Annotated in this window: 196 protein-coding genes, 6 tRNA genes, 2 pseudogenes and 1 riboswitch (1 of these 205 only partly in view); of the genes and pseudogenes, 98 read left to right on the top strand and 106 right to left on the bottom strand. The window is 70.3% G+C overall.

Annotated features, from left to right (window positions below; translation table 11 throughout):
• Window positions 1-283 carry the 5' portion of a hypothetical protein gene (locus AB0B90_RS06810; protein WP_350944928.1) on the bottom strand. 317 nt of this gene lie to the left of the window's left edge, so the window shows 283 of its 600 coding nt (coding positions 1-283); it begins with the start codon at window positions 281-283; the stop codon falls past the left edge of the window.
• A 66-nt stretch (window positions 284-349) separates the two neighbouring features.
• Here AB0B90_RS06810 and AB0B90_RS06805 point away from each other — a divergent pair, with 66 nt between their 5' ends.
• Both AB0B90_RS06805 and AB0B90_RS06800 read left to right on the top strand, forming a co-directional pair.
• On the top strand, window positions 350-862 hold the full coding sequence (locus AB0B90_RS06805; protein WP_350944926.1) for a DUF6328 family protein: 513 nt from the start codon (window positions 350-352) through the stop codon (window positions 860-862).
• 22 nt (window positions 863-884) lie between these two features.
• Window positions 885-1034, top strand: coding sequence for a GPGG-motif small membrane protein (locus AB0B90_RS06800; protein WP_184719841.1), 150 nt, complete (start codon window positions 885-887; stop codon window positions 1032-1034).
• 470 nt (window positions 1035-1504) lie between these two features.
• On the opposite strand, the gene AB0B90_RS06795 is transcribed toward AB0B90_RS06800, so the two are convergent.
• Together AB0B90_RS06795 and AB0B90_RS06790 are read right to left on the bottom strand one after the other, a co-directional pair.
• A complete protein-coding gene (locus tag AB0B90_RS06795; RefSeq protein ID WP_362921225.1) occupies window positions 1505-2218 on the bottom strand; it encodes a metallophosphoesterase in 714 nt (237 codons plus the stop codon).
• Window positions 2215-2460, bottom strand: coding sequence for a BON domain-containing protein (locus AB0B90_RS06790; protein WP_350944922.1), 246 nt, complete (start codon window positions 2458-2460; stop codon window positions 2215-2217). Before AB0B90_RS06790 ends, AB0B90_RS06795 begins: the two co-directional genes overlap by 4 nt.
• Window positions 2461-2605: 145 nt before the next feature.
• Between AB0B90_RS06790 and AB0B90_RS06785 the strand changes: the two genes are divergently transcribed.
• On the top strand, window positions 2606-3892 hold the full coding sequence (locus AB0B90_RS06785; RefSeq protein ID WP_350944920.1) for a glycosyltransferase: 1287 nt from the start codon (window positions 2606-2608) through the stop codon (window positions 3890-3892).
• 216 nt (window positions 3893-4108) lie between these two features.
• Here the strand turns inward: AB0B90_RS06785 and AB0B90_RS06780 are convergent, their stop codons facing one another.
• The 6 genes from AB0B90_RS06780 to AB0B90_RS06755 all read right to left on the bottom strand — a co-directional run bounded on the left by AB0B90_RS06780 (window position 4109) and on the right by AB0B90_RS06755 (window position 8762).
• Entirely contained in the window at window positions 4109-4360 is a 252-nt protein-coding gene (locus AB0B90_RS06780; RefSeq protein WP_350944918.1) for a DUF4235 domain-containing protein, read from the bottom strand.
• Window positions 4361-4486: 126 nt separating this feature from the next.
• The gene (locus tag AB0B90_RS06775; RefSeq protein ID WP_362921221.1) at window positions 4487-4753 is read right to left on the bottom strand and encodes a DUF6458 family protein; all 267 of its coding nucleotides are present in this window, start codon (window positions 4751-4753) and stop codon (window positions 4487-4489) included.
• A gap of 284 nt (window positions 4754-5037) precedes the next feature.
• A complete protein-coding gene (locus AB0B90_RS06770) occupies window positions 5038-5871 on the bottom strand; it encodes a MetQ/NlpA family ABC transporter substrate-binding protein (protein WP_350944914.1) in 834 nt (277 codons plus the stop codon).
• A gap of 89 nt (window positions 5872-5960) precedes the next feature.
• The gene (locus tag AB0B90_RS06765; RefSeq protein WP_362921218.1) at window positions 5961-6773 is read right to left on the bottom strand and encodes a DUF305 domain-containing protein; all 813 of its coding nucleotides are present in this window, start codon (window positions 6771-6773) and stop codon (window positions 5961-5963) included.
• 90 nt (window positions 6774-6863) lie between these two features.
• Window positions 6864-7730, bottom strand: coding sequence for a lytic polysaccharide monooxygenase (locus AB0B90_RS06760; RefSeq protein WP_350944910.1), 867 nt, complete (start codon window positions 7728-7730; stop codon window positions 6864-6866).
• A 120-nt stretch (window positions 7731-7850) separates the two neighbouring features.
• A complete protein-coding gene (locus AB0B90_RS06755) occupies window positions 7851-8762 on the bottom strand; it encodes an NADP-dependent oxidoreductase (RefSeq protein ID WP_362921216.1) in 912 nt (303 codons plus the stop codon).
• Window positions 8763-9029: 267 nt separating this feature from the next.
• Between AB0B90_RS06755 and AB0B90_RS06750 the strand changes: the two genes are divergently transcribed.
• Together AB0B90_RS06750 and AB0B90_RS06745 are read left to right on the top strand one after the other, a co-directional pair.
• Window positions 9030-10283, top strand: a complete 1254-nt coding sequence (locus tag AB0B90_RS06750) for an MFS transporter (protein WP_362921214.1) — start codon at window positions 9030-9032, stop codon at window positions 10281-10283.
• Between the two features lie 2 nt (window positions 10284-10285).
• The gene (locus tag AB0B90_RS06745; RefSeq protein WP_350944907.1) at window positions 10286-11122 is read left to right on the top strand and encodes a MerR family transcriptional regulator; all 837 of its coding nucleotides are present in this window, start codon (window positions 10286-10288) and stop codon (window positions 11120-11122) included.
• A 345-nt stretch (window positions 11123-11467) separates the two neighbouring features.
• On the opposite strand, the gene AB0B90_RS06740 is transcribed toward AB0B90_RS06745, so the two are convergent.
• The 3 genes from AB0B90_RS06740 to AB0B90_RS06730 all read right to left on the bottom strand — a co-directional run bounded on the left by AB0B90_RS06740 (window position 11468) and on the right by AB0B90_RS06730 (window position 18550).
• On the bottom strand, window positions 11468-13126 hold the full coding sequence (locus AB0B90_RS06740) for an endonuclease/exonuclease/phosphatase family protein (protein WP_350944905.1): 1659 nt from the start codon (window positions 13124-13126) through the stop codon (window positions 11468-11470).
• A gap of 1315 nt (window positions 13127-14441) precedes the next feature.
• Window positions 14442-17579, bottom strand: coding sequence for a M14 family zinc carboxypeptidase (locus AB0B90_RS06735; RefSeq protein WP_362921211.1), 3138 nt, complete (start codon window positions 17577-17579; stop codon window positions 14442-14444).
• 281 nt (window positions 17580-17860) lie between these two features.
• Window positions 17861-18550, bottom strand: coding sequence for a ThuA domain-containing protein (locus AB0B90_RS06730; RefSeq protein WP_350944895.1), 690 nt, complete (start codon window positions 18548-18550; stop codon window positions 17861-17863).
• Window positions 18551-18804: 254 nt separating this feature from the next.
• Between AB0B90_RS06730 and AB0B90_RS06725 the strand changes: the two genes are divergently transcribed.
• The 8 genes from AB0B90_RS06725 to AB0B90_RS06690 all read left to right on the top strand — a co-directional run bounded on the left by AB0B90_RS06725 (window position 18805) and on the right by AB0B90_RS06690 (window position 28511).
• Window positions 18805-20226, top strand: a complete 1422-nt coding sequence (locus tag AB0B90_RS06725; RefSeq protein ID WP_362921208.1) for a hypothetical protein — start codon at window positions 18805-18807, stop codon at window positions 20224-20226.
• A gap of 148 nt (window positions 20227-20374) precedes the next feature.
• A tRNA-Lys gene (locus tag AB0B90_RS06720) sits at window positions 20375-20447 on the top strand.
• 17 nt (window positions 20448-20464) lie between these two features.
• A tRNA-Gln gene (locus tag AB0B90_RS06715) sits at window positions 20465-20541 on the top strand.
• 741 nt (window positions 20542-21282) lie between these two features.
• Complete coding sequence (locus AB0B90_RS06710; protein ID WP_362921342.1) at window positions 21283-21717, top strand: CU044_2847 family protein; 435 nt, start codon at window positions 21283-21285, stop codon at window positions 21715-21717.
• A complete protein-coding gene (locus AB0B90_RS06705) occupies window positions 21714-22649 on the top strand; it encodes an AAA family ATPase (RefSeq protein ID WP_362905031.1) in 936 nt (311 codons plus the stop codon). The genes AB0B90_RS06710 and AB0B90_RS06705 overlap by 4 nt, the downstream gene beginning before the upstream one ends.
• Window positions 22646-24406 (top strand): hypothetical protein, encoded by a 1761-nt coding sequence (locus AB0B90_RS06700; RefSeq protein WP_362921206.1) that lies wholly within the window; start codon window positions 22646-22648, stop codon window positions 24404-24406. The genes AB0B90_RS06705 and AB0B90_RS06700 overlap by 4 nt, the downstream gene beginning before the upstream one ends.
• Window positions 24407-24411: 5 nt before the next feature.
• Complete coding sequence (locus AB0B90_RS06695; RefSeq protein ID WP_362921341.1) at window positions 24412-25710, top strand: CHAT domain-containing protein; 1299 nt, start codon at window positions 24412-24414, stop codon at window positions 25708-25710.
• Window positions 25707-28511: a hypothetical protein gene (locus AB0B90_RS06690; protein ID WP_362921204.1), complete on the top strand. Its 2805-nt coding sequence runs from the start codon at window positions 25707-25709 to the stop codon at window positions 28509-28511. The genes AB0B90_RS06695 and AB0B90_RS06690 overlap by 4 nt, the downstream gene beginning before the upstream one ends.
• Window positions 28512-28656: 145 nt before the next feature.
• Here AB0B90_RS06690 and AB0B90_RS06685 read toward each other — a convergent pair whose 3' ends face one another.
• The 4 genes from AB0B90_RS06685 to AB0B90_RS06670 are packed head-to-tail and all read right to left on the bottom strand — an operon-like array spanning window position 28657 to window position 34770.
• On the bottom strand, window positions 28657-30330 hold the full coding sequence (locus AB0B90_RS06685; RefSeq protein WP_362921202.1) for a hypothetical protein: 1674 nt from the start codon (window positions 30328-30330) through the stop codon (window positions 28657-28659).
• Between the two features lie 14 nt (window positions 30331-30344).
• Window positions 30345-32267: a hypothetical protein gene (locus tag AB0B90_RS06680; protein WP_362921200.1), complete on the bottom strand. Its 1923-nt coding sequence runs from the start codon at window positions 32265-32267 to the stop codon at window positions 30345-30347.
• A 20-nt stretch (window positions 32268-32287) separates the two neighbouring features.
• A complete protein-coding gene (locus AB0B90_RS06675) occupies window positions 32288-33307 on the bottom strand; it encodes a hypothetical protein (RefSeq protein WP_362905021.1) in 1020 nt (339 codons plus the stop codon).
• The gene (locus AB0B90_RS06670) at window positions 33304-34770 is read right to left on the bottom strand and encodes a hypothetical protein (RefSeq protein ID WP_362921197.1); all 1467 of its coding nucleotides are present in this window, start codon (window positions 34768-34770) and stop codon (window positions 33304-33306) included. Before AB0B90_RS06670 ends, AB0B90_RS06675 begins: the two co-directional genes overlap by 4 nt.
• A 304-nt stretch (window positions 34771-35074) precedes the next feature.
• On the opposite strand from AB0B90_RS06670, the gene AB0B90_RS06665 reads away from it, so the two are divergent.
• Window positions 35075-36478 (top strand): DUF4407 domain-containing protein, encoded by a 1404-nt coding sequence (locus AB0B90_RS06665; protein ID WP_362921195.1) that lies wholly within the window; start codon window positions 35075-35077, stop codon window positions 36476-36478.
• A 6-nt stretch (window positions 36479-36484) separates the two neighbouring features.
• A complete protein-coding gene (locus AB0B90_RS06660) occupies window positions 36485-38257 on the top strand; it encodes a protein kinase (protein ID WP_362921193.1) in 1773 nt (590 codons plus the stop codon).
• Between the two features lie 282 nt (window positions 38258-38539).
• Here AB0B90_RS06660 and AB0B90_RS06655 read toward each other — a convergent pair.
• The 3 genes from AB0B90_RS06655 to AB0B90_RS06645 all read right to left on the bottom strand — a co-directional run bounded on the left by AB0B90_RS06655 (window position 38540) and on the right by AB0B90_RS06645 (window position 39865).
• Window positions 38540-38616, bottom strand: a tRNA-Lys gene (locus tag AB0B90_RS06655).
• A gap of 480 nt (window positions 38617-39096) precedes the next feature.
• Window positions 39097-39492 (bottom strand): OsmC family protein, encoded by a 396-nt coding sequence (locus AB0B90_RS06650; protein ID WP_362905013.1) that lies wholly within the window; start codon window positions 39490-39492, stop codon window positions 39097-39099.
• A gap of 88 nt (window positions 39493-39580) precedes the next feature.
• A complete protein-coding gene (locus AB0B90_RS06645; protein WP_350944884.1) occupies window positions 39581-39865 on the bottom strand; it encodes a hypothetical protein in 285 nt (94 codons plus the stop codon).
• Window positions 39866-40761: 896 nt separating this feature from the next.
• Between AB0B90_RS06645 and AB0B90_RS06640 the strand changes: the two genes are divergently transcribed.
• Together AB0B90_RS06640 and AB0B90_RS06635 are read left to right on the top strand one after the other, a co-directional pair.
• Window positions 40762-41142, top strand: a complete 381-nt coding sequence (locus AB0B90_RS06640; RefSeq protein ID WP_350944882.1) for a phage holin family protein — start codon at window positions 40762-40764, stop codon at window positions 41140-41142.
• A gap of 4 nt (window positions 41143-41146) precedes the next feature.
• Window positions 41147-42655: an aromatic amino acid lyase gene (locus AB0B90_RS06635; protein ID WP_362921191.1), complete on the top strand. Its 1509-nt coding sequence runs from the start codon at window positions 41147-41149 to the stop codon at window positions 42653-42655.
• Between the two features lie 43 nt (window positions 42656-42698).
• On the opposite strand, the gene AB0B90_RS06630 is transcribed toward AB0B90_RS06635, so the two are convergent.
• Window positions 42699-43691, bottom strand: coding sequence for a LacI family DNA-binding transcriptional regulator (locus AB0B90_RS06630; RefSeq protein ID WP_350944879.1), 993 nt, complete (start codon window positions 43689-43691; stop codon window positions 42699-42701).
• A 222-nt stretch (window positions 43692-43913) separates the two neighbouring features.
• On the opposite strand from AB0B90_RS06630, the gene AB0B90_RS06625 reads away from it, so the two are divergent.
• Both AB0B90_RS06625 and AB0B90_RS06620 read left to right on the top strand, forming a co-directional pair.
• Entirely contained in the window at window positions 43914-44978 is a 1065-nt protein-coding gene (locus AB0B90_RS06625) for an amidohydrolase (protein ID WP_362921188.1), read from the top strand.
• Window positions 44979-45135: 157 nt separating this feature from the next.
• A complete protein-coding gene (locus AB0B90_RS06620; RefSeq protein WP_350944873.1) occupies window positions 45136-45654 on the top strand; it encodes a cysteine dioxygenase family protein in 519 nt (172 codons plus the stop codon).
• A 155-nt stretch (window positions 45655-45809) separates the two neighbouring features.
• Here AB0B90_RS06620 and AB0B90_RS06615 read toward each other — a convergent pair whose 3' ends face one another.
• From AB0B90_RS06615 to AB0B90_RS06605, 3 genes are all read right to left on the bottom strand, one after another.
• On the bottom strand, window positions 45810-46907 hold the full coding sequence (locus AB0B90_RS06615; RefSeq protein ID WP_362921185.1) for a glycerophosphodiester phosphodiesterase: 1098 nt from the start codon (window positions 46905-46907) through the stop codon (window positions 45810-45812).
• Window positions 46908-47148: 241 nt separating this feature from the next.
• Complete coding sequence (locus AB0B90_RS06610) at window positions 47149-48357, bottom strand: MFS transporter (protein WP_362921183.1); 1209 nt, start codon at window positions 48355-48357, stop codon at window positions 47149-47151.
• A gap of 179 nt (window positions 48358-48536) precedes the next feature.
• The gene (locus tag AB0B90_RS06605) at window positions 48537-49988 is read right to left on the bottom strand and encodes a benzaldehyde dehydrogenase (protein WP_362921339.1); all 1452 of its coding nucleotides are present in this window, start codon (window positions 49986-49988) and stop codon (window positions 48537-48539) included.
• Between the two features lie 263 nt (window positions 49989-50251).
• Here AB0B90_RS06605 and AB0B90_RS06600 point away from each other — a divergent pair, with 263 nt between their 5' ends.
• The 6 genes from AB0B90_RS06600 (at window position 50252) to AB0B90_RS06575 (ending at window position 55768) form a co-directional block, all read left to right on the top strand.
• Window positions 50252-51433, top strand: coding sequence for a thiolase family protein (locus AB0B90_RS06600; protein WP_362921180.1), 1182 nt, complete (start codon window positions 50252-50254; stop codon window positions 51431-51433).
• Between the two features lie 28 nt (window positions 51434-51461).
• Window positions 51462-52922 carry a 3-carboxy-cis,cis-muconate cycloisomerase gene (gene pcaB / locus AB0B90_RS06595; RefSeq protein WP_362921178.1) on the top strand — a complete coding sequence of 487 codons (1461 nt, stop codon included), beginning with the start codon at window positions 51462-51464 and terminating at the stop codon, window positions 52920-52922.
• A gap of 196 nt (window positions 52923-53118) precedes the next feature.
• The gene (pcaC, locus tag AB0B90_RS06590) at window positions 53119-53526 is read left to right on the top strand and encodes a 4-carboxymuconolactone decarboxylase (RefSeq protein WP_362921176.1); all 408 of its coding nucleotides are present in this window, start codon (window positions 53119-53121) and stop codon (window positions 53524-53526) included.
• Window positions 53510-54316, top strand: coding sequence for an IclR family transcriptional regulator (locus AB0B90_RS06585; RefSeq protein ID WP_362921174.1), 807 nt, complete (start codon window positions 53510-53512; stop codon window positions 54314-54316). The genes pcaC and AB0B90_RS06585 overlap by 17 nt, the downstream gene beginning before the upstream one ends.
• Window positions 54317-54577: 261 nt before the next feature.
• Window positions 54578-55030, top strand: a complete 453-nt coding sequence (locus AB0B90_RS06580; protein ID WP_350944864.1) for a hypothetical protein — start codon at window positions 54578-54580, stop codon at window positions 55028-55030.
• Between the two features lie 96 nt (window positions 55031-55126).
• Window positions 55127-55768: an MBL fold metallo-hydrolase gene (locus tag AB0B90_RS06575; RefSeq protein WP_350944862.1), complete on the top strand. Its 642-nt coding sequence runs from the start codon at window positions 55127-55129 to the stop codon at window positions 55766-55768.
• Between the two features lie 56 nt (window positions 55769-55824).
• On the opposite strand, the gene AB0B90_RS06570 is transcribed toward AB0B90_RS06575, so the two are convergent.
• On the bottom strand, window positions 55825-57165 hold the full coding sequence (locus tag AB0B90_RS06570; RefSeq protein ID WP_362921171.1) for an MFS transporter: 1341 nt from the start codon (window positions 57163-57165) through the stop codon (window positions 55825-55827).
• Between the two features lie 66 nt (window positions 57166-57231).
• Here AB0B90_RS06570 and AB0B90_RS06565 point away from each other — a divergent pair, with 66 nt between their 5' ends.
• Window positions 57232-58218, top strand: coding sequence for a winged helix-turn-helix domain-containing protein (locus AB0B90_RS06565; RefSeq protein ID WP_362921168.1), 987 nt, complete (start codon window positions 57232-57234; stop codon window positions 58216-58218).
• A gap of 99 nt (window positions 58219-58317) precedes the next feature.
• Here AB0B90_RS06565 and AB0B90_RS06560 read toward each other — a convergent pair whose 3' ends face one another.
• Together AB0B90_RS06560 and AB0B90_RS06555 are read right to left on the bottom strand one after the other, a co-directional pair.
• Entirely contained in the window at window positions 58318-59100 is a 783-nt protein-coding gene (locus AB0B90_RS06560) for an SDR family NAD(P)-dependent oxidoreductase (RefSeq protein WP_350944859.1), read from the bottom strand.
• A gap of 276 nt (window positions 59101-59376) precedes the next feature.
• On the bottom strand, window positions 59377-60153 hold the full coding sequence (locus AB0B90_RS06555) for an AMP-binding protein (RefSeq protein ID WP_350944858.1): 777 nt from the start codon (window positions 60151-60153) through the stop codon (window positions 59377-59379).
• A gap of 743 nt (window positions 60154-60896) precedes the next feature.
• Between AB0B90_RS06555 and AB0B90_RS06550 the strand changes: the two are divergent.
• Window positions 60897-61762 (top strand): annotated as a pseudogene (locus AB0B90_RS06550) (IS5 family transposase).
• Window positions 61763-61780: 18 nt separating this feature from the next.
• On the opposite strand, the gene AB0B90_RS06545 reads toward AB0B90_RS06550, so the two are convergent.
• Window positions 61781-62602, bottom strand: a complete 822-nt coding sequence (locus AB0B90_RS06545; RefSeq protein ID WP_362904978.1) for an APH(3'') family aminoglycoside O-phosphotransferase — start codon at window positions 62600-62602, stop codon at window positions 61781-61783.
• Window positions 62603-62978: 376 nt separating this feature from the next.
• On the opposite strand from AB0B90_RS06545, the gene AB0B90_RS06540 reads away from it, so the two are divergent.
• Complete coding sequence (locus AB0B90_RS06540; RefSeq protein WP_362921165.1) at window positions 62979-63173, top strand: hypothetical protein; 195 nt, start codon at window positions 62979-62981, stop codon at window positions 63171-63173.
• 175 nt (window positions 63174-63348) lie between these two features.
• A complete protein-coding gene (locus AB0B90_RS06535; protein WP_362921163.1) occupies window positions 63349-64221 on the top strand; it encodes a hypothetical protein in 873 nt (290 codons plus the stop codon).
• Between the two features lie 121 nt (window positions 64222-64342).
• On the opposite strand, the gene AB0B90_RS06530 is transcribed toward AB0B90_RS06535, so the two are convergent.
• Complete coding sequence (locus AB0B90_RS06530) at window positions 64343-66850, bottom strand: tetratricopeptide repeat protein (RefSeq protein WP_350949287.1); 2508 nt, start codon at window positions 66848-66850, stop codon at window positions 64343-64345.
• 216 nt (window positions 66851-67066) lie between these two features.
• Between AB0B90_RS06530 and AB0B90_RS06525 the strand changes: the two genes are divergently transcribed.
• Complete coding sequence (locus AB0B90_RS06525; protein WP_362921161.1) at window positions 67067-68944, top strand: ABC transporter ATP-binding protein; 1878 nt, start codon at window positions 67067-67069, stop codon at window positions 68942-68944.
• On the opposite strand, the gene AB0B90_RS06520 is transcribed toward AB0B90_RS06525, so the two are convergent.
• Together AB0B90_RS06520 and AB0B90_RS06515 are read right to left on the bottom strand one after the other, a co-directional pair.
• A complete protein-coding gene (locus tag AB0B90_RS06520) occupies window positions 68932-70392 on the bottom strand; it encodes a penicillin-binding transpeptidase domain-containing protein (RefSeq protein ID WP_362921159.1) in 1461 nt (486 codons plus the stop codon). The genes AB0B90_RS06525 and AB0B90_RS06520 overlap by 13 nt on opposite strands.
• A gap of 370 nt (window positions 70393-70762) precedes the next feature.
• Window positions 70763-71119, bottom strand: coding sequence for a MerR family transcriptional regulator (locus AB0B90_RS06515; protein ID WP_362904973.1), 357 nt, complete (start codon window positions 71117-71119; stop codon window positions 70763-70765).
• 274 nt (window positions 71120-71393) lie between these two features.
• Here AB0B90_RS06515 and AB0B90_RS06510 point away from each other — a divergent pair, with 274 nt between their 5' ends.
• On the top strand, window positions 71394-72332 hold the full coding sequence (locus tag AB0B90_RS06510) for an aldo/keto reductase (RefSeq protein ID WP_362921157.1): 939 nt from the start codon (window positions 71394-71396) through the stop codon (window positions 72330-72332).
• Between the two features lie 120 nt (window positions 72333-72452).
• Here AB0B90_RS06510 and AB0B90_RS06505 read toward each other — a convergent pair whose 3' ends face one another.
• Entirely contained in the window at window positions 72453-73109 is a 657-nt protein-coding gene (locus tag AB0B90_RS06505; protein ID WP_350949292.1) for a TetR/AcrR family transcriptional regulator, read from the bottom strand.
• Between the two features lie 70 nt (window positions 73110-73179).
• Here AB0B90_RS06505 and AB0B90_RS06500 point away from each other — a divergent pair, with 70 nt between their 5' ends.
• The gene (locus AB0B90_RS06500) at window positions 73180-74496 is read left to right on the top strand and encodes a GH1 family beta-glucosidase (RefSeq protein ID WP_362921155.1); all 1317 of its coding nucleotides are present in this window, start codon (window positions 73180-73182) and stop codon (window positions 74494-74496) included.
• Between the two features lie 362 nt (window positions 74497-74858).
• Complete coding sequence (gene erm / locus AB0B90_RS06495) at window positions 74859-75692, top strand: ErmE/ErmH/ErmO/ErmR family 23S rRNA (adenine(2058)-N(6))-methyltransferase (RefSeq protein ID WP_362921153.1); 834 nt, start codon at window positions 74859-74861, stop codon at window positions 75690-75692.
• A 137-nt stretch (window positions 75693-75829) separates the two neighbouring features.
• Here the strand turns inward: erm and AB0B90_RS06490 are convergent, their stop codons facing one another.
• Window positions 75830-76435 (bottom strand): NAD(P)H-dependent oxidoreductase, encoded by a 606-nt coding sequence (locus tag AB0B90_RS06490; protein WP_362921151.1) that lies wholly within the window; start codon window positions 76433-76435, stop codon window positions 75830-75832.
• Between the two features lie 153 nt (window positions 76436-76588).
• Here AB0B90_RS06490 and AB0B90_RS06485 point away from each other — a divergent pair, with 153 nt between their 5' ends.
• The 11 genes from AB0B90_RS06485 (at window position 76589) to AB0B90_RS06435 (ending at window position 89331) form a co-directional block, all read left to right on the top strand.
• Window positions 76589-77443 carry a helix-turn-helix transcriptional regulator gene (locus tag AB0B90_RS06485; protein ID WP_362921149.1) on the top strand — a complete coding sequence of 285 codons (855 nt, stop codon included), beginning with the start codon at window positions 76589-76591 and terminating at the stop codon, window positions 77441-77443.
• A 304-nt stretch (window positions 77444-77747) separates the two neighbouring features.
• Window positions 77748-78605, top strand: coding sequence for a hypothetical protein (locus AB0B90_RS06480; protein WP_350949297.1), 858 nt, complete (start codon window positions 77748-77750; stop codon window positions 78603-78605).
• Window positions 78606-78823: 218 nt separating this feature from the next.
• Window positions 78824-79681: a maleylpyruvate isomerase family mycothiol-dependent enzyme gene (locus tag AB0B90_RS06475; protein ID WP_350949298.1), complete on the top strand. Its 858-nt coding sequence runs from the start codon at window positions 78824-78826 to the stop codon at window positions 79679-79681.
• A 273-nt stretch (window positions 79682-79954) separates the two neighbouring features.
• Window positions 79955-82192 (top strand): glycoside hydrolase domain-containing protein, encoded by a 2238-nt coding sequence (locus AB0B90_RS06470; protein ID WP_362921337.1) that lies wholly within the window; start codon window positions 79955-79957, stop codon window positions 82190-82192.
• Window positions 82189-83463 carry a glycosyltransferase gene (locus AB0B90_RS06465; RefSeq protein WP_362921146.1) on the top strand — a complete coding sequence of 425 codons (1275 nt, stop codon included), beginning with the start codon at window positions 82189-82191 and terminating at the stop codon, window positions 83461-83463. Before AB0B90_RS06470 ends, AB0B90_RS06465 begins: the two co-directional genes overlap by 4 nt.
• A 227-nt stretch (window positions 83464-83690) precedes the next feature.
• Window positions 83691-84005: a hypothetical protein gene (locus tag AB0B90_RS06460; protein WP_362921144.1), complete on the top strand. Its 315-nt coding sequence runs from the start codon at window positions 83691-83693 to the stop codon at window positions 84003-84005.
• Window positions 84006-84265: 260 nt separating this feature from the next.
• Complete coding sequence (locus tag AB0B90_RS06455; protein WP_350949300.1) at window positions 84266-85084, top strand: trypsin-like peptidase domain-containing protein; 819 nt, start codon at window positions 84266-84268, stop codon at window positions 85082-85084.
• Window positions 85085-85163: 79 nt separating this feature from the next.
• Window positions 85164-86153 carry a MoxR family ATPase gene (locus AB0B90_RS06450; RefSeq protein WP_362921141.1) on the top strand — a complete coding sequence of 330 codons (990 nt, stop codon included), beginning with the start codon at window positions 85164-85166 and terminating at the stop codon, window positions 86151-86153.
• 6 nt (window positions 86154-86159) lie between these two features.
• Window positions 86160-87188: a DUF58 domain-containing protein gene (locus AB0B90_RS06445; RefSeq protein ID WP_350949302.1), complete on the top strand. Its 1029-nt coding sequence runs from the start codon at window positions 86160-86162 to the stop codon at window positions 87186-87188.
• A 127-nt stretch (window positions 87189-87315) separates the two neighbouring features.
• Window positions 87316-88266, top strand: a complete 951-nt coding sequence (locus tag AB0B90_RS06440) for a VWA domain-containing protein (protein WP_350949303.1) — start codon at window positions 87316-87318, stop codon at window positions 88264-88266.
• Window positions 88267-89331, top strand: a complete 1065-nt coding sequence (locus AB0B90_RS06435) for a VWA domain-containing protein (protein WP_362921136.1) — start codon at window positions 88267-88269, stop codon at window positions 89329-89331. It begins immediately after the preceding gene.
• Window positions 89332-89355: 24 nt separating this feature from the next.
• Here AB0B90_RS06435 and AB0B90_RS06430 read toward each other — a convergent pair whose 3' ends face one another.
• Window positions 89356-90507, bottom strand: a complete 1152-nt coding sequence (locus AB0B90_RS06430) for a saccharopine dehydrogenase NADP-binding domain-containing protein (protein WP_362921134.1) — start codon at window positions 90505-90507, stop codon at window positions 89356-89358.
• 101 nt (window positions 90508-90608) lie between these two features.
• Here AB0B90_RS06430 and AB0B90_RS06425 point away from each other — a divergent pair, with 101 nt between their 5' ends.
• The gene (locus tag AB0B90_RS06425; protein WP_362921132.1) at window positions 90609-91556 is read left to right on the top strand and encodes a helix-turn-helix domain-containing protein; all 948 of its coding nucleotides are present in this window, start codon (window positions 90609-90611) and stop codon (window positions 91554-91556) included.
• Between the two features lie 151 nt (window positions 91557-91707).
• Here AB0B90_RS06425 and AB0B90_RS06420 read toward each other — a convergent pair whose 3' ends face one another.
• Window positions 91708-93165 (bottom strand): arabinofuranosidase catalytic domain-containing protein, encoded by a 1458-nt coding sequence (locus AB0B90_RS06420; RefSeq protein WP_362921130.1) that lies wholly within the window; start codon window positions 93163-93165, stop codon window positions 91708-91710.
• Between the two features lie 233 nt (window positions 93166-93398).
• Between AB0B90_RS06420 and AB0B90_RS06415 the strand changes: the two genes are divergently transcribed.
• Window positions 93399-93542 (top strand): hypothetical protein, encoded by a 144-nt coding sequence (locus AB0B90_RS06415; protein ID WP_350949308.1) that lies wholly within the window; start codon window positions 93399-93401, stop codon window positions 93540-93542.
• Window positions 93543-93574: 32 nt separating this feature from the next.
• Here the strand turns inward: AB0B90_RS06415 and AB0B90_RS06410 are convergent, their stop codons facing one another.
• Both AB0B90_RS06410 and AB0B90_RS06405 read right to left on the bottom strand, forming a co-directional pair.
• Window positions 93575-94627 carry a LacI family DNA-binding transcriptional regulator gene (locus AB0B90_RS06410; RefSeq protein WP_362921128.1) on the bottom strand — a complete coding sequence of 351 codons (1053 nt, stop codon included), beginning with the start codon at window positions 94625-94627 and terminating at the stop codon, window positions 93575-93577.
• Window positions 94628-94681: 54 nt separating this feature from the next.
• Window positions 94682-95404, bottom strand: a complete 723-nt coding sequence (locus AB0B90_RS06405; RefSeq protein ID WP_362921126.1) for a family 43 glycosylhydrolase — start codon at window positions 95402-95404, stop codon at window positions 94682-94684.
• A gap of 93 nt (window positions 95405-95497) precedes the next feature.
• On the opposite strand from AB0B90_RS06405, the gene AB0B90_RS06400 reads away from it, so the two are divergent.
• Both AB0B90_RS06400 and AB0B90_RS06395 read left to right on the top strand, forming a co-directional pair.
• Window positions 95498-95641, top strand: coding sequence for a hypothetical protein (locus AB0B90_RS06400; RefSeq protein ID WP_362921124.1), 144 nt, complete (start codon window positions 95498-95500; stop codon window positions 95639-95641).
• 125 nt (window positions 95642-95766) lie between these two features.
• Window positions 95767-97785, top strand: coding sequence for a cellulase family glycosylhydrolase (locus AB0B90_RS06395; protein WP_362921122.1), 2019 nt, complete (start codon window positions 95767-95769; stop codon window positions 97783-97785).
• A gap of 147 nt (window positions 97786-97932) precedes the next feature.
• On the opposite strand, the gene AB0B90_RS06390 is transcribed toward AB0B90_RS06395, so the two are convergent.
• The gene (locus AB0B90_RS06390; protein ID WP_362921120.1) at window positions 97933-98457 is read right to left on the bottom strand and encodes a hypothetical protein; all 525 of its coding nucleotides are present in this window, start codon (window positions 98455-98457) and stop codon (window positions 97933-97935) included.
• A gap of 126 nt (window positions 98458-98583) precedes the next feature.
• Here AB0B90_RS06390 and AB0B90_RS06385 point away from each other — a divergent pair, with 126 nt between their 5' ends.
• Window positions 98584-99606, top strand: coding sequence for a hypothetical protein (locus tag AB0B90_RS06385; RefSeq protein ID WP_362921118.1), 1023 nt, complete (start codon window positions 98584-98586; stop codon window positions 99604-99606).
• Window positions 99607-100087: 481 nt separating this feature from the next.
• Window positions 100088-100846 carry an SDR family oxidoreductase gene (locus AB0B90_RS06380; protein ID WP_350949315.1) on the top strand — a complete coding sequence of 253 codons (759 nt, stop codon included), beginning with the start codon at window positions 100088-100090 and terminating at the stop codon, window positions 100844-100846.
• A 142-nt stretch (window positions 100847-100988) separates the two neighbouring features.
• Here AB0B90_RS06380 and AB0B90_RS06375 read toward each other — a convergent pair whose 3' ends face one another.
• A complete protein-coding gene (locus AB0B90_RS06375) occupies window positions 100989-102473 on the bottom strand; it encodes a DUF1996 domain-containing protein (RefSeq protein WP_362921115.1) in 1485 nt (494 codons plus the stop codon).
• Window positions 102474-102724: 251 nt separating this feature from the next.
• Window positions 102725-103591, bottom strand: a complete 867-nt coding sequence (locus AB0B90_RS06370) for a hypothetical protein (protein WP_350949317.1) — start codon at window positions 103589-103591, stop codon at window positions 102725-102727.
• Window positions 103592-104186: 595 nt separating this feature from the next.
• Here AB0B90_RS06370 and AB0B90_RS06365 point away from each other — a divergent pair.
• Window positions 104187-105620, top strand: coding sequence for an aldehyde dehydrogenase (locus AB0B90_RS06365; protein WP_362921113.1), 1434 nt, complete (start codon window positions 104187-104189; stop codon window positions 105618-105620).
• Window positions 105621-105860: 240 nt separating this feature from the next.
• Here the strand turns inward: AB0B90_RS06365 and AB0B90_RS06360 are convergent, their stop codons facing one another.
• From AB0B90_RS06360 to AB0B90_RS06350, 3 genes are all read right to left on the bottom strand, one after another.
• Window positions 105861-107048 carry an acetate kinase gene (locus AB0B90_RS06360; RefSeq protein WP_350949319.1) on the bottom strand — a complete coding sequence of 396 codons (1188 nt, stop codon included), beginning with the start codon at window positions 107046-107048 and terminating at the stop codon, window positions 105861-105863.
• Entirely contained in the window at window positions 107045-109090 is a 2046-nt protein-coding gene (pta, locus tag AB0B90_RS06355; RefSeq protein ID WP_350949320.1) for a phosphate acetyltransferase, read from the bottom strand. The genes AB0B90_RS06360 and pta overlap by 4 nt, the downstream gene beginning before the upstream one ends.
• A 186-nt stretch (window positions 109091-109276) precedes the next feature.
• Window positions 109277-110053, bottom strand: a complete 777-nt coding sequence (locus tag AB0B90_RS06350; RefSeq protein WP_350949321.1) for an alpha/beta fold hydrolase — start codon at window positions 110051-110053, stop codon at window positions 109277-109279.
• Between the two features lie 224 nt (window positions 110054-110277).
• Here AB0B90_RS06350 and typA point away from each other — a divergent pair, with 224 nt between their 5' ends.
• Window positions 110278-112131: a translational GTPase TypA gene (typA, locus tag AB0B90_RS06345; RefSeq protein WP_350949322.1), complete on the top strand. Its 1854-nt coding sequence runs from the start codon at window positions 110278-110280 to the stop codon at window positions 112129-112131.
• A gap of 263 nt (window positions 112132-112394) precedes the next feature.
• Window positions 112395-113018, top strand: a complete 624-nt coding sequence (locus AB0B90_RS06340) for a superoxide dismutase family protein (protein WP_362921109.1) — start codon at window positions 112395-112397, stop codon at window positions 113016-113018.
• A gap of 403 nt (window positions 113019-113421) precedes the next feature.
• Here AB0B90_RS06340 and AB0B90_RS06335 read toward each other — a convergent pair whose 3' ends face one another.
• Window positions 113422-114570, bottom strand: a complete 1149-nt coding sequence (locus tag AB0B90_RS06335) for a HAMP domain-containing sensor histidine kinase (protein WP_350949324.1) — start codon at window positions 114568-114570, stop codon at window positions 113422-113424.
• A 2-nt stretch (window positions 114571-114572) separates the two neighbouring features.
• Window positions 114573-115229 carry a response regulator transcription factor gene (locus AB0B90_RS06330; protein WP_350949325.1) on the bottom strand — a complete coding sequence of 219 codons (657 nt, stop codon included), beginning with the start codon at window positions 115227-115229 and terminating at the stop codon, window positions 114573-114575.
• Between the two features lie 152 nt (window positions 115230-115381).
• On the opposite strand from AB0B90_RS06330, the gene AB0B90_RS06325 reads away from it, so the two are divergent.
• Entirely contained in the window at window positions 115382-116815 is a 1434-nt protein-coding gene (locus tag AB0B90_RS06325; RefSeq protein WP_350949326.1) for a phospholipid carrier-dependent glycosyltransferase, read from the top strand.
• Here the strand turns inward: AB0B90_RS06325 and AB0B90_RS06320 are convergent.
• The 4 genes from AB0B90_RS06320 to AB0B90_RS06305 all read right to left on the bottom strand — a co-directional run bounded on the left by AB0B90_RS06320 (window position 116757) and on the right by AB0B90_RS06305 (window position 119800).
• Entirely contained in the window at window positions 116757-117209 is a 453-nt protein-coding gene (locus AB0B90_RS06320; RefSeq protein ID WP_350949327.1) for a hypothetical protein, read from the bottom strand. The genes AB0B90_RS06325 and AB0B90_RS06320 overlap by 59 nt on opposite strands.
• Entirely contained in the window at window positions 117206-117724 is a 519-nt protein-coding gene (locus tag AB0B90_RS06315) for a sigma-70 family RNA polymerase sigma factor (protein ID WP_362921105.1), read from the bottom strand. Before AB0B90_RS06315 ends, AB0B90_RS06320 begins: the two co-directional genes overlap by 4 nt.
• 91 nt (window positions 117725-117815) lie before the next feature.
• Window positions 117816-118832, bottom strand: a complete 1017-nt coding sequence (locus tag AB0B90_RS06310) for a polysaccharide deacetylase family protein (RefSeq protein ID WP_362921103.1) — start codon at window positions 118830-118832, stop codon at window positions 117816-117818.
• 389 nt (window positions 118833-119221) lie between these two features.
• Window positions 119222-119800, bottom strand: coding sequence for an XRE family transcriptional regulator (locus tag AB0B90_RS06305; protein ID WP_362921101.1), 579 nt, complete (start codon window positions 119798-119800; stop codon window positions 119222-119224).
• A gap of 85 nt (window positions 119801-119885) precedes the next feature.
• Between AB0B90_RS06305 and AB0B90_RS06300 the strand changes: the two genes are divergently transcribed.
• Complete coding sequence (locus AB0B90_RS06300) at window positions 119886-120722, top strand: EamA family transporter (protein ID WP_350949331.1); 837 nt, start codon at window positions 119886-119888, stop codon at window positions 120720-120722.
• Window positions 120723-120781: 59 nt separating this feature from the next.
• Window positions 120782-121720, top strand: coding sequence for a sensor histidine kinase (locus AB0B90_RS06295; RefSeq protein WP_350949332.1), 939 nt, complete (start codon window positions 120782-120784; stop codon window positions 121718-121720).
• A gap of 173 nt (window positions 121721-121893) precedes the next feature.
• Here AB0B90_RS06295 and AB0B90_RS06290 read toward each other — a convergent pair whose 3' ends face one another.
• Entirely contained in the window at window positions 121894-122490 is a 597-nt protein-coding gene (locus AB0B90_RS06290; RefSeq protein ID WP_350949333.1) for a sigma-70 family RNA polymerase sigma factor, read from the bottom strand.
• 503 nt (window positions 122491-122993) lie between these two features.
• On the bottom strand, window positions 122994-124013 hold the full coding sequence (locus AB0B90_RS06285) for an iron-siderophore ABC transporter substrate-binding protein (RefSeq protein WP_362921097.1): 1020 nt from the start codon (window positions 124011-124013) through the stop codon (window positions 122994-122996).
• Between the two features lie 100 nt (window positions 124014-124113).
• Here AB0B90_RS06285 and AB0B90_RS06280 point away from each other — a divergent pair, with 100 nt between their 5' ends.
• The 3 genes from AB0B90_RS06280 to AB0B90_RS06270 are packed head-to-tail and all read left to right on the top strand — an operon-like array spanning window position 124114 to window position 127045.
• Window positions 124114-125166, top strand: coding sequence for an iron ABC transporter permease (locus AB0B90_RS06280; protein WP_350949335.1), 1053 nt, complete (start codon window positions 124114-124116; stop codon window positions 125164-125166).
• Window positions 125163-126251 (top strand): iron chelate uptake ABC transporter family permease subunit, encoded by a 1089-nt coding sequence (locus AB0B90_RS06275; protein ID WP_350949336.1) that lies wholly within the window; start codon window positions 125163-125165, stop codon window positions 126249-126251. Before AB0B90_RS06280 ends, AB0B90_RS06275 begins: the two co-directional genes overlap by 4 nt.
• The gene (locus AB0B90_RS06270; RefSeq protein ID WP_350949337.1) at window positions 126248-127045 is read left to right on the top strand and encodes an ABC transporter ATP-binding protein; all 798 of its coding nucleotides are present in this window, start codon (window positions 126248-126250) and stop codon (window positions 127043-127045) included. The genes AB0B90_RS06275 and AB0B90_RS06270 overlap by 4 nt, the downstream gene beginning before the upstream one ends.
• Before the next feature lie 7 nt (window positions 127046-127052).
• On the opposite strand, the gene ftsY is transcribed toward AB0B90_RS06270, so the two are convergent.
• From ftsY to AB0B90_RS06245, 5 genes are all read right to left on the bottom strand, one after another.
• The gene (gene ftsY / locus AB0B90_RS06265; protein WP_350949338.1) at window positions 127053-128240 is read right to left on the bottom strand and encodes a signal recognition particle-docking protein FtsY; all 1188 of its coding nucleotides are present in this window, start codon (window positions 128238-128240) and stop codon (window positions 127053-127055) included.
• A gap of 141 nt (window positions 128241-128381) precedes the next feature.
• Window positions 128382-128771, bottom strand: a complete 390-nt coding sequence (locus AB0B90_RS06260) for a VOC family protein (RefSeq protein WP_350949339.1) — start codon at window positions 128769-128771, stop codon at window positions 128382-128384.
• On the bottom strand, window positions 128768-129130 hold the full coding sequence (locus AB0B90_RS06255) for a metalloregulator ArsR/SmtB family transcription factor (RefSeq protein WP_362921092.1): 363 nt from the start codon (window positions 129128-129130) through the stop codon (window positions 128768-128770). The genes AB0B90_RS06260 and AB0B90_RS06255 overlap by 4 nt, the downstream gene beginning before the upstream one ends.
• Window positions 129117-129551, bottom strand: a complete 435-nt coding sequence (locus tag AB0B90_RS06250; RefSeq protein WP_350949341.1) for an SRPBCC domain-containing protein — start codon at window positions 129549-129551, stop codon at window positions 129117-129119. The genes AB0B90_RS06255 and AB0B90_RS06250 overlap by 14 nt, the downstream gene beginning before the upstream one ends.
• 158 nt (window positions 129552-129709) lie before the next feature.
• Complete coding sequence (locus tag AB0B90_RS06245) at window positions 129710-130669, bottom strand: GntR family transcriptional regulator (RefSeq protein WP_362921089.1); 960 nt, start codon at window positions 130667-130669, stop codon at window positions 129710-129712.
• Between the two features lie 216 nt (window positions 130670-130885).
• Between AB0B90_RS06245 and AB0B90_RS06240 the strand changes: the two genes are divergently transcribed.
• Window positions 130886-132253, top strand: coding sequence for a carotenoid oxygenase family protein (locus AB0B90_RS06240; RefSeq protein ID WP_362921087.1), 1368 nt, complete (start codon window positions 130886-130888; stop codon window positions 132251-132253).
• A 201-nt stretch (window positions 132254-132454) separates the two neighbouring features.
• Here the strand turns inward: AB0B90_RS06240 and smc are convergent, their stop codons facing one another.
• The gene (smc, locus tag AB0B90_RS06235) at window positions 132455-136144 is read right to left on the bottom strand and encodes a chromosome segregation protein SMC (protein ID WP_362921084.1); all 3690 of its coding nucleotides are present in this window, start codon (window positions 136142-136144) and stop codon (window positions 132455-132457) included.
• 217 nt (window positions 136145-136361) lie between these two features.
• Here smc and AB0B90_RS06230 point away from each other — a divergent pair, with 217 nt between their 5' ends.
• Window positions 136362-137165 (top strand): alpha/beta hydrolase-fold protein, encoded by an 804-nt coding sequence (locus tag AB0B90_RS06230; protein ID WP_350949345.1) that lies wholly within the window; start codon window positions 136362-136364, stop codon window positions 137163-137165.
• A gap of 81 nt (window positions 137166-137246) precedes the next feature.
• Here AB0B90_RS06230 and AB0B90_RS06225 read toward each other — a convergent pair whose 3' ends face one another.
• The 10 genes from AB0B90_RS06225 to AB0B90_RS06180 form a co-directional block, all read right to left on the bottom strand.
• Window positions 137247-137441, bottom strand: coding sequence for a hypothetical protein (locus AB0B90_RS06225; RefSeq protein WP_089213397.1), 195 nt, complete (start codon window positions 137439-137441; stop codon window positions 137247-137249).
• Between the two features lie 191 nt (window positions 137442-137632).
• Window positions 137633-137908: an acylphosphatase gene (locus AB0B90_RS06220; protein ID WP_350949346.1), complete on the bottom strand. Its 276-nt coding sequence runs from the start codon at window positions 137906-137908 to the stop codon at window positions 137633-137635.
• Window positions 137905-138771, bottom strand: coding sequence for a bifunctional DNA-formamidopyrimidine glycosylase/DNA-(apurinic or apyrimidinic site) lyase (mutM, locus tag AB0B90_RS06215; protein WP_350949347.1), 867 nt, complete (start codon window positions 138769-138771; stop codon window positions 137905-137907). Before mutM ends, AB0B90_RS06220 begins: the two co-directional genes overlap by 4 nt.
• 22 nt (window positions 138772-138793) lie before the next feature.
• Window positions 138794-139510, bottom strand: coding sequence for a ribonuclease III (rnc, locus tag AB0B90_RS06210; protein WP_362921335.1), 717 nt, complete (start codon window positions 139508-139510; stop codon window positions 138794-138796).
• Between the two features lie 244 nt (window positions 139511-139754).
• Complete coding sequence (gene rpmF / locus AB0B90_RS06205) at window positions 139755-139934, bottom strand: 50S ribosomal protein L32 (RefSeq protein WP_012894381.1); 180 nt, start codon at window positions 139932-139934, stop codon at window positions 139755-139757.
• A gap of 1 nt (window position 139935) precedes the next feature.
• The gene (locus AB0B90_RS06200) at window positions 139936-140487 is read right to left on the bottom strand and encodes a YceD family protein (RefSeq protein WP_350949348.1); all 552 of its coding nucleotides are present in this window, start codon (window positions 140485-140487) and stop codon (window positions 139936-139938) included.
• A 66-nt stretch (window positions 140488-140553) separates the two neighbouring features.
• On the bottom strand, window positions 140554-141030 hold the full coding sequence (gene coaD / locus AB0B90_RS06195; RefSeq protein WP_350949349.1) for a pantetheine-phosphate adenylyltransferase: 477 nt from the start codon (window positions 141028-141030) through the stop codon (window positions 140554-140556).
• A gap of 15 nt (window positions 141031-141045) precedes the next feature.
• The gene (locus AB0B90_RS06190; RefSeq protein WP_362921081.1) at window positions 141046-141669 is read right to left on the bottom strand and encodes an RsmD family RNA methyltransferase; all 624 of its coding nucleotides are present in this window, start codon (window positions 141667-141669) and stop codon (window positions 141046-141048) included.
• A 406-nt stretch (window positions 141670-142075) separates the two neighbouring features.
• Window positions 142076-144247 carry an ATP-dependent DNA helicase RecG gene (gene recG / locus AB0B90_RS06185; protein ID WP_362921079.1) on the bottom strand — a complete coding sequence of 724 codons (2172 nt, stop codon included), beginning with the start codon at window positions 144245-144247 and terminating at the stop codon, window positions 142076-142078.
• 69 nt (window positions 144248-144316) lie between these two features.
• Window positions 144317-145897, bottom strand: a complete 1581-nt coding sequence (locus AB0B90_RS06180; protein WP_362921077.1) for a DAK2 domain-containing protein — start codon at window positions 145895-145897, stop codon at window positions 144317-144319.
• A 299-nt stretch (window positions 145898-146196) separates the two neighbouring features.
• Between AB0B90_RS06180 and rpmB the strand changes: the two genes are divergently transcribed.
• Window positions 146197-146382, top strand: coding sequence for a 50S ribosomal protein L28 (gene rpmB / locus AB0B90_RS06175; protein ID WP_012894387.1), 186 nt, complete (start codon window positions 146197-146199; stop codon window positions 146380-146382).
• A gap of 185 nt (window positions 146383-146567) precedes the next feature.
• Here rpmB and thiD read toward each other — a convergent pair whose 3' ends face one another.
• The 3 genes from thiD to AB0B90_RS06160 all read right to left on the bottom strand — a co-directional run bounded on the left by thiD (window position 146568) and on the right by AB0B90_RS06160 (window position 149883).
• Window positions 146568-147380, bottom strand: a complete 813-nt coding sequence (thiD, locus tag AB0B90_RS06170; RefSeq protein WP_350949353.1) for a bifunctional hydroxymethylpyrimidine kinase/phosphomethylpyrimidine kinase — start codon at window positions 147378-147380, stop codon at window positions 146568-146570.
• Window positions 147381-147739: 359 nt separating this feature from the next.
• Window positions 147740-148702 (bottom strand): hypothetical protein, encoded by a 963-nt coding sequence (locus tag AB0B90_RS06165; RefSeq protein ID WP_362921074.1) that lies wholly within the window; start codon window positions 148700-148702, stop codon window positions 147740-147742.
• A 224-nt stretch (window positions 148703-148926) separates the two neighbouring features.
• Window positions 148927-149883 (bottom strand): thiamine-phosphate kinase, encoded by a 957-nt coding sequence (locus AB0B90_RS06160; protein WP_362921072.1) that lies wholly within the window; start codon window positions 149881-149883, stop codon window positions 148927-148929.
• Between the two features lie 51 nt (window positions 149884-149934).
• Here AB0B90_RS06160 and AB0B90_RS06155 point away from each other — a divergent pair, with 51 nt between their 5' ends.
• Both AB0B90_RS06155 and AB0B90_RS06150 read left to right on the top strand, forming a co-directional pair.
• The gene (locus tag AB0B90_RS06155; RefSeq protein WP_350949356.1) at window positions 149935-150168 is read left to right on the top strand and encodes an Lrp/AsnC ligand binding domain-containing protein; all 234 of its coding nucleotides are present in this window, start codon (window positions 149935-149937) and stop codon (window positions 150166-150168) included.
• 73 nt (window positions 150169-150241) lie between these two features.
• Complete coding sequence (locus AB0B90_RS06150; RefSeq protein WP_350949357.1) at window positions 150242-150688, top strand: DUF3515 family protein; 447 nt, start codon at window positions 150242-150244, stop codon at window positions 150686-150688.
• Here the strand turns inward: AB0B90_RS06150 and AB0B90_RS06145 are convergent.
• The 5 genes from AB0B90_RS06145 to AB0B90_RS06125 form a co-directional block, all read right to left on the bottom strand.
• A complete protein-coding gene (locus AB0B90_RS06145; RefSeq protein ID WP_350949358.1) occupies window positions 150671-151789 on the bottom strand; it encodes a D-alanine--D-alanine ligase family protein in 1119 nt (372 codons plus the stop codon). The two genes, AB0B90_RS06150 and AB0B90_RS06145, sit on opposite strands and share 18 nt — an antisense overlap.
• A gap of 50 nt (window positions 151790-151839) precedes the next feature.
• Window positions 151840-153054, bottom strand: a complete 1215-nt coding sequence (locus tag AB0B90_RS06140; protein ID WP_350949359.1) for an aminotransferase class I/II-fold pyridoxal phosphate-dependent enzyme — start codon at window positions 153052-153054, stop codon at window positions 151840-151842.
• Window positions 153055-153082: 28 nt separating this feature from the next.
• Window positions 153083-154093, bottom strand: a complete 1011-nt coding sequence (locus AB0B90_RS06135; protein WP_350949360.1) for an NAD(P)H-dependent glycerol-3-phosphate dehydrogenase — start codon at window positions 154091-154093, stop codon at window positions 153083-153085.
• A complete protein-coding gene (locus tag AB0B90_RS06130) occupies window positions 154090-154269 on the bottom strand; it encodes a hypothetical protein (RefSeq protein ID WP_350949361.1) in 180 nt (59 codons plus the stop codon). The genes AB0B90_RS06135 and AB0B90_RS06130 overlap by 4 nt, the downstream gene beginning before the upstream one ends.
• 106 nt (window positions 154270-154375) lie before the next feature.
• Window positions 154376-155098 carry a lysophospholipid acyltransferase family protein gene (locus AB0B90_RS06125; protein WP_350949362.1) on the bottom strand — a complete coding sequence of 241 codons (723 nt, stop codon included), beginning with the start codon at window positions 155096-155098 and terminating at the stop codon, window positions 154376-154378.
• A 66-nt stretch (window positions 155099-155164) separates the two neighbouring features.
• Here AB0B90_RS06125 and cofC point away from each other — a divergent pair, with 66 nt between their 5' ends.
• Window positions 155165-155836 (top strand): 2-phospho-L-lactate guanylyltransferase, encoded by a 672-nt coding sequence (gene cofC / locus AB0B90_RS06120; protein WP_350949363.1) that lies wholly within the window; start codon window positions 155165-155167, stop codon window positions 155834-155836.
• Window positions 155837-155845: 9 nt separating this feature from the next.
• Window positions 155846-156049 (top strand): hypothetical protein, encoded by a 204-nt coding sequence (locus AB0B90_RS06115; RefSeq protein WP_350949364.1) that lies wholly within the window; start codon window positions 155846-155848, stop codon window positions 156047-156049.
• 169 nt (window positions 156050-156218) lie between these two features.
• Here AB0B90_RS06115 and AB0B90_RS06110 read toward each other — a convergent pair whose 3' ends face one another.
• From AB0B90_RS06110 to leuC, 4 genes are all read right to left on the bottom strand, one after another.
• Window positions 156219-156518, bottom strand: a complete 300-nt coding sequence (locus AB0B90_RS06110) for an HU family DNA-binding protein (protein ID WP_350949365.1) — start codon at window positions 156516-156518, stop codon at window positions 156219-156221.
• A gap of 164 nt (window positions 156519-156682) precedes the next feature.
• Window positions 156683-156937: a hypothetical protein gene (locus tag AB0B90_RS06105; RefSeq protein WP_350949366.1), complete on the bottom strand. Its 255-nt coding sequence runs from the start codon at window positions 156935-156937 to the stop codon at window positions 156683-156685.
• Window positions 156916-157503, bottom strand: coding sequence for a 3-isopropylmalate dehydratase small subunit (leuD, locus tag AB0B90_RS06100; RefSeq protein ID WP_350949367.1), 588 nt, complete (start codon window positions 157501-157503; stop codon window positions 156916-156918). Before leuD ends, AB0B90_RS06105 begins: the two co-directional genes overlap by 22 nt.
• A gap of 12 nt (window positions 157504-157515) precedes the next feature.
• Window positions 157516-158928, bottom strand: a complete 1413-nt coding sequence (gene leuC / locus AB0B90_RS06095; RefSeq protein ID WP_362921066.1) for a 3-isopropylmalate dehydratase large subunit — start codon at window positions 158926-158928, stop codon at window positions 157516-157518.
• Window positions 158929-158998: 70 nt separating this feature from the next.
• Between leuC and AB0B90_RS06090 the strand changes: the two genes are divergently transcribed.
• Together AB0B90_RS06090 and AB0B90_RS06085 are read left to right on the top strand one after the other, a co-directional pair.
• Window positions 158999-159715, top strand: coding sequence for an IclR family transcriptional regulator (locus AB0B90_RS06090; RefSeq protein ID WP_350949369.1), 717 nt, complete (start codon window positions 158999-159001; stop codon window positions 159713-159715).
• Window positions 159716-159914: 199 nt separating this feature from the next.
• On the top strand, window positions 159915-161654 hold the full coding sequence (locus AB0B90_RS06085) for a hypothetical protein (RefSeq protein WP_350949370.1): 1740 nt from the start codon (window positions 159915-159917) through the stop codon (window positions 161652-161654).
• Window positions 161655-161932: 278 nt separating this feature from the next.
• Here AB0B90_RS06085 and AB0B90_RS06080 read toward each other — a convergent pair.
• The 3 genes from AB0B90_RS06080 to AB0B90_RS06070 all read right to left on the bottom strand — a co-directional run bounded on the left by AB0B90_RS06080 (window position 161933) and on the right by AB0B90_RS06070 (window position 162228).
• Window positions 161933-162005, bottom strand: a tRNA-Glu gene (locus tag AB0B90_RS06080).
• A gap of 13 nt (window positions 162006-162018) precedes the next feature.
• Window positions 162019-162094: transfer RNA gene (locus AB0B90_RS06075), tRNA-Glu, on the bottom strand.
• A gap of 62 nt (window positions 162095-162156) precedes the next feature.
• Window positions 162157-162228: transfer RNA gene (locus AB0B90_RS06070), tRNA-Gln, on the bottom strand.
• 175 nt (window positions 162229-162403) lie between these two features.
• On the opposite strand from AB0B90_RS06070, the gene AB0B90_RS06065 reads away from it, so the two are divergent.
• Window positions 162404-164395 carry a M3 family metallopeptidase gene (locus AB0B90_RS06065; RefSeq protein WP_350947647.1) on the top strand — a complete coding sequence of 664 codons (1992 nt, stop codon included), beginning with the start codon at window positions 162404-162406 and terminating at the stop codon, window positions 164393-164395.
• A 219-nt stretch (window positions 164396-164614) separates the two neighbouring features.
• Complete coding sequence (locus tag AB0B90_RS06060) at window positions 164615-166321, top strand: carboxylesterase family protein (RefSeq protein ID WP_362921064.1); 1707 nt, start codon at window positions 164615-164617, stop codon at window positions 166319-166321.
• Window positions 166322-166553: 232 nt separating this feature from the next.
• On the opposite strand, the gene gltX is transcribed toward AB0B90_RS06060, so the two are convergent.
• On the bottom strand, window positions 166554-167885 hold the full coding sequence (gltX, locus tag AB0B90_RS06055; RefSeq protein WP_362921333.1) for a glutamate--tRNA ligase: 1332 nt from the start codon (window positions 167883-167885) through the stop codon (window positions 166554-166556).
• A 28-nt stretch (window positions 167886-167913) separates the two neighbouring features.
• The gene (locus AB0B90_RS06050; RefSeq protein ID WP_350947645.1) at window positions 167914-168690 is read right to left on the bottom strand and encodes a fumarylacetoacetate hydrolase family protein; all 777 of its coding nucleotides are present in this window, start codon (window positions 168688-168690) and stop codon (window positions 167914-167916) included.
• Window positions 168691-169004: 314 nt separating this feature from the next.
• Between AB0B90_RS06050 and AB0B90_RS06045 the strand changes: the two genes are divergently transcribed.
• The 7 genes from AB0B90_RS06045 (at window position 169005) to AB0B90_RS06015 (ending at window position 172918) form a co-directional block, all read left to right on the top strand.
• Entirely contained in the window at window positions 169005-169409 is a 405-nt protein-coding gene (locus tag AB0B90_RS06045; RefSeq protein WP_350947651.1) for an Asp23/Gls24 family envelope stress response protein, read from the top strand.
• A 260-nt stretch (window positions 169410-169669) separates the two neighbouring features.
• Window positions 169670-170116, top strand: coding sequence for a hypothetical protein (locus tag AB0B90_RS06040; RefSeq protein WP_350947644.1), 447 nt, complete (start codon window positions 169670-169672; stop codon window positions 170114-170116).
• The gene (locus AB0B90_RS06035; protein ID WP_362899472.1) at window positions 170113-170301 is read left to right on the top strand and encodes a hypothetical protein; all 189 of its coding nucleotides are present in this window, start codon (window positions 170113-170115) and stop codon (window positions 170299-170301) included. Before AB0B90_RS06040 ends, AB0B90_RS06035 begins: the two co-directional genes overlap by 4 nt.
• Window positions 170298-171023: an Asp23/Gls24 family envelope stress response protein gene (locus AB0B90_RS06030; RefSeq protein ID WP_362921061.1), complete on the top strand. Its 726-nt coding sequence runs from the start codon at window positions 170298-170300 to the stop codon at window positions 171021-171023. The genes AB0B90_RS06035 and AB0B90_RS06030 overlap by 4 nt, the downstream gene beginning before the upstream one ends.
• Window positions 171023-171841, top strand: coding sequence for a DUF6286 domain-containing protein (locus tag AB0B90_RS06025; protein ID WP_362921059.1), 819 nt, complete (start codon window positions 171023-171025; stop codon window positions 171839-171841). The genes AB0B90_RS06030 and AB0B90_RS06025 overlap by 1 nt, the downstream gene beginning before the upstream one ends.
• Before the next feature lie 5 nt (window positions 171842-171846).
• Window positions 171847-172434: a hypothetical protein gene (locus AB0B90_RS06020; protein WP_350947640.1), complete on the top strand. Its 588-nt coding sequence runs from the start codon at window positions 171847-171849 to the stop codon at window positions 172432-172434.
• Between the two features lie 61 nt (window positions 172435-172495).
• Window positions 172496-172918, top strand: coding sequence for an antibiotic biosynthesis monooxygenase (locus AB0B90_RS06015; protein WP_350947639.1), 423 nt, complete (start codon window positions 172496-172498; stop codon window positions 172916-172918).
• Between the two features lie 184 nt (window positions 172919-173102).
• Here the strand turns inward: AB0B90_RS06015 and AB0B90_RS06010 are convergent, their stop codons facing one another.
• On the bottom strand, window positions 173103-173699 hold the full coding sequence (locus tag AB0B90_RS06010) for an HD domain-containing protein (RefSeq protein ID WP_350947638.1): 597 nt from the start codon (window positions 173697-173699) through the stop codon (window positions 173103-173105).
• A 364-nt stretch (window positions 173700-174063) separates the two neighbouring features.
• On the opposite strand from AB0B90_RS06010, the gene AB0B90_RS06005 reads away from it, so the two are divergent.
• Window positions 174064-175743, top strand: coding sequence for a heparinase II/III family protein (locus AB0B90_RS06005; RefSeq protein WP_362921056.1), 1680 nt, complete (start codon window positions 174064-174066; stop codon window positions 175741-175743).
• A gap of 181 nt (window positions 175744-175924) precedes the next feature.
• Here AB0B90_RS06005 and cimA read toward each other — a convergent pair whose 3' ends face one another.
• Entirely contained in the window at window positions 175925-177499 is a 1575-nt protein-coding gene (gene cimA / locus AB0B90_RS06000) for a citramalate synthase (protein ID WP_350947636.1), read from the bottom strand.
• Window positions 177500-177788: 289 nt separating this feature from the next.
• Between cimA and AB0B90_RS05995 the strand changes: the two genes are divergently transcribed.
• Window positions 177789-178442 (top strand): O-methyltransferase, encoded by a 654-nt coding sequence (locus AB0B90_RS05995; protein ID WP_350947635.1) that lies wholly within the window; start codon window positions 177789-177791, stop codon window positions 178440-178442.
• A gap of 102 nt (window positions 178443-178544) precedes the next feature.
• The gene (locus AB0B90_RS05990; protein ID WP_350947634.1) at window positions 178545-179135 is read left to right on the top strand and encodes a Uma2 family endonuclease; all 591 of its coding nucleotides are present in this window, start codon (window positions 178545-178547) and stop codon (window positions 179133-179135) included.
• A gap of 266 nt (window positions 179136-179401) precedes the next feature.
• Here the strand turns inward: AB0B90_RS05990 and AB0B90_RS05985 are convergent, their stop codons facing one another.
• A complete protein-coding gene (locus AB0B90_RS05985) occupies window positions 179402-180496 on the bottom strand; it encodes a branched-chain amino acid aminotransferase (RefSeq protein ID WP_350947633.1) in 1095 nt (364 codons plus the stop codon).
• Window positions 180497-180669: 173 nt separating this feature from the next.
• Window positions 180670-181716, bottom strand: a complete 1047-nt coding sequence (locus AB0B90_RS05980; RefSeq protein WP_350947632.1) for a 3-isopropylmalate dehydrogenase — start codon at window positions 181714-181716, stop codon at window positions 180670-180672.
• Window positions 181717-181871: 155 nt separating this feature from the next.
• A riboswitch (cyclic di-AMP (ydaO/yuaA leader) is annotated at window positions 181872-182090 on the top strand.
• Between AB0B90_RS05980 and AB0B90_RS05975 the strand changes: the two genes are divergently transcribed.
• Window positions 182078-182686: a C40 family peptidase gene (locus AB0B90_RS05975; protein ID WP_362921052.1), complete on the top strand. Its 609-nt coding sequence runs from the start codon at window positions 182078-182080 to the stop codon at window positions 182684-182686. Its footprint overlaps the riboswitch before it by 13 nt.
• Before the next feature lie 606 nt (window positions 182687-183292).
• Here AB0B90_RS05975 and serA read toward each other — a convergent pair.
• Window positions 183293-184882, bottom strand: coding sequence for a phosphoglycerate dehydrogenase (gene serA, locus AB0B90_RS05970; RefSeq protein ID WP_350947630.1), 1590 nt, complete (start codon window positions 184880-184882; stop codon window positions 183293-183295).
• A gap of 284 nt (window positions 184883-185166) precedes the next feature.
• On the opposite strand from serA, the gene AB0B90_RS05965 reads away from it, so the two are divergent.
• Both AB0B90_RS05965 and AB0B90_RS05960 read left to right on the top strand, forming a co-directional pair.
• The gene (locus tag AB0B90_RS05965; RefSeq protein WP_350947629.1) at window positions 185167-186021 is read left to right on the top strand and encodes a hypothetical protein; all 855 of its coding nucleotides are present in this window, start codon (window positions 185167-185169) and stop codon (window positions 186019-186021) included.
• 274 nt (window positions 186022-186295) lie between these two features.
• Complete coding sequence (locus AB0B90_RS05960; protein WP_362921051.1) at window positions 186296-186841, top strand: DUF1707 and FHA domain-containing protein; 546 nt, start codon at window positions 186296-186298, stop codon at window positions 186839-186841.
• A 154-nt stretch (window positions 186842-186995) separates the two neighbouring features.
• Here the strand turns inward: AB0B90_RS05960 and AB0B90_RS05955 are convergent, their stop codons facing one another.
• Window positions 186996-188366, bottom strand: coding sequence for an MFS transporter (locus tag AB0B90_RS05955; RefSeq protein WP_362921049.1), 1371 nt, complete (start codon window positions 188364-188366; stop codon window positions 186996-186998).
• Between the two features lie 368 nt (window positions 188367-188734).
• On the opposite strand from AB0B90_RS05955, the gene AB0B90_RS05950 reads away from it, so the two are divergent.
• Window positions 188735-189628 carry a CAP domain-containing protein gene (locus tag AB0B90_RS05950; RefSeq protein ID WP_362921047.1) on the top strand — a complete coding sequence of 298 codons (894 nt, stop codon included), beginning with the start codon at window positions 188735-188737 and terminating at the stop codon, window positions 189626-189628.
• A gap of 146 nt (window positions 189629-189774) precedes the next feature.
• Here the strand turns inward: AB0B90_RS05950 and ilvC are convergent, their stop codons facing one another.
• The 8 genes and pseudogenes from ilvC to AB0B90_RS05910 all read right to left on the bottom strand — a co-directional run bounded on the left by ilvC (window position 189775) and on the right by AB0B90_RS05910 (window position 201980).
• The gene (gene ilvC, locus AB0B90_RS05945; RefSeq protein WP_350947649.1) at window positions 189775-190755 is read right to left on the bottom strand and encodes a ketol-acid reductoisomerase; all 981 of its coding nucleotides are present in this window, start codon (window positions 190753-190755) and stop codon (window positions 189775-189777) included.
• A gap of 39 nt (window positions 190756-190794) precedes the next feature.
• Window positions 190795-191319: an acetolactate synthase small subunit gene (gene ilvN / locus AB0B90_RS05940; RefSeq protein ID WP_350947623.1), complete on the bottom strand. Its 525-nt coding sequence runs from the start codon at window positions 191317-191319 to the stop codon at window positions 190795-190797.
• A 2-nt stretch (window positions 191320-191321) separates the two neighbouring features.
• A pseudogene (locus tag AB0B90_RS05935) lies at window positions 191322-193061 on the bottom strand (acetolactate synthase large subunit); the annotation flags it as partial.
• A gap of 224 nt (window positions 193062-193285) precedes the next feature.
• Window positions 193286-195946, bottom strand: coding sequence for a bifunctional diguanylate cyclase/phosphodiesterase (locus AB0B90_RS05930; protein ID WP_350947622.1), 2661 nt, complete (start codon window positions 195944-195946; stop codon window positions 193286-193288).
• Between the two features lie 371 nt (window positions 195947-196317).
• Entirely contained in the window at window positions 196318-197226 is a 909-nt protein-coding gene (locus AB0B90_RS05925) for a 2-hydroxyacid dehydrogenase (protein WP_362921045.1), read from the bottom strand.
• 84 nt (window positions 197227-197310) lie between these two features.
• Window positions 197311-199089 (bottom strand): VanW family protein, encoded by a 1779-nt coding sequence (locus tag AB0B90_RS05920; RefSeq protein WP_362921043.1) that lies wholly within the window; start codon window positions 199087-199089, stop codon window positions 197311-197313.
• A 498-nt stretch (window positions 199090-199587) separates the two neighbouring features.
• Window positions 199588-200265: a response regulator gene (locus AB0B90_RS05915; RefSeq protein ID WP_350947648.1), complete on the bottom strand. Its 678-nt coding sequence runs from the start codon at window positions 200263-200265 to the stop codon at window positions 199588-199590.
• A gap of 14 nt (window positions 200266-200279) precedes the next feature.
• Window positions 200280-201980 carry a sensor histidine kinase gene (locus tag AB0B90_RS05910; RefSeq protein ID WP_362921041.1) on the bottom strand — a complete coding sequence of 567 codons (1701 nt, stop codon included), beginning with the start codon at window positions 201978-201980 and terminating at the stop codon, window positions 200280-200282.
• A gap of 171 nt (window positions 201981-202151) precedes the next feature.
• Here AB0B90_RS05910 and AB0B90_RS05905 point away from each other — a divergent pair, with 171 nt between their 5' ends.
• From AB0B90_RS05905 to AB0B90_RS05895, 3 genes are read left to right on the top strand one after another with little or no spacing between them, the layout of a single operon-like run.
• A complete protein-coding gene (locus tag AB0B90_RS05905; protein WP_350947618.1) occupies window positions 202152-203117 on the top strand; it encodes a tripartite tricarboxylate transporter substrate binding protein in 966 nt (321 codons plus the stop codon).
• A complete protein-coding gene (locus tag AB0B90_RS05900; protein WP_362921038.1) occupies window positions 203117-203806 on the top strand; it encodes a tripartite tricarboxylate transporter TctB family protein in 690 nt (229 codons plus the stop codon). Before AB0B90_RS05905 ends, AB0B90_RS05900 begins: the two co-directional genes overlap by 1 nt.
• On the top strand, window positions 203807-205300 hold the full coding sequence (locus AB0B90_RS05895; protein ID WP_362921036.1) for a tripartite tricarboxylate transporter permease: 1494 nt from the start codon (window positions 203807-203809) through the stop codon (window positions 205298-205300).
• A gap of 105 nt (window positions 205301-205405) precedes the next feature.
• Here the strand turns inward: AB0B90_RS05895 and AB0B90_RS05890 are convergent, their stop codons facing one another.
• Window positions 205406-205789, bottom strand: coding sequence for an SH3 domain-containing protein (locus AB0B90_RS05890; protein ID WP_362899423.1), 384 nt, complete (start codon window positions 205787-205789; stop codon window positions 205406-205408).
• 413 nt (window positions 205790-206202) lie between these two features.
• Between AB0B90_RS05890 and AB0B90_RS05885 the strand changes: the two genes are divergently transcribed.
• The 7 genes from AB0B90_RS05885 (at window position 206203) to AB0B90_RS05855 (ending at window position 213320) form a co-directional block, all read left to right on the top strand.
• Window positions 206203-206340: a putative ATP-grasp target RiPP gene (locus AB0B90_RS05885; RefSeq protein ID WP_350947614.1), complete on the top strand. Its 138-nt coding sequence runs from the start codon at window positions 206203-206205 to the stop codon at window positions 206338-206340.
• Window positions 206341-206494: 154 nt separating this feature from the next.
• Complete coding sequence (locus tag AB0B90_RS05880) at window positions 206495-207517, top strand: MvdC/MvdD family ATP grasp protein (protein WP_362921033.1); 1023 nt, start codon at window positions 206495-206497, stop codon at window positions 207515-207517.
• Window positions 207514-208518: a TIGR04500 family putative peptide maturation system protein gene (locus tag AB0B90_RS05875; RefSeq protein ID WP_350947612.1), complete on the top strand. Its 1005-nt coding sequence runs from the start codon at window positions 207514-207516 to the stop codon at window positions 208516-208518. Before AB0B90_RS05880 ends, AB0B90_RS05875 begins: the two co-directional genes overlap by 4 nt.
• On the top strand, window positions 208503-209021 hold the full coding sequence (locus tag AB0B90_RS05870; protein WP_362921031.1) for a hypothetical protein: 519 nt from the start codon (window positions 208503-208505) through the stop codon (window positions 209019-209021). The genes AB0B90_RS05875 and AB0B90_RS05870 overlap by 16 nt, the downstream gene beginning before the upstream one ends.
• Window positions 209018-211156 (top strand): peptidase domain-containing ABC transporter, encoded by a 2139-nt coding sequence (locus AB0B90_RS05865; RefSeq protein WP_350947610.1) that lies wholly within the window; start codon window positions 209018-209020, stop codon window positions 211154-211156. Before AB0B90_RS05870 ends, AB0B90_RS05865 begins: the two co-directional genes overlap by 4 nt.
• Window positions 211157-211255: 99 nt before the next feature.
• A complete protein-coding gene (locus AB0B90_RS05860) occupies window positions 211256-211567 on the top strand; it encodes a DUF4352 domain-containing protein (RefSeq protein ID WP_350947609.1) in 312 nt (103 codons plus the stop codon).
• A gap of 187 nt (window positions 211568-211754) precedes the next feature.
• Window positions 211755-213320 (top strand): hypothetical protein, encoded by a 1566-nt coding sequence (locus AB0B90_RS05855; protein WP_362921028.1) that lies wholly within the window; start codon window positions 211755-211757, stop codon window positions 213318-213320.
• 245 nt (window positions 213321-213565) lie between these two features.
• Here the strand turns inward: AB0B90_RS05855 and gatB are convergent, their stop codons facing one another.
• The 5 genes from gatB to gatC form a co-directional block, all read right to left on the bottom strand.
• Complete coding sequence (gene gatB / locus AB0B90_RS05850; RefSeq protein ID WP_350947607.1) at window positions 213566-215071, bottom strand: Asp-tRNA(Asn)/Glu-tRNA(Gln) amidotransferase subunit GatB; 1506 nt, start codon at window positions 215069-215071, stop codon at window positions 213566-213568.
• Window positions 215072-215186: 115 nt separating this feature from the next.
• Window positions 215187-215756, bottom strand: coding sequence for a hypothetical protein (locus AB0B90_RS05845; protein WP_350947606.1), 570 nt, complete (start codon window positions 215754-215756; stop codon window positions 215187-215189).
• Window positions 215753-216841 (bottom strand): AAA family ATPase, encoded by a 1089-nt coding sequence (locus AB0B90_RS05840; RefSeq protein ID WP_362899412.1) that lies wholly within the window; start codon window positions 216839-216841, stop codon window positions 215753-215755. The genes AB0B90_RS05845 and AB0B90_RS05840 overlap by 4 nt, the downstream gene beginning before the upstream one ends.
• A gap of 70 nt (window positions 216842-216911) precedes the next feature.
• Complete coding sequence (gene gatA, locus AB0B90_RS05835) at window positions 216912-218402, bottom strand: Asp-tRNA(Asn)/Glu-tRNA(Gln) amidotransferase subunit GatA (RefSeq protein WP_350947604.1); 1491 nt, start codon at window positions 218400-218402, stop codon at window positions 216912-216914.
• Window positions 218399-218698, bottom strand: a complete 300-nt coding sequence (gene gatC / locus AB0B90_RS05830; protein ID WP_350947603.1) for an Asp-tRNA(Asn)/Glu-tRNA(Gln) amidotransferase subunit GatC — start codon at window positions 218696-218698, stop codon at window positions 218399-218401. Before gatC ends, gatA begins: the two co-directional genes overlap by 4 nt.
• A gap of 470 nt (window positions 218699-219168) precedes the next feature.
• On the opposite strand from gatC, the gene AB0B90_RS05825 reads away from it, so the two are divergent.
• The gene (locus tag AB0B90_RS05825) at window positions 219169-220584 is read left to right on the top strand and encodes a DUF234 domain-containing protein (protein WP_362921025.1); all 1416 of its coding nucleotides are present in this window, start codon (window positions 219169-219171) and stop codon (window positions 220582-220584) included.
• A gap of 165 nt (window positions 220585-220749) precedes the next feature.
• Here the strand turns inward: AB0B90_RS05825 and AB0B90_RS05820 are convergent, their stop codons facing one another.
• From AB0B90_RS05820 to AB0B90_RS05810, 3 genes are all read right to left on the bottom strand, one after another.
• Entirely contained in the window at window positions 220750-222831 is a 2082-nt protein-coding gene (locus tag AB0B90_RS05820) for an EAL domain-containing protein (protein WP_350947601.1), read from the bottom strand.
• Between the two features lie 126 nt (window positions 222832-222957).
• Window positions 222958-225138, bottom strand: a complete 2181-nt coding sequence (ligA, locus tag AB0B90_RS05815; protein ID WP_350947600.1) for an NAD-dependent DNA ligase LigA — start codon at window positions 225136-225138, stop codon at window positions 222958-222960.
• A 138-nt stretch (window positions 225139-225276) separates the two neighbouring features.
• Complete coding sequence (locus AB0B90_RS05810; RefSeq protein ID WP_362899402.1) at window positions 225277-226281, bottom strand: methionine synthase; 1005 nt, start codon at window positions 226279-226281, stop codon at window positions 225277-225279.
• A 261-nt stretch (window positions 226282-226542) separates the two neighbouring features.
• On the opposite strand from AB0B90_RS05810, the gene AB0B90_RS05805 reads away from it, so the two are divergent.
• The 3 genes from AB0B90_RS05805 (at window position 226543) to AB0B90_RS05795 (ending at window position 230568) form a co-directional block, all read left to right on the top strand.
• Window positions 226543-227880, top strand: coding sequence for a S8 family serine peptidase (locus tag AB0B90_RS05805; RefSeq protein WP_362921021.1), 1338 nt, complete (start codon window positions 226543-226545; stop codon window positions 227878-227880).
• 100 nt (window positions 227881-227980) lie between these two features.
• On the top strand, window positions 227981-230200 hold the full coding sequence (locus AB0B90_RS05800; protein WP_362921019.1) for a serine/threonine protein kinase: 2220 nt from the start codon (window positions 227981-227983) through the stop codon (window positions 230198-230200).
• 29 nt (window positions 230201-230229) lie between these two features.
• A complete protein-coding gene (locus AB0B90_RS05795; RefSeq protein ID WP_350947596.1) occupies window positions 230230-230568 on the top strand; it encodes a YbaB/EbfC family nucleoid-associated protein in 339 nt (112 codons plus the stop codon).
• The last annotated feature ends 118 nt before the right edge of the window (window positions 230569-230686 follow it).

Genomic DNA, 230686 nt, shown 5'->3' with positions numbered 1-230686 from the left:
TCAGATCCACCAGCCTGCCCTCGTCGAAGGCCTTGACCAGCCAGTCCTCCGGCGGCTGCCTGGAGGTCTCGAATCCCAGCTTGCCCAGCGCCTCGAGCGCGAGCGGCACGTCCTCCTGGGGAAGGACGAAATCGACGTCATGGAGCGAGGGGGCGGCTCCGCGGGCGTAGGCCGCGCAACCTCCGGCGAGCGCGAACCTGACGTCCGCGTCCTTCAAACCGCTGCTCGCCCGCTTCAGCGTTTCCAGGATCGCGTCGGTGACCTCGTGACTGTGGCTTCCCATAACCCACGCGTACCCCGTAACCCCCCAGGTAGGCATGCCAAACCTTTCCTTGGGTAAACGATGCGCATGATTCACCCCGAACCCTCGCAAAAAGAACAATCAGCGCCCGGAGAGACACACAAGGAGCGGGTCGACCGCGAACTCGGCGAGTTGTTACAGGGCCTGCGCGTCGCCGTCACCGGCGTGCAGGTGCTTTTCGCCTTTCTCTTCAGCCTGCCATTCGCGGCGGGCTTCGAAAAATTGGACGACCTGGGGCACATACTGTTCTTCATCGCCCTGTTGAGCGCGGGCGTCGCGTCCGTCTGCTTCATCACCCCGGCCGCCCAGCACCGCCTCCTGTTCAGGAGCAGCCTGAAGGAGAAGATGCTGCACCGCGCCAACACCCTTGGCATCGCGGGGGCCGCCGGACTCGCGGTCGCGATGACGAGCACGGTCGCACTGGTCGCCGAGACGGTGCTCAACGCCTGGCCCGCGGCGTTGTTCGCCGGGGTCGTGGCGCTGCTGAGCGCCTGGCTGTGGTTCGTCCAGCCGCTGGTTGATCTGTACAGAACCAAGGATGAGGAAGATGTTAAGCAGTGAATTGTGAGGGCAGAGGCCGGTTATGGCTACTTTGCTTTGGATCATCGCAGTCGTCCTCGTCATCTCCGGGATCTACGTCATCCTGGCCCGTCGCGACCTGCTCTGGGGGATCGTCCTGATCGTCCTCGGCTTCCTCGTCGGCCCCGGGGGTGTGAGCATCTTCAATGTGTGACGCGAGCCTCGCGCTCGCGACAGCACAGATCGGTGCGAGCCGGCGGCTCGCACACCGCCCAGGTGCGGGCCACCCGACCCGCACGCCGATCCCGTACGGTCCGATGTCCGTACGCCGTCCGGTGCGGCCCTGAGGCCGGCACCATTTTCTCCAAGCGGGTTTCACACCCGCGAGAACACTTCGCAAGAATGTAAGCGCCCCGAACTCCCATAAGAAGCCTCGCGGGCCGGGTATACCCCGGCCCGCTTCTTCTTGCCCGGTTGTCCGGGATACCGATCGTCGCCGGTTGTCTGGAATACCGGTCTTCTCCGGCTGTCCGGGATACCGGCCCGCCTCTTCCTGGACCGGGATATGTCCACCTCTTCCCGGACCGGGACAGGCCCGCTTCTTCCCGGACCGGAAAATCCGAGATACCCGCCGAGACATCAGCGGGTATTCGCGTCATTCGGCACCCGAACGCGAGGCCCCCGTCAGAGGAGATACACGCCGTACGCCCGGCCCAGCACCGGCAGCGCCACATTGCGCACCCTGATGCCTCCCGGTGTCACGCCCTTCTCGGTACCCGAGTGGGCGTGACCGTGGATGATCAGGTCGGCGCCCTCGGCGTCGACCGCCTCGGCCAGCAGGTAGCTGCCGAGGAACGGATAGATCTCCAGCGGCTCCCCGGCGAGGGTGTCCTTGACCGGCGAGTAGTGGGACAGCACGACCGTGCGGTCGGCCTGCAGCTCCTTCAGCGCGACCCGCCAGCGGTCGGCGATCCGCTTGGTGTGCCCGACGAACGCCTTGATCTCCGGCTCGCCGAAGTCGCTGGCGCACTTGCCCGCGTACCCCCCGCCGAAGCCCTTGCCGCCGACCACGCCGAGCCGCACGCCGTCGATGTCGAGCACCGTCGCGTCGTCGTGCAGCACCTCGATCCCGGTGTCGCGCAGCAGGGCTGCGATCTCGGCGGGCTGGTCGGAGTGGTGGTCGTGGTTGCCGAGCACCGCCACCACCGGGATCGGCAGGTCGCGGAACTCGTCCGCCACCACCCGCGCCTCGTCCATGGTGCCGTGCCGGGTCAGGTCCCCGGCGAGCAGCAGGACGTCGGCCTTCTCCCCGATGTCGTGAAGCCGCTCGCGGTAGCTTCCCCTACGGCTCTCGTCCAGGTGTACGTCCCCGACCGCCGCGATCCGCACGTCTGTCACAGCCTCTCCTCCCCCATCGGCTCCCGTACGTCCACGACGTCGATCTCGTTGTGGACCTCCAGCTCGGGAGCCGCCTCACCCGCCACCTCCGCGATCAGCTCGCGCCGCTCGGAGCCGACGACCTGACCTCGCAGGTAGAGCCGATCACCTCGAATGTCCACCCGGATGCCGAGTTCCGTGGTCCTCTCGTCCTCGGCGAGCGCGCGCTGCACACGCGCCGCGACGTACTGGGGAGCCTCCATCGCCGAACTCCTTTCCGTCGGAAACTCATCGCCTTCCCGCGAATCCCAAGGTCAAACACGTTTAAAACCCCCGGTCAGGGCAGGGTAGAACCTCATGCCCAGGACGCAGGCACGCCTGCCCCGTACACCCGGTGGAGACGTGTCCATGAAGATCGCGATGGTGTCAGAGCATGCGAGCCCCCTCGCCACCGTCGGCGGAGCCGACGCCGGGGGCCAGAACGTCCACGTAGCCGCCCTCTCCCTCGCGCTCGCCGCCCGGGGGCACGAGGTGACCGTCTACACCCGCAGGGAGTGCCCCTCCCAACCCGATGAGACCTCCCTGGCCCCCGGGGTCACCGTGGTCCACGTACCGGCCGGACCCGCGATGACCCTGGCCAAGGACGATCTGCTCCCCTGGATGCCGGACTTCGGCCGGTGGCTCGCCAGGCGGTGGAGCGCCGCGCCCCCCGACATGGTCCACAGCCACTTCTGGATGAGCGGCCTCGCCGCCCTCGCCGCGGCGAGGGACGCCGCCGTCCCCATCGTGCACACGTTCCACGCCCTCGGCACGGTCAAGCGCCGCCACCAGGGACCGGCCGACTCCAGCCCGCGCGAGCGTCTCAGGGTCGAGGCCATGGTCGCCTCCCAGGTGGACGCGGTGATCGCGACCTGCGCCGACGAGGTGGCGGAACTGCGCCGGATGCGCATCCCCCGGCGCCGGACGAGGATCGTGCCCTGCGGCGTCGACGTGCGGTCCTTCACCCCTTCCGGTCCGAAGAGGGACCTCGGGCCGGGGCCCGTCCTGCTCGCCATCGGCCGTCCCGTACGCCGCAAGGGCGTGGACACGACGATTCACGCCCTCGCCCGCATCCCCGGCGCCACCCTGGTCGTCGCCGGAGGCGATGTCGACGACCCGGAGGCGAGGCGGCTCTCCCACGTTGCCGCCAGGTGCGGCGTCGCCGACCGCGTGAGGTTCCTCGGCAAGGTGAGCAGGCAGGACGTCCCCACCCTGATGCGTTCGGCGGACGTCGTGGTCACCATGCCGTGGTACGAGCCGTTCGGCATCGTGCCGCTGGAGGCGATGGCCTGCGGTGTCCCGGTGGTCGCGTCCGCGGTGGGCGGGCACCTGGACACCGTCGTGCCCGAGGTCACCGGTCTGCTGGTCCCACCGCGCGAGCCGTACGCGCTGGGCGGCGCGCTGCGCCGGCTGCTCGCCGCGCCGTCCGTGCTGGCGGCCTACGGCGCCGCGGCCGTCGCGCGGGCACGGTCCCACTACGACTGGAACCGGATCGCCGCCCAGACGTCCGCCGTGTACGCGGAGGTGCTCTCCTCCCGCGTCCCGGCCTCCCCCGTCCCGACACCCCACCACCTCCCGGCCTCCCGTGGCCTCCCCGCCCCCGTACGGCGGGTGGAACGCGCACACGGCGCCCAACCGTGTCCCGGAGCCGCCTGACGGATCCTGCGGTCCGTCTTCGGACGTGACTTCGCGAACGGCTTCGAACACGTCCCGGGCAAGGCTCCGGACATGGCTCGGAGTGCGGCTCGGGACACAGGCGGGACACCGCTCCGGACACGCTTCGGACGTGCGGAGGCCCCCGGTCCCTCGGACGGGATCGGGGGCCTCCGCACGAGGTCGGCCGCCAGGGGTGAGGGCGGCCACCTCACAAAGTCACTTGCCGGTGGCTCTGTGGATGCTCCGGGCGGCGGAACGGTCGATCGCGGCCCTCACCACGCCGAAGATGGCGCCCTGGATGGCGGACGCCACGAGGATCTCGCCCCAGCCGTACTCGTCCGACGTCGCCTGGGGGGCGTCGTCCTTGCCCGACGCGAGCTTCCAGACCTGCTTGAAGATGACTCCGGCGATCGCGCCACCGAGCATTCCGCTCACGGCGCTCGCGCCGCGGGATACGACTCTGCTCACGTCCTCTGCCCTCCGTTCGCGTTCACTGAAGCGGCCTGCCCACCCATGCGAACCAGTCCATAACGGATCCGGAACGACGGGCGACACCCGCTGACGGGCGGCTCCCCTATGAGAGAGATCCGCGGTTCACACCACCGGGGGGTCGTTGTAGTGACGCTCCTGGTAGGTGCGGCGGTGGGTGACGGGGTCCTCGATCACCGTGGTGGCCGTGGTGTCCGCCACCGCCCGGCGGGCGAGGCTGAGCCGGTACACGGCGAACAGGAGCCACGCGAAACCGCCGATCATCAGGATGACACCGACGACGTTGATGTCGAAGCCCGCGATGTCGAATTCGACCGCCCACGTGAGAATGGCGCCGAGCATTATGAGAACGATGCCGCCTGCGATGGTCATGGGATCTCCTCCTTCGAGCCAACTCACCTCCTCTATCCTCCGTGCGAATCTCAAACGTCACCCGGCGGTGGTAAATGCGGACGTCGGCCTCCCATGCGTCGTCACAGGCAGTCGTCACAGGCATAGGAGGCCCGGGAAAAGACTCGGCCGCGCCCCCCGCGACGGTGGGGGCGCGGCCGAGGGCATCGCGCGGAAGGTGACGGCACTCCCCGGTGGGGATCCCGGACGGTCCGCCCCGCGGGCGGGCGCGAACGGTGATCCCCTGAGGCCGGGCACCGGACGGCCTACTCCGCGGGCAGGACCGCGCCCTTGTACCTGTCCTCGATGAACTTCTTGACCTCGGGGCCGGTGAGGAGTTCGGCGAGCTTCTTCACCCGGGGGTCCTCCACCTTGGCCGGGACGGTGACCAGGCCGTTGGCGTACGGGTTGCCCTCGCCCTTCTCCAGGATCAGGGAGTCGGTCGCGGGCTGCAGCCCGGCCTCCAGGGCGTAGTTGCCGTTCACGATCGCGGCGTCCACGTCCTCCAGGGAACGGGGCAGCTGGGCCGCCTCAAGGGGCTTGAGCTCCAGTGCCTTGGGATTGTCGGCGACGTCACGTTCGGTCGCCTTCACCCCCACGCCCTCCTTGAGGGTGATCACGCCGTTGTCGGCCAGGAGCTTGAGCGAGCGGCCGAGGTTGCTCGCGTCGTTGGGCAGCGCCACCTGGGCGCCCTGAGCGAGCTCGGAGACGTTCTTGATCTTCTTGGAGTACAGGCCGAGCGGCTCGATGTGCACCGGGGCGACCCAGCTGAGCTCGATGCCCTTGCCCTTGGAGAACTCCTCCAGGTACGGGATGTGCTGGAAGTAGTTCGCGTCCAGGTTGCCCTCGTCGAGCTGGGTGTTGGGCTGGACGTAGTCGGTGAACTCGACGATCTCCAGATTCAGCCCGGCGTTGGCGGCGAGGTTGTCCTTGACGTACTTGAGCACCTCACCATGAGGCACGGGGTTTACCCCGACCTTGAGCGGTGCGTCGGCGTTCGGTGTGCCGGCGGGCTGGGCCGTGTCGGTGGACGTCCCCCCGCACGCGGCCAGGGTCCCGGCCAGGATCAGTCCGGCCACAACCCCAAAGATCTTGCGCATGACTCCCCTTAAATTCCTACACATCAAGTAGGAAATATATCTCACAAAAGGGAGTGCAAGGACAAATCCCTACTGGTCCGCTCAGATCTTTACTCTCCGCGCAGGGCGAGCATCCGCGCGATCTGCGCCGTACGCGAGACGTCGACGAGCCTGGCCAGCTTCGTGACCTCGGGGTGCAGCCCGGTCGCGACCGCCACCTTCGCCATCTGGGCGGCGTCGTCCTGCTGGGCGATCAACATGTCGAGGAACCGCCGCTCGAACTCGGCCGACGGGGCGGCGGTCAGCGCCGCCACCTCCTCCTCGCTCACCCCGGGCATCCCGCCGTGGGCGGCGTGCTCGTCGTCGTCGGCGGTCGCGGGCTGCCCCCAGGCGTCCAGCAGGCCGGACATCGAGACCGACTCCCTCTCCTGGGTCACGCCGATCGCCTCTGCGAGCTCCCTGACCTCCGGACGGACCTGCCGTTCGCGCACCAACCGCACCAGCCGTACCCCCTGGGCGTTGTGGGGCACCATCATCTGCAGGAACATCACGTCGGGAGGGTTGAAGGCGACTCCGGCGGCGGTCCCGACGGGCGGTGCGGGCGAGGGAGTGGGCACTCCCGCACCGGCGCCCCGCGCCGAGTGATCAGCCCCCTGGGCCGAGTCCTCTCCGGAACCCTGGGACCCGCCTTCCGAGCCGTGTTCCGGGTCGCCGTGCGTCCCCTGGGCGGATGTCGGCCGGGCGGGAGCGCCGACGGCGCCGTGTGCCCCGTGACCGGCGGGGCCTCCCCGGAGCTCCTGGATGCTGTCGGCGCCGCAACCGGAGAGCAGGAGGACCCCCAGGACCACCGCCGAGACCGCCGGAACTGCCAAGGCCGCCGGGATCGCCGGGATCGCCGGGATCACTGTGACCGCACGCTTCAAGACGAACTCCTCGGTTCTCGGGAGGGTTCCCGGAAGGAACGACGGGTCCGGGCGGGGCGGTGATCACCGCCCCGGCCGGATCTCACCGGATCAGAGTCGTCGCCACAGGGCGGGGACGTTCGGCGGCTCCCAACCGGCCAGCGCGGTGTGTGCCTGCAGGCACTGGTAGGTCGCGCCGCCGTAGGTCACCGTCGCGCCCACCGCGTAGGCGGTGCCCGCCTTCCAGGTGCCGCCCGGCTGGCTCGTCGGGGTGGGCGTCGGAGTCGGGGTCGGCCGCGTGGGGGTCGGCGTCGGGGTCGGAGTCGATGTGGGGGTGGGGTTGCTGCCGCCGAAGTTCACGTCGGAACAGGTGTAGAAGGCCTCGGTGCTGCCCACGACACGCTGCCAGATCGAGAAGATGAGCTGGCGGCCGCTCCGCTGCGGGAGGTTGATCGTCCAGTTGGTGAACTCGGTGGGGTTCTGGTTGTTGAAGGTCCTGATGTGCTCCAGATCCGACCAGCGCAGCGGCTGGGTGGGGCTCCAGCTCTGCTTGGTGATGTAGAACTCGAAGTTGCTGTTCGCGTGCGGCGCGGTCGCATGGTAGGTGACCGTGAGCGGCCCCGGGGAGACCGAGGTGGCGGGCCAGTCGGCCCTGGCGAGGTTGAGCCCGCGATACTTGTCACGCCCGGCGCCGCACAGCTCGCCGTCGGGGATGATCTGGCGGTGGTTGCCACCGGCTTCGAGCCGGGACACCTCGTGCCAGTCGTAGAAAGCCTGGGTGCCCCCGGCCGCGACGGCCGCCTTGCACGCCGCCGACTTGGGGGTCTCCGGGCCTTCCGTCTTGCAGACGTACGCCCGGCTGGGCGGGTTCGACATGGAGCCGTGGGCGACCGCCGCGGTGGACGGCAGCAGAGCGAGCACGGACCCTACGCTGATCGCGGCGGCGGCACCGGTGGCCACCTTGTGTCGCAGATGCACGTGGACTCCTCCTGGAGAGAGAAATGGGAGGCAGGACTGTCCAACGAGCCGACGGATAGCACGTTATTAACAAGAAACCTTACTAAGAATTCCGGTCACAACGCCAGCGATACGCATATATCAGTCCGTGACCAGCACGACCTTGCCCTGTCCGTGCCTGCCGGCGACCTCACGGTGGGCGTCCGCGGCCCGCTCCAGCGGATAGGTCCCGCGCACGGGGAAGACGAGGTCGCCCTTGGCGTACAGGGCGGCGAGCTCGGCGAGGCGAGACGCCTGCCGCACCCCCTGGGTCACCTGCACCCCCAGCTCCGCGGCCCTGCCGTGCTCGACGAGCGTGACGATGCGCTCCCCCTTCACCAGCTCCAGGGAGACGTCCAGCGCCTCGCCGCCCGCGCCGTCCACGACCAGGTCCACCCCGCCGGGGGCGAGGGCGCGCACCCGCTCCAGCAGTCCCTCCCCGTACGTGACCGGGGTCGCGCCGAGAGCGCGCAGGTAGTCGTGGTTCTCCTCGCGGGCCGTGCCGATCACCGTGGCCGCTCCCCAGAGCCGGGCGAGCTGGACCGCCGCGGTACCGACCCCGCCCGCGGCGGCGTGGACCAGGACCGTGTCCCCCTCCCCCACCCCGAGCTGCCGCAGCGCGATGTGGGCGGTCTGGGTCCCCGCGGTGAAACCGCCCGCCACCTCCCAGGGCATGTTCGCGGGCTTGGGCGTGACGTTCTCCGCCGGTACGACCACGTACTCGGCGTAGCAGTTCAGCAGGTTGAAGCCCAGGACCTCGGCGCCCACGGAGATGCCGTTCACCCCTTCGCCCACCTGGTCGACCACCCCGGCGAACTCGTTGCCCGGCACCCGGGGCAGCTCACCGCTCACCCCCTGCGGGGTCCATCCCTCCCGGATGGCGAGGTCGAACGGCTGCACGCCCGCGGCCCGCACGCGCACCCGCACCTGCCCCTCGCCCGCCTCGGGCGTCGGAAGCTCCGCCGCCCGCAACACCTCGGGACCGCCGAACTCGAAAAACGCGGCTGCCTTCATGGGACTCCCCTTCGCTCGCGTACGCCTTCGCTCGCGTACGTCGCTCGTGTGCGTCACCCAGCCTGTAACCTCAAGCATGGTCGAGGTCAACTCACCCGCTCCGAGTGCGGAGAGGTCACCGTCCCCGCGCGGAAACCGGCGACGGTGTTTCCGGCAGGTGTGAGTGCGGGAACGAGGGCGCCGGCCGGGACGGCTTCACTCGCGTTCACCGGGCGCCTTCGGCCGCCGGCTTGACTGTGCCGTAGCGGCATGGTTTGTGATGCGTCCATGAGTCGAAGCACCTGGGTTTATCTGGGGTCGTACAGTCTCTCCCTGCTGGGGAACGGGGTCGCGTCCGTCCTGTTCCCGTTGCTGGTGCTCGCGAAGACCGGTGACATCCTCGCCGCCGGCGTCCTGGCGTCGGTGACCGCCGCGGTCGCCGCGGTCGTGGGAATGCTCACCGGGGTGGTCGTCGACCGGGTGAACCGGCGGACGGTATCGATCGTCAGTGACGTGTTGTCCGCCGCGTCGGTCGCCGCGGTCCCGGTCGTGGACGCGTTGTGGGGGTTGAACCTGACGTGGTTCATCGTGCTGGGCGTGATCGGCGCGTTCGGGGACATGCCGGGGATGACGGCGCGGGAGACGCTGCTTCCCCGCCTCGTCCACCTCGACGGCGGTGAGCCGGGTGCGCTGGACCGGCTGGTAGGTGTCCGCGAGTCGCTGGCGGGCGCGCTGATGCTGATCGGGCCCGGCCTGGGCGGGCTGCTGGTGTGGCTGTTCGGTGTGAGTGCCGCCGCGTTGTTCATCACCGCCGGAATGAGCCTTGCCGCGGCGTTGCTGTCGTTCGCGATGTCGTCCCGAGTGGGAGAGATCCCGCTGACCGATGTCCGCACCGCGGGGACGGGAGTTCGCGGGGTGTTCACCGACCTGGCGACCGGGTGGCGGTTCCTGCTCGGGCACCGACTGGTGCTGGGCGCGAGCCTGCTGTCGGCCGTGTTCGTCGCGGTGATCGTGGCGTTGCAGGCGACGATCATGCCCGCCTACTTCACGAGCGAGAACCTGCCGGAGTTCAGCGGGTTCGCGGCGACCGGGATCGCGGTCGGTGGTCTTCTCAGCGCGGGCGTGTACGCGGCGACCGTGGGAAAGGTGTCGCGCCGCGCCTGGTTCGTGATCGGGATGGTCGGCACAGGCATCGGATTCACCGTGATCGGCATGATGGCGGCGCCCTGGACGGTGCTGGCCGCGGCCGTGTTCATCGGCCTGACCAACGGCCCCATGTCCGCGGTGCTGGGGGTGGCGACCATCGAGGCGACTCCGGATGAGATGCGCGGACGTGTCCTCGGTGCGCAGAACGCTCTCATGCTCGCGGCACCTGCCCTCACCTCGGCTCCCATCGCCGCGTTCGCCTCCGGGTTCGGGCTCGCGACGGCGGGCATCGGGATCGCGGTCGTGATCGTGGTGACCGTCGTGGTCGCGCTGTGCGTCCCCGCGTTCCGGTCGTTGGACACAATAGGTGTGGCGGTGGAAGCGAAGGAGGGGTGATCGTGGCGTGGAGCACCAGGCAACTCGCGGACCTCGCCGGCGTCACGCTGCGCTCGATCCGTCACTGGCACGACATCGGGCTCCTGCCCGAACCCGAACGGCTCACGAACGGCTACAAGCAGTACACCGCCCGGCACCTCGTACTCGCGCTGCGCATCAACCGCCTCGCCGGCCTCGGTTTCCTCCTCGACGACGTCGCCCGGATGCTCGATTCCGAAGAGCACGGTCAGAAATCCCTGCGCGGACTACGCATGGAACTCGACACCAGAATCGCCGACCTCGAACGCATTCGATCCGAGGTCGACGAGCTGATCGGTCTCGGGGTGTCACCTGACCTGTCTCCCGAGGCACTCCTCGCGATGGAGGCACTCGGCAACGATCCCGCCTCACGCAACGTCGCCCTCTTTCTCACCCACCTGATAACGAAGGAGGACACGCTCACCTTCGTCAAGGCCCTGAAAGACGCACCCGAGGACCTCCTCCACGTCAACACCGCGATCCAGGAGCTACCCGCCGACGCCTCGGAACACGAGATCGCCCTACTCGTCGACCGTGCGGTCGCCGCGATCCGCGTGTTCCTCGCCACCCACGGCAACGCGCTCCCGGCCTTCCCCGACAGAGCCGGGGAGCGAACGAACAGCGACGCACTGACAGCACTCATAACGGAGAACATGAATCCCGCCCAGCGGCGCACCATACGACTCATCGGCGAACACTTCGACCGCAGCCCCGAGTGGGACATCATGTTCGGTCCCGCCACGGTGCCGCCGGCGGAGGGGGGACGCGCACCCGCGACGGGCGGGTCCGGTCCTGGTCACCGCGCTAGACGAAGGCCGTGACGCCCTCGTACTCCGCTGTCGGGGCGGCGCCGGCGGCCTCGTACTGAAGCAGCAGCGGGCCCCTGTCCAAGCAATAGGTGAACAGCCCTCGGGTCATCGGAGAAATCCCGGACACGCGGAGGCCGGGCGTCACGGGGGTGACGCCCGGCCTCGCGGTCGGGTTACCGGCGGGACGGCCTGGCTATCCGATCAGGTGTCTCATGTCCGCCCTCCTGTTCGGCGATCCCGACGCAACCGAAGCCACCCGTTCGGAGGAGACGGGATGCCTGCTCACGTGGCCCCGCTCCACAAGCCGGTGACACCGTCCTGGTGCTCGTCGTACAGGCGAGAACTACCTGCGCTCGGTCAGGGCGCCTTCCTCGGGAGGTACAGGTCGACGGAACTGTGGATGATCAGGTGGTCGGAGCAGGGGTGGGTGTCGCAGTTACCGGCGTCGACGATGTCGACGCCGGCAATGGGCACGCTGAAGTGGTCACGGCTGAGGAAGGTGTAGTCGATCTTGCGGTTGCCGCCGACCCGTGTGGGCCGGCCGCCCCTGACCGGTTCGCACATCCCGTCCTCGCCGACGCAACTGCTCCAGTAGGTGTCGGTCTCCCAGAAGTTTCCACTCCCGGCCGGGTAGTAGAGCGTGCCGATCGCGGCGTCGTCCGGGGTGAGGTTGAGGTCGCCCATCAGGATGAACGGCCTGGAGTTCGCCTCGGGACCGAACACGCGGGTCAGCTCCCGGGTCTCGGCCTGTGCTCCGGAGGCGTCGCCGTCGGCCAAGTGTGTCGAGCAGGCCTTCACCGGCTGATTGGCCGGCGGGAAGTTGGCCACGACGCAGGCGACGCTGCGTTCCTCCGTGATCACGGGCTGGTCGCGCTCCTCCAGCTTGTGGTCGCTGGTGAACATGTATCCCTTCTGCTGGGTCACTTCGGCGCGTACCAGGATGGCGTTCCCGGCCTCGTTGCGGGTGTCGGGGAAGACGATGCAGTCGGGGACGAACGTGCGGGACTCCTGGAAGTATCCCTGCATCGCGTATCCGGCCGCCGCCAACTGGTCCACCAGGTGCGCGTACTGACGGTCACAGATCTCGTTGAGCGAGATCACGTCGGGGCGGCGCGCCTGCACCTCCCGCACGATCCGCCCGATGATCGGGTAGGTGCCGTTGTTCAGGATGCCGCCGGACAGGTTGAAGTGCATCAGCTTCAGTGGCGTGACGGGGTTGAAGCGCACGCCGCTGGTGGCGACGCCGCTGGTGTTGCTGTTACGCAGATGCCACTGGAAGGGGCCGTTGGTCAGGGGCAGCGCGACCGCGGGGGTGTCGGAGCCGTTGCCGTCCCAGTCGCCCGTGGCGAAGAACACCGACGACGCGCTGCCGCTGCCGTAGGTGAACGTCACATTGGCCGACCCGGCGTTGTTGGTGTTGCGCAGCTGCCAGGTGAAGGGACTGGTGGCGGTGTTGATGAATCCGATGGTGTCGCGGCCGTCGTTGTTCCAGTCGCCCGCGATGGGCTTCCCCGCCCCGCTGCTGTAGGTGAAGGTCAGGTCGGCGCTCCCTGCGGTGTTGCTGTTGCGCAGCAGGTACGTGTTGGGACTGCCGGGCCGGAACAGGCCCGGGGTGTCGTCGCCGTCCTTGTCCCAGTCGCCGACCAAGGGCTGGGTGTCCGAGGCCGCGCCGTAGCCGAAGGTCACGTTGGCGGACCCCGATGAATTGCTGTTGCGCAGTTGCCACGACGGCGTTCCGCCGGTGCGTACGAAGACCCCCGGGGTGTCGATGTCGTCGTTGTTCCAGTCGCCCACGATCGGTGTCGCGCCACTGGCGCCGTAGGTGAAGACGGTGTCGGGGACGAGGTTGTCGACCCAGAAGTTGTCGTATCGGTCCGTCAGGTACCACGTCATCGGGTTCGTGGAGGTGTCCACGATGCCGTACGTGTCCGTACCGTCACCGTCCCAGTCTCCCGAGATGATGACCCTGTCCTGGGATTGCGCCACGGCCGGTGCGACCGGCGACACGACCGCCATCGGCACCACGGTAAAGAGCGCCGAGACGATAATCGTGACAATCCTTCGTAACACTCGAATACCTCTTTCGGATTCCTCGCGAGGTCGAGGTGAGTTCATGCCGAGTCGGCGAATCACGAAATCGATGAAGCGCATGATTCGCGGCGGACCGTCACGGTCTCGTAGCTGCGGGGCATGAGACGGTGGAAATCAGTCCGCTGAGGCTCCGTTCGGCGATCCGGCACCGATGCGGAGCGGTGAACCCTCAGGCGGCACGGGCGCGGTGAACGGTGTCGATGCCGTGTTCGGCGACGGTGCCACGGTGAGGGGATGTGGTGAGAGCCGTCGGCCTCGCCACTCGCGATCGGAGCGCGGGTGCCGACGAGCCTTCATGGATGTCGGCGGCGGTGACCTGCACCGCCCACGGCGTCCGGGAGCACCGGTGAGAACGCCACGCCTTCTGCCGACGCTTCCCCTTCGCAGCGTCGTTTTCCCAGGTGGAAGCGGGTGCGTTGGCCGAGGATGTGACGCCTGGGCGTCGGTCACGCGGAAAGTCGGTTCGAGCGCGCGCCTTCCGACGACGCGGACCGGCCGGCGCGGCGAGCCTCCGAGACACCACCGGGCGAGACGGTTGCCCGCCCTGACCAGGAACGGACGGTCGGCGCGGCGGGCGGCGCCGGGGCATGGCGGCACGGTCGAGACGAGGAAGGTGCGCGTGTCATGCTCACGCGGTCGGCGCTTGGACCAACCAAAGCCATCGGACGAACTCCAGATGCATTGAGACGAGCGCGACTTTCATTCGAACTTGATGACGAAACTACATTGTCAAACTCCAGACTGTAAAGCCTTTTCGATCCTGGTCGAAAAGCGTTGAGTTTCCTCACAGAGTGTGCGTCTCATCGACCGGAAACGGCCGGAACCCTCGCCGTTCAGGAGGAGCTCGATGGCTTCGCGCGGTCTCTCGGCGTCGCCTTGGAGCGCACGACCGACACCTACGATTCACTGGTACGCGCCGCGCTGTCCCCGGCCTAGAACCTGGAACACGGACAGGTCACCGGCCTCGACCGGGTCACCACACGGCAGGTAGGCCGCTTTCACATGGTCAGCTGGACCGCCGTGGACGCGGCTGTGCGGACGACGTCAGCGTGGCCGGTCTTCTTCCATCGGCCGGCAACGCCGGGCTCGGCGGATTCCCTTCCGGCATCTGTGACCACTGTGGGTCCGGTGACTCAAGCGCGGAGGCCGGGCGCCAACGGAGTGACGCCCGGCCTCGCGGTCGGGGCCGGGTGACGGGGGCACCCGTCAAGCGGGGATACCCGTCGCCGGCGGGAGCCGGTTAGCCGATCAGGTGCTTCATGATCTTCTTGATGGTCGCGGCGCGCTCGGCCGGGGAGGCCACCTGCTCCAGGCCGAAGCCGAGGAAGACGGTGTCCTTCGTCGAGACGGCCGCCGTCTTGTCGGCCTGCGCCCTGGCGAAGTCACCGGCGCCCGTCGGGCTGCCCGGGGGCGGTCCGGGGATCGCCCAGGCGCCGAGGCCGGACTCGAAGCCCTCGGCGGCGAGCTGGCCACCGCTGGTGGTGACCTTGGTGTCGTCCACGAACGCGCCGGCGCCGCCGGTGGCGGGGTCGGTCACGTAGCTGACCGACACCTCGACCTTCTTGCCCGCGTACGCGGACAGGTCGAAGGCGACCGGCTGCCAGCCGCCGGAGCTACCGGTGAAGGCGTTCCAGGAACCACTCGTCCCGGTCGGCGTGCAGGGGTCGCCCGGGGTGAGGTAGCGCAGCAGCCACGGGTGCTCGTCCAGCAGGAAGCCGACCTCGCACTGGGCCGGGACGTCGGCGCTGGTTCGGCCGTTGAGGTCGGGCAGGGTGGTCCAGTCGTCCTGGCCGACCGTGTGCGCCTCGACGATGACGTTGTCGTAGCCCTCCTCGGTGTCGTACGAGAGCTGGAACTGCAGCTTGGGCTGCTGCGCGGCGGGGACGGCCGCGAGGTCGATCGTGCGCGTCAGCCTCTTGTACGCGTCGTCGGTGTGCGGGCCCGCCACGTACCAGTCGCCCTCGACCGGGTCGAACGGGCCGGTCGCGCCGATGTAGTCGCCCGAGGCCCAGCTCTTGAACTGGGGGAACTTCGCGGGCGGCAGCGTGTTGCTGGTCACCTGCAGGTTGCCCGCCTCGTCCAGCGGGTTGTCGGCGAGCGCCGGGCCGCCGAAGGTGCCGCTCGCGCCGTTCAGTCCGGGACCGATGCCGGTGAACCCGGTCGGCCCGACGCGCGGGTTGCGGCCGTAGACACCGAGGTAGTACTGGGCGAAGTCGTCGGCGAGGATGAGGCACTCCTCGAAGAAGCCGGCCTGGGTGGTGATGACGCAGTCGGAGTCCGGCGCGCCGTCCAGGCCGTAGTAGATGCCGCCGAGGCTGGTGCCGAAGAAGCCGAAGTATCCCGCGGTCTCCCCGGTGTAGAGCAGCTTTCCTCCCTCGTTGAGGTAGTCGCGGACGGAGACGGTCAGATCCTGCTGCTCGCGCTTGACGTCCATGTCGGGAAGCGGGCCGAACGGGGTCTCGGTCTCCACGTCCTGGGCGTCCATCGCGAGCCGGTCGTCACCGAGGTACCAGGCCACCGCCTTGAAGTGGCCGAGCACCCCGAGGTGGTGCGGCACGCCCTGGGCGTCGACGTCCCACGTCTCCGAGGCGTATCCGGCGGTCTGCAGCGCCTGCCTGTACTGCGCCGCGTACTTCGGCGCGGTCACCGAGGCCGGGTAGTCGGGGTTGAATCCGGTGTAGTCCTCGTTCGCCACGATGAGGACCTTGGCCTTGGACTTCTTCTCCAGCTTGTACGTGAAGTGCTCGCTCTCCACGGTCCCGACGCCGGGCTTGTGGCCGGTGAACCAGACCTCGACCTTGTCTCCCGGTTTCGCGCCCTCCACCTTGGAGCGGTACTCGGCGAAGTACAGGTTGTTCTCGTCGCCGTACCGCTCGCCGCCCTTCCACTCGCTGAGGCCGCGCTGGCGCACGGGGCCACCGTTGATACGGAAGCGCAGCTGCTTGGTGAGCAGGGACTTTCGCATGGTGACGGCCACCGGCTGCGGGTCACCGTAGGAGACGGTGAAGCTGTCGGGCCGGAAGTCGGGGACCGTGCGGCCCACCGGGGAGACCGGCGCGTCGGGGGTCTTCACGGACTTGGCGAGATTGACCGCGAGCGGGACGTTCTTGGCGAACTCCGCCTGGATCAGGGCCTCGCTGTCGGGGAAGGTGAAGCCCGAGCCGCCCGCGCAGTCGGCGAGCGTCCACTCGTCGTCGGGGACGCTCTCGACCGCGACCTCGCAGGTGCTCATCTCCGGTGTGATCGTGAGCGCGTCGTGCTTGTTGGTCATGTGACCGTCGGTCTCGCCGTTGGTCGTGTAGAGCTCGGCGCCGATGTCGGGGTCGTAGCCGGGTACGGCCGGGGTCGCGTCGTCACCGAGCAGCGCCTCGAAGATGAGGTCGTCGGGAGAGGGGGTCGCCTGCTGCCAGCCGACGCCGTACAGCAGCAGCTGGGCGGCCGAGTGGTAGTTGAGGATGTAGGTGAAGTCGACCCGCTTGGCGAGGTTGTCGACGGCCTTGGTCTCGGGTTCCGACTGCGCGCTCGGGCCCCGGTAGGTCTGGCTCGCCGGGTTGTCGGAGGAGCCCTCGTTGTCGTAGCCCCACTTGTAGGCGAAGTTACGGTTCAGGTCGACGCCGTCGGCGCTGGTGATCTGGCCGTCGTTGTTGTTGTCGCGGAGGTTCTTGCGCCAGAGGCGGTTGCCCGCGGTGAAGGTGTGGTCGTAGCCGTCGGGGTTGGAGACGGGGATGAACCAGAGCTCGACGTTGTCGACGAGCTGGGTGATCTCGGGGTTGGTGCCGTAGCCGTTCAGGTAGTGGAGCAGGAGCCTGCGGTTCATCTCCGGGGTGATCCACTCACGGGCGTGCTGGGCGGACATGTAGAGCACGGCCTTGCGCGCCCCGTCCTTGAGCTGCCGCGCGTTCTTCGTCACCTTGATCGCGGTGAGCGGCTGCCCCTTGACCGTGGTGCCGAGGTCGACGACCTTGGCGATGTTCGGCTTGGCGTTCGCCGCGTTGACGATCTGCTCGCGGATGCCGCCGGCGCCGCTGTACGGCTTGAAGACGCCGTCCCCCTTCGCCGCCTGCCTGCTCGCCGCAGCGGGCCGCTGGACCTTGAGGTCGAGGCCCGCCTTGCCGAGCTGCTCCGCCTGGGCCGCGCCGAGGATCGCCTCGACGCTGACCTTCTCACCGTTCGCGGATTTGGTGATCCGCAGTTCCTCACGCTCGACACCCGACTTCAGCAGCTCGTCCATCTGCTGCGGGGTGAGCTCGCCGACGTAGACGCTCACTCCGTCGTCGCCGTCGGCGGATGGATCGGGTACCGCCGCCGCGGGCGTGCTCACCATCAGGCCCAGGAGCAGGACCGCGATTGCGAGAACGACCGATCTCGCACGTTTCATTGCGACCTCCGTACATCCCCCGAAAGATAGGAATGCACGAAATCTGGGGGATAGTCGGACCTGAGTCAACGTCAACCATCGCCATGATTCCGCGCTGACCTGATCTGGTCAGGACGTGCCCGGGGCCTCCGGAATCACGAGGGACGCGCGGCGTACGAGTCCTCGAAGACGCTCCCGAAGCCGTCTTCATGGACCGTCTCCGGAGACGGTCCATGAAGACGGCGAGGGTCCCGGCCGGGCGAACCCGGCCGGGACCCTCCTGGCGGGGAACCGCGAAACCGTCAGCTCCCGAAGTCACCCGTGGCGACCCCGGCCGCGTAGCGAAGCCCGCCGTACAGGTGGGCGCGGAAGTTCGGCTCACCGTAGGACTCGATGGTGTGGCCGAGGCCGGTGTACCAGGACCGGCCGCCCTCGTACGTCCGGTACCAGGCGATCGGGTGGTCGTCTCCCATCGACCCGCCGGAGTAGGTCGACTCGTCCAGCGTGGCGAGCACGTGGACGGTGGAGCGCGGGTTGGTGCGGTAGTTGTACAGCTCGTCGGTGCGCACCCAGGTCGTCGGCAGGTGAGCCGTCGAGGGGTGCGCGCCGTCCTCCACCCGCACGGTCACCTGCTGGATCTCGGGGTGGGAGGAGAAGTAGGCGCCGACGAGGCCGCCGTAGAAGGGCCAGTCGTACTCGGTGTCGGCGGCGGAGTGGACGCCCACGTATCCGCCACCGTCCGCGACGTACGACTCGAACGCCGTCTTCTGCGCGGCGTCGAGCACGTCGCCGGTGGTCATCAGGAAGACGACCGCCCGGTATCGGGCGAGGTTCTCGGCGGTGAAGACACCGGCGTCCTCGGTGGCGTCGACGGTGAAGCCGTTCTCGGTCGCGAGCTCGCCCAGCGCGGCGATGCCCGCCGGGATGGAGTCGTGCCGGAACCCGGCCGTCTTGGAGAAGACCAGAACCTCGTATGCCGGATCAACGGTCATAAACGGAGCACCCAGACCAATCGTGACGACGAACATCGCGGTGATCACCGCGATGTATTGCGTACCCTAAATCCCCATTTTTCATAAGAAGTAGCTGTATCGCGTAGATCGCTGGGTGCCGTACCCCCGCGCGTGGCGGAGCCGGACAGTCGGGATCCCGTTCGGTGAGGCTCGCCCGCGCCGGTCGGGGCCAGATGGCCGCGATCGGATAAACCAGTCGAAGCCGAGGCGGACCAGCCGGGATCATGACTTCCATGACGTTCCACGACGACAAGGACAGAAGCCGATCCCGTCAGGAGATCCTCGCCGAGTTGCACGACTCGCTGGATCGGCGGTACCGGCCCGAGGACGTCGCCGATCTGGTGCTGCGAGCACTGGACGGGCAACTGTCGCGGCGCGAGCGTACGGTGTTGGAGCGCGCGGCCAGGTACTCCTCCCGTCGCGCGGACCGGTTCTCCTCGATGTCCACCGATTACGCGAGGCCGGTGGGCGGTGCCCGGCAGGTCGCGGCGGCGAGCCGTCTGTTCGAGCGGTCGGTGGAGGTCGACCCCGACGTTCCCGAGTCGCTGCTGGAGTTCGCGGCGAACATGGGACGCGAGATCCGGTGGACGCCGGACCGCGGTGACTTCCTGGCCGACCGGCTCAACCGGGACGCCCGGGAGGCCGCGGGCATGGACCTGTCCAAGCGGCAGTACAACCGCCGGTTCAGGGTCCTGCGCCGGGTCGCCGCCAAGGCGGGCACGCTGGGTACCGAGCAGGCCAAGCGGCGTCTGCTCATGGTGGGCGTCACGGGATTCGGCGCGGACATCCCACTGGAGCGGTTCGTCTCCGACGCCGACGCCGCGTGCTTCGTGGCGTACTACACCGCGCGCCGCAAAACGCGCCGGAAGTTCAGCCTGTCCGGGCGGGACAACCCGTTCGACGAGATCGCGTCGATGCTGCTCGACCGGTGCGCGGACCGGAACGACTGGTGGATGATCGCCCAGGTACGCACGACTCCCGACATCCTTGGACGCCTGACCGACGAGGAGCGCGGACGGCTGCTGGGCCAGTGGTCGGCCGTCATGCGACACAGCGCCGACGTGCTACGCGCCCGCTGGAACCCCGGCACCGACCGCACCACGATGATCGTACGGCGCGGGCACGACTCCACCACGTGGAACAATCTGGCGGTCGCCTACAACGCGGCCCGGGCCGGCTGGTTGGCCTGCCTGACGTCGCTGGACGCGTTGGAACTGCTGGAAGTGGCCTGTCCGGGCAAGGTGATGCGCCTGATGGCCGCCGATCTGGCCGCCTGGCATCGCGAGACCGGCGGCGACGTCGATCCCGACACCGCGGTGTGGGCGGCGCTGCCGCTGCCCTGGGAGGTGCTGGACGGCACCGCGGCCTGCCCGCGGGTCACCGTGGAGGCGGCCTGCCGTACGGCCGGGCTGGACCCGGAGCGGACGGGGTGGACCGCGCCCGCGGCTCGACGTGGCGTCGCGGTGTTTCGGCCGACGCCCGAACTGGTGCACGGGGTGACCGTCGCAGATCCGGTGTGGGCGGCCCTGCTGCGGCGTGCCGGGGTGTTCAGCGGCAAGGGCGTGAAGCCTGAACTGGCCGCCGACGCCCGCCACGGGCTGGCCTCCGGAGTCGTGGTCGGTGATCTGCCCGCCGCGGACCTCCCGGAGAAATAGGCCGGCCACCCCGCCGAGGGTCAGCGCCGGCGCCACCGGGCTTCGGATCGGGTGAGCGCCGGTGCGAGCCCGTCGGCGCCACCGATATGCCGGTATGCCGGTATTTCGGTGGCGTCCGCCGGGTGGCAGCGGGCACACTGGGGTGCGGCCCGCTGTAGCTCAGTGGTAGAGCGCCTGGCTCTTCATCCGGGTGGACGCCGGTTCGAGCCCGGCCGGCGGTGCCGTACACGATGGATGCGCCTCGTGGTAGCTCAGTGGTAGAGCGCCCGGCTCTGGGACCGGGTGGACGCCGGTTCGAGCCCGGCCGACGAGGCCTTCCACCGAACGCTCCGGGCACCGATCGTGTCGCCCCCTCCACCGGACAGAGGTCGCCTCCGGCGAAGTGGTGGACGAGCGGGTCTTCACGCGATCCCCACCGCCGAGACCGGACCTCTTCTCGCAGGTGAGCCAGGAGCCGACCGGGTCCCCTCCTTACCGGGCACCGTGGAAACACGGGTCGAACCTCACGGCACCACTCGACGAATGACAGATCCTGCCGCGAAAGAACAGGACTCCAAAAAGGCGGATCCGGCCGGGTCGGGCTTTCCCGTCGCACATCCGCCGAATCGAGGCGGCCTTTCCGGCCGCGCGTCGACGGCGCCTTCCCGAGATTTCCGGTCATACGGCGACGAGGCGGTGGCGACTTTCCGGTCACGCGTCGGCGCAGGACCGGAGATGGACGCCGGACCGCCGTTCCCCCTCCCTTCAGCACCGAACCAGAATTAGAATGATATTTCATACCATTCCACCTAAATCCCCTCACAGATCTTCGCGACCTCGCACTGACACGGCTTCACATCGGCGACCCTCCGGCACGCGCGAGGGCCGCGAAACGCGGCCGGTCCACCGGATCCGACCACGCCGGGAACGTCGACTCCCCGAGGGAGCGAGCACCTCCACGACCTGCGACGACACAAAAGCCCTGCCCTCACCCGCCGGAGTCGAGACATCTCATCCGAAGGACCGACGGCGGGAGAATCAACCGAGCCGTATTCCAAAGAAAGCACATCAGTGGATATGGTGACGCACGCCGGTATCTACGGCAGAATCAGTGACCTGTCAGGCGGCACAACGAACAACATCGATCTCCTGCGAGGTTTCATGGTTGTGGTGGCGGCTCCTAATGCCTCCGGTCACGGGGTCATCAACATAGAGCTCGACGAATTCGAGACGAACGACCACGCCTCGATCTACGACGACGACACCCGGGGGGCACTGGAAAAGCCCTTGGAAATCAGCCGCCACCTGTTCAGCGAGGCACTTCAGATGGTGGCGAACTGCGCCTACGAGGCGCGCAACCAGATCGAGGCCATGGAGGAGAAGGCCCGTCCCGACGAGTTCGAGATGCAGCTCGCCGTGAAGGTCGACGGCAAGGTCGGCGCGAAGATCGTGGAGTTGAGCTCGGGGGCACAGATCATGGTGACGCTGCGCTGGAGGAAGCCGGCTCCATGACCAAGGTGCGGATTCTGCCCTACAGCCACGTCGTCGGACAGGCCGACCTGCTCCGATGCCTGGAGCTCGCCTTCGTCGCCCCGGGCATCGGCGGTGTGCTGCTCAGCGGCGAGCGCGGCACGGCGAAGTCGACCACGGTGCGGTCCTTCAGCCTGATGGCCTACGGCGAGCTTCCGGTCACGCTGCCCATCAACGCCACCGAAGACCGCGTGCTGGGCGGCTGGAGCATCGACGCGCTGATGACGGGCAGGACCGAGCGGCAGCCGGGCCTGCTGGAGGCCGCCGACAAACAGGGCCTCCTCTACATCGACGAGGTCAACCTCCTCGACGACCACCTGGTCAACATCATCCTGGACGTCACCTCGACCAACGTGCTCGTGGTCCACCGGGAAGGGCTCGACCGGCCGACGATCCCCGTCAGGTTCACCCTGGTCGGCACCATGAACCCGGAGGAGGGGTGGTTGCGCCCGCAGCTTCTCGACCGGTTCGGCCTGCTGGTGCCCGTGAGTGCCGAGACGGCGGCCGAGCAGCGGCACGAGATCCTCCGCACGGTCCTGCGGTTCGAGGAGGAGATCACCAAGTCGGACTCCTCGTGGCTGGAGAACGGCGCCAGACAGGATCGGGAGATAAGAAAGCGGCTCAACCGTGCCAGGGCGAGGGTGGGAGAGGTGAAGATGCCGGACGAGATCCTCGGCCTCTGCTCCCGGATCTCGGCGAAGTTCGAGGTGGCCGGACACCGCGGCGAGAAGGTGATGGCACTCGCCGCCAGAGCGCGAGCGGCGCTGGACGGGCACGGCACCGTCACGTCCGACGACGTCCGCGCCGTCGCCGAGTTCGCCCTCGCGCACCGCCTTCCCGAGGCGGTGTACGGAGAGTCGATCAAGTGGACCGCCAAGGAGCGAGACCAGCTGGACACGATCATCTTGGGGTGACCATGGCCATGCCGACCGCGTCGCGAGTGAGGTACGCCCTGGCGTGCGCCGCGCTCGATCCACGGCTTCGCGGGGTGCTCCTGTTCGACCTTGAGCCCGCCCTGCTGCTCGACATCGGGCAGTGGCTCGGCTCACTCCTCGGAAACCCCCACCCGTACGTGCTGGGAGCGTCGGCCGTCGCGGACAGCGCGTGGATCGGCCTGTCCTCCGGGCCCACGTTCGGCGTCTCCCCCGGTCCCCTGGTCGACAGGCCCGATGCTCCTCCTCTCACCGTCCTCGTCTCCGATCTCGCGAAGCTCTCGCTCACCGGGCAGCGGGCCGCGCTCACCCTCCTGGACACCGACGTGGCCCACCTGGAGCGCGAAGGGCTCGGCGTGACCTGGGCACCGCGAAGCCGGTGGGTGGCCGTCTGCGCCCGCGCCGACATCGGCCGGATCCCTCCGCATCTGCTCGACCGCTTCCCGCTGCGCATCGACGCCTCAGGACTCTCCGCGGACCTGGCCCCCCCGTCGGAGGAGTGGCGTCGCGCGCTGGCCGGGGGCCGACCGGCGACCGTACCCGACGAGGTGGTCACAGGAATCGTCGGCCGTACCGCGACAGGCACGGCCGGTGCGCGCCGAGACCTCGCCCTCGCCAGGATCGGCCGGGCGCTGGCGACCCTCGACGGCCGTGCGCGGACCACGGACGCCGACGTCGAGCGAGCGGTGTCACTCCTGCGTCTCCCTCCACCACGCGGCCGGGGTCCCGGCGACGACTCCGGCCCCGGCGGTGGCGTTCAGGAAGGGGACGCCCTCGTGGGAGGCGGAGGGGCCGAACGGCGGCGCGACAGGGAGGAGCGGTCCCCGCGGGCGCGAACGGACGGGTTCGACGTCGTCTCCCCGGCTCCCGCCGAGCCGCTCGCTCCGGGCCCCGCCCCGCCCGCCGACCTCGGCGGCCCCTACCCGGAGGACGACATCGAGCCGGAACGGGACCCGGGGTCGCTTCGCTCCCAGGCGACGCGGCACTCCTCCTCACGGCCGAGCCACGGCAGGTCCATCGGATCGCGCCCCGGCGCCTTCGGCGACCTGGCGATCGTCGCCACCATCCTCGGCGCCGCTCCCCTGCAGGCCCGGCGGTGCGAGGATCACTACTCACGCCCCCCGCACCCCCTGCACCTGATCCCGCCGGATCTGAGGGTCCATCGCCGAGGCGCCGACCCGGCCAGGCTCCTCGTCCTCGTCCTCGACCACACGTGCAGGGCGGGCTGGAACTGGCTCGACGCCCTCGCCCCCTATCTGCAGTGGGCCTACACCGGCAGGGCGGCCGTCTGTGTGATCGAGGTCGGCGCCGCGGGCGTCGCCAACGAACTCCGCGCCCAGCGGTTCAGCGCGTCCAGCCTGCTCGACCCGCGGGTCGTACGGGCCCTGGAACGGCCCGTCGGCCGCTGCACCCCGCTCGCGCACGGGCTCGACCTCGCCGTCGAGACGTTGCGCCACCGGCTCCACCTGGGGAGGGTGCCCGCCGACGACGTGCTGCTCGTCATCGTCACCGACGGGCGCGGCAACATCCCGTTGCGCGCGAGCGCGACGGGTGAGCTGCCCGATCTCGTCGGCAGGGAGGGAGTGGAGGACGCGCTGGCGATGGCACGAGAACTGAGCAGGATGAAACGGATCCACGCCGTCGTCCTCGATCCCGGGCCCCGGCCGGGCGCCACCCTGACCCGCGCGCTGGCCGAGGCCTGCGGTGCCCGGCTCCAGCACGGCGGTGAACCCCGGTGAGCGGCATGCCGAACGGGCTGCGCAGGGCACTGATCAACGGCGGACGTCCCTTCAACCCGCACGCCGCCGGACCGGCGCGTCCGCGGCCCCCCGGGGATCCCGGGGCGGCGGAGGCACCGGCCGTCGCCCCGGGGGCGGAGGTCTCCACGACGACCGTCCTTCCCTCCACCCCCGTCGACCCGACCGCCGGTCTGCCGCCCAGGACCGCCCGCCTGAACGTGTGGCGGGAGAGCGGCACCGGCAGGGAGAGTTACGGGCTCGCGGGGATCTGCTGCTGCGGCATCGCGCTCACCTACCAGAGACAGCCGCAGCAGGTGAGGCCTCCCAAGCTCGCCCTGGGAGACCTCATCCGTCGCGGCAGCGGCGGGGAGTCTCCGGTCGAGACGTTCTGGCGCCTCAGAAGCTGGTCCAAGGACGCGAGCGAGGGTCTCAAAGGCTTCATCTCCGCGATCCGCCGGGCGCACGGCGACGACGTACGCATGATCATCGAGGATTTCACGGGCTACGACCTCCCCTGGGAGTTGCTGCGGCACCGTGACAGGGGCCTGGCCGGTGAGTGGCTGGGCGCGCTGTTCCCGATCGCGCGCTCGGTGGGGACACCGCCCGCCGCGGTGACCGACTGCACCGGAGAGATCCTCGCCTACGTCGCTCCCGACATGTCCGACGACCGTGCCCTGCTGGATCGATTCCGGACGACCACCACGGACGTCACCCTCAAGGACCTGCTGAATCTCCTGGACGCGGAGGGCGACCCCGTCTCTCTGGTCTACGTGGCCTGCCACGGAAGATACGGGAACGCCGACAAGCCCTCCTCGGGAGCCGAGATCAAACTCCTCGAGGGCTCTCGCGACTCGAAGCGCGGGATCAGTCTCCGCCAGGTCCACGCGCGCGACCTGCTCCGCCTGGAACGAGCCGGTGGGCTCGTCTTCCTCAACGCCTGCCACTCCGCCAGGGAGAGGGTCGATCCCGACCTCGACAACACCGTCCTGCGCAGCTTCGCCAGGGTCTTCCTCGACGCCGGGGCCTCCGGGTTCATCGGGACCATGGGAGAGGTCGGCCTGAAACACGGGTACGACCTGGCGAAGGGCCTGCTCGACGCGCTCTCCGAGAACCCGGGGACGCCCGTCGCCGTGGCCCTGCGCGACCATCGGAGAAGAGTGTCGGCCTCGATCGGGGACGACCTCGACGAGGACGACAAGGAGGCCGTCGGGAAGCTGCTCCCGTTCTTCTACGCCTTCATGTACGCGTACTTCGGAAGCCCGGAGACCACCCTGAGGCCGACGCCACGCGAGGAGACCCGGTGAGTCCGCCCACCATCCAACTGGAGCCGCTGGTCAGCTGGCCCCGGACCATGACGGTGGGCCAGGAGTATCTGGTCACGGTGGACCTCAGGCTCGCGCGTCCCGGAGACGAGTGGCCGTACAGGGAGGAGGAGTTCGTCTTCAGCTGCATGCTCGACGGCGGGGAGCGGGTCGCCGTCGAGTCGGTGGACGACATCTCGGTGATCCTTCACCGGTTCGGTGGCACGTACGGGCCCGCCAGGTTCGTCGTGACCGCGCGGGGAGAGGCCGGAGACCACAGGCTCCGGCTCAGCCTCAGCACCCAGAGGGGCGCCACCGTGAGGACCGACATGCTGCCCGTGCGCATCACCGCGCTCCCGCCCGGGGAGGACCGCCGGGTCGATCTCCAGTCGACACCCGGGATTCCCCTGCCCGGAGACCGGACGAGGCGGGAGAGGACCTGGATCGCCGCGATCCATCGGGGAGACGATCCCAGGCCGGTGGGCGCCGGAGTCCTCGTCGGCGAGAACCGGCTGCTCACCTGCGCCCATCTCGTCGCCCACGCCGGCCACCGCTCCACGGAACGGTTGTGGGTGACCTTTCCCCGGGCGAACACGCCGACGCGTCGCTACGGCGCCTCGGTGGTCTCGGCGGGGACCTCGGTCGCGCCGTCGGCGACGTCTCCGGGCGGCCCCGCGTTCCTGCTGCTCGCGGAGCGCCCTTCAGCGGAGGTGGTCTCGGCGCCCCTACGGCTGGAGGAGGCGGACGACCTGGTGGGGCGGCGGTGGCTGGTGGAGGGGCCGGTCGACGTCGAGGGCCGGAGTGTGATCGTCAAAGGGATGATGGATCCCGCTTACGCCCACGGGAACGTCACGCTCACCGCCGACCCGGGCCATCGGCTGGATCCCCGCCTCAGCGGCGCCCCGGTGTGGTCGCCGGGCTACGCGGCCGTCGTCGGAATGGTCACCTCCGCCGACGACCTCGGCGGCGGGGTGGCGATCACGATGCGCGAGGTGAACAGACTGCTTCCCGGACAGCTGCCCGAGGCGCCCGGCAGCAGACCGGGCGGTCCGGACCGGATGAACGGCCCGAACCTCTGGGGACGCCCCGCTCTCGTGCCTGACCCCGTCACGTCGTACCCCGGTACCGGTGCCTCGCCACCTGTCGGCATCGATTTCCTGGACGAAGCCGCCTACCTGATGGATGAGATGGACGCGCGTCCCGCTCCCGTGCCGCCGAAGCGGGCAGACGTGATCTTCGCCATCGAGATGTCCGGGAGGCACGAGACGGTCCAGCGACGCAGGCAACTCGCCGCGGACATCATCGAACGGCTCGCGGTCACCTACCCCGGCGAGGTGAACGTCGCGGTCGTCGGCTACACCTACCACGACTACAAGCGCCGCGGCGACGGGCGCCGGCCGGTGGTCACCGGCTCCTGGCTGGAACCCGCGGAGGACGCCCTGGAGTCACTGGCGCAGCTGGAGTCGACGTCGGAGGTCTTCCCCGGGGCGGCTCCCCTGGAGGACGCGCTGCACTACATCGACGAGCGCCTTCCCCCCGATGAGCAGGACCGGCCCGTCGTCCTGCTGGTGCTGGCGGGGCAACCGCCCCACCCGGCGAGGGCGAGCCGAGACGCCGCGCTTCCCTGCCCGAACCGCTACGACCACCGGAAACTGACCGATCGGCTCGCCGAGCGCGGGGTGCGTCTCATGGCCGTCACCGACGCCCCACCCGGCCGGGTGTCCCCGCACCTGCGAAGGATCGGCGCCGACCACTCCGTGGAACTGCGGCGGGCCGACCCCGCCGCCCTCGTGGACGCGATGGCCATACGAAATGTCGCGTCCGCCGGGAGCCCCGTGCTCACGCGCGTGACCGCGGCCGGGCGCGACCTGGCAACCGACCCCGAACACATCGTGCGCCGCATCGGGTTGCTGGGCGCCGTGGGCAGCGGCAAGTCGGCCTTTCTCGGCGCGCTCAGCGTGGCGGTCCTGCGCCAGGACTCCGGCCTGTCGGTGCTGGGTGCCGACAGCGCGGCGGCCGCTCGGCTCGTCGAACTCACCGACGCCCTCGTGCGGGAACGCAGGTTCCCGCCGGCGAGCACCGACCTGGACGACGCGGAGGTGACGATCCGGACGAGCCGGTTGTCCCGGGGCTTCATGGGAATGGGGCGCCGTGAGACCGGCGTCGTCCTCCACCTCGGCTCCATGACCACCTCAGGCAGGCCGCGCGAGGACATGGCACGATGGCTCGCCGCCTGTGACGATCTGATCTATCTCTTCGACCCCCTCCGCGAATCCGGGTGGGACGACGCCACCGGCTTCTTCCTGAGGACGCTGCCGAAGCTCGGCCTGCCTCTCGACGAGACCGGTCGCCTGCCGCACCGTCTCGCGGTCTGCGTGACCAAGTTCGACGACTACAGGGTGCTGGAGACGGCCAACCGGCTGAGACTGCTCACGACCGACCCCGAGGACCCCTTCCGGTTTCCCCGGGTGGTCGGCGAGGACGCCGAGGAGTTGTTCACGCAGTTGTGCGGGTTGTCGGACGTGTACCCCGGCATGTTTCCCAACGTCCTCGGTCGTCTGTTCCACGAAAACCGGACCAGATACTTCGTGACCTCGTCGATCGGCTTCTATCTCGATCCCAGGAAGAGGCTTTTCGACATGGAGGACTACCAGAACATCGTTCTGGCAACCCCCGGACCCGAGGGCGGCCAACCGGCCTCCTCCACCGAATCCGGTGCCCACCCCGCCGGCGAGGTCCGGGTACGCGGCGAGGTGCATCCGATCGACGTGGAGAAGCCCTTCCTCTGGCTGGCGCAGCCGTGAGGCGGAGCGCTCCGGGGTCCTTCTCTCCCCGGTCCGAGGCCGGAGGCGTGCGCGGTAGGTGATCCGAGGCGGCGCGGGAGCGTGCTGCTTCCGTGACAGGGGAACGTGCGTGCGCGACGGATCGGGATCCTCCGGGATGTCACCGCTAGAGCTGGAATTTCTCGAAGGTCTTCGACGTGATGCCCCCCTGGACGAGGAGATCGCGGAAGACGAGCTGCGCGAGCAGTTGGCGGGCGGGGGCGTCGCACAGCAGCGCGAGCGCGGCGAGCCGCGGCACCGGCAACACCTCGGTATGAGAGGTGAAGGCCTCCCGTAACTCGTCGGAGTCGATGGACGAGCCGTAGTCGGCCACCAGCAGGACGAGACATCTCTCGAACCGACTGTCCGCGTCGGTCCCCTCAAGCCGCTCGATCGCGGCCCTGAGACGTGCGCGGCCCCGCAACGTCGTGCCGATGCCGGCCCGCTGTGAGGGCTTGGCGCAGCGGGCCGCGAGTTCCGAGCACACCAGCCGTACGACGGAGGTGTCGATCGGCTCCCGTTCTCCCGCCTCGACCAGTTTCTCGACGGAGAGCGACGCGAGGGCCGGCGCGGACCGGCGCGGGTCGAGGCGGCCGGCGAGCCGCACCGTGACGGCCGGATCGGCCACCGGCATCCGGGACAGCGCGGTCAGGAGCCGCGCGGGAACCGGATCCACGTCCCTGAGGATCTGCTCAAGCCCGTCCACGGTGAGCTTGGGCCCGTAGGCCACGCTCAGCACCAGGTCGTAGAGATGCTCCTGGACCGACGGGACCAGGACGGGACTCCTGGCCAGGAGGCGGCGGTCGCTCACGATGTTGCGGCGGCGACGCACGCCGCCGTTCACGGCGGCCGAACCCCGCAGCGCGTCGAGCCTGGCCAGGTGGTCGGGGATCAGGCCGACCCGCCCTTCCTCGATGCTGTCGGCGCAGGCGATCAGCAGGTCGTCGATCGACGTGTGGGAGGGTTCGCCACCGGACTCGACGATCGAAGGGACGACCTCCAGGTCCTCCGTGGAGAACCTCCGCTGCCCGGTGTCGCGGGCGAACCGCGCGATCAGCCCGGCGAGTCCCTTCTCCATCCCGCTCGCCAGCATCTCGTGGTAGCGGTGGGCGACGGGATGGCTCTCGGGAACGCTCACCTCCTGCTTCCAGGCGATGGTGAGCGCGTTCTCAGAGGGGTGATCGGCGAAGAACAGCCTGCTCCGGTGACCGGTCGCGAGGGGAGCCCACGTCGAGGCGATCAGTTTGGTCCTGAAGCCGTACGGGAGCAGCGCGGCCACCGTGTCCAGGAACCTGAGCCGGTCGAGCAGCGACACTCCGCCGCCTTCGACGACGCAGACCTTTTTCCCGGTGAGCAGGAGGGCCGCCGCGCCGATGACGGTCTGGTCCACGGCCTCGGCGGTGACCTCGGCGTCAAGTGCCGGCGGGTCGATGACGAGTGGACCGCCGTCCGGCGGTCTCTGATCTTTCAGCGCCCGGTAGAGCCGTTCGTAGGAGACGGGGCCGAAGGCGGCCTGCGCGTAGGGCACGCAGAAGCAGCGGGTGACCGCTATCTCCCGGCCCAACCCGTCGAACGTGCCGGACCACTCCTGGACGGCGAGGAAGATGTGCGCGTCCTCGGCGGCGCCGGCCCAGGCGATCGTCACCTGGGGGAGCTGCCTGGGGGTCGTCATCGCGTACCGCTCGACGAGCTCGGAGAAGCCGGAGCGGGGGATCCGTCCCTGACCGCAGGACAGGACCTCGGGCAGGCCCTTGCTTCCGGGGGACATGCCCCACAGCGCCCACTCGACGGTTATCGGCATGGCCGGCCTCCCACTCAGAAGTCCGGGAAGAGCAGGAAGAGCTCCACGAGTGCGATGATCATGAGCGCGACGATCACGGAGTACAGGGTGAAGGGGGGCACGGCATACTCGGCCCTTTTGCCTCGGCGTCCGCGCCCGAACCACTGCCTCCGCTCCTTCCTCGGCGGATCGGCCGCGATCAGGTGGCCCACACCCGACTCGGATTCGAGCAGCGACCTCTCGATCTCCTCGATGACCTTGCGGTCGAGTCCCGAATCGCGCACGAGGTTGATGGCGGACTTCTTCAGGGCGTCTCCCGCGCCCTTGCCGAACAGGAACGCCGCGGTGGCGAACAGCGGCGCCGACTGCCAGCCCGAGGAACGGACAACCTCCTCGAACTGCTTGGGGCCGAACTCCTGCCCGTAGGCCGCCCTCAGCAAGCGGTAGAGCCTCTCGAACCGGACCTGGTCTCCGGCCGGATGAAGCCCGCTGATCGCGTCGGCGAGATAACCGTGCTCGCGCAGGGCCTCGGCGATCTGGTGGTCCTCGGCATCGCCGCCCCCCCGCCTCACGAGCTCGTCACAGGCGATCTCCATCACCCGCATGTCGTAGGGCTGCCGTGCGGCCATCGCGACCAGGTCCCTGGTCTGCAATGGCCTGAGTATCTCCTCCAGCTCCTCCCTGCCCTGGTCGTGCGCCGTTTTCATGGAGGCGACCGGATCGGGAGAGGGCCTGTGGACGATCGCCGTCGTCGACACCCTGACCGGCGGGGCCACCTCCCGGACGACCTCGTCCGCCCGCGGCGCGGACGGGGCCGGCGGACCGTGTCCGGCCATCTGGACCACCGCGAGCAGGTAGGCCCGCAGTTCCTCGGGCAGACCGTCCTTCGGCGGCAGCAGCCGGCGGTCCCTGATGATTTTCTGGTACAGGGCCCGCTCGTCGTCCGAGATCGCCACCCCTCGGCTTGAGACAACGTCGCCCAACCTTTCGAGGACATCCCTGATCTCGGCCGTCCCGCCGCGTTCGAGGACGTCGGCGCACTCGGTCAGCAGCCCTTCCACCGAGTCCTGAGCGCGCGGGGACACGGGCGGGGGCATGAGTGCGGGCGGGGAGGGTCTGAACCCCCGCAGGAGGTCCAGCGCACGGGCCCTGCCGTTCTTGCCGAACGTGAGCGGTTCGGTCCGCGAGGCGAGCCAGCCGACCAGATCGGCGTCCGGATCGTGACGCGCCAGCAGGGTGAGGTAACGGTACGCGTCCTCCTCCCGATCGGGGATCTCCGCCGGCCGTCCCCAGACGACCGGGTATGTCCCTGCCGGGACGTGCTGGGTGAACGCGAGCCTGATCTTGTGGTCGGCGGTGCTGCTCGCCCAGGTCGACGCCGTCAGCCTCGCGCGCATGCCGTACGGGAGCAGCGCGGCCACCGTGTCGAGGAATCGCAGACGCTCGATCATCGGAACGGCCTCGCCACCCACGACGCAGACGTGCTGACCGGTCATGAGCAGCGCGGCCGCGTAGATGGCCGTCCGGTCGATCCTCGCCGCGACCGCGCCGGAGTCGAGCTCGGGAACGGAGACGACAAGTTGCCTCTCCGTGGGCAGCAAGACCCCCCCGAGGGCCTGGTGGAGATCTTCGTAGGACACGGGGAAGGCGGGCTGGGCGATGTGGGCGTACGGCAGGCAGAAGTAGTGGGTGCGGGCGATCCTGCGGTGCCGCCTGTCCTCCTCGTCCGACCAGCTCTGGATGGCGAGGACCAGGTGCGCGTCGTCCCCGCTGCCCACCCATGCGATCACGACCTGGGGCAGCTCCTCGGGAGTGCCGATCGTGTAGACGGTCCTGATGTCCTCGAAGTCGTCACGGCTGAGCAGCCCCTGGCTGCAGGCGAGGATCCGGTAGTCGTCACCGCTGCCGGGGGGCTTTCCCCCGACCGCCCATTCGAACGGCAGTCGCACCGTGCTCATCGGCCAGTCCTCCTGATCGGCTACGGCGCGGAAATCCGCTGTCCGAGCCAGAGCATCGGCTCCATCACATTGATGGGACGCACCTCACCGCGTATCCGAATCTCGGTGTTGTATCGGGTCTCGGAGGCCGACTCACCGTCCACCGGCCGGGAAATCGTCGGAACAAGATTCTGATAGTCGTCCATGTCGAAGAGCTTGTTCTTCGGACCGACATAGAAACCAATCGATGACGTGACAAAGTACCTAATTCGGTCTTCACGGAAAAATCGCCCAATAGCATTCAGCACCATATCCGCGTTTCCGCTCGCCGACACCCTGCACAGCTGCTGGAACAGCTCTTTCGCGTCGTCGTTCGCCACCCGGGGAAACCCGAAGGGATCCTCGGGGTCGGTCGTGAGCAGCCTCAGCCGCTTCGCCGTCTCCAGCACCTTGAAGTCGTCGAACTTGGTGATGCAGACCGCGAGATGGTGCGGCAGCTTGCCGTCCGTCACCGCGGATCCGGCGATCACCTGCTCGGCGAGCTGGGCCAGGGCCCCGTAGAAGTATTCGAACGCGTCACCGTCCTCGTTCTCCCTGATGGGATCGAAGAGGAAGACGATGCCCCTGCTGTGCACCAGGTTGCGGAGCAGGTCCTGCTGGGAGGCGCCGCCTCCTCGCTGGTTGCCGAACGCCCCGCCGGGCGGGTCGAGGAGATTGATACCGATCTTGAGGGCACGGGGCGTTCTCGACCTGCGGAACCAGCGTGTACGCCGCTTGTGCTGCCCCACCAGGAACCAGTTGTAGTTGTCCAGCCCCTGCGTCGCCGGAGGGAACACCTTGTCCCGCGACAGTGCCGTGGTCTTCTCCGTCAGAAAGCTGGTGGACTGGGCGTCCGCGCCCACGACGCTCCAGTCGCCCTCCTGGCGGAGCAGGGCGATGTTGAGCGCGGCGAGAAGCGTGGTCTTCCCACTGCCCGGAGCGCCCCACATCGCGATGTTGGGCAGCGAACGCTCGGATCCGAGGTCGGGAGCCACGCGCTGCCCGCTCCACATGTTCGTCATGGCACCTCAATCAGGGGGAAGGGGATCGGTTGGTCCTGAGGCGCCGTCAGACCGAGCTCGGCACCGAACTCTCGGATGTCCAGAGCGTCCAGCCAGGTCAGCGCGGTGGCGCCCAGGCGGGACCAGACGGGGTCGGCCTCTCCGACGTCCCGGTCGCAGATCGCTCCGAACGCGATGCCGGGGTGCTGTCCGAGCCGGCGCAGCAGCGCGCGCCAGTCGTGGCGATACGGGCAGGGCAGGATCGTCCCGTTCACCCTGGCCGGATGCGGCGGCCGGTCGCCGACCGTGAGGAGCACCGTCCGCTCGGCCTCTCCCTCACCGATCCGGCCGGCCACCACGGCGAGCATGTCCTCCAGCTGCGCACCGTGCGGGTGGCCTTCCGGCGCCGGGTCGCGCTCCTCAAGGCGGGACAGCGAGGCGAGGGCCTGCCCGGGAGGAGCCAGCCAGTCCGCGACCTCGACCTTCACCTCGGGGACCCTCCGGTCGTAGGAGTGCGCACCGTAGGCGACCAGCGAGACCCGGAGGAAACCCGAGGGGTCCGCGGACATCCTCGTGATCATCTGACGGATGCGGTCGAGCCGCGTCGTGACGTCACCCGGAGCACCGCTGATCTCCACCGCGCAGATCAGGTGCCGCGAGCCGTCCCGAGGGTCGAGCCGGCGCGGGACCGCCTCGACCAGGTCGGCCCAGCTGCGGTCGTCGTCCACCAGCCCCGGCAGGCCGAGGAAACGGACCCGGCCGGGTCTCTCCAGCTCGACCGTGAAATCGTGAAGGCCGGGAACGAGTCTCGCCGACTGCACCGACAGCAGCAGCGGCCTGCGCCCCCAGGCCACCACGGCGAACGCGGTGCCCCTCTCGTCACCCGCCTCGCAGCGAGCGCTGACCTCGACGACCGCGCCGGGCCTCGCCCCGATGCCGAACAGCTGGTGAGCGGCGAGTTCGAGCTCACCCGTCACCGCGCTCCGCCTCAGCACGACCAGCTCGTACGGGCGGTCCAGCGGGTCGTTCCCGACGACCTCGCGCAGCAGCGCGTCGACCCGCACGTCCGCCTGGACGAAAGCCATCGCCTCAGGGCACGCCGCGTGCAGCCAGGTCATCGCCTGCCCGGCCAGCGGGCTGTCGGGGAAGGAGCAGACAAGGATCAGCACGTCATGGGAGTGGACGTCCGCGGCGCGGAGGACGGCTTCCTCCGTGGGATCCTGCCTCGCGGCATCACGCCGCGCGGGGTCCTGCCACGTGAGGTCGCCCCGCGCGAAATCACGCCCGCGCTCCCCCGACAGAGAGGTCCACGGGATCACCGGAGTGAACCGGCAGCGCGGCCTGCCCAGGTCGTCGCGGCGCAGGTGGAACGTGGTGATGCCGTCGGCGGCCACCTCCACCACGGTCAGCCCTCCGGACTCGTCGAGTCCCGCGACCGCCCCGGCGAGAGCCTTGCGGAGCGGAACCTCACCCGGCTCGGTCACCTGATGGCCTCCGTAACGCGTCTGAAGAAAGGCGCGGAGCACCGTCGGCGCGACGACTCCGCCCGCCCCCCGAAGCCCTCGGCGAATTCCCGAACATCTGCGGCGTAATTCCCTTTCCGCCTTTTGTCAAGGTCGCGACGGCCTCACAATGATCATCTCCGGACACTCCCCGGACCTGATTTCCCTGCGGTATAAGGAATCACACCTTACGGAATTATAATAGTGTCCATGTCATGGCGACGCCCCGCGCTCGTGACCTAAAGTTCATAACCGCCGGTTCGAGCGCCATTCGGAAGGGGAATAGATGAGGACACTCCTGATTGCCCTGTCCGGCGCACGCCCAGAAATCCTGAAGCTCTGCCCGACCGAGCAGGGCAAGTTCGAGGGCATCGGCGGGGCGGTGCTCACCACCAGCGTGCTGGCGGTCGTGTCGATGACGTTCGCCCTCAACTCCGCGCTCGGCGTCTCCCTCCTCATCGCCATCCCCGCCAGCCTCGTCTGGGGCCTCGCCATCATGAGCCTCGACCGCTGGCTGGTCAGCACCATGCACGCCGACGGGTCGCGCCGCTGGCGGGTGGCCCTGCCGCGGATCCTCATGGCCGTGCTGCTCGGCATCGTCATCTCCACCCCGCTGGTGCTGCAGATCTTCAAATCCGAGATCGACGCGCAGATCGTCCAGATCAAACAGCAGCGCGCCAACGAATTCGCCACGCGGCAGAGCGCGGGCAGCGTCGGGCGTGAAGTCGACGACCTCCGCAAGGAGGTGACCGCTCTCCAGAACGTGATCACTTCGGAGGGCGACGTCCCGCTGGATCCGGCCAAGGACCCGAAGGTCAAGTCACTGACGGCCGAGCGCGACGCCCAGCAGAAGCAGACCGAGAAGCTCTACGACGAGTGGCAGTGCCAGCTCTACGGCGGCAAGACGTGCCCGCGCAAGGGCAACGGCCCCCTCGCCCAGGCCAGTGAGAGAACGTACGAGAAGGCCAAGAGCCGGGTCGACCTGCTCAACCGGCAGATCGAGGAGCGCAAGGCGGAGCTCACCGCCACGGACGAGAGCAGCAGGTCAGAGCGCCTCGCCCAGGCGAGGCAGGCACTGCCCAAGACCCAGGAGTCGCTCGACGCCGCCGTGCGGCGCCAGAGCGACCTGCAGAACGCGTTCGACGCGGAGAACCGCGCCACCGGCGGGCTGCTGATCCGGCTGCAGGCGCTCAACGAGGTGTCCGGCGAGGACATCACCCTCAGGTTGACCCACCTCCTGCTGATCCTGTTGTTCCTGCTGATCGAGTGCCTGCCGGTCGCGGTCAAGCTGATGCAGAAGCCGGGCAACTACGAGAAGATCCTCAACCTCGCGGCGAAGCAGGAGTTCCGCGACGCGCGAGACAGTTACAGCTCCCAGTTCGGTTCCGCCATCCCCGCACCGGGTTCCGCGACGCGGCAGGACCACGACGACGACCCCGCATCGATATGGGACATCTGGGAGGAGCCAGACCCGTTACGCGCCGCCCACAGGGTGCAGACTCCGGTCGGGCCGTCGAACACCGCGCGGATGACCGACCCTCGCACCCCGGACGGCGACCTCTACTCCGCCGAGGACGACATGCTGCGCGCGATGCCGAACACCCGGGTGTTCCGCAGATCCGACTCCGGCGGCGGCCCCGCGGGCGAGCGGCCCGGCAGGATCGAGCTGTTCCCCGATGACGACGACTGATCCTGCGTGACCCCCGAGACGAACGGCCGCGTGGTCAACGGCCGCTACCGGCTCCTGTCCGTGATCGGCAGCGGCGGGATGGGCAACGTGTGGCTCGCCGAGGACGAGATGCTCGGCCGCCGCGTCGCGCTCAAGGAGCTCGTCCTGTCACCGAACGGAGAGGCCCTGTCCGTGCGCCGCCGGCGCGTGCTGCGCGAGGCACGGGCCGCGGCGCGGATCAGGCACCCCGGCATCGTCGAGGTGTACGACGTGGTCGTGCAGGACGACCTCTCCTGGATCGTGATGGCCTACGTCAAGGGCCACTCGCTCCAGGACCTGATCGAGCGCGGCCCCCTCGACGAGCGCCGGACCGCCGAGATCGGCGGGCGGGTGCTGGCCGCGTTGACCGCCGCGCACCGGGCCGACGTGCTTCACCGTGACGTGAAGCCCGCCAACATCCTCCTCGGCGAGGAGGGCGAGGTGTTCCTCGTCGACTTCGGCATCGCCCACATCGTCGGTGAGGGCCGCCTCACCTCGCAGAACACCTTCGCGGGCACCCTGGAGTACATGGCGCCCGAACGGATCAACGACCTCCCTTCGGGACCGCCCGCCGACCTGTGGTCCCTGGGCGTCACCCTCTTCCACGCCCTGGAGGGCCACTCCCCGTTCCTCCGCGGCAGCGTGCCGGCCACCATGAAGGCCATCGCCTTCGACGCCCCTCCCCCCCTCACCCGTACGGGGGCACTGTCCGACGCGGTCGTCAGGCTGTTGCGTAAGGCACCCGAGCGGCGGATGGACGCCCGGGAGCTCAAGGAGGTTCTGAGGTCGATCGTCGACGCCCCTCGGGGTCACCCCGCGCAGCACCGATCCCGGCCCGCTCCCGCATCCCCTTCTCCCGGCTTCGCCCCCGCGCCTCCACCGCCTCGCCACGAGGCGCCCCCCGCCTCTCCCCCACCTCCGCCGCACCGTCGCCAGGCGACCCCCGCGTCTCCCCCACCCGACCTCACCCCCTCGCCTCCGCCGCACCGTCGCGAAGCGATCCCCTCACCTCCCTCCCCCCACCTCGCCCACTCCCCCTCGCGCCGCCCCGTGCCCGCGGTCGCGGATCGCACGCCGGAGAGGTCCGTGGACCTCGGAGGGCTGGATCCGGCGGAAACCGCACGGGTTCTCGGCGCCATGGCGACCTCATCCGCGGCGCGGCTGCTCGCCCGCCTTCCCACGGAGGCCGTCCAGCGGGTGCTGATCCGGATGGAACCGGGCGTCGCGGCGGCGATCCTGCTGGAACTGTCCGCGGCGAGGGCCGCCTCGATCCTCGGCGCGGCTCCGGCGAGGACCGGCGGCGCCGTGCTGAACGTGATGGCGGCCAAGCCTCAGGAGGCCGCCGCGATACTGCGAGCGATGGGAACGGCCCGCGCCGGCCAGGCACTGAGCCACGTCGACCCCGGGCGAGGCGGCGCCCTGCTGGGCGCCGTTCCCCCCGGTGAGGCCGCGAAGATCCTCGCGTGCACGGACACGCGGACCACGGCCGGAATCGTCCGAGCCCTCTCGGCGGGCCCGCTCGCCATCCGCCTGATCGAGACGATGCCGGCGAAAAGGGCGTGCGGCGTGCTCGGCTACCTGCCCCCGGCCATCATCGCCGGACTGCTCGGATCCTCCTCCGACGGCCGTGCCGACCGCCTGCTCAACGGGCTCGACGACGCCGTACGCGCTCAGGTCCTGCGCCATCTGCGTCCGCCGAGGGAGCAACGGCCGCGCGGGGGAGGAGCACCTCCGGAAAACCCGGGTGGTGGCCGGAGGTGACCGCCGGACGACGACCGGGTGAGGACCGGAAGAAACCGCCGGACGACGGCCGGGTGGTGGCCGGAGGAGACCGCCGGACGACGACCGGGTGAGGACCGGAAGAAACCGCCGGACGACGGCCGGGTGGTGGCCGGAGGAGACCGCCGGACGACGGCCGGGTGAAGGTCTGGTGGGAGCCCGGATAAGCACCGGATGAAGGCCCGGGCGAGGCCGGGCGAGGCCGGAAATGACTGAGGGCACCTCCGCGATGCGGAAGGTGCCCAGGTCATCGGCTTGAGCCGGTGGTGCGCCGCCAGGGACTCGAACCCCGGACCCGCTGATTAAGAGTCAGCTGCTCTAACCAACTGAGCTAGCGGCGCTTGCGACGGAGGTAACTCTAGCAGCAGCCTCAGCGCGCTCGCACCCCGGTTGATCCCGGTCGGACCCTGTGCGGATCCGCCGGTGAGTCGCCCGGGATCCGGACCCGCCGCTGAACAGACGCGGGGCCGGACAGTCCCCCAACTGTCCGGCCCCGGCCTCTTCGCGGGCTTTGCCGTCGTCTCCCCCAAGACTCGGGCGGCTCCGCTCAGGAACGCGATCCCCCTCGCGTTCTTATCCGGTGAAAAGTCTCTGCAACGCTCCCCCCGGGCTTCGCAGACCCCTCGACCTGCAACAACATTACCTAGTCAAATGCAACGGGCGCGTCATCCAAAGGTTGATTTTGCGCCTACACCCAACCTTGACCCGGTATCACCGAAGCGCCGTCAGCCCTGCGGGCACGGGGAAACGTGCCGTCGAGGGAGGCGATCGCATTGGTTCGGGGTCGGTGGCGCATCGGTTGGGGCGCCCGGCGGGGGTCGTCAGGGGAGTTCGAGGTTGATCTCGGTATTGTCCTTCAGAGCGCGGCTCACCGTGCAGTACTTCTCCTCGACGCGGTGGGCCACGGCGCGGAGGACCTCGGCGGCCTTCTCGTCGCCCTCGGGCAGTTCCACGTCGTAGGTGATGGTGATCGGCCCCAGCCTGGACGTCTCGATCTTCTCGGCCTGGACGGTCATGGCGAGGCGGACCAGGCGATGGCCGCGCTGGGCCGTGAGCGGCTCCACGGTGACGATGTTGCAGCCGCCGAGCGCGGCGAGCAGCAGCTCGACGGGGGTGAACACCCCCTGCTCGTCACCGCCGCCCATCGCGACCTCGGCTCCGCGGTCGTTGCGCGCCACGAACCCGTCCTCGGTCCGCTCCACTCTCACCTGTGCCATGGCGTCCCTCCCCTGAGAACCTGCCGATCACCCTACAGAGGCTCGCAGGCGGAGGAACGTCCGGGTTGAGGCGGGAACGGGACTCGCCTCAGGCTTCGGGATGTTTGGAGAGGTATTCGATGTAGAACGGCCGCAGCGCCTCTCCCAGCTCTCCGTGGCCCGAGGCCATCGCGTCGCTGAGCAGGGCCGAGACCTTGCTGAGGTCGTTGGTCGTCTCAGCCTCGCTGCCCGTGGACGCGTTCGCCGCGGGGATCAACGTGAGCAACTCCCACAGAAAACCGAGATCTCCGTGGTGCACGGCGTAGTGCACCGCGCGATCATGCAGTTCCTGGGCCGACAGCGTCTCAAGCTCGTCCGTTTCCAACAGACCCACCCCCTCACGCCCCTTCTGCCCCGAGAATATGACCATCATGCGCAATTGACGGTATGCACCGTCAGCGCGTCGGCCGGGGCGACGTTTTTCCCGTGGTGGCGCCGCGAAAGCATGTCGATGAACGCCCGAAGGGCGTTCATCGACCGTCGACCATGGTCCCAGCTGAGATGATCTTGGTCTCACAGAGTCATGGGGCCACTTCGTCGATCATGTCCGCCGACCTGGTTTCCGCCCCGGGCCCGGCTTCCGTCCCCGGCTTGGGTTCCGTCCCCGGCCCGGCTTTCATCGCACCGGCTTTCGTCCCCGCGCCGGTCCCGGGACCGGGCTTGGGTGGAGGGCCCGGCTTCGGCGGAGGCCCCGGCTTGGGAACCGGCCCCGGCCTGGGCGGAGGTCCCGGCTTGGGGACAGGACGCGATTCGGTCCCGGGTTCCGCGCCGGGCTTCGTTCCGGCTCCCTCCCCGGGACTCCTCCCGGCCCCCGTCCCGAGCCCCCTCCCGGGTTCCACCCCGGGGCTCCTCCCGGCTCGCGCGGACGGCTCCCCCTGTCGGTCGGCGGACGATCGGTTATCGGACATGATGCGGCCCTCCTCGGCGATTCGTGCTCCTCACCTGGGACTCTCCCATCCGGCGGAGGGCCTTCCCGCCGAGGAACGGCACGCCTGACAGGATCTCGCCACTTTCATGACCGCATACGGTCACGGATGCGAAACTCTCCACGGGAGCCGGGGGCGGCTCGCCGTCCCGTCGATCGGGGCGACCGGTGCCTCCGTGTCACCCGGTGACGATCGGAGCCGCAGATGCCGGGGCGATACAGCAGACTCCCTGTTATACGCATATATCCACTCTCAAGATGTGGACCTATCGCCCGTCCAACCATCCATGCGAGGATGCCGAAACGTGAAAATACTCATCAAAATAGTGGTCGTAGCAGCCGCTCTATGGGCGGCGACCCAACTCGTGAGCGGTATCGCCGTGTCCGCGGCGAGCCCGGCCAAGGAGATCGGCACGCTCGTCGTCGTCGCCCTCATCTTCGGTGTCGTCAACGCGGTCCTGAAGCCGATCATCGCGACGCTCGGCTGCGCCTTCTACATCCTCACACTCGGCCTGTTCGCCCTGGTGGTCAACGCCGGTCTGCTGCTGCTGACCAGCTGGATCGCCGAGCAACTCCGGGTTCCCTTCCACGTCGACGGCTTCTGGGCCGCGTTCTGGGGAGCGATCGTCATCGCCCTGGTCAGCTGGCTGCTCGACCTGATCTTCGACGCGATCGTCGGCGACTGAGCGGATGACCTTCGTCCTTGACGGCGCCCACCTGACCTGCGAGCAGGTCGACCGGGCGGCCCACGGCTCCGGGATCGCGCTGGGCTCCACCGCCCGCGCGCAGGCGGCGTGGCGGATGGCCGGCCTGCTCAACGGGCCCGTGTACGGCCGGACCACCGGGGTGGGCGCCAACAAGGACGTGGATACCGAGGACACCGGCCTGGACCTGCTCCGCAGCCACGCGGGCGGCGCCGGGCCCACGATCGAGGCGTTCCGCGCCCGCGCCACCCTCGTCGTCCGTCTCAACCAGTTGCTGGCCGGCGGCTCGGGGGTCGACCCGGCCCTCCTTCCCGTTCTCGCCGCCGCCGTCAACCTGGGCCTCACCCCGCCGATCCGCACCTACGGCGCCATCGGCACCGGCGACCTCACCGCCCTCGCCACCACCGCGCTCTGTCTCCTCGGCGAGCTTCCCTGGACCCGGCCCTCGGACACCGTACGGATCGAGGCACCAGCCGGGGACACCCGGAATCCTTCGACCGAGGCCGAGACCGGAACCGGAACCGGAACCGGAACCCAGGCCGGAGCCGGGACCGGGGACACCCGGTCCTGGGAGCGAGCCGAAGGCGGCCCTCCGGGGACGCGGCCGGGGGATCCCGTACCCCGGTTCGCGCTCGCCTCCGTCGACGCGCTGCCGTTCATCAGCTCGGGCGCGGCGACCCTGGCGGACGCGGCGCTGGCCTGTCACCGTCTGGGGGTCCTCCTGTCCGCCGCCACGGCGGTCGCGGCCCGTTCCTTCCGGGCGATCGAGGCCTCGCTCGAACCGCTCTCCCCCGTCGTGCAACGCGGCGCCGAGCAGACCGAGGTGGCGGCCGGGCTGCGCGCCCTGGTCGGCTCCACCAGCCCGCGCCGCGTCCAGGACCCGTACGGCTACCGGGCCTTTCCACAGGTCCACGGAGCCGTGCTCGACGCCCTCGGACGAGCGGAACGAACGATCACCGAGGAGATGAACGCGGCTCCCGAGAACCCGCTGATCGCCGGTGGCCGGGCCTGGCACAACGGCAACTTCCACTCCGCGCGGGTCGCGCTCGCCCTCGACGCCCTGCGGGCCGCGCTCGTGCAGACCGCGACGCTGAGCGCGGCCAGGCTCGCCACCCTGAACGACCCGGCCAACACGGGCCTGCTCCCCTTCCTCGCCGAACGTCCCGGACTGTCCGGGGTGATGATCCTCGAATACGTCGCGCATTCCGCCCTGGCCGAGCTGCGCCACCTGGCCGCCCCGGTCACCCTGGGCGGCGCCGTGCTCTCCCTCGGCACCGAGGACCACGCGAGCTTCACCCCGCAGGCGGCCCGCTCCGCGCTCGCCGCCGCCGAACCGCTGGAGATCGTCCTGGCGTGCGAGCTGGTGGCCTCCGTACGAGCCCTGCGGCAGCGCGGCCTGCCCTGCGACCTGCCGCTCGATCCGGCGATGCGCGACCGCCCGCTGGACGCCGACCTCGACGCGGCACGCGGGCTCCTGCCCGGTCTCGTCCCCTGAGACCTCCGAGTTCTTCACGACCCGTGAGGTTCACGTGGCCGGGTCAGCCCACCGAGCCGCGTTCGCGGAGCTGGGGGGCCTGGACGATACGGCGGCGGCGCGTGGCGGTGCCGTCGGCGGCGGCCACGACGATACGGACGGCGGCGCGGACGATGCCGTCGATGTCCCAGTCGACCGTGGTCAGGCCGGGGGTGAGCAGGCCCGACATGGGGTGGTCGTCGTAGCCCATCACGGACACCTCGAACGGTATGCCGAGCTTCCGCTCGGCCGAGGCGGCGTAGACGCCGTAGGCGATCGAGTCGGCGAAGCAGAAGAACGCCCGGTGTCCGGCGTCGAGCATCTCGCCCGCGACCCGGGTGGCCGGTCCCAGCGACTGCGAGGCGGTGACCATCTCGATGTCGAGTCCCAGCCGCCCGGCCTCGGCCATGACGTGCACGTCCGCGGGCCGGTCGGGGGTGCTGGCCCGGGTCGAGGTGAGGACGGCCAGGCGCCGGTGCCCCCGCTCGCGCAGATGCTCCAGGGCGAGGGTCACCCCGGCCCGGTTGTCGAAGACGACCTCGCCCGCGGCGCGTGCCCCGGCCAGCGCGTCACCGATCGACACCACCGGCAGCCCCTCGCACAGCTCGGCCCAGAGCGGCGCCGCGGGATCGACCGGCTGCACGATCAGCGCGTCCACCCGCTGGTCGCGGAGCTGTCTGGCGAGCGTCTTCTCCCTGGCGGGGTCTCCGGCGGCGTCCAGGATGAGGGCGTACCGGTCGTTGTCCTTGAGCGCGCGGCCGATGCCCACGGCGAGCGCCTGCTGCCAGAGATCCTCCAGGGAGCCGCAGAGCAGTCCGATCATGCCGGTCCTGCCGCTGGCCAGGGCCCGGGCGATCGGGTCGGCCTCGTAGCCGAGCTCGGCCGCGGCCCGGCGCACCCGTTCGATGGTCTCCTCCGACACCTGCATGCCACGCAGGGCGTAGGAGACGGAGGCCGGCGACAGACCGGTGGCCTTCGCCACCTCACGGATGGTCGCTCGTTTCCGGGGCTGGGGCATCGGTCCAGCCTATTCCCCGGGACCTTCGGGGGCGCGTTCCCCGCGCGATCAGAGGCGCCGAAGGAAGTCGGGAGGTGTCGGGAGGTATTGACACGATGCAGGGTGAAGCGGTTCACTGAAACGGTTCACTGAACCGTGTCACTGTTGGATGTGGCAAGGTGAGAGCGTTTACCCCTATTCTAGGTAGGGAATGCCGCGAAGCGTGGAAGGAGGAGATCCGTCGTGACCGTCGACGTTCACCAGCATCTGTGGACGCCCGCGTTCGTGGACGCGCTCAGACGGCGTACGACCGCGCCCCGGCTCGACGGCTGGACCCTCCACACCGGCGGCGAGCCCCCCTACGAGGTCGACCCCGCCGATCATGACCTCGCCGGACGCCTCGCGCTGAACGCGGATCTCGACCTCGCCCTCGTGTCGCTGTCCAGCCCGCTCGGCATCGAGTCCCTGCCCCCCGAGGACGCCTGGCCGATCATCGACGCCTACCACGAGGACGCCCTCGCCCTGCCCGCGCCCTTCGGCGCCTGGGCGGCGACCTGCCTCAGCGAGATCGACCCCGCCAGGCTCGCCAAGACCCTCGACACACGAGGCGACGCGCGAGACGACGCCCGGCACGGTGCACGGAACGCGACGGGAGACGACATCCGCAACGGCGTACGGGACGACGCGAAGGACCGCGACACGGCGGGCGGCACGGAGAGTGCCGCGAAGAGCGGCACGGAGAGTGGCGTCGAGAACGGCAGGACGGACGCGCGACCCGGACTCGTCGGGCTCCAACTGCCCGCGACCGCGGTGCGCGACGCCGCGGGCCTGGCGAGGGTCGCCCCACTGCTGGACGTCCTCACCGAGCGCGACCTGCCGCTCTTCGTGCACCCGGGACCCGCCACCGCGCCGGAGGGGCCCGGCTGGTGGCCCGCCGTCGTGCCGTACGTGCAGCAGATGCACGCCGCGTGGTACGCCTTCACCGCCTTCGGACGGTCCCGCCACCCCCGCCTGCGGGTCTGCTTCTCGCTGCTCGCCGGGCTGGCACCGCTCCACTCCGAGCGCCTGGCCAACCGGGGCGGCGAGGGCCGGGGACAGGTCGATCCCGACCTGTTCCTGGAGACCTCCTCCTACGGCCCGCGCGCCGTCGACGCGATCGTCCGCGAACTCGGCGTCGACGTCGTGGTGAGCGGCTCCGACCAGCCCTACGCCATCGCACCCGACCCCGCGCTCGGCGACGCCGCCTGGCACGCCATCGCGGTCACCAACCCGAACCGCCTGCTGAACGGAAAGGAGTCGCGCAAGTGAACCAGTACCAGGGCCGCGAGAGCTGTGCGCTCCCGGCGACCGGAGCCGCGAGCCCGCCGCGCGCACGAGCCGCCCGGCCCGCCGACCGCGCCGGTCACGCCATTCACACCGGACGAGTGGACATCGCGGTCTCCGGACCGGTCGGCGGTGAGACCTCATGAGCTACGAGGCCCTGCCCGCTCGCGCCCTCGACCGGCGCGAACTCCTCGACCTGGTCAACGAGCTGGCCGCCGACCCGTCCCGGTGGCAGGACCAGGTGGAGTTCCCCGAGGAGGGGGGACGCCACTTCGCCTCCCTCTACCGCGACTCCCACGTGGACGTCTGGCTGCTGTGCTGGCGGCCCGAGGACGACACCGGCTGGCACGACCACGACACCTCCTCGGGGGCGGTCCGCGTGGTGGCCGGGACGCTTCTGGAGTGCAACCCCCGCATCGGCGGCGAGCACCTGGAGACCGTGATCTCGGAGGGCGAGTCCTTCTCCTTCGGCCCCGACCACATCCACCGGCTGACCGGCGCGGTTCACGGCAGCGTCTCGATCCACGCGTACTCGCCGCCGCTGTGGCGCCTGGGCCAGTACTCCATCAGCGACAGCGGCGTGATGCGCCGCGTCTCGGTCAGCTACGCCGACGAGCTGCGTCCCATGGACGACGCCGAGCAGATGGCCGGCGTCGCCTGACGGGAGCCACCGGGTCGGCCCTCGCCGCCCGACTCGGTGCCGAGTGCCCCCGTCCTCGCCGCCCTCGCCGCCGCACCCGTCGTTCACGGGTGCGGCGGCCGTAGGACCGGATGCCTCACCGCGGACTCATATCTTCGCCACGTGGGTTTGACGGTCTAGAAGACGCGCGCCCTGACGGCGTTGGCCATGCCCGGGTCGTCGGCGAAGACGCCGTCGACGCCGAGGGAGTAGAGCCTCTCCAGCCAGCCCATCACGTTGCCGGTGGCGCGCGGGTAGGCCGGACTCGCCGGGTCACCGAGCCGGAAGTCCACCGGGAGCTGCGCGTTCTCGTTCCGCACGGTCCAGGTGTGGACCTTCAGACCGGCGCGGTGGGCGTCGCGGACGAGCGTGGTGGGCGGCAGGAGGCGGCCGTCGGGACCGGCGGGCACGATCCGCCTGGTGTCGACGCCGATGCCGTCCGCGTAGCCCGCCACGTCACGGAGCCCCTCGGGGGTGACCATGGTGTCGTAGGTGCGCGGGTCTCCGGCGGCGACCCAGTCGTACGGGGCGCCGGTGGCGGTGATGAGCTGGATCAGCGGCAGCCTGGTCTTCTTCCTCAGCTCGCGCAGGTTGGCGGTCTCGAAGGACTGGATGAAGACCGGGTCGCGGCTCCCGCGCCAGCCGTGGCGGCCGAGCACCTCGATCAGCGGCTCCTCCAGGGAGAGCCCGATGGAGTCGAAGTAGCTCGGGTGCTTGGTCTCGGGGTAGACGCCGACCCCGCTCCGCTTGGCGAGCGCGACGACCTCGTCGAAGGTCGGGATCTCCGCGAGTCCGTTGAAGGCGGTGTTGTTCGGACGCAGGTCGGGGATGCGCTCCTCGGCCCTGAGCGTCTTCAACTCGGCGAGCGTGAAGTCCTCGGTGAACCAGCCGGTGATCGAGACGCCGTCGATCGTCTTGGTCGTCCGGCGCCCCGCGAACTCGGGGTGGCTCTCGACGTCCGTGGTGCCGCCGATCTCGTTCTCGTGCCTGGCCACCAGCACGTGGTCCTTCGTCGAGACAAGGTCGGGCTCGATGTAGTCGGCACCCAGCGCGATCGCGGTCTCGTACGAGAGCAGGGTGTGCTCGGGCCGGTACGCGCCGGCGCCCCGGTGGCCGATGACGACGGGTTCGCGGCCACGGGGCTCGGCGGTGGCGGGTTCGGGTTGCTGCAGCACAACGGCGACGGTACCGGTCGTGAGGACCGCCAGCGCCGCGGACAGAAGCCTACGGATCATGTTCAGGACGCTAGAAGGCCCAGATGGCCGGTGGGACAACGACTCGCAAAGGAAACGGGTCGTGGGGACAGCGACTCGTAAAGGTACGGTTTCCGAGCCGGAGAGAAGCCGGAGCGGGTGTCGGGCCGGGACGAACGAGTCCCCGGCGGGGCGTGAGCCGTCCAGGGGAGGACGGGTCCTCGGCCCGGCGGGGGCGTGCGTTCCGGGAGGGCGAGTCCTCGGCCGGGCGTGAGCCGTCCGCTCAGGCCGAGGAGGGTGAGCCCTCTGCCGGGTGTGAGCCGTCCGTGCCGACCACCGTGACCGGACGGCCCGCCAGGAATCCGGCTCCCAGTTGCAGGGCGCACGCGCCGAGCCCCGCCAGCAGCGGCAGTGTCCAGCCGCCCGAGAGCTGGTGGAGAGCTCCGATCAGGAGCGGTCCGAGCGCGGCCAGCGTGTAGCCGACGGACTGGGCGACGGCCGACAGCGCGGTCACCGAGACCGGGTCGGGCGCGCGGAGCGTGATGATGAGCAGGGCGAGCGCGATCGAGGCGCCCTGCCCCATCCCAAGGACGATCATCCACAGCCACGGCAGAGCGGCCGGCGCGAACAGCACGCCGAGGTATCCGGCGATCGTGAGAACGGTCGCGGCGGTGACGTACGGCACCTGTGACCGGGCGCGTCCCGCGAGCACCGGGACGGTCAGCGTGGCCGCGACCTGGGCCAGGTTGGTGAGGCTGAGCATGTATCCGGCCTGGTCGGCGGGGAGTCCCGCGTCCTTGAAGATCGTCGGTATCCAGGCCAGCATGATGTAGAAGGTGAGCGACTGTATGCCCATGTAGGCGGTGACGTACCAGGTCACCCGGCTGCGGAGCAGCAGGGCGAACGGCCTGGGCGCGGCCTCCTGGCGAGCGGGGCGGCGCAGCGCCTGTGGCAGCCAGAGCACCGCCGCGGCCAGTGCGGGGATCGCGGTCATCGCGGTCACCTCGCGCCAGCCGAGCCCGGTGGCCCGCTCGATCGGCACCACGGAACCCGACGCCAGGGCGGCGCCCAGCACCAGGCCGGAGACGTAGATCGCGGTGAACGGCCCGACCCGCGAGGGGAAGTGCTGCTTGACCACGCCGGGCATCGCGACGTTCATCACCGCGATGGCCGTACCGGCGACGGCCGCGCCCGCGTAGAGGGCCGGGACGCTTCCCGCGGCGCGCAGTGTCACCCCGGCCGCCAGGATCAGCAGCCCGGCCAGGAGTGTGCGGTCCAGGCCGAAGCGGCGGGCGAGCAGGGGGGCGAGCGGGCCGAGGACGCCCAGGCAGACCACCATGACCGTGGTGATCGCCCCTCCCCCGGCGGCGTTCAACCCGAGATCGTTCATGATCTCGTCCAGCACCGGGGAGAAGCCCGCGAGCGCGGGCCGCAGGTTGAGCGACGCGAGCACGAATCCCGCGATGAGCAGAACCCGCGACGCAGACGACACCGGCGGCATCAACGGCGTCCCCGACGCCCGCGACACACTGACTCCCCGTTCGGACATTGCCCAACTCTCCCATAAGCCTCACGGCGCACCGTCAGGGGCAGTTGGGTCATCACAAGTGGGGGTCAGGACACGGCCTGCCGCCGTCACGGCGCACCGTCGGGGGAAATCGGGTCAGGCGATCAGAAGGGGTAGGTCGCGATATTTCCTTGCATCGTCACCCAGCGGGTCTCGGTGAAAGCCTCGATGTTGGCCCGTCCCCCGCCGAAACGCGAGCCGGTGCCCGAGGCCCCGACCCCGCCGAACGGGGCCACCGGCTCGTCGTCCACCGTCTGGTCGTTGACGTGCACGATTCCGGTGGGAACGAGGTCGGCCAGCGCGAGGCCCCGCATCGCGTCGCGGGTGAGGATGCCCAGTGACAGGCCGTACTCGCTGTCGGACGCCAGCGCGACGGCCTCCTCGATCGTGGAGAACGGCACGACGGGCGCCACCGGGCCGAACACCTCCTGGACGTAGGCGGGAGCGCGCTCGGGCAGGTCCGCCAGGACCGTGGGCCGGTAGAAGAGCCCTTCGTAGGTGCCGCCCGCCGCCAGCCGCGCCCCGGCGTCGACGCTCGCGGTGACCAGGTTGTGGACCTTGTCCCGCTGGCCCGAGTCGATGAGCGGGCCGAGCGCGACCTGCCCGCTCGCGGGATCGCCGACCGGCAGGTGGTCGGCCTTCTCCGCGAGCCGGGCCACATACTCCTCCGCGATCGAGGAGTGCACCAGGTGGCGTCCGGTGGTCATGCAGATCTGTCCCTGGTGCAGGAAGGAGCCCCACGCGCCCGCGGAGACCGCGAGGTCCAGGTCCGCGTCGTCCAGGACGATGAGCGCGCTGTTCCCGCCGAGTTCCAGATGCACCCGCTTGAGCAGCCGCCCGCACGCCTCGCCGACCGCGCGTCCCGCCGAGGTCGAGCCGGTGAAGGAGATCACCCGTACCAGCGGATCGCCGACGAGCGCCTGCCCCGCCTCCACTCCTCCCGGCAGCACCTGAAGCAGGCCGGACGGCAGCCCCGCCTCCTCGAAGACGCGGGCGATGGCGACACCCCCGGAGACGGCGGTGCGCGGGTCGGGCTTGAGGATCACCGCGTTGCCCAGGGCGAGCGCCGGGGCGACCGAACGGATGGCGAGGATGAGCGGGAAGTTGAACGGCGCGATCACGCCGACCACCCCCACCGGTACGCGCCTGGCCAGGCTGAGCCGCTGCTTGACGGTCGGCAGGATCTCTCCCGGCGGCTGGGACGCCAGCGCGGCGGCCTCGTAGCACTCCTGGGCGGCGACGTGTGTCTCCACGCCCGCCTTGGGGCGGATCGACCCGGCCTCGCGAACGATCCAGTCCTGGATCTCCTCCGCGTGATCCTCGAACAGCCTCCCGGCCCGTCGCAGCACGGCCGCCCGCTCCTCGAAGGAGGCCGCCGCCCACTCCCGCTGCGCCCGTACGGCGAGCACGGCCGCCGCCGCCACGTCCTCGGCCCCCGCCACGCCGACCCTGCCGAGTTCGGCTCCGGTGGCGGGCTCGACCACGGCCGCGTCTCCCGCGTGCGAGGTCACCCAGCCGTTCCCGAAGACCTGCCCGGTCCACGTCTTCGCATCCATGAGGGTCGTACGGGGCACGGGACCTCCCGAGGGAAAGGACTAAGGGATAATGTTCGTTATGCGAACAATGATTCCCTGAACGAACGAGACGTATCGCGGAAGCTACGCCGCTTATGTCGGATATGTCAAGGAACGATCACCGAGGGATCGACCCCGCGGACAGCGGCGGCGAGGTCCGCCGCGACTGCGGCCCCCGCGGCCTCCGCGCACCCTCAGACCGGCGGCCACGACCTCCGAGCACTCCCAGACAGGAGCCCTCCACCGTGAACGACGTCTACATCCTCGACGCGGTCCGCACGCCCATCGGCCGGTACGGCGGAGCCCTGTCGGGCGTCCGCCCCGACGACCTCGCCGCCCACGTCGTCCGTGCGCTGGCCGACCGCGCCCCCGCCCTCGACCCGGCCGCGATCGAGGACGTGTTCTTCGGTGCGGCCAACGGCGCGGGCGAGGACAACCGGGACGTCGCACGGATGGCCGTGCTCCTCGCCGGGCTGCCGGTGACGGTGCCCGGCACGACCCTCAACCGGCTGTGCGGCTCCGGCCTGGAGGCGGCGATCGCCGCCTCCCGCGCGGTGGCCGTGGGCGACGCGTCCCTGGTGGTCGCCGGAGGCTCCGAGTCGATGAGCCGGGCGCCGTGGGTGATGCCCAAGCCCGCGAGGGGCTTCGAGCGGGGAGAGCGGTCCCTGCACGACACGGCCCTCGGCTGGCGCATGGTCAACCCCCGGATGCCCGCCGAGTGGACGGTCGCCCTGGGCGAGGGCGCCGAGATCCTCGCCAACCGCTACGCCATCGGCCGCGAGGCCCAGGACCGGTTCGCGCTGCGCAGCCACCGGCGCGCGGCGGCGGCCTGGGAGCGCGGCGTCTTCCAGCGCGAGGTGGTCCCGCTCGACGCCCTCGACCACGACGAGTCCGTCAGGGCCGACTCGACCCAGGAGTCCCTGTCCGGCCTGAAGCCGGTCTTCCGTCCCGACGGCACCGTCACCGCGGGCAACGCCTCCCCCCTCAACGACGGCGCCGCCGCGCTGCTCATCGGCGACGAGGCGGGTGCCAGCCGATCCGGGCGGGACCCGCTGGCCAGGATCGTCTCCCGCGCGGTGATCGGCGTCGAGCCGCACCTGTTCGGCATCGGACCCGTCGACGCGGCCCGTACGGCACTCAAACGGGCGGGCATCGGCTGGTCCGACCTGAGTGTGGTCGAGCTCAACGAGGCGTTCGCCGCCCAGTCGCTGGCCTGCCTCGCCGAGTGGCCCGACCTCGACCCCGAGATCGTGAACGTCAACGGCGGCGCCATCGCCCTCGGTCACCCCCTCGGCTCCTCGGGGGCGCGCATCCTCGGCGCCCTCGCCCACGAACTGCACCGCAGGGGCGGCGGGTACGGTCTGGCCGCGATCTGCATCGGCGTGGGCCAGGGCCTCGCCGTCGTCCTTGAGGGAACGGGCTCCTGAGCGGCGTCCGGACCACCCGGAGGTGGACATGATCTCTCCCGCGACCGGCGGCCCGTCCTCCGGCCCCTCTCCCGACGACCTTTCTCCCGGCCTGTTCTCCGATCCGCATCCCGGCCCGCCCGGCGCGTCCGGCCCGTCCGGCACGCCTGGTCCTTCCGGCCCGTCTTCAGGCCCGTCCACCGGCCTGTTCTCAGGGATGTTCGCCAGGGGCGAGGCGTCGGCGCGAGTGTCGGACGTCGCCTGGCTCGCCGCCATGCTGGACGTCGAGGCCGCGCTCGCCGGCGCGCAGGCCGGGATCGGCCTCGTCCCCGCCGAGGTGCCCGCCGCGCTGGCCGCGGCCTGCCGTCCCGAGCTGTACGACGTCGCCGAACTGGGCCGCGAGGCCGCACGGACCGGCAACCCCGTTATCCCCCTGGTCGCCGCCCTGCGAGAACGGATCGAGCCGGAGCTGCGGCGGTTCGTCCACTACGGCGCCACCAGCCAGGACGTCAACGACACCGCGGCCATGCTGATCGCCCGTCGCGCCCTCGCACCGGTCCTCATCGACCTGTCGGCCTGCGCGGACGCCTGCGCGCGACTGGCGTCCGAACACCGCGACACCGTCATGGCCGGACGTACCGTGCTGCAACACGCCGTACCCATCACGTTCGGGCTGAAGGCGGCGGGCTGGCTCAGCGCGCTGGACCACGCCAGGACCGGCCTCGCGCGGGTGCCGCTGCCGGTCCAGTACGGAGGGGCCGCGGGCACCCTCTCGGTCCTCGGCGCGCGGGGCCATGAGGTGCCGCCACTCCTCGCAGCCGAGCTGGGACTCGCCGAGCCGGTCGTCCCCTGGCACACCGACCGGACCCCGGTGGCCCGGCTCGCCTGCGCACTCGGCACCGTCGCCGGGACACTCGGCAAGACCGCGAACGACGTGAAGCTGCTCGCCCAGACCGAGGTGGCGGAGGTCGCCGAGCCGACGGGTCCCGGCCGGGGCACCTCCAGCGCGATGCCGCACAAGCGCAACCCGGTGGGTTCGATGTCCGTACTCGCCTGTGTCCAGCGCGTCCCCGGTCTGGTCGCCTCGATCCTCGACGGCATGGTCCAGGAGCACGAGCGCGCGGCCGGCCCCTGGCAGGCCGAGTGGGAGACGCTGGGCGAGCTGTTCAGGCTCGTCGGCAGCGCCGCCTCCTGGCTCCGTGAGGTGCTGGAGGGCCTCACCGTGGACGTCGCGAGGATGCGCGCCAACCTCGGCGCGACCCGCGGGCTGCTCATGGCCGAGCAGGTCGTCGTACGCCTCGGAGGCACCCCCGAGGCCCGGCGACTGGTGGACGCCGCCTGCGACCGCGCCACCGGAGAGGGCTCGCAGCTGCGGGAGGTCCTGCTCGCCGATCCCGGTGTCCGTCTGAGCGCCGAGGAGGTCGACGCGGCCCTCGACCCGGCGGGCGCCCTCGGCTCCGCCGCCGTCTTCGTCGACCGGGCGCTCGCCGCCCACGAGAACCTCGGATGAGCCCGTACCTGAGCGGACCGACCGCGGACGAGTGGCATGAACGGACGGGAGACCGGAAAATGAGCGGCACGGGCGGGCGGGAAGCCGGGGGCACGGGCGGGGTGGCCGGACGAATGAGCGGCTTGGACGGACAGAGGCGCGGGAGGCCCGAAGAATGAGCGACGTGGATGCGCGGAGGCCCGGGGAGACCGGAGAGATGAGCGACACGAAGAGGTGGGAGGCCGGGGACGCGACGCGCCGGGCCGTGCTCGGCGACGAGCACGTGGACCGCGCCGTCGCGACGACCAACCCGTTCACCGCGGACTTCCAGGAGTTCATCACCAGGTACGCCTGGGGCGAGATCTGGACCCGCCCCGGCCTGGACCGGCGCACCCGCAGCTGTGTCACGCTGGCCATGCTCGCCGCACTCGGGCACGAGAACGAGCTGGCCATGCACGTGAGGGCCGCGCTCCGCATCGGCCTGACCGAGGAGGAGATCAAGGAGGTCCTGCTGCAGACCGCGATCTACGCGGGCGTGCCCGCCGCCAACCGGGCGTTCGCGGTGGCACGGGCGGTGCTGGGCTCCGAGGGAAACGGGGAGGGCGGGGATGACGGAACCGATTGACCGTGGCTCGGAGCATGTGCAGTCACTGGCACGCGGGCTCTCGGTGATCAAGGCGTTCAGCGCGACGAGCCCCGAGCTGACGCTCAGCGAGGTGGCCCGCGCGACCGGCCTGACCAGGGCCGCGGCCCGGCGGTTCCTGCTGACGCTCGTCGACCTCGGCTACGTCAGGACCGACGGGCGGCTGTTCGCGCTCTCCCCCCGCGTCCTGGATCTCGGGTACGCCTACCTGTCCGGTCTCTCGCTGCCCGAGGTGGCCGAGCCGCACCTCGAACGCCTCGTCGCCGAGGTCCGCGAGTCGGCGTCGGTGGCGGTGCTCGACGGCGAGGACGTCGTCTACGTGGCCCGGGTGGCCACCAGCAGGATCATGCGGGTGACCATCAACATCGGCACCCGCTTCCCGGCCCACTGCACCTCGATGGGCAGGGTGCTGCTCGCCTGGCTGCCGCCCGACGACCTCGACGCCTACCTCGGGCGCGTCGAGTTACACCGGTTCACCCCCAACACGATCACCTCCCCCGCCGCCCTCAGGACCGAGTTGGAGAAGGTCCGCGCCCAGGGCTGGGCCATGGTCGACCAGGAGTTGGAGGAGGGCCTGCGCTCGATCGCCGTCCCCGTCAGGGAACGTTCGGGACGGGTGAGCGCCGCGATCAACATCTCCTCGCACGCGAGCCGGACGACCCCGGAGTCCGTCCGCCGCGATCTGCTCCCGCCGCTGCTCGCCACCGCCGCGCGGGTGGAGACCGACCTGCACGCCTCGGGCGTCAGGAGCGGTTCCCTCTCCCACCGCTGACCCTGTCCCTCTCCCCGTCCCACCGCTGCCCCTGTCCCCCGCTGTCTCCCCGCTGCCTCCGGCCCCGCGAAGGCGCAGGTCGGCGCGGGGTTGGCCGTGACGACGGCGGGCATACCGACCTCGTTGCCGACTCGGGGGAGAACGCATGTCGCAGGGGTGGAGGACAGCCGTTCCGCGGCGACGGCCACGGGCCAGGACCGCCACGGGGTCAGGGCACATCCACGATCCGGCCTGCCCGCGCCCGGCGGGAAGGCGACCGGCGTGAGCCCGGTGGCGGGGATCCTCGCCGGCGCGGCGGGCACCACCGCGCTGAACATCGCCGGTTACCTGGACATGGTCGTACGTGGCCGGGCCGCGAGCGGGTTGCCGGCCGAGGCCGCGGGCGAGCTGGCCGACCGCGCGGGTGCCGACCTCGGCTCGGGGGAGGCCGCCGACAGCAGGCGCGAGGGCATGGGCGCGCTGCTCGGGTACGCGACGGGCCTGGGCGTCGGCGGGCTGTACGGCCTGCTCACCGAAGACCGTCGCGTCCCGCCGCCGTTGGCCGCCCTGGGACTGTCGGCGATGGCGATGGCCGCGAGCGTGGCCCCCCTCACCGCACTGCGCCTGACCGACCCGCGCGAGTGGGACGCGTCGTCCTGGGTCTCCGACATCGTCCCGCACCTCGCCTACGGCCTGACGGCCGCGACCGTCTACGACCGCCTGACCCGCCCCTGACCCGCCCGGCGTCCGTCTCCGCGTACGACCCGTCGGTGCCCGTTCGCCCTCGGCGGATCCGATCAAGGAGGCGCTGCGGGTGAGCAGGATGGGCGCATGACGATAAGACTCACCAAACTCGGACACGCATGCGTACGGCTGGAGAAGGACGGGCGGAGCCTCGTCATCGATCCCGGTGCGATGACTCCCGAGACCGATGCCATCACCGGGGCCGAGGCCGTGCTCGTCACCCACGAGCACTTCGACCACTTCGAACCCGACCGTCTGCGCGCGGCCGTCGCCGAGAATCCGCGTCTCGTCGTCCACACCTGTCCCGGCGTGGCCCGGCACCTGACCGAGTTGGGCGACAGCGTACGGGTCGTGCGTGCGGGGGACGTACTGGCGGTCGCCGGATTCGAGGTGACCGTCGTGGGAGAGAAACACCACTTCAGCCATCCCGACGTGCCGCCGGTGGACAACGTCGGGTTCGTCGTCGACGGGGAGGTCTTCCACCCCGGCGACGCGCTCACCGTCGTCGACGTGCCGACGTTGCTGGTGCCCGGCCAGGCCCCCTGGATGACGGTTCCCGACATGATCGTCTACCTGCGGACGATGGCACCCCGGCGCGCGTACGCGATCCACGACGGGTTGATCAACGACTGGGGCGTCAAGGTGCTGGAGAGCGTGCTCGCCAGTGAGGCCGAACGGCTCGGGGCCGACATCCGGCGCCTCCCCCCCGGCGAGAGCGTCGACCTCTGACCCCCTGATCTCCTGTTGATGACGAACCATGCCCGGGCTCCTGGGGCGGAGCATCGTCATGCGGGCGGCTGTCCGCCGGTTCTCAGGGGGCGGTGCAGGGCGAGGGAGCTGAGGACGGTCGCGGCTCCCATGAGGACGATCGCCGTATGCGGGGAGGTCAGCTCGGCGGCGACGCCGGCGAGGGCGCCGCCCACGGCCTGGCCGGTCATCATTCCCGCGGCGGCCAGGCCGAAGGCCTGCCCCCTCACGGCTTCCGGCACCGCGTCCACGAACCACCGCTGCAACCCCAGCTGGCAGGCGCTCGACGCCGCGGTGGCGAGCATCACGATCAGCGCGGCTCCGGCGAGTCCCGGCTGGAGGGCGAAGGCGAGCAGAGGGATGCCCGACACGATCGCGAAGGAGAACGCCAGTCGTTCCCTTCCGGCGGGCGAGACGAACCGGGCGATGACGAAGTTTCCGACCGCCAGGCCCAGGGAGGCGGCGGCGAGCGCGAATCCCGCGGTGTTCCCCAGGTAGGGGACCATCATCGCCTCGGCACCCACCACGAGTGAGATCGGCAGCCACTGCGCGAGCAGCAGGCCGCGTACGCGGGAGTCCGTCAGCAGGGCCCGGTTGACGCGCAGTGTCTCCCGTACGGCACCACCCGCGACGGTCCGGGTCCCCGCCTTGTTCCTCTCCTCGGTGAGGGAGTCACCGCCGCCCGAAAGACCGGCGTCAGGGAGGCCGCCGTCGGAGGGGTTCTCATTGGGGAGGCCGCCGTCCTTCGTACCGGTACCGGGAGAGCCGGCGCCCGTCGCGTTCCTGGCGGGGAGGTCGGGCAGGCCGTAGCGCAGTACCGCGGCCGCCAGGAGGGACAGGGCCGCGGTGACGGTGAGTGCTCCCTCGGGTCCGGTGAAGGCGAGGATGGCGCCGCCCGCCGCGAGGCCACCGATCTGGGCCCCGGCCGCCGTCACGTTCAGCACCGACCTGGCCAGGACGAACGCGTCGCCGGGCAGCAGGTCGGGCAGGAGTGCGCTGCGCGCCGCCCCGAAGACCGGCGAGAACAGGCCGGTGGCGAGGACGAGGGCGAGCATCGCCCAGACGGGCAGCCCGGTGAAGGCGAGGAGCAGGCAGGTCACCGTTCGCAGCAGCTCACCGGTGATCATCAGCACACGCGGGCGGATCCGGTCGGCCAGCGAGAGCAGGAACGTCCCGCCGACGATGTAGGGAAGGAAACCCACCATGTACGCCGCCGCCGACAGCCCCGGCGAGCCGGTCCGCGCGTACACCAGCGCCGACAGGGCGAGCATCTTGACCTGCTCCCCCGCGACCAGGAGGGTGAAGCTTCCGAACAGGACACGGAACTCCCGGCTCGCGAAGACCTCCGTATAGGTCGCGCCGCGCTCTTGTGTGGTCATGGACACGATGGTGGAAGACACCCGAACGGCTGACTAACCTTTCGGATATATCCGAAAGGTTAGTCAGTGGTCTTCCGCATCGAGGTCACCCCGCACGACATCATGGCGAGCAGGTTCGCCATCTCCCCGCTCATCGTGACCAAGCACGCACTCTGGATCCTCTCCGGCAGGCGGGAGGCCGGGGAGTGGCGGGCGTGGATCGCCAGGATGCGGGAGCCGTACGAGAGGCTGCTGCTCACACACCCCGGACTGGTTCCCATGGTGGCGCTGTTCCGCGAGCGGCGCTACAACGCCGACTTCCCCGCGCCGCCGCCGACCGGGGTGAACACCCCGTTCGAGGCGGAGATCGCGGCGGTGCGGGCCACCCCGGTGGCGCGGGCGCACGCCGAGATCACCAGGAACCTGGAGGGGGCGCCGCGCCTTCCCCGGCCCGTCATGGACGTGCTGTTCTCGCCTGAGGTCGTACGGCTGTTCGCCGAGGCGCTGAGTGCGATCTGGCAGGAGATCGTCTCCCCCGCGTGGCCGCGCTTCCACGCGATCCTGGAGCGGGACGTGGTCCAGCGGGCGGGCCGTCTGGCGACCTACGGCTGGGGCGCGGCACTCGACGACCTCAACCCCCGGGTCCGGTGGCGTCCCGACGGTGTCATCGAGGTGCTTTCCAGGGGCTCGGACGAGACCCACCGGCTCGACGGGCGCGGGCTGCTCTTCATGCCGACCGTGTTCCCCACCGGGATCGGCTCCTACCTGGAGGCCCACTGGCCGTATGCGATCAGCTATCCGGCTCGGGGCACCGGCGTCCCGCCCGAGACGCCGGACGGCCTGGCCGGACTGATCGGCAGGACCAGGACCCGCCTCCTGCTGGAGTTGGCGACCCCGGCGACCACCACCCAGCTCGTGTCCCTGCTGGAGCTGAGTCTGGGGACCGTGGGCGGGCACATCTCCGCTCTGCGCAGGGCGGGCCTGGTCACCGGGAGCCGCACCGGTCGCGGTGTCCTGTATCACCGCACCGCGCTGGGCGACTCCCTGGTCAGCCCGTCAGAGCTCCGGTCCTGAGGAGCCGACGACCGATCACACGATGAGGAACGCGACCCGGAACACGACGATCCCGGACACTCACGCCCCATTCGACACGGAACACGACGCCCCGGACGCTCACGCCGCGTGCGACGGGAAAGAGACACCGGTCAGCTTGGCGCACGCGTCGAGGAGAGCGTCCTGCAACTCGGGCGACCGCGCGGCCGGATGGACGAAACACGGTTTCCTGTGGTGGAAGTAGCCGCCGGTCACGGTGGCCTCGGGGTCCTGGCTCACGGCCAGCCACGCCTGCGTCACCGGCCCCTGGGAGAGGTCGTCCGGCGCGCCCGGACCTCCCATCTTCGTCGGGACCCAGCCGGGTTCGAGGGCGTTGGACAGCACGTCGGGCCATCGGCGGGCGACCGCGAACGCGAGGACGACGTCCAGCAGCTTGCTGTCGGCGTACGCCCGGGAGCCGTCCCAGGGCCGGGCGGTCCACTGGAGGTCGTCCAGACCGGTGTCCCCGCCGCGATGCATGCCCGAGCTCAGGTAGACCAGCCGATCGGGCGGGGTGATGAGTGCCGTGAGCAGGTAAGGGGCGAGCACGTTCACCGCGAACACGTGGGCGAGCCCGTCGGCGGTCTCGATCCTGCTCGGCTCGCGGTATCCGACGGCGGCGTTGTGGATGATCGCGTCGTAGCGGGCCATCCTGCCTGCCTGGACGGCGACCGACCGCATTCCCTCGATGGTGGTCAGGTCGCCGATGATGACGGCTTCGGCCTCCGGCAGCGCGTCGCGCGCGTCACCGGCGCGGGTGTCGTTACGCGCGTGCAGGGTGACGTCATGGCCGTCGTGGGCCAGCAGCCGGGCGGCCATGAGACCGAGGCCGTCGGTGGAGCCGGTGATCAGAATGCGCGCCATGACAACGATCCCCTTTTTCGAACGGGCTGATCGTTGACTACCCAGCGGAACGGGAACGCACGCCGCCGGGCGGAGGTCTGGCCAGGTCAAAGCCCTGCCAGGCCATCTCGGGGAGCCTGCCGGTGTCGGCCGGACCCGATCGGCCGACACCGGCAGGCCGTCTCAGCGAGGACGTCGGACGCCGCCGGCCCCTGGAGCCTGATGACACACCGCCGACGTCCGGGCCAAGGGCGGACCTCGATCGGCCGACGCCGGCAAGCCGCCTCGGGGAGGCCGTCAGACGCGCTGGACGGCTCCGTCGGACAGTGCCACGACGGTGACCCCGAAGTCGTGGATCGTCGCCGACAGTTCGTCGGACGAGAGGCCGGGGGCCACGACGACCAGGGAACCGCGCATCAGCGCCAGCCCGATCAGCGTCGTCATGGCCAGGCTGCACCCAAGGGGCCAGGTCACCAACAGGACGTCGGACTTGCCCAGCTCGGCACCCTCGTCGAGCGTGTTCATCCGCGAGATCAGGTCGTGGTGGGTGAGCACCCCCCCGTCGTCGATCAGGAGGGCGGGCTGCACCGCCGGATCGAGGAAGGGCAGCGGGACGGGCTCCAGGAGCAGCAGGTCGGCGAAGTCGACGGTGTCACGGGCCTGACCGAACGCGATCACCTGCCGGACCCGCGAGTCCTCCACGGCCCGCAACGACACGTCCGCCAGGCGCGGGGTGGTGATGAGCAGCCGCGCGTCCCACTCGGCCAGCAGGTCGGCCATCTCCTCGCATCCGGAGGTGATCGGCGCCGCCACCCCTCCCGCCGCGATGACCGTGTGCACCGCCAGTGTCTGGGCCACCGCGCTGTCCACGTGGATCCCGGCTACCTGGCGCCGTCTGGCTCCCCGCCTCACCAGGCCCGACGCCCCCCGCGTCACCTCCGCGGCCAGCCGGCGATAGCCGTACACCACCCCGGCACCGAGGTCGATCAGCGCGGGTCGATCACCTCGACCGTGTGCGTAGCCGAACACCGCCTCGGTGAGGGTGCAGCTGGTTGACGAGGAGGTGGGTCTCATGCCGCATGACGGTAGGGCCGTTCCATCCGCGCGGGCATCCGTAGATGTATGTAGATGACTGTGTATTCGGCCTCCTGCCCCCGGCGCACACCGGGCCGACGGGTCCCGCACCCCCGGTGTGCACCCGGTCGGCGGGTCCCGCACCCTCGACGAAACCGCTCCCCGTGCTCCGAATCCCCGTTGAAAACGTGCCTCCGCATCGAATCCCCTGCATCCCCGGCGGGCGTCGGGGCCATGGGCTCCGCCCTTCGACGAAACCAACGAAATCGACGAAACCCCTGAAACCGCTGAAACCGCTCCTCGCGCTCGAAACCCCCGATGCGACCTGTCCGCCGACTCCCCGGCCTCCGCGAACCTCCGTGGCCTCCCCGAAAACGGAGACGCGATGGGCGGGCCCGAGCCCTGCGCGACTCGAGCCCGCTGTCGCATGGCCCATGACCCAGGTCTCCACCCCTCCGAGGAGACCCGGGCCATCAACGGGGACACGCGACGTCCGCGGCGTGCTCGACCGAGACGCCCGGGATGGTGTGGACCTGCCGTCCCGGACCGGAACTGTGACCGGCACGGTGCGGAAGGCTGGACGTCATCGGTCGAACACCAGGAAAACGTACGGCGCGCGGTGAGCACGACACATGCACCGGACTGCGTATCCGGAGATGTATCTTCACGCCCACGAATGTGTAGCCCGAGGTATGTAGAACCTCACACCCGCCGCACAGGACGCGCGACCTAGGCAGTTTCGTTTGGATCAGCCGGTCGTTGGCCCGGGCGTGCCGTTGACTGACGCGCAGTGGGCGCGGATTGAGCCGTTGCTTCCGGACCGGCCGCCGAAGCGAGGCGGCCGGTGGAGGGAGCACCGGCAGGTGATCGGTGCGATCGCCTTCAAGTTCCAGACCGGGACCCAGTGGGTCCACCTGCCCGACAGGTATGGCAACTGGCGAGGTGTCTACAACCGGCTGAGGATGTGGGCCGTCGATGGCACGTGGGAGCGGGTGTTCATCACTTTGGTGGCCCAAGCCGACGCGGACGAGGACCTGACCTGGGCCTTGTCGGTGGACTCCACGATCGTGCGGGCTCATCAGCACGCGGCTGGGGCCCGCAAAAAAGGGGCCCCAGCCCACGAGCCGGGCGACCATGCCATCGGCCGGTCCCGAGGTGGACTGACCACGAAGATCCACCTCACCGCCGACGATCGCTGCCGGCCGCTAGCCTTCCACCTCACCGCCGGCCAAGCCGGTGACGCGCCCGCCTTCACCGAGGTGATGGCACGCCTGCGCGTTCCCCGCCGACGCGGCCGGCCTCGGACCAGGCCGGAGGTTGGGCCGATAAGGCGTACTCCTCCCGCGCGATCCGTGAGCACCTGCGCAGACGCGGCATCCGGGCGGTGATCCCAGTTCCGGCCGACCAGCGAGGCCACCGACTGCGTCGGGGAGGCCGGGGTGGCAGGCCGCTGTCCTTCGACCGTGAGGCGTACAAGCAGCGCAACACCGTCGAGCGGTGCATCAACCGCCTCAAGCAGTGGCGCGGCATCGCCACCCGCTACGAGAAGACCGCGACCATCTACCTGGCCGGACTCCATATCGCCGGCATCCTCCTCTGGTCCGCCTGATGATCCCTAAAAAATTGATTAGCCCCAGGTGAGCGGGTCGAGATGGAGGTAAAAGCGCAGGCGCTCGTGGTCTAGGGCGATGCCGTACCTCTCGGCGAACGCCATGTCCGCGGCCCGCCCCCGCTCCTCGTCTTTCCATGTCTCTCGTGCGTTGGCGAGCAGCAGCGCCAAGTCCGCGTAGCGGTCGGCCTGTCCAAGGCGGCCCAGGTCGATGAAGCCTGACACGTCCAGGGTCCGCGGATCGAGGATGATGTTAGGCAGGCACAGGTCCCCGTGGCAGACGACCGTGTCGGCGGCCTCCTGCTCCCGTCGCCGTGGCACCTGCCGGGTGAGGCGGTCCAGTAGCTCCCCAGGGGGCGTGTGCTGCTGCTCGACGGGGAGAAACTCCGGGTTGACGGCGTCACGGGCCACGACGCCGCGCGCCACGGCGACCATAGCGTCCAGGTCCCGACGAAATGGGCACTGCGGAACCGGCACCTCGTGCAGTCGGCGGACCGCGTCCGCGATGCGTTCCCAGGCGACCCGTAGCTTCTCAGCGGGCACCTGATCAGCAGATATGCCGGAAACGGCACTGGTCATCAGGCAGGCGCCCACGTCACCGGAGTGCCAGTCGAGCACCCGGGGACCAGGTACACCCTGATCGTTCAGCCATGCGACCCGGTCACGCTCGGCCTTCAGGTCGGCTGCATCCGCAGCAGGCACGCACTTGGCATATCGGGTGGCGTCCGCGTTGCGAAAGACAGCGGCTCCCGACTCGCCCGCGGTGACAGGCAACCAGTCGCCACTACCCACGCTGAGCAGCACCGGCGATATGGCCTGAGGTCCGGAATGATCACTCATGGCGACCACTTTAGCTAGCTCGGCATATCGGCCCGGGACCGCAGAACTTCTGCCTTTACCACGTACCCGGCGTGCAGCAAAGCGAGATCCGAACGAAACGACCTAGTGCTGTGACCACATGCGTTCACCGGGTTGGGTGATCACGCGGCGAGTGGGAAAGGGCGTCCGCCGAAGCGGATGCCCTTTTCGCTGCGGATCCGGGCGCGTTCGCGGCGCTGGGCGGCCAGGGGGGCGCTCCCCTTCTTACAGGGCCTTTGACGCCGGGCTTCGACCCCGCCCGTTTCCAGACGAAACCGCCAGCCTGCTACCGGGCCTCCTGGCAGCTACCCGGACCGGCCTTTCAGCGGCGAGCGACGACGAGCTTACGAAGACCAAGATGAGCCGCTACGTCACGGCTTCACCTCCTGTTCTGCTGGGCGCACGAAATGGACTCAATGAGATGTATGCGATCACCGAGATTCTCGAATACCACGTCGATGTCGCGATGTCTGAACACCTGCCGACCCCGGCCCACATGGTCGCGCTCGATCTGGAACACCCCATCCGGTCTTCGCCTCGTTCGCGACGCTGACGGCATCCCGGTGAGGAAGGAAACGGTTCAGCGTGAAACGACTTCTGAAATTTAGACTTGATGTATGTCATCAGATCAGGGTCAGCGGACGCTTGACCGGCTCATGGTTTTCCTCGGGGCGATCGGAACGCTGACCGCCATCATCGCGGCTACAAGCACCGATAGAACGAGTTCCATGATCGCACTTCTGCTGATCGCGGCTGCCGCGATCTCAATGCGATTGGTCTACATCTGGCGAGCCAGAACAACAGACGGTGGCATCCGATATCCACATTTACGCGGAGGCCTCGCCCTCGCCGTCACTTTCTTGCTCCTGATGTGCCTGGACGGCTTGACGACGCCACCAAGCCGAGATTACTTCCTCCACACGATCCTCGGCTACCCCGACATCCGCCGGGATGTCCTGATCACCAACGTAAGCATCGCCCGGTCCGACACCGCCTACCGGGTAGAGGCCACTCTTTTCAACCGCGCCAACAAGAAGCTGATGGCCAACCGAATGGAACTCGTTCTACAGGCGAAGAAAGACAATCCCAGTCCTCGTCCTTCGTTCGGGAGCCTCAACGGCTGCAACAACGGCAGCCTCTGTTCCGCCGGTGGAGATCCTGCCTATGCGTTGATCGAAGAAATGAAAGTCGGCCTGGGCGGCGTCGGGACCGCCGCCATCCGGGGAGCAGTGGCCGTGGTAGACGAGGCCGGCAAGCCAGACGATTTTGTCAGAGAAGTCGAAGGAACAGCCGTCTGCAACAAGGGGCCGATTCTGACTTTGAAGCTGCCGGCCGATGTCCCGCTGGAGCCGGGAAGCTTCTCGCGCACAACGATTCGGATTCCCAAAAAATTCGCCATCGACTCTGGGCCCGAAGTCCTAGGAGCGGAGGACTTCATGGGCGTCGCACTGACGGTGCTCGACGAACCTGCGGCCACCCGCTCATACGCCGGACTGGCCGAATATACGGTCACAGTTTTCGTGGGCCCGGATTCGATCCCCATTCGCCGGACCACGGCCTTCCGGGTCGAGGGAGCGACGACGAACCCTTGGGGATGGTGACATTCGTCCGGGATCTCGGCTGGCGCGTCACCACGTTGAACCGGATCTGATGACTCACATCCAACCCGCCCGAGCCTGACCACCGCGAGCAGCGACCCGGTGAACCTTTCCGGTCACAGCACTAAGGGCGGTTCTGCTCGATGACCCAGGTCGCCACCTGGGTGCGGGAGGAGAAGCCGAGCTTGCCCAGGATGTTGGCGACGTGCCTGGCGGCGGTGGCGGGGCTGATCACCAGCTCGTCGGCGATGGCCTTGTTGCTCATCCCCCTCGCGATCAGCTCGGCGATCTCCCATTCGCGGCAGGTGAGCGTGGTCAGCGGGGCCGCGACCGGATGCTTGCCGAGCAGCAGGGGCGCCTCGGACGGCTCGTCGAACTGCAGCGCGTAGCGGACCGCCTGTTCCTGGGACATCTCCTGGCCGTGCGCCCACAGCTGGGCGACGAGCGCGTCACCGAGGCGCGCGCGGGCGGGCTGGAGCAGTTCCTCCATCCGCGCCCCGAACCCGGGTGGCAGTACGGCGCCGCTCATCGCGCTCCTGATCGCGGCGGAGGCCCCGGCCAGGCGCACCGCCCGGCGGTCGTCCTCCTCGGCGAGCGCGAGTTGTGCGAGCGTCTCGATGCGGCGGGCCACGCCGAGCCGCTGTCCGGTCCCGATGCAGAGCCTCAGGCTCTCGATCAGCCTGACCCGCGCGGTGGGGAGGTCTCCCTGGGCCAGCGCGATCCGGCCGAGCCCCGACAGGCAGGTGATCGCCTGCCAGTGGGCGGTGATGTCCTGGAGCATGTCGAGGGCGCGCTCGTAGCGGACGCGTGCCTCCACGAGGTCGCCGCGGAGCCAGGCGACCTGGGCGAGGCCGATGAGGGCGACCGGCGCGGCCCAGTGGTTGTCGAGTTCGTGGGCGATGGCGAGCGCGGCCTCGAAGGATCGCTGTGACTCCTTCGCCCTGCCCTCGGACAGCGCGAACGTGCCCTCCATGGAACGGATGACCGTCTCGTGCCAGGGGTCGTCGACCGTGCGTACGGCTTCCAGCGCCTCGTCGAGCAGGGACCTGACCCTCTCGGGGCGCCGCTGGTAGATGGCCACCCAGGCGAGGATGGCGAGCGCGCCGCTGAGCGGCCCGTACAGGCCCGCCTCGCGGCACAGGCCGACCGCGGCGGTGCAGGCGATCTGCGCGGTGTCGGGGTCGCCCTGCCCGAAGGCCACCTGCCCGCGCAGCGCGAGGGCGTCGCCGCGCACGCACGGCGTCAGCTCCTCGGGTGCGGCGTCGAGCAGGCGGTCGAGCCACTTGTCGGCCGGGGTGAACCTCCCTCCGGCGATGATCGGCCAGCGCAGCAGGACGAGGAGGCGCAGCGCGCTCTCCGGGTCGCCCGCGGACTCGACCGACCAGCGCACCGCCGCCCACACATTGGCCTGGAGTTCGTCCAGCATGACGAGCATCGGGCAGATCTCCGGCCAGGTCGGGCGGGGGCGCCGGACGATCGTCCGGTGGATCCTGGCGGCGACCTCGATCATGTGGTCGCGGTGCAGCCGCCGGAACTCGGGCTCCTCGCCCGAGGCGTCGAGCTGTTCGACGGCGTACTCGCGGATCGTCTCCAGCATGCGGTAACGCGTCTCGCCGGCCACCTGGGCGTCGGCCAGGACCAGCGACTTGTCGACCAGGTCGCAGAGCACCCCCAGGACGTCCTCGGCCCACAGCGCGTTGCCCGCGCAGACCTGCTCGGCCATGTCGAGCGTCCACCCGCCGGTGAAGACCGCCAGCCGGCGCAGCAGGATCCGCTCGGGCTCGTTGAGCTGCTGGTAGCTCCAGTCGACGGTGGCCCTGAGCGTCTGCTGCCTGGCCGGGGCCGTCCGGTCGCCCGCGGACAGCAGCCGGAACCTGTCCCTGATCCTGGCGTTGATCTGTTCCACGGTCAGCACCCTGCACAGGGCCGCGGCGAGCTCGATCGCGAGCGGCATCCCGTCGAGCGCCTCGCAGAGCCCGACGATGTCGGCCGCGTTCTGCTCGGTGACGGAGAAGGCCCGCGAGGCGGCGGTGGCGCGGTCGGCGAAGAGGCGCACCGCCTCGCTGGTGTTGAGGAGGAGGTGCACCGCCTCGCCGGTGCCGAGGTCGTGGTCGCCCCCCCTGGGCAGGGTGAGCGGCGGCACCCGCCACACGGTCTCCCCCGCCACCCTGAGCGGCTCGCGGCTGGTCGTGATCACGCGCACGTCGGGACAGACGGTGAGCACGGCGCGGCAGAACCTCGCTGCCTCCTCGATGAGCGACTCGCAGTTGTCCATGACGAGCAGCAGCCGCCGGTCGCCGAGCGCGTCGATCAGGGTGTCGGCCAGCGCACGGGACGGCTCGGCCTTCACCCCGAGCACGGCGGCCACCCGGGGTTCGATCTGGTCGCCGCGCACCGCGTCGGCCAGCTCGACCAGCCAGACGCCGCCGGGGAAATCCTCCGCCACCTGACGCGCGACCCGGACCGCGAGCCTGCTCTTGCCGATGCCGCCCGCACCGCAGAGCGTCACCACCCGGGCGACACCCAGCAGGTCGATGAGCTCTTCCACGTCGGCTTCACGCCCCACGAAACCGTTGGGTTCGAGGGGGAGGTTGCCTCCGGTGAGGGAGGCGTGTGCGGTGTCCTGGGTCATCGGCTCTTAACGAGGTCGCGGATAGAACCGTCACAGAAAGTGTGACATCAATTACCGAACCATGCCCAACTCTTAGCACCTTTTCTCGCCTGCGACTCCTCCTTCCTCGAAGGGAAGGGCTTCTCGTCAAGCCGCCCGCGTGGATCGTCCCGCCCGGCCTTGGCCGCCCCCGGCCATCCGATGGCCATCACCGACGCGTCGACTCACACTGCTCCCATGACAGACTCCCCTGCCGACCAAGCTCCCGAGATCGGCGAGATCAGCGTCTCCGGCTGGTACGCCCACACCGACAAGATGGCGAAGGTCGGCTTCCTCACCATCGCTCGCAGGCTTCCCGCGCTGGTGTCGCAGGCCGTCAGGCTGGCGTGGCTGGCCGACCCCCGTGACACCGTCGTCGCGATCACCCTGAGCCTGCTGGGCGGGATCTTCACCGCGTTCGGGCTGTTCGCCACGACGGGGGTGCTGTCGGCGCTGTTCGAGGCGGGACCGACCCCCGAGCGGGTGCGGGCCGCCCTGCCCAGCCTGATCCTGGTGGGGGTGGCCGCGACCCTGCGTACCCTCACGCAGGCGGGCGCGGGCTGGGCACAGTCGCGACTGGAACCCCAGGTCGGCCGGATCGCCGAGGAACGTCTGTACGGGCTGACCAGCCGGGTCGGCCTCGCGTCCTTCGACGACCCCGAATTCCACGACGCGCTCCAGCGGGCCAGGGGGCGTGGGGTCGACGTCGCGGACGAGGTGGTGAGCACCGCGATCAACACGCTGACCGCGCTCATCGGCATCGTCGCCGCGGCGAGCGTGCTGGGGGTGCTGCACCCGGTCCTGCTGCCGCTGCTGGTGCTCGCTGTGCTCCCCGACGCGTGGGCGGCGGTCCGCGCGGCGCGCATGCGCTACACGACGATGTACGCCCTGATCCCGGCCAGGCGCCGTAAATGGATCATCGCGGAGCTGCTGGCCGATCGTGAGCCGGCCGCGGAGGTGCGCTCGTTCACCATGCGCGGCTTCCTGATGCGGATGTACGACGCGGTGGCGACGGCCGAGCAGAACGTGATGCTCGGACTGGCACGGCGCCAGGCCCTCGCGCGGGTGGTGGGCGAGGCGCTGGGCGGCGTCGGCACGGCCGTGGTCTACGTCGCCCTGGGCGTGCTGCTCGCGATGGGCGCGGTCCCCCTCGCGGTCGCGGGCACCGCGGTGCTCGCGATCCGTTCCGGCCAGACCTACCTCGCCAACCTGATGCACGCCACGAACCGCCTCTACGAGGAGGGCCTGTACTTCACCGACTTCCTCGACTTCTGCGTCGAGACCGAGAGCGGGCTGCCCGCCGGACGCCCGGCGCGGGCGCCGGAGGATTTCGAGCGGATCACCGCCGAGGACGTCGTCTTCACCTACCCGGGAGCCACGGAGCCCGCGCTCCGAGGGCTCACGGTCACCATCGGCAGGGGGGAGGTGATCGCCCTCGTCGGGGAGAACGGTTCCGGCAAGACCACCCTGGCCAAGATCCTGTCGGGGCTGTACGAACCGGACAGCGGCCGGGTCAGCTGGGACGGCACGAACCTGGCGGACGTCGATCCCGACGAGCTGCGCACTCGCATCGCGGTCATCGCCCAGGACCACACGCGCTGGCCGCTGACCGCCCGTTACAACATCAGCATGGGCACCGACAAGGGAGAGCCGGCGCTCGTCGCGGCGGCCGAGGTCGCGGGCGCCGACCGGGTGGTGGCCGAGCTGCCGCACGGCTACGGCACCCTGCTCGACCGGCGCTTCAAGGACGGCCAGGAGCTGTCGGGCGGCCAGTGGCAGCGGATCGCCATAGCCCGGGGGTTCCACCGGGACGCCCCGTTGCTGATCTGCGACGAGCCCACCGCCGCCCTGGACGCCCGCGCCGAGCACGCCCTGTTCGAACGCATCCGGCGGCACGCCGACGGGCGCACCGTGCTGCTCATCACCCACCGGCTGGCGAGCGTCCGCTACGCCGACCGGATCTACGTCCTCGACCACGGCGAGGTCGTCGAGCACGGCACCCATGAGGAGCTCATGGATCTGGACGGCCTCTACGCCGACCTCTACGGCCTCCAGGCGAGGGCCTACTCGGCCTGACCGCCGAGGAACGCCTCGATCACGCCCTTCGCGATCGAGGCCGCCCGCCGGTCGGGGCCGCCGCCCTCGACCAGCACTCCGACGGCGATCCGCGGGGAGACCGTGGGGGCGAAGCCGCTGAAGACGGCGTGGTCCTCCCCTGCGGGGACGTTCTCCTCCGTACCGGTCCTCCCCGCACCCTTCGTCCTCCGGAAGGCCGCGGCGGCACCGGTTCTCTCCTTGCCGGTGGTGGCGATCATCATCTCGGTGAGCCGTTCCGCCTCCTCGGCGCCGACCGCGCGGCGGTACGGCGAGGGCTCGGTCACGTCGATCACCGTGCCGTCGGCGAGGCGGACCTCGTCCACGAGATGGGGACGCATCAGCGAGCCGTCGTTGGCCACCGCCGCCGCGATCATCGCGATCATGAGCGGGGTCGCCCGGACGTCGGACCGTCCCAGGGCCGACATCGCGGTCCGCGCGTCGTCCAGTTCGGCGGGATAGACGCTTCTGGTCACCGGCATGGGCACCTCCAGGTCGTCGGTGTCGAACCCGAAGGCCTCCGCGCGCTCGCGCAGCGCGTCCTGGCCGAGGTCGATCCCGATCTTCGCGAAGGGGGTGTCGCAGGAGAGCCTGAACGCCTGGAGCAGCGGAAGGTCGACGTCGCCGCAGGCGGCGCGGCCGTCGCGCAGGTGGGTGCCGGCGCCGGGGAGGTGGAAGGAGGGCGGGGTGCCGACGTGGGTGCCGAGGTCGTAGCGTCCCGAGCCGAGCGCCGCCGCACTGGTGATGACCTTGAAGGCCGATCCCAGCGGGTAGGTCCGCTGGATCGCCCGGTTCAGCAGCGGGTCCGCGGGGTCGCCCCGCAGCCGCTTGTCCGTCATGTCGAGGATGGCCGCGTCGAAGCTCGCGTAGAGGTTCGGGTCGTAGGAGGGCAGCGAGACCATGGCGAGGATCGCGCCGGTGCGAGGATCGATCGCGACGACGGCGCCGGGCCTTCCCGTGGCGCGCAGCCCGTCGTACGCGGCCCGCTGGGCAGCGCCGTCGACGGTGAGCCTGAGTGTGGCGCCGTCGCGGGTGCCCTCGACCAGCCCGTGCACCTTCACCCTGGGGTCCTTGCCCGACAGCAGTGCCTCCTCGGCCTGCTCGACGCCGCCGGTGCCGCGGAGCGAGAAGTGCCCGGTGATCGTGGCGTAGAGCGGACCCCCGGGATAGACCCTTCGGTACCGGTAGGCGGCCTTCCCCGCCTTGCGGCTGGTGGCGACGACCGTGCCGTCGCGGAGCAGGATCCCGCCCCGGGGGTTCTCCATGCGCGCGATCATCGTCCGCCGGTTGCGCGGGTCCTCGTTGAGCCGTTCGGAGTCCAGCGCCTGGAGGTAGGTCACATTGGCGAGAAGGGCGAACATCATCCCCCCGCACATCAGAGCGACGTGACGCAGCGGAATGTTGATCCGGCGTGCCCGCGGTGCGATCATTACCCCTCCCCGGACACCCGACCTCGATACCGGTTTAACAGCCGGACCGAAAAGGGCACCTCGGCGGGGGGCAAAGCCGTCGTACGACTTCTGAACGGCCATATATCTCAGGGGTCACGCCGATACGAACCGCGCGGCAGCCCCCTTCCCCACCGACCTGGACACGCGGCCGCCGACGGGGCGGATCGACGCGGGCCGCGCGGTTCTCGGGGAGGGCGGATCGACGCGGACCGCACGATCCCCCGCCCACCACCAACGCGGGCCGCACGATCCCCCGTCCACCACCGGCACGGGCCGCACGGCCTATCGCCCACCGTCGGCGTGGGCCGCGCGGCCCCCGACCTCCCGCCAGGGCCGGGCCCCGCGGTTTCTAGTCGGCCACCGAGCGGTAGTACGCGATCTTGTTCCGGATCGCCCGCTGCCGCTCGCGCAGGTTCTCGACCTGCTCCTGCACCCGCCGGTCGTGGGCTTCGAGCAGCGCGATCCGGTCGTGGACCGTGTGGTCGCCCTCCCTGATCATCTCCGCGAAGCGGATCATCTCCGCGACCGGCATGCCTGTGTCGCGCAGGCAGCGGACCATGCCGAGCCAGCCGACGTCCTTCTCGGTGAACCTGCGCTGCCCGGCCGCGTTGCGGTCGATCGACTCAAGCAACCCGATCCGCTCGTAGTAGCGGAGCGTGTCGAGGCTGAAGCCGGTCTCCTCCACCACCTGTCTCGGTGTGTACACACTCACACTCGTGGCCCCCATCGAATAACCGCCTAACCGAAAAGTCGCCCCTGCCGACCTGTCGCCACCGACGAATCGGCACAACCAAAAACGGCCCCGATCCGGTGTGCCCACACCGGCTCAGAGCCCTGTCATATCCACCTGCAGAGAGTCCAGGGGATAAACCACGCATAACCCTACCTATGCCCTCCCGGCCCTCACAAACAGTTTTTCTCCATCATTTCCCGGCCGTCCACTTGCCCTGGAGTTCACTCCAGCATTCAAGGTGGTGCCCATGACTCACATCCCCCTCGCTCTGGGCACCATCCCCTTCGGTACGACGGTCGACGACAAGACCGTCTTCGCGATCCTCGACCGGTTCATCGACGCCGGAGGCGCCCTGCTGGACACCGCGAACAACTACCCGTTCTGGAACGAGGGCGCCACCGGCGACGAGAGCGAACTCGCCATCGGCCGCTGGCTGGCCGCCCGGGGCAACCGCGACCGGATCCTGCTGAGCACCAAGTGCGGCGGGCGGCCGACCGTCCCCGGTGACCGGACCCTGGACTCCGCCGAGGGCCTGTCCGCCCCGGTGATCGCCGCCGCCGCCGAGGGCAGCCTGCGCCGGCTGGGCACCGACCACGTCGACGTGTACTGGGCACACCTCGAAGACCGTTCCGTTCCCCTGGAGGAGACCCTGGGCGCCTTCGCCGAGCTCGCCCAGGCGGGCAAGGTCCGCGAGATCGGCGCGAGCAACGTACCGGCCTGGCGCCTGGAGCGCGCCCGCGCCGTCTCGCGGGCGAACGGCTGGCCGCCCTACACGAACGTGCAGCTCCGCCACACCTACCTGCGTCCCCGGCCCGGGGTGCCGCTGCGGGAGGGGGGCCACGTCCTGGCCCAGGACGACATGCTCGACTATCTGCGCTCGGAGTCCGACCTCACCCTGTGGGCGTACAACACGCTCATGTTCGGCGCCTACACCCGCGAGGACCGCCCGATCCAGGACATCTATGATCACCCGGGCACCACGCGCGGGCTCGCCGTGCTGCGGGAGATCGCGGGTGAGCTGAACGCGACCGTCAACCAGGTGGTGCTGGCCTGGCTGATCGGCGGTGACGTGCGGACGATCCCGATCGTCGGCGTGACCTCCATCGCCCAGCTGGAGGAGGCCCTGGGCGCCCTGGACCTCAAGCTCGACGACGAGCACCGCGCCCGTCTGGAAGCCGCCCGCTGACGGCACCCACCGCGGCCTCGTCGGATTCCCCGGCGACGCTCACCGACGACGGCCGGTTTCGCCGGCCGGCCCCGCTGACGGGCCGGCGGAACCGGCCGTCGTCCGCAGGGGAAGGGCAGGTCAGTCCTGGGGCAGGTGCGCCGACAGGTAGCGGCGGACCAGGTGCTTGCACTCGACGATCAGGTCGGGATCCCCGTCGGGCAGGGAGCGGAAGGCGAGCTTGAGCACCGCGTCGGCGGCCTCCACCGCGACGAAGAGCACCCGGTCCAGCTCGGGTCCGATCGGGGCACCGACCACCTCGACGATGATCGTACGGAGCCGGTCGGCCACGATGGCGTTGTTCTCCAGCGCGGCGTCGAGCATGCGATTGGTCCCCTTGACGGCGGGACCGCCGGGGGTGGCGAGCACCTCCCCGAAGTCGACGACCCCGAAGCCCGGCGTGGACCGCTTCATCGCGACGAACTCGTCGATCGCGAGGTCGACCATCTCCGTCCACTCCGACAGCCGCACCTCGGAGAGCCTGGCCGTGACCCGGCCGAGGAACGCCTCCAGGTTGCGCAGCGCCAGCGCGCGCACGAGTCCTTGTTTGTCGGGGAAGAACTGGTAGAAGGTGCCGATGGGCACCTCCGCGCGGCGCGCGACCTCCTTGGTGGTCAGTGCCTCGTAGCCGACCTCGTCCAGCAGTCGCGCGCACTCGTCCAGCATGCGCTCCACCCGTTCCAGGCTGCGGCGCTGGGCGGGCCGACGGCGAAGCGTTCCCCCGGAGACGTTCGTCATCTCCCCATCATCCCCCACGGACAGACCGAGGGATTAACATGAGCCAGACTCGCGCTATCTGGAGGTCGGGATGTTTCTGTGGGGTACGGCGACCGCGTCCTACCAGATCGAGGGCGGTGTCGCCGAGGACGGACGAGGTGTCTCGATCTGGGACACCTTCTCCCACGAGCCCGGCCGCGTCCGCGACGGCGACACCGGCGACGTGACCTGCGACCACTACCACCGCTGGCCGGAGGACATCGGGCTGATGTCCGATCTCGGGGTGAACTCCTACCGCTTCTCCATCGCCTGGCCGCGCGTCCAGCCGGACGGCAAGGGCGCGATCAACCGGGCGGGCCTCGACTTCTACGACCGGCTCGTCGACGCGCTCCACGAGAAGGACATCGTCCCCGCGGCCACGCTCTTCCACTGGGACCTGCCCCAGCCCCTGGAGGACGAGGGCGGCTGGCTGAACCGCGACACCGCCTACCGTTTCGCCGAGTACGCCGCGGCCGTGGCCGACAGGCTCGCCGACCGGGTCCCCCTGTGGATCACCCTGAACGAGCCCTTCATCCACATGGTCTTCGGCTACGCCCTGGGCACCCACGCCCCCGGCAGGACCCTCGTCCTGGACGCGCTGCCCGCCGTCCACCACCAGTTGCTCGGGCACGGCCTGGCCGTGCGGGAGCTGCGGGCGCGCGGCGCGGAGAAGGTTCTGATCACCAACAACTGCACCCCGGTCTGGCCCGCCTCCCCCGACCCCGCCGACCTCGCCGCCGCCGACGCCTACGACACCCTGCACAACCGCCTGTTCAACGACCCCGTACTCCTCGGCGCCTATCCCGACCTGTCCGCGTACGGGGTGAGCCTCGACTGTGTGCGCGACGGCGACCTGGACCTGATCGGCACGCCCCTCGACGGCATCGGTATCAACTACTACAACCCCACTCGGATCGGCGCGCCCACCGGTGAGGGCCTCCCCTTCGAGGACGTGGGCGTCACCGGCCACCCCACCACCGCCTTCGGCTGGCCCGTCGTCCCCGACGGCCTGCGCGAACTGCTCTGCGGTCTCAAGGCCCGGTACGGTGACGCGCTCCCGCCGGTCTACGTCACCGAGAACGGCTGTTCCCAGCCCGACGAGCCCGGTCCCGGCGGGACCGTGGACGACCAGGGCAGGATCGCCTTCCTCGACGGCCACATCGAGGCCCTCGGGCGGGCGCGGGCCGAGGGGGTGGACGTGCGCGGCTACTACGTCTGGTCCCTGCTGGACAACTTCGAGTGGGCCGAGGGCTTCAGCCAGCGCTTCGGGCTCGTGCACGTCGACTTCCCCACCGGTACGCGCACCCCGAAGGCCTCCTACCACTGGCTGCGCGACCGCATCTCGCGCGGCGTGCCCTCCCCGTCGTGACGCGCGGCGCGGGCGGTCCCCTCACCGCACCCGGCCGCGCCGCCCACACCGACCTCCTCGGCCCTCCTCGGCCCTCCTCGGCGCCCGCGAGGCGCCGGGGCGCCCTTTCACGAGCCGCCCCCGGTGTGCCGCGCCGCAGGAAAACCCGTTGCAACGAAACGAGACGGGTCGTACCGTCTAGGGCCATGTGCCTGTACTTCGCCTGCCAGACGGCCGGCTACGTGATCCGTCCCCGCCACAGCCGGCCTTCGGCCCGCTAGGGGACCGCGTTCACCTGATTTTTCCGTTCTGCACGCGTCCCCTGAGCGCGCCCAGGGCCTCCGAGACCTTCCTTCACCTCGGACCCGAAAGGGCGAAAAGCTGTGGCGCACTCCTTCGCGCACGGAAACCATTCACACACCCAGAGAAAGGTCAAGAACGGCGGTGGCCGCAGTGACCGCGACCGCGCCAGACGCACCCTCTCGCAGAACTTCCTCGTCGATCCGCACGCCGTGCGGCGGATGGCCGAGGCGGCGGGATCGCACCAGCTGGTCCTGGAGCCCGGCGCGGGCGAGGGTGCCCTCACCCTCGCCCTCGCCGGGAGCTGCGCCAGGGTGGTGGCGTACGAGATCGACCCGCTGCACGCGGGCAAACTCGCCGCCCGTACCCGCGACGACGACCGGATCGAGGTGGTCAGGGGCGACTTCCTGACCGCCAGGGTCCCGCGCGAGCCGTTCGCGGTCGCCGGGAACATCCCGTACTCGATCACCTCGAAGATCGTCGACTGGTGCCTGCGCGCACCGGCGCTCACCTCGGCGACCCTGCTCACCCAGCTGGAGTACGCGCGCAAGCGTTCCGGCGACTTCGGCCGCTGGAGCAAGCTGACCGTGCTGACCTGGCCCGGCCACTCCTGGGAGCTGCTCGGCCACGTCGGCCGCGCGAGTTTCCGGCCGGTGCCCGCCGTCGACTCCGCGATCCTGCGGATCGAGTCGCGTCCCGTCCCGCTGCTGCCCGGCGGCCGGGACGCGGCCTGGCGGGAGTTCGTCGAGTACGGCTTCACCGGGCTGGGCGGTTCGCTGCACGCCTCGCTGCGGATGCGGTACGCGTCCCACCGGGTCGACGCCGCGTTCGCGCAGGCGCGGGTCGACCGTGACACCGTGGTGGCGTTCGTCCATCCCGACCGGTGGCTCACGCTCTTCGAGCTGCTGCACCGATGACACCCGGGAACCTCCGGGTCCGGCCCGCCCCGTCGGCCGACCCGGGGGTTCCCGCCCGTACGGGGCGCTCCTTCCGGCGGGTCCTACGGGAGGCCCGCGTTCGAGTGGCGGGCGAGGGACAGCCCTTCGAGCGGTTCCTACCCCTCGGGGGTGTACGGGCGGTCGCGCCGGGCGTCGTGCAAGATCGAGCCCCACCAGAGAAGCTGGTCGAGCATCGCCTTCGCGTTCGCGTCGTGCCTCTCGGGCTCCTTGAGGTCGCCGTCGGGGCCGAACAGCTCGAAGTACCGGGGGAAGCTGACGTAGTCGCGGACCGTGTGGGCGTGCAACTCGCCGAAGACCTGCCGCAGCTGCTCTATCGCGAGGAGGCCGCCGCTCCCCCCGCTGTAGCCGACGAAGCCGACCGCCTTCGCCTCCCACTCGGTGTAGTGCCAGTCGATCGCGGCCTTCAGCGAGGCCGGGAAGCTGCGGTTGTAGTCCGGCGTCACCACGACGATCGCGTCGGCCGCGTCGATCCGCCGGGTGAGGTCCGCCATCTCGGCGGGACGGGCCATGTCGGGTTCGAGCACCGGCGGCAGAGGCGGCAGTTCCAGCGGCAGGGGCGTGTCCGCCAGATCGACGAGGTCCACCGCGAACCGGCCGTGCCGCTCGGCCCGCTCGACGAACCAGTTCGCGACCACGGGGCCGAACCGTTCCTGCCGCACGCTACCGATGATCACCGCGAGGTTGAGGGTCTCACTGGGCATGGCTGTGCTCCCTGCTGGAGATACGGGTTCATGGGTGACCGGAGGGGTCACGTCCCCCAACCTGCCGGGCGGCGCGGAGACCAGGAAGACCGGGCCGAGACTGGTAGTGGCGGGGCCACGACCACGGCGGCCACGGCCTGTTACGTTCGAAACGTGAGCGACAACGAGCTGGGCATGTTCCTGCGCATCCGCCGTGAAGCCGTCACCCCCGCCGAGGTGGGTCTGCCCACCGGACCCCGCCGCCGCACGCCGGGCCTGCGCAGGGCCGAGCTCGCCACGCTCGCCGGAGTCAGCGTCGAATACCTCACCCGGCTCGAACAGGGACGAGACCGCCGCCCGTCCACCCCCGTACTCTCCGCGCTCGCCACCGCGCTACGGCTGACCACGAGCGAACGCGTCCACCTGCACCGGCTCTCCAAGTCGACCGACGGCGGCTTCACCTGTATGGACGCGCCGACGCCGGCCCGCGCGGTCCGCCCCACCGTACGGGCACTGCTCGACCGGCTGGAACCCGCCCCCGCCCTGCTGCTCAACCGGCTGAGCGAGATCCTCGCCTGGACGACGGGGTACGACCGGCTGGCGCGGCCGGTCGGCCTGCTGGACGGCGATCCGCCCAACCTCGCCCGCTTCGTGTTCACCGACAGCCGGGCTCGGACCGCCTACCCCGACTGGGAGCGTGTCGCCGACGAACAGGTCGCCGCGCTCAAGCAGGGACCGTTCAGGGCGGACTGGCACATCGCCGCGCTCGCCGACGAGCTCGCCGTCACCGCCGGGGCGGATTTCGCCGGGCGGGTGGACACCCTGCCCGGCCTCCCGAAGTCCAGCGGCGTCACGCGGCTGGTCCACCCCGACGCCGGTGAGCTGCGCCTGGCGTACGAAACCCTCGAACTACCCGTCGACGACGACCAGCGCCTCATCGTCCATCTCCCCGCCGACGACGCCACCGCCGCCGCACTCGACCGCCTCACCGGCCGCCGACCGGGCGCGCTGCGCGCGGTGTCCGGCTGACGCGGGACACGTCACCGCTGGGGAAGCGGTGCGTCCACCCGGGTCGTACGGATCATCCGGCACGGGACACGTCGCCCGCCGGGGAAGCGGACCATACCCGCGTACGGCCACGATCGGGGCCGTACCAGCGTGGCTCCCCCCACTCTGCGTCACAACCGGCATAATCGAGACGATCAGCCTGGTCAGGGCGCACGCGCGATGCTCCCATCCGGTTCGTACCGCCGGGCGGATCCCCTCCACCGACACCCACGTCACGCCACGTGACGACCGTACGGCGACCCGGGCGTCAGACAGGAGGAAGCGCATGCGTCTCGCCATCCGGATCGGAGTGGCCACCACTCTCATGGCCGCCCCGAGCGCCCCGGCCGAGCCGGTCGCCCCGCCCACTCCCGCGGCCGCCGCCAGGCCGGTCGCACCGCCCACTCCCGCGCCGGCCGCCAGGGCCGACGTCAAGGCCCTCCCCACCCCGATCGTCGCGGCCAACGCCGCCCCCACCCCCGCACCCGTCGCCACGAACGGCGTCAGAGCCGTCCCCACCCCGGTCGCCACGGCCGGCGCCAAGGCCGCACCCACCCCGACTCCCACGCTCACCCCCACCCCCCTCGCCACGGCAACTCCCAGTGCCACCCCCAGTGCCACCGCCAGCGCCACCGCCAGCGCCACCGCGACCGTGAACGCCACTTCGACCGCGACCGCGACCATCAAGAGCAAGACCAAGAGCACGGTCTGGCTGCCTCCCTTCGGCGGCAGGAACACCATCCCCCCGTGGCTGAAAAAGGTCCCTTCGCTCCGCGTCGTCCCCACGTGGCCCCGCCAGGCCAGCAGCGTCCGGATATTCGTGCACTGCCCCCCGAACTCGAACCACGCGATCATCGGCTCCGGCGCGTTCAACCTCAAGGGGTCGAGGCGCATCTACCGGGAGGTGGGGCTGGGACTCTCCAACCGAGGGCTGGGGCACCGCGGCGCGACCATCTCCCGCTTCGTCCTGCCGGGATACCACGGGGCGTGCCTGACGTGCGTGAAGGTCACGATGAACAAGCAGACCGGCATCAGGCGGATCAAGGTGCTCGGCCGGGCCTCCGCCCCCCTCTACGTACGAAGGTTCAGCATCTGGCAGTTCTTCAACGCCTCGACCACCTGCGTCAAACGCGACCGTTGCTGACCCCTCGCAGCACCGCCCTGCGAACTGTCAGGGCTCGCCGGGCGGTTCCGCGAGCGTTCGGCGACGACACCGGGGAGGCGACCCGACGGTGGCGGGACGGCGACTCAGCGGGCTTTCTCGGGTGACATGTCCGACGAGCGGATGGCCGCGAAGATTCTCGACAGGCGCGAATCCGTCCGGATAGCCTGCGCACCCCCGAGGAAATGAGCGGAGTCTTCGTGAGCGTTGATTCGACCCGGCTGACACTCACCGAGAGGGCGGGCTTGAGCTGCGGCCCAGAGGTGATGCGCGAGGCGCTGTACACGCAGCGCAGGAGCCTCGCCGGTCGCCTCGCCGAGTTGACGCCGTCCGACTGGGCGGCTCCGACGCACTGCACGGAGTGGTCCGTTCACGACGTCGTCCGCCACATCGTCGATGTGGCGGAGTATCACGTCGCCGAGCTCACCGGCCAGTCGGGGTACACCCGCTTCAACGGGCTCGGATCGTTCGATCCCGCCTCGACTCCCGACCTGTGGCTCCAGGACTCCGCGGGCCGGTCCCCCGAGCAGACGGTCGAGGCGCTCCTGAGAGTGACGGAGGACGAGTACGACAGCCTCGGTGCCCGGATCGAGAAGGGCGACGCCTCCCTGGAGCGCAACGTCGCGGGTCGCGAGACCCTGTGGTCGGTGCGGTCCCTGCACGTGCTGTGGGACACCTGGCTCCACGAGCGCGACCTGTCGCGGACCCTGCGGACGGACGGCCCGCCGGACGTCACCGTCCAGCGCCTCGCCGCCCTGTACGGCCTGCTGTTCGCCGGAGGTGTCGCCGCGCTGATCGGTGACCTCCCACAGGTGTCCTTCCAGCTCGTGGGCAGCCCCGACGGCGTGTACGAGATCTCGGGGCGTCAGGACGACGTCAGGGTGACCGCCACGAGCGCCTCGCCCCCTGACCTCGACGGACCGTTCGAGGCGGTGATGGGGAGCCTCTCCGGGCGCGGCCCCTCTCTCGCCGAGATCGTCGGGGTCTCGAACGCCGCCGTCGAGGGCCTTTCCAAGCTGTCCACCGTTATGAGGCCCAAGGATCCCGAAGGCACGTGATCCCGAGCGTGCCCGGGCCGAGGTGAGAGACGCCGGTTCGCCGAGCGCGTCCAGGGCCGGGTGAGGAGCGCCGGTTCGCCGAGCGTGCCCCGGCCGGGGGAAGGCGCGGGTTCGCCGAGCGGATCCGCGCGCCGTCGCGGTGCTCCCGGGCGTCGTGGAAGATCACAGAAGATCACGGAAATCATCGGCCGATCCAGGTCTTTTGTGACTCCGGACACAGGATTTCACCTCACCGAAACCTACGGCGGTATCGCGTCTGGGTAGAGTCCCGCCATCCTCGACAATGTTGATCCCTTCATCGGCACAGCGGCCACCGACCTGCCTCGGGCACACGGTCTGGCCGCTACCTGGTGGTGGCCGAAACCGCAGGTGGGCAACACCCATCCGGGCGCCACGTCACCGCTGGGCATGGTGTCGGCCTGCGCCTACTCCGGCGCGTACCCGACGGGCTACGGCAGATACACCAAGAACACCGAGGGCGTCCCCGAGGAGATGTTCGAGCGGCTGCAGGCGTCCGGGTTCACCCACTTCCAGCAGTCGGGCACCGGCGCGATCCGCAAGTACTACAACTACGTCCGGGTCACCCCGATGGTGCAGCCACTGGACGCGCTGGGCGAGGCCTGGCCGCTGCACGACGAGGTGGCGGAGGCGGGCTACTACGCGGCCACCCTCGACACCGGGATCCGCTGCGAGCTCACCGTCGGCACCAAGGTCGCCGTGCACCGATACACGTTCCCCGGGCACAGCAGCGCCCGCGTGGTGGTCGACCTGTCCTGCGGCGGCCTCGCCATCGAGCACGGCCGCACCGTGCCGTTGCGTGCGCAGGTGGAGAGCATGGGCCACGGCCGGGCCCAGGGCACGGTGGCGATGGAGGGCGTCCCGCTCTCGGTGTACCTGGACGTCGACGCTCCCGGCTGGCGGCAGATGCTCTGGTACGACCGGCGGCTCATCGACGGCGGCACCCGCCTGGACTTCGACAGCATCCGGCACACCACGTTGCGTCCCTTCGGCATGCTCTTCATGGGTCCCACCGAGCCCGGGCAGACGATCGAGGTGCGGCTCGGGTTCTCGCTGCGCGGGTGCGACCAGGCGCGGGAGAACCTGGAGCGCGAGTGCGGGACCCGGCCGGCGTTCGACGTGGTGCGGTCCAAGACCAGGGTCCGCTGGGGCGACCATCTCGACCGCGTCCAGGTCGAGGGCGGCACGCCGGCCCGCCGCACCGTGTTCGCGACGGCGCTCTACCACTCGCTGATCAAGCCGTGCTTCGCCGACGACGAGAGCCCGTTCTGGCCGACCTCCGGACCGTTCGCGTTCGACGTGTGCACCATGTGGGACATCTACAAGACGCAGTTGCCGCTGCTCGCGGCCATCGTCCCCGACCGGGCCGCGCATCTGCTGGAGTCGCTGATCCGGGTCTGCGAGGAGGAGGGCAACTTCCCCATCGGCTACCGGATGGCTCGCGGCGCCGACCGGTTCTACCGTCAGGCGAGCGCGCTCGCGCACACCGCGCTGGCCGACGCCCACGCTCTCGGCCGGGCGGGCCTGGACTGGAACTGGGCGCTCGTGCACATGGTCGACGACCTGCGTCGCCTGTACGGCGAGGAGTTCTTCGAGCACGGGGTGGTGCACCCGATCACCCACACCCTCGACCTCGCCTACGGCCACCACTGCACGGCGCAGGTCGCCCGGGCGATGAACGACCGGCGCCTCGCCGACGACCTCGACGCCCGCAGCCGCCGGTGGGTGAACGCCTTCGACCCGAGTACGGGACTGCTGCGCGACTCGGAGTTCTACGAGGGCGGCAAGTGGAACTACTCGTTCCGGCTGCTGCACGACATGGCCGCGAGGATCGCCCTGGCGGGCGGCGACCGGGCCTTCATCGGCATGCTGGACAGGTTCTTCGGCTTCGACGCCGCACCGGTGACGCAGCCGGGGCTGCGCCCCCAGGCTGCGGAGATGGCGGCCGGATACGCCCTGAACCGGTTCGAGGGGCTGAACAACGAGCCCGACATGGAAGCGCCGTGGGCGTATCACTACGCGGGACGGCCCGACCGTACGGCCGAGGTGGTCCAGGCGGCGCTGACCTGGCAGTTCGGCACCGGCTCCGGCGGGCTGCCCGGCAACGACGACTCCGGCGGCCTGAGTTCCTGGTACGTCTGGGCGTCGCTGGGACTGTTCCCGATCGCCGGCCAGAACCTGTTCCTGATCAACGCGCCCGCGTTCTCCGGGGCGGTGCTCAAGGCCGGCGGCAACGAGTTCGTCATCGAGACCAGCGGGCACCGCGAGACGCCGATCGGTGTCGACGGCGTCGACCGTGACCCGCCGGCGCAGTACGTCCAGTCGGCGACCCTCAACGGCGAACCCATGAACGCGACGCATCTGAGCGCCGCCACCGTGCATCGGGGCGGCGTGTTGCACCTGCGGCTGGGCCCGGAACCGTCCGGGTGGGGGCGGGAGGTCCGCCCCCCGTCTCTTTCAGATCCGCCCGCCAGAACGAAGGAAGCACGATGACCAACCCCCGCCGCCGTCTCGTCATCGTTGTCAGGGCCGACCCGGTCATCTGCGGCCATTCCGGCGAGGCCCGTAACCTCGCCGAGGTGGCACTGACCCGCGGGTTCGACGACGTACGCCTGCTGACCTGGCCGATCCCCGCGCTGCAGGCGGCCGGGCTGCCGCTCAAGCCGCTCGACCGGCTGCTGCCGTACAGCGCCGGGATCACCGTGGAGCGTCCCGAGGCGGTCGGCGACTACCGGGTGCCCGACGGGCGCCACCAGGCGGGACTCACCGGGCGCCTCGTCGAACTGCTCGCCGAACCGGTGCCCACGACCTGCCTGTCCATGTATCTCGTGCCGCACACCTCGGTGGTCATGGACGCGGTCGTCTCCGCGCGCGCCGCCGGATTCGCGCCCGACGTGCACACCGTCGCGAAGGCGGTCGGCTCCGACGTGACCAACGTGATCCGGTCGTGCCTGCGGGAGGGCCGGTTCGGCGCGGCGACCGTGCTGTTCACCACGTTCCTCGCCAACGACGAGGTCGTCGCGGTCTCCGAGTACACCCGGGAGGAGATCGTCGCCTCGGCCGAGCAGGTGGACGCGCACTGCGGCACCACGTTCGCCGAGCAGTGCCGGCGTCGCGTGACCGTCAGTTATCCGCCGATCGACTCCGCCGCCTTCCTCGACCCGGATCCGGCCGACGTGGACGCCGCGCTCGCGAAACGCGGTCTGGAGCGCGACGGATACATCCTGTTCCTGTCCCGGGTGACCCAGGCGAAGGGCATCCACGACCTGATGGCCGCCTACCGCCGGATGCGCTGCCGGTCGCGGGTGAAGCTGGTCGTCGCCGGCACCGGGCCCGCGCTGGAGGAGATCCGGGCGCTGGCCAAGGATGACGACCGGGTGACGATCCTCACCGATGTGGACGACAACGAGAAGCCACTGCTCATGCGCGGCTGCGCGGCCTACGTCCTGCCCACCAAGCCCGAGCCCGACTTCGTCGAGACCTTCGGCATCGCCCTCGCCGAGAAGATGCTGGCCGGAGGCGGACCGATCGTCACGACCAGGACGGGCGGGACCCTGGAGGCGGTCGGCGACACCGCCGTCATCGTCGAGCCCAGGGACATCGGCGGCCTCGCCGCGGCCGTGGACCGGGTGGTCCTGGAGATGTCCGCCGCCGAGCGCCAGGAGCTGGAACAGCGCGCCCGCACCCGCGCGATGACGTTCGACCGGGCCGCGGTGTTCGACAACCTGTTCCCCCAGGGGGCTCTGGCCGCCGGGGTTCTCTGACCTCCACACGCCCGCGGCGGCAATCCGCCGCCCCCACTCCTGACCGTGCCGCGCGTCCGCGCCGCGCCCTCTGCCGCGGAGACCGATCATCGCGGTTGTCGGCGCGCATCGACAAACAGATGACACGGAATGCGATGGACAACTCATCTCATAACCGCCAGACTTCCCTGCGAACTTGATCATGAGTTCGGGGCAGTGCCCATCGCTTCACATGAAAGGCAGTGCGCATGCGCATCCTTCGAACACTCACCATCGCCGCCGCGGCCGTGGCCGCACTGGCAAGCTCCACTCTGACCGGAACCGCTCTCGCCGCACCGAGCGGCTGCGTGGCCATCATCAACCCCATAGGGCACGCATGGTGCACCAAGGGAAGCGGCTTCGTCCGGGTCAAGGTGACGTGCTCCAACGACTACACCAAGAAGACCATCGTCTACGGGCCGTGGAAGAGCACGCCGAACCCGTCGCCCTACGACTACAGCCACAAGCGCTGCCCCGACAGCCACCCCCACCACATGAAGGCGGAGTACGAGACCAAGTCCTAGCCTCCAGCCGTTCGGCACGGCCGCGCCGCCGAGATGACGGCCCGGACCGACACCGGACAGCCACGGAGACACCGTCGCTGAGCGAGACCGCGGTGCGCAACCCCGCAGCCACCGCCGCCGACCCTCAGCTCACCTCCCGCGCCGCTCCCCCCGCTCCCCCGGGGTGGGCGGCGCGTCCACGTGAAGACCTTCCCCGGTTCTCATGGAGTTCCCAGGCAGAGTTTGTAGCACTTTCGACTGAGATTAATGAGTATGGGTAGATGGAGCCCATGCCGCAGGAGACCGATGCGGCCGGGGCTCGGAAAGCCATGGCCGGAAGGACCGGGCGGTTCGTCGTCGGAGGTGGCGCGCTCGTCGTCGTCGCGCTGCTCGCGTACTGGCTGGGAAGCGGCGGCGGGAGCGGCGAGGAGGCCGCGTCCGGGCCGAGCGCGACACCGACGCCCAGCGCGACGCTCACGGTGAACGACGTCTTCAAGAGGGTCGGGCCGTCGGTGGTGGTCATCCAGGCCGATAAGTCGCTCGGCACCGGGGTGATCGCCGCCGAGGACGGCACGATCCTGACGGCGCACCACGTCGTCAAAGGCACCTCGGACAAAGGCGGTTCCGGCGAAGACGCCGGGAAGGTCACCGTGACGTTCGCCGACGGCACCAGGACGAAGGCCGTCGTCGCGTCGTCGAACCCCAAGCTCGACGTCGCCACCCTCAAACCCGAGAAGCTGCCCGAGATCGTCGTCCCGGCGACGCTCGGCGGCACCGCGGCCGTGGGCGCGCCCGTCGTGGCGATCGGCAATCCGCTGGGCCTCACCTACAGCGTCTCCACCGGCGTCGTATCGGGCCTGAACCGGACCGCCAAGGACGGCGGCCCGGACGGGCTCATCCAGTTCGACGCCTCCGTGAACCCCGGCAGCTCCGGCGGCCCCCTCCTCGACGCCCGCGGCCTGGTCATCGGGGTCGTCGTCTCGATCGCCGACCCGGGAAACGACGAGGCGTTCGCCGGCATCGCGTTCGCGGTGCCGATCGGTACGGCCCTGGGCGGCGGCGAAGGCGACGGGCCGCCAGGTGACGGACCCCAGATCTGACCGCGACGCCACGAGAAGGAACACCATTCGCGTCCTCCCCACACCTCAAGGCAGGGGCCTCCACGCCGGAAGGAACACGATGACCTCGACCAGGTTCTCCGAGTCGGCCCACCCGCTCGAACAGGTGCTGTTCGAGGTCAAACGCACGATCGTCGGACAGGACGTCCTGCTGGAACGCATGGCCGTCGCGTTGATCGCCGGTGGCCACCTGCTCGTCGAAGGCGTACCCGGCCTCGCCAAGACGCTCGCGGTGAGGTCGATGGCCGCCGCGATCGCCGGCAGTTTCCAGCGCGTCCAGTTCACCCCCGACCTGGTACCGGCCGACCTCGTGGGCACGCGGGTCTACCACCAGCACTCCGGGGAGTTCAAAACCGAACTCGGCCCGGTGTTCGCGAACCTGCTGCTCGCCGACGAGATCAACCGCGCCCCCGCCAAGGTGCAGAGCGCCCTGCTGGAGGTGATGCAGGAGCACCAGGTGACGATCGGCCGCGAGACGTTCCGGGTGCCCGAGCCGTTCCTGGTCATGGCGACGGAGAACCCGATCGAGTCGGAGGGCACCTACCCGCTGCCCGAGGCGCAGGTCGACCGTTTCATGATGAAGGTGGTCGTCGACTATCCGACCCAGGTCGAGGAGCGGGCGATCGTCGAACGAGCGCTGCGCCCACCCGAGCCGCCGCAGCCGATGGTCACGGCCGAGGACCTGATCGCGATGCGGGTCCGCGCCCAGCAGGTGTACGTCGACCTGGCGATCGTCGACTACGCGGTACGGCTCGTCTCCGTGACCCGTTCCCCCGCGATGGCCGGGCTCGGCGAGCTGGAACGGTACGTCACCCACGGCGCGAGCCCGCGGGCGTCCATCGCGCTCGTCACGGGCGCCCGCGCGCTGGCGTTCCTGCGCGGCCGCGACTACGTCCTGCCGCACGACCTGTCCGAGATCGCGCTCGACGTGCTGCGCCACCGCCTCGTGCTGTCCTACGAGGCCCTCGCGGACGACGTCGACACCGACGCGATCATCACCGCGGTGCTCGGGGCCGTCCGTGCTCCCGACGTCGTCCTGCAGAACCGCTGACCCGCCATGGCCACCGCCCCCGAGAAACTCCTGCTCCGCCTGGAGTGGAAGGTCGTCCGCAGGCTCGACGGCCGGCTCCAGGGTGCCCACCGCACCGCGCACCGCGGCTCGGGAATCGACTTCACCGGGTTGCGCGCCTACAGCGAAGGCGACGACGCCCGGCACATCGACTGGAACGTGACCGCACGGCTGGACGAGCCGCACCTGCGGGTGTTCACCGAGGACCGTGAGCTGACGGTGTGGCTCGTCCTCGACCGGTCGGCGTCGATGACGGCCGGCCGGCCGGGACGCGGCAAGCACGACGTACTCGCCGAACTCGCGCTCGTCCTCGCCCGGCTGTTCGGCCGGGGCGGCAACCGCGTCGGCGCCCTGCTCTTCGACACCGGGAAGCCGCGCGTCGTGCCACCCGGCACCTCCCGGCGGCACGCGCTGCGGATCGGCGCCGAACTGGAACGCACCTCCACGACGCGCGGCGGCGCCGGACCGGAACGTCCTCCCAAGATCGGCGTCGGCGCGGAACCGGAACGTACTGCCAGGACCGGCGTCGGCGCCACGCTGAGACGCGCCTTCAAGGGACGCGCCGACGCCGAGCCGAAACGCGCTTCCACGGCGCGCTCCGGCACCACCACCGACCTGGCCGAGATGCTCGACGCGGCCGGACGGCTCGCGCGCCGCCGCGCGCTCATCGTCGTGCTGTCCGACTTCATCGGCGACGGCGACTGGGAGCGATCACTCCAGCGCCTGGCCCGGCGGCACGAGGTGGTCGCCCTGCGGATCGTGGACACGGCCGACGACGTACTGCCCGAGGCCGGGCTGATCGTGGTCGAGGACGCCGAGACCGGTGAGCAGCTCGTCGTCGACTCCGCCGACCCGCTGCTACGGGTCCGCCTCCGCGCCGCCGTCGACGCCCGCGACGCCCGGCTCAAGGCGGGCATGCGCCGGGCGGGGGTGCCCGTCCACCGCATCGACACCGACCGCGACCTGGGCGAGGCGCTCGTCGAGGTCGTCGCCCGGACCAAGGACCGGTCGCCATGACCGAACATGCCGGAACCGTCGATCGGCCTCGAAACCAAGCCGCCACGACCGAGCGCGCCGGCACCGTCGCTCGAACCGGGAACCGAGAGATCGTCAACAGATACCCGAGGCCGGCGAAGGAGGCCTCGTGACGCTGTCCTTCCCGCTGCTGCTCGCCGTCGGACTGCTCCTCACGGCGGCGCTCACCTGGGCGGCCGTCGTCTCGGCACGCCGCAGAACGGCCGCTCTCACCGCCGCCGGGGTCGCGGTGCCCGGCGGCCGCCAGGCGTACCTCGGTGTCGGCCTGGTGATCGCCGGCGTCGGGATACTCGCGGTCGCCGCCGCCGGACCTGCGGCGATGGTGCCGGTCCCGCGGACCGCGGGCACCGTCATCCTCGCCGTCGACGTCTCCAACAGCATGGGGGCCGACGACGTCGCGCCCACCCGGCTCGCGGCCGCGCAACGGGCGGCCCGCGCGTTCGTGGCGGCGCAACCCGACAGCGTCGACATCGGAGTCGTCGCGTTCGAACGCGGTGCGCTCACCACCGCGCGGCCCGACGCCGACCACTCCGTCGCGCTCAAGGCCATCGACCGGCTGAAGGTCGTCGGTGGCACCTCGCTGGGGACGGCCATCACGGCCTCCCTGTCGGCGATCACCGGCAAACAGGTGACCGTCGGCCGCGACGGCCCCGCGCCCGACATCGGTTACTGGCCGTCCGCGACGATCGTGATGTTCTCCGACGGCCAGAACGGGGGCGGGGACGTCGAGCAGGCCGCCGCGGTGGCCCAGCGGGCGGGCGTCCACATCCACACCGTCGGGGTCGGCACCACGGCCGGGGCGACGGTGAAGGTCGACGGCTACCACCTGCAGACCTCGCTTGAGGAGGACACCCTCACCTTGATCGCGCAGACCACCGGTGGCGCCTACCACCCGGCCTCCGACACCGCGCGACTCGACGGGATCGCCGACACGATCGACCTGCGGGTCACCGTCTCCGACGAACCCCTGCCCCTCGCCGGCGGACTGATCGGGCTCGCCCTCGCCCTGCTCACCGCAGGCGCGGCGCTCACCGTACTCCGAACCGGACGGGTGATCTGAATGTCGTTCTCGTGGCCGTGGGCGCTGCTCTCCCTCCTCGTCCTCCCGCTGATCTTCGCCGTCCGCGAGTGGGCGCGCCGCCGCCGTCGGCGGGCCGCCGTGCGCGTCACCTCCATCGCGCTCGTACGCGGCGCCCTGCCCGGCCGTACGCTCTGGACGCGGAAGATCCCCACGGCACTGTTCGCGGTCGGGCTCGCGCTGCTCGCGGTCGGGGCCGCGCGACCGCAGGCGTCGGTCCCGGTGCCGCAGACCTCGGCGACGATCCTGCTCGCGCTCGACACCTCCGGCTCCATGTGCTCGACGGACGTCGACCCCAACCGCATCACCGCCGCGAGGAAGGCCGCCGCCGAGTTCATCGAGTCACAGCGGGGCGGGCCGCGCATCGGCCTGGTCACCTTCGCGGGCACCGCGGGCCTGCTCGTCCCACCCACCGACGACACCGACTCGCTGATCGAGGCGCTGGACGATCTCACCGTGTCCCGTGGCACCGCGATCGGGCAGGCCGTGCTCACCTCGATCGACGCGATCGCGGAGGTCGACCCGTCGGTCGACCCCACCGGGGCGGACCCCGGCGACAGCGGATCGGGTTACGCCGGTGCCGCGATCGTCGTACTCACCGACGGCGCCAACATCCAGGGCGTCGACCCGCAGGTCGCCGCCCGGGAGGCGGCCCTGCGCCGGGTCCGCGTCTTCACCATCGGCTTCGGCACCACGGACCCGGCCCCGATGGTCTGCGAGAACTCCCAGTTCGACGGCCGCGGCTTCGGCGGCTGGGGCGGTGGCGGCTGGGGAGGCGGCCGTGGCGGATTCGACAGGGGCCGCAACCCCCGCACCATCGACGAACCCACCCTCAAACAGATGGCCCAGACCACCGGCGGCTCCTACCACCGCGCCGAGAACGCCGACCAGCTCCAAAGCGCCCTCGACGCCCTCCCCGGCACCTTCACCGTCATCCGCCAACAGGTCGACACCGCCGCCGCCTTCGCCACCGGCGGCGGCCTCCTCGTCGCCGCGGCCCTCGCCCTCTCCCTCTGGTGGAACCGCCCCCGGCCTCCGACCCGCTGACCGCACGCGCGGTCGCGCGAAACCTCAGCGACGACCGTCGAGCGGGGCGTACAGCGAGAGATGCGGGGACAGGGCACGGAGGAAGTCCGGGGCATCGAAGACCGCGCCCGCGGAGGCGACGCCCGCCCTCCCAGCGCTCCCGGCGCCGCCGGTGCTCCCTCTGCCCTTGGCATCGCCGGAGCTCTCAGCGCCGCCGACGCCTCCGGTACCTCCGCTGGTCCCGGCGCCGCCGGCACCCCTGGTCCGGCCGCTGAGGATACGGTCGACGGCCTCCACCGCGAGCGGCGCACTGATGGCGTAGATGTCCTGACCGGCGGCGGTCACCCGGCGTTCCGTGCCGCCGGAGCGGACGAGGACGTCGACGACGAAGGTCTGCGCGGAACGGCCACGCTCGTCGACGGCGGTCGGAGCCGGGGCGTCGGGAGCGGACAGGTCCGAGGCCGCCTTGGCGGTCATGTAGGTGCGCACCTCCGGGACCGCCAGGTGGCTGGGAACGGTGACGACGTCGGCCATGGTGAACTCTCCGATCACGCTCTGGGAGCCGAGCGGAGCAGGGAAGGGCCACTCCAGGGTCGGCAGGGCGTCGTCGTGATACTCCAGCCGTCCGCCGGTGAAGCGAACACGGCGACCACCTCGCCGCTGCCCCGAGACCACGCCCGAGGCGAGCGTTCCGCCGGTGGGGTGCCAGCTGCTCAGGCCGTAGGCGATGTGCGCCTCGTCCGCCGCCGTCCAGTCGCCCATCGCGGTGGTGACCAGGAGGTCGCCGAGCCCGCCGAAGAAGGCCATCGCCGGGACCACCAGGGTGCCCGCGGCGCGGGCGCGCTCCGCGAAGCGCGCGAACGTGTCGACGTTCGCCTCGATCTCGGCGGCCACGTCGACATACGGAATGCCGGCGCGCAACGCCGCCTCGATGAGCGGGGCGGCGGTCGTGGCGAAGGGCCCGGCGCAGTTGATCACGGCGACCGCGCCTTTCAGCGCGCGGTCGAGCGAGGCCGGATCGTCGACCGACGCCCGCCGCGTCTCAACTCCGGGGTGGGCCTCCGCCAGCACCGTCAGCTTGTCCTGATCACGGCCGAGCAGCAGCGGGACGTACCCGCGCTCGCGCGACTCCGCGACCACGAACCGCCCGGTGTGCCCGTAGGCGCCGAACACCGCCACGTTCCGACCCATTTCCATGCCTGCTCCCGCGTACTCGAAGTGATCCACCGCCGAAATCCTGTCCTCGTCGCCCCATCGAGGCCAGTGTCTGGAATGACATGACCCGTACAATTCCCGACATGAGTTCCGTCCCGCGCTCCGTTGCGGTCGCCGCCACCGACGGGATGCTCCACTTCGAACTGGCCCTCGCCTACGAGGTCTTCGGCTCCGCCCCCGCCGCTCTGCCCGGCCCCTGGTACGACGTCCAGGTGTGCGGCACGCACGCCGTCCGGGTCGGCCGGTTCCTGCTGGAGCCGGACTGCGGGCTCGACCGGCTGGCGCACGCCGACACCGTGATCGTCCCCGCCCTGGCGGACGTCGACGAGGACCCGCCGGCCGACCTGGTCGAGGCGGTGCGCGCAGCTCACGCGTCGGGCGCGCGGGTGGTCTCCCTGTGCACGGGCGCGTTCGTGCTCGCCGCCGCCGGCCTGTTGGACGGGCTGCGCGCGACCACGCACTGGGCTCACACCGAGGAACTGGCCGCGCGCTACCCCCGGGTGGAGGTCGACCCGGATGTGCTCTACGTCGACAACGGCAGCGTGCTCACATCCGCGGGCAAGGCCGCGGCGATGGACCTGTGCCTGCACCTGGTACGCCGCGACCACGGCTCCGCGATCGCCAACGTGGTCGCCCGCCGCCTGGTCGTACCGCCCCACCGGGCCGGCGGCCAGGCCCAGTTCGTCACCACACCGGTGCCCGCCCAGGACGGCCACCCCCTGGCCGAGCTGCTCATCTGGGTGATGCGGCGACTGGACCAGCCTCTCACCGTTGAGGACCTGGCCCGTCAGGCGAACATGAGCTCGCGCCACCTGACCCGCCACTTTCGCTCGGTGGTCGGCACCACCCCGCTGCAGTGGCTGTTGACACAGCGGATCCGCCGCGCGCAGGAGTTGCTGGAGAGCACGGACGACAGTGTCGAGGCGATCGCCTCGGCCGCGGGCATGGGCACGGCGACGACCCTGCGCCGCCACTTCCACCGCACGATCGGCGTACCGCCGGACGCCTACCGCCGCACGTTCCGGCCGTAAGACCACTCGCGGATCTCGAAATCGTCCCGGCCGCGTGTTCACGCCACCGGGCGAAGGCCCGTCCCGGGGAGCCGTGGCCCCCCAGGTGTCCGGACCTCCGCCCGAGGCGCTTCACCCGATCGCCCTCATTCGCCGGACCGGCTGGTCGGAGTCAGCTGCGCAGGGTCCACCGCTGGTTGGCCTGGCCGTTGCACGACCAGAGGATGAGCTTCGTGCCGTTCGCTGTGCCGGCGGCGTTCGCGTCGAGACACAGGCCGGACTGCACGCCGGTGATGGTGCCGTTGGCGTTGACGTTCCACTGCTGGTTGGCCTGGCCGTTGCAGTCCCAGATGATCACCTGGGTGCCGTTGGCGGTACCTTGGCCGTAGGCGTCCAGACACTTGTTGCCGTACACCTGCAACTGCTTGCCCGAGGTGTTGACGAACCTCTGGTTGGTGCCGCTCCCGCAGTCCCAGATCTGCACCTGGGTGCCGTTGGTCGTGCTGGAGTTCGGCACCTCGACGCAGCGGTTGGACTGGCCACCGACGATCTGGACACCCTGCTGCGGGTTGCCGCCGCCCGCAGGTGCGTAACCGGCGGCGGTGATGTTGGCCTGTACGGCGTTCTCGGTGACGGCCGTCGGATAGCCGGAGGTCAACACGCCCTCGAAGAAGGTGCCGCGACCGGAGACGCTGTTGTCGCCGCCGATGCCGAGCAGGATGGCGCCCTCCTTCTTCATCGGGTGGTAACCGCTGGGGCGCGGGCCGTCGAAGTAGTTCGTCAGGCCGCCCGACTGCGCGTTCCCACCCCGGATCGCCCAGTGGTTCGGCTCACCCTTGACGATGGCGGTGACGAAGCGGTGGTTGATCGACGGGAGGTTGTTGTAGCCCGCGTTCACCCCGGAGAAGAGTCCCCACTCCAGGTCGGCCATGATCCAGGGACCGGCTCCGGCCCCGTAGCCCCACTGTTTGTTGGCGCCGAAGTAGACGGTCTCCATGATGCCGCGGGCGTCGGCCTGACCGTCCGTCTGCGCGTTGCCGTAGTCGAAGCAGCACCACTGGTTGTAGTGCGTGCCGTCGACGACGGCGTAGATGCCTTCCGGCTGGTCACCGGTCGCGACCCCGTTGGTGTTGTTGTTGCGGTAGCCGGTGCCGGGCTCCACGCGAACGCCGTACGCCTTCTGGCCGCCGATGGTGATCGGGGCCGCCTTCGCGTCGGCGAGGTTGTCCCATCCGCCGGGTCCCGGGCCGGGCCAGTAGCCGGGTGGCGCCTGGGTGAGACGGTTGTTGCGGCCCGACTGGTCGTAGATGATCGTGATGACGCAGGTCGTGTTGGCGCAGAACGAGTCCTGGGTGGCGGCGTTGACGACTCCGCCCGCGCTCAGCAGGCCGATGTCCTGGGTGGTGTTGTCCGAGGCGCGCCTGACCTGGTACAACGGGCCGTTGTACGCGCCGTACAGAGCCCGGGTCGTGCTGTGCGCCGCCACACACGGCGTGCCGCCCGCGGCGTAGATGTCGCATGACTGCGCCGCCGCGGCCTCGGCCGTACCGGCGCCGACCGGCCACGTCATGGCGATCAGCACGCTCGCACCGATCGCGAGCGACCTTCTCAGGGTCCCGAAAAGCATCATGCCTTCTTCTCTCGATGAGGAAATCGCGGCAGGACGGCGCCGGGACGACAGGCCAGGTCGTGATGTTAGCGCTAACATGAATGGCTCGTCTGACAGCGATTCGCGGCTGAAGATACTGCGGAGTACATTCAACGGATGCCCTCGCGTCAATAGGGCGGGCTGAATTTCTCGGACATCCGACCGCCGTCGACGCATTACCTGGATCTCTGCCGTGACACACCCTCACCGTCACGATGAGCCATCGTGAAACTTTCATCCGTGGCACCCGCCAGACGGTGAGCCATCTGTTCGTCAAGGGCATCGGCCACACGGTGGGCGGCACGAAGCCGAACCATCTCGCGTTGTACGGATTCATCGCGTTCCGAAAGCGCACCTGAGCGAACAGGCTCCCGATCTCCTCTCCCGGCGGTCAGTCACCTTGGTGCGGCGGGGCGGTGCTCTCCCGGATCGTCAGCGTGGTCGCCAGTTCGAGGCCGACCTGTTGCGTTTCCTCGCCGCGGCCAAGAGCGAGCGCCAATTCGGTGGCTTTAACGGCCATCTCGGTCAGTGGCTGGTGGACGGTGGTCAGCGGAGGGTCGACGAACGCGGCGACCGGCAGATCGTCGAAGCCGACCACGCTCAGGTCTCCAGGAATCCGCAGTTCCAGCTCGCGAGCAGCCTGGTAGACCCCGAGTGCCTGAAGGTCGTTGCAGGCGAAGATCGCCGTCGGTCGCTCCCGGCCTCCCAACAGCCTGACCGCGGCCTCACGGCCGTCCTCTCTCGTGAGTTCGGTACGCACGACGAGGCTGTCGTCCATCGACAGACCCGCCGTCTCCAGGGCGGAGCGGTAGCCGTCGAGCCTGGCGCGGCAGCACAGGACGCGGTCCGGGCCTGCGATCATCGCGATGCGCCGGTGGCCCAGCTCGATGAGATGCCGGGTGGCCGACCGTCCGCCGGCCCAGTTGGTCGCTCCGACGAAAGGGACGCCGTCCGGTAGTTCGGTGGTGGGGTCGAAGACCACGAACGGAATGTCCTTGGCCCGCAACTGGTTCCGCTGTTCCTCCGACAGCTGGGCCACCGTCACCACGCATGCCGGACGGCGGGCCAGGGTCTCGTCGATCGGGTGTTCCGTGGAATCCTGGCGAGAACCGAACTCCGTCAGCACGACACCCACTCGGTGCTCACGGGCCACCCGCTCGACCCCCCGGATGATCTCCAGGCCCCACATGTCCTGGAGCTCGCCGAAGACGAGCTCCATCATGTTCTTACGGTTGGTCTTTCGATAGCCGTACTCGCTGATCAGCGCCTCTACTCGGGCACGGGTGTCGGCGGAAACGCCGGCACGGCCATTGATGACCTTGGAGACCGTCGGAACGGACACTCCGGCGGTCTCCGCGATGTAGGAAATGGTCACGGGACGCGTGGGGTCGCCTGCGGGGTGCTCTCCGTCGGAGACCGGGCCGCCCGCCTCGGCGTACGACAACGTGGCCCCCTTCTTCGCGTTTCGTTCTCTCCCGGTGAGCCGTCGCGGGCCTGTTCACGGCGCGAGGACACCCCGTCGGGTTTCGCTTGAACGGCACCGTGCGTCCTCGTCGAGCGACTCGTCGTCGAACCAGTCGCACCGGACGGTGTCCGCCGCGGCGTAGAGACCTGTCACACGCCCGGTGAAACCGTCGGCGACCTCCGTCGACGGGTATCCGCCGTCGAGTTCGGCCGGCACGTCGAACCCGGCCGTCCGCGTCTTCGATACCGAAACGGAGCCTATCGGGTTCTTTCCGGGGATGCCGCTCCTCGGGCCGGGTGGCGAGGATGTCGATTCGAAGCCGGACCGGCCCAGGGGCTGTGTGACGGATGGCCGCGACGGTGCGAAGCGAGCCGACCTGTGCCCAGTGCACCGGATCCCGGCGTGGAGGATCGGCACGCCGGGGAAGCACTCGAAGCTGGAACAGGCCAGGAAGCAGTCGTCGCCGACCCTGCGGATGCTCGGATCCGGGTGCGTACCGGAGATCACCGGGTTGACGAACGTGCCGTCGGTCCAGAGCTCCGCCACAGGATTTCGTGTTTCCGCTCCCGCTCCCTCATCGAATGATCGTTGGCCTGAAACATTCAGGAACCTTAGCCAGAAACTTTCTTCATCTCTCGCCCTCTCGTCGCTGTGGGCGGCCACCGCGACGGAGCATACGTGGCTCTTGGCCTGCCTCTTTGCCTTCCTCATCAGGACAGGGTCCGCCATGTCCGATCCGAGCCTTTCATCGAGCATGTCGTCAGGGGATGGACAGCACCACTCCACCCTCTTATTTAATGTTTCCGGTCAATCTGACAGAAACTTTCTCAGCAACCGGATGGAGCGCGCATGGTGGCCGCCCTCGACTCCGGCGCTTCCGCCGACACCACCACACCGCCCACCGAGGCGAGCGAGACGGCTGTCGGCGTCCTCACCGTCGCGCCGATCGCCGCCCACCCGTTCGTCCAACGCCACTTCATCAAGGAGTGCTGATCGGCGCCGTCAAAGGTCGACGCGCCCGAAGGAGGACAACCGTGAAACCGCACAGGTTACGAAGAGCCCGCTCACGGATCGGCGCCGCCCTCGCCACCCTGGTCGCGTTATTGACAGTCAGCACGATGACGGCTTTCAACGCCCAGGCCGCCACCGGATGCCGCGTGGAGTACACGGTCTCGTCCCAATGGCAAGGCGGGTTCACCGCCAACGTGAACGTCACCAACCTCGGCGACCCGGTCAACACCTGGCGGCTCGCCTGGACGTTCCCATCGGGACAGCAGGTCACCCAGGCGTGGAACGCGACCGTCACCTCGTCCGGGGCACAGACGACCGCCGCGAACATGAGCTACAACGGGACCGTGGCGACCAACGCCTCGGTCTCCTTCGGCTTCAACGGTTCGTGGTCGGGCAGCAACACCGCGCCCGCCACGTTCACCCTCAACGGCGTCACGTGCTCGGGAAACGTCGGACCGTCTCCCAGCCCGACCCCCTCCCCCTCACCGACCCCCTCTCCTTCGCCGACCCCTTCCCCCTCGCCGACCCCGCAGCCGGGGAACGCGATGGACACCGTGGCCGCGATGCAACCCGGGTGGAACCTGGGCAACACCCTCGACGCGATTCCCGACGAGACCGCCTGGGGCAACCCGCTGACGACCCAGACCCTGCTCCGGCACGTACGGTCCCAGGGGTACAAGAGCATCCGGCTGCCGATCACCTGGAGCAACCACCACGGCCCCGCACCGGACTACACCATCGACACCGCCTGGCTGAACCGCGTCCGCCAGATCGTCGACTGGTCGCTGGCCGAGGACTTCTACGTGATGATCAACCTCCACCACGACTCATGGCAGTGGATCAACGGCTACCCGGCCGACTCCACAACCGTGATGAACCGGTACAAGGCCCTGTGGCGGCAGATCGCCGGCACCTTCCGCAACCACTCGCCGAAGCTGGTGTTCGAGAGCATCAACGAGCCGCAGTTCGCAGGCACGTCCGGAGACGACCAGAGCGACCAGGTGACGAACACCTTCAACACGGAGTTCGTCCACCTCGTGCGGCAGTCGGGCGGAGGCAACGCCACCCGGCTTCTCGTGCTGCCCACCCTGCACACCAGCGGCGAGCAGGCTCGGCTGGACGCGCTGAACGCCACCATCACCGCACTGCGTGATCCCAACCTGGCCGCGACGGTCCACTTCTACGGCTGGTGGCCGTTCAGCGTCAACATCGCGGGCGGCACCCGATATGACAGCAATGTCGAACAGGACCTCGTCGGTACCTTCGACCGGGTACGGACCACATTCGTCTCCCGCGGAATCCCCGTGATCATCGGAGAGTGGGCACTGCTCAGCTGGGATCACACCCGGCCCGGCATCATCGAGCGGGGCGAGTTCCTGAAGTATCTGGAGGCGGTCGGATATCACGCCCGGATCCGGAACCTCACCACCATGGTCTGGGACGCGGGCCAGTTCCTGAACCGCAACGAACTGAAGTGGCGCGACCAAGGCGTCTACGAGATGTTCAAGGCGAGCTGGACCACACGCTCGGGGACGGCATCCTCCGATCAGGTGTACCTGCCACGGACCGGCACGATCACCAGCCGGACGCTCACGCTCAACCCCAACGGCACCACCTTCCAGGGCCTGCGGCAGGGCGGCACCAACCTCGCCCAGGGCGCCGACTACACCGTTTCCGGCAACACACTCACCCTCACCGCCTCAGCCCTCACCAGGCTGGCCGGAAACCGCGCCTACGGCGTGAACTCCACCATCGAGGCCCGGTTCTCCCAGGGCACCCCATGGTCGATCAGCATCATCAGCTCCGACACACCGACCCAGTCCGCCGCGAGTGGCACGACCGGCTCGTTCACCATCCCCACCCAGTTCCGCGGAGACCAGCTCGCCACGATGGAGGCCAAGTACGCCGACGGCAGCCCCGCCGGACCGGCCAACTGGACCACCTACAAGGAGTTCTGGCAGAACTTCCAGCCCGACTACAACGCGAACAGCATCATCTTGAAGCCCGAGTTCTTCGCCGAGGTCAACGACGGCCGGATCACCCTGACCTTCCACTTCTGGAGTGGAAAGCAGCTCACGTACTACATCACCAAGTCCGGAAGCACCGTGACCGGCGCCACCACCTGACAGTGGCTCCCTGACAGCGGATGGAACAGGTATCGGTACCTGTTTTCTACCTGAGATTTCCACCGGTACCGGTACCTGTTCGAATTCACTCTCCCAGAGCATCGAAATCCGATCCGTCATCGCGGCCGGCCTGCGGTACGGGACCGGTCACGGCGTGGCGTCCTCCCAGTGCGGGGTATGCGATTCGACGTCCTCCGGCACGCGAATCCGCCCGTCCACGAGAACGAGTGGCGCGATCTCGGTGCTCTCGTGGAAGCGCAGGTAGCCGACGAAGGATTCGACACCGTCGGCCGGCGCGCCGACCGAGCACCCGCCGAGCCAGTCCAGCAGTGTCCGGAGCCGGTAGAAGTCGTCGGGATGGAGTTCTTGGCGTACCGTCAGCGCCCAGCCGTCAGGCCGCTCTCGCGCGACCAGATCGGCGACGAGCGCGCCTCCTACCCGCCAGGCGGCGCCTCGCCGCGCGAACACCGGCTCCACCTCCGCGTCCTCCCACTCGCAGTCGGGGTCGTCGGGATCACCGAGCGGATAGGTCTCCACATATCGGTCAGAGCCGATCGGCAGGCGCTCGGGCCGCGGCCCCTGCCCCACGTGCCACCGCAGCTCGGCGAGCTCGTCGTCGGTCACGTCAGCGCGAATGTTCACCGACAGCACGAGTTCGTAAATGTCCCCCATCGGCACACCGTACCGTCGCGACACCCTGAGAGATCGTCCTGGGAGGAGTTCACACGGGACGAGACCATCGTCCGTTATCTGTCGCGTTCACCTTGTCCGCCCCGGGAGAATCGGTAGTCTGCGGCAATGCCATTCGATCATCGATCTATTGGCGCGGCAGCGCTGACGGCGGCCGTCGCACTCACCACGGCCGCCCCCTCGGCCGCGCGGGCGCACGAAACCCCCACGACCTCGGCGGATCGCGTCCTACGGGTCTACAACAACAACATCGAGAACCTGGTCAGGAACAACGCCGACGGCTCGTGCACCCGGGTCTCGGGTCCGGACCACCTCACCTCGATGCTGGTCGACGACAACGGCCGAACCGGCACCTCAGGCGTGCAGGCACCCGACCTCCTGATCGTGCAACAGGTGCGCGGCACCGGACAGGCCACCGCGTACGCCGACCAGCTCTCGGCCAAGTTCGGCTATCCGGAGGGCACCTACAGGGCGATCGTGGCCTGGGACGACCCCGAGGAGTGGGGCGGCACGCACAGGTGCAGTCAGCAATCGCTCGGCGACCTGAAGAAGAAGCAGACCAACGGGATCCTCTACAACACCAGAACGTTGAGCCTCGCGTCGGGCGACATCTCGAAATACTGGAGCGCGGGCTGGCTCAAGCCGGGAACGTCCTACCGCGACGGGGCAGGCTGCACGCTGTACAAACCGCCGAGCAACGACGCGAGCAGCGCCAACGAGCACAAGTGGAAGCGCACGAGCGCCATCGCCGCGAAGTTCACCGTCAAGGCGACGGGAACACCGGTGTTCGCCGCGACCATGCACCTCCCGGAGGAGAACGGGGCGAACGCCTGCGCGGGCGCCGGCTCCGCGGGCATCGCGAAATCCGGCATCCATATCGGCGCGGACGCCACGAGCCTGATGAACGCGTCGACGATCCGCGTGATCGGGATCGACGCCAACCGCACGGGCATCGCCCCGACGACGCTGGGCGGCTTCGGCATGACCGGTTACGGCACGAAGGCGACCTCCGGCTCCAGGAAGATCGACTACCTGTTCGTCAAGGGCACCGTGCGACCGTCGAGCATCGGCCACACGGTGAGCGGCACGAAGTCGAACCATCTCGCGCTGTACGGATTCATCACGTTCTGAAAGCGCACCTGAGCGAACGGGATCCTCTACCGACCGGTCAATCATCGTGGTGCGGCCGGGCATCGAAGAAAATGGACGCATTGTGCGGCTACCTCACCAGGGCACGTGGGCACCTGCCCCGAGACTGGCCCTCCGTGACCTTGTGCGAGCCGGATGCCGAAGAGCGCGCCGAGGCGGGTCGAAACCCGCTCTGGTTCAGCGCCTCGACCGCGAAGCCCGATTTCACCCACACGCACCTCACGTTGTCTGCTCCTCAGACAACACGATCAAGCGTACGAGTGAGAAGGAAAATCCTCTCGCGTCGTTGCCCAATCCTCTCGGCGTCTCGGAGGGTGCCGTTGAACGCGAAGTACCGGAAGTGGCGCGACTGAAGATTAAGTAGGAATGTGCAAGGCGCCGCGAGCTTTCTTCTACCTCCGCGCACGTGGAGCTGTTGTTATTACAGCTATCGAATCCACGAAACGAAACGGGTGGTTCAATCATGCGCGTCGCCATCATCACCGGGGCCAGCTCGGGCATCGGGCAGAGCGCCGCCGTCCAGCTCGCGCGGCGCGGGACAGGCGTCATCCTGACCTATCAGGGCAACGAAGCCGGAGCTTTGGACACGGTCGCGACGATCGAGAAGGACGGCGGTACGGCCGTCGCACTCCCCCTCGATGTCGGCCGCTCCGAGACGTTCCCGGCCTTCCGCGACTCGGTGGTCGCGGCACTGCGCGACACCTGGCAGCGAGACGGCTTCGACTTCCTGGTCAACAACGCCGGGGCCGGCCACATGGCCCTGTTCGAGGACACCACCGAGGAGATCTTCGACCGGCTCACGCGCGTACTCCTCAAGGGACCGTACTTCCTGACCCAGACGCTGCTGCCGCTGATGGTCGACGGCGGCGCGATCGTCAACACCACGAGCAGCTCGTCCCAACCCTTGTGCCTGGAGCCCGGCTACTCGGCGTACGGGAGCCTGAAGGGCGGTCTTGTGGTCCTCACCCGCTACATGGCCAAGGAGTTCAGCAAGCGGGGCATCCGCGTCAACTCCGTCTCTCCCGGCGTCACCCGCACCCGCATCGGCGACAACGCGTTCGAACGTTTCCCCGAGCTGATCCCCGGCATCGCCGCCCGTACCGCCCTCGGCCGGATCGGCGAGCCGGACGACGTCGGCATGGCCATCGCGATGCTGCTCGGCGAGGAAAGCCGCTGGATCACCGCGCAGGACATCGAGGTCTCCGGTGGGCACAACCTCTGACGACCGGTCCGCGTCGAGCTGTGGCCCGCGGCCACCGCACGATCACGGAACGCGGGATCACCGCCAGGCGGCCGTGCCGGTGGCCCCGCGGGACGTGGGGCCACCGGCACGGCATGTCATGCGAGGTGGTGGCGGGGATCGGTCAGCGACCCCAACCCGGCGTGGTGCCGCACTTGGCCTTCGCGTTGAGGCAGACCTTCACGAGCGCGCCGAGCGTCTCCGGCGTCCACGCGTTCATGAAGTCCCCGTGGATCGAGGACGGCAGGCCCGACGACAGCGCCAGGCCGTCACCGCCGAGGGAGTCGTAGCCGAGCATGAACGAGAGGTTGGGGACCGCGACCGGGTAGTCGCCGGAGCACGTGCCGTTCTTGGCCGGCCCCATGTGCGACTTGTGGTCGGGCGAGTCGATGTGCTTGCCGTCCCAGCAATCCTGGAACGTCAGCTGGTAGATCAGGTTGCCGCCCGGGGCGCAGACGGGCCAGTTGCCGTCGGCGCTACGGCCGGTCTCCGCGCTGCCGGCGCACCAGAACTGGCCGGAGGCACCCTTCGGCGTCGCCACCTGCCGCTTCGCGTCGCCCTGCACCACGCGCAGGCCAGGCGGGAACGGCACGACCTCCGACGGGTCCTTGAGCCGGGAGCCGTAGTACACGCGGAAGTTCTTCATCGGGACCGGCTTGCCGTTCTTCAGCAGGGTCGGTGCCCAGTAGGCGCTGTTGTCCCCAGGAGCGTCACAGGTCGTGGCGCTCTTGAGCAGGTCCTCCGTCGTGGTGTTCGCCGACACCTTCGGGCCGAAGAAGGTGTGCAGGTGGGAGGCGCCGACCAGGCCGGGCAGCACGATCGGGTCGTCCTTGGCCTCGTTGGCCACCGTGCAGTTGGTGTGGAACTCGGGGACCCTCACGATTCCCGCGGGGACCGCCTGGGGCGCGACCTTGTTGTAGACGTCCAGGGCCTTCTTCCACGCGGCCTGGTTCACCGGCACCCAGCCGACGGCGGGCGCGGTGGTGGTCGGGGTGGCGCTGGACGTCGGCTTGGGCGTCACGGTGGTGGTCGGCTTCGGGGTCGAGGTGGGAGTCGGGGTCGGGTTCGTGGTGCCCGAGCCGGTGCCGAAGACCTGGAACTCCCACAGCGAGACGCCGTACCGGCCGGACCGCTTGGTCGCGTACAGCCGCACGAACCTGCCGGTGGCCGACAGGTTGATGGTCTGGACGCCGCCCTTGCCCGCCGTGGTGCTGTGCACCGTCTTCCAGGGGCCGTCACCGGCGGCGGCGGTCTGGATCTGGAACGCCGTCGCGTAGGCGTTCTCCCAGTTGATGACGATCTTCTTGATGGCGGTGGACCTGCCGAGGTCGACCGCGAGCCACTGTGGGTCGCTGAACTTGCTGCCCCAGCGGGTGCCGGCCTTGCCGTCGACGGCGGCCGCGGCCGACAGGTCACCGCGCTCCGCCGAGGAGGCGGTGGCGGTACGGCCCTGCGAGAGGGGCACCTCGGCCGCGGCGGCCGGAGAGGTGACGCTCACCATGGAGGCGCCCAGGAGGCCGACGAGAACACCGGCCAGCGACAGGCGGCGGACCTGGCGTACGACGGACCCGCGTCCGGCTCGGATGCCGCGCGAGGCGGTTGTGCTCATAGTGAATGAAGTCCTTGTCCTGTTGGGGAATCTCGGAGGGGACGTCTGGCGGCGCTCGCATGTGCCGCCACACAGGAGACCTCCAGGCCACGAGCGGATAACGAAAACTTCGGGAAGGCTCGAAACTTTTGTTGCCCGTCCCGCGCCAGGCCCGTCTACGGAGTACGCCTGGTCCGCGGCCTGGGGTCCGATCCCGCAGGGCAAGGTCGATCGATCTCAACGAGATCACCGCAGGTCGGAAGCCTGGCAGCTCAGAACATCGAGATATGCACGTGGTCGATGTGGTTGGCGGTGTTGCCGCCTCGGTTGGACATCATCTTCCATCCGGCGCCCGTACGGACGTCGTAGTACCTCTGCTGCCAGATGATGTACATGACCCCGAGGCGGTTGCCGTTGTCGATGGCCCACTGGGCGAGGCGGTTGCCGCGCGCCAGGGCGTCGGCCGCGGGGACGCTGCCGCCGGAGCTCATCATGAAGTCGCAGGCCCGGCCGCTGCCGTGTTCGCCGGGGTCGCCGGGGCGCAGGCAGCCGTAGCCGTAGGGCATGGGGAAGTTCTGCAGCACGAGGTTGCGCATGGTGACCGTACGGGGGGTGAGGCCGCCGTTGCCCGAGGGGGTCTGGAAGCCGTACTTGGCCAGGAGTCTCTCGATCCTGACCCGCTGCCGCTTGAGGTCGGCGATGTCCTTCTTGAGCTTGACGATCTTCGCGTCGGCGGACTTCTCCGCGGTCTTGGCCTTCTTGACGAGGTCCCTGACCTTGTTGAGCTGGCTGGCTCGGCGGCTGGCCAGGTGGGACATGGTGGCGGCCTGGCTGAGGGCCTGGTTGGCGTCGCCCTGGAAGCTCAGCAGGCTGCCGTCGTCGAGGGCGCCGCCCATGTAGGCGGTCTGGGCGAAGCGCACGACGTCGGTCTCGGCCCTGGCCAGGGCGCGCCTGAGGCTTTTGGCGGTGGTGGTGGCCTTGCCGGCCTGGACCCGGGTCTCCTCCAGGCTCTGCACCTGACCGCGGTAGCTCTTGTTGATCGCGGCGGCCTCTTGGGTGAGCCTCTTGAGTTCGGCCTCGGGGTCGGGCCTGGCGGTCTGGAGGGGCGCGGCTCCGGCGACGGCGGGCGACAGGAGCATCACGGTGAGTGTTACAGCCAATGCGGCTGCGCGAGCCGTCCTCACGCTTCGTTCACCTCCGAAGCCCCCTCATAGACGGAGCGAAACTATAGAAGGCGATCTTGACGCTCGCCACCGGAACGAAGGAACTCGCGCACCATTGGTGAACTATATGCCCCTTTAGGGTGATTTAAATAAGCACTGCATGACATGCCACTCCTGTCACTCCGGCCAATCCTCGCACAGAACACACCACGCCGTCCGCGCCGGGAAGAGCATCACGAAGACCACCGTCAAGACCCCGCGAATGCCATCGCCGGGACCGTCACGAAGAGCGCCCCACGAGCGTCACGAAGAGCGCGACGAAGAGTCCGACCAAGAGCGTGACGAGGAGTCCGACGAGGACACGGCGAGGACCCGACCGAGACGCCACGAGGACACGGCGAGAGCGCGGGAAGGGCTCCGAAGACGTCCGGCGACTCTTGTCATCAGCGGTAGAACATGATTCGGTCTCAAACAGCGTCTCAAGCACCGGCAGGGCGCGTCGCGTCCTCCCCAGCCGATGAGACCATCCGAGAATCGCGACTCTGGCCCGCCCACCAGGAGGCAACACATCATGCGCCAGCACGACACGCTCTTCATCGGAGGCGACTGGGTGGCCCCCGCGGGAACCGGCGTCATCGACGTCGTCTCCCCTCACACCGAGGAGGTCGTCGGCAGGGTCCCCGACGGCACCCCGGCCGACATGGACCGGGCGGTGGCCGCCGCCCGCCAGGCGTTCGACCACGGCCCGTGGCCGCGGATGACGATGGCCGAGCGCGCGGCCGTCGTCGGCAGGCTCGCCGAGATCTACGCGGCCCGCCAGGGCGAGATCGCCGAGCTCATCACCCTGGAGATGGGTTCCCCGATCACCTTCTCCCAGCTGGCGCAGGCCCCGCAGCCGCTCGGCATGCTCCAGTACTACGCCGAGCTGGGCAAGACCTTCCCCGTCGAGGAGGAGCGCCCGGGAACGTTCGGCAGCGTGACCGTCCGCCGCGAGCCGGTGGGCGTGGTCGCCGCGGTGGTCCCGTGGAACGTCCCGCAGTTCGTCATCATGATCAAGCTGGCCCCGGCCCTCGTCGCGGGATGCACGGTCGTGGTCAAGCCCGCACCGGAGACCCCGCTCGACTCCTACCTGCTGGCCGAGATGATCAAGGAGGCGGGCATCCCCGACGGCGTGGTCAACATCGTCGCCGCCGGGCGCGAGACGAGCGAGTACCTGATCTCCCACCCCGGTGTGGACAAGGTCGCCTTCACCGGCTCCACCGCCGCCGGGCGGCGCATCGCGGCGATCTGCGGCGAGCAGCTCAAGCGGTGCACCCTGGAGCTGGGCGGCAAGTCCGCGGCGATCATCCTCGACGACTGCGACCTGCCCTCCGCGATGGGCTTCCTCTCGATCGCCTCGCTGATGAACAACGGCCAGGCGTGCGTCGCCCAGACCCGCATCCTCGCCTCGCGCAACCGCTACGACGAGGTCGTGGACGCGGTCGCGGCGATGGTACGGGGCATGCCGGTCGGCGACCCCGCCGACCCGGCCACCGGCATCGGCCCGATGGTCGCCAAGCGGCAGCAGGAGCGGGTCGAGAACTACATCAGGATCGGCATCGACGAGGGCGCCAAGCCGGTCGTCGGCGGCCTGGAGCGCCCCTACGACCGCGGCTGGTACGTGGCGCCGACCGTCTTCGCGGGGGCCACCAACGAGATGCGCATCGCCCGCGAGGAGATCTTCGGGCCGGTCCTGGCCGTGATCCCGTACGAGGACGAGAAGGACGCGGTCCGCATCGCCAACGACAGCGACTACGGCCTGGCGGGGACGGTGTGGACCGCCGACACCGAGCGCGGCATGGACATCGCCCGCCAGGTGCGCACCGGCACCTACGGCGTGAACCTCTTCATGATCGAGAACAGCTCGCCCTTCGGCGGCTTCAAGGGCAGCGGCCTCGGCCGCGAGCTGGGTCCGGAGGGGCTGTCCGCCTATCTGGAGTACAAGTCGATCGCCCGTCTGGGCTGAGGGGACCGCTCCCCGGGCGTGCCCGTACGGCGCGCACCGTTCCGCAGCCACCCCCAGGTGTGCCCGTACGGCTCGCGACGAGCCGTACGGGCACACCGCCGGACGGCCGCCCAACGCACCCCCGCGACGCTGGGCGACCGTCCGGCCACGAGAAGTATGGCCCACGACGATCACCGAACGATGATTCGGTTTCGCGCACTTCTCCCGGCGGATTCCATCCGCTGCCGTGATAGACGTCTTTCAGCCGCGAAAGGTTCGGGAAACGACGGAAAGAGTTTGGCGGGCGATCTCGAACTCCTCGTCCGTGGGGATCACCGCGACCTTCACGGCCCCGCCGTCGGCGGAGACGAGCGTGTCGCCGCGGGCGTTGCGCACCGGGTCGACGACGATGCCGAGCGCCCCGAGACCCGCGAGCGCCCGCTCCCTGACCAGGGCGGAGTTCTCCCCGACACCGCCGGTGAAGGCGATGACGTCGACCGTGCCGAGGACGGCGTAGTAGGCGCCGACGTACTTGCGGAGCCGGTGGCAGTAGACCGAGAGGGCCAGTTCGGCGTCGGGGTCGCCCGCGGCCACCCGCTCCGTCACCGCGCGCATGTCGTTGTCCCCGCACAGACCGAGCATGCCGCTGCGCCGGTTGAGCAGCGCGTCGATCTCGTCGAGGGACATGCCCCCCGTACGCGCCAGGTAGAGGACCACCGCCGGGTCCAGGTCGCCGCTGCGGGTCCCCATCACGAGCCCTTCGAGCGGGGTCATGCCCATGGACGTGTCCACGCACCGCCCCGCGGACACCGCCGAGGCGCTGGCCCCGTTGCCGAGGTGCAGGACGATCACGTTGGCCTCGGGCCCGTCGGCGAGGAGTGCGGCCTGGCGCGAGACGTACGCGTGTGAGGTGCCGTGGAAGCCGTAACGCCGCACGCCCAGCCGCGCGGCCACCTCGCGGTCGATCGCGTACGTCGAGGCGGCCGGGGGGATCGTGGCGTGGAAGGCGGTGTCGAAGACGGCGACCTGCGGCAGGTCGGGGCGGAGCCGCCGGGCGACCTCGATGCCCGCCAGGTTCGCGGGGTTGTGCAGCGGCGCGAGTGGGATGAGCCGCTCGATCCCTCTCACCACCTCGTCGGTGACGAGGGTGGGCCGGGTGAAGTCCGTCCCCCCGTGCACCACCCGGTGCCCGATCGCGGTGAGTTCCGGTGAGTCGAGTCCCAGTCCTTCGGCGGCGAGCCGCTCGGCGACGGCCTTCAGCGCCGCCCGGTGGTCGGGTACCGGGGAGCCGGGCTCGCCGATGCGCTCCACCGTTCCCGAGGCGAGCCGCTCGGCGCCGGACAGGAGCCGGTACTTCAGCGAGGAGGACCCCGAGTTGAGGACGAGCACGTGGTCGGCACCCCCGTCCAGGCCGGAGACCTCGGTCGTCCGCGCGGCTCGTTCGCTCATTCGGTGACCTCCTGCGCCTGTACGGCGGTGATGGCGACGGTGCTCACGATGTCGGTGACCAGGGCTCCGCGCGACAGGTCGTTGACCGGCCTGCGCAGTCCCTGCAGGACGGGTCCGACCGCGACGGCTCCGGCCGAGCGTTGCACGGCCTTGTAGGTGTTGTTGCCGGTGTTCAGGTCCGGGAAGATCAGCACGGTCGCCCGGCCGGCGACCCGCGACCCGGGCAGCTTGGCGGCGGCGACCCTGGCGTCCACCGCCGCGTCGTACTGGATCGGCCCCTCGACCAGCAGGTCGGGTGCCCGTTCCGCGACCAGGGCGGTGGCGGCGCGGACCTTGTCGACGTCGGCGCCGCTGCCCGACTCGCCGGTGGAGTAGGAGAGCATCGCGATCCTCGGCTCGACGCCGAACCGCCTCGCCGTACGGGCCGAGGAGATCGCGATGTCGGCGAGCATCTCGGCGCCGGGGTCGGGGTTGATCGCGCAGTCGCCGTAGACGAGCACCCGGTCGGCCAGGCACATGAAGAAGACCGAGGAGACGATCGAGGTGTCGGGCACCGTCTTGATGATCTGGAAGGCGGGCAGGATCGTGGCGGCCGTGGTGTGCGCGGCCCCGGAGACCATGCCGTGCACCAGGCCCCGGTGCAGCATCATCGTGCCGAAGAAGTTGACGTCGGCGACCACGTCCATCGCCGGCTCGAAGGTCATCCCCTTGTGGGCCCTCAGCGCCGCGTACTCCTCGGCGAACGACTCCCGTAGCGGCGAGGTGAGCGGGTCGACGACGGTCACGCCGGACAGGTCTAGGCCGAGGTCGCCGATCCGCCGCCGCACCACGTCCTCCCTGCCCAGGAGGGTGAGGTCGACGATGCCGCGCCGCAGGAGGATGTCGGCCGCCCGCAGGATGCGGTCCTCCTCGCCCTCGGGCAGCACGATGTGGCGCCGGTCGGCCCGCGCCCGTTCCAGCAGGGTGTGCTCGAACATCATCGGGGTGACCCGTTCCGAGCGGGTCAGCTCGATCCTGTCGGCGAGACCGGTCGCGTCCACGTGCGCCTCGAAGTGGCCGAGGGCCGTCTCGATCTTGCGGGGGTTGTCCGCGGTGAGCCGCCCCTCCAACTCGGCGAGGGTGGTCGCCACGGTGAAGCTGTCCTTCTTCGCCGCGAGCACCGGCACGCCGGGCGCGAGGCGGGCCGTGAGCTCCATCACGGCCTCGCTGGGCCGCTCCCCCACGGTGAGGACGACCCCGGCCGGTCTCGCCGTACCGGCGGCCTCGACGGCGAGCGAGACCAGCAGCAGGTCCGCGCGGTCGCCCGGCGTGATCACGAGCGCGCCGTCGACGAGGTGCTCAAGGAAGACCGGGAGCGTGGCCCCGCCGAAGACGAAGCCGAGCACGTCGCGGAGCAGGCCGTCCTCGGCGCCCTGGATGAGCTCGGCGTCCACGGCCCGCATGACCTGTCCGACGGTCGGCGCCGACAGTGAGGGGTGCTCCGGTACGGCGTAGTGGGGCACCGGCAGGTCGCACTCGATGACCGTGCCCTCGGGCACCCGGTTGGCGATCACCGCGAGCACGGTGCAGCCCAGGTCGGAGAAGACCTGGTAGCCGGTGCGCATCTCCGTCGCGATCTCCTCGGCGTCGTCGCCGTGCGCGCCCACCACCACGATCACCGGGGCGCCGAACTCGGCGGCGAGGCGGGCGTTGAAGGCGAGCTCGCGCGGCAGGTCGTCGGTGTCGAAGAAGCTGCCGAGCACCAGCATGGCGTCGCACTCGCGCTCCAGGGTGTGGAAGCGGGCGACCAGGCGGCCGATGAGCTCCTCGGCGCCCCGCTCCGCGTAGATCTCCGCGGCCTCCTCGGCGCTCACCCCGGTCGCCGAGGCCGCGGGGCGGTATCTGGCCCGGAGCAGCTCCATCACCCGGTCCTCACCGCCACCGGTGATCGGCCGGAACACTCCCGTGCGGTCGGCCCGCCCGCTCAGCAGCTCCATCATGCCGAGCTCGACGATCTGCCTGCCGTCTCCCCGCCCAAGACCCGCAACGTAGATGCTTCGCATGCGTCCTGTTCCGTCCCCTCGCCGCCGCCTCGTCGCTGCCCGTGCCGCCGCCTCGGGCCGGTGTCCGTACCGCTGCCTGGGCCACTACCCGCGGCCGTCGCCGCTGCCCGCCGCCGTCACGTCACCTTCGTCACGTCACCTTTGCCGCGTCGCCTCGTCACGTCGCCTTCGCCATACGGTCAATCTTCACGAGGATAGACATTCCGGAGGGCCGGAACGGGTCGCGACCCACCTCCCGACGCGACGGACCAGATCCGGTGTGGCCGCCGTCTCCGCGTGGCCGAAGCCGGGCTCGATCCACAGCTCCTTCGGCTCGTTCGCGGCCTCGTAGATCTGGTGCGCGTGGTCGAGGGGGAAGAACCGGTCCGCGTCGCCGTGCACGACCAGGAGCGGCACCGGTGAGATCTTCGCCGCCGCCTCGTACGGCGCCAGCGGGAGCGGGTCCCACACGCCCTTCATGATCCGGGTGCGCTTGCCGAGCCGCGCGGCGAGCCGCCCGGCCGGTCTCTCGATCGCCCAGTGCACCTGGCGCATCGGCCTGGTCCCCCGGTAGTACCACCGGGCGGGCGCGCTCACCGACACCACCGCCTCCACGCCGCCCAGCACCCCCGCGTGCCGTACGGCGACCGCCCCGCCCATGGAGAACCCGACGGTCACCACCCTGCGGTAGCCGATCGCCCGCGCGTGCCGTACCGCCGCCTCCATGTCGAAGATCTCCCTGTCTCCCACGGTCGACATACCTGCGGAACGACCGTGTCCCCTGAAGTCGAACGCCACCACTCCGCCGAACCCGCTGAGCACGTGGGCGATACGGCGCGTGGCGCGTTCCCTGAACGATCCGGTGAAGCCGTGGGCGAGGACGATCCCGAGATCGTCCGCGCCGCGTGAGGGGGTGTGGGCGGCGTCTATCCGCAGGTTGTCCCGGGTTCTGAGCATCGCGGGAAACGAGGGTGCGAGAGGCATGGATCCGAGCTTAGGCAGTGCCTGTCGCGAACCCGCCGCGGCAAGGCCGAAACCGCGATCCGCGCTACCTCCCGCCGCCCTCCGCCGGGGGCCGGAGGGTGTCCTGCGGGCGAATTGACGCACTTCATCTGCCGGACGCGTGAGAGCGATTGTCCGGATCAACTAAAATGGGAGGGCCGCACAGTCCGCGGTCAGCCTCCACGATCACAGAGTGAGACTCCATCATGCCTTTGAACAGCCGCGACGACCTGCGGAACATCGCGATCATCGCGCACGTCGACCACGGCAAGACCACTCTCGTGGATGCCATGCTCTGGCAGTCGGGCGCCTTCCGCGTCAACCAGGACGTGGACGACCGCGTCATGGACTCCAACGACCTTGAGCGCGAGAAGGGGATCACCATTCTCGCGAAGAACACCGCCGTCAAGCACGGCGGCATGACGCTCAACATCATCGACACCCCCGGCCACGCCGACTTCGGCGGTGAGGTCGAGCGGGGCCTGTCCATGGTCGACGGTGTCGTGCTGCTGGTCGACGCCTCCGAGGGGCCGCTGCCGCAGACCCGGTTCGTGCTGCGCAAGGCGTTCGCCGCCAAGATGCCGGTCATCCTGTGCATCAACAAGGTCGACCGCCCCGACGCCCGGATCAAGGAGGTCGTGGACGAGGTCTACGAGCTCTTCATCGACCTGGACGCCACCGAGGAGCAGATCGACTTCCCGATCGTCTACGCCTCGGCCAAGGCCGGGCGCGCCTCGCTCAACCGTCCCGAGGACGCGGCGATGCCGGACTCCGAGGACCTGGAGCCGCTGTTCGAGGTCATCAAGAACACGATCCCGGCCCCGGTGTACGACCCGACGGCCCCGCTGCAGGCGCACGTCACCAACCTCGACGCCTCCTCCTACCTGGGCAGGATCGCGCTCTGCCGCATCCACCAGGGCACCATCAAGAAGGGCCAGCAGGTCGCCTGGTGCCGCACCGACGGCAGCATCCAGCGGGTGAAGATCACCGAGCTGCTGATGACCGACGCGCTGGAGCGCAAGCCCGCCGAGGAGGCGGGGCCCGGCGACATCATCGCGATCGCCGGCATCCCGGACATCATGATCGGCGAGACCCTCGCCGACCCCGACGACCCGCGCCCGCTCCCCCTCATCACGGTCGACGAGCCCGCGATCTCCATGACCATCGGCACCAACACCTCTCCGCTGGTCGGCAGGGTGAAGGGCTCCAAGGTCACCGCCCGCATGGTCAAGGACCGGCTCGACAAGGAGCTCGTCGGCAACGTGTCGCTGCGCGTCCTGCCGACCGACCGCCCCGACGCGTGGGAGGTGCAGGGCCGTGGTGAGCTCGCGCTCGCCATCCTGGTCGAGCAGATGCGCCGCGAGGGCTACGAGCTCACCGTCGGCAAGCCGCAGGTCGTCACCAAGCTCGTCGACGGCAAGGTCCACGAGCCGGTCGAGCGGGTGACCATCGACTGCCCTGAGGAATACCTCGGGGCGATCACGCAGCTGCTCGCCGTCCGCAAGGGCCGCATGGAGCACATGACCAACCACGGCACCGGCTGGATCCGCATGGAGTTCGTGGTCCCGGCCCGCGGCCTGATCGGTTTCCGCACCGAGTTCCTCACCGAGACCCGCGGCACCGGCATCGTGAACCACGTCTTCGAGGACTACGAGCCGTGGTTCGGCGAGCTGCGCACCCGCAACAACGGCTCGCTCGTCGCCGACCGGCCGGGCCCGGTGACCCCGTTCGCCATGCTGAACCTGCAGGAGCGCGGTGTCCTGTTCGTCCAGCCGACCACCGAGGTCTACGAGGGCATGATCATCGGTGAGAACTCACGCTCCGACGACATGGACGTGAACATCACCAAGGAGAAGAAGCTCACCAACATGCGCTCCTCGACGAGCGACACGACGGAGACGCTGATCCCGCCGCGTCAGCTCTCGCTGGAGCAGGCGCTGGAGTTCATCCGCGAGGACGAGTGCGTGGAGATCACGCCGGAGAACGTGCGCATCCGCAAGGTCGTCCTCGACGCCTCGACCCGCGCCCGCACCACCGCCCGCGCCAAGCGCGCCAACTGATCCTCATCCCCCGTCCCGCCGGGCCCCCGGCGGGACAGGGCGGTCTCTCGTCTCGTACGACCTCCCCGTCACGCTCGTCCGGCGCGGCCTCGGGCGGTACGCCTCCGTACGGTCCGGTCGCGCGTCGGACTGCCTCGCACGGCACGGCTTTGCCCGTTGAGACGGCGTGGTGCCCCCGGTTCCGGCCCCCACCTGGGGTAGGAAGCCTGTACCGGGCTCCCCGCCGTCTCGGGGAGCCCGGGACTCGTACGGGGGGATATCTCATGCTTCACAGAACCTGTTTCGCCCTGGCCGTCGCGCTCGGGGCAACGGTGCCGGCTCCGGCCGCCCAGGCGGTATCGCAGATCTCACAGCTTTCTTCGCCGGGACCCCAGTCGTCGGCCAAGGCCGTCATCAAGAACACCGCGGGGAAGAACGTCGGTTCCCTGAGCATCGCCGAGCAGCCGGACGGCAAGTCCAGGCTGACGATCACCGTCGGCGGTCTGCCGACCGGATACCACGGCTTCCACGTGCACACGAAGGGCGTCTGCGACCCGAAGGCGATCGACCCGGTCACCGGCAGCCCCTTCGCCAGCGCGGGCCCGCACTTCACCATCCCGCCGGTCAAGCACAGCGACCACTCGGGCGACCTGCCCAACCTCCTCGTCGCCACCGACGGCACCGGTGCGGCGACCGTCGTGACCGACCGGTTCAGGGTGGGGCAGCTCTTCGACGGCGACGGCAGTGCCGTCGTCATCCACGCCCTGCCGGACAACCACTCCAACATTCCCGACCGCTACAGCCACCCGGCCGACCCGACCCCCGGCACCGGCCCGGACGCGGAGACCCTCAAGGCGGGAGACTCCGGCGGGCGCATCGCCTGCGGTGTGATCACCGGGAACCAGTGACTCCCAACCGCCTTCCAAGAGCGGCCGGGCAGGATTCCCCGTAGAAAGGGGGGATCACCATGCAGGTCCTGACCGGCCGGATGCACCTGGCCCTGCTGCTCGCGTGGGTGGCCTTCGCCGCGCTCGTGACACTGCTCACCTGACGTCTTCGTCCGGTACGGCTCCGGTGGGGAGAAGGAGCCATACCGGACCCACCCGAATCGGGCCGCCAAAGGCCCCGGGGATGACTCCCCACGCCAGGGAACCGATCGCCCCGGCCGAGCACCGGTCAGCTGATCCGGCCGAGAACCCCCCATGCCGGGGAACCGATCGCCCCAGCCGAGCGCCGGTCGGCCGATCCGGCCGAGGACTCCCCGTGCCGGGGAACCGGTCGCGGAATCGCGCCCGATACGACGCCCCGGCGTCAGGGACTCTCGCGCGGCAGCTCGACGGCGACCGTCAGACCGCCCTCCTCCCGGGAGCTCGCGGTCACGGTGCCGCCGTGGGCCTCGGCGACGACCCGCACGATCGACAACCCCAGACCGCTGCCGCGCTCGGAGCGCAGCCGGTCGCCGTGCAGCCGCCGGAACGGCTCGAAGATCGTCTCGATCTCGTAGTGCGGCACCGGCAACCCGGTGTTGGCCACCACCAGCTCCACCCGGTCGGCGCGAGAGCGGGTGGAGACCCACACCTCGCCGTCGGCGTGGTTGTGCCGGATCGCGTTCTCCACGAGGTTCTGCACGAGCCTCTCGACCAGCACCGGCTCACCGGCGGTCGGCGCGGGGTCCAGCAGCCGGTGGATGGCCACCTCGCGTTCTCCCGCCTCCTTGCCCGCCAGGTCGAGCACGTGCTCGACCACGTCGGTCAGGTCGAAGGGCCGGCGGTCGAGGACCGCCTGCTCGCCCTCGGTCAGGGCGAGCAGACCGTCGATCAGCCGCTCGTGGCGGGCGTTGACCAGCAGCAGGGACTCGCCGAGCCGCTTGACGTCCTCCGTCGCGTCGGGCCTCCTGACCGCCACGTCCACGAGGGTGCGGTTGATGGTGAGCGGGGTGCGCAGCTCGTGGGAGGCGTTGGCGACGAAGCGCCGCTGACCGTCGAAGGAGCGGGCGAGGCGGCCGACGATGGTGTCGACGATGTCGGCGAGCTCCTTGACCTCGCCGTCGCGCCCGGCGTAGGTGATGCGGCCGCTGAGGTCATGGCTCTGGGCGATGTGCCGCGCGCTCGCGGTGACCTCCCTGACGGGGCGGAGCGCCCAGGCCGCGGCCCGCCAGCCGATCACCGTCGCGAGCCCGGCGCTCACGAACACCGCGAGGCCGCCCAGGGTGAGGACCTTGCTGATCGTGTCGGCCTGGTAGACGCGCCTCACCTGCGCGACGCGCTGCTCCGCCACCCGATACTCGGAATGCTCCGGGCTGTAGAACCGGCCCGCGACCTGGATGTACGCGGGATGTCGCAGCCCGTCACGGGGTTCCAGGCTCTGCCGTACGAGCAAGGCGAGTCCCGCGACCAGCATGACCCCGACGTAGAGGGTCACCGTGCCGCAGATGACGGCGAGCCGGAAACGAACGCTCATCCTCATGGAATGCGGTATCCCACTCCCGTGACGGTCTCGATGACCGGCGGGTCGCCGATCTTCCGGCGCAACTTCATCATCGTCGTCCTCACCGTGTTGGTGAACGGGTCGGTGTGCTCGTCCCACACCTTCTCCAGGAGCGTCTCGCTGGAGACCACCGCCCCTGCGGCGCGCAGCAGCTCGGCCAGCACGCCGAACTCCTTGCGGGCGAGCGGCACGTAACGGCCGTCGCGGAACACCTGCCGGTGCGCCCGGTCCAGGCTGATGCCGGCCCGCACCAGCACCGGCGGGTCGGCGGGGCGCACCCGGCGGCCCAGTGCGTGGACGCGGGCCGTCAGCTCCTCGAAGGCGAACGGCTTGGGCAGGTAGTCGTCGGCGCCCAGGGCGAGTCCCTCCACCCTGCAGCGCACGTCGCCCGCCGCGGTGAGCATGATGATCCGCACCTGGCCGCCCTCGGCGACCACGGTCCTGCACACGTCGTCGCCGTGCAGGACCGGCAGGTCCCGGTCCAGGACGAGCACGTCGTAGGCGTGCAGCCGCAGCCGTTCCAGCGCCGCCTCCCCGTCGTAGGCGACGTCGACGGCGAGCGCCTCCCCGCGCAGCCCCTCCGCGATCGAGTCGGCGAGCATTCTCTCGTCCTCGACGACCAAAACCCGCACAGTGTGCCTCCCCCTGGGCCGAATCGCGCCAGCGTGCCACAGGTCGCATAACGCGGGCATAACCGGATTCGGTGACGTCAAGGTTATCGATCACTCGCTGGACTGCTCCCACCGTGCCGGAATTCTCCGGCCCTGAATCGGGGGAACCATCCATGCTCGCCTCACCCGGCGGCGTCACGACCGTACCCACAGCGCCAGGACCGAGCGCGCCGGGTAACCGGCTCCTCGGCGGTCACCTGCCGTTCGCCGTCGCGATCGCACTGGCGGCGGGGCTCCGCGTCCTCGTCATGCTCGGCTACGACACCGCCCAGCTCTACTGGTACGACTCCTTCACCTACCTCAACACCGCGGTCCATCTGGAACCGTCCGGCGCGTTCCATCCGGCCGGTTACTCCTTCCTGCTCCGGCTGCTGCTGCCCTTCCACAGCGTCTTCCTCGTCGCGGGCCTGCAGCACCTGATGGGCCTGGGCACGGCCCTGATGATCTATCTGGTGCTGCGCCGTCACGCGCTCCCCGGGTGGGGTGCGGCGCTGGCCACCCTGCCCCTGCTGTTCAACCCCGCGTTCCTGCGGCTCGAACACGCCGTGCTCTCCGACACCCAGCTCATCTTCCTCATCACCGCGGCTCTCACGGTCCTGATGTGGCGGGCGAGGCCCTCGGCGCGGGCGGCCGCCGTGGCGGGCCTGTTGCTGGCGCTGGCCGGGCTCACCCGCACGGTCGCGGTGCCGCTGCTCGGTCTGGTCCTGCTCCACCTGCTCCTGCGGCGGGCCGGTTGGAAGCGGGTGGTGGCGCTGGCCGCCGCCGGACTGCTGCCGCTCGCCGCCTACGCGGGCTGGTACCAGCAGCACCACGGGCGGTTCGCGCTGAGCGGCTCCGACGGCGTGGCGCTGTGGGCGCGCACGATGACGTTCGCCGACTGCTCGGTGATCAGACCACCGGCGAGGGAGGCGGTGCTCTGCCCGAACGGCACGGTGGTCGACGCCGCCTCCGAGTACGTCTGGGCCGCCGACGCCTCGCTCAACAGGTTGCCGGGAGGCCGGTTCGCCCACAACGACCTGGCCAGGTCCTTCGCGCTGCGCGCCATCGCCGCGCAGCCGTTCGACTATCTCCGCGAGGTCGTCCGCGACACCTCGCTCACCTTCGCCGCGACCCCGGTGCGCCATCCCCTTCGGGTCTCCCCCGCCCTCACGTTCCCTGTCGGCTCCTGGCCGCTGCCCGCCTTCCCGCTCATCGACCAGGTGCGCCGGGAGTACGACGGCGACATCCGGGGGATGTCGTCGGTCGAGCCCTACGGGAGCCTTCTCGGCGCCTATCACTACCCCGGGGTCCTGCACGGCCCACTGCTCGGCGCGCTCCTGCTGCTGGGCGGCGTCGGAGCCGTCGGGCGGCGGCGCCCGGCCCTGCTGCCGTGGGCCGCGGCCGTCTTCCTGCTTCTCGCCCCGGTCGCCGTGCTCGACTTCGACCACCGCTACGTGCTGCCGTCGGTCCCGATGGCCTGCCTCGCCGCGGCCCTCGCCGCGGCGGGCCTCAGCCGCCGAGTTCGCGCTTACGTCGCAGCAGGGCGGCGCGGTCGGCACGGGCCCTGAGCAGGACGGCCACCGCGAGCACGGTCAGCGTCGCGGCGACGGTGACCCCCGCCATGCCCGTCCAGGTGCCCTTCGCGACGGCGACCGTGGCCGTTCCCGCCGTCAGCAGGCCCGTCGCGGCCACCGCCAGCCAGGCGGCGATCACCCGGTCGAGGGCGAACAGCGGGGTCCTGCGGCTCAGTGCCCAGGCCCCGTAACCGGCCCAGGCCAGGCCGAGCGCGACCAGCGCGCCGAAGGCGAGGTGCGTACGGCCGGGCAGGGCGGGCTCGGTGGCCCACAGCAGGCCGACGAACAGCGCCCCGCCCAGGCCGCCGAGCAGCGCCACGACGTTGGCGATCCGGCGGCGCAGCGACAACGGGCCGGACAGCCTGGCGATCATGTCATCGGGGTTCATCGGTATCCCTCCTCCGTGAGCTGTTCGCGCAGCATGCGCCGCGCGCGGGACAGGCGTGACTTGACCGTGCCGACGGGGACGGCGCAGACCTGCGCGCAGTCCTCCAGGGAGAGGTCCTGCAGGTAGAACAGCACGAGGACCTCCCGCTCCCTGACCGGCAGGCCCGCCAGACCCGCGAGCAGGTCGGCGCGGTCCACGAGGGCATCGACGGGATCGGCGGATGCCCGTTCCTCCTCCAGCGGGATCTCGGGTCTGGCGTACTCCTCGCGGAGCCTGTCGGCCACCGCGCGCCTCGCGATCGTGAACAGCCAGGGCGCGAACCTGCCCGGCTCCTTCAGGCGCGGCAGCCCGCGCACCACGGCCACCCAGACCTCCTGAGCCACGTCGTCGGCCCGCGAGGGTCCCAGCATGCGCCGTACGTAGTTCCACACCGGATCGTGCCAGGCCCTCACCAGCTCCGCGAACGCCTCACGCTCGCCGAGCCGGCACCGGACCACCAGCAGTTCGTCAGTCACCCTGCCTCCTCGCCCTGGACAGTCGGGAAACGGGTGCGAAAGGTTCACGCCTCTTCCGCCGGGCCTTCCACCGAGTTTCCTCCCCGGCGCGTCATCCCTCCCTTCGCGGGACTCTCCCGCGCCTTTCCCCCCTTTCTTCGCCGGACTCTCCCAGGAGCCTTTCGCCCCTTTCCTCACCGGCCTCCTCGTCGGCGGTGCGGTCGTCCCGGCCCGTGTAGTACTTCCTCCCCGGTCTGGGGCGTCCGCCGTACAACTCGGACAGCGTCACGAACCTGTAGCCCTTGGCGGCGAGTTCGTCCAGCATCCGGGGGACGGCCTGGATCGTGGAGAGGTGGATGTCGTGCATCAGCACGATGGAACCCGGCTCGGCCTGGGCCGCGCGCCGGGCGATGACCGCGGGGTCGTGGTCACGCCAGTCGAGCGTGTCGACGTCCCACATGATCTGGGCGAGCCCCAGATAGCGGCTCTCGGTGGCGACCCGGGTGTCGGTCAACCCGTACGGCGGGCGCATGAGGATCATCGCGACCCCGGTCGCCTGCTTGACGAGCCACTGGGTACGCCCCAGTTCCTCCCTGATCCCGGCCTGTGACAGCAGGGGCAGTTGCGGGTGGTCCCAGGTGTGGTTGCCCAGCTCGTGTCCCTCGGCCACCATCCTGCGCAGGGTTTTCTCGCCGTCTCCCAGGGCCATGCGTCCGACGACGAAGAAGGTCGCCCTGGCCCGGTGCCTGGCGAGGATGTCGAGCAGGGACTCGGTGTAGGTCCCCGGCCCGTCGTCGAAGGTGAGCGCCACGCACCTGCTTCGCTCGCAGTCGATGCGGCGCGCCCGGGGAGAGACGGGGAGGTCCTCCCACGCCCAGTGCCGCCGTGCCGCGCCTGGTCCGAGCCCGGGGACGGTGGCGGGTTTCTCCGGCCCCGCGGGTCCCGTGGGGGCGGGAGAGGTCACGGTCGCCCGTTCCACCGAACCCACCATGGTGACCGGGGAGGTGCATCCCCAGAGCGCGAGCAGCGACGCCACCGGCACGATCCACACCCGCCATACCCGCATGCTTCCCCCCGAAAGCATCGCGGGGACGGCGAGCAGCCCGGCGGGGTCCCCCCGCAAGATCATGACCGGGTATTCCACCAGGATGAGGCATCGACCGCCGGTTACCCGTACCGACGCGCCACTTCACGCCACATCCGGAGAGATACGCATCTGGTGGCCGTCTCATCCGATGGGACCGGTTAGAGCTTCAAAGCTCCCAAGGCAGGCGGACCACACATATGCGGGCGGCCATGACATGGCGCGGCACGCGCCCGCCGGGCCTCGGAAACGTCGCCCGGGGCGGCTGTTCGGAGTTCTCAGGAACGGCCGGGCCTCGGCCGGACGAGGTGCGGGTCGGTCCGCTCGGCGGCCTCAGGAACGCTCTGGCATTGGCCGGGGTGCGGGCCGATCCGCTCGAAAGTCTCGGAACCGGTGAGGTGTTGGCGGGGGGCGGGCCGACCCGATCGGCGGCCTCAGGAGCGGTCGGGCGCCTCGCGGGGTTCGGTCACCACCATCATGAACCGCAGGGGGGTGTCCTCCTCGTTGGCGTACCGGTGCGGGCGGTCGGCGCTGAACACGACCGCGTCGCCCGTCTCCGCGATGTGGTTCTTGCCGTACACCGAGAGGGTGAGCCGCCCTTCGAGGACGGTCAGCATCTCGCGCGTGCCCGGGGGGTGGGCGTCGCCGTCGTGGTGGTCGCCGGGGGCGAGCCGCCAGTCCCACAGCTCCAGGATGGCGGGCGCGTCGGTGCCGACCAGCAGGCGCGCGGTGCTGGAGACGCCGTGCGGGAAGGTGACGACGTCGGCGCCGCTGACCACCCGGACCACGGGGGTGTCGGAGACCTCCACCATTCGCGCGACCGTCACCCCGAGCGCGTCGGCGATGCGGGTGAGCGTGCTGATGCTCGGGTTGGTTCTGCCCTGCTCGACCTGGACGAGCATGCCCCGGCTCACTCCCGAGCGCGCGGCGAGCTCGTCGAGGGTCATCTGCCGGTGCGCCCGCTGTGCCCGCACGTTGTTGGCGACCGCGGCGGTGATCGTCTCTGGATCCATGAGTTCAGTGTAGTGAACCCGATTTGCACTCTATTGCACTACATATATTGTACTTTCAGTACACTCCATTGAACCGAGGTGACCTGTGACGGCTGTGGTGCTGGCGACGACCTGCGCGGTGGTGTACGGCGCCGCCGACTTCCTCGGCGGGCTGGCCACCCGCAGATCACGGGTGCTCGCGGTGGTGCTCCTCTCCCAGATCGCCGGGCTCGCCCTGATCGCCGCGCTGCTGCCGTTCCTGCCCGAGCGCCCCACGCCCGCGGCCCTCGCCTGGGGCGCGGCCTCCGGCCTCTGCGGCACGGCGGGGGTCGTGCTGTTCTACCGGGCGCTGGCGAGCGGCGTGATGTCGGTGGTGGCGCCGATCACCGCGACGTGCTCCGCGGCGCTGCCCGTGCTGTTCGGGCTCGCCGCCGGGGAGCGCCCCGAGCCGGTCGCGCTTGCCGGGGTGGTCCTCGCGCTGCTCGCGGTCCTGCTGGTGAGCCGCGGCTCGTCGGGCGGGGAGACAAGCGGAGGATACGGCCCGATCCTGGCCTCGCTCGCCGCGGGCGCGGGTTTCGGCGGGTTCTTCATCATCATCGCCCAGGCTCCGGCGGACAGCGGCATGTGGCCGCTCTTCGGGGCCCGCCTGATCTCGATCACCTTCATCGCCCTGTCGGCCCTCGCCGTCGGCCGCCTCTCGCGTCCCGGACCCGGCACGCTGCCCGTCATCATCGCGGCCGGAGCGCTCGACATGGCCGCCAACGTGCTCTTCGTGCTCGCCCAGCAGCGCGGGATGCTCAGCCTCGTCGCCGTCCTGGTCTCGCTCTACCCGGCGAGCACCCTGCTGCTCGCCCGCCGTTTCCTGGGAGAGCGGCTCAACACGGTCCAGGCGGTGGGGATCGGATTCACCCTCACCGCGGTCGCGCTGATCGCGTCCGGTTGACACGATGTCGCGAACTGACTCTGTTGTGTTGAAGCCGGGCGCTTGTTACGGTCATCCCCGTGCAGCCCGAGCGGGCGTTCCTCGACTCCGGCGGGCCGTTCGCGCACACGGCTGTCGCGTACGGTTCCGACTCCGGCCTTCTTGGACTCCTCCAGCCCCTGATCGCCGGCGCCCTCCGCGAGGGCCGGCGGATCCTGGTCGTCACGGGCGAGCGCGCACTCGACCTGGTCGGTGACGCCTTCGGTGCCGACACCCGCCTCATCGACCGCCGGCCCGCCGAGGAGTGGTACACCCACCCGACGCGGACCCTCGCCGCCTTCCACGACTACGTCCGGCAGCGAGAGCGGCCGCTGGTCATCGGGGAGCCGGTGTGGTCGGGCTGGACCGAGCGGCAGGTTCGTGAGTGGATCCGCTACGAGTCGGTGCTCAACGCCGCGTTCGCCGGGGTCCCGGTCAGCATGTGGTGCCTGTACGACGAGACGTCGGCGCTCGATCATGTCCTCCGCACCCACCCCACGGAGCTGACCGGCGCCGGCCTGCGAAGAAGTGATCGCTATGTCCCCCCGGAGCGGTTCGCCCTGCCGGGAGACGACCTCCCCCTCCCCGACGCGCCGCCGTCCGCGGTGGTCACCCACTTCACCCTGGACGAGCTGGGACGGCTGCGCGCGCTCGTCACCGACCATGCGAGCCGGGCCGGTCTGGGACGCGATCTGATCTCCTCACTCGTGCTGAGCGTCTCGGAGATGGCGGCCAACAGCGTGGAGCACGGGGCGGGACACGGCCGGGCGTCCATCTGGACGGCCGGCGGGGAGATCGTGTGCGAGATCGCCGACTCCGGCGGGGGTGACCTGGACGTCCCGCTGCCCGGCTACCTCCCGCCCGAACCGGGGTCACCACGCGGCTACGGGCTCTGGATCAGCCGCCAGCTCTGCGACCTGGTGCAGGTGCGCGGCGTGGGCGGGGAGCTGAGGGTGAGGCTCCACATCACGCTGGATTGACCGCTTCTTCGCCGACAGACCCGGACAGGCGGGACGCACGGGAACACAGGGACTCACCGGCTCCTCGGACGCGCGACGCCGGCCCATCCCCGGACACACGTACGGCCCGCCCTCGTGGGATGCGGGCCGTACGTGGCGCCGAAAGGCGGGAAGGATCGGGAGCGGAGAGGCCGTCAGGCGGCCTGGACCTCCTCGGACACCCGGAGACCGGCCTCCTCGCGGGCGTAGTCCTCGAGCATCGTGCGAAGCTGGCGCCGGCCCCGGTGGAGGCGGGACATGACCGTGCCGATGGGGGTGCCCATCCGCTCGGCGATCTCCTTGTAGGCGAAGCCCTCCACGTCGGCCAGGTAAACGGCCACCCGGAAGTCCTCGGGCAGGGAGCGCAGGGCGTTCATGACCGCGCTGTCGGGCAGCTGCTCCAGCGCCTCGGTCTCGGCGGACTTGAGACCGCTGGACATGTGGGACTCGGCGGCGGCGAGCTGCCAGTCCTCGATCTCCTCGGTGGCCGAGAGCTTGGGCGAGCGCTGCTTCTTGCGGTAGTCGTTGATGAAGTTGTTGGTCAGGATGCGGTGCAGCCACGCCTTGAGGTTGGTGCCCTCGCGGAACTGGTGGTAGGAGGTGAACGCCTTGGTGACGGTCTCCTGAACCAGGTCCTCGGCGTCGGCGGTGTTACGGGTCAGACGCATCGCGGATGCGTAGAGCTGACTGGTGACCGGCACGACATCGCGTTCGAACCAGTCCTGGCGCTGCTCTTCCGTCATCGTGATCATTGGACCCCCTCGCGCTTTCCCCCCAAATACCGTCCGGCAAAGTGGTGACGCACCCCTTCTGACGGCGTATCCGATGCTCGCAGGCACCTCGTAAGGAGGCCGTTAAAAGCTCTACGTGGTCAGGGGATTGATCTTTGGCTGTGCCGATGGCGGGTGCGACACGCTCTACAGCCGGACAAGTCTCAGTATCGTAACATCGTTCTCCCGATTCGGTAGGAGATGTGTCTATCATCACATAACCCCAGGTAGCAGCCCATTTCGGGTGGCGGGAAACGTCGATCGCCACGGCCCGGGAACCCACCCCCGCCGGACGGCCGAGGCCGACCGGCGGGGCGAGGCCCGCACCCCGAGAAACTCCGACACCCATCTCCACGCCTCCCCGCTTCCCGCGCATTGGGGACTTAATCTCTCCCTAAGAGACGGATCGACACGCCCCCGGGTTCACCCGAACGCCCCCGTCTCGGCTCGCGGGCCCGCCACCGGTCACGGCGCCGGGCGGGAGGTCAGGCGGCCCTCGCCGGGTCGACCTCGAAGAACGTCGCCAGGTCGTCGAGGATGGAGTGCGCTCCCTGGATGCCGACGGCGCTCATCCAGGTGGCGTCGCTGACGTCGTGCTTGACGCCCTTGAGCCTGCCCCAGAGCGGGCTGGCCTCGAACTTCTCCTTCACCGGCTTCACCGCCGGGTCCTGGTAGGCCGCGACGAAGATGTGCTCGGCGTCGAGCTGGGAGATGTTCTCCTGGCTGATCGGAACCATGATGGTGTCGGTCACGGTCGGCTGGTCCTCGGGGCGCGGGAAGCCGACGTCCTTCAGCACCAGTCCCGAGTAGGAGTTCTCCACGTACAGGCGGACGGTCGGCTCGCCCGCGAAGCGGACGACGGAGACGGTGGGCAGCTCGCCGTCCTTGGCCTTGATGGACTCGCCGATCTTGGCGGCGCGGTCCCGATACTCGGTGAGCCTGCGCTCGGCGAGGTCCTCCTTGCCCAGGGCCTCGCCCACGAGCTTGAGGTTCTCCTGCCAGATCGCCCCCGTGGTCTCGCTGAAGACCGTCGGCGCGATCTGTGCCAGCTTGTCGTACAGCGCCTCGTGGCGGACCTTGGCGGAGACGATCAGGTCGGGCTTGAGCGCGACGATCCGCTCCAGGCTCGGCTGCTCCAGGGTCCCGACCGACGTGGCCTCCTTGGCGTGGCCGAGGACCGGGGCGAGATAGCCGGGCAGCTTGTCGTCGATGCCCCGGTAGCTGGTGAACCCCACGACGTCGGTCTCCAGGGTCAGCACCGCGTCGACGAAGCTCTGGTCGAGGGCGACGACCCGCTTGGGCCGGGCCGGGATCTCGGTCTCCCCCATGACGTGCTTCACCGTCCGGGGGTAGGCCGCCGCGTCGCTCGCCCCGGGGGCCGCGGACGCGCCCGCGGCTCCCGAGGTCTCCCCCGCACTGCCCGGGGTGGTCGAACCACAGGCGGCGAGACCGCCGGACAGCACCACTCCCGCCACTCCGAGGGCCAGGACGCGCAACGCTCTCATCTTCATCGGTTCCTTCGTCAAATTAAGGTCAGCCTTATTTAGCTTAGCCATACCTAAACTGGCATACTCGTACCGGCTCGGGCAAGAAAGGGGAGGTCAGGTGATCAACGCGGTGGCCGTCGCACGGCCCGCACCCCTCGCGGGGCCGAAGAAAACCCGTCGGCGACGCCTGCTCGTCCTCGCCGTATCGTTCGCCGTCCTCGCGGCGGCGGTCGTGCTGAGCCTCGCCGTCGGCGCCAAACCGGTGCCTCCCGCCGACGTCTGGCACGCGCTCACCGGCCCCACCGGCACCGAGAACGACATCGTCGTGCGGTCGCTGCGGATCCCCAGGACCGCCATCGGCGTCATGGCCGGGATCGCCCTCGGTGTCGCGGGCGCCCTCATGCAGGGCCACACCCGCAACCCGCTCGCCGATCCCGGACTGCTCGGCGTCACCCAGGGCGCCGCGTTCGCGATGGTCCTCAGCATCATCGCGCTGGGCGTCACCAGCCCGTACGGCTACATCTGGTTCGGTCTCGCCGGAGCCCTCGTCGCCAGCGCGGCGGTCTTCGCCCTCGGCATGGCCGGCGGCAGGGGCGGCCCCACCCCGGTGACCCTCGCCCTCGCGGGCACCGCGGTCAGCGCGTTCCTGTACGGGCTCACCTCGGCGCTCGTCCTCCTGGACGAGCAGGCCATGGACGTCTTCCGCTTCTGGCAGGCGGGCTCCATAGCGGCCAGGGGGGCCGACGTGGCCTGGCAGGTGCTCCCGTTCGTCGCCGCCGGCCTGCTCCTCGCCCTGTTCAACGCGCCCGGCCTCAACGCCCTCTCCCTGGGCGAGGACGTCGCCCGTGCGCTCGGGCAGAACATCACCCTCACCCGTGCCGTCGGCATCGCCGCCGTCACCCTGCTCAGCGGCGCCTCCGTGGCGGCCTGCGGCTCGCTCGCCTTCATCGGCCTGATCGTGCCGCACCTCACCCGGCCGCTCTCCGGCCCCGACCACCGCTGGCTGCTGCCGTACTCGGGCCTGGCGGGCGCCGCCGCCCTGCTCCTCGCCGACGTGGTCGGCCGCGTGGTGGCCTTCCCCGGCGAGCTGGAGGTGGGCGTGGTCCTCGCCCTCGCCGGGGCGCCGTTCTTCATCGTCCTGGTACGACGCAGGAAGCCGGTGCGGCTGTGACCGTCTCCGTCGCGCCCTCCACAGTGCCCTCCTCCCGACGACGCGCCCTGCGCGTCGGACCCGCCTCCTGGCCGCTCCGGCCGCGCTCCGTCGTCGCGGCGCTCGTCCTGCTGGCGATGACGGCGCTGTTCATGGCGCTCAGCATGCGGCTCGGCGACATCCCGATGAGCGTTCTCGACGTCCTTCACGCGATCACCGCCGACGGCCCGGACCATTTCGTGATCATGGAGCTCAGGCTCCCCCGCGCGCTCACCGGCGCCCTCGTCGGCGCCGCGCTCGCCCTCGCCGGGGCGATCACCCAGGCCGTCGCCCGCAACCCGCTGGCCAGCCCCGACATCCTGGGCGTCACCACCGGCGCGAGCGTGACCGTGGTCGCGGTCATCGTGGCGGCGGGAAACACCTGGGGCGGCACCAGCGGCGCCCTCGCCGAGGTGGGCATCCCCCTCGTCGCCCTGCTGGGCGGGCTGGCCGGAGCGCTGGCGGTCTACGCGCTGGCCTGGCGCGACGGCCTGGACGGCTACCGGCTCGTCCTGATCGGCATCGGGGTCTCGGCGATCTGCACCAACCTCAAGTACTGGCTGCTCACCGTCGGCGACGTCAACGACAGCAGCCGGGCCATGGTCTGGATCAGCGGCTCGCTGCACGGCCGGGGATGGGAGCACGTGGTGCCCGTCGCGCTCGCGCTCGCCCTCCTCGTCCCGGCGACACTGCTCGGCACCCGCTCGCTCGGCGCGCTGCGCTTCGGTGACGACACCGTGACCGGTCTGGGCGTACGGATGAACCTCGCGAGGGGGGTGATGATCCTCGCGGCCGTGCTGCTCGCGGCGACGGCGACCGCCTCGGCCGGGCCGATCGCGTTCGTCGCCCTCGCCGCCCCGCAGATCGCACTGCGCCTGGCCGGAGTGGCACAGCCCCCGCTCGTCGTCTCCGCCCTGATGGGCGCGGTCCTCACCACCGGCGCCGACCTGGTCGCCAGGACCGCGTTCACCCCCGTCGAACTGCCGGTGGGCGTGGTCACCGCGGTCCTCGGCGCCCCCTACCTGATCTATCTCCTCGTCCGTGTGCGCAGAAAGGCCCGCCAGTGAGGCTGCAAGCCGTCGACGTCAGACTGGGGTACGGGGACCGCGTCGTCGTCGACGGTCTCGACCTCGGGATCGAGGCCGGGACGGTGACCACGATCATCGGGCCGAACGGATGCGGCAAGTCCACGCTGCTGCGCGCCATGGGACGGCTGCTCAGGCCGTCGGGGGGCGAGGTGCTGCTCGACGGCAAGCGCATCGACAAGATGCCCTCCAGGGAGGTCGCGAGGATCCTGGGCGTGCTGCCGCAGGCCCCCTCGGCTCCCGAGGGACTGACCGTCGCCGACCTGGTCGCGAGGGGACGGCACCCGCACCAGACCTGGTACCGCCAGTGGTCCTCCGACGACGAGTCCGCGGTCGGCGAGGCCCTCGCCATGACCGGACTGCTCGATCTCGGCGAGCGCCCGCTGGACGAGCTGTCCGGCGGGCAGCGGCAGCGGGCGTGGATCTCCATGGCCCTCGCCCAGGGCACCGACCTGCTGCTGCTCGACGAGCCGACGACCTTCCTCGACCTGGCCCACCAGATCGAGGTGCTGGAGCTGGTACGCAGGCTCCACGGAGAGCTGGGCCGCACCGTGGTGATGGTCCTGCACGACCTGAACCTCGCCGCCCGCTACGCCGACCGCCTGGTCGCGATGCGGGACGGCAGGGTCGTCGCCGCGGGCCCTCCGGCCGAGGTGCTCACCGAGACCCTGCTGGCGGAGGTCTTCGAGCTGGACGCCAAGGTCATCGAGGACCCGGTGACCGGCACCCCGCTCGTCGTCCCCATCGGCACCCTGCCGCAGCACCCCCCGCGCTGACCCTCCCTCACTCTCCGAGGAGCGTGTCCACGAAGACCTCGGGGTCGAACGGGGCCAGGTCGTCGGGTCCCTCACCGAGGCCGACCAGCTTGACCGGGACCCCCAGCTCGCGCTGGACGGAGATGATGATGCCGCCCTTGGCGGTGCCGTCGAGCTTGGTCAGGGCGATGCCGGTGATGTTGACGACCTCGGCGAACACCTGCGCCTGACGCATGCCGTTCTGACCCGTGGTGGCGTCGAGGACGAGCAGGACCTCGTCGACCGTGGCCTTCTTCTCGATGACGCGCTTGACCTTGCCGAGCTCGTCCATCAGACCGGTCTTGGTGTGCAGCCGCCCCGCGGTGTCGACGATCACCACGTCGGCCTTCTCCGCGATGCCCTCGGCGACGGCGTCGAAGGCGACGGAGGCGGGGTCGCCACCCTCGGGCCCGCGCACGACCGCGGCTCCGACACGATTCCCCCAGGTCTGCAGCTGGTCGGCGGCGGCGGCGCGGAAGGTGTCGGCGGCGCCCAGCACGACCTTGCCTCCGTCGCCGATGAGGACGCGCGCCAGCTTGCCGGTGGTGGTGGTCTTGCCGGTGCCGTTCACACCGACCACGAGGACCACCGCGGGACGCTCGCCGTGCGGCGTGACGTGCAGCGTGCGGTCCATGTCGACGCCGATCTGGACGAGCAGCTGCTCCCTGAGCAGCGCCCGCGCCTCCTGCGGCGTCCGGCTGCCCAGCACCTTCACCCGGGTGCGCAACTCGTCGACCATCGCCCGGGTCGGCGCCACGCCGACGTCGGCGGTGATCAGGGTCTCCTCGATCTCGTCCCAGGTCTCGTCGTCGAGACGGTCGCGGGAGAGCAGCTCGAGGAGCCCCTTGCCCAGCGTGCTCTGCGACCTGGCCAGCCGGGCGCGGAGCCGTGCCATCCGTCCCGCCGACGGCGGAGGAATCTCGATCACCGGCGCGACGACGGTGACCTCCGGCTCGACCGGCCTGGCGGGCGGCGGCACGGTGGTCGTCGTCGTGTCGTCGTCCACGACCGAGCCCCGGCCGGGGGCCTTCGTCTCCTCGGGGATCGACGGCGCCTCCGGCGGCCGGACCGGCGGCGGCGCGGTCTTACCCCCTGACCTGAACAGCAGGAGCATGCCGCCGGCCGCCAGCAGGGCGATGACGACGATGATCGCGATTATGCCGAGATAGGCTTCCACAAGACCACAGTTTTCCAGACGCTCCGGGATGCTCCGACACCCCGGTGCTCGTGGACGTGGTCGAGGCATCGAGGCTTGAGCGACTCGGGAGGCCGGGAGCCGGGCTTCGCCCGTCGGGGGCGTGCCGGCCTCAGCAGGGCGTCAGGATCGGCCGGACTCCGCGAGCAGATGCACGACACCGGCCGGGTTCTTGATCCAGTGGGTTCTGGAGTCGAGGTTCTCCAGGGGCTCCACCTCGTCACACGGGTGGATGCCGATGCCGGCCAGCTTCCTCGTCGCCGCGTCCAGGTCGTCGGTGTGGAGTTGCAGCCACAGGTCGGGCCGACTGTAGTTGTCGACGCAGTCGAGCCACAGCGTGTTGGCACCGAACCGCACCGAATGGGTTCTCGAGACGGTCGGAGCGTAGGGGACGTCGTCCTCTTCGACGTCGAAGCCCAGAGTGTCGCGGTAGAAAGCCACCGTGGCCTCGTACTGCGCCTTGGGGATCTTCATGGCGATGTTCAGGCCGGCTGTGAATTCGGGCTTGCTCATTCTCGCGGGACTCCTTGGTTCGTGGCGGTGGCGTCCAGTGCGCGTTCCAGCGCGACCAGCCGGTCATCCCACCTGTGGGCGAGCCTGGCCAGCCACACCTGGGCCGTGTGAATGGCGGCCGGTTCCAACCGGTAGGGATGGCGACGGCCGGTCGGTTCGCCGGAGCTGATCAGGCCCGCTTCGGCGAGCTGGCCGAGATGCTTGGCGATCGCCTGGCGGCTGACCGGCAACCGCCGCGCCAGATCGGTGACGGTCGCGGGACCCGCCCGGGCGAGCTCCTCCAGCAGCGCCCGCCGCGTCGGATCGGTGAGTGCCGCGAACACCGCGACGGCCTGCCGTTCCGCGTCAGGCGGCCGCATCGAGGTAGGTCTCCAGGTCGACGAGCTCCGTGTCCCATCCTTGGCTGTTGGCCTTGTGGGCGGATCGGGCCACATCGTCGGCGGCCTGGGTGAACCCGCTCTCCACAAGGCGTAGCCGAGTGCCGTCCGGTACCGGCTCCAGGGTGAAGTCCACGAGTGTCCGGGGTGTGCCGTGCCCCGGCAGGCCCTCGACGGCCCACCTGAAGGCGAAACGGTGCGGTGGGTCGACCACGGCGATCGTGGCGACGGATTCCTGGTCGAGGTCGTCCCAACGGAAGAACGCTCGCCCGCCGGGCCGCAGATCTATCTCCGCTGCCGAGCCGAACCATCGCGAGAGCCCTTCCGCGGTGGTCAGCGCGGCCCACACCCGCTCGACGGGGTGTCGCAGTATCACCACACGTTCGATCTCGTCCGGAACCATACCCCTCCTTCGCAACCTGTAGGTTGCCATTTAATGGCAACCTACAGGTTGCGATCGTTGCCCGCAAGCCACCTCCGCCCCCAAGGGGCGGTTCAACACCGAGGCAGTGCTCGACGCCGAGATGCGCGGAGCGTGTGGGGGCCGCACGGAGCGCGTTCCTACGACAGGCGCTGCCGGCCGATCAGCACGGCGACCCCGTCCAACAGGATTCCCAGGCCGCTCTCGAAGAACCCGGTCAGGTCGAAGGTCGCGGGCGCCACGTGCGCGGGGAGGGCACCGGAGGGCAGGCCGGCACGGAACCTCGGCAGGTAGGCCGAATACCACTCCCCGGTGGACAGGCCCGTATGCCGCTCCGATTCGGCCTGCGGCTCCAGGTTCGTGGCCGTCCCCCGGACGTAGTTGGACACCGCCCACCACACGAGCCTGCCGGCATCCGGCTCGATCCCCAGTTCGCGCACGACGCCCATCCCCCAGTCCCCGTATCTGAGCATGTTGGGCATGGGCTGCGGGTGGGTGAGCGAGACGAGCCGGGGCAGCCAGGGATGCCGCAGGTAGAGTCGCCACTGCAGGCGGGCCGCGAGTTCCAGCCGCGCTCGCCAGCCCGCCGGAGGTGTCGCCGGAAGCTCCAGCTCGCCGAACGCGGTGTCGACCATGAGAGCGGCCAACTCCTCCTTGCCGCGCACGTACCCGTACAGCGACATGGTGGGGATGCCGAGCGCGGTCGCGACGCTGCGGATGGACACCGCGTCGAACCCCTGGGCATCCGCGATGGCGATCGCCGTACGGACCATCCGCTCCCGCCTGTCGTCGTGGACGGTCGCAGAGGCGGGCCGTCGCCTTTCCTTCCGTTGCGGGGCGCCCGGCACGCGGGAGGGCGGAAACGAGCCGGGCGCGGGCTCCGCCACGACGGTGCCGACGCGGGAGATGGCCACCACCACTCCCTCCTGCCGCAGCGTGTTCAGCGCCTTGGCGGCAGTCGCGGGGGCCACCCCCCACTGCTCGGCAACCTGCCTGGTGGAGGGAACGCGGTCGCCTGCACGCAGCTCGCCGGCCTCGACGCGCCGCTTGATCTCACTGACGATCCGCAGGTACGGCGGCGCAGCGCCGGGCCGGTTCACGATCGATCGTCTCCTCACGCCGGAAGCGGCTGCTGTCCTAGTACAGAAAATGCGGCCATCCCCCGCGAAGAACGCCGTCACCTGCCTGGTGGAGGCGGTGAGAGCGATGAATTGTGTCCTAGTACAGGATCGATCGCCACCCATTGAACCGCTGATCCCCGCCTATACGCAGGGTACCGTCCCGGTCGTACGCCGTACCAACGGGAGGAAAGAACCATGCAGGACGCCACCAAAGACCGGCGCAACCGCTACTTCGAAGGCCACTTCGCCCCTGTCAAGGAGGAGGTCACCGTCTACGACCTGCCCGTGACCGGCCGTCTGCCCGCAGACCTGGAAGGCCGCTACCTCCGGATGGGGCCCAACCCGCTGGGCGTGGAAGATCCCGCCACCCACTTCTACGCCTTCGGCGCCGGCATGGTGCACGGCGTCCGCATCCGGGACGGCCGCGCCGAGTGGTACCGCAACCGCTGGGTCCGCTCGGCGGAGATCGCCGACGCCCTGGACAGGCTGCAGCGCGGGGAGGAGCCTCCCGCGTTCCTGCCTCCGTCCCCGAACGTCCACGTGATCGGCCACGCCGGCCGCACACTCGCCCTCGTCGAGGCCGGCGGGCTCCCTCACGAGCTCGGCTACGAGCTGGACACGATCGGGGCGTGCCCGATGGCCGCCACGCCCGAGGGCTCCAGCGCCAACGCGCACTCCAAGGTGGATCCGCGCACCGGTGACCTGCACTCCCTGGCCTATGCGATCGGACGGCCGTTCGCGCAGTACATCGTCACCGACCCCGCCGGCACGGTCACCCGTGTGACGGACGTTCCACTGTCCGGTGAGACCCCGTTCCTGCACGACTTCGCGCTCTCGGAGAACTACGTCATCGTGTTCGACATCCCGCTGACGTTCAGCATGACAGCGATGCTGTTCCGATGGGATCCCGAGCACCAGGCGCGCGTCGGCGTGCTCCCCAGGACGGGCGGTGACATCCGCTGGCTGCCGGTCGAGTCCTTCTATGTCAGCCACATACTCAACGCCTACGACGACGGCTCCACGATCACGGTCGACCTGATCAGATCCGAAGGGCCGGTCGACGTCGCCGATCCGGGCGCGATCTCGCCCACGCTCGACCGCTGGACCATCGATCCGGCAAGCGGCAGGGTGGACCAGCACCGCATCGACGACCGGGCTCAGGACTTCCCCCGTGTGAACGACGCGTTCGCCTCGCGCCCGCACCGCTACGGCTACTCCGCGGTGAGCCCGATCTACGGCGTGCCGTTCACACCTGACGGCCCGCACCCCGACGAGGCGTTCACCAACGCACTCGTCAAGCACGACCTGCGGCGTGCCACGACGGAGGTGCACGGTTTCGCACGCGACGCCGCCGTCGGGGAAGCGGCGTTCGTCGCCAACCCGTCCGGTCGCGGCGAGGAGGACGACGGCTACCTGATGGCCTATGTCGCCGATCCCGAGCGAGGCGCCTCCGACCTGGTGATCCTGTCGGCCCAGGACTTCACGGGACCGCCCGTGGCCCGCATCCACCTGCCCGTGCGCGTCCCGCTCGGTTTCCACGGAAACTGGATCCCCGACGCCTGAAACCGAGCGGCGAACGCCTCGGTGAGTTCGCGCCGAGCCGGAGTACGCGAACCATGCCGGCAAGCCCAGGCCGGCCCGCCGGGTAGCGTCGTGGGCCGCCCGCCGCCGAACGGCACGACTGGATCCGCCAACCGTCGACAACGCTACAAATCCATACGATCACACTGCGGCATCACGGGCAAAGGCTCGCGAACCGCACGCTCAGACGGACTCCCTCAGGCGCTGGCTGATGACCTGGGTGACGCCGTCCCCGCGCATCGACACCCCGTACAGCGCGTCGGCGATCTCCATGGTGCGCTTCTGGTGGGTGATGATGATGATCTGCGAGGTCTGCCTGAGCTCCTCGAAGAGGGTGAGCAGGCGCTGGGTGTTGGTGTCGTCCAGCGCGGCCTCGACCTCGTCCATCACGTAGAACGGCGAGGGGCGCGCCTTGAAGATGGACACGAGGAACGCCACCGCCGTCAGCGACCGCTCGCCGCCCGACAGCAGCGAGAGCCGCTTCACCTTCTTGCCCGGCGGCCTCGCCTCGACCTCGACGCCGGTGGTGAGCATGTTCTCCGGATCGGTGAGCAGCAGCCTGCCCTCACCGCCGGGGAACACCCGTGTGAAGATCGTCTCGAACTCGCGGGCCACGTCCGCGAAGGCTGCGCCGAAGACCTGCTCGACCCGGTCGTCGACCTCCTTGACCACGAGCAACAGGTCGCGGCGGGTCTTCTTGAGATCCTCCAGCTGCGAGGTGAGGAACGAGTGCCGCTCCTCGAGCGCCGCGAACTCCTCAAGCGCGAGCGGGTTGACCTTGCCGAGCTGGGACATCTGGCGGTCGGCCGCCCTGGCCCGCTTGAGCTGCTCGTCGCGGTCGTAGGGAACGGGGTCGCCGTCGGCCGTCGGAACCGGCTCGCCGGGGCCGTACTCGGCGATGAGGGTGTCGGCCTCGACGCCGTACTCCTCCACCGCCCGCCCCTCCAGCTGCTCCAGGCGGAGCCGCTGCTCGGTGCGGGCCACCTCGCTGCCGTGCGCCCGGTTGACCAGTTTGTCCAGCTCGCCGGAGAGCTCCCTGACCCGGATCCGCACGGCCTTGAGCGAGGCGTCGATCTGCCCGCGCGCGAGCTCCGCCTCGTCGCGCTCGCCCGCGGCGGCCTCCAGCGAGGTCTCCAGCGCGCGCAGCGCCAGCTCGGCGCCCCGGACGACCGCCTGGGCCGTCCCTGCCTGCCTGCGCCGCCACTCGCGGCGCTCGGCCGCCCTGGAGCGCTCCTCGCGCTCACGCTCGGCGGCGCGCGTCAGCTCCTCGGCCCTGCCCTCGATGCCCCTGACCCGCTCCTCCGCCGTCCGCACCGCGAGGCGGAGCTCCATCTCGTCCTGTCTCGCCGTCGCGCAGATCTCGGCGAGCTCGTCGCGGAGGTCGGTGCTGGGCTCGATCTCCAGCTCCTCGGCGCCGTCGGCCGCGGCGAGCCGCTCCTCCAGCTCCGCGAGACCCGCCGCGTCGCGGTCGCGCGCCTCCTCGGCGGCCCGTACGCCCCCGGCCAGGCGTTCGCACTCGTCGCGGGCCGCCTTGGCGGCGGCGCCCAGCTGGGCGAGCCGCCTCGCCACCGCGGCGACCTTCTGGTCCGCCTCGCGTTGCCTCGCCCTCACCCGGTCCAGCGCGGCCTGCGCCGCGTTCACCCCCGCCTGCGCGTTCTGCACGCCCGTCTGCGCTTCGGCGACCCGCGCCTGTGCGGCCTCGACCGCGAGCTGCGCCTCCGCCTCGGCCTCCGCGGTCTCCTCCAGCTCCGTTCCCGCCAGCTCGGCGGCGACCCTGGCCCGGGCGAGGTCCGCGGCGGCCTCGTCGAGGGCGGCCCGCATCTGGAGCGCGGAGGTGCCGCCCCCGGAGCCGCCGCGGGCGGTGTGGGATCCCAGGAGATCACCGGCGCGGGTGACGGCCCGCAGCTCGGGACCCTGCTCGACCGCCTTGCTCGCGGTCGCGAGGTCGTCCACGACCAGAACGCCCGCGAGCAGGTGGGCGGCGGCGGCCCGCAGCTCGGGGGAGACCGTGACCAGGTCGATCGCCCACTCGGCTCCGGTCACCGGCACCGGCCCCGGCGAGCCCGACGTGACCTCCCCCGCCCCGCCGGAGGCGATGACGAGGGTGGCGTGGCCTCCTTCGTGGCCCCTGAGGAACTCGATGGCGTCGGCGGCGCTGCGCAGTGAGTCGACGGCGACGGCCTCGGCCGCGGCCCCGAGCACCGCGGCGACGGCCACCTCCGCGCCCGGGCGCACGGACAGCATGGTCGCCACCGGGCCGAGCACCCCGGCCAGGTCGGCGGCGAGCAACGCGGCACCACCGTCGGCACCACCGGCCAGGCCCATCTCCAGCGCCTCGAACCTCGCCCCGAGGGCCGCCACCTCGCGCTGTGCCCGCTGGTCGGCCTCGCGTGCGGCGGTGAGGGCGGCCCTGGCGGCGCCGAGCGCGGAGTTCGGGCCCGCGACGGCCGCCTTCGCCTCCTCGACGCCGGCCCTGGCCGACTCGACGGACTCCCTCGCCTGCTCGACCGTCTCCAGGGCGATCTCCAGCTCCTCGGCGAGAGCGGGGTCGGCGGACGGCTCGGCGCGCTCCTGGCCCTCGTGCTCGGCCTGGGCCTCCTCGGCGCGCTGCTCGGCCTCCCGCAGCGAGTTTCTCAGCCTGCCGATCTCCTCCTCCGCGGCCCCCGCCCGGCTGCGCGCGGCCCCGACCTGCCCCCGCAGCCTGGCCAGGCCCTCGCGCCGGTCGGCGGCGGCCCTCGCCTCGGCGGCGAGTCTCCGCTCCTCGGCGGCGAGCGCGGCCTCGGTCTCGGCGCGTCTGGCCACCGCCTCGGCGAGCGACTTCCGCTCCCCTTCGAGCAACTCGGCCAGGACCCGCTCCTGTTCGCGGACCTCCTCGGCCTCGCGCTCGAAGTCCTCGGGGTCGCGCCCGCGCCGCTCCACGGCGGTCTCGGTGGCGTGCCGGTGCCTCTCGGCGGCGAGCCCCGCCAGACCCCTTAGGCGCTCGCGCAGGGAGGAGAGCCGGAAGAACGTCTCCTGGGCCGCGGCGAGGCGCGGCTGCGCCTCGGCCTCGGCGGACTCCAGCTCCGACTCGGCGACCTGGCCCTGCTCCAGCTCGGTCTCCACCTCGGCGCGGCGGGTGCGGACGGCCTCCTCGTCGGCCATCTCCCGTTCCAGGGTGGTCCGCAGGGTGAGCACGTCGTCGGCGAGCAGCCGGAGCCTGGCGTCACGCAGGTCGGCCTGGATGACGGCGGCCTTACGGGCGATCTCGGCCTGGCGGCCCAGCGGTTTGAGCTGGCGGCGCAGCTCGGTGGTGAGGTCCTGGACGCGGGTCATGTTGGCCTGCATCGCGTCGAGCTTCCGCAGCGCCTTCTCCTTGCGCTTGCGGTGCTTCAGGACACCCGCGGCCTCCTCGATGAACGCCCTGCGCTCCTCGGGTCCCGCGTGCAGCACCTGGTCGAGCTGGCCCTGCCCGACGATGACGTGCATCTCGCGGCCGATGCCGGAGTCCGACAGCAGCTCCTGGATGTCGAGCAGGCGGCAGGTGTCACCGTTGATCGCGTACTCGCTCTGGCCCGCCCGGAACATCAGGCGGCTGATCGTCACCTCGGTGTAGTCGATCGGGAGCATGCCGTCGGTGTTGTCGATGGTCAGCGTGACCTCGGCGCGTCCCAGCGGCGCTCGCGAGGAGGTGCCGGCGAAGATGACGTCCTCCATCTTGCCGCCGCGCAGCGACTTGGCGCTGTGCTCGCCCATGACCCAGGCCAGGGCGTCGACCACGTTGGACTTGCCGGATCCGTTGGGGCCCACGACGGCGGTGATGCCCGGCTCGAACCGGAGCGTGGTGGCCGAGGCGAAGGACTTGAACCCGCGCAGGGTGAGGGTCTTGAGATACAACGAACCCCCCATTCATGGCGCGGCCGCGCCGACCGGCGTGTCACGCGCCGCGTCCCGGGCGCCGGTGAACGCGTCCGCCCCTGTCAGACCACTGCCGGAGCACTGCCAGAGCACTGTCGGAACACTGCCGGCCGACTGTCGGCCCACTGCCGCGGTCACGCGGGAAGACTACCGTTCTTCACCCGCACCCGCCCGCGCACCGCCTATCGTGCCCTGCATGGACGCGGAACGCGGCGGGGACGAGGCTCCATCCCACCCATCGGGCGACAGGGGACATCTCGGGCGACGTGCCTTCCTGGTGGGCGGCGGGCTGGCCGCCCTCGGCCTCGGTGGCGCCGCCCTGGCGGCCGGCCCCGACGGCATCCGGGGCGCGTACGCCCAGATCGTCTGCGGCGCGGTTCCCGAGCCCCCGGTGACCTCTCCTGGAACGCTCCAACGCAGCCGGGTCGACCGGCGACGGGTGATCATAGGGCTGCCGCCGGGGGCCGAGGACGGGCTCCCCGCGGTGATCATGCTGCACGGGGCCGCGGGTGACGCGCGCACGCCGTTCGACGTGTACGCGATCGACCGTTACCTGGCCGCGGGAGGCGGGCGCTTCGCGGTGGTCTCCATCGACGACTGGCCCTCCGCCGACATTCCCGGCACGCTACTGCCGTACCTGAACACGAACGGGATGGACACCACGAGGATCGGGCTGATGGGGTGGTCGTCGGGCGGCGCCGGGGCGCTGAGGCTCGCCGCGGAGCTCGGTCCCGAGCAGGTGGCCGCGGTGGTCGCGGCGTCGCCGACGGTGAGCGCGGCGCAGGCGCCGCTGCGTGAGCTCGTGGACATCCCGGTCTGGCTGGGCTGCGGTGAGCGCGACGCGTGGGCCAGGCAGACCCAGACCATGCTGAAGGGCCTGAAGGCGCTGGGTGCCACCGCCGAAGGCGGCATCACAGAAGGGTGCCAGGACACGGCCTACCGCCGCAGGGTGTTACCCGAGCAGCTTGCCTTCCTGGCACGACACATACAGCGCACGTAACGGATGTGACGTGCGTACCGCTATGACAAGGGACGCCCCGACGAGGCGTCCCTGTACAGTGTTGTTCCGCCCCGGCCCCCGTTAGGTGAGGGCCGGCTCACGATCCTGCAGACGGTTGAACTCCTCATCGCGGGTGTTGGCCGCGAGTTCGTCGTTCTGGGCCTGGAGCCGGGTGAGCTCTCCCTCGAGATCACGGATGCGCTGCTGGAGGCGACGCATTTCCGAGACCATACGAGGGTCGGGACCGCCGACGTGGCCGAGTAGAGCCTTCGCCATAGTAAAGGGTCCTCCACGCTGAGTGACCAGACTGGTTCGCGCACTTCTTTGCCGCGGGAGGGGTGCGCGTGGTTCTTTATCAAGAGTCGCACCGGTGAGGGAGACGGTCAAGCTGAACGCTCCAGGTGGATGCACCAGTAGGCACTCTCGACAGTCAACTATACCTCATTTTGGGCGGTTTGGGGAAGCGGTCAGCGCTCGACAAAACCTTCGACACCGCCCTTGGTCTCACTCCAGCGTTCGACGACTCCGGCGACCTGGCCGGGAGTCTCACCGCCCCTGAGGAGCTCGAGCAGCCTGGCACACGATTTCTCCGGGCCCTGCGCGACCACCTCGACCCGGCCGTCCTCGGTGTTGCGCGCCCAGCCGACCAGGCCGAGCTCAAGCGCCCGCGCACGCGTCCACCAGCGAAAACCCACCCCCTGCACCCGGCCCCTCACCCAGGCGGTGAGCCGTACCTCCGTCATGCCGCGACCTTCCTGGGCCTGGGCTGGCAGCGGGGGCAACTGTAGGAGGAACGGTTCATGAACGATTCGCGGACGATCGGGGAACCGCACCTGGAGCAGGGTTCGTCGCGCCGACCGTAAACCGCGAGGGAACGGTCGAAATAACCGCTCTCCCCGTTGACATTCACGTAAAGACTGTCGAAGGATGTGCCGCCCTCCGACAGGGCCGCGGCCATCACCCCCCGGGCGGCGGCCAGCAACTCGGCCACCTTCGGTCCGGTCAGCGTCGCGGTGGGACGGGCGCCGTGCAGCCTGGCCCGCCACAGGGCCTCGTCGGCGTAGATGTTGCCGACACCGCTGATCAGCGACTGGTCCAGGAGCGCCCGCTTGACCTCGGTCTGCCTGGCGCGCAGCCGGTGGGCGAACCCGTCGTCGTCGAAGTGCCTCTCGAACGGGTCGGCCGCGATGTGCGCGATCGGCTCGGGCACCGCCCGGCCGCCGGCCTGGGTCATCCCGGTCACCAGCACGTGGCCGAAGGTCCGCTGGTCGACGAAGCGCAGCTCGGGACCGCCGTCGGCGAAGCCGATCCTGACGCGCAGATGCTTCTCCGGCGCCGAGTCCGGCTCCACGACGAGCAGCTGACCGCTCATCCCGAGGTGGGCGAGGATCGCGTCCGAGCCGCCCAGGGGCAGCCACAGGTATTTGCCCCTGCGCTCGGCGGGGCCGATCGTGCGGCCCTCCATCCGGGCGGAGAACTCCGCGGCGCCGGGGACGTGCCGCCTGATCGCCCTCGGGTGAAGCACCTCGGCACGGGCGACGACCCGGCCGGAGACCCACCGCTCCAGGCCGCGGCGTACCACCTCGACCTCGGGCAGCTCGGGCATGCGTCCCTCCTCTGGCGACGGATCAGCCGATGGATCGGCTGGCCTCGCGCCGCTCGCGGTCCTCGCGGATGCGGTTCCAGGCGGCCTCCGCGGCCTGCTGCTCGGCTTCCTTCTTCGAGCGCCCCGCCCCCGAGCCGTACCCCTCGCCACCGACGCGGACGACCGCGGTGAAGGACTTGGCGTGGTCGGGACCGCTCTCCTCGACATGGTATTCGGGCACGCCGAGCGACTCGGACGCGGTGAGCTCCTGCAGGGAGGTCTTCCAGTCGAGCCCGGCGCCGAGCGAGGCGGAGCGGGTGATGAGGGGGTCGAAGAGCAGGTGGACGACGCGGAACGCCTCGTCCAGCCCCCTGTTCACGTAGACCGCGCCGATGAGCGCCTCAAGGGTGTCGGCGAGGATCGAGGACTTGTCGCGCCCTCCGGTGCCCTCCTCGCCCCGGCCGAGCCGCAGGAATCGGCCCAGCCCCAGGGTGCGGGCCACGTCGGCGAGGGCGCGCATGTTGACCACCGCGGCCCTGAGCTTGGCGAGCTGCCCCTCGGGCAGGTCGGGGTGGTTGCGGTAAAGGGTGTCGGTGACGACGAGGCCCAGCACCGAGTCTCCGAGGAACTCCAGGCGCTCGTTGGTCGGCAGGCCGCCGTTCTCGTACGCGTAGGAGCGGTGCGTCAGCGCCCGCTCCAGGATCGCGACGTCGAGGCGCACCAGAAGGAGGCGCTCCAGCTCTTCCTTGACGAACTCCACGGCGACAGGCTTGACGCTTGTACCCACGACTTCTCCTCGCACGTTCTCTCAGCGAATGCGCGATGGCGAAGGTAGGGAAAGGAAGATGCCCGAAGATGTGGTGGGCGCCGGGAGGGCACGCGTTCTACCGCGAACCCCGGCGTCCACCACAGCCGCGGGCGAACCGCCATCGCAGAGGGCGCAGACGTTGACACCGACCGGGACCCGTGGCGGGCCCGGTCGGCATCCGTCGGTCAGAATGCGATCAGGCGGAGGGCTCGATCACCTGACGGCGGTTGTAAGTGCCGCAGGTCGGACACGCCACGTGCGGACGCTTCGGCGAGCGGCACTGGGGGCAGCTCACGAGCGAAACCGCGGCGGCCTTCCACTGCGACCTGCGGGAGCGAGTATTGCTCCGCGACATCTTGCGCTTGGGGACAGCCACGTCAGCTCTCCTGATCGTTGTTATGTTCCGGAACCAGACCTTGCAGCTTCGCCCAGCGGGCGTCGATCACCTCGTGGCCGTGGTCAGGCTCGGCATCGGCCAGCCTGACACCGCACTCCACGCAGAGCCCGGCGCAGTCTTCACCGCAGACCGGGCTCAACGGCAGTGTGAGCACCACCGCGTCGCGAAACACGGGTTCGAGGTCGAGAAGCTCACCGTCGAGAAGCGAGTCACCCTCGGCAGCATCCTCTGCCGAGTAGAAGAACAGCTCCTGGAAGTCCACCTCGCTGCGCGAGATGACCGGTTCCAGGCAGCGTGCGCACTCCCCCCGCAGCGGGGCTTGCGCAGTGCCCGTGACGAGCACACCCTCCATGACCGCCTCAAGCCGGATGTCCAGCTCGACGTCGGCGTCCTTGGGGACGCCGATCATGTCGACGCCGATGTCCGCCGGTGCCGGGAGCGCGAGATTCATCCGGCGCATCGACCCCGGTCGCCGCCCAAGATCATGGGTGGAGATCACCCATGGGGCGCGGGGGTCAAGGTGCTGAGTCATTTCGCTCTCGTTAGGCATGGCGCATCATCGCCGTCGTGCAAGGCCGAAACAAGAGAATAGCAGGGCCTAGCCCCTGAGCCGTTCGACCAGGAGTTCCTGTACGAGATCGGGAACCAGCCCGGCCACGTCCCCGCCGTACTTGACGATCTCCTTGATGCGGCTGGACGACAGGAACGAGACCTCGGGCCCGGTGGCCATGAACAGGGTCTCCACCCCGGACATCCGGTAGTTGAGCTGCGCCATCTGGAGCTCGTAGTCGAAGTCGCTCACCGCGCGCAGGCCCTTCACGATGGCGGGGATCTCCTGCTGCCTGCAGTAGTCGACCAGGAGCCCGTGGAATTTGTCCACGCGGACGTTCCCGTACTCCTTGGTGACCGTCTGGAGGGTCTGGATGCGTTCCTCCACCGTGAAGAGGCTCTTCTTCTCGATGTTGATCAGTACGGCCACGACGACCTCGTCGTACTGCCGGGAAGCCCGGCCGATGATGTCCAGATGACCGTTCGTGACGGGATCGAAGGATCCCGGACAGACAACGCGACGCAAGGTGGACCCCCTGCTCTAAGGATTCCCGGCGGCGCGACCGTACCAAACGGACGCTTCGCCGTAACGACGGACCCTCTCCTCTTCGTACCCCGCGGGCCAGACCAGACCCTTCCCCCTGCTCTCCCGCTCCACCGCGACCAGCGCGTCCTCGGCCAGCCAGCCCCGGTCGCGCAGAGACACGAGCATCGCGTCCACCTCCTCGCCGGCCAGCGCGTACGGCGGGTCGGCGAAGACGAGGTCGTACGGCCTCCCGGCGCCCCCTGTGTCTTCTGTGTCTCCGGCGTCTCCGGCGTCTCGGGTGCCCCCCGGGCCCCTCGCCAGCAGGCGCTCCACCCTGTCGGCGGCGACCTCGGCCCCCGGCAGTCCCAGCGAGGCGATGTTCTGCCTGATCGTCCGGATCGCCTTCGCGTCCGACTCCACGAGGAGCGCGTGATGCGCTCCCCTGGAGAGCGCCTCAAGCCCGAGCGCCCCCGAGCCCGCGTAGAGGTCGAGCACCCGGCACCCCTCCAGCGGGCCGATCAGCGACCCCACGGTGGAGAAGATCCCCTCCCTCGCCCGGTCACTGGTGGGGCGGGTCCCCCGCCCCGGTGGCACGGCCAGCCGCCGTCCTCCTGCGCTTCCCGCGATGACTCGGCTCACCCGGCCATCCTCTCAGTGCCGTCCGCGCCGCCGTCCACGCCGCGGGCGCAGCGGCGCCGCACGCACCCCGGCGTGTCGCGACGCATCACATAACCGCAGGTCAAAAGGGTCCTGATAGGTGATCTAGGTCAAGAGTGGGCAAGGAGTGGCGACGAAAGCGTAAGGGTCGTTCCGTCCGGTGCCGGTCCCTTGCATGATGATTCCTGCGGCCTCCAAGTGACCCAGGGGGAGGCCGACCGGCGTGATCGTGAGCCCTTCCGCACGCCGGTGCTCTCGGCACCTGACCCGGGAGTGGGCCCAAGCGGGGACGGCATTCGGGGGGAGGCCGTCCCCGCAGTTGGGCACAGGGGCCGGTGAACGCCCCCGGCCCCGAGAAGAACCCTTGGACACCTCGTCACCCGCCCCATCAGGTCTTCTCCAGATATTCCGCGCGCTCGTCCGCGAGGAGCCTGTCGATCTCGGCGCGGAGCACGGGATGGCCGGCGAGCTCGGGGTCGGCCTCCAGCATCGCCTCGGCGTCCAGGCGCGCGGCGTGGATGACGTCCTCGTCACGCAGCAGCCTGAGCATCTTCAGCGACGATCTGCGCCCCGACTGGGCCACACCGAGCACATCACCCTCCCTGCGCTGTTCCAGGTCGACACGGGACAGCTCGAAGCCGTCCAGGGTGGCCGCCACCGCGTCGAGCCGTGCCCTGGCGGGCGTGCCCCCCGGAGAGTCGGTCACCAGCAGGCACAGGCCGGGCAGCCCGCCGCGCCCGACCCGGCCGCGGAGCTGGTGGAGCTGGGAGACGCCGAAGCGGTCGGCGTCCATGATGACCATGACCGAGGAGTTGGGGACGTCGACGCCGACCTCGATGACCGTGGTCGCCACCAGCACGTCGATCTCCCCCCTGGTGAAGGCCTTCATCACCGCCTCCTTCTCCTCGGGCGGCAGCTTGCCGTGCAGCACCTCCGTACGCAGCCCGTGCAGCGGCCCGTCGGAGAGCGTCTCGGCCACGTCGAGCACCGCGAGCGGCGGTCTGCGCTCGTCGTCGGCCTTCGACATGTCGCCCTCGTCGCCCTCCAGGTCGCCGATGCGCGGGCACACGACGTATGCCTGGCGGCCCAGCTCGATCTCCTCGCGCAGCCGCGTCCAGGCCCGGTCGAGAAAGTGCGGCTTCTCCGCGGCGGGGACCACGTGCGTGGTGATCGGAGCACGGCCGGAGGGCAGCTGGGAGAGCGTGGAGACCGTGAGGTCGCCGAAGACGGTCATCGCGACGGTGCGCGGGATGGGCGTGGCGGTCATCACGAGCACGTGCGGGCGGCCGCCCCCGGCCTTCTCGCGGAGCGCGTCGCGCTGCTCGACGCCGAACCGGTGCTGCTCGTCGACCACGACCAGGCCGAGGTCGGCGAACTGGACGCGCTCCTGCAGGACCGCGTGGGTGCCGACGACGATGCCCGCCGCGCCGGAGGCCGCGTCGAGCATGGCCGAGCGGCGGGCCGCGGCGCCCAGCGAGCCGGTCAGCAGGGCGACCGCGGTGCCGCCGAACATGCCGCCGGTGGCCAGGTCTCCGAGCATGGCCGAGATCGACCGGTGATGCTGCTGCGCGAGCACCTCGGTGGGTGCCAGCAGCACGGCCTGCCCCCCGGCGTCGACCACCTGGAGCATCGCGCGCAGCGCGACGATGGTCTTGCCCGCGCCGACCTCGCCCTGGAGCAGCCGGTGCATGGGGTGGGGCAGCGCCAGGTCGGCCGCGATCTCCTCGCCCACCTCGCGCTGCCCCTCGGTGAGCTCGAACGGCAGCCGCCCGTCGAAGTCGGCGAGCAGCCCGCCCGAGATCGCGGGCCGGGGCGTGGCGGGCCAGGAGGCCGCGGCCATCCGGCGCTGCAGCAGCACCGCCTGGAGCAGGAACGCCTCGTCGAACCTGAGCCGTTTGCGCGCCCTGGCCACGTCGGCGTGGTCGCGGGGGCGATGGATCGCGAGCAGCGCCTCCGACAGGCCGGGGAGCCGGTGCCGGGCGCGCAGCTCCGCGGGGAGCGAGTCGTCGAGCTCGCCCATCGTGTCGAGGACGACACCCAGTGCCCTGCGGATCGCCCAGGGCGTCACGTCCTTGCCCGCCGGGTAGATCGGCACGAGCGCGGCGGCGAACTCCTCCGCGCCCGCCTCGCTCTCCTCGATCATCTCGAACTCGGGGTGGGAGAGCTGCCACTTGCGCTTCTCGCCCTGGCCGAAGGCGCCGACCTTCCCCGCGAACATGCCGCGCCTGCCCGGCTTCAGCCGCGTCTCCGCGATATGGGACGTCTTGCCGAAGAACGAGAGATAGATCTTGCTGCCCCGGGCGTCGGCGACCTCGACCTCCAGCCAGGTGCCGCCCTTGTTGCGCATCGGCCTGCGCATGGCCCTGGTGACCTCTCCCACCACGGTGACGTGGTCGTCGACCCGAAGATCGTCGAGATCGGTCAGCTCGCCCCGTTCGGCGTAGCGCCGCGGGTAGTGCCGCAGCAGGTCGCCGACGGTGCGCAGGTCGAGAACGCTCTCCAGCAGCTTGGCCGTCTTGGGGTCAAGCGCCTTCGCCAGCGGCTCGTCGAAGCTCGTCACCCCCGTTTTCTACCGTGTCGAGGCGACAGAATTCACCCGCCACGACGTACCCGGGCACCCGGCGCCGTCTCACTCCACGCCGATGAGCAGCGGGTAGCCGCCCTGCCCGCCCTCGTAGCGGACCACCTCGATGTCCGGCCTGGTCTCGGCCAGATACTCGGCCACGGCGCGGGCGAGCCCCTCCGGCGCGTCGGCCCCCTCCAGGACGGTCACCAGCTCACTGCTCGACGAGACCATGCGGCGTACGACCTCCAGCGCGGTCGCCACCAGGTCCGTGCCGATCAGCGCGGCGTCGCCGTCGACCACCCCCAGGACGTCGCCGGGCGAGGTCAGGCCCGCGCTCGTCATCACCTCGCGGTCGGCCACCCAGACGTGCCCGTGGCGGGTGTGCGCGGCGGCCTCGGTCATCGCCACCACGTCGTCGTCGAATCGGCGCAGCGGGTCGTGGACGGCGAGCGCCGACAGGCCCTGCACCGAGGCCCTGGTCGGGAGCACGCCGACCACCAGGCCCTCCTCCCTCGCGACCTCCGCCGCGGCGGCCGCGACCTCGCGCGTCCCGCTGTCGTTGGGCAGGACCACGACCTCGGAGCCCGCCTCGCGGATGGCGGCGAGCACCGTCGCCAGCGGAGGGCTCGATCCGGGCTCGCGCCGGACGACCACGGCCCCGGCCTCCTCGAACACCGCCGCCAGCGCGGGTCCCGCGGCCACCGCGACCACGCCCCTGCCCCGCGCGGCCGGATGGATCCTGCCCGAGCCGACCAGGTACGTCACCTTGATCCGGTGGGGACGGCCCAGCCTCGTCGCCGCCTCGATCGCCGCGCCGGCGTCGTTCACGTGGACGTGGACGTTCCACAGGCCGTCCCCGCCCACGATCACCAGCGAGTCGCCGAGCGCGTCGAGCTCCTCGCGCAGCGCGGCGACCTCCTCCTGGCCGGCGTCCAGCAGATACATGACCTCGTAGCCGGGCCCGTCTTCGCCCTCCCCCGCCGCGGTCTCGGGGACGACCCGGTGTGCCGGAGCCGGGATGTCCACCCGCCCGGTGTAGGAGTCGGTGACGACGGCGGCGAGGCTCTCCAGGATGATCGTCAGACCGGCGCCGCCCGCGTCGACCACCCCGCCGCGGGCCAGCACGTCGAGTTGCCCGGTGGTACGGCCGAGCGCGGAGCGCGCCTCCCCCGCCGCTCTCCTCGCGACCGAGGCGAGGTCCTCCCGCCCGTCGCGCACCGCCGTCGCCACGGCCGCCAGGACGCTCAGGATCGTGCCCTCGACCGGTCTGGAGACCGCGGCCCGGGCGAGTTCGGCGGCTCTGACCAGGCCCCGCCCGAGGTCCGCGCCGCGTCCCTCGGCCTCCCAGAGCACCTCGGCGAGGCCGCGCAGCGCCTGGCTGACGATCACCCCCGAGTTGCCCCGGGCGCCGAGCAGCGCCCCCTGCGCGAACGCCCGCCAGGTGGCCTCGGCACCGGCGTCGGCGGGCAGCCCGTCGAGCGCCTCCGCGGCGGAGAGCATGGTCAGGTGCAGGTTGGTGCCGGTGTCGCCGTCGGGTACCGGGAAGACGTTGAGCGCGTCGATCTCCTCGCGCGCCCTTCCCAGCGTCTCCGCCGCGAGCCGTGACCACCTGCGCACCGCGGGCGGGTCGAGAACCTGCAGCATTCCTGCCCTCCTGCTCTCCCACACCTGCTCACGCCCGTCCTGGAACGCGCCGACCGCCCCCTGGAGGTCGGAAGGCGGCCGATGTCCCGGCGCGAAACCCGCTTCTGCTCGCGCTCGTCCCGTGATGCGCTACGGTTGCCTCCGGAGATTATCCCCGTTCGACCGTTCGCCGCGGTTCGCGTTCGCGTGCAGGGCCGGACATCGGATATCCTCGTGTGGCCAGCCGGCCGTCCCGGCGTGCCCGATGATCGCCGCCAGTGCGGCGGATCGAGCCTCTCGACTGATATAAGGAGCGAACCGTGGCTTCCGTCTGCGACGTTTGCGCTAAGAAGCCGACCTTCGGCAACAACGTCTCCCACTCGCACCGCCGCACCCGCCGCCGCTGGAACCCCAACATCCAGCCCGTGCGCGCAGTGGTGAACGGCACGCCGAAGCGGCTGAACGTGTGCACCTCCTGCATCAAGGCCGGCAAGGTCACCCGCTAGCCAGACCTTCGCGAAGCCCGCCGCCCTCTCGACAGGGCGGCGGGCTTCGTCGTTCCCCGAGGGTTTCCCTCCCGTTCACGAGGTCCCTCCGATCCGGGCCCGCCCGTCCGGGGAACGCCCTGCCCCGGAAGCCGCCCCGCTTCCGAGGTCGTCCCCGTGTGAAAGGGCGTGGGGGTCCGTGAGGGTCAGGGGGAGACGCGCAGCCGCCAGGCGTGGTCCACGGGGCCGATGCCCGCTCCCAGCGGGAAACCGTGCGCGATCGCGCCGGTGACGTACGCCTTCGCCTTCTCCACGGCGGCCGGGACGTCCTCGCCGAGGGCGAGGTGGGAGGCGATCGCGGAGGCCAGCGTGCAGCCCGTGCCGTGGGTGTGCCGGTTGTCGTGGCGCTCCGCGCCGAAGCGGAACTCCCGGGTGCCGTCGGTCAGCAGGTCGATCGGGGCGCCCGGCAGGTGGCCTCCCTTGATGAGCGCCCACCTCGGCCCGAACTCCAGGACCGCGTCCGCGGCCCGGCGCAGGTCGGCCTCGTCCTCGACCTTCATCCCGGTGAGCTGCAGGACCTCCCACAGGTTGGGGGTGACCACCGTGGCCGTGGGCAGCAGGCGCGACTTCACCGTCTCCACGGCCTCGGGGGCGAGGAGCGCGTCGCCGTGCTTGGAGACCCCGACGGGGTCGACCACGACGGGCACGTCCAGCCTCGCCAGTACTTCGGCCACCGTCTCCACGAGTACGGGCGAGGCGAGCATGCCGGTCTTGACCGCCTGTGCCCCGATGTCACCGAGCACCGAGTCGAGCTGGGCACGTACCGCCTCGGGAGGAAGCTCCCAGTAGCCCTGCACGCCCATCGAGTTCTGCGCGGTCACCGCGGCGATCACACTCATGCCGTGTACGCCGAGGGCCAGCATGGTCTTCAGGTCGGCCTGGATGCCCGCGCCGCCTCCGGAGTCGGAGCCGGCGACGGTCAGCACGCGAGGGGGAGTCAAAACGGTCATGTTTCCCATCCAACCAGTCGCATCCAACCGGCGTCGTCCACCCGCGTGCCTCTGGACGTCGATGTCCGGCCCGATGACTCGTCGCCCACCGACGAGCCCGCCCCCGAGCCCCTCGTCGTCCACGCGGCGCCGCTCCGGCCGCGAAGCGCTCCCCTGGCCTTTCCCGTCCCCGGCGCGGGACCTCTCGACACCGCTTCCCGAGACGACGCTTCCCGAGACAGGGACGCCTCCCCCCGGAGGTTCTCGCCGCTCCAGAGCCCTCTGAGCGGCTCTCTGCCGGTTTACGGTGGAAACAGGATCCTTGACCGTCTACGGCTTCATTGGGGCCGTGTGGGCGGTTTGGAGGGCTGTGCCGTGAGCGCCCCCGGTCAGGCGACGGAGCACTCTCCCTGGTCGCTCCGGCAACTCGCCGGGATCTCCGCGTCCCCGCTCGCGGTGAAGGTGACGACGAATCTCTCACCGGCCCTCAGGTTCTTCCGCGACTCGATCACCAGGTCGCCGTCGACCTGCTCCCAGCCGGCTCCCCGCACCGAGGAGATCTCACCGCTGACCGGCAGGCTCACCGTCAGGTTCGCGACGTTCTCGTTCGCGGCGACCACGAGTTCGACGGTGTAGGTCCGCGAGCTCTCCCGCACCACGCCGGCGCCGACCGTGATCGCGGCGCCCCCCGCGGACGGGGGCGCGACGAAGGTCGTCTCACTGGGCGCGGGATCGGGTCCGGCGCTGCTCAGGGGCTGCTCGGCGGGGGCCGGTGTCTGTTCGCCGACGACGAGGGGCTCGGGGGCGGAGCCGGGCTCGTCGGTGGGTGACGAGTCGTCGGGCCGGGCGTCGACGTCCAGGGGCGCGCGGGTGGCCTTCGGCGTCGGCGTGGGCCGTGGGGTGGAGGTGGTGCCCCCGTCTCCCCTGCGGGGGGAGGGCCGGTCAGGTGCGGCCGTGGGCCTCGCCTTCTCGTCCTCGGGCTCCGGAGTCTCGTCGCCCGGCTCCGCGGGTTCGTCCTCCGGCGCCGGTTCCTCGGTGGGCTCCTCGGCGAGGCCGGTGTCGTCCGCCTCCGGTAGCGGCTGGTTCGACGCCGCGACGCAGCCGGCGGGCGGGCAGTCGGCGGGGCTCTCCGAACCGGCCAGGGCCCGGACGCCGACCACGGTCCCGCCCAGCACCACGGCCACCGCGGCGACGATCAGCAGTGCCTTCCTGACCCGTCCGCCGGATCCCTCTTCGTCCTCGGGCCACGGGTCGAGCGCGGTGGAGGTCGCTGACGTCGCTGCCGTGTCGGACGGCTCGGACTCCGAGGTCCATCCCGATCCCAGGAAACCCGTCCGGGTCTCGGCGCTCACCGACTCCTCGGGACGGAGCCGGCGCCCGAGCGGCTCGTCCCTGGGACCCGGTTCCGGAGTGGGCTCCGGCCTGCGTTTACCCCGGTTCGGGAGAGCCTCTTCCCCGTTCGCGCCGTGGCGGCCCATGTGGCCCCTTTCTCGAGGGAATCTCGACCGCCCATCTTCATACCAGTTAGATAACCGTTTGTCGCAATTTTCACAAACATCACAGGAAGTGGTACATGTCACTCCCGGAAGTGATCCCAGCCTCCGTGATCAAGAAGAAGGCCCTTGACCTGCACACCTTCCCCCTCGACGACGTGACCCACCACGTTCCAGCCCTCCGGGAGCCCCAGGTGAGCGGGGAAGGTCGCGGCGAGGGCGTGGTCGTCGCCGCCGGAGAGAATCCACTCCAGCGGATCGACGCCGAGCAGCCGGGCGGCCTCCCCCATCACCGGCGGGACGGCGAACGCCTCCGGGTCGAGGACGAGCGCGGTCCCGGCCGCCGCCGCCACGTGGCCGAGATCCTGGAGCAGGCCGTCGCTCACGTCGAGCATCGCGGTCGCGCCGAGCGCGGCGGCCTCCGGGCCGCGTGCGTAGGGGGGCAGCGGGCGGCGGTGGGCGTCGATCAACTCCGTCGGTCCCGTCGATCCCGCGCGAAGCAGCGCGAGCCCGGCCGCGGCGTACCCGAGGCGGCCCGCGAAGGCGACCACGTCACCGGGACGGGCCCCCGAGCGCGTGACCGGTGCCCGGCCGCCCAGGTCGCCGAGAGCGGTGACGGCGACCACGACGAGGTCGCAGCGGGTGATGTCGCCGCCCGCCACCGCGGCGCCGACGAGATCACACTCGTCGCGGAAGCCGTCGGTGAGGTCGTCCAGCCAGCCGGTGGTGGCGTCGGCGGGCAGTCCGAGACCGACGACGAGACCGGTGGGGTCGGCCCCCATCGCCACGACGTCGGAGAGATTCTGCGCGGCGGCCTTACGGCCGATGTCGTAGCCACTGGACCAATCGCGGCGGAAGTGCCTACCCTCAATCAACAGGTCGGTCGTGACGACGACCCGTCCGTCGGGAGCGCTCACCACCGCGGCGTCGTCCCCAGGACCGAGCAACACGGCCCTACCTCGTGGCAAACGTCCGGCAATACGTGCAACAACCCCGAATTCGCCGAGATCTCCGACTGTGATGACGCACCTCCCGTTCATCACAGGGTACGGTGGCCCTTCGGCACTGATCCAATCGCCCGGGAGGTCGCTATGGTGCAGGCCTACATCCTTATCCAGACCGAGGTCGGCAAGGCCGCGAACGTGGCGTCGGAGATCTCCGGTATCTCAGGTGTCACCCAGGCGGAGGACGTCACCGGGCCGTACGACGTCATCGTGCGCGCCGAGGCCCGCAACGTCGACGAGCTGGGCAAGCTCGTGGTGGCCCAGATCCAGGGTGTGGAGGGGATCACGCGTACGCTGACGTGTCCCATCGTCCACATCTGAGTTCGCGAATCGAGCCGGCGCCCGGTCTCACGTCCGGGTTCCCGGCTCCCGCATCCGACCCATGGAACGTGACATGCCACTGCGGTTCGCCCGCCGGACGGCGTGCGCCTGCGCCCTGCTGATCCTGGCGGGCTGCGGCGGCGCCGTCCGGGTCGAGCCTCCGACCCCCGAGGGGCCGGCCGCCGCCGCCTGCCAGGCGCTCGCCGAGCGGCTCCCGCGCACGCTCGACGGCGCGGACCGTACGGAGTCCACCCCCGCCTCCCCCTACGTCGCCGTGTGGGGGGAGGCGCGCATCGCGCTGCGCTGCGGGGTGCCGCGACCGGTGACGATGTCACCGACCGACCAGGTGCCCGAGATCGACGGGGTGGCGTGGTACGCCGACCCGGCCAGGCCGACGCTGTTCACCGCGATCGGCAGGGAGGCCTACGTCGAGGTGACGATCGCGCGGGAGCACACCCCGCAAAACGTGCTGATCGACCTCGCGGCCCCCATCAAGAGCGCCCTACCGCAGACCGGGTGAGCGTTCGAGCGCGAGCCGGATCAGCCGGTCGACCAGCTCGGCGTAGGGCACCCCGGTGGCGGCCCACAGCTGCGGCGCGACCGACATCGAGGTGAACCCCGGCATGGTGTTGATCTCGTTGACGATCAACCGCCCGTCGGGGGTGAAGAAGAAGTCGACCCGGGACAGGCCCTCGCAGCCCAGCGCCTCGAAGGCGCGGACGGCCATCGCACGCAGCTCCTCCGCGGTCTCCTGGGGGATGTCGGCGGGCACGGACAGCGACATGTCGTCCCCGAGGTACTTGGCCTCGAAGTCGAAGAACTCGTGGTCGCCGTGGACCAGCACCTCGCCGGGCAGGCTCGCCCTGGGCGCCTCGTCGCCCGGCGACTCCAGCACCGCGCACTCGATCTCGCGGCCCGTGACGGCGGCCTCGACCAGCACCTTGGGGTCGTGCTCGCGGGCGAACTCGATCGCCCGCTCCAGCTCCTCCAGGTTGGCGGCCTTGGAGATGCCCTGGCTGGACCCGGCGCGCGCGGGCTTGACGAAGACCGGCCAGCCGAGCTCCTGGACCTCCTTGAGGACCCGGCCGCGGTCGGTCCGCCAGTCGCGGTCGCGGATCGTGACGTACGGGCCGACGGGCAGGCCCGCGGCGGCGAGCACCAGCTTCATGTAGGACTTGTCCATGCCGACCGAGCTCGCCAGCACCCCGGAGCCGACGTAGCGGACCCCCGCCATCTCCAGCAGCCCCTGGATCGTGCCGTCCTCGGCGAAGGGGCCGTGCATCACGGGAAAGACGACGTCGACCTGGCCGAGCTCGACGGGAATGCTGCCGGGGTCGTACGCCACCAGCGAGCCGCCGCCCGCCGTCGACGCGGCGAGCGCGAGGGTCGCCCCCGCCGCGTCGACGGCGGGCAGCTCACCGCTGTCGATCTCGTAGCGCTGCTCCCCCGAGGCGAGCACCCACCGGCCGTCCTGGGCGATCCCGATGGGGACCACCTCGTACTTGGATCTGTCGATGGCCTCCAGCACGCTTCCCGCCCCGAGAATGGAGACGGCGTGCTCGGAATTGCGACCGCCGAAGACGACGGCGACCCTCGGTAGAGGTTCGTGCTGCTCACTCATGATGACCGAATCTACCCCCTGTTAGGGGGCAATCCAGCTGTTAGACGCGCCTACCTACCCGATGTGGGTAATGAGTCGAGCGCCTTGGTCACGTCCATGATCAGATCCTCGGCGTCCTCCAGCCCGATGGAGAAGCGGACCGCCGCCGCGTCGACCCCGGATCCCTCACCGAGCCGCCCGTGGGCGGCCGAGGCCACGTGCGCGGCCTTGGTGCGTGTCCCTCCGGCGGAGGTGGCGATCGGGACGAGCTTGAGCGCGTCGGCGAGGGCCACCCCCGCGTCGTAGCCGCCGCGCGGGGTGATCGTCACGCAGGCGCCGTATCTCGTGCCCTCGGGGCCTGAGTCGAACAGGTGCCTGGCGAGCTGGTGGCCGGGGTGTCCCGGCAGTCCCGGGTAGTCGACCCGGCGCACGGCGGGATGCTTGGCCACGGCGGCGGCGAAGACCATCGCGGTGGAGCACATCCGGCGGACCCGCAGCGTCAGGGTCTCCAGACCTCGGCGGAGCAGGAACGCGTCGTCGGGGGAAAGGGTGCCCCCGGTGTCGATCCTGACCTCGCGCAGCTGGGCGATGAGGTCGGGACGGCCCACCGCCACGCCTCCGGCGCAGTCGTCGTGGCCGCCGAGATACTTGGTCGCGGAGTGGATCACCAGGTCGGCGCCGTGTTCGAGGGGACGGCACACGATCGGGGTCGCGAAGGTGGAGTCGACCACCAGCAGCGCCCCGGCGGCGCGGGCGATCCGGTAGAGGCCCCGGATGTCGGAGACGGCCATGGTGGGGTTGGACAGCGTCTCCGCATAGATGATCTTCGTGTTGGGTTTGATCGCCGCCCGCACCCGGGACAGCTCGCCGTAGTCGACGAAGTCCGCGCCGACCCCGAACCTGGCCAGCACGTTCGTGATCAGCGAGTGGGTCCCGCCGTACAGCGGGGTGGGGGCCACGATGTGCGCGCCCGCGCGCAGGAACGTCATCAGGACCGCGTTGACCGCGGCCATCCCCGAGGCGAACGCCTGGCCCGCCACGTCCTCGGGCGCCGCGGCGCCCTCCAGGGAGGCCACCGCCGAGGCGAAGGAGGCCGTGGTGGGGTTGTCGGCCAGGCCGTAGGCGTATCCGGGGCTTTTGTCGTCGAACGCCTCGGCGTACTCGGCGGAGTCACCGAAGTGCCACGCGGAACTGCGCCACACGGGAGGGCCGAGCGGGTCCTGCGGCGGCGGCTCGGGAGCGGGCAGGTGCACCGACCGGGTGTTCTCGCCCTTGCGTCTGCGCATCCGTCTGTTCATCGACCACGCCGTCCGTTCACAGGCCGTACCGTTCCGGCTTGGGAGTCCGCGACATCAGCAGCACCGCGGCCTCGCTGGGGGGCATCGCGTCGTGGACGACGGCCACCACCACCTCGGTGATCGGCATCTCCACATCGTGTTTTCTGGCCAGTTCGAGCACCGACTCGCAGGACTTGACCCCCTCGGCGGTCTGTTTCGTGGCGGCGATGACCTCGGTCAGCGTCATGCCTCGCCCCAGATTCTCACCGAAAGTACGGTTCCTCGACAATGGGGAGGTGCAGGTCGCCACCAGATCACCCATGCCCGCGAGGCCCGCGAAGGTGTGCGGGTCCGCGCCGAGCGCCGCGCCGAGCCGGGAGATCTCGGCCAGGCCACGCGTCATCAGCATCGCCCCGACGTTGTCGCCGAGTCCCATCCCCGCCGAGATGCCGACCGCCAGGGCGATCACGTTCTTGACGGCCCCGCCGAGCTCGACCCCGATGACGTCGGGGTTGGTGTACGGACGAAACCAGGGCGGCAGGTAGCAGGCCTCCTGAAGTCGCTCCATCGCCCGCTCGTCCGTGCAGGCGACCACGGTGGCGGCCGGCTGGCCCCTGACGATCTCACCGGCCAGGTTGGGTCCCGACACCACCGCGACGCGTTCCTCGGGCACCTCGGCGACCTCGCGGATCACCTCGCTCATCCGCTTGGTGGTGCCCAGCTCGATGCCCTTCATCAGGCTGACCAGCACCGCGCCGGGCGGCAGGTGCGGCTTCCAGCGGGTCAGGTTCTCCCGCAGGGTCTGGGAGGGCACCGCGAGCACCACGAAGTCGGCGCCTTCGAGGGCCTCGGCGGGGTCGACGGTGGCGCGCAGGGTCTCGGGCAGCACCGCGCCCGGCAGGTAGTCGGGGTTCTCGTGCCGCCGGTCGATCGCCTCGACGATCTCCGGCTTGCGTCCCCACAGCGTCGTCCGGGTGCCCGCCCCGGCGAGGATCATGCCGAAGGTCGTCCCCCACGAGCCCGTGCCGAACACGGCCGCCTTGGTCATCGGTTCTCCTCGGGCGTGGAAACCTCCGCCTCGGGGCGGGCGAGGAGGCGCGCGGCGCCGTACGGCTCCGCACCGGGTCCGGCGATGACCAGGTCACCACCGGGGTGGCCTGCGGCGTCCTCACCCCCCGGACGGCGGGAAGGCGAAACGCCTGCGGAGTTGCTGTAGGACCTCAAGGGATTTCTCCTGGCGGGCGACCGATGGTGAATCAGGAACTCTCACGGGCGACCGTGGGAACCCCCTCCCCCTACGGAGGGGGGATGTCAACACCGTACGCCGAAGTCAGTTGTCGGACGGTCGCCTGAACGGCGTCTCGGGTGCCTTCTCCCCGCGAATCTCGGCCAGCTGGGCCGTGATCGCCGCCATGATGTCGGCGGTCGCCTCGCGCAGGACGTCGGCGGAGGGCGGCTCCCCCTCGCGTCCCGCGTACTTCGACAGGTCGACCGGTGGCCCCGTCTGCACACTGAACGTCTTGCGCGGCAGCAGGCGGGGCCTCTTCGCGCCGTACGGCAGGATCTCCTGGGCTCCCCAGTGGGCGACGGGGATCACCGTCGCGCCGGTCGCCAGCGCGAGCCTGGCCGCGCCGGTCTTGCCCTCCATCGGCCAGAAGTCCGGGTCGCGGGTGCAGGTGCCCTCCGGGTAGAACATCACGCACGCCCCGGCGGCGAGCCGCCGCTTCGACTCCTCCAGCGAGCGCGCCGCATCGGCGCTCCCCCGGTAGACCGGGATGGCCTGCATGACCTTCACCAGGTGACCGACGAGCGGTACGGAGAAGAGACCCGACTTGGCGAGGATCACCGGCCAGCGGCCGTGGTTGTAGAGGAAGTGCGCGACGAGGATGGGGTCCAGCCACGACAGATGGTTGGTCACCATGATGATCCCGCCCGTCCTTGGGAGGCGGTCGCTGCGACGCCAGTCCTTCTTGACCAGGAGCCACGAGATCGGCTTGACGATGACGACGGCGAAGGCCACCCAGAATCGCGAAGGCCATCCGGGGCGTCTCATGGGCTCCTCCATCCGAGCGGGGTGCGCCTCAGTCTCCCGGTTCGCTCAGGGGGATGTCGAGGCGGGATGCTTAAGGCTATGTCTGCTTCGGAGAGCTCCGGCTGGACCCTGGTCGTCCCGGTCAAGACACTGGTCGCCGCCAAGACCCGCCTGTCGGCCGCGGCGGGCCCGCACCGGGCCGCGCTGGCCGTGGCGATCGCCTGCGACACCGTCGAGGCGGCGCTGAGCTGCGCGCTCGTCGCGCGGGTGATCGTGGTGACGGGCGACCCGGTGGCCGCCGAGGCGCTCGGCGAGGTCGGCGCGCACGTGGTCGGCGATCCGGAGGCGGGGCTGAACGCCGCCCTGCGGCACGGGGCCCTGGAGGCGGCGCGGCTCGCGCCCGGCGACCCCGTGGGCGCCCTGCAGGCCGACCTTCCCGCCCTGCGTCCTGCGGAGCTGGCCCGCGTGCTGATCGCCGCCGCGGAGTTCGACCAGGTGTTCCTGCCCGACGCCGCCGAGATCGGCACCACCTTCTACGGCGTACGGCCCACGGTGCCGTTCACGCCGGGATTCGGCGGCGAGTCGCGGGAGCGGCACCTGCGGCGCGGCGCGAAGGAGCTCTCCGTACAGGACGTGGAGTCGGTCCGCCACGACGTGGACACCCCGGACGACCTGCGTCTCGCGCTCGCCCTCGGCGTCGGCCCCCGCACGCTGGCGATGGCGCGGAGGATCTCGGCGTCGAACCGGGACGACGGTTAGGCTGGACGGATGCAGGCGACGGTGCGGGACTTCGACCCGGCGACCCGGTCGGGGTCGGTCTTCCTGGACGACGGGACCCAGATCCCGTTCGGGGCGGCGGCGTTCGACGCGGGGCCGCTGCGGCTGCTCAGGTCGGGCCAGCGGGTCAATCTCGTGATGGACGGCGACGACGTCACCTACGTCACCCTCTCGACCTTTCCGCTGCCCGGATAGTCCGGAAAGACGACCCTCGCGGCCCGGTCGCGAATCGGTCGCGAAGACGAGGACGACGAGGACGACGAGGACGGGGTTTCGGGAAAACTCTCGGGCGCCCGGGCCGCCCGGCGCAAAAGCCGGGCGCCCGGACTCCCGTGACGGGAGTCCGGGCGCCCGTGCCCGGGACCTACCGCTTCTTCGCCGACTTCTTGCCGCCGTTGTTGACGAGTTCCTTGAAGTCGGAGCCAGGCCGGAACTTCGGCCCCCAGCTCTCGGCGACGTGAATCTCGGCACCCGTGGAGGGGTTGCGGGCGGTGCGGGCCGGCTTGTGCACCATCTCGAAGGCGCCGAACCCCGTGATCGAGACCTTGTCGCCACTCGCGACGGCGGTCTGGATGGCGTCAAGCACCGCGTTCACGGCCTCGGTGGCCGTCTTCTTGTCGCCCACCCGATCCGCGATGGCGTCGACGAGTTCCTTTTTGTTCATTAAGGTTGCTCCCCCTGCTTACCGATGTCCGGGAGTGGGTCACGAGGCAGAAAACCCGTCTCACCCGATTTGTCACGGCGAGGGGTCTCATCACAGATCTCTCATCAACGATCACGACGAGAAACCCCTTGCCCGCTTGAAATTAGGGGACGGAGCCGTATGACTCAATCACCTTCCGCAATGTTTCCAGTGCTCGGCGTATCCGAAACCACGACATCAATACTGAGAAGGAACAAATCAAGACGCCCGGCGGCGTGTTCGAGGTCGCGTTTGGCCATATCGCAGATGGCGAGAAGACGCCGGGCGAGACGTTTTCTCTCCTCGGCGGGGACGGGCAGAGACCGGACGTGGCGGTGCGCCTCGCGCAGCCGCCACGCCAGCTCGTGTTCTGAACGCGTCAGACGGTCGTCGGCAGCCATGGCTGCCGACCATTCTCGTATGTCCCGATGGCATCGGCGTTGCGCAGGGTCAGCCCGATGTCGTCCAGGCCCTCCATGAGCCGCCAGCGCGTGTAGTCGTCGATCTCGAACGCGACGCTCTCCCCGCCCCAGCGGACCTGGCGCTCCGCCAGGTCCACGGTGATCTCCAGGGTGGGGTCCGCCTCCACCGCGGCCTGCAGGGCCTCGACGGTCTCGCCGGGCAGGACGACCGGGAGCAGGCCCATCTTGGTGGAATTATTACGGAAGATGTCGGCGAACCGGGCCGCGATCACGACGCGGAAGCCGTACTGCTGCAGGGCCCAGACCGCGTGTTCGCGGGAGGAGCCGGTGCCGAAGTCGGGTCCGGCGAGCAGGATCGTGGCGCCCTCGTGGGCGGGGTTGTTCAGGACGAAGTCGGGGTCCTCGCGCCAGGCGGAGAACAGGCCCTTCTCGAAACCGGTCCGGCTGACCTGCTTGAGCCAGACGGCGGGGATGATCTGGTCGGTGTCCACGTTGCTGCGGCGCAGCGGCACGGCCCGGCCGGTGTGGGTGACGAACGCTTCCATCGCGAGGACTCCTTACAGGCCGGCGGGCAGGTCGGCGGGCAGGTCGGCGGGCAGATCGGCAGGCGCGGTGAGTTTGCCGGTGACGGCGGTCGCGGCGGCGACCTGCGGGGACACGAGGTGCGTACGGCCGCCCTTGCCCTGACGCCCCTCGAAGTTGCGGTTGGAGGTCGAGGCGCTGCGCTCGCCGGGGGCGAGGGTGTCGGGGTTCATGCCCAGGCACATGGAACAGCCCGCCTCGCGCCATTCGGCGCCCGCGTTCTTGAAGACCTCGTGCAGCCCCTCCTGCTCGGCCTGGAGCTTGACCAGCATCGAGCCGGGCACGATCAGCGTGCGCGTGACGACCTGGCGCCCGCGCAGCACGTCGGCCGCGGCACGCAGGTCCTCCAGGCGCCCGTTGGTGCAGGAGCCCACGAAGACCGTGTCGACCTGGACCTCGCGGAGCGGGGTGCCCGCGGTCAGGCCCATGTACTCCAGGGCGCGGGCGGCGGCGGCCGGGTCGCCGGTGTCCTCCGGGCGCGGCACGGACGTCCCCAGCGGGGCCCCCTGGCCAGGGTTGGTGCCCCAGGTGACGAACGGGGTGAGCGTCGAGGCGTCGATCTCCACGACGGTGTCGAAGACGGCGTCCTCGTCGGTCACCAGCGTCTTCCAGTACGCGACCGCGGCGTCCCAGTCGGCGCCGGAGGGCGCGTGGGGACGGCCCTTGAGGTATTCGAAGGTGGTCTCGTCGGGAGCGATCAGGCCCGCGCGGGCGCCCGCCTCGATGGACATGTTGCAGACGGTCATCCGGCCCTCCATGGAGAGCCTGCGGATCGCCTCACCGCGGTATTCCACGATGTAGCCCTGGCCGCCGCCGGTGCCGATCTTGGCGATGATCGCGAGGATCAGGTCCTTCGCCGTGACGCCGGTCGGCAGCTCGCCGGAGACCTCGATCGCCATCGTCTTCGGCCGGTAGGCGGGCAGCGTCTGGGTGGCCAGCACGTGCTCGACCTCGGAGGTGCCGATGCCGAACGCGATGCCGCCGAAGGCGCCGTGAGTGGAGGTGTGAGAATCACCACACACGATCGTCATGCCCGGCTGGGTCAGACCGAACTGCGGGCCGATGATGTGGACCACGCCCTGCCCCGCGTCGCCCATCGGATACAGCCGGACGCCGAACTCCGCGCAGTTCTTGCGCAGCGTCTCGACCTGCACCCGCGACACCGGGTCGTCGATGGGACCGCGCACGGTCGGGACGTTGTGGTCCTCGGTGGCGATGGTGAGCTCGGGACGCCGGATGGGGCGGTTGGCCATGCGCAGGCCGTCGAACGCCTGCGGGCTCGTCACCTCGTGAATGAGGTGCAGGTCGATGTAGAGCAGGTCGGGTTCTCCCTCGGCACGTCGTACGACGTGCTGCTCCCATACCTTCTCCGCGAGCGTGCGGCCCATGTCGCCTCCTTGCGATCGGCTGTCCCACTCCCACTTGCTTTCTCATATGTCGAGACTGCAGTATCGGTGTATGGACAACTCTAGCGGAGTCGGCGTACTGGACAAGGCCGTCCTCGTGCTCAATGCCCTCGAAGCGGGACCGGCGTCCCTCGCCCAGCTCGTTCAGGCCACCGGCCTGGCCCGGCCGACCGCCCATCGGCTCGCCGTCGCGCTGGAGCACCACCGCATCGTCTCCCGCGACACACAGGGCAGGTTCGTGCTGGGCCCGCGCCTGTCCGAGTTGTCCACGGCCGCCGGCGAGGACCGGCTGCTCGCCGTCGCCTCCCCGATTCTCACCCAGCTGAGGGACCTGACCGGCGAGAGCGCCCAGCTCTACCGCCGCCAGGGTGACGAGCGGGTCTGCGTGGCCGCCGCCGAGCGCGCCAGCGGACTGCGCGACACCGTGCCCGTCGGCTCGGCCCTGCCGATGCTCGCCGGTTCCGCCGCGCAGATCCTGCTCGCCTGGGAGGAGCCCGACCGCCTGCACCGAGGACTGCGCGGGGCCAAGTTCACCGCCGCCACGCTGGCGAGCGTACGGCGCAGGGGCTGGGCACACAGCGTCGGCGAGCGCGAGCAGGGTGTGGCCAGCGTCTCGGCGCCGATCAGGGGCGCGGGCGGCAAGGTGGTCGCCGCCGTCTCGGTCTCCGGCCCGATCGAGCGCCTGACCCGCACCCCCGGCCGCCTCCACGCCGCCCCCGTGGTCACCGCCGCCGAGCGGATCACCGAGTCGATGCGCCGCGCCAACTGAGGGCGAGCGGATCACCGCCGTCCGAGGGCGAGCGGATCACCGCCGTCCGCCGCGGTGAGGGCGGTTTCCGCCCTCGACGGCCGGATCGCGGGGCCGGAGGCCCGCGATCCGGGTGCCCGGGCCGCGCGCCGGTTGACACCCGCCGGTCGGCGGGCGATATGAGGAGGCGAGCACCCCCGCGGCCCCCTAGGCTGGGAAGGTGACAGATCGCATCGAGGCAGCCGCGGCTGAACTGCGTCCCCTGCTCCAAAACTTCATCCTCTGGGCGCGTGAGAACGCGCCCGGCAGCGATTCCAACCTGGTGGGCTCCGTCGCCCTGTGGCACCGCTTGATCGCCTCCGACGACGTGGGCCGGTGGAAGCAGTCCGACCTGCGCACGGTGCTCCTCGATCGGATGCCCCAGGTCGTCGAGGACCCCGACGCCGCCGCCGACGGCATGGTGCCCGCGATCCGCGCCTACCTGACCTTCCTGTCGGAGTCCGACCGCCTCGCCAAGGGCTCGGCCTCGCTGAGCGACCTGCTCTCCGAGCTCGACCGCCTCGAAGACGATTTCGTCGACGCGATGGAGGAGCTCGTCGTCGAGGAGGACGAGGACGAGGAGTACGACGAGGAGGAGTCCGAAGGGCTCGGCGACTTCGAGCCGTTCGCCGACGAGCTCTCCGAGCTGCCGACGATCAGGCTCCGGCCCGACAGCGAGCTGGCCGCGGCCACCCGTAAGGCGACCCTGATCACCAAGGCCCGCGACCTCGCGGTCTGGGTCGGCTCCGAGCGCCGGGTGGGTGAGACGAGCCTGCTCACCGACACCGAGATCACCGAGGCCCTCGCGGTCCTCGGGCTTCCGGTCCCGGAGAAGCCCGGCGCCTCGCTCGCCGACTCCGTCCCCGCGCTCTGGAACATCTGGAACCTCGCGATCGACCTCGACTTCCTCCAGCCCGAGGGGGAGGACACCGTGAGTGTCGACGCCGACACCGCGGAGTGGCCCTTCGAGGAGGACGACGACGCCCTCGACGCGTGGATGGCGGGCCTGCAGTCCATCGACTACGGCGACCCCGAGCTGGAGGACGAGGAGGCCACGATCGCCCTGTCCGGGCTGACCAGGGCACTGCTGGTCCGGGTGCTGCTGGCGACGGGCTCGAAGCCGCTGGCCGAGCTGCGCACCGAGCTGGCCGAGGCCGCCGCCGAGTACGACGACCTGGGCGCCGACGCCTGGGCCGCCGCCACCGCGCAGTACGGCGACCCGCTCAACCCCGTGCTCGACTGGCTGATCGGATACGGCATGGTCGAGGTCGAGCACGACCAGGTGCGGCTCACGCCGCTCGGCATGGAAGGCGTGGTCCACCTCGTGGACGACGCCGACATCGAGCTGGACGCCCGGCCGGCCATCGACGCGATGACGGCTCTCGACCTGCTCTCCTTCGGCGCCGAGCTTCCCGAGGAGGAGGCGGACGCCGAGTTCGCGGCCTGGATGGAGCTGCGCGCCCCCGAGCAGGCCGCCAGGGACCTGCTGGAGGCCGCAGCCGAGGACGACGCGGACGCGCTGATCCGGGTCCAGGCGGCCAGCATGGTGGGCTCGCTCGGCGACGTGGCCGTGCCCGCGTGGCGGGAGGCTCTCGACGAGCCGTCCCTGCGCCCGTACGCGGCCACCCACCTCGCCCAGCTGGGCGTCGAGGACGCCCCCACGCCCACCCAGTCCGACACCCACTGGCTCATCCTCGACATGCTGACCATCTCCGCGGGTCTCGGCCGCCCGGAGTTCGTCAGCAGCCTTGACGACATCGGCAACGTGCCGAATCTCGTCAGCCTGCTCGAAGTGATCTGGAAGGTGCCGCACCCGCACCTTGAGGAGCTGCTGGAGGCGATCGGCAAGGCACACCCGGACAAGCAGGTGGGCAAGGCCGCCAAGCGGGCCCTCTTCAAGGCCCGCTCCGGGCAGAACTAGCCCCACGTTCCCGGAGAGGGGGCTCCAGGCTCTGTTCAGAGCCTGGAGCCCCCTCTCCGTTCTGCACGGCTCTCAAAGCCCTCAGGGGCCGACTCCGTTCCCCGGGGTCCGGATGGCCAGCCGGGCGCGGGTCCGGGAGCGGGTCCGGGAATCCGTGAGGTGAATCGAGTGGGGCGGCGAGATGGTCGCCGTGCACGCTCGCGAGCGGGCGCATAGGAAATTCAAGAAAACCGGAAATGCAAAAACCCCGGAAGCCGTTGCTTCCGGGGTTCGCGATGTAGCCCCGACCGGATTCGAACCGGCGCTACCGCCTTGAGAGGGCGGCGTCCTAGGCCACTAGACGACGGAGCCTTGCGAGAGACAGTGGTAGTCCCGACCGGATTCGAACCGGCGCTACCGCCTTGAGAGGGCGGCGTCCTAGGCCACTAGACGACGGGACCCTACACACTGTCATCGGACTCGGAGGGGACCGAATCCGCAACATCTTCCTGAGAAGATGCAGCTGGGGTACCAGGACTCGAACCTAGAACAACTGAACCAGAATCAGCCGTGTTGCCAATTACACCATACCCCACCGCGCTGGACTCCCTTGCGGGCCTCGCTGGCGACTCCGAAAGAATAGCCCAGGTTGGGGGTCAAGACCAAAACGATTGCCGGAGGCCCAATCGCGGTATCACCGGGCTGTCGCCACGAAGGTCCACCGTGTAACGCTGCTGGGGAGACCCAGCCGCATGTGAGGAGTTCGTACCTTGACCGACAACCCGTTCTTCACCCCCAGCGAGCTGCCCTACGGGCTGCCGCCGTTCGCTCTGGTCAGGGAGGAGCACTACCTTCCCGCCTTCGAGCGTGGCATGGCCGAACAGCTGCGTGAGGTGCGGGAGATCATCGAGAATCCGGAGGCCCCGACGTTCGCCAACACGATCGAGGCGCTGGAGCGCTCGGGTCGCGTCCTTCACCGGACCATGGTCGTTTTCTCCAGCCTCTCCGCCTCGGACGCGACCGACGGCATCCGGGAGATCGAGACCCAGATCTCCCCCAGGCTCACCCAGCACGCCGACTCCATCCGCCTCAACCGCTCCCTGTACGCCCGGGTCAAGCAGGTGACCACCGACGACGCCGAGGAGGCGTGGCTGCTGGAGAAATACCGCGTCGACTTCGTCAGGTCGGGAGCCGACCTGTCCGAGGCCGACCAGGGGCGTCTCAGGGAGCTCAACGAGGAGCTGACCAAGCTCTCCACGACCTTCACCCAGAACCTTCTCGCCGCCTCCACGGACTCCGCGCTCGTCGTCGAGGACGTCAAGCTGCTGGACGGGCTCTCCGAGAGCGCGATCAAGGCGATCGAGAAGGACGGCTCGTACGTCCTGGCGCTGTTCAACCACACCAACCACCCCGTCCTCGCGGAGCTGACCGACAGGGAGACCCGCAGGAGGCTGTACGAGCTGTCCACGGGCCGGGCTCCCGAGAACTTCGAGCTGGCGGCCAGGATGGCGACGCTCCGCGCCGAGCGGGCGGCGCTGCTCGGCTACCCCAGCCACGCCGCCTACTCCGTCGCCGACCAGACGGCCAAGACCACCGAGGCCGTCGAGGAGATGCTCGGCAAGCTGGTGGGACCCGCGGTGGCCAACGCCCGCCGGGAGGCCGAGGCGCTGAGCGAGGAGGCCGGTTTCCCCATCGAGCCGTGGGACTGGTCCTTCTACGCGGAGCGGGTGCGCAAGGCCAGGTACGACTTCGACGGCGCCGACCTGCGTCCGTACTTCGAGTTGGACCGGGTGCTGCGCGACGGCGTCTTCCACGCGGCGGGCGAGCTGTACGGGGTCGTCTTCTCCGAGCGGGACGACCTGGCCGGATACCACCCGGACGTGCGGGTCTTCGAGGTGTTCGAGGCCGACGGCTCGCCGCTCGGGCTGTTCCTGTTCGACCCGTACGCCCGGCCCACCAAACGCGGCGGTGCCTGGATGAACGCCCTGGTCGACCAGTCGCACCTGTTCGGCACGCGGCCCGTGGTGATGAACAACCTCAACATCACCAAGCCCGCCGAGGGGCCGACGCTGCTCACGTTCGACGAGGTCAACACCGCCTTCCACGAGTTCGGCCACGCCCTGCACGGCCTCTTCTCCGACGTGCGCTTCCCCCGGGTCTCCGGCACGGCGGTGCCGCGCGACTTCGTGGAGTATCCCTCGCAGGTCAACGAGATGTGGGCCACCTGGCCGTCGATCCTCGCCAACTTCGCCAGGCACCACGAGACCGGCGAGCCCGTGCCCGCCGAGCTCCTGGAGAAGATGAGGGCCGCGGAGAAGTTCAACCAGGGCTTCGCCACCGTCGAGTACCTCGCGGCGACGCTGCTCGACTGGTCCTGGCACAAGCTGGCGGCGGGCGCGCCCATCAAGAACGCCGCGGACGCGGAGGCGTTCGAGAACGCGGCCCTGGAGCGCAACGGGATCGCCTTCGAGCTGGTCAGACCCCGCTACCGGACCAACTACTTCGCCCACATCTTCTTCAGCGGGGTGGGCGGCTACAGCGCCGGCTACTACTCCTACATCTGGAGTGAGGTGCTCGACGCCGAGAGCGTCGACTGGTTCAAGGAGAACGGCGGCCTGGAACGCGAGAACGGCGATCACTTCCGCTCCACCCTGCTGTCGGTCGGCGGTTCGCGGGACGTGATGGACGCCTTCCGTGACTTCCGTGGGAGCGACCCGCGCATCGAGCCCCTGCTGAAGCGCCGCGGGCTGCTGGTCCCGTAACCGGTCCCCCGGGAAGCTCCGCCCGCCGGCCCTCTCACCCCGTGCCGTGTCCGCGTCGCGGAGGTTCCCTCAGGGGTTCCCCGGGGTCTTCGAGCCGCCTCCGAGGCGATGACCTGCCGGTTTACGCTTCGGTGCAGCGCCGGGGTGTGGCTTCCCACACCCCGGCCGGGACCACAGACCCAATGCGCCGGAAAGCGGGCGGCGGGCATCGTGGACGCCATGAGACGACTACAGCGAAGGACGGGCGCCGTGCTCGTCGCCGGCCTGGCGGGCGCCCTGCTGCTGGGAACGGCGACCCCGGCGACGGCACAGCAGGAGACGGCACGGACACCGCGGACCACTCCCGCCGTCTCGACCTCCACCACCGGTACGGGCGGGCCCGGCGGGGATGTGAAGGTGCGCACCGACGCCGGGTGGGTGAAGGGTGCGAAGGTAGGAGACCACCGGCTCTTCCAGGGCATCCCGTACGCCGCGCCCCCGGTCGGAGAGCTGCGCTGGCGATCACCGCGGGCCGTCACCCCGTGGCAGGGGGTGCGCGACGCCACCGCGCCCGGCAGCCGGTGCGCGCAGACCGCCGACATCTGGGGACTGCCGGGAAGCGAGGCGGAGGACTGCCTCTACCTCAACGTGACCGCGCCCGCGTCGAGCGGCGGGAAACGCCTCAAGCCGGTCATGGTGTGGCTGCACGGCGGGAGCCTGACGAAGGGGGCCGGCAGCGACTACGACGCCCGCAGGCTGGCCGTGCGGGGCGACGTCGTGGTGGTGACGGTGAACTACCGGTTGGGGATCTTCGGGTTCTTCGGGTATCCCGGGCTTGAGAACTCGGGGGCGTTCGGGATCGAGGACCAGCAGGCGGCCCTGCGCTGGGTGCGGCGCAACGCGGCGGCCTTCGGCGGCGATCCGCGCAACGTCACCCTGGCCGGTGAGTCCGCGGGGTCGCACTCGGTGTGCGCGCAGCTCGCCTCCCCCTCGGCGGCCGGGCTGTTCCACCGGGCGATCACCCAGAGCAGCCCGTGCGACGCGGGAGGCTTCGAGGGGACTCCGCTGAGGCCGGTCCTGGACGTGCCGCTCTGGGTGCCCCGAGCCTCCCACGAGGGCTACGGACAGTTCCTCGCCACCGGGCTGGGGTGCGCCGACCCGGCGACCGCGCTCGCCTGCCTGCGGGGCAGGCCGGTGGCCGACCTGCTCGCCCGGGATCCCCTCCCACTGCCGGGGTACGGCAACGCGGTGCTGCCCGAGGACCCCGCGAAGGTGTTCCAGGAGGGCCGATTCCACCGGGTGCCGGTACTGACGGGCATCACCCGGGACGAGGGCACGCTGTTCACCTCGCTGATATTCCCGCCGATGACGGCCGCCGAGTACGAGACCGCCGTCAACGACAGGTACGGCGCCGCGGGACCCGACGTCCTGGCCCGTTACCCGCTGAGCGCCCACGGCGGCTCGCCCCTCCAGGCGGTCTCCGCCATCATGAGCGATCTCGACTGGGCGTGGCCTGCGCGCGACACCGACCTGCTGCTCGCCCGGCACGTGCCGACCTTCTCCTACGAGTTCACCGACCGTACGGCGCCCGTGCTCTTCCCGTTGCCCAACGGGATCAGGCCGCTCGCCTCGCACGGCTCCGAGCTGTCGTTCCTCTTCGGGGTCGGCTGGGAGTCCGCCCCGCTCACCCCCGCGCAGCGGCGACTCGGGGACGCGATGATCGACTACTGGTCGCGGTTCGCCGCCGTCGGCGACCCGAACCGGCCGGGACTGCCCGCCTGGAAGCGCGTGCGTCCCGGACACGGCACACCGTACGTGCAGGAGCTGTCCCCGGGACGGGACGGTATCAAGCCCTTCGACCGCGCCTCGGCCCACAACCTCGGCTTCTGGGACGAGCTCGCCGGGCGGGGCACGGAACGGGGACGTTCCTCGGGCTCCCCTTCCTGAGATTCTCGTCCTGAGATCCTTCCCCGTGACCGCGGTCACGGGGAAGCGGCGAGAAAAAGCGACGGCCCGCCCCGGGCAGAGACCGGGGCGGGCCGTCAACCTTTGCAGGCCCTGCAGGCCGGAAGCCTTTTCAGGGCCCCGGGCCCGGTCGGGCCTGGGGCCCCTTTCTCCTCCGGGTCCCTCAAGGCATCCGATCGGGTGTGAAAGCCCGCCCGAGGCCCGCGAAGCCCGATCAGGCCTGGAGCCTCGCGAGGGCGGCGCGCAGACGCTCGATGGAGCGCTCACGGCCGAGGACCTCGATCGACTCGAACAGCGGCAGGCCCACGGTCCGGCCGGTGACGGCGACGCGTACGGGGGCCTGGGCCTTGCCGAGCTTGAGGCCCTGTTCGAGGCCGACCTCCTCCAGCGCGGTCTTCAGCGACTCGGGATCCATGTCGACCGTCTCCATACGGGCGAGATAGCCGGTGAGGATCTCCACGGCGGAGTTCTTCATCGCCTTGTCCCACGACGCCTGGTCGAAGACGGGCTCGTCGAGGAAGAGGAAGTCGACGTTCGCCGTGATCTCGGACAGGACCGCGATGCGGGTCTGGGCGAGCTCGGCGACCTTGGCGAAGGTCTCGCGGTCCCAGCCGGGCTCCAGCCACGGCTCACATCGGGCGACGAACTCCTCCAGGGGCAGCGCCCGGATGTACTCGCCGTTGAACGCGCGGAGCTTCTTCTCGTCGAAGAACGCCGGGGAGGGGTTGACGTCCTCCAGCTTGAACAACGGCACCATCTCCGACCAGGGCATGATCTCCCGGTCGTCGCCGGGGCCCCAGCCGAGCAGCATCAGGTAGTTGACCATCGCCTCGGCCAGGTAGCCCTCCTCGCGGTAGGACTCCAGGGCGACCTTGTCACGTCGCTTGGACAGCTTCTGGCGCTTCTCGTTGACGATGACCGGCACGTGCGCCCAGGTGGGCGGGGCGACGCCGAGCGCCTCCCAGAGCAGCTGCTGCTTGGGCGTGTTGGACAGGTGCTCCTCGGCGCGGACCACGTGGCTGATCCGCATCTCGACGTCGTCGACGACGTTGGCCAGCACGAACAGCGGGGAGCCGTCGCCACGCGCGACGACGAAGTCCTCCATCGCGTTGTTGGGGAACTCGACGGTGCCGCGGACCAGGTCCTGGATCACGGTGACACCCTCGTCGGGGGTGCGGAAGCGGACCGCGCCCTCGCTCAGGCCGCGGTCGCGGCAGAAGCCGTCGTAGCCCTGGTGCTCGGAGCCGGTGCGCGCCTTCACCTCGTCGCGGGTGCAGGTGCAGTAGTAGGCCCGGCCGCCGGCGACGAGCTTGGCCACGGCCTCGCGGTGCTGCTCCTCGTACGACGACTGGAAGTAGGGGCCCTCGAAGGCCTGACTGCCGTCGTTGACGCCGATCCAGGCGAGCGCCGAGATGATGCCCTCGGTCCATTCCGGCCGGTTGCGCGCGGCGTCGGTGTCCTCGATGCGCAGCACGAATTTTCCGCCGGTCTGCTCGGCCAGGGCCCAGTTGAACAGCGCGGAGCGGGCGCCGCCGACATGGAACATGCCGGTCGGCGAGGGGGCGAAACGAACCCTAATCACGGGAGACCACCCGGTTGCTGAGAGTGCCGATTCCTTCGATGAAAACGCTGACCTCGTCGCCGACACTGAGCGGGCCGACCCCTTCCGGGGTCCCGGTGAGGATGACGTCACCGGGGATCAGGGTCATGACCGCGCTCACGTGGGCGATCAGCGCGGGGATGTCGTACATGAGCTTGGAGGTGCGGGAACTCTGCTTGACCTCGCCGTTCACCGACGTGACGATGCCGACGTCACTCGGGTCGAGCTCGGTCTGGATCCACGGGCCGAGGGGACAGAAGGTGTCGAAGCCCTTGGCCCGGGTGAACTGGACGTCCTTCTTCTGCAGGTCCCTCGCCGTGACGTCGTTGGCGCAGGTGTAGCCGAAGATGACCTCGTGCGCCCGTTCGCGGGGCACCTCACGGCAGAGCCTGCCGATCACCACCGCCAGCTCCCCCTCGTAGTCGACCCGCTGGGAGAGGGTCGTCGGATAGGCGATCGCCTCCCCCGAGCCGATCACCGAGGTCGACGGCTTGAGGAAGACGAGCGGCTCGTCGGGGACCTCGTTGCCCATCTCCTTGGCGTGGTCGGCGTAGTTTCTGCCGATCGCGACGACCTTGCTGGGCAGCATGGGTGCGACCAGCCTGACCTGGGAGAGCGAGTATCGCTCGCCGGTGAACTGGATCGGCCCGAACGGGTGACCCGAGATCCCGGAGACGAACTCCTCCCCTGGGCCGCCTTCGACCACCCCGAACCCGACACCGTCTCCTGTGGAGAACCTCGCTATACGCACACGACAAGGCTAGTCGGGCTCCGGATCCCACCGGACCGTACCGGGGCCGCCCCGTCTCACCGCCCGGGGGCCGACGCCATATGTAGCTGTAGATCCGATTTCCCGGATATTGCCATCTTTGCTCCAAGAAACACTATGTCCTGATTTATGCCTATACGGGGGGTATGACCGCCACAGAAGCATCGGGGGGCCAGAAGGGTCTTCCCTCGGGGGAAGGAACGGACGTGACTGAAGCCAGCACGGTGAACAGGCCCAAGGGCGACGAGGCCACGGTGCCCCGGGCACGCACCGACAGTCCCGGATCCCAGAGTGGCCTGGTCACACCGAAGGGGACCACCACCATCGACAGCGGGGTCGTCGCGAAGATCGCGGGCCTCGCGGCCAGGGAGATCCCTGGCGTGCACAACATGGGAGCGGGCCCGGCACGCGCTCTCGGCGCGGTACGCGGCATGGTCGGCGCCGACCGGAGCGCCACCCAGGGCGTATCGGTCGAGGTGGGCGAGCGGCAGGCCGCCGCCGACCTGGAAGTGGTCGTCGAGTACGGGATCGCGATCCCCGACCTGGCCGCCGCCGTACGCCGCAACGTGATCACGGCGGTCGAGCGTATGACCGGCCTTGAGGTCACCGAGGTCAACATCAAGGTCTCCGACGTCCGCATGCCCGGCCAGGACAGGGACTCCTCGGAGGAGGCGTCCGAGTCGGAGCCCCGCGTCCGGTGAGAGGCCCGGAAGGCGGTGCGACGGGACCGGGTCGCGAGCCAAAGGACCCGGGCCGCGAGACCATCACGCCCCCGGCACCGGTGGATCCCGGCCGCGGGACGTCCGCGCCCGGGCACGGGAAACCCGGACGAGGAACGACAGAGCCCACGCGCGGGCCGGAGGATCCCGCACACAGACCGGAGGCGCGTGAACCGGAGGCCCCCAGAGAGGCACACGGACCGGAGGCGCGAAGACCGGGCATCCCGACACCCGCGACGGCCATGCCGGCTCACCGGCCCGAGGATCCGTCCCGCAGGCCGCCTGCCATACCCCGGCAGAAGGCCGCGCCCACACGCAGGCCGGAGGCCCCGGCCCGCGAGACGGCCGGTCAGGGCCGGGAGGCCACGAGCCCGCCGCGCGGGGCGGTCGCCACCCGTGAGCAGGAGGCGCCGGCCCGCGAGACGGCCGGCCTCGCCCACCGGATCGCCGAGGCAGTCCTGCGCTGCCCCGACGTCGCGGATCTGTCGGGCGGGCCGTTCGGGACCGTGGCGACCTATCTGCCCGGCGAACGGTTCCCGGGTGTCGCGCTGCGCGAGAACGAGGTGGAGGTCTCGGTCGTCGTCAGGCTGGGACGCCCGATTCCGGAGATCGCCGACGCGGTGCGAGCGGCGGTCGCCCCGATGGTGGGCGACCGGCCGGTAAACGTCCATATCGGAGGTTTGACATGAGCAGTTTCCCAGTGTGGTCCGTAGTCGGCATGATCGTCGGTGTCCTTCTGGGCTTCGCCGCGGCCTTCGGCGGCCTCGGCGCGTTCCTGCTGGTGCTCGTACTGGGCGCCGTCGGACTCCTCATCGGTCGCTTCGTGGAGACCGGAGAGGTCGACCTCTCCCGGCTGGCGGCGAGACGGCGATGAACACCCCCGTCGAGCACCGGCCCGCGTCCTCGGGAACGACCGCGCCGCCCGCGGGGCGAGAGGATCCCGTTCCCGGCGAAACCGGGCGGTCCGGGCTGCCCGCCGTGCCCGCCCAGCCGTCATGGCGGGGCGTACCGGCCGAGCGGCGCGGCAGGACCGAGATATCCGACCAGGTGGTGTCGCGCATCGCGGCCCACGCGGCCGGAGAGGTGCCACGGGTACGGGAGGTCGGCGAGTGGAAGCCGCTGTTCTTTCGCGGCGGCACCCACGCCACCCTCGACGCCGATCTCGCGACGCTCCAGATCGACGTGACGGTCGAGTATCCGGCCCCGATCCGTGAGGTGGCCGAGGAGGTCAGGCGTCACGTCGCCGAACGGGTCATGACCCTCACCGGCAAGGACGTCGGCCACATCGACGTCAACGTCACCGGCGTGGCTCCCGCCCGCGGCGACCGCGAGACCTCGCGGGTCCCGGACGCCGTACCGGCCGGAGAGAACCCGCGGGAGCGCTCACCGGAACGCTCGCCGGAGAACCTGGAGAACCCGGAGAGCCCGCAGGAGCCACCGCTGGAACGCTCGGCGGAGAACCCGGAGAATCCGGCGCGCGACACCGGGCAGGCCGCCGCCGGCCCTTCGGGAGGGAATGCGACGCCCGTCGACGATCCCGTCGACGATCCCACCTCGGACACCGAGGACATCGTCCCGCTACGTGAGGAGCGATGATGGCCAGGCAGGTACCCGACCCGGCGGAGCCGGTCCCCGGCGCGGAACCGACCGGCGAGACGCCCCCGCCCCGTGCGCGACCGGCCGTACCGCCGGAGTACGACACCGGCACACCACGGGCCTACGGCGACGCGGAACCCACCACATCACCGGCGTACGGCACCACCGAACCCACCACACCGGCGTACGGCACCACCATGCCGGCCGCGCCGATGTACGGCGCGACGGAACCGGCGCCTCCGACGTACGGCACGGTGGCGAAGAACTCCTCCGCGGACCGCGCGGCGATCAGGGCCTTCCGCCCGCGCCGGGTGCTCCCCTCGGTCATCACGGCCGTCCTGATGACCGTGATCGGCCTCCTCCTCGCGCTGGAGGTCGTCTCCGCGCTGCTGGGCCGCCCACTCCGCCTGGTGCCGTACGACCGGATCCTGGCCTGGGCGACGTCGACACCGTGGAGCGACCCGCGAATGATGGCGGGCGCGGGCCTGGTCGGCCTGCTCGGCCTGCTGCTGGTGCTGCTCGCGATCATCCCCGGGAGGCCCACGCTGATCCCGGTGAGGACCGGGGACAAGGATCTGGTCATCGGCATGCAGCGCCGGGGCTTCGCCCGGTCGCTGGCTCACGCGGCCGAACAGGTGCAGGGGATCGAGCATGCCCGGGTACGGCTGCACGGGAAGGCCGTGCACGTCGCGGCCGACAGCGGCATGCGGGACACCCGCGGGCTGGCCGACGCCGTACGGGAGGCCGTGAACATGCGGATCACCGCGCTCTCCCCCGTCTGGAAGTATCCCGTCCACGTGCATCTGCGAGAGAAGTGAGCCTCATGGACGACAAGACCGCCCGGGGTAACCGGTTGGGACTGCTGATCGTGGGACTGGCGCTGATGGTCCTCAGTGCCCTCGCGATCGCACGGGGCGCGGGAGCGTTTCCGCGGACGGTGGCCCCCGCGGACAGCCCGCTCGTGGACAGCCTGGTACGCCAGCCGTTCGCCACCTACGACCCGTGGATGTGGTGGCTGATCGCGGCGGCGGGCATCGTGCTCGCACTGTTCGGCCTGCACTGGCTGTTCGCGCAGGGACGCCGCGGGAAGCTGGGCGGCATGCGGCTGGACGGCGGTCCCGGCGGGGTGACCGAGGTCGACACGGGCAGCGTGACCGACGCGGCGGCCGCCGAGGCGGGCACGCACCCCGCGATCATCAACGCCACCGCCGCCATGGTCGGTACGAGCGAGCACCCGGCCGTACGAATGCGGATGACGGTCGCCGAGGACGCGCCGATGAGCGCGGTCCGCGAGCAGCTGGGCGGGGTGGTCATCCCGCACATGCGCCAGGCCCTGGAGACCGAGCACATGCCCACCGTCGCCCGGGTGAGCCTGGAGAACGCGCCGCGCCGCTCAAGGACCGTCGTCTGACCCACGTGACGGAGCGCCGATCATAGAGTGATCGGCGAAACCAACGCTTCGAGGAGACGATGTGCCTTCGGTCGTGAAGATAAACGTGCTGACGGTGCCCGAGGAGATGCGCGAGCAGCTGGAACGCCGCTTCTCCGGGCGGGCGGGGATCGTCGAGTCCGCGGACGGATTCGAGTGGTTCGAGCTGCTTCGCCCCGTGGACGGTGGCGACCGGTACCTGGTCTACACCCGCTGGCGCTCCGAGGAGGACTTCAAACGCTGGACCGAGAGCCAGGCCTTCCAGCGGGGCCACGCCCAGGCCGCCGCCGAGGCGGGCGAGGGAGCGGGGCAGGGCGACGCCCCCGGCACGGCCCAGGGACACGGGCACGGCCAGGGCGCGGGTCCGGCCCAGGGACACGGCCACGGGCAGGGGCCGGCCGCCACCGGAGCCGAGCTGTGGTCCTTCGAGGTCGTCCAGAGCACCGGTCCCGCACCGGGAGCCTGACGGGGGGCGAGGAGGACTCCCGGCGGGGAGTCCTCAGCGGTCCCCTCGGACGGTTCGGGGCGCCCCTGACCGGCCCGAGTCCGGAGCACCTCAGCGGTTCGGGCGAAGAAGCCCTCCGGCCGCCCTTGAACCGGAAGTTCTTCAGCGGCTCGGACGGGGGACTCAGGGGACCGGCGGGGAGTCCTCAGTGGTCAAGGGGGTTGGCGGCGATGCGCTCGGCGACCCCCGCGCGGACGAATCGCCCGGCCAGGCTGTCCGGCTTGCGCGCGGCCTGGTCGACGAAGCACGCGGTGAACTCCGGGCCGATGCCCAGCCGGGGGTGGCGTTCCAGCACCTCGGCGCGGAGCTCCGCGGGGAAGTTCTCCACTCCCCGCCCGGAGATGTCGAGCCCGGTGGACAGTTCGAGAAGATGTCCCTCGGGGTCCTGCTCGGGGTCGACCTTGTCCCACATGTGGCGTACGACGATCTCCGACGCGCGTACGCGGCGCTCCACGGGCCACCCCGCCCCGGCGGCGAAGACCCACGCGACGTGGCCCCCCGCCTCCTCGAACGGCACGGTGTGGCTGTCGAACTCCCTCACGAGGCCGATGTCGTGCATCATCGAGGCGACGTACAGCAGTTCGTCGTCGAAGGCGATGCCGTTCATCGCGCCGTAGGCCGCCGCCCACAGGTAGGCGCGGACGGAGTGGTTGAGCAGGGCGGGCGAACAGTAGGCGGTCGCCACCTCCAGCGCGCCACGTGCGGCCGGTGTGCCGGGGATGACGATGTCGGCGAGTCTCATGCCCCGAGCCTGCCGAAACGCGAGGACCCGCGCGAGTGGTCGCAGGGCCATCGACCGATGGAATCACGCCACGGTACGAGTGTGGGTTCACCGCCCGTACCGTGAGGGTGAGGAGCGGCGCAGGCGACACCGGACGCGGCGCGGCGACACGAGCGGCACCGACCGCACCGACCGCACCGACCGCACCGACCGCACCGACCGGCCAACGCTGTGACCTCTGTGAATCGCGTGACGGCTGTGAGGAAACTGGGAGACCCGCATCTAGTTGCTAACGATGTTCCGGAAGCGACCACCCCAGCTTGACCGGTTTGGTGGGATTCGGAAGCATGATCCACCTCCCCCGTTCGGCCCGGAAGGAACTGGCGTGCGCCGCCGCACACAAGCACTCGCTCTCTCCCTCATCCTCCTGATGACCTGCGGCGTCACAGCCGGTACCGCGGAGGCGAGGGAGGCGAAACGCACCACCGAGTGCCAGGGCGACTGGCTCCCCGCCACCCCGACGGGGGCGGACATCATGAACGGCGAGCTCGCCTTTCTCGCCCTGGACCCGGTGAAGATCGGCAAGGACGTCAACTGGCGTACCGATCCCTACCGCAACCGCTCGTGGAGCATGGTCTTCCACTCGCTGCGCTGGATGGGCCGTCTCGTCGCCGACTACGAGACGAACGGCAACGAGGCCTACCTGGCGCGGGCCGTCGAGATCGCGAAGGACTGGGTGGCGGACAACCCCCGCGGCGGCGCGAAGACCAGCCCGTACGCCTGGCAGGAGCACCCGATCGCGCTGCGCGCCCCCGCCCTGGTCTGCCTCAGCAAGCACGTCGGCGGGTCGTGGCTCTCCGGCAGCCTGGCCGAGCACGCGAAGATGCTCTCCGACCCCAGGCTGTACGAGAAGGGCCACAACCACGGGATCGACCAGGACATCGCACTGCTCGGCATCGGCTGCCGCTACGGCCGTGACCAGTGGTCCAGCCTCGCGATCAGGCGGCTCACCGAGACCGTGAAGCTCGACGTCGACTCCCAGGGCGCGCTGCGCGAGCAGGCCCCGCGCTACGCGCTCTACGTCTACGACCGCCTGAAGGTCGCGATGGACGACATCAGGGCCTGCAAGCGGAAGGTGCCCGCCGACATCTCCAGGCGCTGGAAGTCGCTGGAGGACTTCATCTCCCACTCCACCCAGCCCGACGGGTTCATGGTCCCGATCGGTGACGGCGGCGCGGACGTGCGGCCGGTCGGCTACAGCCACCCGAAGCAGGCCGTACGGGTGTTCCGGGGCGGCTACGTCTACGGGCGCACCGCCTGGGACAAGCCCGAGTCGGCGTTCTACTCCATCCGCTTCGGGCCCGGCATGAAGTATCACGGCCACGAGGACCACCTGGGCGTGACCTACTACGCCCAGGGCCGTAACGTCCTGGTCGACGCCGGCTTCGACTCCTACGAGAACAGCGGCTACCGCCACTGGACGATGTCCCCCGAGGCCCACAACACCTCGATGGTGGCCGGGGCGAGATTCCGCGGCAAGACCGCCACCGCGCTGAGCAGGTCCTCGATCGGCTCCGACCGGCAGAGTTACCGGCTCACCGACAGGGCCTACGGCGTGCCCAGGACCCGCTCGGTGCTCGTCAACCACCGCGAGGACGTGATGGCCGTGCTGGACACGGTTCCCAAGGGCTCGAAGGTCCGCAACATCTGGCACTTCTCCCACGAACTGTCCACCGTCTCCAGCAGCGGCGGCCAGGTCGTGGTGAAGGACAAGACGGGCTGGAAGGCGACGCTCGTCCAGGTCTCGATGCCGTCCTGCAAGCCGGTCTCGGGACTGAAGGTGGTCCAGGGTCAGAAGAACCCCTACCAGGGCTGGGTCTCCTCCTCCTACCTGCTGAAGCACCCCGCCCCCGCGGTCGTCTCGCCCGCCTCGGGCGACGCCGTGCTGACCGTGGTGGTGCCCGGCACAGGCAGTCCGTCGCTCTCCTGCTCGGGCGGCAAGGTCAGCCTGGAGACCGCTGAGGGCCAGGTGAGCTTCCGCGTGCGCGGCGCCGACCTCTCCTGACGGTCTCCCCCGCCCGAGAAGAGTCCTCTCCGGCGGCCTTCCCGCCGAGCCTGACGGCTCTCCTCGCCGGAGACGACACGGGCGGGTGCCTCCCGGCACCCGCCCGTTCACCGTGGGAAGGTCTCCCGGCGGCCCTTTCCCGACAGCGCCCGCCGCCCCCAGGGCTGTGGCGGGGCGGCTGTCAGACGGCGTGGCCCGCGCGCAGGAGCCCGAAGGTCACCGCCTGCTCAAGCGCCTGCCAGGAGGCCTCGATGATGTTCTCGTCGACGCCGACCGTGGACCACTCCCCGGCCGCGTCGCTGGAGGTGATCAGCACGCGCGTGACGGCGTCGGTGCCGTGCGTACCCTCCAGGATCCGCACCTTGAAGTCGATCAGCTCGACCCCCGCCAGCTCGGGGTAGAGCCGCTCAAGGCCCAGCCGCACGGCCCGGTCGAGGGCGTTGACCGGGCCGTTGCCCTCACCGGTGGCGATGATCCGCTCCCCCTTGGCGTGCAGCTTCACGGTGGCCTCGCTCACGACCTCGCCGCCTCGCGCCCGCTCGACGATCACCCTCCAGGACTCGACCTGGAAGTGGCGCCTGCTCTCGCCCGCGACGGTGTCGCGCAACAGGAGCTCGAAGGAGGCGTCGGCGGCCTCGAAGGTGTAGCCCTTCGACTCCATCTCCTTGACCCGGTTCACCAGCTCCCGTGAGGTGTCGGAGGACAGCTCGTAACCCAGCTCGCGCCCCTTGAGCTCGACCGAGGCGCGCCCGGCCATGTCGGAGACGAGCATGCGCATGTCGTTGCCGACCTCGGCGGGGTCGATGTGCTGGTAGAGGTTGGGATCGACCTTGATCGCGCTGGCGTGCAGCCCGGCCTTGTGCGCGAAGGCGGAGACGCCCACGTAGGGAGCGTGGGAGTTGGGGGTGACGTTGGTGACCTCGGTGATCGCGTGGGCGATCCTGGTCATGTCGGCCAGCGCCTCCTTCGGCACGAGGTCGAATCCCCGCTTGAGCTGCAGGTTCGCCACCACGGTGAAGAGGTTGGCGTTGCCCGACCGCTCGCCGTAGCCGTTGGCGCAGCCCTGCACGTGGGTGGCGCCCGCCTTGACCGCGGCCAGCGAGTTGGCGACCGCGCAGCCGGTGTCGTCGTGGCAGTGGATGCCGATCCTCGCCGACGTCCCGACGGCCGCGTGCACCACCTCGGCCAGCTCGTCGGGGAGCATGCCCCCGTTGGTGTCGCACAGCGCGATGACCGAGGCTCCCGCCTCGGCGGCGGTGCGCAGGACCTCCAGCGCGTAGTCGGGGTTGGACTTGTAACCGTCGAAGAAGTGTTCCGCGTCGAGGAAGACTCTCTGGCCCTCCGCACGAAGGTGGGAGACCGTGTCGCGGATCATCGCGAGGTTCTCCTGAAGGGTCGTGCGGAGGGCCAGCTCCACGTGCCGGTCGTGACTCTTGGCGACAAGGGTTACGACCGGCGCGCCGGATTCGCGCAGCGCGGCCACCAATGGGTCGTCGGCTGCCTTCACACCTGCCCGGCGGGTCGCGCCGAACGCGGCGAGCTGCGCGTGCTTCAGGTCGAGCTCTGTTTGAGCGCGCCTGAAGAATTCCGTGTCCTTGGGGTTGGCTCCCGGCCAGCCTCCCTCGATGAAGCCGACGCCCAGACCGTCCAGGTGACGCGCGATGGCCAGTTTGTCGGCCACCGTGAGGTTGAGCCCCTCCTGCTGGGCACCGTCACGGAGAGTCGTGTCGTACACGTGGAAACGATCGTCGGCCATGTCAATCTCCTTCGCGGTTCGATGATTCGCCGCGCGCTCGTTCGGCTTCTGGAAACAAAAATGACCCCTCACGGACGTGAGAGGTCTGCGCGCCGGCGGTGTCCCTTTTCAGCCGGCGCGCCTGCCGATAATGAGCAGACCGTAGAACATGATGCTTCGGAGTCTGCCACACGCCGACACCATCTGACACATCGATCTCAGGATCCGAGATCCGCGGCGTGCCCGAACGGCCCGGGACACGGCCTGGAATCACCCCCGTCGCCGTCCGGCACCGGCGAGAATGGGCCCCATGAAGGCGACTTATCTCGACCCCACCGTGGGGCAGTATCTGCTCGCGCACACCAGCCAGCCCGACGACGTCCTCGACGCCCTCGCCGTCGAGACCCGCGAGCTGACCGGCGACAACGCGTCCATGCAGATCTCCCCCGACCAGGGGCGTTTCCTTACCATGATCGCCCAGCTCTGCGGCGCCAGGAACGCGGTGGAGGTGGGCACCTTCACCGGCTACTCCTCCATCTGCCTCGCCAGAGGGCTCGCTCCCGGCGGCGGGCTCACCTGCTTCGACGTGAGCGAGGAGTGGACGGCGGTCGCCCGGAGTTACTGGGAGAAAGCGCAGGTCGCCGACCGCATCGAGCTGAGGATCGGGCCCGCGGCCGAGCGGCTGCGCGAGCTTCCCGAACACCCGGCCGTCGACCTGGCGTTCATCGACGCCGACAAGGTCAACTATCCCGTCTACTACGAGATCCTCATGTCGCGCCTGGCCCCCGGCGGGGTGATCCTCGTCGACAACACCCTGTGGAGCGGGCACGTCGCCGACCCCACCAGGGACGACGAGACCGTGCGGCACATCCGCGAGTTCAACGACATGGTGAGCGCCGACGAGCGGGTCACCTCGATCATGCTTCCCATCGCCGACGGCCTCACCATGATTCGAAAGCACTGACGAAAACTTTCCCGAATCGCGGGCGAAGGAAAACCTTTCCGATTACTGTAAGCGATGTGACAAACACGTTGCGCCCACCCGCGCGGAGGGAAGGATGACCTCATGGCCAAGACCCTGGAACGCCGCGAGGCGAAGCCCGTGTCCACCAACCATCAGGAGCTCGAAGCGCACTACCAGAGGACCTGCGACCAGTGGCCCGACCGTAAGGTCGAGATCATCAACGGCCGGATCGTGGTGAGGGAGTTGCCCACACTCAACCACGCCAAGAGCATCCTGCAGTTGTTGATCCAGCTCATCCCGTTCGCCACGGAACAGGGCTGGCATCCCGTATACGACGTCAAGCTCTTCCTGGGCGTCCAGAAAGATCGTTATCGGCCCGATCTCCTTGTCCTGCCGAAGTCTCCCCGCATGTGGGACGAGGAGAACGTCTATGCGGAGGAGACGCTGCTCGTCGTGGAGGTGGTCTCCCCCAGTAGTCGGAGCGACGACCACGTCACCAAACCGGAAAACTGCGCGATCGCCGGGGTTCCGCTCTATCTGGTGATCGACGCCACCCAGAATCTCGCCCGGCTCCTCAGCCATCCCGGGGAGAGGGGCTACCAGCGGCAACACCAGGTGACCCTTGGAGAGCCCCTTGAGCTCCCCGCTCCCTGGAACCTCACGATCGACACCGGCAAGCTGACCGAAGGGTAGGCCCACTCGGCGGGAGGCCCGGCCGGGGCGGGAGGCCGGAGCCCCCGCCGAGCCGGGGGTCCCCGGACGCCTCGACCGGGCCTCTCCCGCACGGGATCGGCCCTGCACTCCGCGCGCGACCTCGATCAACCTGAAGTGATCACTCGTCGCACCGGATCGGACACGGCCGCTCACCCGCGACGACACGACGCGTGTGGAAAACGGGGGCAACGGATCGTGTGGACCCAGCCATACGCTCCGTCGCCCTCGACGGCGGTGGAAGGTGCTCAGCAGATCTTGTGGACCCAGCTGTGCGGGTCGGGACGGGTCCCGTACTGGATCCCCACGAGCTCCTCGCGGATCTTCGAGGTGACGGGCCCCTGGGTGCCGTCGCCGATCGTCCAGGCGCGGTCGGCGCCCTTGACCGAGCCGACCGGGGTGACGACCGCGGCGGTGCCGCAGGCGAAGACCTCGGTGAGCTCGCCCGTCTCGCAGCCCTGCTGCCACTCCTCGACCGACAGGCGCCCCTCCTCGGCCTGGAGGCCGAGGTCGGAGGCGAGGGAGAGGATCGAGTCACGGGTGATGCCGGGCAGGAGGGTGCCGGTGAGCGCCGGGGTGAGCAGGCGGTCTCCGTAGACGAAGAACAGGTTCATCCCGCCCATCTCCTCGACGTAGCGGTGCTCGCCCGCATCCAGCCAGACCACCTGGTCACAGCCCTGCTCGACGGCCTGGCGCTGGGCGACGAAGGCCGCCGCGTAGTTGCCGCCGCACTTGGCGAAGCCGGTGCCGCCGGGGGCCGCGCGGGTGTACTCGGTGGAGAGCCAGACCGTCACGGCCTGCCCGCCTCCGAAGTAGGCCGCCGCCGGAGAGGCGATGACCATGTACTTGTAGCTCCTGGACGGGTAGTTGACGCCGAGCGCCGGCTGCGTGGCGATCATGAAGGGGCGCAGATAGAGGCTGTGCCCCGGCGTGGTCGGGACCCACTCGCGGTCGGTCTGGACGAGCAGCTCCAGCGACTCGACGAACGTCTCCTCGGGCAGTTCGGGCATGGCCATCCGCAGCGCGGAGCTGTTGAAGCGGGCGGCGTTCGCCTCCGGCCGGAAGGCCACGATCGCGCCGTTCTCCTGGCGGTAGGCCTTGAGCCCTTCGAAAAGCTCCTGCGCGTAGTGGAAGACCGACGTCGCGGGGTCGAGGCTGAGCGGGCCGTACGGCATGAGCCTGGCGTCGTGCCAGCCCTCACCCTCGGTGTAGTCGATCGAGATCATGTGGTCGGTGAAGACCTGACCGAACCCGGGACTCGCCATTACCTGCTCGCGCTCTGCCGCGGTGCGAGCGTGGTCGGAGAGCTGCACGTCGAAGCTGAGCTTCTGAGCGGTGGTCATCGCACGGATCCTTCTCTTGAGGTCTGGCTTACCCTTGGGTCCATTCTGCGTCGGACCGGGTAACGGGAAACTACTCCATCCATGCCGAAAACCGGCAGTGCTGGAGAAACAAAAACGCGCCTGGCGGCTCAGGTGAGCCGCCAGGCGCGTCGGGGTCGAGGGAGGCGGCTTCCTCAGCCGGCTACTCGGGCGGTGATGTCGTCGCCGATCTCGTGGGTGGTCCGGCCGGCCCGGCCGGCCGTCCGCTCGACCAGGTCGTCGGCGACGGCCTGCTCGACCCTGGTGGCCTCGGCGGCCATACCGAGGTGGTCGAGGAGCATGGCGACCGACAGGATCGTGGCGGTCGGGTCGGCCTTGCCCTGGCCCGCGATGTCGGGGGCGCTGCCGTGAACCGGCTCGAACATGCTCGGCGCGGTGCGGTCGGGGTTGACGTTGCCGCTCGCCGCCAGACCGATGCCGCCGGCGATCGCCGCGCCGATGTCGGTGAGGATGTCACCGAAGAGGTTGTCGGTGACGATCACGTCGAAGCGCTCCGGCTGGCTGACGAAGAACATCGAGGCCGCGTCGACGTGGCAGTAGTCGGTCTGGACCTCGGGATATTCCAGGCCGACGCGGTCGAAGGTGCGGGCCCAGAGGTCGCCGGCGTAGGTGAGCACGTTGGTCTTGTGGACCAGCGTCAGCTTTTTGCGGGGGCGGCCGAGCGCCTTGTCGAAGGCGTAACGCACGACGCGCTCGACGCCGTAGGCGGTGTTCAGCGACTCCTGGGTGGCGATCTCGTGCGGCGTGCCCCTGCGCATGACGCCACCCGCTCCGGCGTACGGGCCCTCGGTGCCCTCGCGGACGACGATCATGTCGATGTCCTCGGGGCGGGATCCGCCCAGCGGCGTCTCGACGCCGGGGAAGAGCTTGACCGGGCGCAGGTTCACGTAGTGGTCGAGCTGGAAGCGGAGCTTGAGCAGCAGGTCGCGCTCCAGGATGCCCGGGGGCACGCTGGGGTCGCCGACCGCGCCGAGCAGGATCGCGTCGTATCCGCGCAGTTCGTCGAGGACCGGGTCCGGCAGGGTCTCGCCGGTTTCGTGGTAGCGCTTGGCGCCGAGGTCGTAGGTGGTGGTCTCCACCTTCGTACCGACCGCTTCGAGGACCTTCAGCCCTTCGGCGACGACCTCGACTCCGATTCCGTCCCCGGGGATGACCGCCAGGCGAATGTTACGCGAATCCATGCAGGCACCTTACCGGTCCGTCTCGGCGATTGAACACCGGTCTCATTCTGCGGACGTGTTCGCACGACAGACCCTCTGATCGTTTTGTCCTTTTTTGCTCCCTATTGACCGTTTAGGGAGGTTTCGTTATGGTCCTCCCATTCACATCACTGCCTAATCCGTACGGGCCATCCCCTTACCGGGCCCGCACGGAGCCGGGGAACCACTCTTTACGGGATCTACCGCACCCCCGAGAACACCGCCCCTCCCCCGGAGCGCGTTCCCGGTCGTCATCAGGCGGATCCCTTGGGGCGAATCAGCGCGTTCTCGCGCCGTAGGGCGGCCTCCACGCCCGAGCCCGACAGCTCACCCGGCCGGCCTTATGGAAGGAATCATCCTGTCCGGCACAGTTCTCCCCCGCGTCCTGTCCATCTCCGCCTCCCTGATCCTCGCCGGCGCCGCGGTGTGCGCGACCTCGACCGCCGCCCTGGCCGCCTCCCCGCCCCCCGCCCCCGGACCCGCGGCGCTCAAAACCCCCACGCTGAAGGAAACGCTGAAGGCGATGGACGTCAGGCCCGCCTGGCAGAAGGCCGTGCAGTGGGCCATGTCCAAGCGCGGAACGCCCTACGTCTGGGGCGGCACCGGCAACGGCGGCTTCGACTGCTCCGGCCTGATGCTCCGCGCCTACGGCGCCGCCGGGATCAAACTCCCCCGCGTCACCTACGACCAGTACGCCGCCTTCTCCAAGAAGATCGCCTGGAAGGACCTCAGAGCCGGTGACCTGGCCTTCTTCAGCGGCCTCGGCCACGTCGGCATGATCACAAAGCCCGGCTACATGGTTCACGCCCCGCAAAGCGGCGACGTCGTCAAGGAGGAGAAGCTCAGCTCCTGGCGCCGCGCCTCCTTCGTCGGCGCGGTCCGCCCCGACCCGCAGGGGGTCCAGCTCGCCAAGCGGGTCGAGCTCGCGATCGAAGTCGTGCCCGGCGGATGAGACACGCCGGCGGATCGCCGCCGGGAGGCCGTGGAGGCCCCGGTGGCGGCGAGAACGGGTTCAGCGGGTGGGGGCACCACCGTTGTCCCTGCGGTCCAGAGCGGTCTGGAGCGCGTCGGTGGCCTCGTCCTCTGTCTCCTCGGGACGGTTCCAGGGATACATGTCGTACATGGCGAATCTCGTCTCGGTCGCACGCGAGCAAGGAAGGTGGTCAAGTCTCCGGTCGGGACTCCGACCAGGCCTGATGTCGAGGGTCCGGATCACGGACCGGCGACGGGGGCTTGGAGCCGGCAAGCGCCACAACACCGCGGCGAGTCGCCGGCCTGCCCCTGTCAGGCCTCGCCGCGGCAGGTAGGAATTACGAGAACCTGGCGCATTTCATTCCAGGCTACCTGCCCACGGAAACGCCGTCTCGCCCGGCGTACACACTTCTCACATGCTGAGACGAGATGTGGCCGCCGCCCCGGTCATCGGGGCGGCGGCCACATCGGTGGACCACGGCCGTGTTTCCCGTACGTCCCCCGATCGGTCCTGGGTGATCGCATGTCGTCCTGGATCGGGAAGGGCCACCGACCCGCGACGACGCGGCACGCGCGGGAAACGGGGCTAGTCGGCCAGGTCGGCCGAGCGGCCGCTGTCGGCGCCGATCTCCGCGCCGATCTGGTCGATCACCTCGGCCGGGATCGCGGTGTCGACGGTGAGGGCGATCAGCGCCTTGCCGCCCTTGGCGTCCCGGGCCACCTGCATCGAGGCGATGTTGATCGAGTGGTCGCCGAGAATACGGCCGACCACGCCGACGATGCCGGGACGGTCGGTGTAGGTGAAGAACGACAGGTGGTCGGTGGGCTCGATCTCCATCTGGTAGCCGTTGACCTCGACGATCTTCGTGATCTGCCTCGGCCCGGACAGGGTGCCGGAGACCGAGACCGTGCGGCCGTCGGCGAGGACGCCGCGGACCGTCACGACGTTGCGCCAGTCGGGGCTCTCGGAGCTGGTGACCAGCTCGACCGACACCCCCCGGTCCTTGGCCAGCAGCGGGGCGTTGACGTAGGTGACCGAGTCCTCGACCACGTCGGTGAAGACGCCCTTGAGCGCGGCCAGCTCCAGCACGCGGACGTCGTGGGAGGCGATCTCACCGCGCACCTCGACGTCGAGCTTGGTGGCGACCTCGCCCGCGAGGGCGGTGAACACCCGGCCGAGCTTCTCGGCGAGCGGCAGACCCGGCTTGACGTCCTCGGCGACGGCACCGCCCTGGACGTTGACCGCGTCCGGCACGAACTCCCCGGCGAGGGCGAGCTTCACGCTGCGCGCGACCTGGGTGCCCGCCTTCTCCTGGGCCTCGTGGGTGGAGGCGCCCAGGTGCGGGGTGACGACGACCTGGTCGAGCTCGAAGAGCGGGCTGTCGGTGACCGGCTCCTTGGGGAACACGTCGATGCCGGCGCCGGCGACGCGGCCCTCCTTGATCGCGGAGTAGAGGGCGTTCTCGTCGATGATGCCGCCCCGGGCGACGTTGATGAGGCGCACGTTCGGCTTGACCGCGTGGAGCTCCCTGTCACCGATGAGACCGATGGTCTCCTTGGACTTGGGCAGGTGCACCGTGATGAAGTCGGCCTCGCTCAGGGCCTCCTCGAGCGAGACCAGCCGGACGCCCATCTGCGCGGCGCGGGCCGGCTGCAGGTAGGGGTCGTAGGCGATCAGTTCGACGCCGAACGGCTGGAGGCGCTGCGCGACCAGCTGGCCGATCTTGCCGAGGCCGAGGATCGCGACGACCTTCTCGTCGAGCTCCACCCCGGTGTACTTCGAGCGCTTCCACTCGCCGCCCTTGAGCGCGGAGTGCGCCTGGGCGACGTTGCGTGCGGAGGCGAGGATGAGGGCGACGGTGTGCTCGGCGGCGCTGGTGATGTTGGAGGTCGGCGCGTTGACGACCATGACACCGGCCTTGGTGGCGGCCTCCACATCGACGTTGTCCAGGCCGACGCCCGCGCGGGCGACGACGCGGAGCCTGGGAGCGTTGGCGATCGCCTCGGCGTCGACCTGCGTGGCGCTGCGCACGATGAGCGCGTCCACGTCGGCGAGGGCGGGCAGGAACTGGGCGCGGTCGGCGCCGTCGGTGTGGCGGACTTCGAAGTCCGCGCCCAGAACCGCGAGACCAGCCTCGGAAAGTTCCTCAGCGACCAGTACGACGGGCTTGTTCACAGGCTGGATCCTTACTAGACGGTGAGGGGTGCACGGACCTCACGTAGTCTATCGGCGCTTGTGAACGCGTTCACGAGTGTCCCGCGATCCGAGACGCTTCGCGCCGCCGGGAAACCCCTCGGAGAGGCTCCGGAGACGGGTGGGACGTGAGGGGATCTCGCGACCCACGAGGCGATTACCCGTCCTTGACAGATCTCATGCACCAAAATTCAAGTTGGTCTTGATCCCAAGAAAACTTCGCTATTACCCTGATAAGCCGTGGTCCACTACCTATCGTTCCTCATATGAGCATCGGGAACCCCGCTCTCGGCAACGTACTCGCGCAGCACGGCGACCCGCACCGGCTGCTCGCGGCGCTGGCCGAATGGGGACTCCTGGTTGCCGTGCGACCCGACCGCTCCGTCGTGCTCGGCACGACCCAGGCCGGTGATCGTGTCCTGCTCGGATACACCTCGGCGGACACCTACGCGCGGCACCGCGGCAGCCACTCGCTGTCGGCGTGCGACGCCGACACCATCCTCGACATCCAGCGCGTCACCGGCGTGCGGGAGATCGTGATCGACGCGGCGGGTCCGGCGGCCGCGGCCGTGCCGATCGAGGACCTCCAGCGCTACCTGCTCTCGACGCGCAGCGGCCCCACGCCCGCGCTGTCGAGCGCGGCGCCGACGGCGTACGCGACCGGGGCGATGGCCACGGTCTCGCGTCCCGCGCCCGCGCGCCCGCAGAGAACGCCGGTGCCGGCAGCGCCCTCCCAGCCGTGGATCCCGGCGCCCCGCCCGCACCTGTCGGGCCCGATGCAGATGGTGGACCCGGGATACCGCCGGTGCGACCACCCGATCCTGCCCGCGCTGCGTGCCGCGATCTCACACCTGCTCGTCGACTACCCGCTCGTCCACCACGTGTGGATCTCCGAGGCCAGTACCTCCTCGGGCGCCCCGGGGATCATGCTGCACGTGAAGGTCCACATGTCGGCGGCCGAGGACGTGGTCAGGGACATCCATCGCGGGGTGCGCGCCAGGTTGCCACAGCTCGCCGCGAGCGAGGCGCCGATCCTGATGGCGAGGGTCGCCGACGCGCGCAGCGAGCAGCGGATGGTCGAGCTGGGCGCCCACGTGGTCTGCGCCGACGTCACCGACTGAGGAACCATCCGGCCGGGCGCGCGATGATCCCGTCCGGCCCCGTCTCCCGCGCCCGAGCATCCCGCCACCGGTTGGCGGGAGCTCGATCCTGCCGCCCCTTGCCTTCCCGCGCCCGGGTGTCGGCAGAGGGCCGATCCTGCCCTCACTCTGTCTCCCCGGGGACCAGTGCCGGAGACCTCGTCCCAGGGATATCGGCTCGTATACGTGGTAGGCGTGGCCGCAAGAGATCTGCATATTCTGGACAGGCTCCGCCCTCGGGGCCGATACTCGGAGGATGAGCTCGACGCATCCCCCGGCCCGTGCCTCCGACGGGGACCGTGATCGCGCGATCAACGAGCTGCGCGACCGTGCCGTCGAGGGGCATCTGTCGCACGACACCTTCCTCGGCCGCGTCGACATGGCTCTGCGCGCACGCAATCAGGGCGAGCTCGACAATCTGGTCGCCGATCTGCCGCAACGCGGCCGGTTTCGCCGGATGGTCACCGAGGCCGTCGCCTCGGCCTCCGACTTCACCAAGCGGGTGGAGTCGGCCTGGCGGCGCCCGCGGCTGCCCCGGCTCGCGCTGCCCGGCGACGGCAGGACCCGCTACGTGGTGGGCCGGGGGTCGTCCTGCGATCTGGTCCTCGCCGACCTGACCGTCTCCCGGGTGCACGCCGAGCTCCGCCGCGACGAGGAGGGCTGGGTCCTCGTCGACCTCGGCTCACTGAACGGCACCCGCCTGAACGACTGGCGCCTGGTCGGCCCGGCCAAGGTCCGGCCGGGCGACGTCGTCTCCTTCGGCGACTGCGGCTTCCTGATGATCACTCCTCAGGTGCTCTGACCGGACGTGTCGCGGCCGACCCGAGATTGATCTGTCTCAGGCCCGCGTCCGGGCCGTTCCGAGCCTCGCACCGCGTCCCCGGGCCCGTGCCTCCGACGGGATCCGTGCGCGGGCTCCGGGCGGGCTTTGGCTGGGCTTTGGCTGGGGAGTCCTCTCAGCCCTCCTGAACCCCGGCCGCTCCGGCTTCCTGGGCCTCCTTGATCTTCGCCGCCGTCAGGGTGTAGCGCATGGTCAGCAGGATGCTGAGCCCCATCAGGATCGCGGGCAGCAGCGTCGAGCCGTACAGTGCCGCCGTGGTCGCCGACTCGGGCTGGGCGACCGGTGTGGAGGGGTCGGACTCGACGAATCCGGTCGCGCCCAGCAGCCAGCCGAGCACGAGCGCGCCGAACGCGAAGACCACGGTCTCGGCGGCCGTCCAGAGCCCGGTGAACACCCCGGCCCTGCGCTTGCCGGTGACCAGGGCGTCGTGGACGATCACGTCGGAGAGCATCGAGAACTGCAGCAGCTGCAACCCGGCGTAGCCGACGCCGACGAGGAACACGCACGCGTGCGCGTACGCCCAGCCGAGCGGGCCGGCGAAGGCCATCCCGACGGCGCCCACCATGAACAGCGCCGACGCCAGGAGCATCGCGCCGCGCTTGTCGTAACGCTTGGACAGCCGGACCCAGAGCGGCATGGTGATCAGCAACGGACCGACGAGGCACAGGAAGAGCGTGGTGGTCGCCGCCGGGTCGCCCAGCGTGTAGGTGGCGAAGTACGGCGCTCCGGCGAGCATGGCTCCGGCGGCGAACATCTGGGCGCAGCTCAGGCCGAGCAGCACCATGAACGTCGTGTTCGAGCGGGCGGCGGCGAACTGGGCGGCGATCGACGGCTCCGTCTCGGCCCGCGCGACCATCGGGGCGCGGGCCGTGCCGAAGAAGGAGCCGAGCATCGACAGCAGCAGCACGGCACCGATGACCAGCCCCATGGTCCGGTAGCCGGATGCCTCGGTGCCCGCGATCACCGGCGCGACCGCCCCGGAGAGCAGGATCCCCAGGCCGACGAAGACCATCTTCCACTGCAGCAGCGAGGAACGCTCGTGGTAGTCGTCGGTCATCTCCGCGGGCATCGCCTTGTAGGGGACCTCGTAGAAGGCGTAGGCCGTCGCGGTGAGGAAGTAGAAGAAGGCGACGTACAGGGCGGCGGGCAGGCCGGTGAGCGGGGGGCCCGCGAAGGTGAGGGCGAACGTCACCGGCAGGGTGACCGCGCCCAGGAGCAGCCAGGGACGGCGGGCGCCGAAGCGGGAGACCGTCCGGTCGGAGCGCTGGCCCACCCAGGGGTTGATGAACATGTCCCAGAGCTTGGGCAGGAAGACCACGATGCCGGCGATCCACGCGGGAACCGCGAGCACGTTCGTCATGTAGAACAGCAGCAGCAATCCGGGGACCGTGGAGAAGGTCGCGGTGCAGATCGAGCCGACACCGTAGCCGACGCGCACGCCGCGCGACACGGTGACGACGGCCGGTGAGGGCGCCGGGGAGACCATGCCACATTCAATCGCAGCGAGTGTGCGTCCGGTAGGCCCCGGAACCTCGTGATCGCCGGAAGATGAGAATATTTCGGCTCCTGTCGGGCCGGGAGAGCCCGGCGACGGAGCCGCCGTCCGGCCCGGGCGCCCCCGCGGGACCGCCTCCCTTCATGCGGCATATATCCAGCTCAGGTGGCCCATAGAGGGAAATTTCATCTCTCGGGCGTCCCTGACGCCGACCGGAGCACCACCGGCCCCAGACGCCTATGCGATCACTCTGGTTTACCTGGGACTCACAGTAAATGTCCGGAATTTGCTGACAAGACGGATCTGTCACCGACAGAATGCGGGGGCCATCCAGCGTCTAACCAACCGGAGGAACCGACATGCGCAGACCGCTAGGGGCGGCACTGCTCTGCCTCGGGAGTCTGGCGGCCATCAGCACGCCGATCGCCACGGCTCACGCCGCGTCCGCTCCGCAGGCCGAGTGCCGCGTGTACGCCGCCAAGCCGTACGTCACCGCGGCGGGACGGATCCAGGCCTCCGCCGCGCGGCTCGGCTGCGACGACACCGCCCTGGTCCGCATCCGCGTCAAGCGCGCCGTTCCCGGGGCCGACCCGATCGTGAAGAGCGCGTCCCGGAAGGGCACCAACGGACGGGTGACGGTGAGACTGCGCTGCGCTCCCGGCGTCTACTACGCCGTCGTCACCGACTACCGGGGAAACAGCGGCCGCTCCAAGCCCGTCAGGCTCGGCTGCTCCCCCACCGACACCCCGGCCCCCACCCCCGCGCCGACCACTACCACCACCCCCAGGCCGACCCCGACCCCGTCGGCCAGCGCCACCCCCACCAAGCCCACCCCCACCCCCAGCTCCACTCCCAGCTCCGCACCGGGATCCTCCCTGTCCGAGGAAGTGGTGCGCCTTACCAACGTCGAGCGGCAGAAGGGCGGCTGTGGCCCGCTCATCTCCGACCCGCAGCTGCGTTCGGCCGCGCAGGGCCACTCGGACGACATGGCGGCCAAGAACTACTTCAGCCACACCTCGCAGGACGGCCGTGACATGACCGCCCGGATCAGGGCGAGCGGGTTCAGCCCGATGCGCGCCTGGGCCGAGAACATCGCGATGGGCCAGCGCACCCCGGCCGACGTGGTCACCGCCTGGATGAACAGCTCCGGGCACCGGGCCAACATCATGAACTGCGCCTACACCCACCTCGGCGTGGGCGTGGCGAACAGCTCCCGGGGCATCTACTGGACCCAGAACTTCGCCAAGCACTAGGAATCAGGCACAACCGGACCGCGAGGCACCCGGTGTGAAACGGCCCGTGCCCCTGGTGACGAGAACTCGTCACCAGGGGCACGGGCCGCTGCTTTCGGCTCGGCGTTCACGTGAGCGCCGTCACATGAACGCCGTCATCCGAACCTCTACTTGAGCCAGCTCATCATCGGGCGGAGCTTGGCGCCGGTCTTCTCGATCGGGTGCTCGGCCAGCTCGTCGCGGTAGGCGGTGAACTTCTTCTGGCCGCCGTCGAACTCGTCCACCAGCTCCTTGGTGAACTCGCCGGACTGGATCTCGGCGAGGATGCGCTGCATCTCCTTCTTCGTCTCCTGCGTCACGATGCGCGGGCCGCGGGAGTAGCCGCCGTACTCGGCGGTGTCGGAGACCGACCAGTACATCTTGTGGATGCCGCCCTCGTACATCAGGTCGACGATCAGCTTCATCTCGTGCAGGCACTCGAAGTAGGCGACCTCGGGCTGGTAGCCCGCCTCGATCAGGGTCTCGAAACCGACCTTGATCAGCTCGGAGACGCCGCCGCACAGCACGGCCTGCTCACCGAACAGGTCGGTCTCGGTCTCCTCCTTGAAGGTCGTCTTCAGCGCGCCGGCGCGGGTGCCGCCGATGCCCTTGGCGTACGACAGGGCGAGGTCCAGGGCGTTGCCGCTCGCGTCCTTCTCGACCGCGACGAGACACGGCACGCCGCGGCCCGCCGTGTACTGGCGGCGTACCAGGTGGCCGGGGCCCTTGGGAGCGACCATGGCCACGTCCACGCCCTCGGGCGCCTCGATGAGGCCGTAGCGGATGTTGAGGCCGTGCCCGAAGAAGAGCGCGTCGCCCTCGACGAGGTTCGGGGCCACGTGGTCGGCGTACAGGTGGCGCTGGATGTGGTCCGGCGCGAGGATCATGGTCAGGTCGGCCTCTTCGACGGCCTCCGAGGGAGTGAGCACGCGCAGGCCGTCGGCCTCCGCCTTCTCCCTGCTCTTGGAGCCCTCGGGCAGGCCGACCCGCACGTCCACGCCGGAGTCGCGCAGCGAGAGCGCGTGGGCGTGGCCCTGGCTGCCGTATCCCAGAACGGCGACGTGCCGGCCCTGGATGATCGACAGGTCGGCCTGGTCGTCGTAGAAGATCTCAGTCACTTGCTTAACCTTTCGGGTTTCTCGTGCGCGTTACGCGGTCCGGTCCAGGGCCCGGAGAGAACGGTCGGTGATGGAACGGGCACCGCGGCCGATGGCCACCATGCCCGACTGGACGAGCTCCTTGATGCCGAACGGCTCCAGCACCTTGATGAAGGCCTGCAGCTTGTCCGGAGTGCCGGTGACCTCGATGGTCACCGCGTCCGAGGAAACGTCGACACAGCGCGCCCGGAACAGGTTGACCAGCTCCAGCACGCTGGACCTGTTGTCGGCGTCGGCCCGCACCTTGATCAGCGTGAGCTCGCGCTGCACCGACTGCGCCGGGTCGAGCTCCACGATCTTCAGCACGTTGACGAGCTTGTTGAGCTGCTTGGTGACCTGTTCCAGCGGCAGGTCGGCGACGTTGACCACGATGGTCATCCTGGAGATGTCCGCGTGCTCGGTCGGACCGACCGCGAGCGAGTCGATGTTGAACCCCCTGCGGCTGAACAGCGCCGCGACGCGCGCGAGCACGCCGGGCTTGTTCTCCACCAGCACGGAGAGCGTGTGCCTGCTCATGCCTAGTCCTCGCTGTCCCAGACCGGCGCCATGTCGCGCGCGAACTTGATGTCATCGTTGCTGGTCCCTGCCGCGACCATCGGCCACACCATGGCGTCCTGGTGCACCACGAAGTCGACGACCACCGGCACGTCGTTGATCTCCATGGCCTTCTTGATCGTCGCGTCCACGTCCTCGGGGCGTTCGCAGCGCAGTCCCACGCAGCCGTAGGCCTCGGCGAGCTTGACGAAGTCGGGGATGCGGCGGACCGTCTGCAGGTCGGTGTTGGAGTAACGCTGGTTGTAGAACAGCGTCTGCCACTGCCTGACCATGCCAAGGTTACCGTTGTTGATGATCGCGACCTTGATCGGCACACCCTCGATCGTGCAGGTGGCGAGCTCCTGGTTGGTCATCTGGAAGCAGCCGTCGCCGTCGATCGCCCACACCGTGGTGTCGGGGCGGCCCATCTTGGCCCCCATCGCCGCCGGGACGGCGAAGCCCATCGTGCCCGCGCCGCCGGAGTTGATGAACGTTCCGGGGTTCTCGTAGCCGATGAACTGCGCGGCCCACATCTGGTGCTGTCCGACACCGGCGGTGTAGATCGCGTCCGGGCCGACGAGCGCGCCCAGCCGCTCCATGACGTACTGCGGCGCGAGGGAGCCGTCCTCGAACTCGGTGTAGCCCAGCGGATAGGTCGCCTTGTAGGCGTTGAGCGCCGTCCACCAGTCGGCGTAGTCGCCCTTGCGCCCCTCACCGCGCACCGCGGCGATCAGGTCGGAGATGACCTCCTTGCAGTCGCCCACGATCGGGACGTCCGCGTGCCGGTTCTTGGAGATCTCCGCCGGGTCGATGTCGGCGTGGACGACCTTCGCGTGCGGCGCGAAGCTGGACAGCTGGCCGGTGACCCGGTCGTCGAAGCGGACACCGAGCCCGATGATCAGGTCGGACCTCTGCAGCGCGCCGACCGCCGAGACCGAGCCGTGCATGCCGGGCATGCCCATGTGCTGCGGGTGGCTGTCGGGGAAGGTGCCCCGCGCCATCAGGGTGGTGACCACCGGGATGCCGGTCAGCTCGGCGAACTCCAGCAACTCCCCCGACGCCCCGGCCCGGTGCACGCCGCCGCCCACGTAGAGGACGGGCCGCCTCGCCTCGGCGATCAGCTTCGCCGCCTCGCGGATCTGCTTGGAGTGCGGCCGGGTCACCGGACGGTAACCGGGCAGCTGCATCGCGACCGGCCACTCGAAGGTCATCTTCGCCTGGAGCGTGTCCTTGGCGATGTCGACCAGCACCGGCCCGGGACGCCCCGTCGAGGCGATGTGGAAGGCCTCCACGATCGTCCTGGGGATCTCGTTCGGGTCGATGACCAGGAAGTTGTGCTTCGTGATCGGCATGGTGATGCCGGAGATGTCGGCTTCCTGGAAGGCGTCGGTGCCGATGGCGGCGCTGGCCACCTGACCGGTGATCGCGACCATCGGGACCGAGTCCATGTAGGCGTCGGCGATCGGGGTGACCAGGTTGGTGGCGCCGGGGCCGCTCGTGGCCATGCACACCCCGACCTTGCCGGTGGCCTGCGCGTAGCCCTGAGCCGCATGCCCCGCACCCTGCTCGTGCCGTACGAGCACGTGCCTGACCTTGGTCGAGTCGTAGAGAGGATCGTAGGCGGGGAGAATCGCGCCGCCCGGGATCCCGAACACGGTGTCGACCCCGACGAGCTCCAGCGCCCTCACGAGGGCCTGGGCTCCTGTCATCTGTTCGGTCATCGGCTCGTTCCTTGTGGCTGAACATGCTTAATGGCATAAAAAATGCCCCATCCCGCCTGGTCGGCGGAGCTGGGGCGGCGCGCAGGTCGTAGTGATTCGCTATCGGCCCGCGCGCCGGCGAAGTACTACGAGAATCCCACGGTGAAGCTGCATGGCTCCACCATGGCCGACGGAGTACCCCCGCGTCAAATTCATGGGACACATATCTCAGAGTCCGAGATGCGAGGTCACGCGGGAGACCCGAGCCTGGAGAGGCTGGTGCGGATCAGCGAGTCGACGCCGCGTGCGGCCATCGGGCGCGCCACCAGGAACCCCTGGCCGCGGGTGCAGCCCATCTCGCGCAGCAACTCCAGCTGCTCGGGCCGCTCGATGCCCTCGGCGACCACGATCAGCCCCAGGTCGTGCCCCAGCCGCACGATCGTGCGGGTGAGCAGGGTGAGCGTCTCGTCACGGCCGAGCCCGGACACGAAGGACGGGTCGATCTTGATCATGTCGACCGGGAGCTGCCGCAGGAACGCCAGCGAGGCGTATCCGGTGCCGAAGTCGTCGATGGCGAGCCGGACGCCGAGGGCACGCAGCTCGGAGAGCCGGGTGATGGTCTCCTCCGCGTCCTCGACCAGCATCTCCTCGATGACCTCCAGGGTGAGCGCGCTGGGCGGCAGCTCGCTCTCGGCCAGGACCGCCTCGACGGTCTCCACGAAGCGCGGCGCCATGATCTGCCGGGCCGAGAGGTTCAGCGAGAGCCCGATCTCCCAGGAGGAGGCACGCCAGGCGGCCACCTCCCTGCAGGACTCGCGCAGGATCCACTCGCTCAGCGGCACGATCAGGCCGGTGTCCTCCGCCGGGCCGAGGAACTGCTCGGGCGGGACGAACTCGCCGCCCCGGCACCAGCGCACCAGCGCCTCGACGGCGGTGACGCGCGAGGTGGCCAGATCGACCACCGGCTGGTACTCGATCGCGAACTGGTTCTCCAGCAGCGCCCGCTGCAGGTCGGCGGCGAGCTCCAGGCGTCGTACCACGTCGGCGTGCATGTGCGCGGCGAACACCTCGACCCTGCGCCCGCCCAGCTCCTTCGCCCTCGCCATCGCCACGTCGGCGTTGCGGATCAGGTCGGCGGAGGAGACGTCCGCGGTGGAGAAGGCCACCCCGACGCTCGCGGTGAGCGCGACGTCGCGGTCGGCGACCCGGAACGGCTCGGACGAGACCGTACGGACCAGCAACTCGGCCAGGTCGACCGCCGTCTGGGCGTCGACCGACGCCTCGAGCAGCACCGCGAACTCGTCGCCCCCCCAGCGCGCCAGGGTGTCGTCGGCCCGTACGGCGGCGCGGAGCCTGCGGGCCGCCTGGCCGAGCAGGTAGTCGCCGCTGGCGTGGCCGACCGAGTCGTTCACCGCGGTGAAGCCGTCCAGGTCCAGGAAGACCACGGCGACGTTGCTCGCGCCGGGACGGGCCAGCACCTCCCGGGTGCGCTCCTCGAAGTAGGCCCGGTTGGGCAGGCCGGTGATGCCGTCGTGGAAGGTGAGGTGGGCGACCTGGCTGCGCAGGGCCTCCTGGTCGCTGATGTCGCGGGTGGTGACGAGGAGCAGGTCGTCGCCGCGCACGTGCCGGGTCGCCACCGACTCGGCGGGCCGCCACGTCCCGTCGGAGGCCCGGACCCGGCAGGCGACCATGCAGGCGCCCGGCCCCTCCTCGGCCTCCTCCTCCAGGCTCATCGCGCTCAGCGCCGCCTGGATCCCCGGCACGTCCTCGGGGTGGATGTAGTCGAAGATCTTCCGGCCGACCAGGTCGTCGGGACGGTAGCCGTACGTGATCTCGACGCCCTCGCCGACCTCCTGCACCACGCCGTCGTAACCGCACAGCATGACCACGTCCCCCGCGCTCTCCGCGAGGTCCCGCAGCTGCCGCTCGCCGAGATGCAGCAGGCTCCGCATCCGCCCGGTCTCCATCAGCATCACGAACAGGCGCACCACCAGGACGGCGACGATCGACGCGCACACCGAGGCGAGGACCGCCGGGGGGCCCTGCACCCCGCCGCTGATCACGCGCAGGAGCACGACGACGGTGGCCGCCCCCACGAGGAACAGCGGCACCGCCGCGATCAGCGAGGACGTGCTCTCCCTGACGAACGGCTCGTCGTCCCTGGGCGCGACAGACCGCGTCGCGGGCCCGCTCCACGGGACCGCGGCGAGCACCAGGAACGCGGCGGGGGCGAGCCACACCCAGGTCAGGGACGGCGTGTCGCCGTTCACCCGGGCCACCGCGGTGACCGTCTCGGAGGTCGCGATCGCGGCGAGCACGGCGAGCGCGGCGAGCCCGACCGGCCAGGCCGAGCGCCGGATCGGCACCACGGCCGGGCCCACGACGCTGGCGAGGATCAGGCAGAACAGCGGCGAGGCGAAGGTGACCGCGGCGTCGCCAGCGTCACCGCCGGTGCCGTACAGCGGACCCACCAGCGACACCCAGACGATCACCATGATGGCCGCGGCGCACACGTAGGAGTCGGCGAGGTCACGCAGCAGGGCGTGTCCCCGCGCGGGTCTGGCCGCCGACAGCGCGGTGCCGACCGCGAGCATCGCCGTACCGGCCAGGAGCACCAGGTCGGCGAAGGTCACCACGAAGGGTGTGCCTTCCGCGATCGGCCGTACCCCCACCCCGGCCAGCCAGGTGAGCGATCCTCCGGCCAGCCAGCGCCAGGCCAGCGCCCTGCGCCGGTCGGTGATTTTGGAGGCGGCGGCGAACAGCGAGCCCGCGGCCGCCGCGGCGGTGACGACGCCCGCCACCGCCTCGACGACCACGGCCGGAGCGCCGCTGACGAGCGCGGCAACGAGCCCCACCACGCCCGCGGCGGCGGCGGTCAGCGGTACCCGGGGGTCACGCCAGCGGATCAATGTCGTCTGCCCATCAATGTCGTTTGGTGTTTTTCGCTTTCGCAGCTTCCCTTGCTCGCTGCGCCCGCGCTGCCGGTGCGAGCGCGTCGTCCTTCGTCCTCGGCGCTCGTACCGGCACAGGGCCAGTGTGTGCCGTCCGGCCCGCGCGGGTGGTGACAACGCCGTAGTCGTCACCGATCTGATAACCACGCGAGCAACGGTGATCGCTTTTACCGACGGTACGCACCGCAGGTCACGGGGCAGCCACGGCCCGGATTCCTTTGCCGGTCAGTACGAACCCGTGATCACATCTTTGAGCGGCTCCCTCGCGAGGCGACGGCGGAGGGGCTTCGGCGTGCGCCGCGGGCACACGGCCCGGATTCCCCCGCCCGTCAGTACGAACCCGTGATCACATTCTTCAGCGGCTCCCCCGCCAGATAACGCAGCAGCTGGGAGCGCAGAAGCTTCAGCGTGCGTCGTACGGACGCCGGGTTGCTGCCCGCGACGTGCGGGGTGATGAGAACCCCCGGCGCCGTCCACAGCGGGTGGCCCTCCGGCAGCGGCTCGGGGTCGGTGACGTCCAGCGCGGCGAGGATCCGGCCCGCCCGCAGCTCGGCGACGAGCGCGTCCGTGTCGACCACCGTGCCCCTGGCCGCGTTCACCAGGAGGGCGCCGTCCCTCATCGCGGCCAGGAACCCGGCGTCCACCATGCCGGTGGTCTCGGGCGTCGAGGGTACGAGCAGCACCACCACTTCCGCCTCCGGCAGCAGCCCCGGCAGCTCGTCCAGGCCGTGCACACCGGCCCTGGCGGTCCTGGCCACCCGGACGACGTCGACCTCGAAGCCGTCGAGCCGCCGCTCCAGCGCCTCACCGATCGAGCCGTAGCCGACGATCAGGACCGTGGAGTCGGCCAGCACCCCGGTGTGGTGGTAGGTCCACTCGCCCTCGCGCTGCGCGTGGACGAATCCGGGAAACTCCCGCAGCACGGAGATCATGGCTCCCACCGCCCACTCGGCGGTGCCCGCGTCGTGCACCCCCCTGGCGTTGCACAGCGTCACCCCCTCCCGCACGTGCGGCCGGTAGGCGTCGACACCCGCGGTGACGGTCTGCAGCAGCCGCAGGCCGGTCATGCGGGCGAGCAGACCGGGAAGATCCGCCAACGGCGTGAGCGGCGGGATCCAGACCTCGGCCTCCTCCACGCCCTCGGGCACCGGCTCCGTGCCGTCGTAGACGACGCACTCCACTTCCGGGAGATCACACAGGACATCGGCGATGGCTTTGGAAGGTACCCAGATCTTCATGTGCGCATTATCCAGCCGTACGGCCGGTGGCGCCGCCCCTCACGACCGCACCGTCCGGCCGTGCGGGACGCGCCGGCACCGTGATTATTCGGACACGCACTTCAGGTCGAGTTCGGGGCGGTAGACCGTGGTCTTCTTGACGCGCTTGATCTCCTTGCCGTCCTGCTTGAAGACGCGCCAGACATCGATCGTGAACCCGTTCTGGCCGACCATCGGGATGCAGGTGGGGCCGCTGTCGGTCTCGCTCTTGAACGGGGTGACGTTGTATCTCTCCGAGGAGATCGACTCGATCTCGTAACGCTTGGTGCTCCAGAAGGCGACGGTGACCCCGCTGTCGTTGTAGGAGGTCTTCACCAGCACCCCGTACGGCGAGTCGTTCTTCCAGCGGAAGTCGGGCTCGGGCCAGGAGACCGTGGACTCGCGTCCGGCCGGGTAGCGGGAGATGTAGAACTCGTGCGCCATGTGCTGGACGTCCTCGAGGCCGCCGAAGAACACCGCGTTGTACATGGTGGTGACGAACTGGGAGATGCCGCCGCCGACCGAGTCGACCAGCCTGCCGCCCTGGATCATGGGGGCGGGGACGAAGCCGCGTGCCGTGTCGCGCTGGCCGACGACGCCGTTGAGCGAGAAGGTCTCACCCGGCTTCACCAGGTGACCGTCCAGGAGCTTGGCGATCGTCCTGATGTTGGTGACCCGCGGCGGGCAGCAGGTGTAGGGGGTGGTGAACTGGCTGATCCGCTCCTTGATGCCGAGCTTGCGCGCGTCGGCGTCGGACATCCTCGGCTTGACGGTGGCGAGGAGGACCGGGATCGTCCGGTCGCCGTCACGGGCGACCATGTCCGCCACGTCGGTGGCGAGCCGCTCGTCGTCGATGCCCTTGCCCTTGCGTCCGGGCACCAGCTTCGGCTTTCCCCCGACGATCTGGAACGTGGGGTCGCGGGGGGCGAGGGCCGAGTCGATCAGGTCCCCCTCCACGGAGGCCACGGCGTTCTTGGCGTCGAACTTCGGGCTCATGCCGCCGGAGCTGTCCGGTTTGAAGGACAGGTGGGCGGCGAGGGTCTCCACCGGCAGCTGGGTCTGCTTGCCGGCGAAGGTCAGCGTGACCGGCCCCGACAGTGCCTTCCGCGCACTGGCCGCGGCCTGCTTGACCGTCTCCGCCCCGGCCATCGGCTTGATCACCGAGACCGGGAGGCGGATCTCCTTCTCCGGGCCGAGGAAGGCCTTCGTGATCGCGGCGACCGCGGCCTCCCGCTCCAGCTCCCGGCCGTCGCGGGGCGTGACGACGACGGGCTTGACGCCTTCGAACGTGACCGAGCCCTCACGGACCTTGAGGTCGACCTTCTTGGCCAGGCCGGCGACCGCGGCTCTCATCTTCTCAAGGTCGGAGGAGACCTTGGGCTCCAGGTCGGTGGTGCCGGTGAAGGCCCGCCATACCTCGGCGGGGCTGGGAAAGCCGCTGGGCGCCTGGGCGATGGTGGCGACCACGTCGAACTCCAGGCCCGACTTCGCGGGGTCGAAGTCGTAACGCTTGCCCGCCGCCAGCAGGGTCATCTTCTCGCCGGCCTTGCCCGACAGACGGTCCCTGAGCTTGTCGGCCGCCTCGGTCGCGGTCAGGCCGCCGATGTCGATGCCCCGCACGGTGGTGCCCGGCAGCATCTTTCCGGACATGATGAAGGCGGGCACCGCGTAGGCGAGCGCGACGACGAAGAGTACGGCGAAAACGATCAGGAAGAGTCTGCGGGCCCCGCGGCGACGCGGAGGCGGCTCCTCGTAGCGGAGCCCGTCCGGTTGCGGGAACCCGCCGTCGCCACCGGGGACGAGCGTCGGCTCGTCGCGCCGGAAGGGGCGTTCCGGCGTGGCCATCTGCCAGGGCTGCGGGGGCTGGGCCGCGGGGGGAAGCGTCGTCCCGCGGGACGGTGCGGACTGACCACCGGGGCCGGGCCTTCCGGCACCCGGGGATCCTCCGTGGCCGGTGGGGCCGAAGATGTCGGGCGAGACACCGGGGGGAAGGCGCGAACCCCCCTGGGGCTGGGCGGCCTGAGTGCCGGGAGCCCGTCGCGGGTCGCGGGCGCCCGGTGGCACGGGACGTGAAGGAAGGGGCATTGCCTCAAAGGGGTCCGTCGGTGGGTCCACAGACGCTCCGGCGTTCCGCACGGCCTCCGCATCCTCCTGCTTCGCAGCTTCCACCTCCGGCAACCTTAAACCACATTGGTCAGCCTCCGCCCGGAATGAAGTAACAATTGACCTCCTCACCCGTCCCCGACGGAGAGGGGATTTTCAGGGTCGCCCCGGGGGTTTCCTGTTTGATCGGGCCGTTCCTCCCCACCCGAGGGGCGGAGTCCGCGACCTTTGTGCACGAGATCATCCTGTCCATCGGTAGCGATGCTCGGGTCTTCCCGCCGTGCCGTACTTCGGGCGGAGCTCCGCCTGGCCCACCGCGCACAGGTGTTCCAGATACCGGCGGGCGCTCACCCTGGACAGGCCGGTCACCGTCGCCGTCTCGGTCGCCGACAGGTCGCCGCCGCTCTCCCTGAGCGCTTCGGCGACGAGGGAGCACGTGGTGCCCGACAGCCCTTTGGGCAGCGGCGGCGGAACCCCCCTGACCGCGCCGAAGAGCCTGTCGACCTCGTCCTGACGGGCCTCGTCCCCGAGGGTGGCGAGCCGTCTGCGGATCTCGGCGTACTGTTCGAGACGCTCGGTCAGGGCGCGGGCGGTGAAGGGCTTGATCAGGTAGTTGACCGCGCCGCCGCGCATCGCCGCCCGGACCGTGGTGACGTCGCGCGCGGCGGTGATCACCAGGATGTCCACCGGTTGCGCGGCCCCCCTGAGCTTCCTCAGGACGTCGAGTCCCGACATGTCCGGCAGGTAGATGTCGAGCAGCACCAGGTCGGGCCTGCGCGCCGCGGCCGAGGCGATCGCGGCGCCCCCGGTGTGGACGACACCGGCGACCGTGAAGCCCGGCGTCCTGGTGACGTAGCCGCCGTGGATCCTCGCCACCATGAAGTCGTCGTCCACGACCAGGACGCGGATGTCGCCCATGTGCGTGTCCCCGGTCAACTCGGCACCTTCCGTTCCGTGGAGGCGGATTCCCCCGCTCCTTCCGCGAGAGGCGGGGCGGGCGCCGGCCGCGCTCGATCGACCCACCCACCGAGGGCTCCTTCCGCGGCGGGCGGTGCGGGCTCCCCGGTGGGAAGGAGCGCGGTGAAGACGGCGCCGCCCGCGTTGTGCACCCGCACCCAGCCGCCCCGGCGTGCGCACGTCTGGCGGGTGAGGGCGAGGCCCAGGCCGCGCGGTCCCGCGTGGGCCGCCTTCGTGGTGAAGCCCTCCCTGAACACCTCGTGGACCAGGCCGGGGGTGATCCCGGGACCGGAGTCGCCGACCCGGACGCGCAGCCCGTCCGCCTCGGTGCGGACCGAGACCTCCACCGTTCCGCCGGTCTCCTGCAGCGCGTCGAGGGCGTTGGCGACCAGGTTGCCGACGACCAGGACCGCGTCGTGCGGGTCGCCGAGCATGCCCTCCTCCACCCGGGAGTCGTCGGACAGCACCAGGGTGGCGCCCCGCTCGGCCGCCTCGGCCGACTTGGCCAGCAGCAGGGCGGCCAGCGTCGGGTCGGCGACCTTCTCCCTGATGCCGGAGGCGTGCCTGCTGTAGGCCTCGGTGGTCTGGGTGATGTAGCTGACGGCCGTCTCGTACTCGCCGAGTTCCAGCAGGCCGACCACGGTGTGCATCCGGTTGGCGAACTCGTGGGCCTGCGCGCGCAGCGCGCCGGTCGTGGTGCTGGCCCGGTCGAGCTCGCGGGTCAGGCGCACCAGTTCGGTACGGTCCCGCAGGGTGACCACCCAGCCGCTCTGCAGTTCCCGTACCGCCACCGGGGTCCGGTTGAGCACCAGCACCCGGTCCCGGTGGAGCACCACCCTGTCGTCGCCGGGGTCCACCCCGTCGAGCACGTCCCGCATCCGGTCGGACAGGGGCATCTCCCGCAGGCTCCGGCCGACGTCGTGCCGGGAGAGTCCGAGCAGTTCGCGCGCCGCGTCGTTGACGAGCGTGACCCTTCCCTGGAGGTCGAGGGCGAGCACCCCCTCCTTGACGCCGTGCAACACGCCCTCGCGCTGTTCGAGCAGGGCCGCGATCTCTCCCGGTTCCAGGCCGAACGTCTGGCGGCGTACCCGCCGGACGATCAGCGCGGCGGCGGCCGACCCGGCGACGAGGACGGCGAGGACCGTCCACAGCAGCGGCGGGAGCGCCTCGCCGAGCTGGTCGGCGAGACGCTCCTCCAGGATCCCGACCGAGGCCAGGCCGATGACCCGCCCCGAGGAGTCGAAGATCGGGGCCTTGCCGCGTACCGAGCGGCCGAGGGTGCCCGTCTGGACGCCGGTCCAGCGCCGCCCGTTCGTGAGGATCTCCGAGCCGTCGGTGGACAGCCTCTTGCCGATCAGGCTCGGGTTGGGGTGGGCGTAGCGGATCTGGTCGCGGTTCGCGATCACCACGTAGTCGGCTCCGGTCGCCGCCTGCACCCCGAGCGCGATCGGCTGCAGGCTCAGCTCGGGCCTGGGCAGGGCGAACGCCTCGCGCACCTGGGGAAGCCCCGCCACCGACTCGGCGATCGCCAGGGCGCGCTGCCGGTACTGCCGGTCCAGCAGGGCGCGGGTGTGCTCCATCCAGACACCCGCCGTGCCGGCGACCGCGAGGAACACGATGACGGTCTGCAGCACGAAGAGCTGGGTGCCGAGCGAGGCGTCGAGTAAGCGTCGCACGAGTTGACTCCTGGTCGGAGACCTCGATGAAAGCAGTCCGAGATAACGGCGCGGTCGAGGACGTGTGACCAATACGACCGATACGACGGCAACCACGCAAAGCATCGACAGGCTGCTCTCCTGAGGTCAGCATCCTCACCACGCTTTATTGACGTTTGTTTGGAGCTGACCATGCGACTTCGGAGACTGGCCGCCCTCGCGGTGCTGTCCCTCGCCGCCCTCACCGCCTGCGGTTCCGATGGTGGCTCGGGAACGAGCGCGCTGAGAATCATGGCTCCGGCCTCACCCGGAGGCGGCTGGGACCAGACCTCCCGCGTCGCCGGCGAGGCGCTCAAGACCGCCGAGCCGTCGCGCAAGATCGAGGTCTACAACGTGCCCGGCGCGGGCGGCACCATCGGCCTGGCCCAGCTCGCGGGCGAGAAGGGCAACGGTGACCTGCTGATGACCATGGGCCTGGTCATGGTCGGCGCGATCGAGCAGAACAAGTCGAAGGTCACCCTCGCCGACACCACGCCGATCGCGAAGCTCACCGAGGAGTACGAGATCGTCGTGGTCCCCGCGGGGTCGCCGTACAAGACGCTCGGCGAGCTGGTGACGGCGTGGAAGGCGGACCCGACGAAGATCGCCGTCGCGGGCGGCTCCGCCGGGGGCACCGACCACATCGTGGCGGGCCTGATGGCCAAGGCCGCGGGCATCGACCCCAGGCAGGTCAACTACATCGCCCACTCCGGCGGCGGCGAGGCGCTCAACGCGCTGCTCGGCGAGAAGGTCGCGATGGGGATCTCCGGCATCGGCGAGTTCGCCGAGCACGTGAAGTCCGGCAGGCTGCGCGCTCTCGGCGTCAGCTCTCCGGCGCGGCTCGGCAACGTCGACGCGCCCACTCTCAAGGAGGGGGGGCTGGACGTGGAGCTGGCCAACTGGCGGGGCTTCGTCGCGCCCGGCGGGCTGGACGACGAGGCGAAGAAGAGCCTCACCGACCTGGTCACCAAGATGCACGAGTCCTCCGCGTGGAAGGAGGCGGTGCTCAAGAACGGGTGGGCCGACGTCTTCCAGACCGGTCAGCCGTTCGCCGACTTCCTCGCGGCCGAGCAGACCAAGGTCAAGGGCATCATCGCGGAGATGGGCCTCGTCTCCTGATGCCTCCCGTGGAAGACCCGTCCGACCGTACCGGCACCGGCGCGACCGGTGCCGGTACGGCCGGCACCGGACCCGAACCGGCCGCCGTCACCCGCGTGGGCGACGGCGGCGCCGATCCCGCCCTGGACTCCGGCTCGGGTTCCGGCCCCGATCCCGCCCTGGACTCCGGCTCGCCTTCGGGAGGCGGGGCGGCGACCGCGGCCGGGTGGTCGTGGCGGCGGCCCGAGCTGGGGCTGGCGGTGCTGGTCCTCGCGCTGGGGGCGTTCGTGATCGTCGGTACCGCCGACGTCACCGCCGCGGGCTCCGTCCTCGGTCTCGGCCCCCGGTTCTTCCCCGCCCTCGTCGGGGGGGCGATGCTGCTGATCGGGCTGTTCTACGTGATCGACGTGCTCAGGGGAGGTCACGGCGACCCCGAGGACGCCGAGGACGCAGACTCGGCCGCGCGGGCGGACTGGCGTACGGTCGCGCTGGTCAGCGTGATCTTCCTGGCCTTCACCGGGCTGCTCGACCTGCTCGGCTGGATCATCGCGGGGGCGCTGCTCTTCTTCGGCCTGTCCGTGACCCTCGGGGCGACCCGGCGGCTGCGCGCGGGGGTCGTCGCGATCCTGGTGTCCTTCCTCACCTACCTGCTGTTCGTCAAGGGCCTCAGCGTGACGCTGCCGGCCGGGCTGCTGTCCGGGGTGATCTGAGTGGACTCCCTGCGGCTGTTGCTGGACGGCTTCGTGACCGCGCTCACCCCGGTGAACCTGCTCTACGCGCTGGTGGGCGTCACGCTGGGCACGCTGGTGGGCGTGCTGCCCGGCATCGGCCCCGCCATGACCGTGGCACTGCTGCTGCCGATCACGTTCACCGTCCCTCCGGAGAGCGCGTTCATCATGTTCGCCGGGATCTACTACGGCGGCATGTACGGCGGGTCGACCACCTCGATCCTGCTCAACACGCCCGGCGAGAGCTCCTCGATGATCACCGCCCTTGAGGGCAACAAGATGGCCAAACGCGGCCGGGCGTCCCAGGCGCTGGCGACGGCCGCGATCGGGTCGTTCGTCGCGGGCACCATCGCCACCACGCTGCTGGTCGTCGCGGCGCCCCTGGTGGTGGACTTCGCGATCTCCTTCGGCCCCGAGGACTACTTCGCGCTCGCCGTCCTCGCCTTCACCGCGGTGTCGTCGGTGCTGTCCCGCTCCGTCGTACGGGGGCTCGCCTCGCTCGGCCTCGGCCTGGTCGTCGGGCTCATCGGCATCGACCAGCAGACCGGGCAGGCCAGGCTCACCCTGGGCGTCCCCCAGCTGCTCGACGGCATCGACGTGGTGATCGTCGCGGTCGGGCTCTTCGCCATGGGCGAGGTGCTCTACGTCGCCTCGCGGCTGCGGCACGACCGGCCGGAGGTGATCCCGGTCGGCCGGGCGTTCCTCGGCCGCTCAGACTGGTCGCGTTCCTGGCGGCCGTGGCTGCGCGGCACCGCGCTCGGCTTCCCGTTCGGCGCGCTGCCCGGCGGCGGCGCGGAGATCCCCACGTTCCTGTCGTACTCGGTGGAGAAGCGGCTGGCGCGCGGGGTCGCCCGCGAGGAGTACGGCAAGGGAGCGATCGAGGGGGTCGCCGGTCCCGAGGCCGCGAACAACGCCTCGGCGGCGGGCACGCTCGTCCCGCTGCTCACGCTGGGCCTGCCCACCTCGGCGACGGCCGCGATCCTGCTCGCGGCCTTCCAGCAGTACGGGCTGCAGCCGGGCCCGCAGCTGTTCGACCACAACCCTGCGCTGGTCTGGGGCATGATCGCCTCACTGTTCGTGGGCAACACCATGCTGCTGGTGCTCAATCTGCCGCTCGCCCCGATCTGGGCACGGGTGCTGCAGATCCCCCGGCCCTACCTCTACTCGGGGATCGTGCTGTTCGCGGCGCTCGGCGTCTACGCGCTGAACTCCTCCTGGGTGGAGCTGGTCATCCTCTACGTCCTGGGCATGCTCGGTTTCGCGATGCGCCGCTTCGGCCTGCCGGTGGCCCCGGCGGTGATCGGCCTGATCCTGGGCCCGATGGCCGAGATCCAGCTCCGCCGGGCCCTCGCGATCGGCGCGGGTGATGTGACGGTCCTGGTCAGGAGCCCGATCGCGGCGACGCTGCTGGTCATCTCGCTTCTGGCGTTGTTCACGCCTCTCATCAGGAAGGTGGCCGCCCGCCGCGGCGCCTGACCGGGCCTGCGCCGGGGAAGGCGACGGGTCCGCGACGGGAAACGGCCGCCCGGTTGTGGGGAGCCGGGCGGCCGGGTCTTGTCCGGGAAAGTTCGGGGGAAAAGGCTATTCCCGCAGGGTGTCGACGGCCGGTCCGTTGAATTTCAAGCCGTCCTCCCTCGCCAGATAGCTGCACGAAACCCATCCCGTGGTGCCGGAGGGCAATCCCGAGGCCGACCTGGCGCCCAGCCGGAAGTTACACCAGCCGCCCGTCGAGTTCGGGTTGAGAATCTGCCCGTAATCGCCGTAGTAGAGATAGCCGATGACCGTTGAGCCTCCCGCGCTCGATCGCAGGCGCACCCCGTCCGCCACCACCACCGCGTCCACGCCCGGGGCCGCCGACAGGACGAAAGCGCTCCTCACCGGGCCCGCATGAGCGGGAACGGCCGCAACGGCCATCCCCGCGGCGGCCGTCAACGTCGCGGCGGCGAATGCCAGAAGCTTTTTCATTGGACGTTCTTCCGATCGTGAGGTCAGGTCATGCCGGAGTTAAAGGTGAGACTGCAGTGATTACTGTGCAAGCCATCAAGAATTTCGTCAACACCTGTTCAGTTTCAGAAATGTGAATTACCACATAAAAGAGGCCCTTCCGATTAAGGGCACGCAGGCGACCGGAAGGATCCTCGACATCCGTCACCGGGCCGGTCCCGCCGACGGTCCAGGTCGCGTCGCAGGCCTCGCTCCGGGCGGCCACGGCGCCCGGCCCCTCGCGCTCCCAAGCGGAACACAAGTGGTCCACAAGTGATCGTTCCTAGGTTCCTCCGTAGAACCGGGGGCCGAAAGCGGCAACCCGGTGACCGGTTCTCGACACCGAGGCCGGAGGACCAGCCGGGGTCGCGACGACGCGGCCGAGAGGAATGATCATGTCGAAGATCACGATTGACGACCTGCCCTTCGAGGGTGCCGAGCTCGCCGAGGCCGAGCTGGGCGAGGTGTCCGGCGGCAAGTGGTCGGTCAGCGCGTGGAAGAAGGACCTGCCGTGCGAGTGGTGGCAGTACTAGTCCGCGGATCCAGCGGCTGATCGGGCCGGCCCACCGACGGGACCTTCCCCCCGGTGAGGCGGGCCGGACCCTTCGGCGGACGGGCGCATCGGACGAACACGGCGCGGTGGGACGGGAGACCCGTTCCGCCGCGCCTTCGAGACGGGACCGGACAGTGATTCTGATCATCAGCAGGCGGGGTGACGGGGCGGTCGAGAGGGTCGTGGCCGCACTCCGGCGGCGCGGCGCTCACCTGGTGGGAGCGGACGGCGACGCGAACACCACCGCGACCTGCTCGGGGACGCCCGTGCTGTGGTGGGACACCGGTGACTTCCCGAGCCGCAGCCGGATCACCGTGTCGTTCGCCGGCGGGGAACGACGGCTGCTGCTGGACACCGGCGCGGAGACGATCGACCTGTCCCGGATCACCGCAGTCTGGCGCAGCCGTCCGAGCGCGCCCTCCGCGGCCGACATCGTGACCGAGCCGAGTCACCGCGCGCACGTCGACCGGCAGGCGGAGTTCATGCTGGACGGGGTGTGGAGCCTCCTGCCCGCGCGCTGGCTGCCCGGCCGCCGGGCGGACGAACGCCGCGCGCACAACAAGATCTTCCACATGGCGCGTGCGATCGAGCTGGGCTTCTCCGTACCCGACACGGTCTACACCAACGACCCCGCCGAACTCGCGGGCGCGTACGAATCGGCGGAACGGCTGGTCGCCAAGCAGATCACCGCCGAGCCGTTCCAGGTCGACGGCGCCGAGCACCGCGCGTTCACGACCGTGGTCACCCGCCGCCACCTGACCTCCCGGCACCGCCTCCAGGACGAGCCGGTGATCCTGCAGCCCTACGTTCCCAAGGCGGTCGAGCTGCGGGTGATCGTCGTGGGAGAGCGCGTGTTCGCCGCGGAGATCGACGCGTCGGCCTCCCGGGCGGCGAGGGACGACTGGCGGCACTACGACAACGACCGGGTCAGGTACGGCGTACACGAACTGCCCGCCGAGGTGGCGTCGCGCTGCGCCCGGCTGGTCGCCGACGTCGGCCTCACCTACGCGGCCCTGGACCTCATCGTCACCCCCGGCGGCGAGTACGTCTTCCTGGAGCTGAACTCCAACGGCGCGTGGGGGTTCGTCGAACTGTGGAGCGGACTGCCCGTCAGCGACGCGATCGCGGGCTGGCTCATGGACGGAGAGAAACCGTGACCGATTTCGCGCAGGCCCTGCGATCCGGGGTCTCCCTGCTCCGTACGCTGCCCCGCCGCGACGCGGGCGTCGCCGACGCCCACCGTGCCGTCGGCGAGTGGGCGGCGCGGCACCCGGAGATCCGGGCACAGCTCGTCGTCGACCGGCGCCCCGGAACCCCGGTGGTCGACTACGACCTGCTCCTCGACCATCCCGAGGGCGGCACGGTCGCACTGACCGCCCCTGCCGAGGACGGGGTGCCCTGGCTGATCGACCACTCGACGCACTGGGCGGCCGGGTATCTGGTCAGCGTCAACGACGTGGACGTGACGGTTCCTCAGGCGCTGACCATGCTGCGCTCGCTCTCCCGGAGGGACGCGTCGCCGTACCAGGAGATCGTCGACCAGTGCCTGCTCGTCGAGGCCACCGAAGAGGCCGCCGGCACCGAGCCGCTCACCGCCGCCGACCTCCAGGCGACGGCCGACGAGTTCCGCAGGAGCAGAGGGCTGCACGACCGCGCGTCGACCCTGGCCTGGATGACCGAGGCCGGGATGTCCGGCGAGCGGTTCGAGGCGTACATCACCGAGATCGCCCGCCGCCGCCGCTTCCGCCGGGACAAGGAGGCGGAACTCGCCCCGGGCCACCTGGCCGCGAACCCCGGCGCCTTCGCCCGGGTCAGGGCCGTGTGGGTCACCGGCGAGGAGAAGGTGTCCGCCGCCGGCACGACCGACCTCCTCGCCGCCCTGACCTCGTTCGGGGAGGGGACGTCAGTGGAGGAGACGGTGGTGACCTTCGCGACCCGCTGGGAGACGGATCTGCCCGAGGCACTGCGCGGCGCGGCGCCCGGCCGCGTCGTCGGCCCGGTCGAGCTGCCCGACGGCGGCTTCCTGACCGGCGCCGTCCTGTCCAGGAGCGCGGCCATCGGCGACGCCGAGACCCTCGCCGCCGCCGGACGCGCCGCGTTCGCCCGCTGGCTGGCGGAACGTCGCGCCTCGGCCACGATCGAGTGGCACTGGTCGTGATCGATCCGGACAGCACACAGGCCGTCCCGGCGCCCGGCCGGCACCGGGTGCGGCACTGGGAGGACAGCGAGGGGTACCGTACGCGGCCCCCCTACGCCCCTCCCGCCTCCCCTCCGCACCCCGCGGCCGACGCCGACGACCCCCGAACGCGTTTTCCCGCCACCGCCGACGCCACCGAGACGCGGACGCAGCCCTCCACCACCGCCGACGCCACCGACCCCCGGACGCGCCCCCCGGCCACCACCGGCCCCGGGATGCCCTCCTCCTCGGCCGGCCCCGCCGCGCCGACGCCGTCCGCACCGGCCGGTCCCCCCTCGGGGAGCGGTCACGGGCGGCCCATCTACCGGGAGGAGGCGCTGCGCCGGCACGCCGACTCCCGCGCCGCCGCCAAGATGCCGCTGGTGATCAGCGGCCCGTCGTTCCTGCTGCTGTGGATCGTGGTGGCCGCCGTCCTCGCGGCCGGTGCCACGCTGATCACGCTCGTGCTGGGAGCGGGCGGATGAGGAACCGCGTACCGGTCCTGCTGCAGAACAGCGTCACCGAGTGCGGCGCGGCGTGCCTGGCGATGGTGCTCTGCCACCACGGCCACCGCACCACGCTGCACCAGGTGTCCGAACGGCTGCAGGTCGGCAGGGACGGGCTGAGCGCCAAGGCCATCGTGGAGGGCGCCCGCGAACACGGCCTGAAGGCGCGTGCCTTCTCCCTCGCGCCCGAGGACCTGGCGCGTGTGCCGCTGCCCGCGGTCGCGCACTGGGAGTTCAACCACTTCGTGGTGGTCGAGCGCTGGTCACCCGACCGGGTTGACCTCGTCGATCCCGGGCGGGGCCGCCGCCGCCTCACCGCGGAGGAGTTCGGCGCCGGGTTCACCGGCGTACTGCTGGTCTTCGAACCCGGCGAGGGGTTCCATCGCGGCACGTCCTCGATGGCGAGCGCCTGGCGGCGCGAGTTCGTCCGCACCCTGTTCCGGCGCCGCCGCGGCCTGCTCGCGCAGGTCATCGCCGCCTCGCTGCTGCTGCAACTGCTGGGCCTGGCGCTGCCCCTGCTCTCCCAGCTGCTGATCGACAAGGTCATCCCTTCCCGGGGAGCGGACCTGCTCCCCCTCCTCGGGGGGGCCGTGCTGCTGGCCGGGGTGGCCCAGTTCGTGATCGGCTACCTGCGGGCGGCGCTGCTGGTGGCGGTACGGGCCCGCGCCGACCAGGAACTCACCGAGGGGGTGATCGGCCACCTGGTGACGCTGCCGTACCGGTACTTCGCGCAGCGCGGCAAGGGCGACCTGCTGACCAGGGCCGCCAGCGTCTCCACACTGCGTGACATCCTCACCGGCCAGATCGTGGCGGCGCTGCTGGACGGCCCGCTCGCCATCGGCTACCTCGTGCTCGTCTACGTCTGGGATCCCGTCTTCGGGCTCGCCCTGACCGGGGTGGTCGTGGCTCAGGGGCTTCTGGTGCTGGCCACCACCCGCCGGATCAACCTCCTCACCCAGCGGGAGCTGACCGCCTACTCCGCGTCGCAGAGCAGCCTCATCCAGGCGATCACCGGCATCGAGACGCTGAAGGCGTCCGGGGCCGAGAGCCGGGCGGTGGAGCAGTGGTCGGCCCACTTCACCGAGCAGCTCAACGCCGACGTGCGCAGCGGCCTCACCCGGGGCCTGGTGGAGGCCGCGCTGTCCGCGATCCGGGTGGTCGCCCCGCTCGGCCTGCTGTGGCTCGGCACCTGGCGGGTCCTCGACGGAGAGCTGACCGTGGGCGCGCTGATCGCGCTCAACGCCATCGCACTCGGCGCCCTCACCCCGCTGGGCTCGCTCATGACCGGCCTGCAGAGCCTGCAGCAGGCGGGCGCGCACTTCGACCGGCTCTCCGACATCCTCGCCTCGGAACCCGAACCCAGCGAAGGCATCGAGGTGCTCCGGCTGCGCGGCGCGGTGGAGTTGCGCGGCGTGAGCTTCCGGCACGACCCCCGCGGCCCGTGGGTGGTGAGGGACGTCTCGGTCTCCATCCGGCCCGGGCAGAAGGTCGCGCTGGTGGGCGCCTCGGGCTCCGGCAAGAGCACGCTGGCCAGGCTGCTGCTCACCCTGCACACCCCGGTGGAGGGCGAGATCCTGTACGACGGCGTTCCGGCCTCCGAGCTCAACCTGCGCACCCTGCGCCGCCAGTTCGGCGTGGTCGGCCAGGACTCCTCCCTGTTCAGCGGATCGATCAGGGAGAACATCGCACTGAACCTCCCCGACGCCCCCCTGGAGCGGGTCGTCGCCGCGGCCGAGGTGGCGGCGCTGCACGAGGAGATCATGGCCATGCCGATGAAGTACGAGACGGTGCTGACCGACGGCGGCGGTCTCTCCGGCGGCCAGCGTCAGCGGCTCTCGCTCGCCCGCGCGATCCTGCCGCGACCGAAGATCCTGCTGCTCGACGAGGCCACCAGCAACCTGGACAGCGCCACCGAGGCGACCATCGAGTCCAACCTGTTCTGGCTCACCCAGACCCGCATCGTGATCGCCCACCGGCTGAGCACGATCAGGGACGCCGACCTGATCCTGGTGATCGACTCCGGACGCGTCGTGGAGCGCGGCACCCACGACGAACTGATGGCCGCCGCCGGCAAGTACGCCGAACTCGTAACCGCCCAGAGCAGTCCCACCTGACTTCGCTCCCCGCACGACACGAACCGACTCGATTTTCGAGATAACGCAACCGAACGGACGGCGCTTACCAACCTGCGGTCGAGTATTCGATCACCCGGCATGCATAAGAAGGCCAGAAGAATCGCGGATCGCGTCATCCGAGCGGACATCCGGTCCAACTCATCCTCAAAAACACCGGGCAGCCCGTCCAACGGCGCCATGTTGATCGACACCGAGGGCCAGCAATACCGAACAACGTACGGCGATATACAGGAAGGCGTCTCGTTCGCCGGATCGGTCACGATGAGCAGCGGCGACAGCCGCAAGGGGGTCCTCGTCTTCGAGGTCCCCAAGACCATGAAAATCAAAAAGCTTCAGTTCGCACTGGACAGTGGATTCGCCGACCACAAGGGCGAGTGGCTGACCGAATAGAAATACGTTCACAACGCGCTGATCCCAGCGAGATCAGCGCGTCCGCCAACGCGTTGTCAGCACGGGAGCGGTTGGCCGCGGTCCTCGCCGTCGATCCGGGCGAGCTGGCCCGTGATTGCGATCCGGGCCCCCGATAGGTCATCATGGCGGTCATGACCTACAGGAAGGGCGGCCACCGCCCCAGCCGATGAACCCCGGCACGTGGGAGCCGGGCGACGATCCTCTCGATCAGCGCCCCACCTTCCTCGCTCACGCCCTCGCGATGTCCCTGCGTTACGGGTCCGGCCCGTGGCCGCAGGACGCGGACCGGCTCCCCGATGACCAGCCCCGCCCCACCGGCGACGAACCGTTCATCAGCAGCGTCGTCATGGACGGCATCCAGAGCCATCACTTCGGTATCGAGTCCGACGACGACGCCGTCATCGAGATCGCCGACCTGCTCGGCAGGATCGTCACCGGCGATCCCGCCCATGACGATCTTCTACGGCTGCATGCTCGGTCAAGCGCCGTTTCGGCGCTCGGTATCGCCGACGATCTCGTCGACCGAATCCGGCGACTACGACTCCCCAGAGACCGCATAGGCGCGGTCGGCAGACATCTGGCCGAGCACGGCACCCACCGTGAAGCCGTCAAGATCGGCATTGTGCTGCTCGGCGCCTGTGGGGACGAACGGGACCGCGAGCTGCTGCTCCTGCTCGGCACACTGGAGGAACTCACCCTGTACGCGGTGGTGGCCCTGCAGCGCACCCAGCCCGACCGCCAACGCGCCACCTACGAACTGGCCCGCCGAGTGCGCGGCTGGGGCCGCATCCACGCGGTGGAACGACTCAAAGGGTGCGGCGATCCACAGATCAGGGCCTGGTTGCTCCGCGACGGCTTCCGCAACGAGATCATGGACGAATACCTGGCCCACCTCGCGGCCACGACCGGTGACCTGTACTCGGCCCTGCTGGAGCCGGACATCGACGACGCCTTACTGGACGGCGCCGCGGACATCCTGGCAGCCCTGGCCCTGGGTGGCCCGGCCGAGGACATGAGCGACTACGCCGACGCCGTACCGGCCATGCATCGCCTCGCCGACCTCCTCTCCGACCGGGGAGGCACGCTCGGCAGGCTGGACGCCGCGCTGAGAATCCTGGCCTTCCTCCGCGAGCTCGACGACGATTCGCCCTGGCCGCCCGACACGATCGCGCGGCTCCGCCGCCGCTACGAGGAACTCACCGCCCAACCTCGGTGGAACGACCTCGTACTGGAGTGCCTGACCGACCCGCACCACGCCCATTTCCACCACGCGATGTGGGTTGCCGACAGACTTCGGCTGCGGGTGGTCCCGCAGATCATCGCCCGGCTGAAGACCGATCCGCTGGACGAGTCCGCCTGGTACCACGCCATCCGGCTCGCCACCGCCGAGGAGGCCGAACAACTCGGACACCTGGCCGAACGGCTCCTTCCCCTCGCCGATCTGGCCGACGGGCCTGGTGATCACCGCGGCATCGGCGAGGAGTACCGGCCGGATCGAGCGCTGGAGTCCGTCGTAGGCGGACTGGAGGCCTTCCCTGGCATCGGACTGACACTGATCGACGTGGCGCTGCGCGGCCGACTCACCAGAGTCCGGCGCGCTGCCCTGGCCACACTGACCGGCTGGCCGAGCTCAGCCGTACCAGACGAGGCCAGACACTGGCTGCGGCAGGCGGCGTCGGTCGAACCCCACGAGAAGACCAGAACCGAGATGATCGACTTCCTTCGAAACTAACGCTGGTCAGCCGCTCGGCGGAGCGTTCGTCTCACATGGCGAAGGCCGACGTGTGGAACCTCCGGCGCGCCCACCCGGACGCCGGCGCACGGTCTTTTCACGGAACCTCCGGCGGCCACCTCCCGGACGCCGGCGCGCGGGCTCCTCGCGGAACCTTCCGCGTGGGCCTCCCGGAAGCCTCACGCGCGGGCCACTCTCAGCCCGTCGCGTGAGCCTCCGGGAGACCCCGCACGCGGATCGCCCGGTCAGCCGGAGACGCCGAGGCGCTCCAGGATGAGCTCGCGGGCGCGGCCCGCGTCGGCCTTGCCCCTGCTCGCCTTCATGACACCGCCGACCAGGGCGCCGACGGCGGCGACCTTGCCGCTGCGGACCTTGTCGGCCGCGTCGGCGTTGCTCGCCAGGACCTGGTCGATGATCTCCATGAGCTCGCCCTCGTCGTTGACGATCTGCAGGCCGCGGGCGGCCACCACCTCGTCGGGCGAGCCCTCGCCGTTCAGCACGCCCTCAAGCACCTGGCGGGCCAGCTTGTCGTTCAGCGCTCCCCCGGCGACCATCGCGCACACCCTGGCGATCTGGTCGGGGGTGATGCTCAGCGCGCTCAGCGGGAGCCCGGCCTCGTTGGCGCGGCGGGCCAGCTCACCCATCCACCACTTGCGGGCGTCCGCGGGCGGGGCGCCCGCGGCGACCGTCGCCTCGACCAGGGAGATGGCGTCGGCGTTGTGCATGGAGGCCATGTCCAGGTCGGAGACGCCCCACTCCTGCTGGAGCCGCTTGCGCCGCGCGCCCGGCAGCTCGGGCAGGGCGGCCTTGAGGGTCGCGACCCACGCGGGGTCGGGGGCGATCGGCACCAGGTCGGGCTCGGGGAAGTAGCGGTAGTCCTGCGCCTCCTCCTTGGACCGTCCCGAGGTGGTGGTGCCGGTGTTCTCGTGGAAGTGACGGGTCTCCTGGATGATCCGGCCGCCGTCGGCCAGGATCGCGGCCTGGCGCTCGATCTCACCCCGTACGGAACGCTCGACGCTGCGCAGCGAGTTGACGTTCTTGGTCTCGGTGCGGGTGCCCCACTCCGAGGAGCCGCGCGGCATGAGGGAGACGTTCACGTCGAAGCGCATGGAGCCCTCCTCCATGCGCACGTCGGAGACACCGAGACCGCGCACCAGCTCACGCAGCTCGGTGCCGTAGGCGCGGGCGACCTCGGGGGCGAGCCTGTCGGTCCCCGGGATCGGCTTGGTGACGATCTCCACCAGCGGGATGCCCGCCCGGTTGTAGTCGACGATCGAGTAGTCGGCGCCGTGGATGCGGCCGGTCGCGCCACCCACGTGGGTGGACTTGCCGGTGTCCTCCTCCAGGTGGACGCGCTCGATCTCGATCCTGACGGTCTTGCCGTCGACCTCGACGTCGAGGTAGCCGTCGAAGCAGAGCGGCTCGTCGTACTGGCTGATCTGGTAGTTCTTCGGCATGTCCGGATAGAAGTAGTTCTTCCGGGCGAAGCGGCACCACTCGGCGATGGAGCAGTTGAGCGCGAGACCGATGCGGATCGTCGCCTCGATCGCGGCGGCGTTCGCCGTCGGCAGCGAGCCGGGCAGCGCCAGGCAGACCGGACAGACGTGCGTGTTCGGCGGTGCGCCGAACGCGGTCGGGCAGCCGCAGAACATCTTCGACGCCGTACCCAGCTCGACGTGCGTCTCCAGGCCGAGCACCGGCTCGAAGCGCTCCAGCGCCTCGTCGTACGGCATCAACGTCTCAGCGCTCATTGTCGTTCACCGCTCCTCGCTCGCTACGCGGAGCGCTCGTCCCTCGCGCGCCACTACGCTCACTGCGTCGGGCTCTCTCAGCGCTCATTGTCGTTCACCATTTCCATAGAAAACGTCACAGATATCCAAGTCCCTTCAACGCGTTCCTCGTCTCGGCCACCCAGTTCGCGTAGGCGGGCACCTGGGCCAGAACGGCGAGGTCGATGTTGCGTCCTATGTACTCGAAGTAGTCGCGGGCGGGCTTGCCGCGCTGGGGGACGGTCGTGGCCAGCACCCCCGCGGGGTCGGAGATCCTCTCGACGTCGCGAGGTCGCGCGGGCAGCCTGCTGAGGTCGCTGCCCTCCAGTTTCGCCCACGCGGCGGGGTCGGCGAGCATCCAGCCTTCGGTCTCGCCCATTCCGATCACCGGCACGAGGTAGTGCGAGTGGTAGCGGACACCCTCTCTGCGGCGGCGCTCCCGCTCGTCTTCGTGCGTGAAGAGCAGGTGGCAGTCGGCCGCGAGCTCCTCCAGCGCGGTGACCAGGTGATCCCGGTCACAGGAGACGACCTCCGTCGCCTCGACGTCCACGGCGTACGGCGACATCCAGGTGAGCTCGCGCAGCTGCCTGGAGATCAGGACGCCGAGGAAGCCCTCGTCGACCTCCCCTTCCGCGATGAGTCCCGGCACCAGGGGGCGGCTGCTCATGCCGCCGCTCCCAGGTATTCGCGGACCTGCCGGGGCGAGACGAACGTTCCCGGCTCGCCGTCCGGCTGGATCGACTTGGCCACGGTCACCCGCGAGACCCGATCGTTGTCGGGGTCGACGCGGACCGCGGTGTCGAGGAACGTGAGCGCGTCCGGCTCGGTCCGGTAGACCTCGGCGACGACGATCGGGGACTGACTGGTGAGGATGAGCTGCCGCAACGGCTCGGGACCTCCGGGCACGGTGATCCGGCGGCGCACCCGCCGGAGCAGCTCGCCGAGGCGGGCCGGGTGGACACCGTTCTCGATCTCCTCCACCAGCAGCGTGCCCGGGTGGTCGGGGTCGTGCAGCGCGGTGAGGAGGCCGAGGATCCGCAGCGTGCCGTCGGACAGCAGCGCGGCGGGAACCGCTCCCTGGCCGTCGACGAGCAGCTCGAAGGAGCACTCCCCGCGCTCGACGCGCGGCACCAGGTCGATGACGTCGGGAACCACCCCGGCGAGATCGGCCGCGAGGTCGGCCAGCGCCCCCGTACCCGCCATCCGCCCGAGCACCGCGGCCAGGTTCGCGCCGTCGGCCGCGAGCGGCCCCCGGTCGGCCGAGGGGCACCGGCGGCGCATCGCCGCAGGTGACGGCGAGTATCGCCGCCACGACTGGACCGTACGGCGGGGCGTTCCCTCCGGGTCGGGGTCCTCGACCATGAGCTCCAGCAGCTCCTCGGGGATCCGCTGGACCGCGTGGCTGACGACGGCACCGCTGGATCTGGGGATCTTCAGCACCATCTCCGCGCCCACGTCGAACCTGACCGGGACCACGGAGCCCGGCTCCGGGGTGACCAGCGCCTCCACCGAGACGACGAACCCCGGCACCGCCGAGCCGTGGGCGACCCGGTGGAACTGCTCCCCGGGCAGCCCTCGGGTCGCCCCGAGCAGCCCCCCGGAACCTTCGATCTCGGCCGCCACGAACCCCACGGCGTCGAAGAGGTTCGACTTGCCGCTCGCGTTGGGACCGACCAGCGCGAGGAAGGGCGGCACATCGAGATCGAAGCTCAAGAAGGACTTGAACCCGTCGATCTCGATCCGAGTGATCATGCCACCGTTCTCCCTGTCACCTGTCTCCCCCTAGCCCCACGAACCCTCGCCCCACGGTCCCGGAAAAGCCCTACAGCTCCGGCGCCTTGGACAGCAGGTCGCCGCCCCACCGGCTCTGGAGCGCCCTCTCCACCGCGGCGCCGACCCGGTAGCAGCGGTCGTCGCCGAGCACCGGGGCCATGATCTGCAGACCGACGGGCAGTCCGTCCTCGTCGGCCAGGCCGCACGGCACGGAGATCGCCGCGTTGCCCGCCAGGTTGGTCGGGATGGTGCACAGGTCGGCCAGGTACATCGCCATGGGGTCGTCGGCGCGCTCGCCGATCGGGAACGCCGTGGTGGGCGTCGTCGGCGAGATGAGCACGTCCACCTGCTGGAAGGCGGCCTCGAAGTCGCGCGCGATGAGCGTGCGGACCTTCTGCGCCTGCCCGTAGTAGGCGTCGTAGTAACCGCTGGACAGCGCGTACGTGCCCAGGATGATGCGGCGCTTGACCTCGGGGCCGAAGCCCTGCGCGCGGGTCAGGGCCATGACCTCCTCGGCGCTGCGGGTGCCGTCGTCGCCGACGCGCAGGCCGTAGCGCATCGCGTCGAAGCGGGCCAGGTTGGAGGAGCACTCCGAGGGGGCGATGAGGTAGTACGCCGGGAGCGCGGTGGTGAACGACGGGCAGGAGACCTCGAAGACCTTCGCGCCCAGCGACTCCAGCAGCTCCACGGTCTCGTGGAAGCGCGCGAGCACGCCCGCCTGGTAGCCGTCGCCGCCGAACTCCTTGACCACGCCGATGCGCAGCCCGGCCACGTCGCCGTTGCGCGCCGCCTCGACGACCGAGGGCACCGGGGCGTCGACGGAGGTGGAGTCCATGACGTCGTGCCCGGAGAACGCCTCGTGCAGCAGCGCCGCGTCGAGCACGTTGCGGGCGAAGGGGCCCGGGGTGTCGAGCGAGCTCGCGAAGGCGATCAGGCCGTATCGGGACGAACCGCCGTAGGTGGGCTTCATGCCCACGATGCCGGTGACCGCGGCGGGCTGGCGGATCGAGCCGCCGGTGTCGGTGCCGGTGGACAGCGGGGCCTCGTACGCGGCGACCGCGGCGGAGGAGCCGCCCGAGGAGCCGCCGGGGATGCGGGAGAGGTCCCAGGGGTTGTGGGTGACGCCGTACGCCGAGTTCTCGGTGGAGGAGCCCATCGCGAACTCGTCGAGGTTGGTCTTGCCGAGGATCACCAGCCCGGACTCGCGCAGGCGGCGGGTCACGGTCGCGTCGTACGGCGGCTTCCAACCCTGGAGGATCTTCGATCCGGCCGTGGTCGGCATGTCCCTGGTGGTGAAGACGTCCTTGTGCGCGATCGGCACCCCGGCCAGCGGGCCGAGCTCCTCGCCGGCGGCCCTGCGGGCGTCGACGGCGCGCGCCTGTTCCAGGGTCGTCTCGGCGTCGATGTGGAGGAAGGCGTTCACCTTCGGCTCGACGGCGGCCATCCGGTCGAGGTGGGCCTGGGCGACCTCGACGGCGGAGACCTCACCGCTCGCGATCAGCGCGCCGAGGTCCGCGGCGGACTTGCGGATGAGGCTCATGCTTCCTCCCCGAGGATGCGCGGGACGCGGAAGCGGTCGTCCTCGACCGCCGGGGCGCCGGACAGCGCCTCCTGCGGCGTCAGACTGGGTCGCACCTCGTCGGGACGGTAGACGTTGGTGAGAGGGAGCGCGTGCGAGGACGGCGGGATGTCGTCGGCCGCCACCTCGGCGACGCGGGCGACCGCACCGATGATCACATCGAGCTGGGCGGCGAAGTGGTCGAGCTCCTCGTCGGCCAGCGCCAGCCGGGACAGCCGGGCGAGGTGAGCGACCTCGTCGCGGGTTATGGCGGACATGAGTCGTTGAACCCGTTTCGTGGAATGGCAATTGGACACTGTCATCCTATGGCTCGCGACCTGAGGGTCCCGACTCATTAACACGGCCGCAACCGAGCGAAGATCTCTTACTCGGGGCGGTCAGACCGCGTCCGGGCCGTCACCCCTCGCGGGAAACCCCCCGAAGTCCGCCGGCGCGGGTCCGGACGGGGTCGCGACCACGATCCCGACGGGCTGACCGACCTCGAAACGTCTTCCGTCACGGACTCGGGCGACGTCCGGCGTGAACCTTACGCCCCGGAGGGGGCGGCCCGTCTCGTCCGTGCGAACGGTCGGCCGTGCGCCCTTCCCGAGGAGATCGCGGACCACGCTCCTCATCGCGTGGAAGCGTACTTCTGAGAAGTACGCTTCCATCTTCCTTCGCCGACAATACTATCGCCAGCGATAGTATTGTCGGCGATAGTATCGCCGATGGAAGTATCGGGGGAGGCGTGGGCGAGTTCATCGGCAGGGAGCGCGAGCTGGCGGCTCTCGGTTCCCTGCTCGACCGCGTCCGGACGGAGGCGACGACCGGGCGTCCCGGGCGGTGCGTGCTGATCCGGGGACGCAGGCGGATCGGCAAGTCGGCCCTGGCCGAGGAGTTCATCGCCCGCAGCGGCCTGCCGTCGCTCTTCTACACCTCTGCGCGGGCGGACGCCCAGAGCGAGCTCCACCAGATCATGGCCGATGTCGCGATGTCGGACCTGCCGGGCAGGAACACGTTCCTGGAGGCGGCACCCGGCACCTGGAACGGAGCACTGCAGCTGCTGGCGGACGCGCTTCCCGACGACAGCCCGTCCATCGTCGTGATCGACGAGGTCCCCTATCTCATGGACCGCGTCGACGCCTTCGAGGGACTGCTCCAGCGCGCCTGGGACCGGTTTCTCAGCCGCAAGCCCGTGCTGCTGATCCTCATCGGATCCGACCTGTCCATGATGGAGGCGCTGAACAGCTACGAGCACCCCTTCCACCAGCGTGGCACCGAGATGATCGTCGGGCCGCTCAACCCCCGTGAGATCCAGCAGATGCTCCACCTCACGGCCGCCGACGCGTTCGACGCGGCCCTCGTCACCGGCGGTCTCCCGCTCGTCTGCGGGGAGTGGCCTCGTGGGGCGTCGCTCTGGGAATATCTGCACGCCGCCCTGACAAACCCGGTCTCGGCCCTTCTGGTGTCCGCCGAGCGCTCCCTCGCGGCCGAGTTCCCCTCCGCCGCCCAGGCGAGTGAAGTGCTCCGGGCCATCGGCAGCGGCGAGCGCACGTTCACCAACATCGCCAGAAGCGCGGGCGGGATCTCACACAGCACCCTTTCCAGGGCGGCCGAGCTTCTCACCTCCAAGGGGATCGTCACCGGTGACCTGCCGCTGTCCACCCGCCCTTCCAAAGAGCGCCGATACCGCGTGACCGACCCGTACCTGCGATTCTGGCTCCACTTCGTCCGGCCGCACATGCCCGAGATAGAGCGTCGCAGAGGTGACCTGACCATGCGGCGGGTCGCCTCGCAGTGGAGCAGCTGGCGAGGCCGAGCCGTGGAACCTCTCATCCGCGAGTCACTGGCCCGGCTGCTCCCCGACGACCGGTTGCCGGAGGCGCCGGCGATCGGCTCCTACTGGACCAGGAGCAACGACGTGGAGATCGACATCGTGGGTGCGGACAGGGGGCCGATCGCCCAGCGGCTGTGTTTCCTGGGGTCGATCAAGTGGCTGGAGAACGCCTCGTTCGACGACCACGACCTCGCCGCCCTGGCCGGACACCGAGCGGCCTTGACGGACGAGCCCATCCCGCTCGTCGCGGTCTCGCGCGGCGGAGTCTCCTGCGCCGGCCTCACCGCCGCGTACGGCCCCGATGATCTCATCCGGGCGTGGAGCTGACCCCGTCGCCGGCAGGTACCTCATCGTCGCGAGTCGGCGGCCGTGTCCGCGCCGGCTCAGCGGGTGATCACCCCGGGCCGATCGGGGGCACGCGGGGCGGTGCGGCCGGGACATCCGGGTGCGTGGACGTCCCCCGACGGCATGGCGGCCCGCCCCAGGGACGACCTAGGCCCTCTGGGGATCGAGGATCTCGGTGCCGCGCAGGAAGCCCAGGTCATGGGTGGCGATGGCTCGATGTTCGCGCAACCATACGGTCGCGTCGGCAGCGGACATGGGTTCGGCGAACAACCAGCCCTGGCCGAGGTCGCAGCCCATGTCGGCCAGGCGCTTGGCCACCTCCTCCGACTCGACGCCCTCGGCGACCGAGCGCAGCCCGAGAGAGCGGACCAGGTCGATGATGGAGCGGACGATCCGCTCGTCGTCCTTGGACTCGCCGATGCGGCGGACGAACGAGGAGTCGATCTTGACCTCGGAGACGGGAAGGCGCTGCAGGCGCACCAGCGAGGAGTAGCCGGTGCCGAAGTCGTCCAGCGCGAGCGGCACCCCCAGCGCGGTGAGGGCTCGGACGGCCCCGTCGGTGTACGCCTGGTCGGTCATCAGGATGCGTTCGGTGACCTCCAGCTGGATCGCCTTGGGCGGCAGCCGGTATCGCGCCAGCCCCTCCCCCAGCTGGTCGGAGAGAGCGCAGTCGAGCAGGTCGCGGGCCGAGACGTTGACGGAGATCTGCTCGTGCAGGCCGGTGTGCCACCAGTGGGCGGCCTGCTCCAGCGCGGCGTCGATGACGTATCCGGTGAGGTGGCGCATCAGATAGGACTGCTCGGCCATCGGCACGAACTCCCCCGGAGGGATCATCCCCCGCTCGGGGTGGCGCCACCGCAGCAGTGCCTCCACGCCCCTGACCTGCCCTCCCGCCAGGTCGAGCTTGGGCTGGTAGTGCAGCCGGAGCTCGGAGCGGTCGATCGCCCTGCGCAGGTCGCCGAGAAGATTGAGGCGTTCCGGGCTGTTGCGGTCCTTGTCGGCGGCGTAGATCTCGACCCCGCTCCTGCTCTCCTTCGCGAGATACATCGCCACGTCGGAACGTTGCAGGAGCATCTCGAAGTCGGGGGCGTGGTCGGGGTAGATGGCGATGCCGAACGAGGCGTCCAGGTCGAAGCTCATGCCCTCCAGCCGGACCGGCTCGGTGATCGCCACCCGCAGGCGGGCCGCCACCTCCCTGGCCGCCGCGGCGTCCCGCACCGAGGGCAGCAGGACGGCGAACTCGTCGCCGCCGAGCCTGGCGACCACGTCGCCGGGCCGGACGCTGTGGGTGAGGCGGTGCGCGACCAGTTGCAGGAGCCGGTCGCCGACCGGGTGCCCGAGGGTGTCGTTGATCTCCTTGAACCTGTCGAGGTCGAGCAGGAACAGGCCGACCCGCTCGCCGTCGCGCGCCTCGGCGAGCGCCTCCTCCGTGCTGAGCACGAGCATCTTGCGGTTGGGCAGCCCGGTCAGCACGTCGTGCGTCGCCTGGTGGTCGCGGCGGACCGACATGGTGGCGGTGAAGTAGACCGCCACCATCGGCGCCAGGAAGAGCGGCACCAGGGCCGGTGAGTGGTTCATCACCACCACGACGAGCGGAGCGAGGCCGAGCAGCCCCGTGTAGACGAGGCTCTGGTGGCCGACGGTGGTCCTGATCACCCGGTAGATCGACCTGCGCTCGTGCAGCGCCACCGCGCCGGAGACCAGCAGGGCCCGGACCACGAAGTAGGCGAGCCCGGCCAGCCCGATCGCGAGCAGGTCGGAGCCCGTCGGCACCCAGGCGGTCACCGTGACAGGCCGGTCGCCGAACAGCCCGAGCACCAGCCCGGCCGCACCGCAGGCCATCGTCACCTGCGCGATGTTGAACATGATCCGATGGATCGCCTTGCGGGTGACGGCCCCGTTGACGATCATGGCGACCGCCTGCAGCAGCACGGCGACCGGCAGGCCGTAGTGGAGCAGCGCGGCGAAGGTGAACATGGTCGACGGGTAGGTGCCCCCCACCGTCATCGACGACGACAGGACCACCGGCCGCAACTCGCCCAACACGATGAGGGCCGCGAGCATCCAGAACAGCGGGCTGCGGACGAGCTCCGCGGCCTCGGCCACGTTCATGCTCAGCAGGGATACGACGAGCGCGGTGAACCCGATCGTGATGACGACGGCGAGATAGGCCCACAGGGGCGTCCCCGGTCGCGGTCCGGTGTCGCGAGTGTCGGTTGGGTCGGCCATGAGTAACAAAACCCCCATTAGTTCACTATGGGAGAGTACGGCCTACAGGCCACTTCGCGGAACCGATTGCGCACGTTCTGTCACTATCAATTCGCACGTTTTTGAGACACAAGTCTGGGGTGACCCCTACTCCTCGGGTGTCACCGTGACCTCCGACGCCGCCTCGGGCCCCTCGCTCAACAGAACCCGCAGGCCGGCCTCGTCGAGGATCGGCACGCCGAGCTTGACCGCCTTGTCGAACTTGGAACCGGCGTTCTCCCCCACCACCACGAAGGAGGTCTTCTTCGACACCGACGCCGAGACCTTGCCGCCGCGGGCGGCCAGGGCCTCGCCCGCCTCGTCACGGGTGAAGTCGGCGAGCGTGCCGGTCACCACGAAGGTGAGACCGGCCAGGGTCTGCGGGAGCTGCTCGGCCGGGGGGTCGTCGACCATCCGGACTCCGGCCGCGGCCCACCTGTCGACGATCTCCCGGTGCCAGTCGACCGTGAACCAGTCGTGGATCGCCGCGGCCACGCGCGGGCCGACGCCCTCGACGGCGGCGAGCTCCTCCTCCGACGCCTCCGCGATCGCGGGGATCGAGCGGAACTCGTCGGCGATCGCCTGGGCCGTCGGAGGACCGACATGCCGGATGGAGAGCGCGACGAGCACCCGCCAGACCGGCTGGGTCTTCGCCTTTTCCAGCTGCTCCAGCATCTTCTCCGCGTTCTTGCTCGGCTCGCCGCTCTGGTTGGCGAAGAAGGTGACGACCTTCGGCTCGCCGCTCTCCGGATCGGTTTTGGGCAGGCCGGTGTCGGGGTCGCGGACCACCGACCTGATCGGCAGCAGCCGATCCATCGTCAGGTCGAACAGGTCGGCCTCGGTGCGGACCGGCGGCTCCTGCGGCGGCAGCGGCTGGGTCAGCGCGGTGGCCGCCACGTAGCCGAGCCCTTCGACGTCGAACGCCCTGCGTCCGGCCGCGAAGAAGATGCGCTCGCGGAGCTGGGCGGGGCAGGCCCTGGTGTTGGGGCAGCGCAGGTCGGCGTCGCCCTCCTTCTCGTACGCCAGCATGGTGCCGCACTCCGGGCAGTGCTCCGGCATCACGAACTCGCGCTCGGTGCCGTCACGCAGGTCGACCACCGGGCCGACGATCTCGGGAATGACGTCGCCCGCCTTGCGCAGCACCACGGTGTCACCGATCAGCACGCCCTTGCGCGCCACCTCGGAGGCGTTGTGCAGCGTGGCCCGCTCGACCGTGGAACCCGCCACGACGATCGGCTCCATGACGCCGTACGGGGTGACCCTGCCGGTGCGGCCCACCGCGACCTGGATGTCGAGGAGCTTCGTGTTGACCTCCTCCGGCGGGTATTTGTAGGCGATCGCCCAGCGCGGGGCCCTGCTGGTCGAGCCCAGGTTGTGCTGCAGCTCGATGCGGTTGACCTTGACCACGACGCCGTCGATCTCGTAGGCCGGGTCGTGGCGGTGCTCGCGGTAGAACTCGATGAAGCCGTTGATGCCGTCGAGATCGTCGACGACCCGGTAGAGGTCGCTGACCGGCAGGCCGAACCCGCCGAGCCGTTCGTAGATCTCCGACTGGGTGCGGGGCGCGGCGGCCCCCTCCCACTTGCCGATCCCGTGAACGATCATGTAGAGCGGCCGCTGGGCGGTGATGCGCGGGTCCTTCTGCCGCAGGGAGCCCGCCGCGGAGTTACGCGGGTTGGCGAACGGCGCCTTGCCCGCCTCGACCAGCTGCTCGTTGAGCTTCTCGAACTCCTCGACGGGGATGTAGACCTCGCCCCTCACCTCCACCACGTCGGGCACGTCGTCGCCGGTCAGGCGGTGGGGGATGTTGGCGATCGTGCGGACGTTGGCCGTCACGTCGTCGCCGACGCGGCCGTCACCCCTGGTCGCCCCCCTGGTGAGGCGCCCCTTCTCGTAGAGCAGCGCGATCGCCAGGCCGTCGATCTTCAGCTCGCACAGGTAGGGCGCGGGGTCGCGCTCGGCCAGCCGCTCGGCCCTCGCCCGCCAGGAGGCGAGGTCGTCGGCGTTGAAGGCGTTGTCGAGGCTCTCCATGCGCTGCAGGTGACTGACCGGGGTGAAGTCGCTGGAGATCGGCGCGCCGATCTTCTGGGTGGGCGAGTCGGGCGTGCGCAGGCTCGGGCTCCGCTCCTCCAGCTCGCGCAGCTCACGCATCCACCCGTCGTACTGCGCGTCGCTCACGGTCGGCGAGTCGAGCACGTGGTAACGCCAGTTGGCCTCCTCGACCAGCTCCGTCAGCTCCGCGTGCCGCTCCAGCGCCGACACCGGCACACCCTCGACCTCAGCGCCCATCGCCCGCTTCTCCCCTCGTCGTGACCCGAGACAGTCGTGGCCCATGACAAACGTATCTTCGAGCACCGACAACGCGACCCCGTCATTGCCCCGAGTTGGACAAGCCCGAGCCGCCCCCGTCCGGGCGCCCGCGCGAGATCACTCGCCGGGGTCGTCCCGCAGCACGGCGGCGGCCTTGCGGCAGGCGGCCAGGGCCGCTCTGGCGTAGGCGGGCGAGGCCCCGGCCAGCCCGCAGGCGGGGGTGAGCACGACCTGCGAGGCGAGGGTCGAGGAGGGGAAGCCGAGGCGGCGCCAGAGCCCGACGGCGGGTTCGGCGACCGCGCCGACGTCCGGGATCGCGGAGTCCACGCCCGGTACGACGCCGAGGAACAGGGCGGTCCCGGCCTCGACGGTCTCGCCGATCGCGTCCTCGTCGCGTCTCCTCATCAGGTGGGCGTCCAGCGAGACGCCTCCCACGCCCGCCGTGCGCAGGACCCCGAAGGGCACGCCGGGGGCGCAGCAGTGCACGACCGTGAACGTCTCCGCGGGGAACACCGCGCCGAGCCGGTCGGCGACGATCTGACGGTCGACGGCGGCGAGCCGCCCGAAGCCCGAGGCCGTCGGCACCGTACCCCGCAGGACGCCGGGCAGCCCCGGCTCGTCGATCTGCACCACGATCCGCGAGGCGCCCGGAACCCTGCGGCGCACGTCGGCGACGTGCGCGGTGAGCCCTTCCGCCAGGGATTCCACCAGGTCGCGCACCGCTCCCGGGTCGGCGAGCGTCTTGTCGCCGTGCCTGAGCTCGATCGCCCCCGCCAGCGTCCACGGCCCGCACACCTGGATCTTGAAGGGCCCCTCGTATCCCTGGGCCACCTCCTCCAGGCCGTCGAGGTCGCGTACGAGATGGTCGCGGGCGCGCTTGAAGTCGCGTCCCGGCCGGTCGGCGAAGCGCCAGCCGGACGGCTGCACCTCGACGGGCAGGTCCAGCAGGAGTGACGCGGTGCGCCCGATCATGTCGGCGCCGACACCGCGGGCCGGTAGTTCCGGCAGGTACGGCAGCGCGGGTGACTCCCCGAAGGCGACCCTGACCGCCTCGGCGTGATCCTCACCCGGATGCGACCCGATGCCGGTCGCGGTGGCCTCGCCCCATGGGTACTGGCTCAAGACTGCTCCTGGTTTCGCGTGGGGACGTGGGCGGGAACCCGCCGGCGCCTGCTCGGCTCCCCCGCCCAGGCCAGCCTATGGCCGCCGGATCGCGTCTCCGGCCGTGGCGATCCCGCCGCACCGTGACGGCGTGCGATCAAGCTGAGTAGGGTGCTGCCCGGTATTCACCCTTTTCTGGGGCCTTATCGCTCCGGAAGCGTCTCGGTGCGGGGCCGTTTCGCTCGGGGGACCGTTCGTGCTGGTTCGTTCTGGGGGCGTTTCGTGATCGGTCGGATGCTCGTCACGATGCTGGTGCTGGCGGCGGTCGCCGCGCCACCGGCCGTGGCGAAGAGTACAGAGGCGAAGGGTACGGAGGCGGAGACCGCGGCACGGGCCGCCGCGACGGCGGGGACGGCCTCGGCGGGAAGCGCGGGTACGGCGACCGCGGGGGGCGCTTCGACGGCGAGGGGCGGGGCGGGCAGCGCGGTTACGGTGAAGGCGGGCGCTTCGACGGCGAAGGGCGGGGCGGGAACCCCGGGAACGTCCGCGCCCGCCAAATGCAACCCACGGCGCGGTACGACCAGCATCGGGGAGTCCTGGGCCCAGCGCCGGCTCAGCCTCCCCGAGGTGTGGGAGCTGACCAAGGGGGCCGGGGTGACCGTCGCGGTCGTCGACAGCGGGGTGGACACCAGGCATCCCCAGCTGAGGAGGGCCCGGTCGATCGACCTGACCGCGACCGGTGCCCGCGACTGTCTCGGCCACGGCACCGCGGTGGCGGGCATCATCGCGGCGGCCGAGATCAAGGGGGTGCCCTTCACCGGGGTCGCGCCGCAGGCGAAGCTGATCTCCATCAAGCAGACCTCGGACGGTACCGGCGACGTGGGCCGGCTGGCCGCGGCCATCGTGCGGGCCGCCGAGCTGGGCGCCGACGTGATCAACGTGTCGGTCCAGGCGGGCGACCAGGCCGACCTGCGCGACGCGGTCGCCTACGCCCTCGCCATGGACGCGGTCGTGGTGGCCGCGGCCGGCAACGTGCAGAAGGAGGACGGCACCCCCGCGCCCGCCTACCCGGCCGCCTACGAGGGGGTCCTCTCGGTCGGGGCCGCCGGCCCCGACGGCGCGAGGGCCGACTCCTCCAACGCCGTCACCCCCGTCTCCGTCCTGGCTCCGGGCCGGAACGTGACGAGCACCTGGGCCGGGCGGACCTACCGCGAGGACCTGGAGGGGACCAGCTTCGCCGCCCCGTACGTGGCCGGTGTCGTCGCGCTGGTCCGGGCCCGCCATCCCGGGCTGGACAACGTGCGGGTACGGCGGCGCGTCGAGTTGACCGCCGACGGCGGCGCGGGGGCGGGTACCGGCGCGGGGATGGTCAACCCGCTGCTGGCGGTCTCGGCGATCCTGCCGTCCGAGCAGGTGGCGCTCGCGCCGCGCCTCGCCGCGCCGCTGCCGGGAAACGTGGTGCGGCCCGCACCTCCCGAGGATTCCCGGGCCGTCTCGATCTCGATCTGGGTCGCGCTGGGAGCGCTCGTCGTGGGCGTTCTGGTGACCGTGGCGGGCATCGCGATACCGATGGGACGCCGCAGGGGTTGGCGACCGGGCACCATTGACCGCCAAACGTAACGAACAGGACTAAAAATACGATCTGGTGCGGCAAATTTGGTTGGATGGTGCCCGATTAGTTTAAAGCGGCTTTATTGACAGCTGTGCTGGAAGGAATGCAATGGGGTATTTGCACCCATTACTACCCGAAGATCCCAAGCGCATCGGTGTGTACATCCTGGTCGGCCGACTCGACCAGGATCCAGGACACGCCGCCTACCTGGGACATCTTCCCGACGACGACATCATCCGCGTCATCCGCCTCCTCCCCGCCGAACCCGGGGCTCCCGACCCCGGGACACGGGAGCGGATCACCAACGAACTGCACGCCGCCAAGCGCGCGTCCGGAGCCCACGCCGCGAGACTGCTGGAGGTCGGCTGGTTCGACGACCGCCCGTACGTGGTCCGCGAGCACATCGAGGGACCCACGCTGCGGCAGGCGGTGGCCGAGGGCGGGCCGCTCACCGGGGACGCGCTGGAGCGGTTCGCCACCGGCACGCTCACCGCGCTGACCGCCCTCCACCTGTCCGGCCTCGCCCACGGGTCCCTCACCCCCGACACCGTGCTCCTCGGCCCGGACGGTCCCCGCGTCTTCGACATCGGGCTCGAACCCGTCACGGGCGAGCGGGAGCCGGACTACCGGGCCCCCGAGCACATTCGCGAGGAGGCCACCTCCGCGCCGGAGGCGAGCAAGCCCGCCGACCTCTTCGCCTGGGCGGCCACGGTCGTCTACGCCGCGACCGGACGGCCGCCCTTCGGCGGACTTGCCGAGAAGGTCCTGGAAGGCCACGCGGACCTGACCGGCCTGCCCGCGGAGCTGAGGCCACTCCTCGCCTCCTGCCTGGACGGGCGAGCCCGGGAGCGCCCGGAGGCCAAGGCCGCCATGCTGCGCCTGCTGGGCGAGCCGGAGGTCACGGACGCACCGGCTCCTCTCCCCGGCATCGTCACCGGTCCCGCGATCCCCTCTCCTCCCGGCCCTGTCTCCGGCGTCCTGGGGCTCCCGGGCGTCCCCGGCACCGTCTCGGACGCCGGGACGGAGATCGGGGCACCGGACACCGGCGTGGGGGCGCGGCCGGGCACGGGGACCACGGGGGAAGACGACTCATCACGGGGCGAGCAGGTTCCCGGTGCCGCCGCACCGCGACAGGCGGAGCCCGCGACGTCGGTCTGGGGAGCTCCGCAGCTTCCCCAGGTCACGTCGGCCGCTCCCGGAGCCCCGGACCCGGCACCCGCGAAGGCGGTCAAGGACCGTCCGAGGACGGGCAACTTCTCGATGGCGCTCGCCGCCTGCGTCGGTGTGATCGTCCTGCTCTCCGGGCTCGGGATCTGGGCCGCCGGGCGATACACCGCCCTGAGCGAGCAGCGGGCCTCCGCCGACGGCGCGCTCCCCGAGGTCTCGCTCGGGCTGGTGGACCGGTCACGGAACGAGCCGCAGGGGCAGGACCCCGTGCAGAACACCGGGGAGAACCCCTCGGGCAAGGTGACCGTGCCCTGGGGTACGACGCCCGACCCCGAGGTCGCCGAGGTGGGGCCGCTGCAACTGCCGAGCGACGCACCCACCGAGCTGCCTCAGGTCCCGGACATCGGCATGTACACCAACCCTCCGCCCGTGCCGACGGCACCGCTCACCGAGGCTCCGAACGTGCCCGGGGTGCCGAGTCCCACGGCCGGGGTGCCCTCGGCGGCGGAGACGTCCGCCCCCGCGGCCCAGCCGACCCCGACGCCGACACCGACCCCGTCGTTGACCGTCGAGCCGGAGGGACCCCCGACCGGAACGCCGACCCCCGAGCCGAGCCCCACCCCCACCCCGGCCCCGCCCGGCACCCCCGAACCGACGCCGACCCCCAGCATCGCGCCGACCCGTCCGGCCGCGAGACCGACGTCGTCCCCGGCCCCGCCGTCCTGGAAGCCCTCGCACACCGCACGGCCCTCATGGACGTTCAGGCCCTCGCAGACGGCCAGGCCCTCGTGGACGTTCTCGCCCCCGAGTCCTTCGTCGTCCGCGCCGGCGCGGCGCGCCAACCCCTACACGCCGGAGAAGGTCTGCGGGCCGGGCTTCGTCGTGCAGCGGCAGTCCCCGTTCACGGGCGGGACTGTCTACCAGCTCTTCAACGCCGCCACGAAGAACACCTGCGTGGCCACCCTGAAGAACGAGAACGTGGGGGTCGCGTCCCCGCTCTGGGCCACCCTTGAGGTGCAGGGCAGCCGGGCCAAGACCGAACGAGGCAGCCACGAGTACTACCTGGGACCGATCATCGTCTCCGCCCAGGGCAAGTGCGTGCGCTTCGGCGGCGGCGGATCCGCCGGCTCCGCCTCCGTCGACTGGGGAAACTGCCGGTAATGCGCGGCCGGCGGGAGAGCATGCCGGGTATGTCCGGCGAACCGTACTCACCGACCGGGGACCCGGAGGCGGACCGGCTCCTCACGGTGATCGGGGAGCAGACGACCCGGATGGAGGAGGTCGGCCGGAACCTGGCCGAGGCCAGGGGCCACGGCCGGGCGGCCGACGGCCACGTGTCGGTGGAGGTGCTGGCCAGCGGCGCGCTGGCCGCCCTCCGCATCGACCCGCGTGCTCTCCGTCTGGGCTCCGAGGCCCTCGCGGAGGCGATCCTGGAGGCCTCGGGCGAGGCCGTCAGGGACGCGGCCGAACAGAGCGGCGCGCTGCTGAACTCCCTCCTGGAGGACCCCTTCGGGAACCAACCCCTCTGACCAGGTGACCGGCCGGCCCCGGTTCACCCTGGTCGGTGGGGGGGGGGGGGTCGCTGGGGGGGCGCGCCGGAGGGCGCCGGCGCCCGAGCCAGGAGGCGGCCGCCCCGCGGGCGCCCAC

Source organism: Streptosporangium sp. NPDC049078, from assembly GCF_040648855.1.
In the GTDB taxonomy this organism is placed as follows: Bacteria; Actinomycetota; Actinomycetes; order Streptosporangiales; family Streptosporangiaceae; genus Streptosporangium.
This window is presented reverse-complemented; position numbering and strand designations above follow the sequence as displayed.

What these genes read in the sequence shown, in the direction of transcription:
- AB0B90_RS06225 (WP_089213397.1), bottom strand. Translation starts at nt 137,441, where the DNA reads ATGGCGAAGGCTCTACTCGGCCACGTCGGCGGTCCCGACCCTCGTATG.
- leuC (WP_362921066.1), bottom strand. Translation starts at nt 158,928, where the DNA reads ATGGGCCGCACGCTCGCGGAGAAGGTATGGGAGCAGCACGTCGTACGA.
- AB0B90_RS06755 (WP_362921216.1), bottom strand. Translation starts at nt 8,762, where the DNA reads ATGAAGGCAGCCGCGTTTTTCGAGTTCGGCGGTCCCGAGGTGTTGCGG.
- AB0B90_RS06030 (WP_362921061.1), top strand. Translation starts at nt 170,298, where the DNA reads ATGAACACCCCCGTCGAGCACCGGCCCGCGTCCTCGGGAACGACCGCG.
- AB0B90_RS06805 (WP_350944926.1), top strand. Translation starts at nt 350, where the DNA reads ATGATTCACCCCGAACCCTCGCAAAAAGAACAATCAGCGCCCGGAGAG.
- AB0B90_RS05845 (WP_350947606.1), bottom strand. Translation starts at nt 215,756, where the DNA reads ATGAGCAGCCGCCCCCTGGTGCCGGGACTCATCGCGGAAGGGGAGGTC.
- AB0B90_RS06730 (WP_350944895.1), bottom strand. Translation starts at nt 18,550, where the DNA reads ATGACCGTTGATCCGGCATACGAGGTTCTGGTCTTCTCCAAGACGGCC.
- AB0B90_RS06310 (WP_362921103.1), bottom strand. Translation starts at nt 118,832, where the DNA reads ATGATCTTGCGGGGGGACCCCGCCGGGCTGCTCGCCGTCCCCGCGATG.
- AB0B90_RS06140 (WP_350949359.1), bottom strand. Translation starts at nt 153,054, where the DNA reads ATGCGCAGACGCAAGGGCGAGAACACCCGGTCGGTGCACCTGCCCGCT.
- AB0B90_RS05905 (WP_350947618.1), top strand. Translation starts at nt 202,152, where the DNA reads ATGCGACTTCGGAGACTGGCCGCCCTCGCGGTGCTGTCCCTCGCCGCC.
- AB0B90_RS06325 (WP_350949326.1), top strand. Translation starts at nt 115,382, where the DNA reads ATGCTCGCCTCACCCGGCGGCGTCACGACCGTACCCACAGCGCCAGGA.
- AB0B90_RS06705 (WP_362905031.1), top strand. Translation starts at nt 21,714, where the DNA reads ATGACCAAGGTGCGGATTCTGCCCTACAGCCACGTCGTCGGACAGGCC.
- AB0B90_RS06390 (WP_362921120.1), bottom strand. Translation starts at nt 98,457, where the DNA reads ATGGGGGACATTTACGAACTCGTGCTGTCGGTGAACATTCGCGCTGAC.
- AB0B90_RS06290 (WP_350949333.1), bottom strand. Translation starts at nt 122,490, where the DNA reads ATGATCACGATGACGGAAGAGCAGCGCCAGGACTGGTTCGAACGCGAT.
- AB0B90_RS06180 (WP_362921077.1), bottom strand. Translation starts at nt 145,897, where the DNA reads ATGCTGCAGGTTCTCGACCCGCCCGCGGTGCGCAGGTGGTCACGGCTC.
- AB0B90_RS06650 (WP_362905013.1), bottom strand. Translation starts at nt 39,492, where the DNA reads ATGGCACAGGTGAGAGTGGAGCGGACCGAGGACGGGTTCGTGGCGCGC.
- gatB (WP_350947607.1), bottom strand. Translation starts at nt 215,071, where the DNA reads ATGAGCGCTGAGACGTTGATGCCGTACGACGAGGCGCTGGAGCGCTTC.
- AB0B90_RS05990 (WP_350947634.1), top strand. Translation starts at nt 178,545, where the DNA reads ATGGCCAAGACCCTGGAACGCCGCGAGGCGAAGCCCGTGTCCACCAAC.
- AB0B90_RS05920 (WP_362921043.1), bottom strand. Translation starts at nt 199,089, where the DNA reads ATGGCCACGCCGGAACGCCCCTTCCGGCGCGACGAGCCGACGCTCGTC.
- AB0B90_RS06460 (WP_362921144.1), top strand. Translation starts at nt 83,691, where the DNA reads ATGCGCATCCTTCGAACACTCACCATCGCCGCCGCGGCCGTGGCCGCA.
- AB0B90_RS06570 (WP_362921171.1), bottom strand. Translation starts at nt 57,165, where the DNA reads ATGACCACACAAGAGCGCGGCGCGACCTATACGGAGGTCTTCGCGAGC.
- AB0B90_RS06010 (WP_350947638.1), bottom strand. Translation starts at nt 173,699, where the DNA reads ATGAGACTCGCCGACATCGTCATCCCCGGCACACCGGCCGCACGTGGC.
- AB0B90_RS06400 (WP_362921124.1), top strand. Translation starts at nt 95,498, where the DNA reads ATGGTGGCCGCCCTCGACTCCGGCGCTTCCGCCGACACCACCACACCG.
- AB0B90_RS06665 (WP_362921195.1), top strand. Translation starts at nt 35,075, where the DNA reads ATGAGGACACTCCTGATTGCCCTGTCCGGCGCACGCCCAGAAATCCTG.
- AB0B90_RS06145 (WP_350949358.1), bottom strand. Translation starts at nt 151,789, where the DNA reads ATGAGTGAGCAGCACGAACCTCTACCGAGGGTCGCCGTCGTCTTCGGC.
- AB0B90_RS05800 (WP_362921019.1), top strand. Translation starts at nt 227,981, where the DNA reads ATGGGGTATTTGCACCCATTACTACCCGAAGATCCCAAGCGCATCGGT.
- AB0B90_RS06150 (WP_350949357.1), top strand. Translation starts at nt 150,242, where the DNA reads ATGCCACTGCGGTTCGCCCGCCGGACGGCGTGCGCCTGCGCCCTGCTG.
- AB0B90_RS06710 (WP_362921342.1), top strand. Translation starts at nt 21,283, where the DNA reads ATGGTGACGCACGCCGGTATCTACGGCAGAATCAGTGACCTGTCAGGC.
- cofC (WP_350949363.1), top strand. Translation starts at nt 155,165, where the DNA reads ATGCTTAAGGCTATGTCTGCTTCGGAGAGCTCCGGCTGGACCCTGGTC.
- AB0B90_RS06620 (WP_350944873.1), top strand. Translation starts at nt 45,136, where the DNA reads ATGAGCTACGAGGCCCTGCCCGCTCGCGCCCTCGACCGGCGCGAACTC.
- ligA (WP_350947600.1), bottom strand. Translation starts at nt 225,138, where the DNA reads ATGGGCGCTGAGGTCGAGGGTGTGCCGGTGTCGGCGCTGGAGCGGCAC.
- AB0B90_RS06630 (WP_350944879.1), bottom strand. Translation starts at nt 43,691, where the DNA reads ATGCCCCAGCCCCGGAAACGAGCGACCATCCGTGAGGTGGCGAAGGCC.
- AB0B90_RS06060 (WP_362921064.1), top strand. Translation starts at nt 164,615, where the DNA reads ATGAGACGACTACAGCGAAGGACGGGCGCCGTGCTCGTCGCCGGCCTG.
- AB0B90_RS06520 (WP_362921159.1), bottom strand. Translation starts at nt 70,392, where the DNA reads ATGATCGCACCGCGGGCACGCCGGATCAACATTCCGCTGCGTCACGTC.
- AB0B90_RS05820 (WP_350947601.1), bottom strand. Translation starts at nt 222,831, where the DNA reads ATGGCCGACCCAACCGACACTCGCGACACCGGACCGCGACCGGGGACG.
- AB0B90_RS06635 (WP_362921191.1), top strand. Translation starts at nt 41,147, where the DNA reads ATGACCTTCGTCCTTGACGGCGCCCACCTGACCTGCGAGCAGGTCGAC.
- AB0B90_RS06240 (WP_362921087.1), top strand. Translation starts at nt 130,886, where the DNA reads ATGCAGGACGCCACCAAAGACCGGCGCAACCGCTACTTCGAAGGCCAC.
- AB0B90_RS06360 (WP_350949319.1), bottom strand. Translation starts at nt 107,048, where the DNA reads ATGAGCGAACGAGCCGCGCGGACGACCGAGGTCTCCGGCCTGGACGGG.
- AB0B90_RS06230 (WP_350949345.1), top strand. Translation starts at nt 136,362, where the DNA reads ATGGACGCGGAACGCGGCGGGGACGAGGCTCCATCCCACCCATCGGGC.
- AB0B90_RS06605 (WP_362921339.1), bottom strand. Translation starts at nt 49,988, where the DNA reads ATGGATGCGAAGACGTGGACCGGGCAGGTCTTCGGGAACGGCTGGGTG.
- AB0B90_RS06500 (WP_362921155.1), top strand. Translation starts at nt 73,180, where the DNA reads ATGTTTCTGTGGGGTACGGCGACCGCGTCCTACCAGATCGAGGGCGGT.
- AB0B90_RS06200 (WP_350949348.1), bottom strand. Translation starts at nt 140,487, where the DNA reads ATGACTCAGCACCTTGACCCCCGCGCCCCATGGGTGATCTCCACCCAT.
- AB0B90_RS05985 (WP_350947633.1), bottom strand. Translation starts at nt 180,496, where the DNA reads ATGACCACCGCTCAGAAGCTCAGCTTCGACGTGCAGCTCTCCGACCAC.
- AB0B90_RS06445 (WP_350949302.1), top strand. Translation starts at nt 86,160, where the DNA reads ATGGCCACCGCCCCCGAGAAACTCCTGCTCCGCCTGGAGTGGAAGGTC.
- AB0B90_RS05860 (WP_350947609.1), top strand. Translation starts at nt 211,256, where the DNA reads ATGCATAAGAAGGCCAGAAGAATCGCGGATCGCGTCATCCGAGCGGAC.
- AB0B90_RS06545 (WP_362904978.1), bottom strand. Translation starts at nt 62,602, where the DNA reads ATGAGTGATCATTCCGGACCTCAGGCCATATCGCCGGTGCTGCTCAGC.
- AB0B90_RS06395 (WP_362921122.1), top strand. Translation starts at nt 95,767, where the DNA reads ATGACGGCTTTCAACGCCCAGGCCGCCACCGGATGCCGCGTGGAGTAC.
- AB0B90_RS05965 (WP_350947629.1), top strand. Translation starts at nt 185,167, where the DNA reads ATGAGCATCGGGAACCCCGCTCTCGGCAACGTACTCGCGCAGCACGGC.
- AB0B90_RS06340 (WP_362921109.1), top strand. Translation starts at nt 112,395, where the DNA reads ATGCTTCACAGAACCTGTTTCGCCCTGGCCGTCGCGCTCGGGGCAACG.
- AB0B90_RS05840 (WP_362899412.1), bottom strand. Translation starts at nt 216,841, where the DNA reads ATGATCACTCGGATCGAGATCGACGGGTTCAAGTCCTTCTTGAGCTTC.
- AB0B90_RS05885 (WP_350947614.1), top strand. Translation starts at nt 206,203, where the DNA reads ATGTCGAAGATCACGATTGACGACCTGCCCTTCGAGGGTGCCGAGCTC.
- pcaB (WP_362921178.1), top strand. Translation starts at nt 51,462, where the DNA reads ATGATCTCTCCCGCGACCGGCGGCCCGTCCTCCGGCCCCTCTCCCGAC.
- AB0B90_RS06285 (WP_362921097.1), bottom strand. Translation starts at nt 124,013, where the DNA reads ATGAGAGCGTTGCGCGTCCTGGCCCTCGGAGTGGCGGGAGTGGTGCTG.
- AB0B90_RS06425 (WP_362921132.1), top strand. Translation starts at nt 90,609, where the DNA reads ATGAGTTCCGTCCCGCGCTCCGTTGCGGTCGCCGCCACCGACGGGATG.
- AB0B90_RS06480 (WP_350949297.1), top strand. Translation starts at nt 77,748, where the DNA reads ATGCGTCTCGCCATCCGGATCGGAGTGGCCACCACTCTCATGGCCGCC.
- AB0B90_RS06320 (WP_350949327.1), bottom strand. Translation starts at nt 117,209, where the DNA reads ATGAACCCCGATGACATGATCGCCAGGCTGTCCGGCCCGTTGTCGCTG.
- AB0B90_RS05955 (WP_362921049.1), bottom strand. Translation starts at nt 188,366, where the DNA reads ATGGTCTCCCCGGCGCCCTCACCGGCCGTCGTCACCGTGTCGCGCGGC.
- AB0B90_RS06365 (WP_362921113.1), top strand. Translation starts at nt 104,187, where the DNA reads ATGCGCCAGCACGACACGCTCTTCATCGGAGGCGACTGGGTGGCCCCC.
- cimA (WP_350947636.1), bottom strand. Translation starts at nt 177,499, where the DNA reads ATGGCCGACGATCGTTTCCACGTGTACGACACGACTCTCCGTGACGGT.
- AB0B90_RS05890 (WP_362899423.1), bottom strand. Translation starts at nt 205,789, where the DNA reads ATGAAAAAGCTTCTGGCATTCGCCGCCGCGACGTTGACGGCCGCCGCG.
- AB0B90_RS06220 (WP_350949346.1), bottom strand. Translation starts at nt 137,908, where the DNA reads ATGACGGAGGTACGGCTCACCGCCTGGGTGAGGGGCCGGGTGCAGGGG.
- AB0B90_RS06750 (WP_362921214.1), top strand. Translation starts at nt 9,030, where the DNA reads ATGAGTCGAAGCACCTGGGTTTATCTGGGGTCGTACAGTCTCTCCCTG.
- AB0B90_RS06555 (WP_350944858.1), bottom strand. Translation starts at nt 60,153, where the DNA reads ATGAGACCCACCTCCTCGTCAACCAGCTGCACCCTCACCGAGGCGGTG.
- AB0B90_RS06350 (WP_350949321.1), bottom strand. Translation starts at nt 110,053, where the DNA reads ATGCCTCTCGCACCCTCGTTTCCCGCGATGCTCAGAACCCGGGACAAC.
- AB0B90_RS06385 (WP_362921118.1), top strand. Translation starts at nt 98,584, where the DNA reads ATGCCATTCGATCATCGATCTATTGGCGCGGCAGCGCTGACGGCGGCC.
- AB0B90_RS06535 (WP_362921163.1), top strand. Translation starts at nt 63,349, where the DNA reads ATGATCGCACTTCTGCTGATCGCGGCTGCCGCGATCTCAATGCGATTG.
- AB0B90_RS06105 (WP_350949366.1), bottom strand. Translation starts at nt 156,937, where the DNA reads ATGGCTGCCGACGACCGTCTGACGCGTTCAGAACACGAGCTGGCGTGG.
- AB0B90_RS06110 (WP_350949365.1), bottom strand. Translation starts at nt 156,518, where the DNA reads ATGAACAAAAAGGAACTCGTCGACGCCATCGCGGATCGGGTGGGCGAC.
- AB0B90_RS06505 (WP_350949292.1), bottom strand. Translation starts at nt 73,109, where the DNA reads ATGACGAACGTCTCCGGGGGAACGCTTCGCCGTCGGCCCGCCCAGCGC.
- AB0B90_RS06800 (WP_184719841.1), top strand. Translation starts at nt 885, where the DNA reads ATGGCTACTTTGCTTTGGATCATCGCAGTCGTCCTCGTCATCTCCGGG.
- AB0B90_RS06735 (WP_362921211.1), bottom strand. Translation starts at nt 17,579, where the DNA reads ATGAAACGTGCGAGATCGGTCGTTCTCGCAATCGCGGTCCTGCTCCTG.
- AB0B90_RS06675 (WP_362905021.1), bottom strand. Translation starts at nt 33,307, where the DNA reads ATGACGAACATGTGGAGCGGGCAGCGCGTGGCTCCCGACCTCGGATCC.
- AB0B90_RS06370 (WP_350949317.1), bottom strand. Translation starts at nt 103,591, where the DNA reads ATGCTCCTGTCGCCCGCCGTCGCCGGAGCCGCGCCCCTCCAGACCGCC.
- AB0B90_RS06160 (WP_362921072.1), bottom strand. Translation starts at nt 149,883, where the DNA reads ATGAACGGGAGGTGCGTCATCACAGTCGGAGATCTCGGCGAATTCGGG.
- AB0B90_RS06575 (WP_350944862.1), top strand. Translation starts at nt 55,127, where the DNA reads ATGACGATAAGACTCACCAAACTCGGACACGCATGCGTACGGCTGGAG.
- AB0B90_RS06680 (WP_362921200.1), bottom strand. Translation starts at nt 32,267, where the DNA reads ATGAGCACGGTGCGACTGCCGTTCGAATGGGCGGTCGGGGGAAAGCCC.
- AB0B90_RS06420 (WP_362921130.1), bottom strand. Translation starts at nt 93,165, where the DNA reads ATGATGCTTTTCGGGACCCTGAGAAGGTCGCTCGCGATCGGTGCGAGC.
- AB0B90_RS05915 (WP_350947648.1), bottom strand. Translation starts at nt 200,265, where the DNA reads ATGGGCGACATCCGCGTCCTGGTCGTGGACGACGACTTCATGGTGGCG.
- AB0B90_RS06305 (WP_362921101.1), bottom strand. Translation starts at nt 119,800, where the DNA reads ATGGATCCAGAGACGATCACCGCCGCGGTCGCCAACAACGTGCGGGCA.
- AB0B90_RS06540 (WP_362921165.1), top strand. Translation starts at nt 62,979, where the DNA reads ATGAGCCGCTACGTCACGGCTTCACCTCCTGTTCTGCTGGGCGCACGA.
- AB0B90_RS05950 (WP_362921047.1), top strand. Translation starts at nt 188,735, where the DNA reads ATGCGCAGACCGCTAGGGGCGGCACTGCTCTGCCTCGGGAGTCTGGCG.
- AB0B90_RS06725 (WP_362921208.1), top strand. Translation starts at nt 18,805, where the DNA reads ATGACGTTCCACGACGACAAGGACAGAAGCCGATCCCGTCAGGAGATC.
- AB0B90_RS06375 (WP_362921115.1), bottom strand. Translation starts at nt 102,473, where the DNA reads ATGAGCACAACCGCCTCGCGCGGCATCCGAGCCGGACGCGGGTCCGTC.
- AB0B90_RS05995 (WP_350947635.1), top strand. Translation starts at nt 177,789, where the DNA reads ATGAAGGCGACTTATCTCGACCCCACCGTGGGGCAGTATCTGCTCGCG.
- AB0B90_RS06585 (WP_362921174.1), top strand. Translation starts at nt 53,510, where the DNA reads ATGACGGAACCGATTGACCGTGGCTCGGAGCATGTGCAGTCACTGGCA.
- AB0B90_RS05980 (WP_350947632.1), bottom strand. Translation starts at nt 181,716, where the DNA reads ATGGATTCGCGTAACATTCGCCTGGCGGTCATCCCCGGGGACGGAATC.
- AB0B90_RS06775 (WP_362921221.1), bottom strand. Translation starts at nt 4,753, where the DNA reads ATGACCATCGCAGGCGGCATCGTTCTCATAATGCTCGGCGCCATTCTC.
- AB0B90_RS06125 (WP_350949362.1), bottom strand. Translation starts at nt 155,098, where the DNA reads ATGAGACGCCCCGGATGGCCTTCGCGATTCTGGGTGGCCTTCGCCGTC.
- AB0B90_RS06020 (WP_350947640.1), top strand. Translation starts at nt 171,847, where the DNA reads ATGGACGACAAGACCGCCCGGGGTAACCGGTTGGGACTGCTGATCGTG.
- AB0B90_RS06255 (WP_362921092.1), bottom strand. Translation starts at nt 129,130, where the DNA reads ATGCGGCCGCCTGACGCGGAACGGCAGGCCGTCGCGGTGTTCGCGGCA.
- pcaC (WP_362921176.1), top strand. Translation starts at nt 53,119, where the DNA reads ATGAGCGACACGAAGAGGTGGGAGGCCGGGGACGCGACGCGCCGGGCC.
- AB0B90_RS05795 (WP_350947596.1), top strand. Translation starts at nt 230,230, where the DNA reads ATGTCCGGCGAACCGTACTCACCGACCGGGGACCCGGAGGCGGACCGG.
- AB0B90_RS05960 (WP_362921051.1), top strand. Translation starts at nt 186,296, where the DNA reads ATGAGCTCGACGCATCCCCCGGCCCGTGCCTCCGACGGGGACCGTGAT.
- AB0B90_RS06405 (WP_362921126.1), bottom strand. Translation starts at nt 95,404, where the DNA reads ATGCTCGATGAAAGGCTCGGATCGGACATGGCGGACCCTGTCCTGATG.
- AB0B90_RS06685 (WP_362921202.1), bottom strand. Translation starts at nt 30,330, where the DNA reads ATGCCGATAACCGTCGAGTGGGCGCTGTGGGGCATGTCCCCCGGAAGC.
- AB0B90_RS06695 (WP_362921341.1), top strand. Translation starts at nt 24,412, where the DNA reads ATGCCGAACGGGCTGCGCAGGGCACTGATCAACGGCGGACGTCCCTTC.
- gatC (WP_350947603.1), bottom strand. Translation starts at nt 218,698, where the DNA reads ATGTCCGCCATAACCCGCGACGAGGTCGCTCACCTCGCCCGGCTGTCC.
- AB0B90_RS06455 (WP_350949300.1), top strand. Translation starts at nt 84,266, where the DNA reads ATGGAGCCCATGCCGCAGGAGACCGATGCGGCCGGGGCTCGGAAAGCC.
- pta (WP_350949320.1), bottom strand. Translation starts at nt 109,090, where the DNA reads ATGCGAAGCATCTACGTTGCGGGTCTTGGGCGGGGAGACGGCAGGCAG.
- AB0B90_RS06465 (WP_362921146.1), top strand. Translation starts at nt 82,189, where the DNA reads ATGACCAACCCCCGCCGCCGTCTCGTCATCGTTGTCAGGGCCGACCCG.
- mutM (WP_350949347.1), bottom strand. Translation starts at nt 138,771, where the DNA reads ATGCCCGAGCTGCCCGAGGTCGAGGTGGTACGCCGCGGCCTGGAGCGG.
- AB0B90_RS06115 (WP_350949364.1), top strand. Translation starts at nt 155,846, where the DNA reads ATGCAGGCGACGGTGCGGGACTTCGACCCGGCGACCCGGTCGGGGTCG.
- AB0B90_RS06770 (WP_350944914.1), bottom strand. Translation starts at nt 5,871, where the DNA reads ATGCGCAAGATCTTTGGGGTTGTGGCCGGACTGATCCTGGCCGGGACC.
- AB0B90_RS06250 (WP_350949341.1), bottom strand. Translation starts at nt 129,551, where the DNA reads ATGGTTCCGGACGAGATCGAACGTGTGGTGATACTGCGACACCCCGTC.
- AB0B90_RS05925 (WP_362921045.1), bottom strand. Translation starts at nt 197,226, where the DNA reads ATGAAGATCTGGGTACCTTCCAAAGCCATCGCCGATGTCCTGTGTGAT.
- AB0B90_RS06530 (WP_350949287.1), bottom strand. Translation starts at nt 66,850, where the DNA reads ATGACCCAGGACACCGCACACGCCTCCCTCACCGGAGGCAACCTCCCC.
- AB0B90_RS06785 (WP_350944920.1), top strand. Translation starts at nt 2,606, where the DNA reads ATGAAGATCGCGATGGTGTCAGAGCATGCGAGCCCCCTCGCCACCGTC.
- AB0B90_RS06525 (WP_362921161.1), top strand. Translation starts at nt 67,067, where the DNA reads ATGACAGACTCCCCTGCCGACCAAGCTCCCGAGATCGGCGAGATCAGC.
- AB0B90_RS06435 (WP_362921136.1), top strand. Translation starts at nt 88,267, where the DNA reads ATGTCGTTCTCGTGGCCGTGGGCGCTGCTCTCCCTCCTCGTCCTCCCG.
- gltX (WP_362921333.1), bottom strand. Translation starts at nt 167,885, where the DNA reads ATGTTCCATGTCGGCGGCGCCCGCTCCGCGCTGTTCAACTGGGCCCTG.
- AB0B90_RS06025 (WP_362921059.1), top strand. Translation starts at nt 171,023, where the DNA reads ATGGCCAGGCAGGTACCCGACCCGGCGGAGCCGGTCCCCGGCGCGGAA.
- AB0B90_RS06450 (WP_362921141.1), top strand. Translation starts at nt 85,164, where the DNA reads ATGACCTCGACCAGGTTCTCCGAGTCGGCCCACCCGCTCGAACAGGTG.
- AB0B90_RS06090 (WP_350949369.1), top strand. Translation starts at nt 158,999, where the DNA reads ATGGACAACTCTAGCGGAGTCGGCGTACTGGACAAGGCCGTCCTCGTG.
- AB0B90_RS06035 (WP_362899472.1), top strand. Translation starts at nt 170,113, where the DNA reads ATGAGCAGTTTCCCAGTGTGGTCCGTAGTCGGCATGATCGTCGGTGTC.
- AB0B90_RS06740 (WP_350944905.1), bottom strand. Translation starts at nt 13,126, where the DNA reads ATGGCGGTCGTGTCGCCGGTCGCACCGGCCGTGGCGCAATCCCAGGAC.
- AB0B90_RS06430 (WP_362921134.1), bottom strand. Translation starts at nt 90,507, where the DNA reads ATGGAAATGGGTCGGAACGTGGCGGTGTTCGGCGCCTACGGGCACACC.
- AB0B90_RS05855 (WP_362921028.1), top strand. Translation starts at nt 211,755, where the DNA reads ATGAACCCCGGCACGTGGGAGCCGGGCGACGATCCTCTCGATCAGCGC.
- AB0B90_RS06335 (WP_350949324.1), bottom strand. Translation starts at nt 114,570, where the DNA reads ATGAGCGTTCGTTTCCGGCTCGCCGTCATCTGCGGCACGGTGACCCTC.
- ilvN (WP_350947623.1), bottom strand. Translation starts at nt 191,319, where the DNA reads ATGAGCAGGCACACGCTCTCCGTGCTGGTGGAGAACAAGCCCGGCGTG.
- AB0B90_RS05975 (WP_362921052.1), top strand. Translation starts at nt 182,078, where the DNA reads ATGGAAGGAATCATCCTGTCCGGCACAGTTCTCCCCCGCGTCCTGTCC.
- AB0B90_RS06155 (WP_350949356.1), top strand. Translation starts at nt 149,935, where the DNA reads ATGGTGCAGGCCTACATCCTTATCCAGACCGAGGTCGGCAAGGCCGCG.
- typA (WP_350949322.1), top strand. Translation starts at nt 110,278, where the DNA reads ATGCCTTTGAACAGCCGCGACGACCTGCGGAACATCGCGATCATCGCG.
- AB0B90_RS06510 (WP_362921157.1), top strand. Translation starts at nt 71,394, where the DNA reads ATGACTCACATCCCCCTCGCTCTGGGCACCATCCCCTTCGGTACGACG.
- AB0B90_RS06415 (WP_350949308.1), top strand. Translation starts at nt 93,399, where the DNA reads ATGAGCCATCGTGAAACTTTCATCCGTGGCACCCGCCAGACGGTGAGC.
- AB0B90_RS06135 (WP_350949360.1), bottom strand. Translation starts at nt 154,093, where the DNA reads ATGACCAAGGCGGCCGTGTTCGGCACGGGCTCGTGGGGGACGACCTTC.
- AB0B90_RS06560 (WP_350944859.1), bottom strand. Translation starts at nt 59,100, where the DNA reads ATGGCGCGCATTCTGATCACCGGCTCCACCGACGGCCTCGGTCTCATG.
- AB0B90_RS05900 (WP_362921038.1), top strand. Translation starts at nt 203,117, where the DNA reads ATGCCTCCCGTGGAAGACCCGTCCGACCGTACCGGCACCGGCGCGACC.
- AB0B90_RS06040 (WP_350947644.1), top strand. Translation starts at nt 169,670, where the DNA reads ATGCCGGCTCACCGGCCCGAGGATCCGTCCCGCAGGCCGCCTGCCATA.
- AB0B90_RS06615 (WP_362921185.1), bottom strand. Translation starts at nt 46,907, where the DNA reads ATGATCCGTAGGCTTCTGTCCGCGGCGCTGGCGGTCCTCACGACCGGT.
- AB0B90_RS06380 (WP_350949315.1), top strand. Translation starts at nt 100,088, where the DNA reads ATGCGCGTCGCCATCATCACCGGGGCCAGCTCGGGCATCGGGCAGAGC.
- leuD (WP_350949367.1), bottom strand. Translation starts at nt 157,503, where the DNA reads ATGGAAGCGTTCGTCACCCACACCGGCCGGGCCGTGCCGCTGCGCCGC.
- AB0B90_RS06490 (WP_362921151.1), bottom strand. Translation starts at nt 76,435, where the DNA reads ATGCCCAGTGAGACCCTCAACCTCGCGGTGATCATCGGTAGCGTGCGG.
- gatA (WP_350947604.1), bottom strand. Translation starts at nt 218,402, where the DNA reads ATGAGCCTCATCCGCAAGTCCGCCGCGGACCTCGGCGCGCTGATCGCG.
- AB0B90_RS06260 (WP_350949339.1), bottom strand. Translation starts at nt 128,771, where the DNA reads ATGAGCAAGCCCGAATTCACAGCCGGCCTGAACATCGCCATGAAGATC.
- AB0B90_RS05865 (WP_350947610.1), top strand. Translation starts at nt 209,018, where the DNA reads ATGAGGAACCGCGTACCGGTCCTGCTGCAGAACAGCGTCACCGAGTGC.
- thiD (WP_350949353.1), bottom strand. Translation starts at nt 147,380, where the DNA reads ATGGGAAACATGACCGTTTTGACTCCCCCTCGCGTGCTGACCGTCGCC.
- AB0B90_RS06790 (WP_350944922.1), bottom strand. Translation starts at nt 2,460, where the DNA reads ATGGAGGCTCCCCAGTACGTCGCGGCGCGTGTGCAGCGCGCGCTCGCC.